We start from the raw sequence: 193,219 nt of genomic DNA, 5'->3' as shown, positions 1-193,219 counted from the left end.
GTCGCTACCCAGAAACTCGGGGAGCAGAAAGCCGGAGCTGCCAGCTACAACATCAACGATAACAGCACCGTCCAGAGCATCCGTGCGCAGATTGTCGCGAAGGAAGTCGAACTCGTCGGTCTGCGGCAGAAATATACCGACAATCATCCGTCCGTTATCGCAGCGCAGCGTCAGCTGACTCAGCTGAGTCAGTCGTTATCCGATGAAGTCGGTGCCGTCGTGAACTCCAACGCCGCCAGCCTCAACAGCGCTCAGATGGAACTGTTAAAGAACCAGGCGGTAGCTCAGGCACAGGCTAGTGCTGCCAGCGCCAGCGAAGCGGCCATTAAGGCGAAAAAAGCCGAGAAAGAAACAGAAATCTCGCAGCTGCCAGAAGCCGTCATGGACTACATCAAACTCGAAAGCGACGCGAAAATCAAACAGCAAATCTACACCAGTCTCGTCCAGCAGTGCGAACAGGACAAAATCCAGGAAGCCATGGAAAGCATGGACATCCAAATCATCGATGCGGCAAATCTCCCCGATGAAGATAAGCCGGCGGCACCTAGAAAGAAACTAATCACAGCGATTGGCTTTGTCATTGGCTGCCTGATTAGCTTTGGTTATGGACTCATCTGCTATAAAAAAGAAGAAACTGTGTGACGGGGGATGACAAATTGAGACGACGCCACAATCGTAAAGTTATGATTATCGTTAATGCTGCCACGAATTTGGCAAATTTTCGTAATGAGATTATTGAAGGCTTGCTGGCAGAGAATTATGAAGTCATCATCGTATCACCCGCAGGGAAAAGATTGCTACCCTATAAGCAAAAAGCTGGTTGTCAAGTTATCGAAATCCCGGTTAATCGCCATGGCAAGAATCCTTTTCAGGAAATGGCGCTTTTTATGAAATATTTTCGTGTGATGAAGGCAAAACGTCCTATCTGTGTGCTTACCTATACCATTAAGCCCAATATTTATGGTGGGATGGCGGCAAGATTATTGCGTATACCATATTTGGTTAATATCACAGGCTTGGGTGTGGTTTTTGATAATAAAAATATGTTGCAGAAAACTATAGTAGTTCTGTATCGCCGAGTAATGAAGCATGCTACTTGTGTGTTCTTTCAAAACAAAACGAATCGAAGTACCTTTATTCGTTTAGGAATTGGCTTCCCTTGTTCGGAGATAATTCCAGGCTCGGGGGTGAATCTTGCAGCTAATACATTGGAACCATATCCGGCAGAGAATGAGCCTCCTAAATTCCTCTTTGTAGCCCGAATCATGAAGGATAAAGGCATCCATGAATATGTAGATGCGGCTCGGATTATTCGCAAACAATATCCGCAGGCGGAGTTTCATGTGATTGGCAATTGTGAATTTGGTTATGAAGAAAAGGTAGCGAAATGGGCCGAGCAGGGCGATATCATTTACCACGGTGCGCAGCCGGATGTACATAGCTTTATGAAAGAATCGCATGCGCTTATTCATCCGTCCTTTTACATGGAGGGAATGTCAAATGTCTGCCTGGAAGCAGCAGCCACGGGTAGACCGGTGCTGACTACCAACTGGTTAGGATGTAAGGAAACTGTAGACGATGGCAAAACCGGCTATATCTTCGAGCCTCGCAATGTTACTGCGCTGGTTAAAGTAATAAAGAAATTTATCGAATTACCATATTCGGACAAAGTAACGATGGGATTAAACGGGCGGAAGAAAATGGAAAGTCAATTTGATCGAAGCATAGTAGTTGATGCTTATATGAAAGAAATTAATAGGTTGGCTGAATACTAAGATGAATTATAAAAATATAATTAAAAGTAAAAATACGAGAATGAAAATTCTTCATTATTTGGAATGGATACCTGATAGTATCATGGTAAAATTGCAATATTTTTTACACACAGGAATAATTCTTAATCTTAATAATCCTAAAACATATACAGAAAAAATTCAGTGGTATAAATTGTATTATCGAAAAGATATTATGACAGACTGTGTAGATAAGTTTGCTGTAAAAAAATATATAATAAAAAAATTAAAGACTGACAAATATATAATTCCAACGATAGGACATTGGAATAGTGCCAGAGAAATTGACTTTGATAAACTGCCAGATAAATGCGTTTTGAAAACTACTAATGGAAGTGGTACAAATTTTTTCTTTGATAGAAAGGCTGGTGTGGATGTAGAGAAAATAAGGAAAAAATTAGAACACTGGTTGAAACACTTGAACAAAAGTGCGGGACGCGAATGGGCATATGATAATGTTAAAGGTAGTATAATTTGTGAGCCATTATTAGAATCTAGCGGACAAGCTGGTCGAGGATTAGATGATTATAAATTTTTTTGTTTTGATGGAAAAGTAGTAATGAAATGGGTTGATTATGACAGATTTTTTGAGCATAAAAGAGTCCTTTATGATAGAGATGGAAATAGACTCGATGTTGCTTGTACATATCCGAATCCTGATGATTTTAAATATCCTAAAGAAGCGTTTGAAATATTGCAGCCTATTGCTGAAAAAATAGCTGAGGACTTTCCTCATGCTAGAGTAGATTTATATTATACAAATAAAAAAGCGTACTTTGGTGAGATAACTTTTTATTCTGGATCTGGATATGAGATGTTTAGTGATAATGATTACGATTTGATTTTAGGGAATATGTTTTTATTACCCCGAGTGTAGGAGGTAAACGAAATGTTTAGAGTCGGTATACAATATGAAAAAAACACAACATCTTATCCTAATAGTGTTGATTTTTTTTCCCCTAGTGTGTTGTATCCAGAGTATTTATGGACTAATGAGATCGCTCGGGATGAAAATAAAGCATATAAATTAGTGCGAGATTGTTTTATAACTTTAGGATTAGATAAAGAGAATATTGGAAGAGAATCATGGAATCCATTAGGTGAATATATACAAAAAGATAATACTGTATTACTAAAACCGAATTGGGTGGAAAATAAAAATAAAAATAAAAAAGTTCATGATGACTTGGCTTGTTTGGTTACAAATCCTTCGATTGCACGAGCAGTTATTGATTATGTGTTGATTGCGTTGAAAGGTAGCGGTAGAATCATTATTGCAGATGCACCTATGCAAGGGTGCGACTTAGACACATTATTTAAAATAACTGGATATGACAGATTGTTTGAATTTTATGAAAAGAAAAAAGTTAAATTAGAAATATATGATCTTAGAAAATACTCTGTAGAAAGAAAGTATAAAGGAGTTTTTTTGCCGCCAAAATTGACAAATAATGGTCTTGAATCTTTACTTATTAATTTAAAAGATATGAGCATGCACGCAGAAAAAAATAATATAAATCCGAGATATAAGGTTGAAGACTATGAACAACATGTAACCGAAAGTTATCACGGTAAAGGTAATCATATTTATGAAGTGAATCAGTTGCCATTAGAAGCAGATGTTATTATAAATCTTCCAAAACCTAAAACACATCGATTGGCAGGGTTAACAGGAGGATGTAAAAACTTTGTTGGGATAACATTTGAAAAAGCTTCACTACCTCATCGTATAGATGGAGACTTCGAAAAAGAACAAGGTGATGCATATAAAAAACACAGCATATGGAATAATATGATGCGTTATTTTAATGAGAAGCGTACCCATTATTCACGTAAAGGTGAAATTAAAATGTCTAAGATTAATGATGTTTTGATGAAAATTTCATATGTCATGCGAGTTATTTTGTCAGGAGATAAATATCGTGTAGGAAGTTGGTATGGAAATGATACAATATGGCGCACTGTGGTAGATCTTAATAATATTATCCTACACGCAGATAAAAATGGTGTGATGCATGATGATATTCAACGAAAAATAATAACAATTGGAGATATGATAATAGGTGGAGAAAAGGAAGGACCAGTTGGGCCTTCACCGAAAGAATTAGGCATTATTTTGTTTTCTGATAATAATTTGCTTTTTGATCGAGTGGTTTGCGATATTATGGGATTCGATTCTAATAAATTTAAAATGTTTAACGATAAAAAAACGGCAGCTGTTTTCTCCTTAAAAAAAAGAATTTTAGAAGAAACAATAGTTAAATCAAATTTTTTAAAAATAAATGATAAAAAAATATGCGATATGATTATTCCTAATGAATGGCATTTTAAACCTCATTCGTGTTGGAAAGGTTATATAGAGAAATAAGATATATATGGTAAGTATATGGAAAAAGTTTGTGTCGTAATGTCGACTTATAATGGCTCTGAATATATAGGCGCTCAGATAGAAAGTATTATAAAACAAAAAAATATAGAAATAATGTTATATATTCGAGATGATGGATCAATTGATAAAACAGTTGACGTTATAAAAAAGTATATAAAAAAATATCCAAAACAAATAATTCTAGATGTAGGGGAAAATTTTGGCTATCAACGAAGCTTTATGAAAGCATTGATTGATTGCCCAATGGCAGATTATTATGCTTTTGCAGATCAAGACGATATTTGGGAAATGGATAAAATTGCAAATGCGGTCAATGTGATAAGGAAATTAGGAAAGGTAGCTTTGTATGCTTCGAGTTTAAAGTTAATTGATGAGACAGGTCGCAGAATAGGAGAAAATAATATAAAAAACATGAAAAATAATATTGAATGCTATTTTGCGAGGCCTAGATTGGCAGGATGTACATTCCTATTTACCCGCAAATTGAGAAATATAGGGATACAGATATCACAGATGCAATATGTCACTTATCCAGATCATGATTTTATTATAGCTTCTTGTGCATTTGCTTTTGGTAATGTTTATTTAGATGTCAAATCGGGAATATTACATAGAAGAATGGCGAAAAGTGTTACTGGTGGAAGTAACGGTTTTATAAAGAGAATTAGTGTAGAAAAACATGTGATTTTTGATAAATATAAGGTTTGCAAAGATATGGCTAATAACTTGATTAAGATGGATGGTCTAAAAGAGGAATCAAAAGATTTTCTATTGTGTATGAAAGAATATGATAGCTCGTTTTATAGTAAGATTAAACTTTTAAAACGTAAGAAATTTAGATGTGGTATCAAGATATGTGATGTCGAAATGTTTTTTAAAGTTATTTTTGGGAAAATGTAAATATTAAACGAGGGCATTATGGATGAAAATAAACTAATTGAGGAAATTGAGCGGTTAAATGCTGATTATATTGAAATTATGAATAGTCCAGAATATACCTGCGGATATAAATTAATTGAGTTAAAAAAACGCGGTGTATGGGAAGGTATTAAGTCGTTGCTAAGAAGAAATAAATTTTCAGCAATAAAGCAAAATTTTGTAAATAGAAATTTACCTGCAGACATAGAACTGAAATTAGCGAAATTCGGCAGTATAAAATCTAAAGTAGTAGTTTATACGTGTATTACAAATGGTTATGATAAATTAGTTAGTCCGTATATAAAACCGGATAATATAGATTATGTACAATATACGGATGTATATTGCGAAAATGATGTTTGGATGTGTAAATATATACCTCAAGAAGTAGTGAAGAAATATAATGGCGGAATGGTTAATCGTTATATTAAATTTCATCCATATGAGTTATTTGAAAATGATTACGATTATGCAATTTATGTAGATGGAAATATCACAATTATATCGGATTTGTCAGTTATGACGGAGTTAGTTAATAACAAAGTGGGACTAGCATTTCATAAACATTGTACAAGAAATTGTTTATTTGATGAGATTGAAGCTTGCAAGATATTAAATAAAGGGAATTATTCAAAATTAAAAAAACAAAGTGAAGAATATAAAAAAGAAGGATTTCCTTCATCCTATGGAATGATTGAAGGAAATTTGATTGTGTATGATTTGAAGAAAGACCTAGCAAAAAAATTGACTAATCAACTTTGGGAAGAGTTAGTAACTTCAGATAGCGGTAGAGATCAAATTGCCTGGCCATATGTTTTTTGGAAGAACTCGATTGCAGTTAATGATGTTGCTACACTGGGAGATAACATATATTTAAATCCAAAGCTAAGAGTTAAATCGCATGTTTAAAATATCGATTATATATCATCGGGAAAATATATGAGATGTAGACTCTTAACATCGAGTGTATATATATAATACTTTTTGTATACGATAATTACTTGATTACAATATATCTGAATAATATAAAATATTTAATTTTATATTATAAATAGTAAAAAACATAGCTTAGCTCGAATTGCTTTCCTTTAGATAGAGTTTATAGTAAAGCTTATGTGTAATGAATTTATATGAATAGTAATTGTCAAAAAATTAGTTTTGATGTCAAAAACACATGTTGTGTAATGTATATTTATATGAGGCGCTTATGAATGATGAAAAAATTATTGCTTGTGTAATTACATTTAACCCAGATTTAAAGATACTAAAAAAATGTTTATTTGCAGTGAAAGATCAGATTGATGAAATTATTATATGGGATAACAACTCGACTAATGCATGTGAGATTAAGAATTATATTAATGATAATGAACAAATTAATAAAAAATGTTTTTTTTGGGAACATGATAAAAATTACGGTGTGGCAAAAAGTTTGAATACAGTATTTAGTTATGCAGAAAAAAAGAATTATAGGTGGATTTTAACGTTAGATCAAGATTCGATTGTACCATATAATATGATTGTTGAATATAAAAAATATATCAATAAACCAAAGGTTGCGATAGTAGGTTGTCGTATCGTAGATAGAAATTTGGATGATGCTTTTATAGAAAAAGGCGATGTTGATCTGGTAGAAAGGCTAATCACATCTGGAAGTTTAAATAAAATTGCTGCTTGGAGAGAGATTCGAGGCTTTGATGAAAAGCTATTTATAGATTCGGTTGATACAGATTATAACATAAATTTAATTAATAGTGGATATGTTTTGTTGAAAGTGAATAATGTTTTATTGTCACATACTATTGGAAATATAAAAAAAATTACAGTGGCTGGATTAGATTTATTTATTTATAATCATTCTGCTAATAGAAAGTATTATCAAATTAGAAATATGTTTTATCTAGATAGAAAATATAAAAAGCTATATACTTTTTTTGCAATAAAACATTTTTTTATAGGAGTAATAAAAATAATTTTTTGGGAGGATAATAAAGTGGGTAAGTTAGTATCTATGATAAGAGGCGTTAGAGATGGAATTTTATTATAATATAGGCGAATAATTATGATAATGTTTATATTGTTTTTATGCGTCAGCCTTTGTGCTATCGCTGCCCAATTATCTAAAAGATCTCAAATATGGTTCATGTTAATCAGTATGATTATGTTAGCTGTCGTTATGGGGGGGAGTTATGATTGTGCAGATTATGCTAATTATATGAGGCAATACAATTATATTGAATTGAGTAATATTAATTTTTTTCCAGATGATGGAGGATATTCACTTATAAATTTAATTTTTAAAAATTGGGGATTTGAGTACGATGAATTCAGATTTGTATTAGACGTTTTATTGTTATCATTAATGTTTTATGTTATTTATAAAATCTTGGGCGAGGTTTATTCATTAACAACGTTATTTATTATTTTTCCTTTGGCATTTGATGCTGTTCAGGTTAGAAATTTTATACTTGAGGTTATTTTACTGGTAGGTATTTATTTATATGCAAAAGAAAAAAGTAAGTCGATGAAAAAACTTATGCTAAGTTTAATGATTGCTTTTTCCTTTCATAAAACTGCAGTGTTCTTCATGTTAATATATCCCCTTGTTAAATGTGCGAAATTTAAACTAGGACGAGTTCTTATATTTGTTTTGATAATGTTTGGCTTGTGTATGCCATTGTATGCTGATTATATATTAGCAAATAATATGGATGTTTACTATTATTTATCTAGTGTTGAAAATATTGATCATTATCAATATTATGCGTTAGACGAATTTGAAAAAAGACATATAACTTCTTGGGCTGTTACTATAATTTATATATTTGTTATTTATTGGATTCGTAGGAAACTAAAAAAGAATTCAGTAGATTCTTTTACAACTAGATATGCGGATATTACATATGAATTTGCAAAGCTTATGTGTTTATTATTACCTTTTTTCCCTATTTTGCAAGATTTAGATAGATTAGTAAGGGATTTGACAATTCCACTGTATATATTAGTTATTTTATATATTAAGCAAGTGAATATGTTGAGTAAATCTATCGTATATTATGCAAGCTTGTTTATGATTGCTTGCGCAGTTGGATATGTTAAATTGTATCATGGGCTGGGTGATATGGTGTGGCCATTGCTGGAAAATAACCACCTGTTTGATTTATTCAAATAATATTATTCTGTAAATTTTATGCTAAAGGAGATATATAATGAGAATACGAAAAATAGCCTATGAACAAGAGCGGGATAATGCCAGAGGAAGGTATATTTTTTATTTAGATGATGAGGGGGTTGCTGAACATTATTGTGCATCCTGTCTTATGAGTGTGAGAAATATTTGGCATCTATTGGAGTTGTATGTGAAAGATAGTTGTCTTGTTTTGGACGGCCCAATAATGGATAGCGCAGGCATGGTGGTTCCAGAGCAGGAAAATATGCTCAAAGCGGTGGCAGTGCGGTTGAAAAATACCATCGAAAACGATGTACCGGAATTTCGTAGGTATGTGCAAAGAATTATAAAATTCACAAAACATACGGCAGATTTGCCATTGGAAACGACAGATTTATTAGATTGTATGCTCATGTTGTCAACCAAGCAACGACTTATGCAGCCAAAAGATTTTCGTATATATGGTGATGTAATAAAAAAGGCTGTCGCAGATTTTCAAGAGCGACAGCTTGATATAGACAAAAGTATTAATAATATGCTTAATGATACTAATTTTATAACTGAGTTGATGAGAAAGTACGAGAAGTGATTTAGATTACGGATTGTGTGAACTTGAATTTATTCAAAATTTGAAGGGAAGTAGTGTGTGTTGAAAATCGCAATTGCAGGTACAGGCTATGTTGGTCTGTCCAATGGTATCTTACTGGCACAGCATAATGAAGTGATGGCGCTGGATATTGTGCCGGAGAAGGTGGATATGCTGAATCAGGGGCAGTCACCGATTGTGGATGGGGATATTTCAGAATTCCTTGCGCATAAGGAGTTGAACTTCCGAGCTACTTTGGATGCGCGGGAGGCGATTGAAGGGGCGGAGTTTGTGATTATTTCTACGCCGACCAACTATGACCCGGACAAGAATTTTTTTGATACTTCCTCGGTAGAAGCGGTGATTGAGGAAGTCTTGGAAATCAATCCACAGGCAGTGATGGTGATTAAGTCTACAGTTCCTGTGGGCTACACGGAGCAGATGAAGAAGCGGTATGAAACGGACAATATCATCTTTTCGCCGGAGTTCTTGCGGGAAGGAAAGGCGCTGCATGACAATCTCTATCCATCGCGGATTATCGTGGGAGAACGGTCGGAACGCGCAAAGGTATTTGCAGGATTGTTGGCAGAAGGTGCGGTGAAGGAGAAGATTCCCACGCTGTTCACGGGTTCTACCGAGGCAGAAGCGATTAAGCTTTTTGCGAATACTTGCTTGGCGTTACGAGTTGCGTACTTCAATGAACTCGATTCCTATGCAGAGGCCCGTGGTCTCGATACGGCAGAGATTATCCGTGGAGTCAGCCTTGATCCGCGTATTGGTGATTTTTACAATAATCCCTCATTTGGTTATGGAGGCTACTGCCTGCCGAAAGATACGAAACAGTTGTTGGCTAATTACCGTGATGTGCCACAGAATCTGATCGGTGCGGTAGTGGAGGCTAATCGAACTCGTAAGGATTTTATTGCTGATGCCATTATTGCGAAAAAGCCGAGGGTGGTAGGGATTTATCGTCTGACCATGAAAACGGCGTCGGATAATTTCCGAGCCAGTGCCATTCAGGGGATTATGAAGCGTATCAAAGCCAAGGGCATTCCCTGTATTGTCTACGAGCCTACCTTGAAGGATGATAACTTCTACCGGTCCGAGGTGATCAGCGACCTGACAGAGTTTAAGGAACGCAGTGATGTAATCGTGGCCAACCGCTGGAATGATGCGCTTACGGATGTGCAGGAGAAAGTTTTCACAAGAGATATATTTAGCAGAGACTGATTGTTTTGAGGAGACGATATGCGGCTGAATTTTATTACTAATATTAAAACATCCATGATGATAATGGTGGTATTTTACCACTGCTGTATGTTTTATACCGGTAATTGGGTCAAAGTTTTTGATGTGACAGGAGACGAACGGATTATTGCTTTTACTGCCTGGTTAAATTCGTTTCATGTGCCGGCATTTGTAATGGCCTCTGGCTATTTGCTGTATTATTTGGCTGTGGAAAAGAAACATTATTTTTCTACAAAAGATTTTTTAGGTCGAAAGGTACAGCGAATCTTAAAACCGTATGTATTAACATCACTTTTATGGGTGTGTCCTATTCATTATTTTTTATTTGGTGGTTCAGGTAGTGATTTTTTTTATAAGTATGTTCTAGGGATTTCACCATCACAATTGTGGTTTTTGCTGATGTTATGGTGGCTGTTGGTTGGTTTTTATTTGGCGTTGTCAAGGCGTATGCTTATGTTTGGCAAGCGAGATGTGATAATATGTGTACTTTTGTTTGCGGGAGGGGTACTCTTTGCTAGACTGGCACATAATATGTTGCAAATTGGCAGTGCCATGCAGATGAGTATTTACTTTTATTTTGGTTGCTACCTGCGTTACAAAAAGTTGCAGCCTGCACGGAACAAGGTATTTGTGGCTACGTTGTTGGCGCTGGTCAGTGGGTATACTGTCCTTTTTGCTGAGGTCAGGTATATCGCAGGAATGATAAAGCCTGTATTTACTTTAGCGGAGTTGTATCTAATTTACTGTTTAGGTCAGATTACAGTTGAGGCATATCTATTTAAAACGAATTTATGGAGGGAATTGAGCAGAACCTCGTATGAAATTTTTTTGATTCATCAGCAGATTATTTATTTTTGTATAAGAGTATTTCATCCTCGGTTATCCATGTGGGAAACCATTGCCTGTACTTTTATGACAACAATGGTTGTATCGTGGCTGATTTGCTGGGGGGTTGACGGAATAGCAAGGAAGGGACGTGGCGTTTTTGGCAAAGTATAGGAAATTTGATACCCATAAAAAAATATTGATAACTGGTAGCGCAGGTTTTATCGGCTTTCATCTGTCGAAGCGGTTGTTGGAGTTGGGGGCAGAGGTCGTTGGTTTTGACAATTGCAATGATTATTATGATGTGTCGCTGAAGGAGAGTCGGTTAGCGATTTTGCGGGAATATCCGCAGTATAAGTTTATCAAAGGGAATTTGGCGGATGAGGCAGTGGTCAATGCACTATTTGAGCAGACAAAGCCGGATATTGTGATAAATTTAGCTGCGCAGGCTGGTGTACGGTACAGTATCGACCATCCGCGCAGCTATATTGATTCCAACGTAATTGGTTTCTTCAATATATTAGAGGCTTGCCGTCATAATCCTGTAGAGCATCTGTTGTTTGCATCCAGTTCATCGGTGTACGGTAATCAGGAAAAAACACCTTTCAGAACAACGGATAATGTTGACCATCCTATCAGCCTCTATGCGGCAACGAAAAAATCCAATGAGCTGATGGCCTACACTTATAGTCATCTTTATAACATTCCGGCAACAGGGTTGCGGTTCTTTACGGTATACGGTCCGTATGGTCGCCCAGATATGGCGTATTTTAAATTTGCCAATCTGATTCGCGAAGGGAAGCCCATCAAGATTTACAATAACGGTGATATGCTGCGAGACTTTACATATGTAGATGATATTGTCTCAGGAATTGAACATATGCTTTGCAATCCGCCGATAGCTAATAAAGATGGCGATCAGTATAAAGTCTACAATATAGGCAACAACAGTCCAGTGAAGCTGATGGATTTTATTGAAACACTGGAAAAAACTTTGGGCAAAACGGCGGCAAAGGAGTATCTCCCTATGCAGCCTGGTGATGTGTATCAAACCTATGCGGATGTTAGCGAGTTGGAACGTAATTTTGATTTTCGGCCGAAGACGACGATTGCGGAAGGGTTGGAAAAGTTTGCCCAGTGGTATCGTAAATATTATGGCTTGTAAGGGGGAACAAAGCCTTTGAATATCAAGGAAGTCCTAAAAGAAAATTTACCATCGTTTATGTTGGAGCCTTTGAAGCGGATGTATAGTGATGTACATTATGTTGCTATGCATGTAGTATCAGAAGAGTGGTATTTAAAGCGTCGATTTAAGAAGTTAGTAGGATACCCATTGTGTTTGGATGATCCGCGTACGTTTAATGAGAAGCTACAATGGCTGAAAATACATGACCGTAATCCGTTGTATACGGAAATGGTGGATAAGTTTGAAATGAAAAAGTATGTGACAAATGTAATTGGCGATAAATATGTAGTCCCCGTAATAGGTGTTTGGGATGATTTTGAGGATATAGAATTTGAAAAATTGCCAAAGCAATTCGTATTAAAATGTAACAATGATAGTGGAAGTGTTGTCATATGTAGGGATAAATCTACATTTGATAAAAAGAACGCAAAAAAACTTTTAGAAAAATCTCTTCATTACAATTATTTTTATAATGGTAGCTTTGAATGGCCTTATAAGAACGTTAAAGCGAAAATATTTGCTGAAGAATTACTAAATGATGGAAGTGGTGATGCTTTGGTAGATTACAAATTTTTTTGTTTCAATGGTAAGGCAAAATTAATGTATATATCAAGGGATGAATCATCTAATCCAACAACTGATTTTTTTGATATGAATTTTAATCATTTGCCAATACGGATGAAAGATCCTAATTCAAAATGTTTACCCGCGAAACCAAAGTGCTTTTTTGAAATGAAAGAAATAGCAGAAAAGCTATCCCAAAACATACCTCATGTTCGAGTGGATTTCTTTTATGTTAATGATAAAATATATGTCGGTGAGTTGACATTTTATCATTCTGGGGGATTTTCGAGAGTTTATCCAGATGAATGGAATAATATAATGGGGGATTGGATTGATATAGATATAAAAGATAGGTAATTATATTCTAATGGAAATTAAAGAAAAAATTAAAACTGCAACAAAATGGACATTTATAACTGAATTTTCTGCTAAAATGATAACCCCAATTACCGGAATGATTTTAGCTAGATTATTGACTCCAGAAGCTTTCGGCATAATGGCTTCTATCATGGTTGTGACATCTTTTGCAGAAATGTTTGCAGATGCGGGCTTTCAAAAGTATTTTGTCCAGCATGAATTCCATAATGAAGATGAAAAACTTAAATGTTTTGGGACTGCTCTTACTACTTCTTGTTTGATTGCATTGATTATATGGCTACTAATAGTTTTGTTTGCTGATGATATTGCAGTTCTATTAGGAACATATGAAGTAGCAGATGGTATAAAAGTAGCAGGATTTGGGTTGGTAATTACTTCATTTAATGGCATGCAGACGGCACTTTTTAAACGTGAATTTCAATTTAAATTATTGTTCAAGCTACGTGTAATTACCTTAATCATTCCCTTATTTATTACAATTCCTTTAGCATATTATGGATTAGGATTTTGGGCATTGGTTTTTGGATGGCTATTTCAACAGATTGCAACTTGTTTAGTACAGGCACGTTATACTAATATGCCGTTGTTTCAGATGATAGATAAAACAAGTTTGTTCAGTATGTTATCTTTTTCACTGTGGACGCTTTTTGAATCTATCACGATATGGTTTAGTACGTATGGTGGTTTGTTTTTAGTAAGCGTATTACTAAGTAGTTATTATCTTGGTTTATATCGTGGGGTGTTGACTCTTTCTGGGGCTGCTTTTAGTTTAATAACAGGAGCTATTGTTCCTGTACTATTTACCGCGTTATCACGTTTGCAAAATAATATGGTGGAATTTAAAAATCTGTTTTATAGTGTTCAAAGTAAGTCAGCGTTATTGCTCATGCCACTGGGGGCTTTGCTTTTTGTATATGCGGATTTTGCGGTTAGTATATTGTTGGGAGATCAGTGGCATGAAGGTGATTTTTTCTTTGGAATTGAATGTTTGACTTCTACAATTTCGGTCTTGATTAATTCTTTAGGTAGTGAAGCGATTCGTGCGAAAGGGATGCCTCGTTTGTCTGCCTTTTCACAGATACTTCATTTTCCAGTGCTGTGGGGAGCATTGTGGTATGGAGCTAAATTTGGCTTTGACGCAGTAGCTTTAGGGATGTGTGCAAGTTCGTTGTGGCTGGATATGGTAAAGGCGTTTATGTTGCGGCAAATGTTGGGGATATCAGTACGGAAGATGGCTGGTAATATCCTCAATGCAGCGCTGCCGGCTGCTATGGCAGGGGGGGTGGCATGGGCGTTACGCCAAATGCTGACTTCTTACGAGGCAGTAGCGGTGATAATATCTGTGACAATTTTTAGTATATGTTATTTCTTGTTACTCTCGATAAGAAGAACCAATCGGCAAATGATACTGAGAGGAATAAGGTATTTGCAAGAACAGTTTTGTCAAATATGTGAGAAATACAAAACGTAATTTTCTTACGTGTGGATAGGGGGAGGGAGAAATACCTTGCTAAATTGACACATTTCTAGGACGGATTGTCAATTATCAAGAGGGAGGAGTATTTTTGCTTTTTAATTCTTACGCGTTTATTTTTGTTTACTTGCCTGTAACCTTTGCTGCTTTTTTCTTGACAGCGAAATATATATGCAATCGTGCGTCTACATTGGTATTGGTTTTAGCATCTTTTATTTTCTACGGTTATTGGGATGTTCATTATGTTCCATTGCTTTTTGCATCCATTACCTTCAATTACCTTGTTGGCAGACAGATTGGATTGACGAATAATCAAAGGTTATGGCTTATCTTTGGGGTGGTAGTAAATGTTGCATTGCTTGGTTACTTTAAGTATACTGATTTTTTCCTAATTACTGTAAATAATATAAGTGGTAGTGATTTTGATTTGCCACATATTATTTTGCCTTTGGGTATATCTTTTTTTACTTTTACGCAGTCGGCGTATTTAGTAGATGCATATCGTGGTGAAGCTGCCAAACATGATTTTTTGACCTATTGTGAATTTGTTACTATATTTCCGCATCTAATTGCTGGGCCGATTATTAATCATAAAAAAATGTTACCTCAATTCATAGCAGAGAAAACTTTTCATATAAATATCGAAAATATAGCAATAGGTTTAACACTATTTGCCATGGGATTAGTAAAAAAAGTGATGATTGCGGATAATTTAGCTCCCATTGCTAATAACGTTTTTTCTCGGGCAGACAGCCTAACTTTTCTAGAAAGTTGGGTGGGGGCACTAGCCTATACTTTCCAGCTTTATTTTGACTTTTCTGGCTACAGCGAAATGGCTATCGGATTAGGATTGATGTTTAATCTGAAATTGCCTGTTAATTTTAATTCTCCTTATCAATCGAAAAATATCATCGACTTTTGGCGTCGTTGGCACATGACTTTGGGAACATGGGTAAAAGATTATTTATACATCCCCATGGGAGGAAATCGACAAGGCGAACTTAAGAAAATGCGTAATCTCTTTGTCAGTATGTTGATCATTGGTTTGTGGCATGGTGCTGGATGGACATTTATCCTATGGGGGGAATTCATGGGCTGCTGTTAATGATTAACCATCAGTGGCGACGGCTAAAGATTACGTTGCCTGCATTTGTTAGTTGGCCATTGACTTTCTTGTGTGTCTTAATATGTTGGGTGTTTTTCCGGGCAGATAATTTCAGTAGTGCTATAGCTATCCTGGCAGCTATGACGGATATACATAATGTTGTTCTTCCCAGTGAATGGATTGCTATTGATCGTTTTGCGATTTTATCAGACTTAGGAATCTGTTTTGGGAAGCTTGCCTTGGCTGGTTCTTTGTCAAGTATTTGTGTGAAACTGTTAGTGATAGGATTTATTCTAGCAGTTTGCCCTAATCCGCCAATTATACTTAGTCGTTTACAAACGCATCCTCGTCGCCTGCAAGTATTGGCTGGAGTGTTGGGGCTAGTTTTTGCCTTTACCATACTATCTATCGGGCATGTAGAATCTGAATTTCTCTACTTTCAATTTTAAGGAGATAGATTGTGACGTTTTATCGTAAATATTTGCTCATTTTTACTGTGTCTGTTCTTGCAGGATTGTTATTTCATGGGCTGTTATTTTGGGTGAATTTTGGAGTTCCTATGGAACAAGAACGCTATATGCATGAGTGGCTGGCCAAAAAAGATGTATATGCAAGTTCTATACAAGGGAAAAAGATAGTATTTATTTCTGGTTCAAATACGTTGCTTGGTGTAGATACAGAGCGAATTGAACAAGAATTAGGAATTCCAACCGTGAATTATAGTGCTAATGCTACAATGCGTTTTTATACGTTGGAAAGAGCAAAAAAGCATTTAAAATCAAACGATATTGTTATTCTTCCACTTGAATTCCCTTACTATACTTGGCATCATGACGTTTTTGAACCGGAAGAGGCTTTTTATTATTTGGGGTATGATCCATCAATAATTCAAGCACTTTCGTTTTATGATAAATTAAAATTCATAAGCCAGCTTAATACCAAAGATTTATTGAAATTTACTTATCAGCGAATACGGCCACCCGCACGTGTTGAAGGGGCGTACTCTAGTCAGTATCTTAATAAAAATGGTGATATGACTAACAACTATAAGATGAATAGATTGTCTAATAGCGCACTGCGTAGCAAAATTAATAAAGTGGTTTTTGATGATACACCGTTATCAAATGATGCACAGCAGAAACTTAAACAATTTATAACATATTGTCACAATAACAACATAACGGTTTATGCTTCTTGGCCAAATTATTTATGGAATAAAAGCGAATTCTCAGAAACGGATTTGGCAGGTATACGTTCTATTGAAGAATTCTATTGTTCACAAGGCGTTGAAGTTCTTGGAAGCTATACTGACTGCCTCTATGATATTGATATGTTCTATGACACTAACTATCATCTTAATGATGAAGGGAAGAGAATTCACACGGATTATATTATTGATATGTTAAAAAGGAAACAGCTTTAGTAAGCGCGAAATGTTTTTGGTTATTGCGTTAAGGGGAGTATCTATTAATCGATTCTTTCAGATAAAAAACGAAAGAAAGCCTTGGCTTGGAGCTTCAGGTTTTCGTTTGCAGATGGTTTATCGTGGACGATGGCCTATTTTTAGTCGAATTGACTTGTCAAAAATGACATGTCAACTAGAGTTGATTCGTATCGTGAGGTGATTGGATGTTTGTGGTAAAGAAAAATTCTGAGATGATCAATAAGACGTTTCGTTTGCCAGTAGATTTGGTGGAGCGGCTCACGGAGGTTGCAAAATCTCAAGACGTGTCGGTTAATAATCTGGTGCAGCAGTGTTGTGAGTATGCGCTGGGCGATATGGAAAGCGGGACGCATTCGGATACGAAGCAGGGGAAATGAAGGTAGGACCGAGTTTCTTTTGCAGTTGGTGGATTTTAAACGGCAGGAATATTTAAAGACAGATAGCAAAAAGCCATCGTTCTCGAAAAATGAGAACGATGGCTTCTGTTTATCTAGTATCGAATCGTTATGATTGTCGAATCTGTTTCGCCAGTTCGGCAATTCGCTCGGGGCTAAGACGTGAGTATTTTATAATTTTATCGATGGGTTCCTGGTCACGTAGCATGCTTATCGCAAGCGAAGTTTGTTCTTCTAGCCGTCCTTCGGCACGTCCTTCGGCACGTCCCTCCGCACGTCCCTCCGCACGCCCTTCGGCACGACCTTCGTCCTGTAGTTTTTGCATTAATTCACACATGGCTTTTACCCCCTTGTTTTCATGTTTAAAAAAGTCGGCTCTTTGGGCCAGTTCTGGATAGTGCATCTGCTCAGGATCGGTGCAGAAGAAATCCTGCATAAGTAGTCCTAAGGCATCAGCCCCTCGATAGGAACCATTCACGTAGACCGTATGAGCAGCATCTTCAAATGGCTGGTTGAGTTCTTTGATAATAGGGTCAATGTGATACATGGGAATTCGGCCACCAAATAAATCCTTTTCCGTGATAAATATGACCCAGACTTCGGGAAAATCTTCGTATTTGGTTCCTTTGTTGATTTCCCGGGAATCGATAAGGCTGTGGTTGAAGCGGGCGCGTTTGGGATTGGCGCCTTCGCTGGCACGTTGGATTTCTACGTTGTATATTTTGCCATTGTTATCCACGGCAATGACATCGAAGCGTGCGCTGCGACCGTATAGGTTTTGTGCGGAGCGCTGGGTAACAACTTCTTTGATCATGATGTCATCGCGGTCAAAGAAAATGCGAAGTAGCAGTTGCATACATTCCCTGCTGCCATCGAAGCATACATCAAAGAATGTATCATCGATGAGACGAAACTGTTCAATGAGTTCCAAATACTTCTTGGGAGGCTCAAATTCCAATAGGCCCATAGCACATCGTCCTTTCTTTTATTATATCACGAGATTGCGATTAAAAAAATAATCCGAGCAAAAACATCTGTTCCTATTAATATTATACTATATAGCGAACGTAAATTCCATTGCTTTGTGATGTATACATAAGACACAGGATGTGTCGGTGAATAATCTGGTACAGCAGTGCTGTGAGTATGCGCTAGGCGATATGGAAAGCGGGTCGCATTCGGATACGAAGCAGGGGAAATGAAGGTAGGACGGAGTCTCTTTTGCGGTTGGTGGACTTTGAACGGCAGGACTATTCAAAAGAAGATAGCAGGAAGCCCTCGTTCTCGAAAAATGAGAACGAGGGCTTCCTGTTTACCTAGTATCGAATCGTTATGATTGTCGAATCTGTTTCGCCAGTTCGGCAATTCGCTCAGGGCTAAGACGTGAGTATTTTATAATTTTATCGATGGGTTCCTGGTCACGTAGCATGCTTATCGCAAGCGAAGTTTGTTCTTCTAGCCGTCCTTCGGCACGACCTTCGGCACGTCCCTCCGCACGTCCTTCTGCACGACCTTCATCCTGTAGTTTTTGCATTAATTCACACATGGCTTTTACCCCCTTGTTTTCATGTTTAAAAAAGTCGGCTCTTTGGGATAGTTCTTTATTTCCCATACATGCGATTGAGCGGATTTTCTTTGAAGATGTTGCCTTGTTCGATGTAACGATGGACCATTTTTTCAGATTTGTGACGGGTCTGGCGCATGATGGAGAGGGCGTCGACGTCGTGTTGGGCAGCACTGGTGGCAAATCCGCGGCGCAGGCTGTGCCCGGCGAATTGCTTCTCGTCGAGGCCGGCCAGTTTGGCGTATTTTTTGACGATTAGCGCGACGGATTTGTCGGAGAGCTGCGCATTCCTCAGGCTGTGGGCTTTCGTGAAGGGGCGGAAAATGGGGCCCGTATGAAGCTGTGCGGCATCGAGCCAGGCTTTTAATGCCCGGACGGCGCAGATTTCTTTATCCGGGGCATAGGGAATGGCGATGGTTGAGCCACGGCCAAACTGGTCACCTTTTGACTGTGGCACAAAAATCATGAGGCCCTGCGGGGTGAAGGTCAGTTCCTCGAACTGAATGCGCACGAGTTCTGAGCGGCGAAAGGCACCGGCAAAGCCGAGAAAAATCAAGGCTCTGTCCCGCAGCGAAACGAGATCGTTATCTTCGAAGCAATCTGCCAAGAGATAAAGCGTTTCCATGAGTATTGGGGATTTGCCTCGTTGGAAGGTACCTTTTTCACGGCGGATGGCGGCCATAGCCGCCCGGACGATGCCGTCTTTCGCCGGGTTGTTTTTGCCGCCGTAGCCGGCGGCGATGTGGTTTTCCGAGATGGCGGTGATGCGGCGTGATACGGTATTGGCTTTGGCATCATCAGCCAGGTCATTGATATAGTTGACGATGGTTTCTGGTGCGGTGGGCAAGTCCCGTTCCCCATGATGCCGGCACCAGTCGGAAAAGTCGCTCCAGTCGGAGGAGTAGGCTTTTAATGTATTGTCGGCCTTGGATTTTTCCAGGCGCCGTTTGGCTTTGGCAGAAAGGCGCCGATTGTTTTCAATCCGCTGGTTTTTTACCAGCATGAAGTTATCTTTTGGTTTCATCCCAATCATCTATCTTTCTTTATTATGGTTGTTTCTTCTCTGTAATTATATACGAAAATTTGTTTTGCGTCATCTGGGAATCTTTGTGGTAATTTTAATCTTATCGTATATAATAGAAGATAGTGTTCTTGGAAAAGAAAGTGAGGTATGCCTTGTCTATGTGCAGCCATTGGAAATATATCAAATATGGGGGAATGGTGGCGTTGGTGGTGATAGTCTGTGCCTGCCTGGGATTTTATATTAAGGCGCGGCAGGATTACTTTGCCTTGGCTCCGGCACCAGCAGGCCTTACGGAGACGACGCCTACGGAGCCGCTTTCCTATTCGCCGATTCTCGCATGGGATAAAGATAGTGAGTCGGTATATTACGAGATTGAGTTTTTTGCCGAAAAACCAATGTTTCTGTCGACGACGGCAGAATCCGATAAGGCGATTTTCCGCAGTTATGCAATCTTCCAGAATCACTACAATGCGCCGCTCCAGACGTTTGCCACGGATTTTCTGGGCAAGCAGCCGCTTTATTGGCGCGTTCGCGGCATGGATTTCGATGGAAAGCCGTATACGCCTTTTAGTGAACTGGCTACTCTTTGGACCAGCAGCGACAAAGAAGTGATGGGGGCACCGGAGCCGTTAACGGATTATAATAATGGCAATGGTTCGGTACTGCTCTATCCGGTCTATCATTGGATTCCGATGACGGGCATGGTCCGCTATGAACTGCAAATCTATAAAGGAAATCCTCTGTCGGATAAAGATGCCAAACTTGTCGATACGCTTCACACCGATGTGGCAGAACTCTATGATGCCAATCCCCGTTACAGCAATCGCGATTTTTATTGGCGGGTTAGGGCGACCGATGAAAAAGACGTACCGACCAGCCGCTGGTCACTTCCCAAACGATTCCGGACTGCTCCAGCTGATCATTGGGAAGTCGGGGTTCTCGGTGACAGCATTTCACATGGTGGCGGCCATTACTCCTATGGACCAGAGGACTTTGAGTTCAGTTGGCTGCGGTATCTGAATTTCCCCACGATCAATTTGTCGGAGAGTGGCGATACCATCCAGATGACGGTGAAACGTTTCAATCGGGATGTCCTGCCATTTCGCCCCAAGTATCTGTTGATTCTCACCGGTACCAACAGTTTGCGCGGTGGGGAAGACCCGCAGGTGGTTATCGAGGGGTTAAAAGAAATCCAGCAGCGCTGCCGGAAGAATCATATCCGCCCGATTCTTTTGACGCTTCCGGATGTGAATCCTGACAATATCGCCCATGTATTCCATGAGCCGACGGCCGACGATTGGACGGAGCGGTTCCATGAAGTGAATGCCTATATTCGTACCCAGGTTCATATCGACACGGCCGCTGCCTTTCCACGGCCGGATGGGGTGCTGCCGACACCGTTTGCTATGGATGGACTCCATCCTGATGTCGCAGGGAAAAAACTTATGGGAGCGAAGGTCAATAGCTCCTGGGAAGAAGTCAAAAAGCAGGCCGATGAGGAAATGGAAAAGTATATCGAGGAAAAAGAAGGTTTGAACTGACGCCCCTTTTTATGATAAGATAATATGGTGCTATATAATAGAGGGGGACTGTATTTTGCTGGTATTATCCAGGAAAGAACAACAGGAAATCATGATTGGCGAAAAAGTCGTCGTGACCGTCGTAAAAGTTGCAGCTGGCAAAATAAAGCTCGGAATAACAGCACCGAATAATGTAAAGGTGCGCCGGCTTGACGCGTTGCAGGCTGGAACTATGGAAAATGGAGAGGATTCTCATGAAATTTGATACGAAATCAGGCTATGTGTTCATGCATCTTTATTTGACCTTGCATCCGAAGAAATCTCCGGCTTACGATCCAACCGAGGAAGGATACATTTCCGATGAGGCGGAGTCTAGACTGCATCATTTCGCGGAATTTATCCGCTTCAACGAAAGATTAGCAGCGGAGGGAAAAGCCATCCGTTCCGAACTGTTTACCGAAAAGGCAGCGGAGGATGGAACGTTTGACGGCGAAGGCTGGCAGGATTTTACGAGCCATTTTACCGAGAATGTAAATGGTGAGATAGAGTTCGATGAAGCTGAGCTGCAAAAGACTTTTGCAAAGTTCATCAGCGATGTCCGTCGCATTTGCAGCCGCCCGCATTCTCAGCTGGAGATTGAGCTTGCCAAATCGTTGGGGAGATAAGTGAATCCCTGGCAATAAGAGACGCCCTTGCGTATCGTAGAAGATAGCAAGGGCGTCTCTTATTTTCGCAAACGTTCTTCATGGAGTTTCGCACATTTTTCGACGATAAGGCGTACTACCCAGGAAGCTGGGCGGGTGGATTTTGTATGAAACCATTGCTCGACGGTACGGCTTGGTGCCCCTAAGAGCTTTTCACAGTCACGTGGGGTAATGCCCCATAATTCCCGCATGAGCTTCATCGGTTCATCGGCACAGGCAATCCGGTCGAGTTCCACGGCTTTTTTCAGTTCTTCGACATCCACATCAAAGCCGGTTTTCCGTTGGAACCAGTTGGGGATATCATCGCGGGTAACCTTTGGCATGCTTGCACTTCCTTTCTGCCAATATCCTGTTCTTATAATTCGTTATGGATTCGCATAATCCTTTTTCGCTGATTTTCGAAGTTTTGCTTAGATGGAGCAGACAAACGCGGGCTTTTATGATACTATAGTAAGGACAAATTTCTGCAAGGAGATGCTCCATTACTATGAAAACTACCATTATTGGTATTGCTGGTGGTACGGGTTCGGGTAAATCGACCTTTACGAATCGGCTCAAAAAATATTTTGGCGATGATGTTACCGTAATTTATCATGACAATTACTATCGTCCCCATGATGACCTGTCGTTCCAGGAACGTCAGCACATTAATTACGATCATCCCAAATCCCTCGAGACCGATCTCTTGATTGAACAGCTTCAACAGCTCAAAGAAGGCAAGAGTGTAGAGTGCCCGGTCTATGATTTTGCCCATCACACGCGTTCTTCGGCCACTACTATCATTAAGCCGAGCCGCGTTATTATTGTAGAGGGTATTTTGATCCTTCAGGACGAGCGCCTGCGCGATTTATTCGATATCAAGATTTTCGTCGAAGCCGATGCGGATGAGCGTATTTTGCGCCGTGTGCTGCGCGACATCAACGAACGCGGCCGTGATCTGGAAAATATCATCGAGCAGTATCTTGAGACCGTTAAGCCGATGCATTATCTCTATGTCGCACCGACGAAGAACGTAGCGGATATCGTCATCAACAGTGGACTCAACAACATTGCCTTTGATGTCATTAAGGTGAAGATTCAGGAACTCCTGAAAGAAAATAATCAGGAAGATACTGAGGCTTAATTTCACAAATGTAGTATGAATACAGAATACTTCTCTTAAAACTATAAACATAATTAGTGTAATGTTGTATACTACTCATAGGTTAAGAGAAAGGACTGATTCGTATGAAAAAAATTTTGGGAATCACTCTGAGTCTTGCAGTTTGGGGTGCCTTGCTCATGATGCAGGGAACACCAGCAATTGATGCAACGATTGCAGAAGAGGCAGTTATTGCTGCGCATCCAGATGCAATCGTCTGTGAGGCAGAACAGGTAGGACATAAGTTTACCGTAGCTTATGTTGACAGCCATTTGAATCGCGGCGAAGTGACTATCGCGGACGATGGTCATATTGTTGCCGAGAACTGACGAAGAATCCTTGAGACCGCCGAAAGGCGGTCTTTTTTATGGAAAAAAGGAAAATCCAAAGTGTTGTCAAATAAATTAAAAAAAGAATTATCGGAGGTGATTGAATGGAATCGTTATCTTTTTGGCGGCGTAACGATTTATCCGCACTATTGCTGGCTTCGATATTTATGAACGGATTTGAAACGGGGGGATATCAGGCGGCACTGCTGTATGTGGGACAGGAGTATGATTTATCGATTGGGCAGCAGGGGATTTTGGCATCAGTCCAATTATTTGCAACGATGATTGCGCCGCTTCTTTTAGGGGCGTTGGCCGACCGCATTGGCAAGAAGATTATGTTGGTAGTATTTACCGCGATTCGCGTGCTGTCAGCTGCCATTATCCTTTTGGCTACGGATTCGCTGACATTTGCCGTGGGAATTTTTGTATTAGGATTTTCGTGTAGTATCGTGCAATATGTTGCGATCGCGGGAATGCAGGATGCCTATCCGCTAACTCGGAATCGCCGTATGGGATTTATTACCGCTATGTTTGCCTTAGGGGCAGTAATCGCACCACTTTTGGTTGGTTTTTCGTTGACCACCCGCTGGGGCTGGCAGGGATTCTTCCTGGTCAGTGGGATTGTGTTCTTAATCCTTACGGTACTGTTATGGCGGACTAGTTTTGAACCGAGAGAGGTGGCACAGCAGAAGGAAACGGATAGCGGAGGAACCGGTATTTATTTCAAAGGGGCTGCCTTATTGTGTTTTATCATGTTCATCTATGTCGGCGTCGAAAATGGCGTTTGTTTTTTCCTTAATAGTTTCTTGTTGGATACGATGAATTCTACGCATGGCTATTTGGCTCTGTCACTATTCTGGCTAGCCATGATTCCCTCACGATTCCTTTGTGGCTTCCTAGCGAAATATCGAAGCCGTCTTATCGTTCTGGCCCCCCTGGGGGCAACAATTATGCTGGCGATTTTAGCGCTTATTCGCAGCGAAGCCTTGGCATTTGTTATTGTTTTTGTCTTGGGATTCTTCTGTGGTGGGGTTTACCCCAACGTCTTGACCTATGTAGCGGATTTCGCCAGTGGAAGGACTGCGACGGTTACTGCCGCGATAACCGTTGCTACGGGCGTGGGGGCCACGATTATTTCTGCCTCGTTTGGTTTTTTGCATGACAGCTTGGGCTTTTCGGGGGCTTTCCTGGCTCTGGCCGCGTTATTAGGCGTGGATATTTTTGTGGCACTTCTGGTACCGCGAATGCATCGATAATCAGACAGAGGGAAAGATTTGTGGTAGAATAGGAGGGTAACTATCAAAAATTTGGAGATGACGACTTGAAGGTAATTAATTTCTATGGCGGTGCCGGTATTGGGAAGAGCACGATTGCTGCGGATGTTTTTTCAAAATTGAAGCGCAAGGGCTACAAAACGGAGCTGGTCGGCGAATATGCAAAATGGCTGTGGTATCAAAATGCCACCGATATCGTGGAGGATCAATTGTATCTATTTGCCGAGCAGGCGCATCGCACGCGAACCCTGGAGAAATATGGCGTGGAATTTGCCGTCTGTGATTCGCCATTGCCGCTCAATATCATTTATAATCGTGAGCCAAGTGATGCTTTTGACGCCTTGGTCATGCAGGAATTCAATCGCTATGAGAATTATAATTATCTGTTGCGCCGCAACGATGAGTTTATTACCATCGATGATCGTAAGGAAACCAATCTGGAGCAGGCTAAGGAAAAAGATGCTCAGGTCGTGGCAATGCTCGAGAAATGGAACATCCCTTACACGGTTATCTCGCCATGGGAAACCGATAAAGTTGGTCTGGATTTAAAAGTACGTTGAATTTTGATCCCCTAGGTATTTTTATGAATACCTAGGGGATTTTTTCATAATGCTATTGACAATGATAATCACTGCTGATATTATAAACATCGTGTAATTGATAATGATTATCGATTATGAATATTATTCAAATATGAAAAGCATTCATATTTATGGAGGATGATTCGTGAATGGAAGCAAAAGGGAATTTAGCCGGTTTGGTTGCGTTGGGGATTTTAGCCAGCAGCAATGTTTGGACCGTTGCTTGGGGGCCGCAGGTTGAGGCAGCCAAGGAAGTCACAGCGGAGAGCATTCGTTTGAAGGATAGCTACGTGCGGCCTGATTACATTGAGGTAGAAAAACTTCGCGATACCAAACAAATTCTGGTTATTACCAAGAAAGACATGGAGGAAAAGGGATATAAAAGCATCTCCGATGTCTTGAAAGATCAGACCAGCATCAGTGTCGGTGCTACTGGCTGGGGACAGGTGGATATCCGCGGACAGGGAAGCGAGCAGGCGACACGCAACATACAAGTCTTGGTTGATGGTGCACCGATTACCACGATGGTGAATCATCCGCTGCCCAACAATTACGATTATGTACCTGTGGAGCAGATAGAAAAAATCGAGATCATTCCTGGTGGTGGTTCGGTTATTTACGGCAGCGGTGCTGCCGGTGGCATTATCAACATTACTACGAACCTGCGGTCTTTGCAGAAGCCACAGAGCAGTCTTACGACGGAATGGAATTCTGATGGATATCGGTCCAGTGTCAATTATGGAACGAAAGCCACGGATAAGCTGGCCGTACAAACCGGCTATTCCCGGCTTGACCGAGATCTGTTCTTTGTCAACACCTATCGCAAAAGCAACTATGCTTATGGTGGGTTCCGCTATGATGCGGACAAAGCGCATAGCGTTACCTTCCGCTATAGCCATTTGGATGAAGATAGCAAATTTTTGCAGAATGTGAGCCGGAAGAAAATCGATGCTTATGGACATAACTATCGTCCCAGCAAAGATAGTGATTATTTAAATGGCGATCGTTTGTTGAATACCTATAATCTATCCTACAGTCAGGATATGGGGAAAAATTTAAAATACAGCGGGGATTTCTTCTTCACCGATGGGTTCTATACCAATACGAAATTCTTTGATGGGAAGATGAAAACGAAATCCTATGGTTCACGCATGCGGATGGATTGGTCGTATACCCCGAAGGATTCTTTGTTGATTGGGATGGATTTATTCGAACAGGAATCGCATCTTCGGTATAAGACATCGGCGAAAAGTAAGCTAATGGATTTTAATTATGACAAGACGACCGAGGCTTTGTATCTGCTCAATAAGATGAAACGTGGACGGTTTACTTATACGCAGGGCCTTCGTCGGGAAAAGCTCATCTGGGAATTCGATAAGGATGGCGGCAGTGTTGCACGTCCCATCGGTGGCAAAGATTCGTCGAATCGCTGGAATACTGCTGGCGAACTGTCCGTTGGCTACAATTACAGCAAGCTGGGTAAATTATTCTTGCGCTATGAACGAGGATATACGAGCCCTGATGGATTGCAGATATGTGATGAAGTTTATTCCGATGCAACGAAAAAGGTCTATGCCGCTACCAGCGCGCAAGAGGAAACCTACAATTTGTGGGAGCTAGGGATGCGTGATAAATGGGGAATTTCTACGGCGAGCTTGACGTTGTTCGCTTCGGAAACCAATAATGAGTTGGAGCGGCCATATTTCAAAGGAACTTATGGTTGGGAATATAAAACGTATAATATGTATAATACCAAACGGCAGGGAATTGAAACCAGCTTTTCCCAGCGACTCGGAAAACTGCAGCTAAAAGAAGGTTATACGTATCTTCATGGAAAACGCGACTATACAGCGGCAGGGCGTGCTCTGATGGCCTCCCATGGGGAAGACGAAATCGATTTTACCAACAGTGGATTAAAGGCTGTACCACAGCACAAGCTTTTGCTGGCGGCTGATTATAAATTCGATAAGCAATGGAGCTTTCATGCAAAATATACGTTATTTGGCAAATATAACAATTTCATTCGCGAAAGTGACCGCCATGAAGACAAAAATATTGTGCATTCGTATGGACTGCTCGACATTGGATTTAAGTTCAAGCAAAACAAGGATTTGGAATGGTATGGCGGCATAACCAATTTGTTGGGAAGAGATTACTATGAATATGATTCTGCTGGCGGAGCTACGGCAACTTTGATTCCGGGAGCAGAGCGAACTTATTTTGTCGGTGCTCATTATAAATTCTAAGGTTGTACTGGATTGCAAGGAGATTTAATATGGAAATTTTTACATTGTTTCACAAGGGCGGTTTGGTCATGTATCCCATTCTTTTGGCCTCAGTTATTGCGCTTACCATTGGGTTGGAACGTTTTGCCTTTTACCGCAAGGAACGATTGAAACTGGAGGACTTTTCCATAAAGTTCAATGGGTATCTTCAGACGGGGAAGCAAGAACAGGCAGAAAGTTTGTGCCGTAAGGCCGGTGCCCCTGGTGAGGTATTGTTAACGGCGTTAGCCGAAGAACAATATGGCAGCCGGGAAGAAGTAGTGATGGCTGCAGCAAAGCGCAAGGCGATCGAGCTGCGGCAGTATTTGGAATATTTGAGTGTCATTGTGACGATGGCACCGCTTTTGGGGCTTTTGGGAACAGTTACCGGTATGATTCAGTCCTTTTCGGTACTAAATGTTGCCGATGGCGAGCCTTTTGCCATCACGGGTGGTGTCGGTGAAGCATTAATTGCCACGGCCACGGGGCTTTTGGTGGCAATCCTGGCATTGTGCTTGTATTCGTATCTTTCGCATCGCGCCAATGCTATCATTGCCGATGTCGAATATGTATCTATTATGTATGTAGCAGCAGGGGGCAAAGAGGATGCGCATTGATTTAACTCCCCAGGAAGAAAGACCTCGGTTGATGATTATCCCGATGATCGATATCATTTTTTTCCTGTTGGTATTCTTTATGATGAGCATGCTTACTATGGTCGTGCAGAAAAGTATGCCGCTGACGCTTCCTCAAGCTGCTTCCTCCCAAATCAGTATGGTGGAAAATATTCCTGTAACCGTTACGGCCGATGGCAGTGTTTACTACGAGAAAGAAAAACTTTCGCTATCGGCTTTGGAAAATCGACTCTGGGAGAAAAAACAGCAGGGCGAAGTATCGGTAATCCTGCGTGGCGATGCATCCGTTGATTATGGCAAGGTAGTTCAAGTGATGGATATGATAAAAAATATGGGCATCCAAAAAGTTTATATTGCTACGGATACCAAAGGATAATGGGATGATAGGATGAGAAAACGAAGCTGGAATTATTATTTTGGACTGGCGGTTGGCTTTCATGTTTTGCTGTTATCGATTGTTATGCTCCTAGGTCTTAATTGGTTGCGGAAAGAGCCTGAACAACAGCCATCAATCGAGGTTGGCTTTGTGGCAGAATCAACAGCAGCCGGACTGGCGGGCGGAAGTGCCGCAAATGGTGGAGCGCAGTCCTCCTTAGGCCCTAGGATAAAAACGGTATCGGTGGCGGCTGTAGAAGAACTACAAAGTTTACGCGGACATGCTCCCGTAGATAGGAATGCATCGAAGGCTGTGCAACCAGCAACCGATGCGGCAGAAGCTATGGCGCAAGCTGTGGCTGCACTGGATGCTCCCGCGCAACCTGCAGGCAGTGATTCCGCTGCAGGAGCAGCGGATGGCAGCGGTGCGGGTACGAGCAATGGCACGAATGATGCGGGAGGAAGCGGAACCGGTGGGGAGGGTACAGGAACTTCCCAAGGCCTTGGCGCAGGTTTTTCTCCCAATGGCGATGGAACATATACGGCAGCTAGTTCCGCTGGAATCAGCTATCAGCTCTTGCACGATGCTGAGGCAATTTATCCCGATGAAGCAAGAAGTATTGGCTACAGTAATGTGGTAGAAGTCGTAGCGCAGATTATGGTGGGGTTGGATGGCAGCGTCGAAAGTGTAGCCATCTTGAATAATCCGCCCAATCTTGGATTCCGTGAAGCCGCTCAGGAAGCTTTGTGGGGGATGCGATTTGCGCCCATTTACTACCAAGGGGTAAATGTCCGGGTTCCCTTTGAAAAGCATTTGATTTTTCAGCCTTAATCGAAAGATAACAGTTATTTTCAAGAAAAGAGACTATCGCATTGATTTGCTAACGAATTATGCGATAGTCTTTTTTATGCGCATTGACGAGTTTTTTCGGTAGGAATTTGCCTGCGTAAAGTGCAAAAAATATAGGAAAAGCAGGATTTTTAGGAAAAGTTCACGAATAGATTTTATGAAACGATTTATGAAGGATTGGCCTGTATGAGGCGGGCAAAAGGAGACTATATGATATTACAAGTTCCCGTGGCGCGTTATATTCCAACCAACGCCTATTTTTATATTGATGAAGATACGAAGCACGGTTTCCTTATCGATCCTGGTGCAGAACCAGATAAGCTGCTGGAAATCGTCAAAGAACGAGGCTTTCAATTGGAGAAAATCCTGTTGACGCATGGTCATTTTGACCATATCGGTGCAGTAAATGACTTGCAGCGTATTTTGAAGATTCCGGTGCTCATGCAAAAGAACGGACGGGATTATGCCGAAAATCCGGTATGGAATCTATCCGCTCAAACCGGTGAACCGATAACGCTTGATGATGTTACGTATCTTGAGGATAATACCGATATTGTTTTGCAAGCGAATCCAGACTTTCGCCTTCATATGATCCCAGTCCCTGGACACACGACGGATGGCTGTATGTATTACAACCTGCGGGATCATGTAGCTTTTGTGGGAGATTCTATCTTTGCTGGAAGCTATGGCCGGACGGATATGCCCGGTGGGGACAGCGAAACCCTGATGAAAAGCATTGTAAGAGAAATACTTTCGCTGCCGGATTCGACAGCTCTTCTCAGCGGTCATTCCGGTGCAACAACCGTTGCCACGGAAAAAGTGCAGAGCTGGTACCAGGGGATATCGGCAGAGTAATCTGCAAAATGAATGACGGGATAAGGGGAAAAGGAGTAACGACATGGATACGATACGTGTTCTGGTGATTGAACCATCATCCTTTTATCGGGACACGCTATTTGGTGGATTGAGATCACGTATTGATGGGGTGCAGCTAGAAAGTGCTACGGAAGCCGAAGAGGCCGTACTGAAAATCCGTATATTTAATCCCAATGTTGTCGTATTAAATTTCTTTATGGGAATTCAGGAAATCGAAAGTCAGCATTTCCTGGAGGTACTTTCTCGGACTACTAAGGCACCGATCATCGCTTATGGAATGTTAGAACGCACCCGCAGCCGGGCACAGGCTATGGGTGTTTTTGAGTATCTCGTAAAACCAAAGCCAGGACTCGATAAAAAGATTTTCTATGCGGATTTGGCCAAAGCCGTCATAGATGGATTTCACGAGAGTAAGCAGACCAATACAACCGTTGGCCAAAGTACGATGATAACGCGGGATATTTGGCAGGAAACGCAAAAGGCAAAACCAGAACCGATAAAGGTGCCGTTCGATGAGCGGGCTGCTTCCAGGCCGTTTCGCGTGCAGGCGCCAGTCATTAAACCCGTGCCTGCACGCGAGGGTACCAATATCCAAATCATTGCCATTGGGTCTTCTACCGGAGGTACCAAAGCTTTATCGGATATTTTGCCGCTGTTAAAGCCGCCGCTTCCCGCGATTATGATTGCGCAGCATATCCCGCCGGTCTTTTCTACCAGGTTAGCCGAACGACTGGATCGGGAATGTTCGCTGACGGTCAAGGAGGCCGAAGATGGCGACATCGTTGCGCCCAATACCGTTTATATTGCGCCTGGGCACAAACACATGACGATACATCGGACCGAGGGAAGGTTCAAAATCGAATGCCGTGCGGGACGCCCCGTTCACGGGGTTTGTCCCTCCGCGGATGTGTTGTTTCATTCGGTTGCTCAAGCAGCGGGGGATATTGCGCTGGGGATTATCTTAACGGGCATGGGATGCGATGGAGCCGAGGGCCTACTAGATATGCTTCGCTGTGGGGCTCGAACGATCGGGCAGGATCAACAGTCCTCTGTGGTATACGGAATGCCACGGGCTGCCTATGAATTAGGAGCCGTCGAAGAACAGGTGCCGTTAGAGAAGATTGCCGCAACGATTGAAGCAATCTGCCGCAATGCCGGCTGATATTGTGCGGATGTCATAAGGAGCTAAAAAATGAACGATATCAATAAGGGGAATCAAATTGCCTCAGCAATGAAACGTGAATACCTGGATGCCCTGCTGGCATTAGCGGAAGAGTATGCAGCCACATATCGTATCAAATTGGCCAACGGAAGCATGGAATGTTTATCCGCTGCCAATGTTCTCGGCGACTGCATGGCTGATCAGGCACAAGGGGATGCGAATTATGAAGCGGCCATGAAGGAATATGTAGAGGCGAAAGTGCATCCCTTAGAACGGTTGCGTGTCCGGGCTATGGCCTCACTGAGCGTGGTTCGAAAAAAGCTGAAGACGGAGCATTCGTATAGTTTTCGTTTTTCTTTGCTGCTGGATGGACAAGTACGCTTTGGTGAGATGAAATTCGTAGGGGTGGACCCAGTCGAAGGAGAAGCTGGTGCCGTGGTTCTTGGGATACGACTGCGCGACCAGGATATTGCCACGACGATTGTCAATAAGCAATTGATTAAGGAATACGATGCGGTATATTTTTGCGATTTGAATGCGGGCAATATCCGTATCTTCCGAGCACCAGAAGGAGCCGAAGATAAAAATGGCACAACGGTTTCCTACCAGACGGTTATAAACAAGATCGTAACGCGTGTTAAACCCAAATATCAGGAAGTTTGGAAGAACCTGGCGAACCCGTTGTTTGTCAAAGACTTTATCGGTGGCAGTCAGCGTCGTGAGTATATTTACGAACTAACCGGCAAGGATAATACCTGGCGCCGGGCTTTATTCCAGGTCCATGACCGCGGCGAGGATGGAAAGGCTACCCGTATTATTCTGTCCTTTATCGGTATTGACTACAATCAGGCCAAAGAACTTGAGATGACCAAACTCATCAACGAGCAGAACCATGAACTTGCCCTGCAGCATGAACAATTGGAGCTGGCTTTGCAGCAGGCAAATGCTGCCAATCAGGCCAAAACGGATTTTTTGACCAATATGTCCCACGATATCCGGACGCCGATGAATGCGATTATGGGCTATACGGCTCTGGCGGCCGCTCATATCGAAGAGGTTAGCCGCGTGCGGGAATATCTGGATAAGATCGCTACGGCAAGCAATCATCTGCTATCGCTGATAAACGACGTACTCGATATGAGCCGTATCGAAAGCGGGCGCATGAATCTCGGCGAATCCGAGACTGATTTGGGCGATGTAGTAAAAGAGATCCACAATATCTTGCAGTTAGATGTGCAGGCCCATCAGCTGGAGTTTACCGTGGATATGGACGAGATAAAGAACACTCGCATTATGTGCGATTACTTGCGTCTTAAGCAGGTGCTGTTAAACTGTCTGTCAAACTCGGTGAAATTCACCAAACCCGGCGGCAAGGTTGCCTTGGAGATTTCGCAGCATGCTCAAGCACCGGCGGGGTATGCCAGCTTTACCTTTTCGATTCGCGATACGGGAATCGGCATGGATCCGAAGTTCCTTTCCCATCTTTTTGAGCCGTTTACCCGCGAGCGTACGAGTACCGTCAGCAAGACCGAAGGAACAGGGCTTGGCATGGCTATCGTCAAAAATATCGTCGATATGATGGGCGGCGATATTTCTGTTTGGAGTGAGCTGGGGACTGGTACGGAAATTACGATGAATTTTCTCTTCCGACTGGTGGATGAATCGCAACAATCGGCCAATACCACGGAAGAGAATGACGAGATCATTGTACCGGTAGGCAGTAAAATCAATGAAGCCTATATCGAAATGCCAACCATGGGAGGCAATAAGCTCGATAACAGTAGCGAGGTCTTGAATCGTGAAAAGATTCAAGGGCGTGTGCTGCTGGTGGAAGACAATGAAATCAATGCCGAGATTGTCTTTGCTCTGCTGGAAGGAACTGGTATCGAGCTGGAATTGGCCACCAATGGGGCAGAGGCAATTGATATGGTAACAAAAGCTGGGGATTATGGGTATGGACTGATATTGATGGATTTACAAATGCCAGTCATGAACGGTCTGGAGGCTACGAAAATGATTCGTTCTATGAAATCCGAATGGACGAAGACCGTACCAATCGTTGCGATGACTGCCAATGCCTTTGATGAAGACCGCAAGGCGGCCAAGGAGAGTGGCATGAACGATTATATCCTAAAGCCCATCGACCTTCCCAGCCTTTTCCAAAAGCTGCATGAATATCTGGATTAAAAAAAGAACTCACTTCCCAAAATGAGAAGTGAGTTCTTTTTATGTTAGGCCTGAGCCAATTCGTCGTTTTCATCGTAAATCGGCGGATGAGCGACAGCCAGCTTCGAGAAGTCAATCTTCGGAAGCTGCGTTTCAGACAGGTTGCGAACTTTGTTTTCTACTGCAGCGTCAAAGGCAAACGGACGGCAAAGCTCCAGGCTGTGTTCCATGCCCTGCAGCTCCGGAACATAAAAGCCGAGCTGATCAGCAACGCTTTTGAATGCATAAAATTTATTCGCGAGTTCGCACCATTCAAGATTCTTCATAATATCCTCCTTGGGGATTTTCCACAAATCCCAATTCAAAAATCCTTAACATCTTTTTATCCCAATATGTTTTGAAAATCGAAACTCCCTTATTTCGATTTTCAAAACATGCTACCAAGTATACGCAAGTTTTTGCACAGTGTCAATGATATTTGTGAACAAATTTCAATCAATTGCATTCAATAAGCAAAAAGTACTGGATTCTTTTTCGAATCCAGTACTTTTTTATCGAAGCAGCTTATCCTGATTCATATTGATGATTTCTCCCATTAGCATTTTGCCATAGACGTCAGGATGAAGACCATCCACGGAGAATTTATTGTCCATGATTTTGTGGGTCGGATCGTAGAAGTACGGTTCCAAATCGATATAGTAATCTTGCTGGCGAATCCAGCCGTTGATGATTTGGAGTTTCGTTTCCCATTTTGGGTCCGTCGGAGCTTGGAATGCGAAGAGGATATTTTTCGGATTGACCGGCATCAGCGTCATAAAGATCGGACGGATGTCGTTGGCTAGGCATTTATCCCGAATGACTTTCAAATCATTTACAACGCTTTCGGGAGTAGTGTTGGGGGCGCGTAAGCTGTTGGTTCCCGTGAGAATCAACAGATTTATCGGATGAACGGGCAATACATCTTGGTCAAAACGTTCCATCGAAGTCTTTGACGTATCGCCGCTTCGTCCAAGATTCAAGCAAGGGAAATCAAAATAGGTGGTATAGCTGTATTCTAGCGCTGCCGGTGAATTAGAAACTGCACCGCCACCATGGGTGATGCTGTCACCAAGAACGGCAACCGGCACTCGCTCAGGAAGCTCTGGCATTGTGAAATGGGCCGTATCGGACCAACTGCCAATGGTTTGCCCCCGCGGATCTACGGCGCGCACACGCCAATAATAATCGCCAGCATAAGGACGGGGATATTCATCGTAGCAGGCGGAAGCCACCTCGACGGTTTTGCGCCAGACGGCACTTTCTTCGGCGGTAGTGCCATTTTCTTCCGCTGGAGGATGTATCATAAGTTCCACCTCATAGCGGGTGGCATTATTTAGCGGTATCCACTGATAGACCGGATAGACTGGCATCTGGAAATTTGGCATCTGGTCAAAAGTGTTGAGCAGCGGATGATTGGGCTGAGGAAGGTCTGGATTGATGTGAAGTTCCTCGGCCTTGGAAAATTCGCCGATTGGATTGTGATGCAGGTCAAGCGCACGAACACGCCAATAGATGAATTTGCGTTGGGCATATTTTTGCAGATTGGCCTGCCAGCCATTGGTAAAAATCATGCGAGTGCTTTCCAAATGGTTGGCTTTATCGAGCGTAGTGCCGCCTTCCTGTGCCGGTTTACCTGCCAAAAGTTCCACCTCGTAGCAGACAGCGTTGGGCACAGCATGCCAAACCAGAAATGGCATTAAGCTGGCGGGATTGTCTTCCGTATAATGATAAATGGTCGATGGCGACGGCACGTTTTTGTTGTAAATGGGATTTTCAATTGGCTCAGATGGCGGAGTCAATGGGCCAAAAAGGCCGTAAGCCGTAACGCGATAACAAGTGGGAATGCCGCTGCGCGGCACTTCATAGGAAGCGTTATGGGTAAAGCCACTGGTAAAGAAATGATATTCCGGCTCGCCTTCGATAAGCCCCGTTGTATGGGAATAGGTATCGACTTTGTAGAAGCACGGATAAGGAAGCGGATCCCAGGACAGGATCATATGTCCATCGTGTTCATCAAAGGAGGTCTGAAGCGTCATGCCCTGAAGACCAAGAAGATCGGTTTTTTCTGCGACGTAGGCGAAAAATATCGTAAAACATGCGATTACAAAGGTAAAAAGTAAAAATTTCTTCATATATAACACCAAATTGCAGGAATTTTATTTAAAATATTGTATAACACTAAGTATAACATATTTTAGAGGTGATAGGTATTGGAAAAGTTTGGTTTGGTTATCGTTCATACGGGAAATGGTAAAGGCAAAACTACGGCTGCGTTAGGGTTGGCTATAAGAGCTTGGGGGGATGGTCTTCGCGTCTGTATCCTGCAATTTATCAAAGGCGGCTGGAAATATGGCGAACTCAAGACAATCGAGACATTAGCGGCTGTGGATGGCCGTATCACCATCAAGCAATGCGGGTTAGGCTTTACCAATACAGATGAGCATGAGGAAGATGAACACAAAGAAGCTGCTGACAAGGCCTTGGCAATGGCTCGAGAGGCTATTACGAGTGGCGACTGGGATTTGGTCATTCTCGATGAAATCAATTATGCGGTTAAGTTTGGGCTCATTACCGTAAGTGATGTACTCTCACTTTTGGATTGTCGTCCCAAAGATTTGCACCTGGTCTTGACTGGACGTGAGGCAAGGCCGGAACTCATCGAAAGAGCGGATTTGGTTACCGAAATGAAGCAAGTCAAACATCCCTATGAACAGGGCATCAAGGCACAAAAAGGGATAGAATTCTAATAAGTTCTTACAATAGTGTAAATAATTTTTCTTAATCACTTGTTTTTCGGCTGTGAATGAAGTAGAATTGTAACTATGTAATGAGATTTTATCATCAATTGTCTAAATGAGATAGACATTTTTCGCGATGAAGTTTATGTCTCAGGATTAGGAGAGTTGAAAAATGAGAAGTGACATCGTTAAGAAGGGCGCTACCCGCTGTGCACATCGTTCGTTATTCCATGCCAATGGCTATGGTCCAGAAGATTTGAAAAAGCCATTGATTGGCATTTGCAATTCCTTCAATGAAATCATTCCTGGGCATATCCATCTTCGTGAAATTGCTGATGCAGCCAAGCTGGGCGTGGCCGCTGCTGGCGGAACACCAGTCGAATTTCCAGCTATCGGTGTTTGTGACGGTATTGCCATGGGGCATCAGGGAATGAAATATTCGTTGGCCAGCCGCGAACTCATCGCCGATTCGGTGGAGTCGGTGGCGATGGCATCGGGCTTTGACGGTCTCGTGCTGATTCCAAACTGCGATAAGGTCGTACCAGGTATGCTTATGGCGGCTGCTCGTCTCAATATCCCTTGTGTAGTCGTATCGGGGGGACCGATGCTGCCAGGACGTTTCCATGGCCGTGACGTCAGCGTTAGCCAGGCTTTTGAAGCAGCCGGGAAATATGCTGCTGGTGAAATGTCCGAGGAGGAAATGCGTGACCTCGAAGAAAAATGCTGCCCAGGCTGCGGCTCCTGTGCCGGTCTTTTCACGGCCAACACCATGAACTCTTTATCGGAAGTCCTCGGCATGGCTTTGCCGGGCAATGGCACGATTCCTGCCGCCTACACAGGAGCACGCCGCTTGCTAGCGAAACGTGCGGGTGCCGTCATCATGGATTTGGTTCAAAACGATATCAAGCCGCGTGACATTCTGACGCGCAAGGCCTTTGAAAACGCTATCACCGTGGATATGGGAATCGGTGGTTCATCGAATACAGTTCTGCATCTGACCGCTATCGCTCATGAAGCAGGCATTGAGATCCCGGCACCGCTGTTTGACGAGATTTCTCGCCGCACCCCTTATATCACGAAACTGAGTCCGGGCGGAACGCATCACATGGTTGATCTTGAGGAAGCTGGCGGCATTTCTGCGGTTATGAATGAACTTTCCAAGAAAGGACTCATTCATCTCGATGCTTTGACGGTAACCGGCCCCATGGGTGAGCGCATCAAGAATGCAAAAGTTTTAGACCGTAATGTCATTCACAGTGTCGAGGAACCGTATCGTAAAGAAGGCGGCATCGCCATCCTCAAGGGCAATCTTGCCCCAGACTATGCGGTAGTTAAGGCTTCGGCCGTAAAAGACGATATGCTGACCTATGAAGGTACGGCCAAATGCTATGATTCGGAGACGGCAGCCTGCGATGCAATCATGGCTGGAGATATCGTCGATGGCGATGTCGTTGTCATCCGCTACGAGGGGCCGAAAGGGGGCCCCGGCATGCAGGAGATGCTGAACCCAACGGCAGTTATCACGGGACGCGGCCTCAAGGTCGGTCTCATAACCGATGGTCGTTTTAGTGGAGCTAGCCAGGGAGCATGCGTGGGGCATGTATCACCAGAAGCAATGGAGGGTGGTCCTATCGCCTTGATTGAAGATGGGGATACCATCCTGATTGATATTCCGAACCGTAAGCTGGAACTCAAGGTCAGTGAGGAAGAACTGGCAAAGCGTAAGGCCAACTGGAAACAGCCAGAACCGAAAATCAAGCATGGATATCTTTCCCGTTATGCAAAACTCACTACGTCTGCCAGCACTGGTGCAGTTCTCAAATAAGATTGACAAGTCAATCTGACAAGTCATGTTGACTTGTCAACGCGATACAAGCCTTCCCCCAGGGGAAGGCTTGTATTTATTGGGGGAATTCGTTATAATAAGGAACGTTGAAATACGATTTGAGGTGTGGATTTTGCATATAGTTTTGATAGAGCCGGAAATTCCCGGCAATACGGGCAACATTGCCCGACTTTGTGCGGCAACTGGTATCGAGCTGCACTTGGTCAAGCCCCTTGGTTTTTCTACCGATGACAAATACTTAAAACGGGCAGGGCTTGATTATTGGCATTTAGTCAAGGTACATTATCATGAAAACTTCGATGAAGTTCTTGCAATGTATCATGGACATAATTTCTATTATTTGTCCACAAAGGCACCGCGTGCTCATACGGAAGTGGCTTATACGAATGATGATATGCTGGTATTTGGCAAAGAGTCTGCCGGCATTCCTGAGGAAATCCTCAATGCCAATTGGGAGAGCACTGTACGAATTCCAATGATTGCTGAAGCTCGTTCGTTGAACCTTTCGAATTCTGTCGCCATTGTCGCTTATGAAGCAATGCGTCAAATGAATTATGCAAATCTTGCCGAAGCCGGTCCGGGACTTCGCATGTGGTCGAAATAACAGATAGGATGATATAGCATGAAAATCAATGAAAATTTTATCAAGGCTTGTCAGGAGTTTTTGAAGCCAGAGCAATTGTTGCTGGATGAGCCCATGAGTAAACATACCACCTTTGAAATTGGCGGCCCGGCAGACTGTCTGATTTTTCCTGCGTCCCTTGAAGAAGTGCAGAAGGTCTTAACACTTGTAAAAGATTACGAGCTGCCTTTGACGATGCTGGGAAATGGTTCGAACATGCTGGTTCGCGATAAAGGTATCCGTGGCGTCGTGGTAAAATTTGCATCACCGATGGCTAAGATTCGCTGCGAGGGAACGCGGATTATTGCGGGGGCTGGCGCCCTTTTGAAAGATGTATCCGAGTGTGCAGCTGCGAATGGACTCACAGGGCTTGAGTATGCTTGTGGCATTCCGGGCAGCATAGGTGGCGCTATTTTCATGAACGCTGGTGCCTACGATGGTGAGACGAAAAATGTTGCCGATGTCGTTCGTGCTGTAGATCAGCAGGGGAATTTGCATACGTTCTCCCATGAAGAAATGGAGCTTGGCTATCGTCACAGCGTATTCCAGAGCAATGGGGAGGCAATCTGCGAAGTAGAGCTTCAGCTACAGCGTGGAGAGGAAACGGAAATCCGTGCTAAGATTGCTGATTATACGCAGCGCCGTGAGAGCAAACAACCACTGGAAATGCCAAGTGCTGGCAGTACGTTCAAACGTCCGGAAGGATACTTTGCGGGAACATTGATTGACCAGACGGGACTAAAGGGTTTTTCGGTTGGCGGTGCTCAGGTATCCACCAAACATGCCGGTTTTGTCGTTAATGCCGGCGGTGCTACGGCAGCCGATGTTGTGAATCTGATTCACGAAGTTCAGCGTCGGGTCAAAGAAAAGCACGGAGTAGAGTTACAACCAGAAGTTCGAATGATTGGCGAAGAATAAATTAGGACGATTGGGCGGCTGCGAATAGCGCAGTCGCTTTTTCTATACCAAAAAATAAAAATTACTTGAAGAATAAATGCAAATAAATGAATTTCATCATAGATTCCCCAGAAAAGGTATGATATAATTGTCCCCTAGGAGTGATTGTGAATTGTATTATGATATTGAAACAAAAGTCTATCAAGACGATAAAGGGATTTTTATAAAACGGGCAGCACAGGATAATACCCCCAAATACGATTATGATGGCGAAATTCCTGTCTGTGTGTTTTCCATTGCCAAAGGTTGGGAGATTGTCATTCGTTGCGACTTCCAGAACAATTCATTTTTTGTACAGCTGTGCGAAAACAGCCGGGTAGATCAGGAACTTCATCCGGCAACTCTCGATGAACTAAATAATTATGCGATACCATGGTGCTTTCAGCATTATTATAATCAGCTGTCGTTACAGGCACGGAAAAAATATACGGGCAGTTTTGGCGTTGCTAATGCTGCTGGCGACGGAATGTTTTTGCTCATATCCAGTCTGATTCTCATTGCGGTTGCTGATTACTTTGGTGGTTTCCTCGGTGCGATAATCGGAATCTTAGTTTCACTGGCAATCGCCAACATCGTTGGTGACAGTGTGCGGAGTGAGGCAGAGACAGCTGGCTATTACCAAGGGCTGGCTGCCAGCATTACGCGCCGCTTCCTGCTCAACGAAACAAAAAAAACGGCCAATCCGACGGAAAAACAAGAATGGGAGGATTCTTCGGAACTTCAGCCGGAATAATCCTATCCTCTGGTGAATATAGAATTTAGTGTTTTTTTATAAAAATTTAAAGGATTTCCTAATTTTTACGTCGTATACTTACGTAGGAATTTATTAAATTTATAGTAAAAGAGGAGATTCTTATGGAAAAAAGAAGTATTGGACTCGCTATCGTATTCACTTTAATCACTTGCGGCATTTATGGCATTTACTGGATGTATAAGATGACCGAAGAAGCCCATTGCCTGTTAGGCCGGCAGACTACGGCCTCGGGCGGAATGGTGATTTTATATACCCTTTTGACTTGCGGCATTTATAGTTTTTACTGGCTCTATAAAATGGGCGAGACGATGACGGAAGCAAAAACGATGCGCGGGATGCATGCGGACAACAACAGTGGCCTGCTCTACATTGTTTTGGCAGTTTTTGCCCTGGGAATCGTTTCCTATGCGTTGATTCAGAGCAGCATCAATGATGTTATTGACTTTGATGCACAAAATGGCAGCCAGCTGCCGCAGCAGATGAATTTTGATGCGTAAAAAACGGCCGGGCTTATCTAAATGGTGCCTTCTTATCGTAGGCCTGATTTATTTGCTCAGTGCCCGTTATTCGTTTATTACCCTGCATTGTCCCATTCGGACATTTACCGGTTTTCTTTGCCCGGGATGTGGCATCACGACTATGTTTGTGCGATTGTCTTATGGTGATTTTGCTGGTGCCTATGCGGCAAATCCGGTCGTATTGCTTTTGTCACCGCTGATATTGCTGCTGATATTGCACCAGTATAATCCACCCAAATGGTCATGGGTACCGGCAAAGATATTGACTTGGTTCTGTGTGGTGATCCTTCTCTTGTGGGGGATTGTGCGCAATCTATGAAACAAATATGGGGAACGAAAACTACTGTCTTGGCAAAGGTCGCCAGGATAGTAGTTTTTTCTTGCCTGCAGCAGGAAATCTCCTGTTATTTTTCGAATATTATCAACAAAGAAATAGCAAAGGAGTGGATTCTCATGCGGTTGGAATTCTTAGGAGCAGCACATACGGTTACAGGCTCGTGCTATTTGCTGGAAACGCTTGAACGTTACTACTTAATCGATTGTGGAATGTTTCAAGGAGCGCGCCGGATTCGGGAACATAATTATGAAGATTTTCCCTTTAATCCAGCTAATATCGATGGTGTTCTCCTTACGCATGCCCATGTGGATCATTGCGGGCTTATACCCAAACTGGTCCGGGAAGGCTTTCAAGGCACGGTTTACGCGACCAAGGCGACTTGCGATTTGGCGCAGATCATGCTTCCAGATTCCGCCCATATCCAGGAATCGGATGCGGAACTATCCAATCGCAAGGGACGGCGCCGCGGAGAGGAGCCCATTCAACCCATTTATACGTTGCAGGATGCAACCGATGCGTTGGAACATTTTGTTCCCATGCCTTACGAAACACAATTCCTTTTAGGGGATAATGTCACGGTTACGTTTCATGATGCCGGTCATATCCTAGGTTCGGCAATCGTGGAGATTTTGGTTACGGAAGATACCAAAACCACCAAACTCGTATTTTCCGGAGACTTGGGGCAGCCCAACCAGCCAATTATCAAGGATCCGGCGGTGGTAACGGGCGCTGATTTCCTCATCGTCGAATCTACCTATGGCGATCGGCTTCATCAGATTTACGATAAAGAAACTGCACTGCTCGAAATCATCAACGATACGATGGATCGGGGCGGCAACGTAATCATTCCGTCCTTTGCGGTTGGCCGTACCCAAACCCTTTTGTATTATCTTTATAATCTTTGGAAGGCGGGAAGGCTCGATGGAGATATTCCCATCGTCATTGACAGCCCATTGGCTATTAATGCGACGCGCATTTTTATGCGTAATTTTCAAGATTTTGATGAAGAGACTATCCAGATGTTTGGGCAAAATGGAAAAATGATTGAATTCCCGCAGGTCCGTATTTGCGAAACACCAGAGGAATCCCGGGCGCTCAACAGCTCGGAAAGTTCGCAGATCATCTTGTCAGCATCCGGGATGGCAGATGCCGGCCGTATCCTGCATCACTTAAAACACAATCTGTGGCGTCCAGAATCCACGATTCTTTTTGTTGGGTATCAAGCCGAAGGCAGCTTGGGCCGCCGCTTGATTGATGGCATCAAACGCGTTCGCGTGTTGGGAGAAGAAGTTGCTGTGAAGGCACAGATTCAAATGCTGGATGGCTTCTCCGCCCATGCTGATGCCAATCAGTTGATGAGCTGGATTCGTAATTTCCAGGATCCCAAGCCGGCTAAAGTGTTTATCGTCCATGGCGAAGCGCAAGGACAGGAAGCACTAAAATCCCGCATTCAGAAAGAGTGTGGGGAAGAGGTCTACATTCCTTTTCGTGGCGATGCTGTAAAGATCAGCGGTCGCGCGTCGGAAATTCAGCTTTCGAATATTCCTGAGGTATCCGTGGAAATGGAAATGGAAGAACAACTGCGTGAATTTGATGCCGAATACCGCAATTTGCGTCATAAAGTCATGCAACTGGTCATTCGTCAACCTAAGACGATGGAACCACTTATTAAGGCAATCAACAAAGGGTTTAATTACATGAAGAAACTCTTTGCGCCCTTTAATATTTGAAGTGAGATTAAATTTCATTTGTTGGGACTTTAGGCCTTGACGCTCACCGCCCATCCTGCTATTATGATGTATGTTGAAATTGTAGTCTATGATGTAAGTGATGGGGAGAAGCAATGGAATGGAACAAATCGAGCGGATTAAGAAGATAACGAACGCTTGGGAACCGGAGTTATGTCGCTATCCGGTGAACCGAGAGGCCAAAGTCCATATGGACATTTACCATGAGGGAGCCCTTGAACCAGAGCGGCATAAAATAAGCATGGCCAGGGCTATCGATTATATTAGCAGTATGGCAGCTGTCATGGATATTAAGGCGATGCTGAGGGATCTTGATCATATCACGATTCGCAGTGCCGAGGATGAACGCCTGATATACCGTGTTACAGCAAGGTATGGGTACGCCGAGGAGGAATTTGTTCCGTCGGCAGTTTAAAATTTTAGGGTGCGCTCCATAAACGGAAGCGTTCCTTTTTTTATTCACGGATCGGAAAAGATGTCACATGTCCTTGAAAAAATAAAAATACACCCTTGCATTTTGTCCGCGGTGAAGGTATAATAAGTGCAAAGCAGACGAGAGCTGCTCAAGGACATATAAATACATTACCTTTTAAAATGCGTACCGCGATGCGCATAAGGGAAGCAATCTACAACGCTATAAGTTTATCGTAAAGCTTGGGCTTTCTTATGCATACGCATGGGAAAGCCCTTTTTTGATGAATAAATAGCAAAAGGCAATGGATTTCTCCTTGAAACTTTATACATAAGTAATGTATAATTATGACTGTCAACATGTTAAGGAGTGATTGACTTGGGAAAAACTAATGTATCGTTACGAGGCAAGAACGTACTGGGCCTGGAGGATTTCAGCCCGGAGGAGATTCGTCTCGTACTTGAGACCGCGAAGGAAATGAAGAATATCATCCACCGCGATATCAAGAAGGTACCGACACTGCGCGGAAAATCCATTGTCACGCTGTTTTACGAGCCGAGCACGCGCACGCGCACATCGTTTGAGCTCGCCGGTAAATACCTCGGCGCCGATGTGGTAAATATCACGGCGGGCACCAGCTCCATCGTCAAGGGCGAGAGCCTGCGCGATACCCTCTATACGGTGGAGGCCATGGGCGTCGATGCCATCGTCATGCGCCATAAGGCCGAGGGGGCCGCTGAATATGCCGCCCGCGTCGTAAGCCCGGTAATCCTGAACGCCGGCGATGGTGCGCATGCACATCCGTCCCAGGGCCTTTTAAACCTCTTCACGATCCAGGAGCACAAGGGACATCTCGAGGGGCTCAAGGTCGCCATCATCGGCGATGTGCTGCATAGCCGCGTTGCGCGCTCGGATATCTACGGCATGCGCAAGATGGGCATGGAAGTCCATATCGCAGGGCCGAAGACGCTGATTCCGCGCTTCCTCTATCAGGAGCCGGGCGTCGTTGTCCACGAGCGCATCGAGGATGCTATCGCTAATGCCGATGTCATCGAGGTGCTGCGCATCCAGCTCGAGCGCATGAAGGGCGGCTTGTTCCCGACGACGCGTGAGTATGCGCGTATCTTCGGCCTCAACGACATGCGCCTGAAGCTTGCCAAGGACGATGTCCTTATCCTGCATCCGGGCCCGATGAACAAGGGCTGGGAAATCTCTCCGTTCACTGCCTATGGCGATAATTCGGCCATTCAGGAACAGGTCCAGAATGGTGTCGCAGTCCGCATGGCACTCTTTACCTTGGTATTGACGGGAGGAAAACAGGAATGAAACTTTTGCTTAAAGGCGGCCGCATCATCAATCCGGCCGAGAAATTCGATAAAATCGCCGATGTACTCGTCGAGGATGGCAAGATAAAGGCAATCGGCGAAAACCTGGAAGCTGCTGGGGCAGAGGTCTACGATGCCACGGGCAAAGTCGTGACGCCGGGCCTCATCGACCTGCATGTACATTTCCGTGAGCCGGGCCAGGAGGCCAAAGAGGACTTTGAATCGGGCGCCAATGCTGCGGCAGCTGGCGGTTTTACGACGGTCTGCACGATGCCTAATACGAAACCGGCAGTCGACGATGCCGCCATGGTGCGCAGTCTCGAGAAACGCGCCGAGGATGTCGCCAAAGTCCATGTGAAAATCATCGGTGCCGTGACGAAGGGGCAGGAAGGCAAAGAGCTCGCTGAGCTTGGCGATATGATCGAAGCTGGGGCCGTAGCCTTTTCCGATGACGGCCACTATGACCAGAAGGCCAAAGTGCTGCTGAATGCCTTTGATTATCTGCATACGTTCGACAAAGTCATCGTCAACCACGACGAAGAGACGTCGCTCGTCGAAGACGGCGTGATGAACGAAGGCCACCGTAGTGCGATGCTCGGCCTCAAAGGGCGCCCGACGGTCGCTGAGGACATCGCCGTAGCCCGTGACATCATGCTGGCCGAGTACGCTGGTTCCCGCGTCCATGTGGCCCATATCAGTTCGGCCCGCGCGGTGGACATCGTGCGTCAGGCCAAAAAACGCGGCGTGCGCGTCACCTGCGAGGTCACGCCCCAGCACCTGACCATGACCGACGAATGCGTCAACCTGTTTGACACGTCAACGAAAATCAATCCGCCGCTGCGCGCTCAGAAGGACTGCGAGGCACTGCTCGAAGGCCTCAAAGACGGCACGATTGACGCGATTGTCACTGACCATTCCCCGCATGCGCAGGAGGACAAGGACCGCGAGTACATCTATGCACCGAGTGGCTTCCCAGGCCTTGAGACGTCGCTGGGCATCATGCTGACCGACCTTTATCATCAGCATAAGCTCGATCTTACGACCATCGTTTCCAAGATGACCTGTGAGCCGGCTAAGGTATTCGGCATGGATGCTGGTACGCTGGCAGTCGGCAAGAGCGCCGACATCACGGTTATCGATCCCGAGCTTACCTGGACGGTTGACGAAAAGAAATTCTACACGAAGGGCAGCCATAGTCCGTTCATCGGCCGCGAGCTCAAAGGCAAAGCGGTACTGACGGTCGTTGCTGGCAAGATTGTCATGCAGGATGGCGAAGTTCTTTAAATATATGAGGTGATTTCATGAAAGGTAAATTGATCCTGGAGGACGGTACCGTTTTCCACGGCAAACTTTTGAATAATATCAAGGCAACCGGCGAGGTTGTTTTCAATACAGGCATGACGGGCTATCAGGAAAGCCTGACCGACCCATCCTACTGCCGTCAGATCCTGACGCTCACGTACCCGATGGTCGGCAACTACGGTATCGCGGACCTTTTCATGCAGTCGCGCAAATCCTTTGTCAATGGCTTCATCATCGGCGAGCTCTGCGAAGTGGGCAGCAACTGGCATTATGAGACAAGCCTGGCGGACTTCCTGACGAAACAGGGGGTACCCTGCCTTTACGACGTCGATACACGCGCCGTCACGCGCAAGATTCGTTCGGCAGGCACCATGAAGGGTATCATCGTGCCCGAGGACGCCGCGCAGACGGAAATCGATGAGCTCTTTGCCGTGCCCATCAAGAAGGATGTGGTCATGGAAGTCACGACGCCGGAAACGTATACGATGGAAGCTGAGTCTAGTGATGCGCCTCATGTGGTAGCCATGGACTTTGGCGTCAAGCAGAATATCTTGAAATCGCTGCATGACCTCGGCTGCAAGCTCACGGTCGTGCCGGCTCATACGACGGCGGATGAAGTCCTGGCTCTCAATCCGGACGGCATCTTCCTCTCGAACGGCCCTGGCGACCCGGCAGACGTTCCGGAAATCGTCGAAGAAATCAAAAAGCTCATCGGCAAGAAACCGATCTTTGGCATCTGCCTTGGACATCAGCTGCTCGCGCGTTCCTTGGGCGCAAAAACCTATAAGCTCAAGTTCGGCCACCGCGGCTGCAACCAGCCCGTAAAGAACCTCTTGACGGGCCGCGTGCAGATTTCCTCGCAGAACCACGGCTATGCCGTCGACGAGGAATCGCTCAAGGATCTGCCGCTCGAAGTTACGCATATCAATGTCAACGACGGCACGGTCGAGGGCATGCGCCACAAAGACCTGCCGATTTTCTCGGTACAGTACCACCCGGAGGCATCGCCGGGACCGGATGACAATATGTATCTTTTCGATCAGTTCTGGACGATGCTCAAGGGGGAATAAACTGTGCCAAAGAAAGAAAATCTCAAAAAAGTCATGGTCGTCGGCTCGGGCCCAATCATCATCGGGCAGGCCGCAGAGTTTGACTACGCCGGTTCCCAGGCCTGCCGTTCGCTGAAAGAAGAGGGGCTGGAAGTCGTCCTTGTCAACTCGAACCCGGCCACCATCATGACCGACTCGCATATCGCCGACCGCGTCTACATTGAGCCGCTGACGCCGGAATTCCTCGAGGAAATCATCTCGAAGGAGCGTCCGGATGGCTTACTCGCAACGCTGGGCGGTCAGGCTGGCTTGAACCTTGCGGTGCAGCTGGCAGAGCGCGGCGTGCTGGAAAAATACGGCGTCGAGCTTTTGGGTACGCCGCTGGAGGCTATCGAAAAGGCCGAAGACCGCGAAATGTTCAAAGAGACGATGCAGAAACTCGGCGAGCCAATTCCGGAGTCGACGATTGTCGAGGATGTGCCGTCGGCGGTTGAGTTTGCCAACGAAATCGGCTATCCGGTCATCGTGCGCCCGGCCTATACGATGGGCGGCACGGGCGGCGGTATCGCGGAGAACGAAGAAGAGCTCATCGATATCGTCATCAAGGGTCTCAACTATTCGATGATTGGCCAGGTCCTCATCGAGCGCAGCGTGGCCGGCTGGAAGGAAATCGAGTACGAAGTCATGCGCGACGGCAATGACAACTGCATCACCGTCTGCAACATGGAAAACTTCGACCCGGTCGGCGTCCATACGGGCGACTCCATTGTCGTGGCACCGTCCCAGACGTTGACGGACCACGAATATCAGATGCTTCGCAGCGCGTCCTTGCGCATTATCCGCGAGCTCGGCATCGAAGGCGGCTGCAACGCGCAGTATGCCCTCGACCCGAACAGCAACAAATACTACGTCATCGAGGTAAACCCCCGCGTCAGCCGTTCGTCAGCACTGGCTTCGAAGGCGACGGGCTATCCGATTGCCAAGGTTTCGGCCAAGATTGCCATCGGCTATACGCTCGACGAAATCACTAACGCGGTCACCCAGAAGACGAAAGCCTGCTTCGAGCCGGCCCTTGACTACTGCGTCGTCAAATTCCCGCGCTGGCCGTTTGATAAGTTCGTCTATGCAGACCGCACGCTGGGCACGCAAATGAAGGCAACGGGCGAGGTCATGAGCATCGACCGCCACTTCGAAGGAGCCATCCTCAAGGCTGTGCGTTCGCTGGAAATTGGCGTACACCGCCTGCATATGGATAAGATGGATGCCTGGGATGACGAGCGCGTCAAGAAGAACCTCGCGCGCATCAACGACGAGCGCATCTTCGTCATTGCCGAGGCACTGCGCCGCGGCATCGCCACCGTCGATGAAATCCATGCCATCACGAAAGTTGACAAATGGTTCATCCATAAAATCAAGAACATCACCGATGTCGAGACGACCCTTAAGAGCGAGCCTCTGACGCCAAAACACATGCTGGCGGCTAAGAACGTAGGTCTTGCCGATGTCTCGATTGCCGAAATCACGGGCAAATCTGTCGATGAAATCCGCACGACGCGCAAGAGCATGGGCATCCTGCCGGCTTACAAGATGGTCGATACCTGCGCTGCTGAGTTCGAAGCGGCTACGCCGTACTACTACTCGACGTTCCGCGCCGAGCAGGACGAGGTACAGACCTCGAACGCCCGCAAGGTCATCGTCCTTGGTTCGGGGCCGATCCGCATCGGCCAGGGTGTCGAGTTTGACTACTGCTCGGTTCACTCGGTCTGGGCACTGCGGGAGATGGGCATCGAGGCCATCATCATCAACAACAACCCCGAGACGGTATCGACGGACTTCGATATCTCCGACCGCCTGTACTTCGAACCGCTGACGACCGAGGATGTACTTAACATCATCGACAAGGAAAAACCGGAAGGCGTTATCGTCCAGTTTGGCGGCCAGACGGCAATCAACCTCGCTGCCTCGCTGCAGAAGGCAGGCATCAAAGTGTTCGGCACGTCGGTTGACGATATCGACCGCGCCGAGGACCGCGAGCGCTTCGACGAAGTCCTCACGCAGACGCAGATTCCGCGTCCGCAGGGCATCAGCGTCACGAATCTTGAGGATGCCATCACGGGAGCTGCCAAGATCGGCTATCCGGTCATGGTCCGCCCGTCCTATGTCTTGGGCGGACGTGCGATGGAAATCGTCTACAACGAAGACGAGCTGCGCGACTACATGAGTCGTGCCGTAAAAGTCACACCGGATCATCCGGTACTCGTCGACCGCTATATGCAGGGTACCGAGGTCGAGGTAGATGGTATCTCCGATGGCGTCGATGTGGTCATCCCGGGCATCATGGAGCACGTCGAGCGCGCCGGTGTCCACTCGGGCGACTCGATTGCGGTCTATCCGCCGCAGACGCTGCCGTCGAAGGTCATCTACACGATTATCGACTACACGAAACGCCTGGCAGTTGCCCTGCATGTCAAGGGACTCCTGAACATCCAGTTCGTCGTCGCCGATGGCGAGGTCTACATCATCGAAGTCAACCCGCGCTCCTCGCGTACGGTACCGTTCCTCTCGAAGGTCACGGATGTCAAGATGGTCAATCTGGCCACGCGCATCGCAATGGGGAGCACGCTCAAAGACCTTGGCTACAAGTCCGGTCTTGTACCGCCGAAACCGTATGTCGCTGTTAAGGCACCGGTCTTCTCCTTTGCCAAGATGACCGATGTGGATATCGCCCTCGGACCAGAGATGAAATCGACGGGCGAGGTCATGGGTATCGATTACCATTATGCCCGCGCCCTCTACAAGGCTATCATCGGCTCGGGCACGCATGTGCCGACGAAGGGCTGCGTGCTCTTCACCGTAGCTGATAAAGATAAAGAAGAGATGAAACAGCTGGCCAAGGCGTTCTCGGAGCTTGACTTCCAGATTGCCGCTACCGAAGGCACGGCCAAGACCATCCAGTCGATGGGCATCGATGTCGAAGTCGTCGGCAAAGTCCACGAGCGCAGCACCGATATCATCGAACGCATCAAGAGCGGCAAGATCAATATGGTCATTAATACGCTGACCCAGGGCAAGCACTCCGTAAAGGATGGCTTCAAGATTCGCCGCGCAACAGTCGAGCATGACATTGCCTGCCTGACCTCGCTGGATACAGCTTGGGAAGTCTTGCGCGTGCTCTCCTTCATGCGGGAGCGCCGCCTCGTTTACAGCCTGGCCATTCAGGATTATGTCGGTGGTGGTGATGGACTTGCCTAAGGAAAAAGTAACGGTTGACGCCAATATCGTAAGCCAGCAGGAGCTTTACGACCAGGTATTCCAACTGGTGGTAAAGGCCCCTGAGGTGGCTGCGCTTGCCGAGGCTGGCCAGTTTGTACAGCTGCGCATCTTGAACAGCAACTGTCTGCTGCGCCGCCCGGTCGGCATTGCCGCTGCCGATAAGGAAAAGGGCACCGTGGCCTTTATCTACCGCGTTGTGGGCAAAGGCACAAAAGCTATATCGGAGCTAAAAGCCGGCGATACCATAAACGTCTTAGGGCCTCTTGGTCATGGCTTTGATACCACGGCGAAAAAGCCACTGATTGTCGGCGGCGGCATGGGGCTTTCGCCCGTGCTCTTTTATGCCGCGGTCATGCAGGGCAAAGCCGATGTGCTCATGGGAGGCAAGACCGCTGGGGAGCTTTTCTGGCAGGATTTATTCACGGGCAAGGTACAGGAAATCTTTTGTACCACCGATGACGGCAGTCTTGGCACGAAGGGCTTTACCACGACGCTTCTGCCCGAGCTTTTGGAAAAGAAAGACTATGACCTTGTAGTCGCTTGCGGCCCCGAAATCATGATGAAGGGCATTGCGAAAATTGCCAAGGAGCATGGACTGCGCTGTCAGGTATCGCTGGAAAAACGCATGGGCTGCGGCTTGGGGGCCTGCTTGTCTTGTTCCATCGATACGACTGACGGTAAACGCAAGAAGGTCTGCAAGGACGGCCCGGTATTTGAGGCAGGGGAGGTGTTCGCATGAGTCAGGTCATGCAGGAAAAAGATGCAAAACTGCATACGAATCTGGCGGGCATTGCCATGAACACGCCTGTACTCACAGCCTCGGGTACCTTCGGTTTTGGCGAAGAGTTCGCGGACTTTGTCGACCTTTCGCGTCTTGGCGGCGTCATGGTCAAAGGCACAACGCTAAAGCCGCGCCGCGGCAATGATGGCGTGCGCATCACCGAATCGCCGATGGGTATGATGAATTGCATCGGCCTGGAAAATCCCGGTGTTGAGGTATTCTTAAAAGATACGCTGCCGCGTATCGGCCAGTATGGCATGAACGTCATCGTCAACATCTCGGGCAGCACCGTCGAGGAATACGGCGTACTGGCTGAGATGCTCGATGTCGAAGGCGTCGCCGCCATTGAGCTCAACGTCTCGTGCCCCAATGTCAAGGAAGGCGGCATCGTCTTCGGCACGGACCCGAAAGCGGCGGCCGCCGTGGTCCGCGAGGCCAAAAAACATACAAAAAAACCGGTCATCCTGAAGCTTTCGCCTAATGTCACCGATATCGTGACGATGGCCAAAGCCTGCGAAGATGCCGGTGCCGATATCCTGTCGCTCATCAATACGCTTATGGGCATGGAAATCAACATCCATACCCAGCGGCCGACGCTGGGCAATATCACGGGCGGCCTTTCCGGCCCTTGCATAAAGCCCGTGGCCCTGCGCATGGTCTGGCAGGTTGCTCGCGCCGTCAAGGTGCCAATCATTGGCATGGGCGGCATTTCCTGCTGGGAGGATGCCGTGGAGTTCTTCCTGGCTGGTGCCAGCGCCGTGGCGGTCGGTACGGCAAACTTTGCCGACCCGGCCGTGACCATGAAGATTTGCGATGGACTCAACGATTATTTGGCCAAACGCAATCTTGGGAGCATCCAGGATATCGTTGGCAAGGTCCAGATTGGATAAATTAGCGAAAAACGAAAGGAGCACGTTATGGCAGATAAACGTTTGATTGCAGCGCTTGATTTCCATACGCTGGAGGATGTCAAGGCGCTCGTCAATACGCTCGGAGATAGCGTATCCTATTATAAAGTCGGCATGGAGCTTTTCTACAGCGTCGGCGGCGACGTCGTAAAATGGCTCAGGGCCCAGGGAAAAGATGTATTTTTGGACCTCAAACTGCATGATATTCCCAATACGGTAGGGGGGGGGCTGTGCTCCTTGATGGATTTGGGTGCAACGATGCTCAATGTGCATGCAGGCGGCGGCTACACCATGATGAAGGTCGCCGCTGAACGCCTGCATGCGGAAGCCGATAAACGCGGCATCCCCTGTCCGAAGCTGATTGCCGTGACGGTACTTACCAGCATCAATCAGGAAGACTGGGAAGGGCTCGGCCAGGAACTGCAGATAAAAAGCGCCGTTGTGCGCTATGCAAAACTGGCGAAAAAAGCGGGGCTTGACGGTGTCGTGGCCTCGCCGCAGGAAGCTACGCTTATCCGCGAAGCTTGCGGTCCGGATTTCCTGATCGTAACACCGGGCGTACGGCCCGAGGGCGCAAGCGTCGATGACCAGAGCCGCATCGCAACGCCGGCTAAGGCTTTGCAAAATGGTGCCAGCCATCTCGTCATCGGCCGCCCAATCCGCGCCGCCAAAGATCCCCAGGCTGCAGCCGAGGCCATCCTTAAAGAAATGGAGAGTGTAAGATAAATGACAGAAGCAGAAGTTAAAGAATTGCTCGTAGAGAGCCATGCCATCATGGACGGACATTTCGTCCTGACCTCGGGCCTGCACAGCCCGCACTATGTAGAGAAATTCAACGTACTCCAGAAACCGGAGTACACGGAAAAACTCTGCAAGGCCATGGCCGAAAAATTCAAGGATGCCAACATTGAAACCGTCGTCGGCCCGATGACGGGCGGCATCCTGCTCGCTCACGAGACAGGCAAGGCTTTGGGCACGCGGGCAATCTTTACCGAGCGCGTCGATGGCAAGATGACCTTCCGCCGCGGCTTTTCCCTGCATGAAGGCGAACGTTGCCTGATTGTCGAAGACATCGTAACGACTGGCGGCTCCATCAAGGAAGTCATCGAAGTGGTCAAAGCCCATGGCGGCATCCCTGTAGCTGTCAGCATGCTCGTTGACCGCAGCGGTGGCAAAGCCAACTTCGGCGACGTTCCCTGCGAAGCCCTTCTCCACATGAACGTCGAAACCTACAAACCAGAAGAATGCCCACTTTGCAAACAGGGCATCCCGATGACTAAACGCGGAAGTACTGGTAAGGCAAATGTATAGTTTTCAGTATAAGAATATGCGGATATCCTTATAGGATTTTCCACGTTCTTTCGGGGGGCGGCCCAGCTCAATGCGCTGGATAAGGCTTTGCCAAAGTTCTCTTTTCTGCTCGCGTGGCAGAGTGAGATAGGTATTCACGAAATCATCGTCATCCATGATTTTATCGACTAGTGGTGATATGGTCTTTTGATTGGCTGCTGCATAGGCAGCCTGGGCGAGCTCTTTTTGCAGTCGCTCATAATCAACTTTATAACTATCTTTATCAATCAATCCATCAAGGTAGAGGTCTTTCAATCGGGAAAGCTTTATCTTGATGGATTTTATTTTATCCTTTTCTGGAACATGCTTGTTTTGCTAGTCAAAATGAATGAGGTATGATTCTAATAGCGGACGGATGTTATTCAGCAGGAATTTTTCGATTACGTTCTCACTGATACCGCCACCGAACAAGCATCCCCCTGCGGTATGCGGCTTACCTGTGATATAGCGATTGCCACAGATGTAGGTTTGTTGATAGCTATTTTTTTCTTGTTGACGTAACCTCGATGTGCGACCATGATAGTACCACAGGATGGACAGACCACTTTGCCGGAGAACAGATAAATTCTTCCTGATTGTCTTGGCTACTGATTGCGGGAGAGAATTGTCTGTACGCGATCAAACTGCTCTGGAGGGATAATGGCCGGGCAGTAGTTGGGGATGCCGTAGCGAACTCCCTTATACGTTGGATTACGCAAAATACGCCAAACACGGCGGGCGTCAATGGATATGCCAAACTTATCGAGTATCTTGCGGAAAATGGAGTGGGTGGCGTATCCAGCCAGTATCTGCTCAAAGATGAACTCGACAATAGGGCGTTCCTTTTCGACCACTACGAGATGCTTATCTTTGAGTTCATAGCCGAAAGGATGCTTGCTCGTGGTTTCCTCCTTGCGGCGATGCTTTCCTTCGTTGACATACTTGATGCGGTCGCTGGTCTGGTCGGATTCATTCTGGGCGATGGAGAGTTTGAGGTTCAGCATAAGGCGACCGTTGGTGGTTGTGGTGTTGTAATCTTCCTGCGTGCATTCCCAGTTTACGCCGTACTGGTCGAGAACGTCCTGCACCTTGTAATAATCCCGCACATTGCGGAACCAGCGGTCCAAGCACTTCAGCAGGATAATATCCACCTTGTCTGCCCGCACATCGTCAAGGAGTCGCTGGAGCCCCTTACGGCGGGAGAGTGCTTTGCGGGCGGTGTTGCCCTCATCGGCGTACACGCCAACGACAGTATAATGGTGTGCACGGGCGTACTGCTCCAGATCATGCTGCTGTTCAGCTAGGGAGAAGCCATGCTTGGCCTGCTCCTCGGTGGATACACGGATATAAAGCGCTGCTTTTTTCATAATAAAACACCTCTCTAGTTTATTTGCGTTTGGCAAACAAGCCTGAGAGGTGGTATAATCTACTTTGGGTAGTGTGATTAGTCTCTCTCAGACTGATTGCATCCGGGCCGTTCCTGTTGGCGCAGGGGCGGCTCATTTTCATTTTTGATGCCGTATTTGAGCTGTCAAATGCCAGTCATCGGGAAATCCCAATAACCTTAGAATGTGATTCGTATCAATGGATTGAAGACCGTTGCTAAGAGTTCGCATTCTTTTTCGAATAGTGTTATGGAGCCAAGAAAATTCAGTTTCACTCAAGAAGCATTGCAAGGAAACATAGACAGAATATACATCCCGGCGTTCACTGCGTTGTGCTAAATTATAACGGTCATGTAATTCAGGCCAGTACCTGCTGTCACGACGGCACTTAAAGCCAATCATGCGGTTGTTGTGTGCGCAAACGTTACGTAGTTCGTTTATGTTGGCCAGCAGGTCAATCATATTTTCAGGAGGGAATAAACAGATATTGGGGATATTCTGTTTCGTGAAATCCATAATATCACGGGCAACCTTATTTTGGATGGCCTTTTTAGAATTTATAATCATGTACCGAAGATCACCAAAATCTATATGGTTGACCAGTACCCATATAGGTACATTGCCATAAGCATGTACATAATGATAGATGCTGGAGTCAGGGAATTTATTTTGCCGATTGATTATACCTGATAATTTATGGATGGTTTGAACTGCATCGAGGACGCGATTAGGGTCATAACAAGCGATATCAAGATATGAATATCGTATGTTATGATATGCTTCTGCAAAATGGTAAGCAAAAATTGCTTTTAAGTGTGACTCAACAGCCAGCACGGCTTTGAAAAAGGCGTGCTTAAGTTCCGTGTCAAAAGTATATAAACGGATTACCTCGTCAAAGGAAGTGCCGTTTGTATAGTGGTCCTGCACTGTTGGAAAAAACTTACTGTAGCCGTTGATGATGTTGTAGTAGTTGTTGCTGAGAAGAAGTTTTTTGGCTTGTTCTTCATCAGTAATGACTAAATCACGGCCCTTCAACAGTTCAATCTGTTCCGATAGGGTTCGGAATGGTTTTGCGGGTGTTGTCATAACAAAAATAGCCCCCTCCAATAATGGAGAGGACTATTTCCGCGCCGAGCTCCCGTAGGAGACATCAGCACTCTCTTCTTGCTCTCCATTATAACAAAAATAAACTTGATGTCAAGAAAAATTGACAAAGACTAGATATTCTGCTAAAATAACCTTCTTATACTATATATAGTGATGATTACGGATTGCACCGCTTGCACGGTACATACCCTGCGGCAATGGCATCGTCACGGGTGCTGAACTCGACGAACCTTTCCGGATGTTTTATTGTAGAGCAGCTGGAGTAGTGGAACTTCATCGACTTCGGATTGCCAAGGTAGTCAGATGCCAGGGCAGGGGTAGCTATTGATACACAGACAGCGGCCAGCGTGGCCAAAGCTATTTTCTTGAACATGGGAATCCTTCCTTTCTTTACAGCCGCCCTCCAGGGCGGTCTTTTTTATGCCTACTTCAATTCTATATGGAACTGCTCCATCAAGCGGTAGTCGATGTCGTGGAGGTAATACCGCTCAATGCGGGGGCGGCTCTTTATTGCTTATAGGACTGGCTGGCGTGGTCATAATAGGGGAGCGTCATTAGGTATTTAAATCTCTCTCTCGCAGCGCCATATGCCGTTTTGGCGATGAGATAGTTCTGCGAATGCTCCTTTACACTTCTGTATGGCGGATCTTTGAATTTCAGAACCTTTATGATGTCATCGTTCTGATTGCGGAATTCAACAGCGATGGTTCTCATCTTGTATTTCAGGTCAATCTCATAAATATAGACGCTGTAAGCATAGTTTTGCTCGTAAAGCTGGAAAGCGATACTGCTGCCGTTCCCCATATTGTTTGCCAGGAATTTCATTCTATCAACTCCGGACGGCTTCCAAAACGTGCGGAAAACAAATCCACGATGGCTTTCATCATTCTTTTCCGCCAGCCGGATAGAATCGACGTCAACGTAAACATGGCTGTCATAGTCACCGAAGTCGCAAACGTATTTCAGATTCGTAGCAGAGCATGGCGCCGTCAGTGAAAGTAACAAGGTGGCCAACATAATGAGTTTTCGTATCATTTCAATCACCTGCCATCGAGTGTCAGATTATTTGTCCATCTTTCCTGAGATGCTGACGTCCTGTCCATCTATAGCATTCCATTCAGCTCCATCCATATAATGGATAGATACATAACGATCACTCCCTATCAATTATCATCAGGGCCTCAAATATTACTCATCCCGAATCAATAGTCACTACTCCCATCCACGGGGCGGCTTTTTTTATTGCGAGGTTCCCTGGGCAGAGTGCGGGGTTCATTTATGCATAAAAGCGTAGAGCACTTTTTGCAATAAAGTGGTATAATATAGCTAGATATATTGCAGAAAGTGAGGCGGGGAGAATGCAGTTATCCAAAAAGAAAGTACGGCTTATTAAGGCCATAAATCTAATGTTGCTAGTGACTATGTTCTTTTTATCAGATACCGTTACGGGAAAATTAGACTTGCTTCTAGTTATTGTTCTTCTTTACAGTATTTTAGATATGCCAGTAGACTCGAAAAAATAATTATCAAGCTGACACACCCTGCTTTTATTGCGGGGTCTGCAGCTACTTCCTTCACACCTTCCAGCCCGATGATGATTTCGGTACAGAATAACATATAAGCTTTAATATTATCCGCAGAGTCGTCAGGGGTAGCTTGAATTGAGAGAGCATCCTCTACCTGTTGACATAACTCTGGTTGATTTACTTCGAGATATTCAAAGGCAGGTAAAGTGCTGGCAACATTTGGCATACTTACTTGTACTGTTGGAAATAAACGGCTCATTTGATGGAGCTTTTCCTGCATTTTTATCAACTCAGGGATTCTGGTGATGTGCTCCAGCGTTCTTTGATATTCAGTCATTGCCGCAGCCATAGACATATATGGTTGTTGGTACATTGCAACAGCCTCAATAGCGGGGTGGAATGCCGCTGCCGTTATAGCCTGCGCCTGCGTAAGCTGAGCTGTAATCGCAGCAGTTTGCATAGCCAGTGAAGCGCGGGGTATCTGAATGGCGTTCTGAAATGCCTTTAGTGCCGGCGGATTGTAGATGCGCTGGATAGTTTCCGCCATTTCGAAAATTGGGGACGTATTTGTTGATAACCGTATATGATCCTGAATGGTAGCCAATAATATCCGCTTCTTTCGTACAGCCGTCCTTCGGGACGGCTTTTTTTATTTTTGTTCCGTTTCTCGCTCATCAAAGAATTCTCTCGCAACTTCCTTAATTTTCATAGCCAGCAGTGAATCTTCTGGAGCTGCATTTTTGAAATTTACTAAGCGACGGATAGCGGGCGCATTAACGTTAGGGATGCCCTCGTCGGTAAGCAGGTACGTTTCATGGGTAGGAATGTATTCAACCTCGCATACATCCTGTAAAAGATTGTCTACACCGTGCATCGCTACTGAAAAATCAGAATCATGAAAAATAGAGGTGTCTGAAATGAACATGTTTGCTACAAATCCTTTCGTTCCGCCTGAAAGGCGGTTTTTTTTTATTTATTGCTACATAATACTGCTACGAATTGTATTGTATTATGATTTAGCCATAGTACGGCCGTTCATTCTAGGGTGGCAATTTTTATTTGTTTAGTTTAAATTTTTGCTCCAATAGAAGTTTTAAATTCTTTATAGCATTTTTATTGTTAATGTAGCTAACTATACATATATAGTCCTGCTCATAAATTTCTTTTGCAATCACAGGTGCTAAATCATCTATATCGATGTCATATAAATAAGTTTTACGGATTTTTTGCATGGCTCCGTAAACATTACTTATAAATTCAGCGTTGGAAATAATGTTTATAGCGTTTCGTAATTTTTTATAGGATATATCCTGTTCTATGGAGCCTAGATATTTTTTTAACGCCATCAAGACAGTATATACAAGACCATCGGCCGCTATGTCCGTTTTTAAGGCTCGGTCCAAAATTCTGGTGGCCACAACATCCGGTTCTTGCTGCTCGGGAGGTACCACGGGTTCTTGCTGCAGTTCGTCTTTTTCATCGAGATTAAAGAACAAATCCACCACATTAGTATGGAAGTATGTAGCGATACGCTCAGCCTCTGCTGGTGTGGTCAGGACGGTTTCACCCTGCATGAACTTGCCAACAGTAGCAAAGGGCAGACCAGTACCTTTCATAAAGCCGTTTATGTCACCAGATGCTTGCAGCAACTTGCTGACATTATGGGAGAATGTGGCGTCCAATCCCTCAAAGCGCCGGATGATTTCGTCCTGTACTAAGGAAGGACGGCGCAGGTAAGCCTGCGTCAACGCATGCAGGGGAGATTTGTCATCGAACGACAGGTTAGTAGTAACCTTGACGGCTCCGCCACTCCAGCCCATGAGCTCTGCGGGGGTGGTAGATAATGCCCTTGCTAATGGTTCTAATATACCAATAGGCATATTATCTGCGTCAGTACTTTCGTATCGATATATAGTAGCTCGACTTTTTTGCAGACGATCTGCCAGTTGATCAGCAGTAAGGCCTAGCTCGATTCGACGATTCTTTATGTTTTGTCCAATATTTGACACGTTGGTCACCTCTTTTGTTGCTTTTCTTATATTCTATCATATTTTTAATATATGAGAATAGATTTATGCATTTAATAAAAATCTTAAAATATAAGAAAATACTGCTTGCGAGTGTCTTATATTTGTGATGCTATAAATGTGTCGCAAGATATAAGACATACAAGGAGGTCTTGAACAAGTGGTTAATACCAATATGTTGAAGGGCAAAATTGTAGAGAATGGCTTATCAGTTGCGGACGTAGCAAATGCTATAGGTATAAGTACTGCTAGTATGTACCGCAAAATTACTAATTGCGGAGAGGCAATGCTAGTAAGAGAAGCCTATGCAATAGGGCGCTTGCTACAGTTGACAGCTGAGGAAATGAACTCTATTTTTTTTGCTAGTACAGTCTCAAAAATGAGATAGAAAGAAGGAGATAACATTGAGTAACGGTCTTCAGATTTTCAACAACCCAGAGTTTGGTCAGGTTCGCACCTTGACCATCGACAATGAGCCGTTTTTTGTTGGAAAAGATGTTGCTGAGATTTTAGGATATGCAAAACCTTTGAATGCTTTGGCTTCACATGTTGATGAGGATGACTCCCTAAAACGGGGACTCATCGATTCGCTGGGGAGGAAGCAGGATACCATCATCATCAACGAGTCTGGTCTTTATAGTCTAATTCTTTCCAGCAAGCTTCCCGAGGCCAGGCGCTTCAAACGCTGGGTAACGAGCGAGGTACTGCCCGCCATTCGCAAGACGGGGAGCTACGGCAAACAAATGAGCCAGGTAGAGATACTTGCACAGGCCGCCCAGCAACTGGTAGAGCAAGAGCGCGAGCTTGCCCGCCTGCGACTCGATAACGAGGAAATCCGCAAGGAGCAGAAAATCCAATCTTCCCGAATTGACACGCTCAATGGCGTATGTACCGAGGGCACGAAACGGCAGAAGCTTGTGGCGATGGTTCAGGCCTATGCAGTCAAAAGCGGGCTGACGTTCCGCGAAGGATGGCACAGATTCCGTGCGGCATACAACACAGCCTTCCACACCAGTATCGGCAATTCGATAGCCTACTACATGAAAGAGAACGGGCTCAAGAAGAAACCAGGCACGCCGGAGTATTTGGAGAAGAAAGGCCTGCTGGATGATGCCCTGCGGATTGCGGATAAACTGCTCAATGGTAGCGTGGCATAAGGAGACAAAAATTATGATAACTAAAATAAAATGCCCACACTGTGGGCAAACAGTGCGGGCAGGGAATTTCTGCCACAATTGCGGCAGGAAAATCGTAGTCGAATGCGACTGTTGGGGATTAAAGAGGCGCCATAATTGCGGGCAGGATAAATGCCCAGGCGCGGGGATTACGATGGCCAAATGATTTTTTTGGCCGTTTCAGAGGCAATGTCTACAAGTATATCCCTAAGACATGAGCTGACGTAGGCGGGAAGTTTTTCGAGATAATTTCTTACCCTATTAGCCGATACTGTGGTCATAGGCGTGTCAGCAACGATATTGGGAAAGCATCTATCGAGTTTATCCCGGTCTTCCGTTGTGAGGTCAAAATCGGAAAACAGCTCTTGAGCAGCCGCTATTCTGCGCTGTGTCCAAGGATATGGCTCACCGCAATTATGGCAATATGCAGGCGCGCTGTAACTAACGGACATGAACGTAATGCCATCTGCGCAATACTCACCACGGATTGGGCTGCCACATTTAGTGCAAGCGGTTATTGTTTTTTCACCGCAATAAGAGCAAAACGGCGAACAAAATTCTGCTTGTGATACATCGTCTGTGGTAGCGTGACCATTCAAACATACTTGAGCATTTTTGTATGAACCCATAATAACACCTCCTTTCATAGGAGATTATAGCACAAAAGGAGTGAACCACCATGACCAAAGCAGAAGTTTTCGAGGAGCTTATCTACAAGGTTCTCGGTGTTAAATGCAAGCTGGCGGAGGCGCCGGATGCTGATGATGCGGAAATGCAGTCCATAAAGGATCGGGCGCAGGCCTATCTTGATGAGAAGCATCGCCAAGAAGGCGATGGCAAATGAACGGCTCGGATGCAAACACTACCCAACACTATCAAAGAAACATCATGCGAAAGGAGAGATTCGTATGGAAAAGCCCCAAACCGGGCTCATCGGCTTCAAGCCCGAAGCCTTTATCGAAATGCTGCTGAAACTTGATGGCCGCGCCAAAGGCCATGAGGTGGAAGTGGAAGTCAGAAAATGCGAGAACAAAGAGAGTCGGGAGGCAGGATGACACAAGCAGAGATTCAGGAGCTCCAGCGGATCGCAGAGAGAGCCGAGGCGCATTACCGTTATGCGGTTACGGCAGCTGTTGACAAAGAACGCTGTTATGCCGTGAATGCGCGCGCGCGGAGCGACGCGTTTATGCTGGGGCACATACTCGGCAAGGCTGATGCAGAAATCATCGATGATATCGAATCATAGAGGGGGAAGAAACATGTCCGAGCATGAGAGGAAGATACGCAAGGCCATCGAAATGGAGCGGCACCGTCAGCTGGGAGCAGCCCTGCATCGGGGGGGGGGAGTCAGCCTTGAAGAAGTTTCTTGCGGGTGCCGCCATTATCGGGACTGCAGTGATATGCGCCGGCTTCTATGATGGCGATCAAGTAAGAGTGGAAACCGTATATACAGTGCAGCCAGGGGATACGCTTTGGCATATCGGGGAGGAGCATATCAAACTCAATACTGGCGGGCGGCGTTATCTGCCGGAGTTTGTGGAAGGCATCAAAGAGCTCAATCCGTGGGTCAAGGAAAATGACTATGTGATTCACGCCGGGGATAAAATCCGTATTTCCTACTGGATTAAGAAAGCGAGTGATTAAGACGCAAGCAGTTACATGCAACCCCGGATATGGGGGCCTGACCTGCCGGTTACCCGCCAGCTACTGTAAAGGAGCTTCACCGGGGGTAACACCGGAAGAGCGTCAAATGCTTATTGTTGCTGGCGCCAGCAATAGAGGCAGAGGCGCAATAAAAAGGTCGCTCCTGCGCCAACAGGAACGACCTGGATAAAACCCACAGTTAAAAGGATTTTATAGTCTGATTTTACCACAGGAGGATATGAAAAATCTATGGATATCAATGTAAACGTGAAGTTTGATGAAAAGTTTGTAAACGCTCTGTCTGGTATTGCTGGTTGTCTGGCGGCAGTCAGCATGGCTCGGGCAGGAAATACCAACGCGCGATTGCCTGAAAAGACGGTCGGGTTAACAAAAGAAGAACGGCTGAAACAGATGGAAGCAGTTATGTTTGAGGATGAGGAGCGCCCCGCTGAGCTCGCCAAAAAGGCAGAGCCTAAGAAGGCTACCAAGGCAGAAGAAAAGCCCCTCAAGAGCGAACCTGTGACGCGAGAGAAGGCAAAGGAAATCAATGACCTGGTGAAGGAACCGGAGCCGAAGAAAGCAGAGGCAGCAGATAAACCGACCACAGAGGAAATCGAAGCCATTCGGGGTAAGGCCGGGGAATTCATGAAGGCCGATAAAGCCACCAATCAGCCGAAGATTGCGGCATGGCTTAAAGAGAACAATCTGAAGCGGGTGGGCGAGATTGAAACCCGTGCCCAGATTGATTCGCTGAAAGCACTTATTGGAGGTGACAAAGTTGCCTGAAGTACATGCAATGCGTAGTGCTTCCGGCTCCCACAGATGGCTGCATTGTCCGCCATCGGCGAAGCTGGAAGCGGCTGTCTCCGATAAGACCTCCAGTTATGCGGAGGAAGGAACGGCGGCTCATGCGGTGGCAGAACTGCGGCTCCGGCATTTTCTCCGGACAGGGAAGGTCGCCAAGAAGCGGTTGAAGTCCATCTCTATCCCCAGACAGATGGGCGAACACTATGAGTACCCGGTAGACGATGAGATGTGGGAAGCCACCGGCCGTTATCTGGATGTCTGTATCGAGAAAATCAACGCCGCGCGAAAAGCATCGGGGGACGCCAAGATTATGGTGGAACAACGGCTGGATTTCAGCGCGTGGGTGCACGGGCAAGAAATAATGAACTGCCAAAACAAGATAAGCCTTAAATAGTATGCAAAGCCCCATATCTATCGCCCCTCAAATAAGATGAGCCTGACCATTGATAACGTGGTCAGGCTCGTTTCAGCTATTGATAACATCGGATGATTTAGCGCTTACATTTCTTAGATGTGCTATCTGCATAGTAGCAAATAAAAAATCCCCAGCGCACGCGAATACGTGTGCGCTGGGGAAGAAGAAAAGCCTCAGGGAGCGACCCTAAGGCTTTTCTTACTGGACGTGACACTCTATTGGCAGTATCACAAACCTCTTAGCTGAATCAATTATATCATGGTATTGCATTTCCTTCAAGCAATATCGTATAATATAACATGCTGCGCACCTTATACCTGCAGAAGGAAGGAGGTGCGCAGCAACAGCACAAATGCTTAGGATCGCAACCTGAGCGCAGGCCCGGCCGTATGGTCGGGCTTATTTTTTACGGATTGATGGATAATCGCTATCTCTGCAAAGCTGACGTTCCTTCTTTCGGTACTAAGGATAGCACACCGTGATATGGATTTCAACGCGAAAAGTTTTGCTTACGCATGCGTAGCTTATAACGGCTATGGTATAATAGGAAAAGAGGACATTTGAAATAGACGAGTTTGTTTTTATTCATGGAGGAATAAATCATGCGGATTTTGAATGATTCTACTGCCAGCCTGACTGGCAGTATCGCGAAGGCGTCCTATACGGCTGCGGCGAAGAAACCATCGTTAGCGAAAGATAAAATAGCGCTGGATACGGCAGAGATTTCGGATGAGGCGCGGGTCATGCAGGAAAAGTGGCAATTGGCAGAGCCGGCTGACTTACAAGATTGGAGCGATGTAATCGATCGCGGCAATGGCAAGTTCACGGCACGTTTTCACAGCGTTGCCGAGATTGCAGGCGTCGTAAAGCGCGGCTATCTTATGGTAAAGGGACAGCGCGTGACGCTCGACAAACAGCAGCAAAAAGAGCTGCTCGCCGTTGGCAAGCAGATGGAAAAAGACCGGCAAAGTGTCATGAATCAGTTCATGCTGGAGCAGCAGCTGGCAAGTGCCCGCCAGTCCGCCGATGGCTGGAAGAAGGCGGCACAGCAGCAGTCGCGCGTGATGCAGACGGCGATGCGCATCATGCATGGCCGTCATGTTTCAGAGGCCGATGAAAAGGAACTGGCTGAGGCATCGCCGGAGCTTTACAACATGGCAAAATCGGCAGGGACACTCGAAAAGCTCAAGGAAGACCGTGAGCAGCGCGAACGCGACCGCAAGGTATCAGAAGCCAACGAACGCCAGCGCGCGGAGGAAAACGAGCCCAAGGACTATTCTACCAAACCGCTTAGCGCCTACCCAACCTATGAGACAGAGCTGGCGATTGACCTTAGCGGCGATGAGCCACTGGCCGGGGCAGTGGGGGAAGTGACGATACCGCCAGCTACCTAAAATGGCAGCGAGAAAGGACCACAGATGACGGAAGAAAACGAATGGGATAATATTTTGCATATCCGCACGACCGGCAGGGACGACAGTATCGCCGATTTGACGCGCTATCCCTATGAGCCCACCGATTACTGCGTGCTGGAGCGGCTGGCTGGCAGTGGCTATTTTTCTAAGCGCAATACGCTGCTTGATTATGGCTGTGGCAAGGGACGCGTAGATTTTTTCCTGGCCTATCAAACGAAATGCCGCGCCATCGGCATCGAGTACAACGAGCGGCTCTATGCCCGGGCTGTGCAGAATAAGGACAATGCTCTGGCGGGCGGCAGGGTGAGTCTAACTCTTATCGATGCCACGGAATACGCTGTGCCAGCATCGGTTGACCGCGTGTTTTTCTTCAATCCGTTCTCGGTGGATATCCTGCGCATCGTCATGGATCATCTGCAGGCGTCTTATCAACAGACGCCGCGGGAATTGCTACTGTTTTTTTATTATCCTTCCGTTTTTTACCGCCAGTATCTAGCAGCCGAGAGCAGGCTGTCCCTGCTGATGGAGATTCCCTGCGGGGATTTATTCAAGGAATCGGATGGGCGCGAGGAAGTGCTTGTCTATCAGATTTCCTAGCCGAAAGGTAGTTTTGACGAAAGCAAATGGAGGAGAGCCAATGAATGAGAACATCGTAAAACGCAATGAACTGCTGGCACAGACGGTAATCAAAGGGTTGCAGTCGCGCAACATGGAAGGTTTTTATGCCGCGAGCAAGGAAGAGGCACTGAAACTTGCGCTGGAGCTTATTCCTGAGGGCAGTACCGTCACGATGGGCGGCGGCATGAGCGTGCATGAAATCGGCCTGCCTGCGGCGCTGGAGGCCGGCAACTACAACTTTATCGACCGCGATAAGTTCGAGGACCGGCGGCAGGCGATGCTTTTGGCCTATGATGCCGATGTATTCCTGACCAGCACGAACGCAATGACCAATGACGGCGTACTCGTCAACATCGACGGCAATGCCAACCGCGTATCGGCCATCGCCCAGGGACCGAAAAAAGTTCTCTTTATCGTCGGCCTCAACAAGGTCTGCGGCGACCTCGACGGCGCTATGAAGCGCGCCCGCAACGTGGCGGCTCCCATCAATGCCCAGCGTTTCGGTCTGAGCACGCCGTGTGCCAAGACCGGCGCCTGCTTTGACTGCAAGAGCCCGGACACTATCTGCTGCCAGTTCCTCATTACGCGCTATTCGCTGCACAAGGGCCGCATTCAGGTAATCCTTGTCAATGATGATTTAGGGTTCTGATAACAGCACAAAGCAAATGCAACTTAGAGCACTCGCTGACAGGGAAAAGCGAGTGCTTTTCCTATGATTTCATGGTATAATAAATTTTTGTAAACTCCTGTAAAGGTTGGTGAAAACTATGAAGGATGAAACGATTGAAAGGGTCAATGCGGAAATTGCCGACTGGCAATACCTAAAAGAACTGCCGGAGAAGTGGCATGACTTTCGGCTCGACCGCAACACCAAGATTTCCAAGGACAGTTATGACCTCTATCGTTATGTGAATGAAGAGCTTCATAAGAGTGCAACCATTTATTTTCATGAAGAAACCCATGAGTATAAAGTGCGCTTAAAAATCGGCCTTATCGAGTTTTGCCGGATCGAATTTATCACAGCCAACATCGAAGTATTTGAAAAGCTACTAAAAAACCAATTCGAGCAAGTGCTCATGGATATGGTGGAATTTAATCCGAAGAGTCTTAGCTCGATTGTCTTGGATAAAAAAATCACGACATGGGAGACCGGCAACAAGCTGCCAGAAACCGTCAAGGGATTTCACCTGTTTATTTCGCCTGCTCAGCCGGTGAAGATAAACAATGGTTCCTATATTGTCATCGACTATGTCGATTTTTCGTTGGAGAGCAGTTTTACGGTTTATTACAACATTTATCGCGACGAATTTTTCGCAGAAGCTCGTATTTGGAATATTCCGGACGTTAATTACGATTTTGATTCCAATGAGTTATCAGAACTTGAGGCGAAGATGCATCAACACTTTATCCCGCGGCTTATCGATATTCGTACCCGGGCAGAAAAGGAAGCGGCTGCTAGAGCCGCTACAGAGGCAAAACAAGCGGAGGATGAACAGCCAGTATGATTATTATAGATAAAGCGATTCTGCATATTTTGGATTTTAATTCCGGCATGACGGTGTATTCCGATGAGGAACTTACGGTGCAGGACAGCATTGAAACATTTCTTTATAAGCACATCGAAAAATCTTGGGGGAGTCAGGACGCAAAACCTGGCACATTTTACGAGGACAGCGCTTTTCAAGAAAAACTCAACGCCTATTTGTCCGGGGAGATGAGTTTTGTTCCATTTTCCAAGGAAATCACGCATACCCTCGAAGAGGCATTTACCCACGCCGAGGAAATGGCTTCTGCCGATGTGATTGTCGCCGATGTCCGCATTGACGACCGGCGTCAAATCGTTGTGTTCAAGTCCAATAGTCATATCGGCTATACCCATCAGGTCAATCAGACGGAAAACGGCATCAAGAATGAAATTATCAATCACTATTCGATTATGCCAAATCTCACACAGAAAATGGAAGAATTTGCTTTTGTCGATACGGAAAGTAAGGGAATTTCTGTCTGCGCGAAAAAATACACGATTGATGGCAACAGCATCCAGGTCTTTCCAGAAATTCTGCTTGAATGCAGCTTAACGCCTTCCCCGAAGGAGGCCATCAAAAATCTCAGCAAGACGGCTGCCAAAGTAGCCGAAGCCTATGGACAGGATAAAGTGGCTACCGAAGCTGCCGTAAAAAGCTATGTAGCAGAAAACATGCAGGAAACCGACGAGCTGGATCTTGTAGAGGCGGGGAAAGAAATCTTTAAGGATAATCCTTCGATGCAATCGGATTTTGATACAGCCATCAAAGATGCCGGTTTCACCGAACCCGTCAAGATGAATCAGGAGGCCACCCTGAAGAAGATGTGTAAACACAAACTAAAAACCGATACAGGAATCGAGCTTACGATACCAACGGATTATTTTGACAATACCGAGTATGTGGAGTTCAACAACAACGACGATGGGACGCTTTCCATAACCCTCAAGCACATCTCAAATATCGTCAATCGTGGATAAGGAGTATCTATGCAGGTAAATGGGGATTTAGCGAATATCAAGACCTACGTACTGGAAAAACTCAAGGCAATCTATGAGCTTTCAGTACCGATTGGTCAGCTATCGACGAAAGAATTAAATGCCGCTATGCTTGAAATCACGGAAATCCTCGACCGTGAGGTAGCGGTTTATATCAATCGCCAAGGGAAAATCCTGCAGGTATCGCTCGGAGATACCGCGACGGTTGATTTGCCAGAATTCCAGCGTCAGGTTCGTGGCGACAAAAGATTATCCGGTATTCGCTGCGTACATACTCATCCCAGTGGGGACGTACGATTGAGCGACCCGGACTTGTCTTCTTTGCGCCGTCTTCGCTTTGACTGCATGGCAGCTATTGGCCGTCATCATAAAGAAGGTATCATCGGTACCATGGGATTTTTTACTGGCGAGCAAAACGAAGAGGGGATCGAGGACCTTCAAACCTATGGTCCGGTCAAAGAAAAGATCCTCAATCAAATCAATCTCAGCATGCTGGTGACAGCAATCAACAAAAAGCTTGGTGCGCAAAACCTCAAGAATACCGATGAGGAAACGGAACGGGCCATTTTGGCTGGTGTTGAACGCCCCGGAAAACAGCTTTGGACAATCGAAGAATCCATGGCTGAGCTTGCACGCCTGGCTGATACAGCTGGCGCTAAAATCGTTGGACAGGTTACGCAGCGCAAGGAAAAGCCCGATGCAGCGTTCTTTCTTGGCAAAGGTAAGGTTTCTGAAATTGCCATGGAGATTCAAAACACCGAGGCCAATCTCCTGATTTTCGATGATGAACTCACCCCTTCCCAGCAGCATAACTTGGAACAGACCTTGGGCATAAAAGTCATCGACCGGACCGCTTTGATCCTCGATATTTTTGCGCAACGTGCCCGCTCAAAAGAAGGCAAACTTCAAGTTGAGCTCGCTCAATTGAAATATAATTTGCCCCGGTTGGGCGGACAGGGCCTCGTACTTTCCCGTCTCGGCGGCGGTATCGGCACGCGCGGCCCCGGTGAGACAAAACTCGAAGTCGACCGCCGTCGCATCTATACCAAAATTCATGACATCGAAAAGCAGATAGAGGGCCTCAAAAAGAGCCGCAATCTGCATCGGGTGCGACGCAAGGAATCCAGGATTCCTCTCGTCGCCCTGGTCGGTTATACCAATGCAGGCAAATCCACTTTGCTAAATAAGCTCACAGGTTCAGAAGTTTTTGCCGAGGATAAACTCTTTGCTACCCTCGACCCAACGACTCGTCATCTAGTATTGCCAGAAAAGCAGGAAATCCTGCTGACCGATACTGTTGGCTTTATCCAAAAGCTTCCCCACACATTGGTCACCGCCTTCCGGGCGACTTTGGAGGAGGTCCAGGAAGCGGATATGTTGCTGCATGTGGTGGACTGCAGCAACGAAAACTTCGAACAACAGATAGCGGCTGTAATCGAGGTATTGAAAGAACTAAAGGCGGAAACAAAGCCGACCCTTTACGTATTCAACAAAGCCGATCGCATCGATAACGACAATCTGCGACTGCAGATGTTGCACGACCGCGAGGGAATTTGTATCTCAGCCCGAACCGGTGAAAATCTCGCTGCCTTACAGGAAAAAATCGAAAGCTTTTTCCAAGAGAGTCAAATAAAACTCACGTTATTGATTCCCTATGATAAAGGCAACATTATTACGGATCTTCACGCTTTAAATGCCGTCCGTTCTACTGAATATGTGGAGCAGGGGACGCTCTTAGAAGTTAGTTTGCCTGTTTCTGAAAAAGATAAATATTTACCATATAGTAAGGAGTAATTGTCGTGTCCTTTTCCAAAAAAATACTTGATCTCAAACAAGAAGTTCTCAAAGAAACCCAGCCACTGTTCCAGCATGTTGATGAAATCGCTGAGGCAAACACGTTGAAAATTCTCGATGCGATGCGGGAATGCAAAGTATCCGATGCACATTTCAATACCACTTCCGGTTATGCCTATGATGATATTGGCCGTGGAAAATTGGAAGAACTTTATGCGAAAATCTTTGGTGCTGAGCGCGCGCTCGTGCGCACGCAGTTCGTTTCGGGTACGCATGCGCTCGCGACGGTGCTGTTTGGCATCCTGCGTCCTGGCGATGAGCTTGTCTCGCTGACGGGCAAACCATACGATACGATGCAAACGGTTATCGGCTACGACAATCCGAGCCCGGGCTCGCTCAAGGAATTTGGCGTGCTCTACAATGAACTGCCGATGATTGACGGCAAAGTCGACATGGAAGGCATCAAGAACATCATCACCGATAAGACCAAGATGGTTGAAATCCAGCGTTCGCGCGGCTACAGCATGCGCAATCCGCTCTCGATCGAAGACATCCGCGCCATCACGGCCGAGGTCCATCGCATCAAACCTGACTGCATCTGCTTTGTCGATAACTGCTATGGCGAGTTCGTTGACACGCTCGAACCGACGCAGGTTGGCGTTGACATCATGGCCGGCTCGCTCATCAAAAACCCGGGCGGCGGCATCGCTCCGACGGGCGGCTACATTGTCGGTAAGGACAAACTTGTTGAGCTCGCATCGTACCGCTTGACGGCACCGGGCATGGGGGATGAACTTGGCGCAAGTCTTGCCAACAATCGTTTATTGTTCCAAGGACTCTTCCTGGCTCCACATGTTGTCGCTCAGGCCATTAAGGGAGCGCTCTTTGCCGCTGGCATGTTTGCCAAACTCGGCTACAAGACGTTGCCACGACCGACCGATGTCCGCGGCGATATCATCCAGGCCATCGAGCTTGGCTCCGCTGAAAAACTTATCGCTTTCTGTGGCGGCATCCAGAAGTATTCGCCTGTTGATTCCTATGCGGCTCCTGAACCGTGGGATATGCCAGGCTACGCCGACCAGATCATCATGGCCGCTGGCACCTTCGTCCAAGGCGCATCGATTGAATTCAGCGCCGACGGCCCGATGCGGGCACCATACAACGTCTACCTGCAGGGCGGTTTGACTTTCGAACACGCGGTAATCGGCGTCATGGGCGCAGCACAGGCAGTGCTCGATGCTGACCACTAAAACGATTGCATGAAAATAACCGGTCACTACTGTAGTGACCGGTTATTTTATATCGAATGTTTCATGGAGTATTGTCGTTACATCTGACGATAGACGCCGATGACTTTGCCGAGAACGTTGACATTTTTCTCATAAAACGGTTCCATTGTATCATTTTCTGGCTGCAGACGGAAACAATCCTTTTCGTGATAAATGCGTTTTACCGTAGCACCTTCCTGGTCTACCAACGCAACGACGATTTCACCATCATTTGCAGAATCCTGCTGACGAACCATAACGTAGTCACCGTCATAGATGCCGGCATTAATCATGCTCTCACCCGAAACTTTCAGCATAAAGGTCTTATCGGCGGTTCCCAAAAGCCCTTGTGGGAAAGAATAGACGTCCTGAATGTTCTGTTCGGCAAGAATAGGAGCACCAGCTGTAACCGTGCCAACGAGTGGTACGGCAACGTTTTTCCCCCATGGTTTCTCATCGAGAATATCAATGGCACGTGGCTTCGTCGGATCACGTTTAATCATGCCATTTTCTTCAAGGCGCGAAAGATAACCATGAACGGTGGAGCTGGATTTTAGGCCTACCGCCTTGCCAATTTCGCGGACGGAAGGGGGATAGCCCTTCTCCAACAGGAAAGATTTGATATATTTGAAAATTTCTTTCTGCCGTTCGCTCGAAGTCTGCGTTTTGCGCATGATTCTCTGCCTCCTCATAACGATTACTATAACTCTTATGTTCTATTGTAGCACATATATGTTCGATATGGAACTGATTTTCGTAAATTTACGGATATTTTTTTCAAAAACACTAAGATTACGATACAAGTACCTGCAAGATTTTTTTTACCAATGTGTGCTATAATGAAAAATATAAAACATAACTATGGACAGGAGAATGGAATGATTATAAAATTTTTCCCACTGGTTAAGAAAACATTGGCCTTGACTGCTGCTGGCAGTTTTTTCCTTTTGGGAACCACAATGAATGATGGTTATGCAGAAGCTTCGCCCATCCACCTTCGCGGAATTGTCGAAGGTTTTTATGGAACGCCTTGGCAGCAGGCTGACCGCCTCGATATCTTAAACTTCTGCAGCAAGCACGACCTCAATGCTTACATTTATGCTCCCAAAGATGATCCCTATCATCGGGCAAAATGGCGTGAACCTTATCCAGCGGATAAGCTTAAAGAACTTTCCTCTTTGATTGCAGCGTCCAAGCAACAGAAAGTACGCTTTGTTTTTGCTGTTTCCCCAGGTCTTGATATTAAATTTACGGGTTTTAAGGGATTCCAAGACAGGATGTTCATGTATAAAAAACTGCAAGCGATGTATGATTTGGGCGTTCGGGATTTTGCGATATTCTTTGACGACATACAGGACAAAGATGGGGAGGGACAAGCCCTTTTCCTAAACTGGCTGTCTGAGAAATTCATAGCCACCCATTACGGAGTCAATCCACTGATTACCGTACCTACAGAATATTTCCGAGCGGACATGCATACGGATGGAGTGAAGAAACCTTACACCGAGGCTTTTACCAAGAATCTCAATCCAGAAATTCTGGTTCTCTATACTGGCGATGGCGTCGTTCCTGATGGACTATCGGACGAACAACTCGCCGCTGCCAATGCGATTTACAACCGTTCTCTCGGCATTTGGTGGAATTATCCGGTTACCGATTATATGGAAAACAAACTGGCGCTAGGGCCTGTAGAAAAACTTCCTGAGAATTCAACAATCCCCGCGATTTTCTTTAATCCCATGAAATACGAACAGTTATCGAAAATCACTTTAGCTACTGGTGCCGATTACGCCAAAGACCCGCATCACTATCGGGCACAAAAATCCTGGGAAAAAGCCATTGCTGAACAGTATGGGCCACTAGCCAAAGACATGCAACGGATAGCCGGACAATCGCAGCACTTAGAGAATAACTGGGCAAAGATAGGGCGCCCTGATGGGCCGGAACTTCGCGCAGCGATCAACCATTATTGGGAATCCAATCGTTCACGTGCTGCGGAAACAGCCGTCCAGGAACAATTACGGGATCTTCACCAATCGGCAGTCAATCTCATGGCACATCTGCCCAAGGAAATATTGGCCGAATGCGCTCCACAATTGCAGCAGCTAGTTCGCATTACCAATGCGGATATGACAGGACTCGAGGCAATAAAAAATCTCAAAGATACCACGCTAAAGGAAAAATTCATCCGTCAGCGTAAACTCGTAGAGGAGCATGATAAAGAGGCAATTATCGCCGAAACATCTGCCAGAGCTTTCATAAATGAGATTAGCGAATATCTAAATAGTCAGGAACAAATATCCAGCGAAGCGAATGAAGCCACAAAACCAATACAGCAGTCCCACTAAAAGAGGCTGAACGTTAAAAAAGCTCCGGCATGTCCGGAGCTTTTTAACTATCTATCTTTGGGTGGGTAGTTTTCTTTTACAAATACTCTGCGTCAGCGTTCCCATCGGACAAAACGCACACCAAGTCCGTGGACGGTAATAAAACATTGCTGCCAATGCGATGAATTCCGAGGTCAACATCAAACTATACAGGCCAAAGGCAAATTGAGCAACTGCTGGTGATACCAAAGTGGTTGCAGCCCAAGACCACGGAAATTCAATACACCAAAACAAGGTAATGACTTCCTTCAAAGAAGTAGTTTCAAGGTAGACCATCCAAGAAGTATAGAGAATGCCGCCAAACATGGCAAAGAAAAAAATCATGAACCCCAAACGAAACCCATTACTATGCATCCATTGGGGAATATCATGACGGCGGGAAAATCCTAACTGACTACCGAAAAAACGTAATAATTGCCCGCGATCGCAATAACGGTTGCAAAACAACTTGTTGCCACCGAAAATCGCAAATAACAACGGCAAACAGAAACTGATGAGCCCCAATAAAGCAAAAAGGATATTTACAAAACCAAGCGAAAAATAAATTACTGACCAAAGCCAAAGGTTATGATACCAATGCTGCTGCGTTTTCATTTTGACACCTCAAACTGAATAATATCTGCTGGACATTCGCGGGCGCAGAGGCCGCAACCAATACAACGCGTAAAATCTACCTGGGCATAACTACCATGAAAAATAGAAAGGGCACCTTGTGGACATGTATCTAAACAAGTACCGCAAGCCACACACTGATCTGGATCAATTTTTGCTTGTCGTTTTCTTACTGGAATTGCCATATCAAACCTCTTACTTGATTAATATACTAAGTTGTTCATCCTACAATATATTAGGATATGGATAAATACAAGTCAAGAGACTGAGTCACAGAAGAGTGTAACGAATAACGACAAAAACGTTAAGAAAATACAGGAGATGCTAAAGGATCTAAAAATTTTTGTCTCAAACGGGCAATCGGCATTTATCACATCCAGAAAATAACAGCAAACCATAACTTCCGATAATTTATACTTATCGGAAGTTATGGTGGGAAATTTATGCCGACTGACGATATATAAATATTTACCACCATTAATAAGAATTTTAAGATTGAAATTCCTCCTTTTGCAATCATCCCTTCATACACCCTTTCTGAGGCGTTTTTACTTTTAAGGTATATTATTATATACAAAACGTTTTACAACGGCCTTAGGAGCAATTCTACGAGGTCGTTTTTTCGTTACTCGATTTTTATTTGTCATTTGACAGGTATGTAAGAAAAAATATACAATATGATAATGATTGATTTAAGAAACTTTATTAGGAGCATCGTTTCATGTATTTTATTCATTACTTGCGTCATAATCCTGATTTGACTGTGGCAATGCTGTTTGCTATTATTGTCAGTTCCCTGGTACCGTTTTCTTCGGCGGCAATTCTAGCCAGTATCAATGTGCCTCTTTTGGGATTATTGTTTTGTCTGATGACTATTGTGGCTGGTCTTCGCCAAAGCGGATTGTTTACCTATGCATATCGATTGATTTTCAACGAGCATACATCCAGCCGGATGTTGGGACGTTTTTTCATATTTAGTTGTTTTTTCAGTTCCATGCTGATTACCAACGATGTTTCGCTAATTATCTTTGTACCACTAGCAATCATGATCCTTACTGATGTACGTGCTATTCGTTTATTGATTCCGGTTGTAACCTGGCAAACGATTGCTGCCAACATGGGCAGTATGTTAACGCCTATCGGCAATCCGCAAAATCTCTTCATTTATTCTTACTATAATCTTTCACTTAGAGACTTCCTCTCGATTACCTTTCCCATTGTACTTATCAGCGGTATCGTCATTTACCTTGCTACGTTTCTGCTGCCCGACAAGGAAGTTATTTTACCGCCCAACGAACAAGACAAATTAAAATGGGGAGCTGTTGCTCCCCTGCTTGTCTTGTTTATTCTCTGCCTGATGAACGTACTGCGAATTTTGCCGTTTTCCTGGCTCATGCTCGTTGTCATCCCTGTTGTCACCCTGTTAAATCCCCGCCTGTTTCGGGAAGTAGACTATAAACTGTTACTGCTTTTTACCTTTCTTTTCATCGGTGTTGGCAGTTTGGCCCGCATTCCCCTTTTTCAAAGCTGGCCAGCGCAATTGTTAGCCGGTAATGAATTTATGGTTTCATTAGTGCTCAGTCAAATCCTAAGCAACGTTCCAACTACGGTCATGTTAGCCCAATACACCACGGCATCAGCACCTCTGCTTTTAGGGGTCAACATCGGCGGCCTGGGAACAATTATTGCTTCGATGGCTAGTGTCATTTCGTTCAAGGCCTATATCGGAACCCGTTTCCCTTTTACTCGCGGATATTTGTTTAATTTCACCATCGCAAACCTTACCTTGTTGCTCATTCTGCTCTTGTATTACTATCTTGTTTCGTAACATCACTATGGGATCAACGCAACGGTATGTTGCTTTTGCTGACCAATCTGGCTGCATGTTTGATTCCAATTTCTTCAAGCATTTTAACGTATGCCGCGCGAATCACTTCCGCATATTGACTGGGTCCGATAATAATCTCTTCGAGTGCTTCCTGCAGAGGAAGCCCCGGATAATCGTCACCAGGACCACAAATCGGCAATTTGTAAATGATTTGCGGAATGCCATCCACCACCTCAATATCATAAGCCAATCGCCCTTGGGACGACTCGTTGTAGATAAAACGCCATTCCCTTTCTTCGATAAATCCTGGATTCTTGATGGAAAACAGCGAGGTCATTAACATATCAATAAAGTAGTTCAGCAGCATGGTTGGTTGATGCTGCTGAAGCAAAGATAAATTCCGTTCAATATTTTCCAGCATCCAGTCAAAACCGACGGTAAATTCCTCCTGCGTCAGATATTCTACCGGAGATAGCAGCAGTGGCAGCGGGGCCAGCGGGTGAAAGATAGCATTTGGATTGAGTACGAATGCCACGCCTGTTTTCCGCCCATAAGCACGCCACATGGATAGCCGTCCCCTGCCCTTTTCATCCGGTGTATGTTCTGAGACACAAGCCAAATAGGTATGAGTAATGTATTGCTGCTCATTCCGATTTAAATCACTGAGCATGGATTCCAGCATGTTGCTGCCCCAATGAAGCTGCTGGCTTATTTCCTGAATCCGCCGCCTGCGCTGCTCCGAATCATAGATGGTATGGTTTAATAGTTGAATCCCATAATCGATTTCGCGATAATCGTTCATACAGGCCGCCGCCCTCATCCAGAGGTGGCGGCCTTTTAGTATATTGATACCGGTACTGGCACTGGTATAATAGGCAAAATGCATATTTTCCAGCCTGGTTTCTTCCAGCCGACGCGCATAAATAGGCTGAAAGATCTTTAGATATTCCCCCAGCTTCCGATACTGATTGGTAACCATAAACAACCATCCCCAACTATTTTTTCCAAAATCATGTATTCTATTGTATAAAATACGGAAAAAAAACGAAATTTCCTGCTGTATCGAATTAAGGATTCCCTAGCAAAAATTATCCATGGAGGGCGTTCTAGGAATCGTGGTAAGTTTGCAACGGAAGATTCGGTTTTGCTGGTACTGACTGATATAAACGATTTCAATCAGGCCTAGCGCATCTTGGGTACAAAACGACTGCGTAACTTCTTTGCCCGCTTTTATCGCTTGCATGCTGCCAAGCCGAATAGCAGATAGGCAATCCCGTGCCGCCGAACTCCCCTGTTGCGCCAAATCCTTTCGCGACGCAATGCCGAGCATTCGAAGGGATGTATCGAAGGTTGCTGCCACTTTCAGATAACGAATCTTGCCATTGTTCAGTGCATAAAGCACCATGGGCGATTTATTATCGAACTCATAAATGCCCGCTGCATTGAGGCAGTCCTCTGCCTCAATAGGTTCGAGCAGAATACCCTTTTGCGAACAATGATTGAGAACGTTATCCATTGGCATGGGCCGGCCATAATAAAAGCCCTGTATCTGTTCACAGCCGATAGCCGTTAGGAAATCTACTTGTTCTTGAGTTTCAACGCCTTCGGCCAAAGGGTGAATCCCCATTTTCTTCGCCATACAAACCACAGACTCAATAATGGTTTTTGCCCGCGGCGAAAAGGGGGCTAAAAAACGCAAATCGATCTTGAGCGCTTCGAATTGATTGTTTTTTAGTACATTCAACGAGGAATTCCCCTGCCCAAAATCATCCAGCAATACGGAATAGCCAGCTTCCTGAAACCGTCGCAAGGAAGCTGCAATGCGCGTATCGGCTGCCAAAAGATTTTCTGTTACTTCAATTCGCAACAGGTTTCGTGCTACTTGATAGCGATTCACCGCAGTTTCCACAATATCAAAAAAATCACCGGCCAGAAAATCAATCCGCGATAGATTAAGCGAAACCGGGAACATGGGTAAGCCTTGCGATTGGCGATCTGACAGCATGCGGCAGACTTCTTCTACCACAGCTGCATCCAATTTATAAGTCTGCCGGGTAGTCTCCAGCACAGCGAGAAAAACACTGGGGGTGATCATGCCATATATTGGATCTTCCCAACGGGCTAAAGCCTCAAAAGCACAAATCTTGCCCGTGATTGTTCGGATGATCGGTTGATAGTGAACCGTGATGTCATGGTGGGCTACCGCAGTATCCACCCGATCCGCAAGGTAGCGTTCCAATTCTGTCCGTCCTGCCAGCTTGTTATCGGTCATATTCATAAACAGCTTCTTTCCGAAATCCTAATTCGTCGAATCATTCGGGATAAAAGACAATCCCCTCTTTGCTCAGATTTTCACGTAGGCCACGCATAAACCACGTACCAGGATCTGCCTTTATTGAATAATATCCTGAGACATTTTCGCGATACAAACCACTAGCACGGGCTTCTACTTGCTGATAATGGCCAAATACATAGCCGATGGTAGGATATTTTCGATGCAAATAACGAATCAGTTGGATATTGGCAGTCAACTGTTCCTCCGTCAGATTTTCGGTATCCCCATTACCGCCCACGTTTTCAATGCCAATCGCACACCAGTTGTAACCGATTATATGACGGCAAAGAGAGGTTTCCGGTGCCAACCGATAAATAGTTCCATCGCGGCCAATCAAAAATTGCGAGGCGACATTAAGCGTCCCATCCGAATAGTTCGGTTTATAAAACCAGTTATACGTACTTTCGACAGTTGATGCTCCCGTCCAATGAACCACTACCGCTTGCGGCACAATTTCCGTCATAGCTTCGCCGTAATGACGAAGCGAGTATTCCCGTTGAAGTTGCGTGCGATATTCATTCTGTAAAATCGGTTTGTCGACAATAGCGGGAGTTTCGCTAACGGAATGATTTTCCGGACTGGCCACTACATCGCTGGCTGTAGCAGCATTGCCCGCCTGCCCATTACAGCCCGTAAATAACAACGATAGCGATAAGATATAAATTGCCCAGTGGTTCTTCTCCATAATGTTTCGCTTCCTTTCATCCTTCCACGCTTGTATTTCTTGTTTCCATTATAGCATAAGGCATATTTCTATGGTAAACTGAAACTATACGAAAAATAGAGGTGTTTGCTATGTACTATGTCGTTTCAGCCCTGTTAATCCTTTTGTGTCTTATCTTTTTGCTGGAAATGTACCATTCGATGAAGCGTTCTTCGAAAGCCTGGCATCTCATTGAGACCTATCGCGATGACTTACAAAACCAAAGACTTATCGACGAAATATATGACTATTGTCAAAACGATTGGAAGCTTCGGCGCATTATCGAAGCCAATAACGTCACGGCAGCAGATATTAACAAAATATATCAAAAACTCTTAGAATGGGGCAACTTCCACAAAGGGCATCGCTTCATACCAATTACTGCCTTTTTCTATGTCAACACATTCGATTACCTCGTCAAGCACAAAAACGATGAAGCCAAAGCCTTGACGTTGCACTGTATGAATGCCCTGCATATTTAGTCCCCCTATTATTCCTTGCGCATAGAAATCCCCCAGAGAATCATTAGGAATCGATTCTCTGGGGGATTTTCTATACCATCGATTTGTTTTGTTTTATAATTTGCCGACCGTGGCACCATAGATGGCAAATTCCTTTTGTCCGTCGAGTTCCAAGACTTCGTTGAGCTTATCATCATCGTAAGCGCCAAGGGCGCAGACGCCAATCTTGACGGTCTGTGCCGCCAGATACAGATTTTGGCAGACATGGCCAGCATCGAGGAACAGATAGCGGTAAGCGCGGCTGCCGAAGAGATAGGTCATGCGCTCTGGCACGGCGCTCCAGACAAAGGTAACCGCGTTGTTCTTGGCCATATTCTGGGCCCGGAAACAGGAGTAGAAAGCCTCACTGATTTCCTCAGCTGGTTTGAGCGGCAGCATGGCGTGCTCAAAGGCCAGATAGCGATAAAGCCCTGGCTTTATGCCCTTGACGTTCTGGATGAAAAGATACGTTTCGAAGGCATGGCGGGCACCGGCTGACGGCACATTGCGCTTGCTGGCGCCCTTGGGCAGTCCCATCTTGACGCCTTGGGTGCACCAGAGCAGATAGGAAAGCTCCTTTATCGTCAGCGGCACTTGGCTGTACTGGCGCACAGACGCCCGCAGCTCAATGACTTCGAGGAAATTGACGGGGATATCTGGCAAGAGTTCTGGCTCAGGCAAGGGAATAATCTTTGTACCAGGTGCCACAGTTTTTTCCGGTGCTGGCGGTTCGGCACCTTCCATTTTGGGGACGCTGGGATTTTGGGCCATGGTGGTAGCGGCCAAAAACTCCTGCGCTATCGTATATTCCTTCATGTTACTCCCTCACTTACATATCCGGACGGACACCAGTCTTGCCCGTGAACTGATGGTAGTTTCCACCCTTGCGGCGGCTCATGAGCTCATCTAAGAGCTGGTCTGGGGTGAGCTTGTGATAGGCCAGCAGTACCAGGCAGTGATACCAGAGGTCGCCCATCTCGTAGAGGACTTCCTCCGGCGCCTGATTCTTCGAGGCAATGACCGTTTCGACGGCTTCCTCGCCGACTTTCTTGAGAATCTTATCCTGTCCTTTATCGAAAAGATAATTCGTATAGGAGCCTTCCACGGGATTGAGCTTGCGGTCCTGGATGACGTTATAGAGGTCATTCAAGACCGTAGCCAGCGAAACCTGCGGCTCCGGTGGCACGACCGTTACGCCCTTTTCCTCCTCACCGACGAGCTTGCGTCCGCTAAAGCAGGTATAGGTGCCCGTATGGCAGGCAACGCCTGTCTGATGAACGCGTACGAGCAGGGTGTCGCCATCACAGTCGTAGGAGATTTCCCGCACTTTCTGCTTGTTGCCCGACTCTTCGCCCTTGTTCCAGAGCTTTTGCCGGCTGCGGCTATAGAACCACGTATAGCCCGTTTCGATCGTCTTCTTGAGGGATTCTTCGTTCATATAGGCCATCATGAGTACCTGGCCATTCTCTTCCTGGATGATAGCCGGTACCAGACCTTTTTCGTCAAATTTTACCATGGAAATGTCAATGTTTTTGTCCATCAGAATCTTACCTCCACGCCACGAGATTTTAGATATTCCTTGACCTGCCGTACCGTGAACTTCCCATAATGGAATACCGAAGCCGCCAACACGGCATCCGCCTTGCCAAGCGTCAGCACATCGTAGAAATGCTCGAGTTTGCCAGCGCCGCCCGAGGCGATGACCGGCACATTCACGGCCTCAGACACCGCCCGCGTCAGGGCGATATCATAGCCGTCCTTCGTACCATCGGCATCCATGCTCGTGAGCAGGATTTCGCCAGCCCCAAGTTCTACAGCCTTCTTGACCCATTCGATGCAATCAAGCCCCGTCGGTGTACGGCCACCATTGATGAATACTTCCCATTTGTCCTCACCAGTGCGGCGCGCATCGACAGCGAGCACAACGCACTGGCTGCCAAACTTTTTCGCGCCCTCGCGAATGAGTTCAGGGTTCTTGATGGCCGCCGTATTGAGCGACGTTTTATCGGCACCAGCTTTCAGCATGCGGCGCATATCAGCTGCCGAGCGAATACCGCCGCCCACGGTAAAGGGAATGAAGACTTGGGAAGCGCAATCCTGTGCGACCTGCACCATGGTGTTGCGTTCTTCGTTCGAGGCCGTGATGTCGAGGAATACGAGTTCATCGGCACGTTCTTCATCATAACGTGCGGCAAGCTCCACGGGGTCACCAGCATCGCGCAGGCCGACAAAATTGGTTCCCTTGACTACGCGTCCATCTTTGACGTCAAGACAAGGAATTATCCGTTTCGTATACATTTTAATCCTCCTTGGCGGCAATTTCAATAGCCTGCTGTAAATCAAGCGTCCCCATATAAATCGATTTGCCGACGATTACGCCTTCGATTCCGTCTTTTTCATAGGGCTTGAGGGCCTCGATATCTGCCGTTGATTTGACGCCGCCCGATGCGACGATGTTGACGCCGCTCTCGCGGGCTAGTTTCGCCGTAGCCTCGACATTGACGCCTGCAAGCGTGCCGTCACGGGAAATATCCGTATAGATGATGGTCTTGACCCCGGCTTTTTTCATTTCTTTGGCCAATGCCGTAACCTCCACATCCCCCGAAACACCCCAGCCGTCGACGGCCACAATGCCGTCTTTTGCATCGATGCCGACGACGATGCGATCGCCATACTTGGCACAGGCCTCCTTGACAAGAGTAGGATTCCTGACTGCCACCGAGCCGAGGATTACGCGGCGCACGCCCAGCGCGAGGACTTCATCGATATTTTCCAGCGTACGGATACCACCGCCAAGCTCTACGGGAATATTCACCGCGGCGAGGATGTCTTTGACGGTGTCCAGGTTGCAGGACTTGCCGGCAAGAGCGCCATCAAGATCGACCAGGTGCAAAAACTCGGCCCCCTGACTTTCCCATTTCTGGGCCATCTCGGCAGGTTTATCGGAAAAGACGGTCTCCTGCGCGAAGTCGCCTTTGAACAAGCGCACACATTTACCGTCACGGATATCGATTGCAGGGAAAATCAGCATAGTTACAACTCCTTTAGCCTTCGACGAAATTCTTTAAGATCTGCAGGCCAACATCGCCTGACTTTTCGGGATGAAACTGGGTCGCCTGAATATCGCCACTGGCAATAGCGGCCGTGAGTCTACTCCCATACTCCGTATACGCAGTAATGATGGAAGGATTATCCGGAACCGCGTGATAACTGTGAACGAAATACACATAGCTTTTCTCTGCTATCCCTTCGAAAAGATCCAACGAACGGCGCGGTTTCACTATCTCGAGACTATTCCAACCCATATGGGGAACTTTTAGATCCGTTGCCGGTATTTTTTGGACCGTTCCCCTTAAAAAGCCTAACCCTTTGACGCCAGGCGATTCTTCACTGCCCTCAAAGAGAATTTGCAAACCGACACAAATTCCTAATAATGGAATACTTTTGTCTACCGCTTCGCGAATCGCTGGAATAAGACCTGACGCTTCTAGATTCTTCATGCAGTCACCAAAAGCGCCCACCCCTGGCAAAACGATTTTATCTGCCTTTAGGATTTCTTCCGCATTACTGCTTACGCAGACATCCGCGCCAAGAGCCGCTAGAGCCTTTTCCACACTAAACAAGTTGCCAACACCATAATCGATAATCGCAATCATTGGATCCCCTCCTCGCTAGCTAGCCATCTGTCCCCCAATTTTATAACGAACCTTTGGTAGAAGGAATCCCTTCGACCCGCGGATCGTTTTCGATTGCCAAGCGCAGGGCATGGCCTAATCCCTTGAAGACAGCCTCGACTTTATGATGAGAATTACTGCCGTAGAGCACTTTCACATGTAGCGTAATACCAGCGTTGAAGGCAAAGGCCCGCAAAAATTCTTCGGTGAGTTCCGTATCATAGCCACCAATCGTAGGAGCCATCTCACCACCATCGTAAACGAGAAACGGCCGACCACTGATATCAAGGGATACCAAGGCCAAAGTTTCATCCATCGGCAAATAGAAGGAACCATAACGGCGGATTCCCTTTTTATCGCCCATGGCTTGTTTGAAGGCTTGGCCAAGCGCGATGCCGATGTCTTCCACCGAATGGTGACCATCCACTTCCAAATCACCATCACATACCAGCGTCAAATCGAACAGGCCATGGGCCGTAAACAGGTTGAGCATGTGATCGAAAAATCCAATTCCCGAATCAATGACACCTTTTCCCTTGCCATCAAGATTCAAGACAAGTTTTACGGAAGTTTCCGCCGTCTTTCTTTCCAGCGTAGCAGTACGGATACTCATGCTCTTCCCTCCACAAATTGTTTGATGGCATCGTACCAGCGGTCATTTTCTTCCCGCAAGCCCATGGAAATACGCAGGCAATTGTTTAGGCCAGGAGCATCGCCAAAGCAGCGGACACCGATTCCCTTCGTTTCGAGATATTTATTGAGCTCTTTCGCCTTAGCATATTTTATCAGGACGAAATTCGTTTCGGACGGATAGACCGTAACACCAGGCAATTTATCCAATTCGCTGCTCATGCGCTTGCGCTCCGCAATCATCATCTGAATGCGTGGCACATACTCGTGGCGCATCTGGTAAACGATGTCAGCAGTTGCCAGCGACAGGACGTTCAGGTGATACGGCATATAGGATTTCTCAATCATCGTGACAATATCCTTACCAGCCAGCATATACCCAACGCGAGCAGCGGCTAGACCATACGCCTTCGAAAAGGTCCGAGCAATGATGAGATTGGGATATTTTTTCAATAGGCCAACGGAAGTACGTCCATAAAACTCCATATAGGCTTCATCAATAAGCAACGCACAATTGCCTGGAATGTTTTGCGCGATAAATTCAATATCGCTGACCGAATAGCCCGTTCCCGTCGGATTGTTCGGATTGCAGATCACTGCCAGCGAAGCCTTATTTTCGTTTACCGCAGTGACAAATTTATCGACATCCAGGGAATAATCCGCCTCCAACGGTACCGGCACGCCTTGGGCCTGTGCCGCTTTGGCATAAATCCGATACATCGAAAAAGAAGGCTCTGGATAAACGATTTTTTTCGCTTTGGTTCCGCCGAAGCAGTAAAAGAGTTTTTCGATAATTTCACTGGAGCCGCTGCCAAGCAGAACGTTTTCCTTCTGCAATTTATGATTGTCGGCAATCTGCTCACGCAATGCATCATATTCCTCATTTGGATAACGGTTATAGGCGACACGGGAGAGACGGCCCATCAAACGGTCTTCAACCATCGGCGGCAGATTCATATTGCATTCGTTCGCGTTGACCTTAATTTCCCAGTCACGCTCCACCACATCATAAGATGGCATATCTTTAAGTCCAGTACGGTATTTCAACATAAGGTTTTATTTCCTCCTCAAACGGATTGCATTCGCATGTGCCTGCAAGCCCTCAGTCTCAGCCAAACGAATGATATCTTCGCTAACTGCCTGAAGCGCAGGCTGTGTGTACGAGATAATACTCGTACGCTTCATAAAAGTTTCTACGTTAAGCACGCTGTAATAGCGTGCCGTACCACCGGTTGGCAGTACATGGTTTGGACCAGCGAAATAATCACCAAGCGGTTCGGGCGAATAAGCCCCCAGGAACACCGCCCCCGCATGGCGGACATACGGAAGCAGTTGGAATGGATCTGCCGTCAAAAGTTCCAAATGCTCTGGTGCCGATACATTCGCAAACCGCATTGCCTGCATCATATCTTCTGCAATAACGATAAGGCCGTTGCGGTCGATCGACGCTTGAGCAATCTCACGGCGCGGCAGCTTAGCAAGCTGTTTTTCCGCTTCAGCTTCCACCTGATATGCCAATTCTTCATCATCCGTAATGACGATGCTCGAAGCTAGCGGATCATGTTCGGCCTGGCTAAGCATATCTGCTGCCGTATAAACCGGGTCAGCCGTCTTATCGGCAACGATGAGAATCTCACTAGGACCTGCGAGCATATCGATATCCACATGACCATAGACCTCTTTTTTCGCTAGTGTCACAAAGATATTTCCTGGACCGGTAATCTTGTCCACCCGCGGAATCGTCTCCGTGCCAAAAGCCATGGCGGCAATGGCCTGAGCTCCACCGATTTTATAGATTTTCTTAACCCCAGCAGCACGAGCGGCAATGAGCACATACGGATTAATTTTACCATTTTTCGGCGGCACCATCATGATGATTTCGCCAACGCCAGCAACAACAGCTGGTACCGCGTTCATGATTACCGAAGACGGATAAGCCGCCGTGCCCCCTGGTACATAAATCCCTACTCGATCCAACGGAACGATGGACTGACCAAGAATCGAACCGTGTTCGCGATAGGTCATCCAGGAATTTGGCTTTTGTTCCTGATGATAACGACGGACGTTTTCTGCCGCCTTTCTAAGAGATTCTACAACCTGGGGATCGGCTTCGTTTTCGGCTGCGGCAAATTCTTCTTCCGAAACCAAAAACTGTTCGGGAGTGAATTCCACCCGGTCGATTAACTTCGTATAATGAATAACAGCTTTATCGCCATCGTTACGAACATCGCGGACAATCTGACGAACCAATTCCGAGGCACTCATATCGCGCCCAAAGGTCTTGCGGTTGGCTTCCCGGATCTTGGGATTGAGCTCCACTTCATCAAAGGCCGCTTTCGTGAGCAAACCTTCGACTTCGTATTCTCCCACTTCGTTTGCTTTTACAATCTTCATTTTGCCGCAGCCTCGCTTTCTAAAATCTTACGCAAATCCGAAATCATCGTATGGATGCGGTCAAACTTCATCTTGAAGCTGACACGGTTGGCAATCAGACGGGCCGTGGCGTCCTGAATGGCGACAATTTCTTCGAGCCCGTTTTCCCGCAGCGTCGTTCCGGTTTCCACGATATCGACAATGCTTTCCGAAAGGCCAACAATAGGTCCTAACTCAATGGATCCATTGAGTTTAATGTATTCCATCTGCATGCCATGGCGATTAAAGAATTGCTCCGCAATATGCGGGAATTTCGTTGCCACCCGGGTGTGATTGTAATCCAGCAACTTAGCGCGTTTCTCTTCCTTGGGAACCGCCATCATCAAATGACAGCGACCAAAGCCAAGATCTAACAGCTCATAAACATCTTTGCCGGATTCTAGCAAAACATCTTTGCCTATGACCCCCAGATCAGCTGCACCATATTCTACATAGGTCGGTACATCGGCAGTCTTCGAAACGATGAATTTAATTTTCTTTTCCTCGTTGGTAATGATGAGTTTGCGTGATTTATCCGAAAGCCCTTCGGCGGTATAACCAATCTTTGCCAATAAATCTGCTGACAGGCCAAACAACTTGCCTTTAGGCAGAGCAATTGTCAGGTAATCCATAGAAGTTGACTGCATATATGACCTCCTGATTTCTACTCTTTATCTTGTTAAAGCACTAATATGTTTACAATACTAACATGTAAACCTGTAAACGTCAAGCAAATGTGTTAATTTTTTTCATCCGCCTGCCGCAGTATTGTCAAAAGAACGGGATCATCCTGTGCAGGCGGCTGATGATGCCGCGAAATAATGTCTGCCTCTTCATAAAGTCCAATATTCTGCAGCATAGCAGCCCCAATTTCCGGATGATGGAAATAGACATAAATCGCATGTCCAGGCTTATCCCAAATAGAAGTGGCCGTTGCGCAAGCAAAGTCCCTAGCGAATCCAGGCGCATAATGTGTGACAAGTACCGCAAAAACTTTCCCCCAGATGTCCAGATCTCCCTTTTTCCGACCAACGTCATGTAGCAACGCACAGCGCAGAAGCATTGACCGGTCAATGGTCAAATTTGACTTGTCAACAAATTGCAGCGCTGTTTTGGCCACATTAAGAGCATGCGCCTGATCGGCTGGGTGCATTTGATAGAATAAGCCTCTGGCAGCTTCTGGAAGGGACAGTTCAATAAATTGACGGTCATCTTCACGGATATGAGCTGTCAAAGCACAATAAAATTGCCGTATTCGCTGTATCATGAGAGATAAACCAATTCCGAATAACCCTTTGCCTGCTGCATTTTTGTCGCTTCGGCTTTATCCTGTGGATTCAAAGCAAGTTCTACTGTTTTTCCTTTCTGCCGAAGGATACCAGCCTGTTCAACCGCCTGGCTCTCTTTGCCTGCTGCATAGGAAAGATAGATATCGCGTGCCCGTTTTGGTTTTTCAAGACCTTGACGCTCCAGTGCTAACAAAATGCGCTCGATTCCCATTCCAAAGCCCGTAGCCGGGCAGGCATTACCAAAATCCGAAAGTAAATGGTCATAGCGGCCACCACCGCAAAGTGGGAATCCAAGCCCTGGTGTATAAGCTTCAAATACCATCCCCGTATAGTAGCTGAAGTCACGGATGATTCCTAGGTCGAAGCGTACATACTGCTCGATTCCATAAGACTTCAACAAACGATAGATTTCTGAAAGATTGTCAAGCGCCCGGCGGCTTTGTTCGTTAAGCGCTAGGTCATAGGCACTCTTAAGCATTGCATCGCCACCGTTAAGCAGCGGCAGTTTTTTCAAAACGACTTTCGCATTGTCGGAAAGTCCCAATTGATCGACCAATGTTTCCAGTTCGACCAAATTACGCTGTTCCATAGCCTCCTTGAGCTTTTCCTTTACCTCTGCGGGAAGCTGATACTGCTCCATGATGCCGTTGAGAAATTCCACCTGTCCCAGGCAAATCTGAAAATCCTTTAACCCCGAACGCAACAGACCTTGAATGGCCAGTGCAAGAATCTCTGCATCTGCAAAGGCACTAGTGCTTCCCATAAGCTCAACGCCAGCTTGATGAAACTCACACTGACGTCCCATCTGCGTCTGTTCCTGACGGAAGACACTACTGATATAGGAAAGCTTCACCGGCAGCGGATAATCCGTCAACCGACTGCTTACGAGACGAGCAATCGGCGTAGTCATTTCATGGCGTAATGCCAAGGTTCGATTGTTTTTATCAAAGAGTTTGAACAGATGATCCTGGAGATTGGAATTGCTGCCAAGCGTAAGATTATCCAGGTATTCAATGGTTGGGGTGACGACTTCCTCATAGCCCCATTCCGCAAATAGTTCAGCGAGCTTTGTTTCGATAGCACGCTTATCGGCTGCCTCGTTAGGCAAAAAATCACGCGTACCATAAGGGATTTCCAAAACATTTTTATCCTTTTCCATCTGTTCTTCGCTCCTTATCACTTATATTCCTATGCGGTTACTCGGATTTAGGCAGCCGCTCCAGAACTGTCTTATACCCGTCAGCACCATAATTGAGGCATCGCTTGACGCGGCTGATTGTCGCCGTGCTAGCGCCGGTCTGCTCGACTATCTCATCATAGGTATGACCTGCCTTTAACATCCGCGCGACTTCTAATCGCTGAGACATTGATTTCAATTCGCTGATCGTGCAAATATCTTCAAAAAACTGATAGCACTCATCGATATTATTCAGCGAAAGAACTGCCTGACAAAGCTGGTCATTCAGCTTGTCCTTCAGTTTTGGATTTACCATGATAATATCCTCCTGTTATTCTTTCCGTCTTTATTCCTTTAGTTTGTGAAATTACCTGTCATTATAACACAGACCCCTCAAAAAAGAAAGCCCTTTGTCATTCGAAATTTATGACAAAGGGCTAATAAATCATTAAAGTTATGAATGTTGTATCGATATATCTATCTGTACAGGACAATCAATTGCCGATTGCAAACTTTAAGGTAGTCGTCATGCCTGGTTTAACGGTAAAATCCAACCCGGATGGCAACGATATTTTTAGGGTAACCCGGCTGTCGCCATCATCCTGCTCCGTATTTTCATCGGTTGACGGTTCAACAATATCCCGCACCGAACCTTGCAGCTTGTGATTGTCGAGTTCGTAGGCTGCAAACTGACCGAGCCGAATGTTTTTCGCCTGTTCCGGCGTTACCTTGGCTTCAAGCCATGCGTTCTCTGGATCCATTAGATTGACAACAACCTGATCTGCTTTTACTTCAGATCCTTCGGCCAAATCATCAATAAGCATAACCGTTCCCGCTGTTGGCGCCAAGATATCTGTCGCTTGCTGCGCCTCCTTGGCGTTTGCCAAAGCAGCTTCTGCAACCTGTACCTGAAGTTCGGCCTGCTTGATGATATCCGGATTTGGCGGAGCACTTGGCGTAACCGAAGCTGGTGCTGGAACCGATGGGGCCGCTGGCACCACTGCGGCAGCCTGCGCGGCATTTAATTCTGACTGGACATTTTGCATTTCCCGCCGCGAATATGCATCAGGATTTGCCCGCATATTGGCAAGCTTTGCCCGCAGTCTGGCCACTTCGCGCTGGGCACTAGCACTATAGGTAGGTGCACTAGGCGTCTGTGCTTGCGGCGCTGCAGGCAGTGTCATCGTAGCACCTTTTTTGAGCTGCTCGAGACTTTGTTGTGCCAATTTGACATTCTGCTCCAGCTGCTGAATCTGTTCATCAGTGATGCTGGATTCCATACGGGCGATTACATCACCAGCTTCTACATGGTCACCATCACTTACCACAATCTCAGTAATTTTACCAGGAGACTTTGCCTTAGCCTGCACGATATCGCCAGTAATTTGCGCATCATAGATGGTCAAAGTCTTATTATGGTGTTGATAATAGTAAACACCCGTGCTGACGATAACTGCCAGTAACACCAATCCGATAAGGCCGAAACGAATAACTTTATTTGCCTTATTTGTAATATCGACTTCCATTGCCGGAACCTCCTTCGCAAAGTAAGAACGACTCCCTCAAAAAAGAGGGAGTCTGTTCACTTATTTCTTGGATTAGCCCAGCTGGCTTTCAATTACTTCTACCGCTTTATCAAAGGCCTTCGGCAATGCCTCAGCATTTTTACCGCCTGCCTGTGCCATATCCGGACGGCCGCCACCGCCGCCACCGACAGTCTGAGCCGCTTCTTTGATGATTTTACCGGCATGGATTCCCTTGGCGACGGCAGCCTTATCTGCTTTAACCACGAGATTAACCTTGCCATCATTCGCACAAGCCAGGACAACGACGCTCGGAGATTCAATCTTGGAGCTGGTCATATCCGCTACATCGCGAAGTTCATCCATGCTGGCTGCATTGGATTTGCCACAGACAACATTGACGTCTTTGATGGTTTTGAGACCGGCCAGCAGGTTCTGAGCATCAGCTTTTTCGCGCATCTCGGCAACTTCTGCGAGCTGCTTGCTCATTTCTTTGCTCTCTGCCTGTACCTTCTCAATCTGAGCGGGCACCTCTTCCTCTTTCGTCTTGAGCAGGGAAGCAGCTTCCGAAAGAACTGCCAGCTTGCCATTGACATAATCGAGGGCAGCTTTACCCGTAATAGCCTCAATACGGCGAACACCCGAAGCGACACCGGACTCGCTGACAATTTTGAACATGCCAACCTGACCGACGTTCTTGACATGAGAACCAGCGCAAAGTTCCATGGAGAACCCTGGGACCTTAACGACACGGACAACGTCGCCGTATTTTTCGGAGAACAGTGCCATAGCCCCTGCCTCTTTGGCCTCCTCAATGCTCATATGAGAAATCTCAACATCCTGGCCTTTGAGGATCTCGTTGTTGACGAGTTCTTCTACATCCGCCAGCTGCTGAGCCGTAACCGGTTCAAAGTTCGTAAAGTCAAAGCGCAGGCGCTCCGGCGTAACGGAAGAACCCGCCTGGTTGACCTGATCCCCGACAACCTGTTTGAGGGCGGCCTGCAAGAGATGCGTAGCCGTATGGTTACGAGCTGATGCCAGTTTCTTCACCTGATCGACTTCAATCTTGACCGTCTCGCCAACTTTCAGCTGACCTTCTTCGACATAAGCTTCATGATAGACCGTGCCATCCGGCAGTTTCTTGGCATTAACCGCCTTGATGCGGCCAAATTCGCTGATGAACATGCCCTCATCACCGACCTGTCCGCCGCCTTCTGCGTAGAACGGCGTCTTGTCGAGAATGATACCAGCTTCCTGCCCATCCGTAATTTCATCGACGAGCACGCCGTCTTTCCAGATGGCAACGACTTTTCCTTCCGTAGCCGTCTCATCCACCAGCAGCTTGCTGACATCAATGCTTGAAAGATCCGGTACAGCAACACGAGTGTTTTCGGCACGAGCGTTACGGGCACGCGTGCGCTGCTCGTCCATGGCTTTCTCGAAGCCCTCTTTGTCGAGGTCCAGGCCATTTTCGTGCAGAATTTCTTCCGTGAGTTCCCACGGGAATCCAAATGTATCGTAGAGTTTGAAGACAACTTCGCCATCCAGCTCTTTTTTGCCAGCTGCTTTAACGGTTTCAATTTCACCGTTCAAGAGTTCCATACCCTGGTTCAGCGTAGCAGCAAAGCGATCTTCCTCAATGCTGATAACTTTTTTGATGTAATCGGCCTTATTGACAAGTTCCTCAAAGTCTTTGGCACCACGATAAATATTTACGGCTGCATCGACAGCACCTTCCAGGAACTTGTCCTTGATTCCCAGCATGCGGCCATGACGGATGGCACGACGCAGGATACGGCGCAGGACATAGCCGCGGCCCTCATTGGACGGCAGAATGCCATCCATGATCATGATAGCCATCGAGCGGGCATGATCGGCGATAACCTTAAGGGAAACATCCTTTTCGTCATCTTCGCCGTAAGCGATACCAGAAACCTTCGACGTGTATTCGATAATCGGATAGAGAAGATCCGTCTCGAAGTTGGTCTTCTTGTTCTGAACAACTGAAGCCAAGCGCTCAAGGCCGCAGCCCGTATCGATGTTCTTGTGTGCCAGGTTCGCATAGGAACCATCTTCCTGTTTATCGTACTGGGTAAATACGAGATTCCAGATTTCCAGATAACGATCGCAGTCGCAGCCGACAGCACAGTCCGGCGAGCCGCAACCGCGATCTTCGCCAAGATCGATGTAAATCTCAGAGTCCGGGCCACAAGGACCAGGGCCGATTTCCCAGAAGTTGTCATCGAGTTTTACGATATGATCCTGCGGGAAACCTGGCTGGGATTTCCAAATTTCGATTGCTTCATCATCATCCGGATAAACCGTTACCCAAAGTTTGTCCTTCGGCAGCTCGACAACTTCCGTCAGGAATTCCCAAGCCCAAGGGATAGCCTCACCTTTGAAGTAATCGCCAAACGAAAAGTTACCCAGCATCTCGAAGAAAGTCTGGTGACGCGCCGTACGTCCAACGTTTTCGATATCTCCTGTACGCACGCAGCGCTGACTCGTCGTGACGCGAGTGCGAGGCGGCTTCATTTTGCCCGTGAAGAACGGTTTCAACGGAGCCATACCAGCACCAATCAAGAGGAGCGTCGGGTCATCCTTTGGAATCAGCGAAAAGCTCGGCAGGCGCAGATGGCCTTTTTTCTCGGAAAAGAACTGCAAATAAGCTTCACGCAGTTCATTACCACTCATGTACTTCAAAAAAATCTACCCCCATATAGGTATTTTCAGCAGTGATTTTTCACTGTTGTATTTTAACAATATCTAGCTAAATATTTTAGCACAAATTCGAGCACTTGTGAAACGTTTTATTTCCATCCTAAGATAGTGGCTACCTTATCTTTTAAGAATTCGGCAATCTTTTGATGACCTTTGTCTATCGGATGCGTATCATCGCCAGCAAAATCATCTGAGGAAAGCAGCGGCCCCTCATCATTTACCGGAATGAAATAGAGATCTTTTTCCCCCGCTTCTTTTAAGGTTTGGACTGCATTGGCTTCCCAGTTGGCACATTTCGTGCCAATGATAGACGGAATCGGCGCCACACAGATGATGGGCTTACCGGGATTCATGGTACGAATCTCCTGTAAAAGACTGCGATATCCACTCTCAAAATAATAGCGCCCCGGTGGTTCATGATTTAAGGAAAAATCATTGGTACCAATCGAAACGATCACGGCATCCACCGGAAATTTTCGACTGTCCCAAAAGGGATTATACTCTTCGGGATTTTGGGTTTCGCAGAACGTCCGGACATAGCGGCCCGCTGTATGAAGCTCTGTTTTCGGGTCCTTTTCCCGATAATTCATGACCACCCCTTCGCCCGAACGAGCCAAGATGCTATAATCTGCCCCGAGCATGCGCGACAAAATAGGACCATAAGCCTGATTATTATCCTCTTTATCGTGGTATTTTCCCGGTTGCATACGGTCGTTAAAGGCTCCTGCCGTAATGGAATCTCCGACGAACTCCAGTCGCCGGGATTTCAACTTGTCAGGTGGCAAAAGTTTTGCCCTTTTGTCCAGTCGAAAGCCCCCAAAGGTACTAAGCCCCACTTCTCCTTCCGTCGAACGCACGAGTAAAACCTTATGGGCGCCCTTGGCTAAATGCTCTGCTAATACCGTCTGTTTTCCCGAAGCTTTAAAGCGGCGAAATGGCCCGTTGTCGATGCTAACCCGCCACCAAACCTCTTGACTGCCGCCAAGATCCGCCTTTAAGCTGGTCCCTGTAAAGTTTGCCTTGATGTATACAGCCCCCTGCCCAGTGACTTGGCACTGAGGTTGTTTGTCCCAGCGGCCAAAGTATTGGATATAGGACGAGTCGGCCGGAATACTGGCCGCGCTAGCCAACGAGGCCGATAAAATTTCTACCGCCATGCTGGACATTACGATGTCCCGAATCACTTGCCGGCAAAATTTGCCATTAAAAACCATGTGTCACCATTCATCCCTTACCTTTTTGTATCCGTTTACTGCAGGCTGGCAGCTGCCTCAATTGCCTGCTCCGTAGTCATGAGAATTTCTCGTGGTTTACTGCCCATATTGGGCCCGACGATATGGAGTTCCTCCATCGTATCGATAAGGCGAGCCGCTCGGGTATAGCCAATATGGAACCGTCGCTGAATACTAGACGACGAAGCCTGTCCCGTCGACATAACGAGATTTACGGCATCCATCAATAATTCATCGACTTTCGGCGCCTTATTGGCACCGCCTTCTTCCTCTGCAGCTTGCTCGGCCATCGCCTGTTCCGTAAAGGCGACGATTTCTTCATTGGTCTCCATTTCCTGCCCCTGTGAGCGGATAAATTCCAAGAGGCCCTCGACTTCATCATCACTGATAAAAGCGCCCTGTACACGGCGTGGCTTTGAAGCTCCCACCGGATAAAAGAGCATATCACCCTTGCCGAGCAGCTTTTCAGCGCCACTGCGGTCAAGAATCGTGCGCGAATCAATCTGGCTCGAGACAGCGAAGGATATCCGCGATGGGATATTGGCCTTGATAATACCCGTGATGACATCTACCGACGGACGCTGAGTCGCTAAGACCATGTGAATACCAGCTGCGCGGGCCTTTTGAGCCAAACGGCAGATTGCATCCTCGACGTCATGAGGCGCAACCATCATGAGATCCGCCAACTCATCGATAATGATGACGATTGCCGGCATTTTATCCTCGGGAAATTTCTTATTATAGGTTTCCATATTGCGGACGTTGTTCTCCGCAAAACGGGAATAGCGTTTCTCCATTTCCTGAACCGACCAGTTCAAAACCGAAGCGGCTTTTTTCGGATCGGTGACAACTGGCACCATCAAATGGGGAATGCCATTATAGCCCGAAAGTTCCACCATCTTCGGGTCAACGAGGATGAATTTCACTTCGTCTGGTTTCGCCTTAAACAAAATACTCGTAATCAGCGTATTGATGCAGACCGATTTACCCGAACCAGTAGCACCCGCCACCAAGAGATGTGGCATTTTGCCAAGATCGGCAAAAATAGCTTGACCACCGATATCCATACCCAGTCCAACCGTTAGACGGGATTTTGCCGAATCAAACTTAGGACTTTCAAGCACCTCACGCAGCTGGACGCCCTCCAGCTCCTTATTGGGCACTTCGATGCCAATCGCGGATTTCCCCGGGATCTGTTCAATGCGTACCGATGACGCTGCTAGCCGCAGGGCAATATCATCCGCCAGATTCGTAATCTTGCTAACTTTAACCCCCGGAGCCGGTTCCAATTCATAACGGGTAACTGCCGGTCCATGACAAGCATTGATGATATTTGCCTTGACCTTAAAGTCAGCCAAGGTCTGCTGAAGCGTTATCGCGTTGTCCGCAATTTCCCGTTCCAACGCGGCATTTTTCTTCTTCGCGTGCTTCGACAGAAGTTCCGTGATTTTCGGCAATTCATAGGGCTTTTGCACGATTTTGGGCGCATTTTCCGCAGCTTTGGCGGCCGCTTCTGAACCGTCGAGAATTGCGGCTGCTGGCATAATCGGCGCAATTTCGCCGTACTCCGGCATCGGTGTCGGATTCTTTTTCATGGGCTTTGGCGACGGCGCAACAATAGGCTCTGTTTTGGGAACCACCACATGATTCGCTGGCACTTCTGGCTCATCCTCGTTTCCACGACCGTATTCTATCGTGAAATGTGGCTTATGATTCTCGTCTTGCATCGACGTCTCTTCTGCGACCGCCTTTGCTCTTCCAGGCACTTCTGCCTCCAGTCCATAGCGGCCTTCCTCAGTAGACGCTGTCGGCATTGCTGCTTCCTTTAATTCCGCAAAACGCTTATCGTTTTCCTGATTATAAAAGGAATTTTTCATCTTCTCTTTTACCGCATCGACAACGCGTTCCTCCATGCGTCCACTGACATCGGCCACCTTTTCATAAGCAACCGAAACCGCCTCACCAGCCGCATTAGCCCCTTTGGCCGCAGTTTCCTGCGTTTTCAATAAGCCAGCTGCAAGCGACCAGGTCGTGGACAGCAAAATAGATCCAATAGTGCCAGCTCCCAACAGAATGATTGAGCCATCGACACCAAAGAATTTGCGCAGGACAAATAAAAAGCCCCCACCTGCCAGGCCACCGCCACGAGGCAGATTATCCGGCATGATTTCCTGACCTGCAGGAATGACACAATGATGCCAAATGGCCAGCACAGACAAAAACAAAAGGCCCATGCCAAAAAAGCGCGGCGAATAAACCAAGCCGTGATGCTTGGCCATATACTGATAGCCAATCAACAGGATCAGCAACGATATAATAATAGCGCCTACACCAAACAAATAATGCAGGACTTTCGCAAAATAAACCCCGACAAAGCCGACATTTAGCCCGAACAAGCCACAGATTGAAATGAGCCCAATAGCCACAAATGCAAGGCCTGCCAGTTCGTACTTACGGCCCGGATTCGAACTCGCCGCCACAGGCTTCTTGCCCGCATTTTTACGCCGACGTGTCGTTTTCCGTTCCGTTGTCTTCTTTTTCAAGGGATCACCTCTTTCTTTCCAGTTAATACAAAAGGAATGCCTTCCCAAAAGAGAAGGCAGCTCCTGACAGTTTTATTATTTTGTGATGCGTTCAGCACAACGCTGTGCCTCAAAGATAATGCGTTCCTCATCGAGGGTTTTGAGTTCATTCTTTTCCATGATAACTTTACCATCGACAATGACCGTATCCACCGCACTGGCATTTGCAGAATAAACCAGTAACGATACCGGATTATTCCGTGGGCACCAAGCAGGTCCCTGCATATTCAAGAGGGTGATATCCGCTTTATAGCCCTTCTCCAGGCGTCCGATATCCGAAATACCAACGGCCTTGCCACCGAACTCCGTTCCCATCTGCAATGCCGTAAAGGCCGGAATAGCCAATGGATCGTGTTCGTTGACCTTATGAAGCATTGCCGCAAGATTTACTTCCTCCAGCATGTCGAGATTGTTGTTGGAGGAGGCACCGTCAGTACCTAATGCCGTTACAATCCCCTCTTTCAGCAAGCGCGTTACCGGAGCCACACCACTGGCCAGCTTCATATTGCTGCCAGGATTGTGGGCTACGCGGATATTATGTCTCTTGATGACGGCAAAGTCACTATCTTCAAGATGGACACAATGCGCTGCCAAAACACCTTTGCCATCAAAGAGGCCCGTCTTCTCTACCCAAGTGAACGGACGCTCTCCATATTCCTTCAAGGAACCGTTGACTTCATCCAAGGTCTCATGCATATGAATGTGGATTTCCGCCCCAAGTTCCTGGGCTGCTGCTGCCACCTTCTCCAAGAATTTTGGCGGACAAGTATAGGGAGCATGAGGACCGAACATGACCTTCAAACGGCCATCCGCTGCACCATTATACTGGCGGAATAATTCCGCGTTTTCATGGATTTTCTGCTCACCATCCGGAGCAACGCCGATAATGCCACGGGAAAGAACGCCGCGAAGGCCGGCATCAATCGTAGCCTCTGCTACCCGATCCATCCGGGGGCCATACATGTCAGCATAAGTCGTGGTACCCGTACGAACCATTTCGAGCATGGCCAGCATAGCACCCCAGTAAATGTCCTCGTCCGTCATCTTAGCCTCTGCCGGCCAGATCTCCTTATTGAGCCAATCCATCAGAGCCATATCATCCGCATAGCTTCGCAGCAGTGTCATGGACGCATGGGTATGTGCATTAACGAACCCTGGGATTGCCAAATGATTGGTTCCATCAATCACCCTAGCCGATCGGAAATCTTCAGGGACTTCTCCAATACCAGCAATCTGATTTTTATCGATTAGGATATTGGTCACGGGCGTGCTGCCATCGGGCAATACCGTCGTGACGTTTTTGATTAACATCTTCATGTCTCTTACTCCATTTCTATTACTATCCCTTCTACAGGGAATCATTCCAGATTCAAATATGCCCGCTGCTCCGGCGTCAGTACATCGATTGACACGCCCAGTGCCTTGAGCTTGCGTTCGGCAATCTTTGTATTGATTTCTTCCGGCATCAAATAGACATCTGGTTTCATATCCTTGCCATGCTCCAGCAAGTGTATAGCCGAGAAGAACTGAACCGCAAAGGACAAATCCATGATTTCAGCCGGATGGCCGTCCCCCGCCGCCAGATTGACCAAACGGCCTTCGGCCAGCAAGTAGAGCTTGCGTCCATCAGCCATCTTGAACTCTTCGATGTTATTGCGGACCGTACGGCGCGAAACCGACGCACGGTCAAGTTCTGGAATATTGATCTCGCAGTCAAAATGACCAGAATTGGCCATCATCGCCCCATTTTTCATGACAGCGAAATGACGGTCACGAATGACATCCTTATCGCCCGTAAGCGTCAGGAAAATATCGCCAACCTTTGCCGCTTCATCCATCGGCATGACGCGGAAGCCATCGAATACAGCCTCAATCGCCTTAATTGGATCGACCTCCGTAATAATGACATTTGCCCCCAGGCCCCGAGCACGCATAGCACCACCTTTGCCACACCAGCCATAACCGGAGATAACGACATTTTTCCCCGCAATGACGAGATTCGTCGTGCGCATGATGCCGTCCCAAGTACTCTGCCCTGTTCCATAGCGGTTGTCGAATAAGAATTTCATATAGGCATCGTTAGCGGCAATCATCGGAAACTCGAGTTTTCCTTCTTTGGCTAAGCCGCGCAGGCGATGAACTCCCGTCGTCGTCTCTTCAGAACCGCCGATAATGTTTTCCAAAAGTTCTCGGCGCTTCGTGTGCAACAAATGAACCAAATCTCCACCATCGTCAATGATGATATCCGGTTTAATATCGAGTGCTTTATCGATAAAAGTGAAGTATTCCTCCTCCGTGCATCCATGCCAAGCAAAGACGTTTAAGCCATCTTCCACAAGAGCCGCAGCAATATCGTCCTGCGTGGAAAGCGGATTGCTGCCCGTAATAGCAACTTCAGCACCCGCATGCTGGAAAATTTCGGCCATATAGGCAGTCTTGGCTTCGAGGTGCAGGGTAATGACCATCTTCTTGCCTGCAAAGGGTTTTGTTTTCGAAAACTCTTCATCGATAGCTGCCATAACCGGCATGAAATTCTTTACCCATTCAATCTTATCATGGCCCGACGGAGCCAGTTTGATATCACGAATCATGGATTCCATAGAAATACCTCCCTCAATAGCACGATAATCTAATTTATTTTATCACGAAAACCTGTTTGCCGCCACTCATTTTTCTAGCCATTCATCGAGTTCGACATAATCGGTGAGGTCCGTAATCAATGGAGTGATAGAGATATAGCCGGACTCAATGGCAAAGAGGTCCGTTGCATTCCCTTTATCGGTATCATATATTTCCCCCGAAATCGTATAGAAAACATGACCGCTCTTTTCCTCGCGGTTAAACGCGTTGATATAATCGCGTTTTCCCTGACGTCCAAATACATACTGTGCCTTACCATCTTTCAGCTTCTTGGGGAAATTGACATTATAAAAGAATGGCTTCTTTTTTTGACTTGTCAACTTTGACAAGTCAGCGGCAAAAATTTCGGCCACTTCCTCATATGACAGACTGCTGTCGATATCCACGGACAAAGCAAAGGCAGAAATATCATGAAGGAATCCCTCCATCGCAGCGCCCACCGTCCCCGAATACAGGATGTCCGTTGCCAGATTCGCGCCATGGTTAATGCCTGAAATCACTAAATCCGGCTTGTTACCGCCGGCTATCGCTTCCAGGTAAATCTTGACGCTGTCCGTCGGCGTACCATCTACAGCGATAGCAGTGATGCCATAAGTCTCTTCGAGACGACTATTGTGTTTCACTTCCATCGGAGTGCCTACTGTCAAGGCATGCGCCATGCCGCTTTGCTGATACATCGGTGCCGAAACGATTACTTCATGGTTCGTATGAAGGGCACGTACTAAAGCTTCAATTCCCTGTGCTTCAATGCCATCATCGTTGGATAAAAGGATACGCAAAAGTCTTTCCTCCTTACAAATGAAAAAAGCTGCCCGAAGCGGACAGCTATAAATCTCAATGGTGACCCACCACGGAATCGAACCGTGAACCTACTGATTAAGAGTCAGTTGCTCTGCCAGTTGAGCTAGTGAGTCATTCCTTCTAACGGACCAATCGGCCCCGTCCATCAAGGACAAATAATACTATACGCCCATTTTTTTGACTTGTCAACATTTTTCTAACAATTTGTCGAAACGTCATCTTTCAAGAGTTTCTTAGGCCAATGCTTCAAAATCGCCTGAATGACATAATCCGATGCCGGCGTCAAAAGCATCCAGCTAAGGACAATAAAATTGACCGAAGCCGCCCCAACGGCAATGTCGGTAACCCAATGCGCGCCAGACATAATGCGCGGCAGAGAAAAGACCAATACGACAGCAACACTCTTTAAAAAAGCGCGCCAGCCAAAATACCGGAACATGAAAAAAGAAAAGATAAGTAAAAACATGCCATGATCACCAGGGAAACTTGACGACGACCAATCTTTAGCGGGCCAGCCGGAAAGCTCCGATACGCGCAGCACGTTTTCCCCCATCAACGTAAAGAACTTCGAGGCACTAGGACGCTCCATGCTTAGGAACAAATCAAACTGCTTGGCAATGACCGCCGAAACCAGCATCGTCGCCCCCATGGCCAGCATCCAACGCTTTCCCTTGATGTCCTGTTTGCGGTAGTAGCTGTAAAAAATTCCGAGCATGAACAGGAAGGCCACCACATCAAACGGGCGTAAATTGGTAAATGCCACCAAATAGAGGAATGCCGTATTCTCTCCCAGCAGGTGATTGAAAAAGAAGAACACGCCTTTATCCAGTTCAAACCAAAAACCGCTGTTTCCCGGCAAGTACCAACTCAGAAACAAAGCGATGCCGATGGCATTCAAGACAAGAATTTTCTTTAGATGATTCATACGATTCCCTCCTATAAGTATAAGATGATACCATAGCTTTTCCGCTATTTCAAGTACACAGGTTCCACGCCCGTTTGAATAGAACTTGTATTCTGTTTGTTTTTCTGCTAAGATGAAAAAAACGAAAGGAGGCGCCGTATGACAATCCCCTCGTATTTTGTCGCCATCGATCTCAAATCCTTCTATGCGTCGGTGGAATGTCATGATCGAGATTTAAATCCTCTGGATACCAACCTCGTCGTTGCCGATGCATCACGAACCAATAAAACCATCTGTCTGGCCGTATCCCCCTCGCTAAAAGCCTACGGGATCCCTGGACGAGCCAGGCTCTTTGAAGTCGTTCATGCGGTTGCAACAGCCAATCAAAAACGGCTGGCTTTTGCGCCCCAACATCGATTTCGTGGGAAATCCGCCAGGGCCAGCGAACTATCCGTCCATCCAGAACTAGCTATCGATTATCATACTGCCGTCCCACGCATGGCCCGCTATCTGGAAGTCAGCACCCAAATTTATCAAATTTACCTGCGCTACATCGCTCCCGAAGACATCCACGTCTATTCCATTGACGAAGTATTTATCGATGTGACGCATTATCTAAAGACCTACCAGCTAACCGCCCGTCAATTGACGCAGAAATTAATCGACGAAATCTATGCAGAAACTGGCATCACCGCCACCGCTGGCATCGCCCCCAACCTTTATCTTTGCAAAGTCGCCATGGATGTCGTTGCCAAACACTTGCCAGCCGATGCCAACGGAGTCCGCATTGCCGAAATCGATGAAAAGCGCTACCGCCAACTGCTTTGGAACCACCGCCCGCTGACTGATTTCTGGCGCGTCGGCCGCGGCTATGCCAAAAAACTCGAGCAGCACGGGCTCTATACCATGGGCGATATCGCCCGCTGTTCCCTGGGCAAGGCCACGGATTTCCATAACGAAGAGCTGCTCTACCGCCTCTTTGGCGTCAATGCCGAGCTGCTTATCGACCATGCCTGGGGCTATGAACCTTGCACGATGGCCGCCATCAAAGCCTATAAGCCAGCGGCCACAAGCATCGGCTCCGGCCAGGTGCTCCAAAGCCCCTATCCCTACAACAAAGCCGCTCTCGTGGCCTGGGAAATGACAGACCTGTTAGCCTTGGAGCTTGTCGACAAGAAATTATTGACCGGCCAGCTCATCCTTGACATCGGCTATGATAGCGAAAACACGCACCAAGGCTACCGCGGTCCCCTGCACCGTGACCACTATGGCCGCATGGTGCCCAAGCCCGCCCATGGCAGCAGGTATTTTGCCACGCCAACGGCATCTTCCTCCCTGCTGCGGCAAACCGTCCGCGAACTTTTTGCCGAGATTGCCGATAAAAATCTGCTCGTGCGCCGCCTTACCATCACCTTTGGCGATACCATTGCGCAGGCATCTTATCAAGCCGCTCCGCCGCCAGCTGAACTTGACCTGTTCGCTGAACCGGCAGCCAAGGACGAAGTTGACTTGTCAAAAGTCAAAGAAACCGCCATCCAGCAGACCATCGTTGCCCTCAAGAAGCGCTTTGGCAAGAATGCCATCTTAAAGGGCGCCAATCTGCAGGAAGGTGCCACGGCCATCAGCCGCAACAATCAGATTGGAGGGCATCGCGCATGAAGGAAACTCAGCCAACTAACTACGACGATATTATCCACCTGCCACGTCCTGTCTCGAAGCGCCATCCACCGATGCCGCTAGCGAAGCGGGCCGCACAGTTTTCGCCGTTTGCGGCGCTGACCGGCTACGAAGAGGCCGTGCGGGAAAGCGCCCGCGTCACGCTGCCACCCCCGAATCTTGCCGAAGACGAACAGGAATTGCTAGACCGCCAGCTTCAGCAGGTTCTCACGAATCCTGCGCGCCAGACGACCATTACTTATTTTGTGGCCGACGCATACAAAGACGGCGGCCGCTATGAAACGCGAACCGCCGTCATCAAACGTCTCGACTGCACATGCCAGCAGCTTCTGCTGGAAGATGGCACGCGCATCGACCTTAGCCATATTGTCCGCATCCAGCCGATTTGAGCTGGATGCTTTTTTTAACGGTACTCGAGGTCGCGATTGCCGCTGCGGACCGCCTCAGACACCGGCAGGCTTGCCTCATACCGGCGGATGATAACCGTCGTCGTCATGACACCAGCCAGCAGGATGATTGCGGCGAGCAGCAGGACGCGCATCGTCGAGTTATCGGAATCGCCATCGCCATCGAAGAGGCCGCCAAGGCCTTCCTGTACCGTATCGAGCGCCGGGCCAAAGCTCTGGATGGCATTGTACGTATTATAAGCCTGGGCAAACGTATTCCAGCCAGCAACCCCAAGATTCATCAGCGATTTTTCCCGGGCGAAGTTTATCCACGACTGAATCGTGATGATGATGCCCGAGCCGATTGCCGGTACGATAATCATCAGGTAGATGAGGCTCGACAGCAGTCCCAGCATGCTGGCCGGCAGATACCCCGTCGATACCGCGATGTACGAAACGACGATCGCATAGACAAAGGTAAAGCCCACCGCTGACTGGATGGCACCGCACCATGCCAGCAAGCGAATCCAGCCGCCAACAGCCTTGGATTCTGCCCAGATGCGTCCGACATTGCGGGCATTCAAAAAGCTGATGACCAGATTCAAGATCATGACACCAATCAACATTGCCATAAAATTCCTCCTTTATTTCACGCGAATGACAATTGCTCTTCATTATTGCACACCAATATTATAGCGTGATTATAAAATCTTTTCCAGCTTGGCCTTGAACGAGATTTCCCGTGGCGTATCGATATCGGCAAACTTTATCACATAGGCTCCCTTCTCGCTGTTGATGTCCAAAATCTCGCCATCCCCCATAATGCGATGCATGACTTTATCGCCCTTGGCAAAGGCTGCTTTTTTCGGAGCACTGGCCTGCGCCATACGCCGGTCCATATCCCGGATATACGCCTTGGCATCCTGCCGCATGCTTTCCGCGACAGGCCGCGCGTATTCGAGTAGTGCATCATCAAGTTCCAGCAAGAACCGCGAAGGATACCTAAGCGAGGCATCAAAATTCAGTCCCGAGGCCGCCGATAGGTACAGGCGTTTCTGAGCACGGGTCACGGCGACAAAGGCTAGCCGCCGTTCTTCCTCCATGGCCTGCTGCGTCCGCGTCTTGCGCGATGGGAAGACTCCTTCATTGAGTCCGCAGAGGAACACATAGGGAAACTCCAACCCCTTAGCCGCATGCACGGTCATGAGCTTTACCTTATCCCCTTGCTCGGCCATATCGCTATTGGTGAGCAAGGCCACCCGCGAAAGATAATCCTCAAGCAGCGCCTCTTCGCCACAGGAAGTCTCGTATTCGTAGACCGCCTGCTTGAGCTCTGCCAGGTTATCAAGCCGCTCCTGACTGCCCTCGGTGCGCAGCATTGCCTCATAGCCGCTCGCATCAAGCAGTGCCGCCAGCACCTCCGATACCGGCCGGCCACGATAGGACGAGGCAAACTCCTCGATAAGATTCACGAAGGCGCTGGCCTTGGTCCGTTTAAATAAATCCTTGTCGAGATTTTCCTTCAAGGCCTTATAGAGACTGCAGCCATTCTGCCCGGCATACTCCTGTAAAAACGCCATACGCCGCTCGCCCAAATTGCGTTTCGGCACATTGGCAATCCGCAGGAAGGACAAATCATCCCGGTACGCAATCATGCGCAGATACGAGAGCGCATCCTTGATTTCCCTGCGGTCAAAGAAGTGAATGCCGCTGTAGAGCGTATAGGGAAGTTCCGCCTGCAAAAAGACTTCTTCCAGCGAGCGCGTCAGATAATGCGCACGGTAGAGCACCGCGATCTGACGATATGGCACGCCCTGTTCGTGAAGCTTCGCGATTTCCTGGGCAATCCAGTTGGCTTCTTCCTCGGGCGAATCGTTGCTGGCGCACAGCACGCTTTGCCCCGATGGAAGCGTCGGACGGAGATTCTTTTCGATGCGGTTGCGGTTATGGGCGATGAGGTCATTGGCCACCGCCAGGATTTCCGGCGTCGAGCGATAGTTTTCCATTATATAGATGGTCTTAGCAGGTGAAAACTCCTGATCGAAATCCAGCAGATAGCGGATATTGGCCCCGCGCCAGGTATAGATGGTCTGGTCGGGATCGCCGACAACGAAGAGATTCTTATGATAACCGCAAAGTATCTTCATGAGCCGGTACTGGAGTTCATCGATATCCTGAAACTCATCGATCATGATGTATTCGAGCCGCTGCTGCCACTTGAGCCGCAGTTCTTCCTTTTGCTCGAAGATATAGAGCGTAAACTTTATGAGGTCGTTGTAATCAAGCCCAAAGCACTTCTTTTCCTGATACAGATAACCATAGAAGATAATATCGGCTGGCTCCACGGCCCGCTCGTACTTTTCCTTGATACCGTCAAGCGAAAAGGCAATCATATCCTCGTAATACGCTGGCTCCGTGAAAATTTTCCGCACCTCGATCATATCCCTGGCCTTGGCAAAGGTCATATCCCGCAAGGACAAGTGACGCTCCTCATAGATAATCTTCAGCATCGCATCGATATCGCTGTTGTCGAGCACCAGAAAGCTTTTGGGATACTGCACCGCATAGCTGTCCTCCTGCAGCACCGACACGCAAAAGCCATGGAATGTATTGATATAGCCCGTATCGTTATCCCCCGTCAGCAAGTGAATCCGCTTGCGCATCTCCGTAGCCGACTTATTCGTAAAAGTCACGCAGAGGATATTGCCCGGCATGATGCCAATCTCATTGACCAGATAGGCAAACCGCTGGCTAAGCGCCCGGGTCTTGCCCGAACCAGCCCCTGCCAGCACCCGCACATAGCCTTCCGTCGTGGTAACAGCCTCCCGCTGCGCGGTATTGAGTTTGTCCCATCGATCGGATTCTATTTTCTCCATCGCAAGCACCTCCCATCTTCTGTTTAAAAGGCCCTAGCATAAGCTGCTAGGGTCTTATCGTTAATCTTCCGTCTGATGACTGGCTTCAAGCTCCGCCAGCTCTTTGTCTCTTTCGTCTTTTGGCTGCTGCACGCGCAAGAACATCGCATCACCAAAGCTGAAGAAGCGGTATTTCATCTCCACAGCCTTCTTATAAGCATCGAGCACGAAATTGCGGCCACCGAAAGCACTGATTAGCATAATCAGCGTCGATTTCGGCAGATGGAAGTTCGTTACGATGCCATCGATAATCTTGAAATCATAGCCCGGATAGATAAAAATCTGCGTCCAGCCGCTCTTGCCGCTGATTTCATTCTTGCCATCGGCGGCAGATTCAAGCGTGCGGATGCTCGTCGTACCCACCGCGATGACGCGATGGCCGGCTTTTTTCGTATCCATGATGAGCTTGGCCGTCTCATCAGAAATGCGGTAGAACTCCTTGTGCATGTCATGCTTCTGGATATCCTCGCAGTTTACCGGACGGAACGTCCCCAAACCAACATGCAGTGTGACAAAGCCGAGATTCACGCCCATATCCTTGAGTTCCTGCATCTGCTCTTTGGTAAAATGCAGGCCTGCCGTCGGTGCAGCGGCCGAACCTTCCTCACGGTTATAAACCGTCTGATAGCGCTCCTTATCCTCGAGTTTCTCGTGGATATACGGCGGCAGCGGCGTCTCGCCGAGACGGTCGAGGATTTCCTCGAATACGCCGTCGAATTTGAACTCGACGATGCGGCCGCCAAAATCCGTATGATCCGTAACGGTGCACGAAAGCTCATCACTGAAATTGATGACATTGCCCGGTTTGGCCTTTTTGCCTGGCTTTACGAGCGTCTCCCAATGCGTGGCGTCGAGACGGCGCAGCAGGAACACCTCGACCTTGCCGCCCGTCTGGTCGCGATGACCGATAAGGCGGGCTGGCATGACACGCGTGTCATTGAAAATCAGCGTATCCCCCGGCTCCAGATACTCCTTGAGGTCATAAAAGTGTCTATGCTCGATGGTCTTCTCCACCGGATCGAGTACCATCAGCCGCGAAGCATTACGCGGTTCAATAGGAACCTGTGCGATGCGCTCTTCTGGTAAATCATAATCAAAATCTGAGAGTAATAACATAACTTTTTCCTTCAATCTATCTTAATATAATTTCTTTCGAATCGTTCCCTGATAATAATAATCAAGAATCGCCGGATATTTATACCCCTTCTCATCGGCCAGTGCCCTAGCTCCCCATTGCGAAAGACCTAGTCCATGTCCCCAGCCATAGCCATGAATCATCACGACACTGCCTTTAAGCGTCATTTCAAACAAGGTGCTCTTGAGGCCGAACCAGCTTCGAAGGTCATTGCCACTGACTACCACAGTCCCCTTCGTGCCGTTAAATCTCACTTGAGCAGTGCGCCCTGCAGAAGTCCTGCCCGCCACTGTTTTGCCGAAGGTAATGGGCGGCAACGTCAAAGTTTTGAGCATACCGATATCCTTGCCGTGCTTTGCGAGAATTGACGTAAACTGTTCCACGGAAATATTTTTATCCCAGGGATACGATTTTGCATGCAGTTCCTTTACTGCCCGCAGATAGGGAATCCTGCTCCCCCATACCGCTTCACTATTCTCGGTCATGCCACCAGAATCCGTATGAAATAGCGCCTCAATCGGTTTTCCCTGAAAGGTCAACACTTCCCCATGCGTTTCCGTGATGGCCTCTGAACTACGAGCCCGCTCGGCCCGAATTCCTTGGTACTGCTGACAATGGGTCGTCGCGCAAAGATCATAGCCATCTTTACTATGACGTTTCCGATGGCTAAGGGCAAAGCTTCGGGCGGCAACAGCCTGTGCCTTGACAGCCTCCTTGTTCCACTCCGGAGGCATCTCCTCTGGCACCACTCCCTTTAAATACTCTTCCGTCGTCACACGGTTGATAACGGTAAAACCATTCCCCGCTGGCAATAGACGCACTGCGCCACGGTAAGCCTTACCATCAATACGGCTGACTTGTGATGCCAGCTGACGCTCATCCTCAACGACAAAATCAATTCCTGCCGTACCTGCCGCTATTTTCTTGCCTGCTACGAGAAACGTTCCCGGGCTGAAAGTCACCGGCAAAGTCACCCCTGCGGACTTCTTGGCAAGGACTTTTCTCGTGGCAACATCGCGAATAACGATAGCCGAATCTGCAGAAACCTGCACCGAAACCGCACCCTTTTGCAGGCCCACCAACAATTCAGGCTGCCAAGAAGCCTCTGCCACCGGTATAAAACCACCAAGCAAAAAAGCCGCCAATACAATAAGCAGAAGTTGACGAACAATATAGCGAAGAAACGCCTCACTATTTCTCATTTTCCTGCTCCTTTTCCTTGCGTGCCTGCGCCTCTAGCCGAGCCCGCTTCTTCGCCTTATTCTCCTTGCGGCGCTGTTTGCGGATAGCCTTGCTGTAACGCTCCTCCTCGCTGAAGATGCAGCCGCAGTAAGGCTGGCGGTAAAGCTCCAGCTCATGGCTGATGTCGATGCCCTCCTGCCAGCCAGGACGGAAATCCTCGTAATAGAACGTCACGCCATACTGCGCCGCAAACTTCTCGGCCGTGCGCTTCATCAAATCGTGCTGCTGGTAGATGCTGTAAAAAAGCGTCGACGTAAAAGCATCAAAGCCATGTTCCGCCGCAAAGCGTGCCGCCTCCTCCAGCCGCCAGGTATAGCACATCGTACAGCGGCCATTGGGCATTGCCTCCGCTGGCAGCGCCTTTTTCAAGAAGTCCCGCAGCCGATAGTTCTCATCGGCATGGAATTCCATCTTGACCTTCTCGGCAAATTCCTTCGCTGTCTTGAGCCGGTTATCCCACTCGGTATACGGATGGATGTTCGGATTGAAAAAATACCCCACCGGCTCGATGCCCTCTTCGCGCAATTTCTTGACCGGATAGCACGCACACGGCCCACAGCACATATGTAAAAGCAGTTTCATCGTTTCTCTCCCTTATTCCGGATAGGCTATGCCCATATGCTCATAGCCAGCCCGAGTGACCACGCGGCCCCGCGGCGTGCGGTTGACAAAGCCCAGCTGGATAAGGAAGGGCTCATAGACATCCTCGATCGTATCCGTGCTCTCGCTGATAGCCGCCGCCAGCGTATCAAGCCCCACCGGGCCGCCGCCAAACTTCTTGATCATCGTCGACAGCATGCGCCGGTCCGTATGGTCAAGGCCAGCCTTATCGACCTCGAGCAAGGACAGCGCCTTATCCGCCAGCTCATCGGTGATGACATCCTGCCCCTCGTACTGCGCCACATCGCGCACGCGTTTCAGCAGGCGGTTGGCGATACGCGGCGTCCCGCGCGAACGACGCGCAATCTCCAAAGCACCGCGCTCCTCGATGGGGATTTCCAGGATCTCGGCCGCGCGCTTGATGATGTTCACCAAAGCCTCAGGCGTGTAATACTCCAGCCGCGAAATAATGCCAAAGCGGTCACGCAACGGTGCCGCCAGTGACCCCGCCTTCGTCGTCGCACCGATCAGCGTGAACGGCGCAATGTCGAGACGAATCGAGCGGGCACTTGGCCCCTTGCCGATGATGATATCGAGCGCAAAGTCCTCCATCGCCGAGTAAAGAACCTCCTCGACACTGCGCGACAAGCGGTGGATCTCATCGATAAAGAGCACATCGTGCTCCTGCAGATTCGTGAGCAGCGCCGCCAAATCTCCCTGCCGCTCGATAGCCGGCCCCGAAGTCTGGCGGAAATTCACGCCCATCTCATTGGCGATGATGCCCGCAAGCGTCGTCTTGCCAAGGCCCGGCGGGCCGTATAACAGCACATGATCGAGTGCATCACCGCGGTTCATCGCCGCCTTGATGAAGATATCGAGGTTCTTCTTGGCCTTATCCTGGCCGATATACTCACTTAACTTGCGCGGGCGGAGGCTGTACTGCCAATCATCGGCACGCTGTTCATCCATCGCCACGATGCGGCCATCGTCAATATCCATATCGTAAAAATCTTCTTCTGCCAAGCCTCAGCCCCCCTTTAAAATTTATTCAGCTGCTTGAGTGCCAGTTTGATGATTTCCTCCGTCGTCTTGCACTTCGAGGCCTGCTTAAGCACTGGTGCGATCTCCGCCTGGCTATAGCCCAGCGCAACCAGCGCCGCCTGCGCCTCACTGATGATATCATCGCCCACAGCGCCTTCCATATCCAGCGTCAAGACTTCCTCCACATCGCTGGTAGCAAAGCCTACTTTGTCCTTGAGCTCCAAAATCAAGCGCTCCGCCGACTTCTTACCAATCCCCGGCAGTTTCGTCAGCACCGTAGCCTGCTTATTCTGAATCGCCTTGCAAAGGCCCTCCACCGTAATCGACGACAGAATCCCCAGCGCCACCTTCGGGCCAATCCCCGACACGCCAATCAGTAGCTGGAAAATATCGTACTCATCCTCACTGGCAAACCCATAAAGCGTAATGCCATCCTGATAGACATTCATATAGGTAAAGAGCTGCGTCTCTTCGTTTAACCGCAGCTTATTCCGCGTAGACCCGGCCACAAAGACCCGATACCCCACGCCATTCACATCGAGCAAACAATAGTCAGCCTTAAGCGCCGCCACCTGCCCTCGCAAAAATCCAATCATCGAAAGGTTCACTCCAATAAAAGAAAACTTGTAACCTTTTTAGTATAGCATAATTGAGTATTCTCCTACAACTCGGTGCTAGATGATACACATTTTACCACAAAAAGTTCCCCACCTACTGACACGATTGACATAATCAAAAAACCCGACCAACCGGCCGGGCCTTCGCTCTGGTAGCTATTCAGAGCATTCGTGCTGTTGCTGCGTCACTGCCGATCCAGCCACTTGCAGATGTAGTAGCTGATTACACCTGCTATAACCGACAGAAAAAGGTAATAAATATCATCGAACAACGAGCTCACCTCCCTTCACTACGGTAAGGGATATGATCCGCAGCATGCTTTATTTTATATTATCGTTGCTAAATTATCAAGATATGATATAATAGTTGTAGCTAAAGGTAATAAATATCGAGCAATGAGCGAAGCCCCTTGGAGTAGCTACCAAGGGGCTTTTCTTATACCTATGAACGGTCAACGCATGTCATCGTGTGCGCTGGCCGCTTTTTCTTTGCTGGAATATATAGCAATGGAGTGATTAGCTGTCATCATATAAAACAGCTCAGCCCCATCCTTGACAAGTCAAATTGACTTGTCAGATTTTGCAAAATTTTTCCCGCAACCACAAAACCACTCCCATTATGGTATAATATGAGTTTTCCTTTCCGTTCGGCCTCTTCGATTACATCCAACCAACCGGATACTCCCCGCAATGCCTGCGAAAGCACATATTCTCATCTCCCTATATAATGCTCTTTGTCTCTTTTAGAGCATAGGTATTTGTCCGGTTCATCCCCACATGCGTGGGACATACGTTGGGACGAGAAAAGCTGTCGAATCATCTGGGGGGGCATCCCCACATGCGTGGAGCATACACTAGCAAAAATGGCTTAACTACGCCATTTTTGCTTTCAAAATCCTTGCTATGTGTCTTCCTCAATCATATTCACAATTCACAAAAAGTCAATTATAAATTGTGGTATGCGATATATCCTTCATCCTCTCGCTCATACACTCCCCTTTACCACTAATTTTGATACAAAATAACGATGCACCCCCTATACTCTATTAACGATGAACCCCCTTGCACCCCCTCGGTGGGGATTTTGCACCCCCTTTGCTAATATATTTATTGTTAATAAGGTAAAAATTTTGCAAACGGTGTATGCTACAGACTCATTTGCACTGGAATATGTCATACTATAGCTGACAACACATCGCTACTATCACCATCTATACAGATTGAACGTATGCGTATCTTTTCCGGGCATATTGCCTCATCAAAGTTCAGACAGGCATAAACAGCCTGAGGATTTTCCGCAGTCATTGCCCAGAAAGGATACTTGATAATCATGGGCGTATTGGCACCTACACCAATTTCCCAAAAGAGAATTTTCCGGCCTTCATGGGCGCTGAGATAAGCCGCATAGCGTTCTGCCGCCGCCTGCCAGCCAGCATCCTCTACAAAAGTATCATCTGCCCGCAGATTCATGGCAACAGGGCCGCCATCATCCGGGCAAACCGGTATAAGTTCCTGCGGAATACGCAAGGAAAGCCGTCCATCCTGCGGCACTCGAAACCTGCCCTGCCCATCTTTAATAATTTCATCACTCATCATAGCTAAGATCAAACAACATAACTCTCATTTTCACTAATTGCCCTGGATGAGAATTCGAGATATACACACACTCAAATTCATTCTTATCCAGTTCCCTTAAGGATCGCATATTCTCAAAATTATTAAGTGCGTCTTTTGCTTTTTCAAGCACTTTAATAAAGTCTTTTTGTCTTACAAATACAATCAAAGCAGTCTTACAATCTCTCCATGTAAGATAGCCATCCAGCTGGTCAACCGCATCTGTTAATGCCTTAGCTCCCTTCCATATTTTACATTCAGCAACAAAAGCTGCTCTATTTTCTTGCTCTATGCAAATATCAGTTTTTCCTTTTCGTCTAAACGTTTCTCCTGTCGCTGTACCTTTGTATGTAGCGTTTAATGTTGCAAGAAGAGTATTTCTCAAATCTTCTTCCTGCATAGATTTGTATGATTCTGGTGTTCTCTCATATGTAGATAAAGTATGCTTTAATGTACCAAGAACATCTTTGTAATCCGAATCAGAAACATTGTAATAAGATTCACTATCATATTTATGCGCTATTGGAACAATTTTTCTCTCTAAAGGGACATGTTTTCGAGCATATTCCTTCTTTTCTATCGGAACTTCAAACATCTGCGCTATATTGTAAAATGATTGTACTTTACTTTTTCTTGTTGTAATTGCTTCGCTAATGTATCTTCTAAGGCTATTATTAAAGGTGTTTACATCAGAATTAGCAAATCCCAATCCCTTTTTTACATCATCTAGCTCATCTTTGACTGCAGCTAGCAACCTATCTTTAGCTCCATCTCCATTCATTTCATTTAGAGCTCTTTCTGCCTTAATGATTAAATATCCATTATGTAGCGTTATCTCCGGATATCCACCTAATGAAAATGTTGAAGCCTGGCACTTAAACAAAACATCATCGCCAGAATACGGATAAAAAAAGCTTGCTATAATTCCATCAACAACTACGTATTCCTTATCATACTCAATCCTAAAGAATGGATCTATGTATTTCCTTATTTTGCACTGAACTATACTTCTCTTTTCAAAATCTTCCTCTTCAACTGTAACTGGTTCAATATAAAATTCTTGATACAAATTATCCGTCAGAACATCTAGGTCATTTGCCATAACCTCTTCATTTGAAAGCTTATCTATTTTCTCATTTATAGCTTTATATTGATTTCCCAATACATTTCTTAATTCATAATCCTTAAACGGTTTCATTATACTTAAGTACCTTCTCACTCTTTCTAAACATTTGAATACTCCCCTTCAAAAGACTCTCACGCAAGAATTATATCTATTAAATACTCTTCTTTGCGGCGCCTAATCTGTCATGAAGTGCATCATAAAATCTTGGCATGGTATCGCACTGGAATTTAATCATTTTGTCCCAATCAGCTCTATCTTTAACATTGACTCCTTCCAGACGAGCAGATATACGGCAAGACTTCTTCTCATCCAGCCTTTCCAAAAACAAATCAGCGCCAAAATCTTTTTCTATATCCGCTTTCTTCGCAAATAATGCATCACAAAGACATCCATATTCCATAGACTCTTATCTATTTCGATTTGTTCTCCTTTATAGATCATAAAATTTTTGGAATCTTTTTGAAAAAAAGCGGTAACCATATGATTATTTTTAGCTTTTTCCAAAACCTCTTCTTTTATATCTTTTGAAAGAATCAATACATTTTTCTTAGTATTCTGATATAATACCGTATTAAAGTGTGTATCATTAAAGCCATATCCATAAATCAACAAAGAATATGGCTCATTCATTTCGGATATCAGCTCATTAAAATCTTCACGCATAATTCTAAATGTATTATTTGTCATTCCAGCTTCATATTTTGGACCTCCAGGAGCTATTATTTCAATGTCATCTCTGTGCTTCCACAAATAAGCTAAATCATTAATAAGTAGTTCTCCATTACTATTACTAATCCAATTTATTGATCCATGCGGTTTAAATAATCTTATGCAACAATTATGCCCTCCGTAATAATCACTTGGCTTTTTCAGCCTTAGAGGTTCAAATCTTTGAAATATCTCTCCTGAAAATCCTGTGATGACCTGTATCCCGCACTTATCGCATAATGTTTCTATCACTCTGTCGTAATTGGGAGTCATAATATCAATTAACCCGTGATTAACACTTACCGTATCCTTTAAATATGTAAGCAGTTTCTCAAATCCACTAGATTTTTGATATATATCCAATAACTTTGGCCATTCTTCGCCTAGAATATAATCCGCTGTAGCTTTTCGTATTTCATCAATAAGTTTCTGTTCATCTGGTGACAGCGTCTTAAGTCATTCTTCTAAACCATTATCATTGATATCCTTCTCTCTTCTAATCCAGGCTTTTTTTATCTCATCGTCCTTATGAACCCCAAGTTTTGACTTAAGTTCTTTAGACAATTTCCACATTCCAGGAATACCATATGATGCCGACAAGCCTGTACCAACAATAAGTTTTGGCATATTATTTTTTGATAAAACATTATTTTTTATAGTAATAACAGCATCATTAAATTCATCACTATCACACGTAATTTTTCGATAATCCACAAACAATTTCCTCCCCTCCATTTCATTTATGATAAAAAATCACATAATAATTTGCAACAATAACAATCGCCTTACTTGCCTAAATCCGGATCTGCAAGTGCCTTCATAAACGCTTCTATATCTATTGGCGGCAAATGTTCCATTACCTTGTCTCAACCAAGAAATAGCAGCAAATATAAAGATACTATTCGTATTATATTTTCCCCATTTCAAGTAATATCATACCACTTTTTTAACGATCTCCACCACTCGCGAAAAGCCAACGACCAACTCCTCCATAATAAGATAGTTGGGCTTTGTTTTTTCAACTAATCACGATTATTCATTTGCCGTAAGCCATATAGCCTTTTCTAATAGCTTTGCCGCCGTCACTATATCACGCATCTCTGCATATTCGTCTGGATGATGGCTGATTCCGCCTTTGCAGGGGATAAAGAGCATCCCAGTAGCGGTATAGTCCGTCCAATGCATAGCATCATGGCCAGCACCACTTGGCATTGTGATATAGGGCACATGCTGTTGCTCACAGATTTCCATCAAGAAGTCTACGACTTTTTTTTGCATCACGGCCGGTTTATCCTGGCTGATCGTTTCGATTTTTGCCTGCACTTTGCGTTTCTGGCAAATTTTCATAATCTGGTCTTCTACAGCTGTTGTTACTTGTGCCTTCGCCTTTTCCGAAATGCTACGGATATCTATCCCCAGCTGCACATTTCCGGGGACTACATTCATGACATTCGGGGTGTTATTCACGACCCCCACAGTCCCCACTACCGGCGTTTCTGTGTAATCAGTTGCCAGTCTTTCCACTGCCAAGATTATCTCGGATGCGGCACACATTGCATCCTGCCGCATCCCCATTGGCGTTGCCCCACTATGATCCGCATGACCGGCTAACTTAACTTTCAGTCGCGTTGGAGCGGCAATTCCCGTTACGACGCCAATTGTTTTTTGCTTGCTTTCCAACACCTTTCCCTGTTCGATATGAACTTCATAATATGCCTTCAGTGGTCTGTCATATTTAGCATTCTGAATCTCATTGGGATTAAGGTCATTTTCCTGCAGCACATCATACAACGTCTTCCCTGTCTTATCCTGCAAACGCTTTAAATCATCAACCTCCAGCATCCCCCGCATTGCTTTGCTGCCCAACGTCGCAGCACCGAAGCGGCTGGATTCTTCACATTGAAACGCCACGATTTCCAAGGGATGCTTGGGAACCTTTTCTTGCTCATGCAGACTCCGGACCGCCTCAATAGCAGTCAAGATTCCCACAATGCCATCGTAATTTCCACCTTGCGGGACACTGTCACAATGCGATCCAGACATGACCGCTGGCAACCCCTCTTCCCGTCCCGAATAATGACCAATCAAATTGCCAAACGCATCTTGTCTTACGGTAAGTCCAGCATCGACCATAAGCCGCTTGACATAGATACGCCCTTCTCTATCCTCAGCGGTAAACGCCAAACGATTGATGCCCTTTCCAGGCGCGGTAATCTTCGCTAATTGGGCAAACTGCTCTTCCAATCGTTTCCTGCTTATCATAATTTCTCCCCCTGCAATAGTAATGATGCTGCTGAGTACGCCAACATATTGGCAGCATAACCTAGTGCCGTTTCATCAAAATCAAACGAGGAATCATGATGGCCAGCGGCCAGGTCTGCCCCAATCATCATATACGCAGCTTTTCCGCCATGACTCTGCACGCGCTCCATAAAATACGAAAAATCTTCGCTGGCGCCAAAGTCACAGTGTCCAGCTACTTGCTTGAAGATATTGAGCTCTTTGGCCCTTGCTTCCAAAAAAGCCGCTAGTTCCGGGCTATTGCTCCCGCCAGCCGCACCACCTGTTTTTTCGACCTGCACCTCAACATCATACATCGCCGCCGCAGCTTTTATAACACGCAATGCCTCCTGCTCCATGAACGCATTAATCTCACTGCTGGCGCCTCTCGTCTCTATCACCATGAACGCTTTATCCGCTATGACATTGCGGCCACTACCAGCGATGAGTTTTCCGACATTGATACGGGAGGCCCCCTGCGAATGTCTCGGAATGGCATGCAAGTTCAGTGATGCACAGGCAGCTGCCAGCAAGGCATTTTTCCCCTGCTCGGGTGCCGCGCCTGCATGAGCAGGCTTCCCGACGAAATGGATATCATATTTGCTCGTAGCTAAAAAACCCGTCACGTTGCAGGCAATCGTACCCGTATGTTTCATCTGGAAGCCAAAATGTGCGCCAAGCATATAATTCACATCGTCCACATCGCCATTTTCCACCATTGCTTTGGCCCCGCGAACGCCCTCTTCCGCGGGTTGAAACACGAGCTTTATGGTACCTTTCAGTTTATCCTGCAGCGCGGCAAGAATCTTTGCCACAGCGAGACCAACGGTCGTATGACCATCATGGCCACAGGCATGCATAGCTTGGTCGTGCAAAGAACGAAACCCTTCCTGCGTTGGGAAATGGTCAGGGGATTCCGATTCTCTTACGTCATTGGAATCCATATCAAACCGCAAGGCAACCACCGGGCCACCCTCTGAGAATTTCTTCGTTGCCACAATACCAGTAAGACCGCCAGTCATCTGGGCAAGCCATTCCTTTTTTGCTCCTTCTTTTGCGGCGCGTTCCATCTCTTCGGCTAGTTTTTCCTGTGACGGAACGCCCATCATCGTCTGCCGGTCAATTGCCTCTTCCCCAATCTTTAGCTCATACCCAAGCGCCGACAGCCGCTCAGCCACCAATGACGCCGTACGAAACTCCGTCCAGCCTGGTTCCGGGTGCTTATGGATATCGCGCCGGCAGGATACCATTTCTCCCTGCATTTCTTTCGCCGCAGCCTTTATCGCTTCCATCATCGTCTGCATGGTGTTCCCTCCTATAACGCCAAAGAAACGGCCAATCCATTATCGACCGTTTCTCGTTCCTTATGCTCTTAAAACAACAATACAATCATGCCAGTAAGCAGCGCAGCAAGTATCGGCAGACCATTGCGTTTCGTAATCTCAATCGGATTTACGCCAGCAATGCCAGCACAGATAATCGTAGCACCAGCAATCGGTGAAATCGTGCGTCCCAGCGTACCGCCCAAAGTTGCCATTGAGCCCATCTGCAATGACGTCAGGCCGAAATCGGCAGCATGTGGCGTGATAGCCTCATTGAAGGCAAAGGTAGCCGCATCGCCGGAACCTGTAACCAAGCCAAGCAGGAATGGGCCAACCGCAGCACAGAGTTTTACAATGGCAGGATTATCCACCATGGCCGAGATAAACGCCTTGACAAGACCGATTGAGGTAAGACCAGCGACAAAAACGCCAGCCGAGATGATTATGCCAATGATTGAACCATAAGCCTTGCCCATGCCTTCAAAGAACGCTTTTCCTAAATCCGACGGATTTGCTCTAGTTACGGCAATCGTGATAATTGCACCAATGATCATCGCATGTGGAACGCCCATTTTCAGAGCCGGTACCAGTCCAGTAGAGCCTACCAACAGAATCAAGATAGGCAGAACTGGCATAAGTGCATACAGCGGCTTGACATGGAAATCCTCCTCAATTTCCAGGCCTTCGGCCACGTACCCCTTATCTTCTTTGAGGAAACGAGCCACTAAGACGATGCCTATCGTTGCCACGAGCAGTGAGGCTAAATTGGCAAACATCTGGAATGAGATTACATCCATGACGTCAACGCCTGCAATCTTCGCTACAAACGGATTATGCGCCAAGCCAGGATTCAACATGCTGCCGTATGTCCCGCATTTGACTGCCGCCGCAGCCAAAGCAGGATGGACGCCAATGGACATAAGCAGCGGGATAAATATCGCACCGGCGGCTGCTGCCGTTCCTGCGGCACTTGGCAAAGCGATATTGACGAGATACGTACCGATTACCCCACACCCGGAATCACGACCATACGGCCTTTCGCCAGCACTTTTGCCATCGCATTAATCAGATGCTTATCACACCCCGTAAATTTGACCGCCATGGCAAAACCCATAACCGAGCAGACAGCCTGTATAAGCCCACTGTTAGTCATGCTTTTGGCAAAGGCATTTAACGCTGCCATAGGAACGCCGCCTATGCAGCACATAGCAATACCAGAACCAATCAGTACGATCCGGGCATCATACTTTTTGATCAAAAGATACACGGCAAAGCATGTTATCAGTACGCCAGATGCCCACATGAGTTCAACCATTTGCTACACCTCCAAATTCAAATTTTACAAGATAATTAAAAAATTTACTAATTAATCATAGTATACTGCTATTTGTGTGTCAACATGTAAACATCATGTATACAATATATCAATAACTGTGTTATTTTCATCACATCTTCTGCCACATGTATCCCCTCAGCCCCTCAATTAGAGCCAAAAACAGTTTTCATATCCCCCATCTCCGTGTATAATGATATAGTACTTCACAAAAGGAGCTGAACGATTTGTATATCGAATATATCACCTTAGGCGCGGTGCTGCTGCTTAGTTATATCGGCCATAACATGACGGTATTTTATGCTGCGGCGATTGTATTGGGGCTGAAGATCTTAGGGCTTACGACGGCGCTCAATGCCTTGGGTTCCCAGGGGCTTAACTGGGGTATCATCATTTTGACAGCGGCGATTCTGGTGCCGATTGCCAATGGTACGATTACGATTCAGACCATGCTTGATGCCTTCCGCACGCATGCGGGAATCATCGCTATCGTAGCAGGGCTTTTAGCGGCTGTCGCTGGCGGCGGCGGCGTTGAGCTTTTGCAGAACAGTCCCGATGTCATCCCCGCGCTGATTATCGGCACGATGGCAGGCGTCCTATTATTCCACGGCGTAGCGGTCGGTCCGTTGATTGCAGGCGGTCTTACTTATTTCATCCTCTGGATTCTAAAAGCCGTCCGCTAAAATCGCTCTTATAACGAAAACGGAGTCTCTTACTTTTCTAGTAGGAGACTCCGTTTTCGTTATAATTGATTCCGCCAGACGGCGTCGTTCATACAATAGGTCGTGCAGATGGCAACGGCCAGAGCATCGGCCGTGTCGTCTGGTTTTGGTGGCTCGGGCAGATGCAGGAGCTTGGTTACCATGTAGATAACCTGCTGTTTCGTTGCCTTGCCATAGCCCGTGACGTCCTGCTTGATTTGCATCGGCGTCCGCTCGACGAGCCGCAGGTTGTTCTGCGCCGCGGCTAGAAGCACTACGCCCCGCGCCTGGCCGACAGGAATCGCCGTCGTGACGTTGCGGTTGAAGAAAAGCTTCTCAACGCCCATGACATCGGGCTGATATTTTTTTATCAGCGCATCAAGTTCCGTATGGATCTTGAGCAGGCGGTCTTCCATTTTCATATTCGGCGTCGTAAAGATCGACCCATAGGCACGCGGAATCAAGCGGCTGCCCTTTGACTCGACAAAGCCATAGCCGCAGATTGCTGTTCCCGGGTCAATGCCTAAAGCTAACATAAGTTCTCCTCCCGATAGCAGAAAAGGGGCTCATGCTCTGAGCCCCTTTGTATTTCCGAAGCGATGATTATTCTTCGATTTCGTAGTTGCTGTAGACGTTCTGGACGTCGTCGTTCTCCTCGAGAGCATCCTCGAGCTTCTGCATCTTCTCAGCGTCTTCGCCGGAGAGCTTAACCGTGTTGTCCGGAACCATCGTGATTTCCGACGATGCCGTCTCGATGCCCTTGGCCTCCAGAGCTGCCTCGATGTCATCGTAAGCATCCGGCTCAGCCGTAATCTCGAAGACCTCACCCTCGTCCTTCATGTCATCAGCACCGGCCTCGAGAACGATTTCCATCAAGGCATCTTCATCTGCAAAGGTCTCTTTTTCCACGACGAAGATAGCCTTCTTCTGGAACATCCAGCCAACGCAGCCATCCTGACCGAGGTTGCCGCCGTGTTTCGAGAACAGGTGACGGACATCGGCAGCCGTACGGTTGCGGTTATCCGTGAGGATGTCGAGCATGACAGCCGTACCAGCCGGGCCATAGCCCTCATAGGTCAGCTCTTCGTAGTTTGCACCTTCCGTCGTGCCCTCGCCCTTCTGGATAGCACGCTTGATGTTGTCTTTCGGGATGTTGTTGGCTTTTGCCTTCGAAAGAGCAAGTTTCAGACGCATGTTGCCCGTCGGGTCGCTGCCGCCCATGCGAACTGCAATCGTGATTTCACGGCCGATCTTCGTCGTGAGTGCACCGCGGATTGCGTCGTTTGCGCCCTTCTTACGTTTGATATTTGCCCATTTAGAATGTCCTGACATGAGGAACACCGCTCCTTTTTCTTATGTTTTTCCTCCTGCATGCAGGAGAAATTGACTCTGTACTAACTGGTTTAGTATACTACGTTTCAAAGTCTTCGTCAAATAATACAGCCCCACCATTCACTCGGCGGGGCTGTATTTACGCGAAGCAGTACGAATCAAGAAAGATACACATAAACCGCATCCAAATCCTCGAGTTCTAATCCCATTTCACTAAAGGCAACATGCAAAGCTTTTTCCATAACATCCACATTATGGCTTGCCTCACCTTGTTGCAATGCCCGCTCCGCGCTGCTATCAGCCGGATGGATTCCCAGAATGGCACCGTTATAACGAATCGTGAATTTCGTCTCATCCTTTGTTAGCGGAATAGCTTTAGTATATTCGCGCTGCTGCGTTACTCCACTAGTCTTAGGAATTGCCAGTTGACGTTCTGCCGGACTCATCGTAACGCGATCTGGTTGTACATCCAAGGCATAAGTGCCATCCAAAAATACTTGTCCATTCTTTACTTTGCCTACCGGAAGTTGCGCCGTAGTCAAACCAAGGACTTGTTCCACAGGATTTACTTTATTTCCTGGCACGACCTGATAACTTCCTGCCCCCGCCTGTAAAGCGCTTTGTGCGTATTCTAATTGCGGCCGTTCTACTTTGTTATCTGCCGGCTCTTTTACCTTGTCATCCAAATCTGGCAGAATCGGCGGATTTACTTCTTCATCCTCAAGCCCGCTCGAATCTATCGGTTGATTGTCATCAGGATCGAAAACTACGGTATCTCCCTCTGCGTCTGGCAGCCAGTTGACTACTGTTGGCGGCGTTATTTTGTATACACCCTCGTAAGTGAAGCGATAATTTCCTGCTACATCTCCCGAATTGAGCACCGTATCATCCGCGGATAGATAGATGGAATACGTATCCTCACTTGCGGCGGTTCCCAGCAAATAAGCTAACGTTGGCACAGTAGCAGCCGTATCGCCATTTACCCATTGCCCACTATAGCCTTGCCCTTGTACCTCAACCTTTGATGCGTCAAAGGTTTCTCCTTGACCAGTCAAAGTCAGCACGATTTCATGGGGAGCAACCGTCGTCTTTCCCAATTGTGGTTCAAATTCATAGTTGGCCGCATCGTTGGCATTATCATACGCCACACCAGTAAAATGAACGACATCGGCATAGGTTCCCACTCCTGGGGTGGTTCCTCCTATCGGGATCTGGTTCGTATACTCCTCATCAAAGCTAAAACTTGGATTACGAAGCGTAGTCCCGTTTACTAAACCGTGTCCCTGGCCATCATCCGCAGCCGCATCGATCAAAGCGGTATAATCCGCTGAACCATAGGTCGTGGAAAGATTGATCCGAATCGGTACACTGCGCTTATGGATAGTGAGCGTCGCATCATTTCCGCCAGCAGCCTTGTACCCATTTCGATAGGCATCAGTTGCGACAAAAGAGGTGTTATTCACATCCATACCGATGGCATAAATGGCGTTATATCCATCCGTATCCGCCGCTACACCACTCATACGGTCTGCATCCGCCGCAAAGCCTGCGCTCGCAGCCACACCTGCCACTTTGGCCGTATTTACTACAGTATCTTCCGTAAAGGCTGCATATTGCGTTGTCTCAGATTCTACCTGCCACTCCGAAGCGCCACTTAATGTCTCGCCATATACTTTTTCCATATTCGCCGCCGTTAAAGTCACGGTGGGCTGATACTTGAAGATATAGCGGCCCATCTCTGCTTCATCTTCCACCTGCGTATACCCATAGGCGTCAGAACCGCGATTCCAGAGTGCATAGGTATCACTATTGAGGTTATTGCCAAAATCATTTACCATCGGCGACCCAGAATAAATCTTCCATTTGCCGCCAGCTCCCGTGACAATGCCTGAAGTTTCTGTAGAAGCATTGATAAAGCTGCCACTTCCCGCATCGAGAATCACTGCATCATTTTCCGTTGCTGCCGACTGGATATTACGGCTGATTCGAATGCTGCTCGTATCCCCATCCGTAACGACCTTTACTTTTCCGCCAGACGTTATGCCTGCCAAATTAACTGTTCCCAGAGAATCCACCTGCACATCACCACTTGACGTCGTAATGCGGTCTCCTATGGTTACTCCAGCGTCACCCTTAATTGCTACGGTATTATCCGCATACACCAATCCCGTATAACGATTCGAGCCAATTAGTGACGGGTCAACATTGCCATTAGCACTTGCTGACAGATTTACACCACCGCCAACGGTGACTGAGCCAGTGGTATTCACGAGCAAATCGCTTAGATGCAGCGATTTACCAATGTTGCCACCGATGCTTACCGCACCACTACCGGCCTGAAGTGTCATAGCGGAATGCTCGGTATTCGTTTCTTGAATGAACCCAATGACGTTACTACTCTGATTATTGACATCCGCCCAGCCAGCATCCGATTTCCAGTTCATACCAACAAAAGGCTGATCAATGATACTATCGTTGTTCGGTTCATCAAAGGGTTTATAGCCATGCGTCAAATCATGGGACCAGCCTTGATACATGTTTTCAGCTACGATTCCTTTAGCCTTGCCCGTCGTAGTAAAGAACAACGTGCCCTTTCCATCATTGGCTTCCCCTTCTGGGCCTGTCACCCAGTAAAATTCACGTCCTGCTTGGACATTTGGGCCAACCACATCGGTTTTGCCGCCGATCAGCGCTTCGTTCGTCTTGCCCACCATCAACGAACCAACAATCCAGTTTTCAAGCTCGGTGGTAATCGTTGCCAGATATTTATCCCCCACTGCCGAACCACCGGCAGTATCTTCACGGGCGGCTATTTCCGCCAGTTCCCATCGAGTCAAGATAGATTCATGATTGGCGGTTTTGTTAAAGGGCCAGTTCGTAAGGATGTGTTTGGCAAGCTGCCCATATTCTTTATCTGTTAAATCGGCAAAATCTTTAGCAGCATAGGTTACATTATTAACTGCACCATTTGCCCCCAACTTCACATGATCTTTGTAATAAGTCTTCACCACGTCAATAGCAGCTTGTCCTGTAGGCAAAGACTCACCTTGGATTATCTCATAATCCTTGAAACATCTTTCCTGAATTTCAGCACGTTCTTCCGGCGTCAAATCCTCAAAGGATTTCCAAACCGTATTCTTTAAGTATTTTTCATAGTAAATACCAGCAATCCGCTTGAGTTCTGGATCATTCTTTACCGAATCCTGCAGCGTTTTGTTTAGGATTGGATTCGCAAACAAGCGGTAGGTATTCGCAGAATCCACATTGCCACTGATATGGATATTGCCACCACTGCCATCTGTCCCCGTCGTGTCAATTACCAATTTGCCCTTGTTGAGCCCTAGTGCTACGTCACCATAAAGCGACACTTTGCCGCCATTAGTCAAGATTCTGCGGTCCCCATCCACAGGGTAATTTCCGTCAGCATCTTTTTCATCATTCGCATGACCAAAATAGGTCCCCACATGACCTGAATCAATCGTCTCACCGCAGCCAGCCGTGAAATTACCGCCATTGGTTGTAATATCGCTGTTCACCACCACCATGCCTTTGGCATCACCGTCTGTGTCAGCATGCAAATTAACATTCAGCATCCCTGCTGTTGCCGTAATCGGTGCATTGATTATGACGTTGCGCTGGGCCTGCAAAGTCAACGTTGCTTCTCCGGTTTCCGAGCCATAGGCTGTACCGACCCCATTCATCTTCGAAACAGATTTCTCAATGGGCGAATTTACGGTGATATTGGAAACTCCCAAAGAATATAGTTTTTTATCCGGTTCAAGAGGATTCGTATCCAATGCTTGGATTCTAACACTGGTTCCATTGCTTAACCGCCAGCTAATGTAATCTGCATTCAGATAGCTGTGTTTCTCCTCCGTCGTCACACTCTGGCTTTCATAATATTGGTCCGTAGAAACTGACTCGAAACTTGTTGGCGTAACATCCGTGTAGCCCTCAGGCTGTTCATTGCTAATGATAATGTCCACCGGATCGATGAACCACTCGCCAGCCTTTCCCGTGATGCCCGCCGCATCAATAACCGCATTCGTATCAACGTGCAAAATATCTCCAGACGTCTCAATCAAACCGCCATCAGTCTGGCCAATGGCTTTCAATACCGCCGTATCAGCGATATTAGTGCCTTCACCAAGCACGCGGATCGTACCACCAGCAGTCCCATCATTCAACCCCGACACGTCAAGCGTTCCGGAAACATTCACCTGTCCATGGCTGCCGCCATCCAAGATGATTTCTCCTTGGTCATTGACACTAAGATTCTTTGCCTCGATAATCCCAGAGTGATTGACCACTTCACTGAGCATATCGCCAGCGCTCTTGGCCGTCATTATCACCTGTCCGCCTGCAGCATTAATCGTTCCGCTATTGAGGACATGGGCCTGTGCCTGTTCCCCGCTGGCCGTGAAGTTTAATTTTCCCGCAGTATCAATGGCCAAATCCAGATTTTTCACCGCACTTAACGCCACCTGTCCGCCAGCGTTTTCAATATGTCCCGTATTTTGCACCACCGATGCCTGCAAAGCTACCAAACCGCCTTGGGCCTTGATATCCGCAGCATTTATGATGTGTCCTGTTGAAGTTTCATCCAGCTTCAATGCGATTGTCTCCACACCCTCGCCAAAGCTCGTCATGAAACGATCATCTACGTTAGCCGTTGATGCGACCAAACTCCCCGTGTCAATTTGTGCCCCTTTGCCAAACAGTATTCCATTTGGATTGAGTAAAAAGACACTGCCCGCTGCTTTTAAGTTACCATAAATTTCCGAAGCCTTGTTGCCTACCACGCGATTTACCGCAATATCGTGAGCCTGCTGCCGGAATTCCACCGTTTCCCCTTGAGCAATGTCAAATTTCTGCCAATCCAAGGCCACATGCCGCGTCTGCTGATCTACGACTAATGCATGTTCATCTCTACTGATTTCAGCCTTACCGGACCGAACTTTACCGCCCTCTGGAGCCCCTTCTACTGTAGCAAATGAAAACGTAGAAATCGTGAGCCCCAAGGCTAATGCCAAATGCCATCTCTTCCTCCGTGAATATTTCATAAGGCACTCCCTCCTTTACCTTAAGTCGATAAAGTATTTCCCATATATTATATCGGTCAAAGCCGTCAAAAACTTAAATGTATTTTCTGAAATTGAAAGATTTAAGTTTCTTTTAACTTCTTTATAAGGAATTTTTAAAAATAAATTCCGCCGCGAAGCCAGAAATGACCACTAGCATTATTGCGATCATTGCGCGGACGTTCTGCCCCCAGTGGCCAAGCATAATCGGCGCGCAAAAAACCTTCATCGGAGCGCGTCAGCAGGATACCAACCCCTGCTCCCTGGAGATAACGATGATTTTCTCCCGCCGCCTGCTTATGACACTCCAGCTTTACGCCGCCATGGTCCAAGAACCCCGCCAGCTGAATTTGATTTTTATCTTGCTGCCACAACGGATACCGCAGCTCTGCCCGCAACAAATAGCCAATATCCCCTGATGCTTCACTGGCTGGATAAGCCCGTACCCCAGCGGCACCTCCCAAAGAAAAATGTTCCGAAGAGTCGAGATTATGACTAGCCAATTGGCCTCTAGCGGATAGCAACAAATTCAACCGGTAGGGCAAATGCTGATAGTGCTGCCAGTTCACCCGCATTTTATGAAACGTCCCTGCTGTATGTGCCCATCTATCCTGTTGCCAGCCTTCTTCATCCCGAAATCCCAGGGTTCCCCATTTATAATCCACTCGCCAACTGGAAACACCTCTTCGAACCGATTGCTCACCATAAAGCGAAGCCACCATACCATGACTATATTTACGAACGCTGGAATCCACCAGCCGGAGTTCATCGGTAAGCGCAGTGTGTTCATAGCGAAGTGCCGCATAAAGGTTTCGATACTGGCTCCGTGTAACCGCATAATCCAAACCAGCAGAAACCGTCCGCGATGTTCCATACGCTGACAACGGGCGGTAAATATCCCCTAAATGATACGACAACATGTTATAGCCTAGCGATGCCTTCCAGCCAGCACTCAGGACGGGCAATGTGTAATTGACATTATAGCTGTATAATTCTTCCCCAGTCATATTCGCGGCAACAGCCAGCTGCCCGCCTTCATGTTCCGGATTCAAAAAGTCATACGAAATGCCAAAGGTATTGTAATTGGTATACCGATTGCCATAGTTATCTCCTGTTATTGCGCCGCATTTCCCTTTATGCGGCGCCAAAGCAATCTGCACATCGACCGTACCAGATGTTTCTCCTGGCGATAACTTAGCACGCGCATCTGCTCCTGCTAAATCGGATAACAACCAAACGGCGCGTTCCAATTTTTTCCGCGTCAAATACTCCCCCGGTTTCATAAAACCAATTTCCCGCTTCACGATGTAATCATGGATTTTGGTTTTATTCTCCACGTTGACCTTTCCTAGGCGGCCTACCAGAATGGTGTACTCTACGATGCCACCGTTAATTTTTTGTGCTGGCAAGTAGGCCCGCGCCATCAAGTACCCATGCTGACGAAAATACGCCGTGATTTTCTCTGCGCCCTGCAGCAGTTCTTTAAACGTTACCATGCGTCCCTGATAATCTTTTAGTAGGTCCTGCAAGACTTTTTCCTGGTAAATATCCTGTCCCGTAATGCGAAATCCATTCACCTTTACTTTTACTTCGGCTGCCATAGCCAGCTCAGGCTTTTCTTCTTCAGGGACCGCAATCGCTGCATTGCCACTGCCAAAGTCGGGGAGTTCCACGCTGCTATTTCGTTCATCACTCGTCAACGTACCAGCATCCAGCGGCGGTACGACCCCTGGTGCACACGCGCCGCTTTCGCTCCAGGCAGTAAAAGCAAGCAGCACGCCTAAAGCTACGCTGCCTTTTATTTTCACATTTCTCGTCATCACACATCCCACTCTTTCTGCCAAAAACAAAAAGGGAATGCTTCAGCCGTTGGCCAAAACATTCCCCAAGGAGTATTCCTACTGTCAGCAACCTCATCCCATTAATCGCATGCCATTTCCTGTGCTACGTAGTAACGGCCATCGGCCCCTTTGGCACAAGAAACACCCATTTTCGTGTAATGGCGATTGAGTAAGTTGGCACGATGCGTCGGCGAATTCATCCAAGCACGAACAATCGCTTCTGCATCATCCGTTTTGCTAACTGCCAGGTTCTCACCGAACCAGGAATAAGATGCTTTATTCTCTAAAACCGATTTAACATCGCGGCCATCTGGACGCTGATGAGCAAAACGAGTCTTCGATTCTTCTGCACGAATCGAAGAAGCAGACGTAAGCTCACGGTCCAATACCATCGGAGCAACACCTGCATTAACGCGAACTACGTTCACATGGTGCAGGATTTCATGATCAAGATTCGCTGCCGATGCTGGCGAAACAACGAGAACGATAAGCGCGAGTACCAGCAGGGAAACCATCCGCCGCCAGCTTTTCATTTTTTTCGCCTCTTTCGTTTGTCGCTTCATTTTCCTCTTATGAGTACCAAGTCTCCACGCTTCGCACCCTCCTGCCATCGGCAGGGAAGATTCCAAATTCACGACAAAACCAGCGAATCCCTAACCCGAGATTGGATTAAGGTGTTCCCTTGCTGGCACAGCCATCGCATGACTGTAGCGCTTTTGTTCCGCTATTCAATTTTAGAGTATTCTTGTCACTTATATTATAAACGATAATAAGCAAACAAGCAATAATATTCTTGACAACTAACAGTATTTTCTTAACCGTTTGGCCAACCGTTGTCAAAACATCTTTCCTATTGTATTCTCTGCCAAGAGAAAAAATCCTGCCAGCTTGACGAGAAAACGCCAAGCTGACAGGATAAGGATTACTTCACCAGTTTAAAATATTTTTTCTTGCCTTTTTTAACAATGGCAGCACCATCCGTGAAGTCTGCCTCCGTCAGAATATAGTCAACATCACTGACTTTAACATCGTTCAATGCAATTCCGTTTTGCTGGATAAGGCGTCGGCCCTCACTCTTCGATGCGACAATCTTGCCTGCTGCCAATACATCTAAAAGTTTGCTGCCAACTTCGGCCTTAACTTCCGGAATATCAGCACCTGCCCCCGAGCCACCGAACATGGCTTCCGCAGATTTCTGAGCTTTTTCTGCTTCTTCCTCACCATGAACGATTTTCGTGACTTCATAAGCCAGGACTTTCTTAGCTTCATTGATTGCCGAATCCTGAAGAGCACCCAGACGGCGAACCTCATCCATGGGCAGGAACGTCAAAAGTGCCAGACACTTTTCTACGTCCGCATCATCAACATTGCGCCAATACTGATAGAACTCATACGGACTGGTCTTTTCTGCATCGAGCCAGAGAGCACCGCCAGCCGTCTTGCCCATCTTCTTGCCGTCACTTTTGGTGAGCAGCTTATTCGTCAGTCCATAGACAGCCGTATTATTTTTGCGTCGGTTGAGTTCGACACCTGCGATGATATTCGACCACTGATCGTCACCACCCATTTCGAGCTTGCAGCCATAACGACGGTTAAGCTCGAGGAAGTCATAGCCCTGCATGACCATGTAGTTGAATTCCAGGAACGTCAGGCCTTTTTCCCAGCGCTGCTTGTAGCATTCTGCGGCGAGCATACGGTTAACCGTGAAGCAGGCACCGACATCGCGAAGCAAATCGATGTAGTTGAGCTTGCGAAGCCAATCGCCGTTATTGACCATAATGGCTTTGCCATCCGTGAAATCAATGAAGCGGGCAATCTGTTTTTTAAAACATTCGCAGTTATGCTCGATGTCTTCATCCGTCAGCATTTTACGCATATCCGTACGACCAGTCGGATCACCAACTGTGCCGGTGCCGCCACCGACCAGACAGATGGGACGATGACCAGCACGCTGCATGTGAGCCATCGCCATAAGAGCGATAAAATGTCCCGCATGCAAACTGTCTGCTGTCGGGTCAAAACCAATATAGAATGTGACCTTTTCTTTATCCAATAAGTCACGCAGCTCTGCTTCATTTGTGCACTGCGCAATAAATCCACGTTCTTTTAAAGTATCAAATACATTTGCCAACAAACTCTCTCCTTTGAGGTCACCTTTAAACGAAATGTCCATTAATTACGGGATTTCGAGATGCCGCCGCCCGGTTCCGGTGCCACGGATTCCGGCATCGATGGCGAATCATTGCCACCATTGGCACCGCCTGGTCCAGGAACTGTTTTGCTCGTATCCTGTTTTCCATTCTTACCGTCTTTGGCGTCTTTCTTGTTCTCGCCTTTTTTCTTGACTTCCGTCTTTTTATCATTTTCCAGCTCGCCAATGCTATCATGTTTGGTAGCAGCCGAACCATCAAAATTTTTGGCTGGCGTCTGAGCCAATGCCTTTTCCATGAAATTCTTCCAAATCTGTGCAGGCAGCTGCCCACCCATGACACCGTTCATCGCTGTGTTGTCATCGTTACCGACCCATACGCCACAGACTAAATCCGGTGTATAGCCAACAAACCAGGCGTCATGATAATTGCTGGTGGTACCGGTCTTGCCGGCTGCCGGGCGGCCGATATTCGCACGAGCACCGGTACCGCCCTTCTTGATAACTCCCTCGAGCATATCGGTAAGCTCTGCTGCGCTGCTTTCACTGATTACACTGCGCTGTTTCACTTCAGCCTGCTCTAAGACCTTGCCGTTACGATCCAGGACTTTGACAATGACTACCGGTTCAACATGTACGCCCTTATTGGCAAAAGTGCCATAAGCACTGGTCAGCTCCAGCGGCGTCACACCCTTGGTCAAACCACCCAAAGCCGTCGAAAGAGTTCTGTCATTCTGCGGACCATCAAGAACAAACGTCGTAATCCCCATCTCCTGGGCATAGTAAATCGGCTTATCGATTCCCAGCTTCTGCGCAATCTTTACCGTCGGTACATTCATCGAGAAACGAGCGACATCGCGCATGGTAACCTTGCCACTAAAATGACCGCTGTCATTCTGGGGACGCCAGCCATCGATGTTGATGGGGCTGTCATCGATAACAGTACTCGGCGTAAATTTATCTTCGAGGGCCGCCGCAAAGACAAACGGCTTAAAGGCAGAACCCGGCTGACGAACCGCCATCGTTGCACGATTGAACTGGTCCGTACCACGGCCACCCACCATAGCCTTCACATAGCCATTATGTGGGTCAATTGCCACCAACGCCCCCTGAGGCTGCTGAATCTTATTCGCATCGACTTTGATATCCGGCAGATTCTTCATAGCTGCCTCAGCAGCCCGCTGCATATCCATGTCAATTGTCGTATAGATTTTCAGGCCTTCTTTATAAACGGCATCAGCACCGTATTTGTCGATGAGAACCTGCGTCACATACTCAATGAAATAGGACGCCTCGGAAGTCTCTTTTTTCTTCACGGGCTTGACAATATTGAGCTTTTCCTTTTTAGCCTTCGAAGCGGCACTGCTATTGATATACCCGTATTTTTCCAACTGGTCGATAACAACAGCTTTACGCTCCATCGCTGCATCCATATTATTCATCGGCGAATAATAATTGGGACTTTTCGGGATACCAGCCAGCATTGCGCATTCGCTGAGGGTCAATTCCTCGACGTTCTTGCCAAAGTAAGTCTGCGCAGCTGCCTGCACACCATAAGCACCCTGACCAAAGTAAATCTGGTTCATATACATTTCCAGGATTTCCTGTTTCGTATACTGGCGCTCCAACTGCATCGCCAGGAATACTTCCTGGATTTTACGCGTCAGTGTGCGTTCCTGCGTGAGGTACGCGTTTTTCGCCAACTGCTGCGTAATCGTAGAACCACCTTCCGATACGCCGCGACCGCGAATATTGGCATAAAGCGCACGCAAAATACCGCGCGGGTCTACACCACTGTGCTCGTAAAAGCGATTATCCTCAACGGCCACAAAGGCATTCTGAAGTTCCTTCGGAACCTGCTGAATCTTGACCGGCCGCCGATTCTCTGCCGCGTGAACGTTAGCAATCTCGTTGCCATTAATATCGTAAATCTGCGATGAGGCCGGTGGCAAAATATCATTTGCCAAATCCGGCTTCGTATTCATACTGGCCGTCAAAAAACCACAGCCAATTCCGGTAACCATGACCAGTAAAACCAATCCTAATCCCAGGAACACGCGTTTTGCGGTGCTGCTGCCTTTTTTTGCGGGACGTTTTTGACGGCTCGTATTTGAATGTTTATCCATGAGCTGCCTCCTTAAATTTATACTGTTTCATTTTAACACAAAACGAATGCATCGTCTATGAAATCAACAGCTCGAAAAAATATCCTTATTTCAACGCTACCACAGTAGCACCAGTTCCGCCTTCGTTAATGTCGGCAAACTGAAAGCTCTGAACGTTACGATGACGTTTCAGATAGGCATGAACACCTTTGCGAAGGGCCCCCGTTCCCTTGCCATGAATGATGAGAACCTGCGTCAGTCCAGCAATCACCGCATCGTCAAGGAATTTTCCCAGCGTCATTTCGGCTTCATCTACCATCATGCCACGGATATCGATGTCCCGGCCGATATTCTGAGTCTTCTGCAGGAACGAACCAGACTGACTGTTGCGTTTCTTACCACTAACTACAGCCTGAGGCTTATCCTTTTCCGCATGGGACAAGAACGTACAGCCAGACGCTTTGACTTTCGTGCGCAAACTACCCAGCTGAACCGTCAGCTCTTTCCCCTGCACTTCGATAACGGTTCCCTTCTGGTCCAGCTTCTTGACATAGATAATATCTCCCGGCAGAAGTTTTTTAACGTCAATCTTCTGACCGACTCCCTTCTGAGCCATGATCCCAGGCCGTGCTTTCTCCGATGCTTCATTGATTTTTGCACGGGCTTCGGCAATGGCCTGCTGGCGGGCACGGATGCCCTGGTCATCGAATTGTTCTTTCAAGTCCTTGATTACAGCTTCTGACTCACGGCGCGTCTGGCGAATCATCGCCGCACTCTTTTCTTTTGCTTTGCGGATGATTTCGCCTTTTTGTTTCGACAGTTCACTCTTCGCCGTCTGCAGTTTCAATTCCAGTTGGGTAACCCGCTGCTGGCGCTCGCGAATCTCCGCATTCATCTGCTCATACATCATCTTTTCGCTTTCCAGCTGATTGATGACATGTTCAAACTGTGCATGATCCGCTTTAACGAGCTGCTTGGCCCGCAAGATCAAAGACTCCGATAACCCCAACCGCTGACTGATCGCAAAGGCATTGCTGGCGCCTGGAATTCCAATGAGCAGCCGATACGTTGGACGAAGCGTCTCCACATCAAATTCTACGCAGGCATTTTCAATACCATCCCGTGTATAGGCAAAAGTCTTGAGCTCCGAATAATGCGTTGTTGCCACCGTTGTCGCTTTAACATCCAGCAGTCGTTCAAGGATAGACATAGCCAGAGCAGCACCTTCTTCCGGGTCTGTGCCAGCGCCCAGCTCATCGAGCAGCAGCAAATCATCGCTTTCGACTTTATCGAGAATCCGGACGATATGAGTCATATGCGCCGAAAACGTCGAAAGACTTTGCTCGATGCTTTGTTCATCGCCAATGTCGGCATAGAGGTTCTGATATACAGCAATCTCCGAATCGACATCCACCGGCAGGTAACATCCTGACTGTGCCATAAGCACCATGAGTCCCAACGTTTTCATACTGACGGTCTTACCACCAGTATTCGGACCCGTTATGAGCAGCATCCGATAATCTTCGCCCAGGGTAATGCTAGTGGGCACCACCTTATCCCGCGGAATCAACGGATGACGTGCGTTCTTTAGTACCGTACGCCCTTCCTCATTGATAAGCGGCTTCACTGCCTCCATATCCCGGGCAAGCTTTGCCTTGGCAAACGCAAAATCAATGTCGCGAAGGATTTCGCAGTTTGCGGTGAGCGGTTCGCTTTCACGGCTGATTTCCTGAGACAGTTGGCGCAGAATACGCTGAACTTCCTGCTGCTCAGCCAGCGTCAATTGTTTTACATCATTGTTGAGTTCCACCACTGCCATCGGTTCAATGAAAAGCGTCGATCCACTGGCGGATTGATCATGGATAAGACCGGGGAAATGCGTGCGATACTCTGCTTTGACTGGAATAACATAACGCTCATCGCGAACCGTGACAATAGCATCCTGGAACATCTTCTGATACTGCACATCGTGCAGGATGCTGTTTATCTTATCCTTGATGCGCACCTGGGAGCTCTTGAGTTCCCGGCGAATACGGCGAAGTTCCACACTGGCATCTTCCCGCATATTGCCGTGTTCATCAATCGTCAAGGAAAGATTTCGCTCAAGCTGACCAAGAATCTCGAGGGAATGAGCCCATTCCTTGAGCACGGGCACTTCCATCTCCAAATCCCGGAAGAAGCGTTTTACCGTGCGCATGGCATAAAGGGTGCTCATGACCTCCTGCAACTCTGCTAAATCCAACACAGCCCCTTTTCCCGCTTTTGCCAGCAGCGGACGAATGTCACGAATCCCGCCGAGCGGTGGTGCCGCCATCGCATAGACCGTAACGGCCTCTTCGGTTTCCTGCAGCCATTCGCTGATTTCACTAAAATCCGAACTGGGATAAAGTTCCCGAGCCTTTTCCTTTCCTAACGAAGAACCAGCCCGTTCAGCGAGCATCTCTGTAATCTTTTCGTATTCTAAAATCTTAAACGACTCGTTTTCCATCTATCACAAAACTCCTCGATAAAAATGACCTCGCGTAATCTCGCTGCCCTCCTGCTCTTTTGCCCAAGCTTCCTGGGCTTCGTCAAGTTCCGCTGGAAGTTTCATGGCCTTGCGATACGCTTTGACGATTTGACGGATTTCGCTTTCCGCCATGGCTTTGGCTTCAATCCGCATCGTCGCAATCCCCATTGGCGCAAACTTCATCGCATGTGGCAGCATGGAAAGGCATTTGCTATTAAGGACATGCATGTGGCAATACTGATCCATGACCAGCGGGAACTTCGCCTCCTTGCGGTCCTTTAAGGCATAGTGCCCTTTCGTACAAGGCTGGCTGCAGGCACCGCGATCAATCCCTCCCAAGAAACTGCCCGTCACGCAGTATTCCGAAATCATGAGTTCCAACCGGCCATGCACCATACAGCTTAACGGCAACTCGCTCTTCTTGGCAATCGCCTGGATCTGTTTGAGATTAAGTTCCGGCGATAGCGTTGCTTCTGCCACCCCGTATTCCTTGAGGAAAGACAAAGTGTTTGTATTATAAGAGATCAGCGAATAATCCGCATGAATCGGAAGATCCGTCAGGCGTTTTACCAATGCTAGTGCACCAATATTGTGCACATGGACTGCATCCGGCGGACAAGACTTTTGCCATGCCATCAACAGCTTTTCTATGGATTTCTGATGATTCTCTTTTATGATGCGTGGAAGATTGAAGTCGATGCGAACCTTAGCAGCTTTTGCCAGCTCCCAGGCCTGCTGATAATCTTCGCATACAATCCCTTTGTGGGAGTAGGATTCTCCCCCAAAGAGAATACCATCCGCCCCACCATCGATGGCTGCCTTGAGCTTGTCGATGGAATCGACCGATACCATAAGACGGGCCGTTTTGGCCGGCAGTGGACGAGCCTCCTGCAAAGGAGCCAACGTCCGCTGCGGGAATCGGAACTCGGCGAGACGAAGTTCATCAAGCTGCTCCACCGCTTTACGGCGGGCTTCGTTGATTTCGCTCATAGGAATCATGACTTCGCCATCGATTTCAATGGTAAGGGAATCCAATTCATAAACCGAAGTACCCAGGCGATTGATTTGCTTTTGCACGACTTCTTCCGTAAGGGGACGCTTTCGCGCCAATTCGCCAATAAACTCCGTCGAGGCACTGGTCTTGTGCCCCTTGCCATCATCGAGCAAAACCGTAAGCGGCTTGCCAATGGCGGCACGAACGGTAGCCGAAATCGGAATGCGGCGTACCGGTGCCCCGGACGCATACATTTCCTTACCCGCCTCCATGAGTTTTGCATCATAGACCTTGAACACCCGGTCATGGTCACGGACGGCCGAAGGAATGGCAAAGGATACCGTATCACCCGCCTCACCGCTATCGATATTTTTTCCTTTGACATCCCAAAGCTCCTGAATCGTTGCCGTCACGCGTCCGCCAACTTTCACCCAAAAGTCCACTTGGTCACCTAGGCCAAGATGACCACTGAGTTTCACGGTTACAATGCGCCGATCCCAGTCGTAAGCACTGACGCGTCCGATAAGAAGTCCGCGGTTATTCGGGCGCCTATCGCTCATCATATTTTTGCCTGGACGATCGAGCAAAAATGCCGTCGTAAAGTCACGATTGAAAATCTGTGCCAGATTATCGCGTGCCTGTGCCGAAACGTTATAGCCGTCACCAGCATAAAAAGTATCAATTGCACGGCGATAAGTTCCGACTACCGTCGCCACATACTCCGGACGCTTCATGCGCCCCTCAATTTTAAGGGATGCCACGCCCGCTTTGATGAGCTCGGGGATAATATCAATCGTGTTGAGATCACGCGGAGACAACAAATAGTTACCCGCATTGTCTCCAAGAACATCATCCCCATTTTCATCGACCAGCGTATAGGGCAGTCGGCAGGGCTGCGCACAGCGGCCACGATTGCCACTGCGTCCCCCAATCAGGCTGCTCATCAGGCACTGTCCCGAATAACAGACGCAAAGCGCGCCATGCATGAAAATCTCAATCTCCACGTTGCAATTCGAACAAATATGCCGAATCTCTTTAAGCGATAGTTCTCGCGAAAGCACGACTCGGGTAAAGCCTAGATTTTGCAGTGCCAGAACACCCTCTAAACTGTGAACAGTCATTTGCGTACTCGAATGAAGCGGCATATTGGGCACTGTTTCCCGCGCCAGTTTTGCCACCCCCAAGTCCTGTACCAGAATGGCATCAGCGCCCGCCTCGTAGAGAAAGCGCAAATACTCCTGGACCGCAGGGATTTCTTCGTCACTGACAATCGTGTTTACCGTAACATTAATAAGCACACCCCGCAGGTGTGCAAAACGGATGGCCCAGCGCAGGCCATCCTCATCAAAATTATTTGCATAAGCGCGGGCTCCAAACATATTGCCCGCCAAATATACTGCATTCGCACCACTTTCAACAGCAGCAATAAGTGCTTCGCGGCTGCCTGCCGGTGCCAATAATTCTACCAATTCCATTTCCTCCTGAAAAGAGCTTAGGGCTCTTCCTGATTCTCTGCTGAATCACTGTCTTCATGATCTTCCGTTGCCCGCAGCTGACGAACCTCATTAAACAATTCCATCTGCTCGGCATCAAGACCTGCTACCGCTTCCTCCGTAGTGGGCAAATCCGGCAAATCCTCCAACGAGTTGATACCAAAACACCTCAGAAAGGTATCGGTCGTCCCGTACAGGATGGGTCGACCGATTACAGCCTTGCGTCCCACCTCAGCGATTAACTCCAGTTCCATGAGCTTTTGCAGGGCACGTTCTACTCGAACCCCGCGAATCTGCTCCACTTCCGCCTTGGTTATCGGCTGTTTAAACGCGATGATGGAAAGCGTCTCCATCGTCGGGGCTGACAACTTGCGATCTACCACTTCTGTCAGCCGCTCCACCACGGCAAAGGTTTCCGGCCGTGTTGCCATCTGATAACCACCGGCAACCTGCCGTATGGTAAGTCCGCTCCGTCTGGCATCTAATGCCTGCGACAGTTCCTGCAACAGATTTTGCGTTCCCAAGACATCTAGCTGCAAAATGCGGGCAAGTTCTGCTGCCGACATCGGATTGCCGGCGGCAAAAAGGACAGCCTCCAGCATGCCAAGGTCGGTAATATCCAGCCGCTGTGCTGGTTCAGTCATCTTCGTTTTCCTCCCGGGTACATATATAGATTTCCGCAAACGCGCGCTGCTGTTTGACCGTAACCGCCTTTAACTTCATAAGTTCCAGCAGCGCCAAAAACGTCACAATGAGCTCATTACGCGTTCCCGTCTCAAAAGCTTCCGAAAACAGCAAGCGGCCATGACTTCGGGCAAGCAACGACATAATATCAGCCATCTTATCCTTGATGCTGAAGACTTCCGGTGTTACCAACGCTTTCGGAATCGACAATTCCTGTTTGACGGATAAAACCGTATGGAAAGCCTCCACCAAAAGCTTTAGCGACAGATTGCCGGGCGGCAAATGATGCACCGGCAACTCCATAGGCTCGCGACTAACAAAGCGCTCCTGCACCCCTGCCATATCGCCTAAAACTCCGCTGACCTGTTTGAATTTGCGGTATTCCAAAATGCGCGCAACAAGCTCAAGCCGCGGGTCCTCCACTTCGCCTTCCTCGTTTACCTCTGGTTTGGGAAGCATCATGCGGGACTTAATCTGCAAAAGCGTTGCGGCCATGACCAAAAACGAACTAGCAATCTCAATGTTAAATTCGCGAAAACGATCCAAATATTCGACATACTGCCGGGTCAGCTCTGCAATGGGAATATCATAAATATCAATTTTATTCTTTTCAATCAGATGCATAAGAAGGTCCATCGGACCTTCAAACGCATCGATCTTTATCTTGTAATCTTCCATAGCCAGCCGCTGCCCTTAGAAAAGGATGCCCAACAACGTACGGAAAACTTCGAGAACCGCCTCGCGCATCGGAATCAGGATCATGCTGAGGACCGACGTCATCAGGAGCAAAATCAAAATCAGGAAGCTGTAGCGCTCAAGACTGGCGAACTGATAAGCAAGATCGCGCGGCAGAAGCTGCTTGAGCACATGCGAGCCGTCAAGCGGCGGCAGCGGCAGCAAATTGAAAATCGCAAAGCCGATATTGTACTCGACAATCAGCATGAATACCCAGTAGATGCCCTCGGTTATATGGACGCCGACACGGCTCAGGAGCACCAAGGCCACCAGCGCCAGAAAAGCCATCAAGAGATTTACTCCCGGGCCAGCCAGCGAGACCAGGATATCGTCACGGCGCGGCTGCTTGAAATTGTGCGGATTGATCATGACCGGCTTCGCCCAGCCGAAATGCACCAGGAAAAGTGCCAGCATACCGATCGGATCGACATGAGCTCGCGGGTCAAGCGTCAAACGTCCCATCATACGCGGCGTAAAATCGCCCAACCAAACGGCTACCTGCGCATGAGCATACTCATGAACGACCATGGCAATAATCAGACCTGGCAGTCCAGCCACAATATGCATCAGATTAAAATCAAACATCTCATTCCTCCATAATTATGGGTTTTATTTTTCCTGTTTCTCTCGCAGGCGGCGTTCCACCAATAGAATTGATGCGGCCGACTTGGCATCGCAAATACGGCCATCCAGAACCATGGTTACTGCTTCTTCCAGTGGCATCTTCACGACATTAATGAACTCATCCTCATCGGGATGCTGTTTCCCTGGCGTAAGACCTTCCGCCATATACATATGGATATATTCATTGGAAAAACCTACGGTCGTAGCAATCGTCGAAAGTTTGGTAATCCGTTTGGCTTCATAACCGGTTTCTTCCGAAAGCTCACGTTTCGCGCAATACAGTGGATCTTCATCCGGCGCATCCAATTTGCCAGCGGGAACCTCTAGGGTTACCTTGCCAATCGGATAGCGATACTGCCGAACCAAAATCACTTCTCCCTCCGCGGTAAGCGGAAGAATCGACGATGCCCCCGGATGGGCAATCCATTCACGGGTCGCTTTATTTCCATTGGGAAGCGTGACCGTATCGCGCTTGACATGAAGCAAAGCACCATCAAAAATATCTTCACTGCTGATTTTTTTCTCGATTAATTCTTCGTCCATCGTTGCTCCCCCTATTCGTTCATATCTTATTTATTTTACTATGGGACTTCTAGGATTTCAAGCTTTCCCGATGTTTAACGGAAAACCGTCCACAAAACCAACACGACCGCGAGCAGGCATTTGCCACCGACAACGAATATCGATAAATTCGTCCAGACTGATCCAGCATCCATATACTCCGTCATCCGGTCCGCAATCTCATCCGGTTCATCTGCCGCAAGGATTTTTCGCATGCGATAAAAATCGACCAGCGAATCGAGAATCAATGCCCCTGCTACAAAATAAAAGGCCCATTGCTGCCAAGGGCGAAGCTCTGCGTATTGATAGGTAAAGAAAAATCCCAGTCCGTCGATCACCAACAATACCATCGACATCGTCAAAAACATTTTGCCGATGCCCTTGCCGGACATGAATTTTCCCATGGATTCAATCTCATCCTGCCACTGCTTTCTTTCCTCTTCCTCGAGATCTGGCCCCGTATGTACCAGCAATGTCTGCAACGCATAACCGCTAACGAGCAGCCAGAAAATCGCATAACATTGTATTCCTAACATGATATAAACCTCCTGCTAATCTTGTTCTATCCATAAGTATACAAAGCAAAGCGCCCCATTGCAACTGCAATGAGGCACTCTGTCTTCCATTTAACGGCGGCGCTTAACTTCCGGCCATGGACGAATATGTTTGGGATTCGTAGCAACACCATCGAGTCCTCCCCATCGTGAGGAAAAGGATTCCTGGTACGCTTTCTTTTTTTCTTTGTTGCCATTTCCATTCGTTGTGCCAACGGCAATAAGATTCTGTGCATTCACCACTTGTTTTTCTGCCTGTTCAGAAACTCTGGCGCAGCCACAACCACAATCCTGTATGTAATTGCTTTCGAGTTCCTCCTGCGAAAAAATCGTGAAGTTACCACATGCACAACGGCACCAATAATATTCGCTGCCGAATTTGTCCTTGCGCCCCGTCGACTCTAGAACAGTAATCTTTCCAAACTGCTTGTCCAAATTCTTTTTCTCCTCCCTATCGAGGATATCTTTATCACAATCCACCCTACTATATTTCGACTAAAAGCTAAAAACTCCTGCCAGTAAAAAATCTTTTTTGCAAAAGAAGAGCCTTTTGCAAAAAACAAAAGGCTCTTCTTCTCATTCAAACCCATAATCAAGCTCGGATTATCGCCACATTCTCTCTATCCACATCCGGATGTTCTTCCACAACCATCTCGGACATCGACTTAGATTCCTCGCCGACTTCTACTGCTACCACTTCATAGCTGATACTCCAGCCACCACGAAATACGCGGTGACCGGTGGGTACAAATTCCTTCATTCGATTTTCCTTCTTTCCAAATCTCTTACAATACTTCCTAAGGTTATCATGTTTTGAAAGAAAATCAATATGGAATTTTACAAATTTATCAGCTGAAATTGTTTTTTACTACCATCGCATGACTTACCATTTCTTTGGCATTATCAAGGGAAGCTGCCGTGACATCGACTCCGGAAGCCATGCGCGCCACTTCACTGATGCGCTCCCGTTCGGTGAGCTGACGCACCTGGGTAATCGTCGCCCCCGCCGCTGTCGATTTGGAAATATAGAGATGAACATCGGCCATGCAGGCAATCTGTGGAAGATGCGTGATACAAAGGACCTGTTTGAATCGTGCCACCAAAGCAATGCGCTCGGCCACCATCTGTGCTGTGCGGCCACCAATACCGGTATCAATTTCATCAAAGACCATACTGGGGACAGCAGCATCACGAGATGCTGCTACCGTCTTGATGGCAAGAGCAATACGGGACAACTCACCGCCGGAAGCAACTTTTTGCAAAGGTTTTTCTGCTTCCCCAGGATTGGCCGAAAAATACATTGCCACGGCATCAGCACCATTGGACTGAAATTTTCCCGCGGGCGTAACAGCAATACGAAATACTGCCTTCGGCATCCCCAAAGCGGTAAGCTGCCTGCCAATCGAAACGCCTAATTCCTCGGCCGCCTGCGTGCGCAGCTTAGTCACCCGCTCTGCTTTCGTTGTAAGATCCTGTTTCAGCAACTCAATCTGTTTTTCCAACGCCTGCATATCTTCATCGTAATTTTCGATGTCCTGCAGCTCCTGCTGGACTTTCTTCTGATGTGCCAATATTTCTTCAATGGTGGTACCATATTTTTTGCGCAGCTTATAGATGACATCCATACGCTGCTGAAGCTTGTCCAGCTTCTTAGGACTGAAATCCATTTCCTCGCCATAATCGCGAAGTTCATAGGCCGCCTCCTGCAGCGAGATGAACGCCTCTTCTACCATTTTCTGCGCATTGGCCATCGATTCATCGAAACGGCTCATATCGAGCAGATTTTTCTTGATCTTCGATAAGGAAGCCAAGACACTGCTCCCCTCTTTGGAGCCATTTTCCAGCAAATTATACGATTCTTCGACATACCCGGCAATTTTTTCCGCATGAGAAAGTTTTCGGATCTGCGCCTCGAGTTCCTCGTCTTCCCGCTCTTTAAGTTGAGCACCTTCGATTTCCTTGTCCTGCCAACGGAGCATATCCAAACGCTGCGCATATTCCCGGGAGGCTTGTTCTTTTTCCGCATACTGCTTACAGCAGCTGCGCCAACTGTCGTAGGATTCACGATAAGCCGACAAAGCGGCCGATAGTTCTGCATCATAGCCATCCAGTAAAGCAAATTGGCTTTCTTCCTTTAACAGTGCCAAGTTCTCATTCTGACCATGAACATCGACCAAAAAGGAACCAATCTTCTTGAGGACCGTCAGCGTAACATGACAGCCATTCACCAGGACCATATTGCGACCACCATGAGTCACCTGTCGCGTGATGATAAGCATGCCTTCAGAATCATCGATAGCCTGCGAGGCAAGATATTCGTGAAGCGCCGCAGGTTCTGACTCCAAAGAAAAAACTGCCTCTACCCGAAGCCATTCACAACCAGTGCGAATGGAATCGGATGAGATACGATTGCCGAGGATTGCCCCCAACGAGTCTATCAATATGGATTTACCTGCGCCAGTCTCACCGGTAAGTATGTTGAGACCAGGTCCAAACTCTACCTGCACATGTTCCAGCAAGGCAAAATTCCAAACGGTCAAAGTTTTCAGCATCGAAGAAGATCTCCTTTAGTGTGCATCATTTCAAATAAGACTGCAGGCGATGCAGAATTTTTTCAGTAGCTTCCTTAGGCTTAATCACCATGATGATATTATCATCGCCAGCAACCGTACCGATGACTTCTGTCCAATTGGCATGATCCAAAGCCGAAGCCACCGTATTGGCGCCGCCTGGCAGCGTCTTGACAACAATGATATTCTCACTGTAATCACAAGCCGTGACCGTGTCAGCAAAAAGCCGATGCATGCGTTCTTCTGTGAACAAGATTGCATTCTGCATCGGAGATGCATACCGATAGCGTCCGTCGCCAGTCGGTACTTTTATGAGCATCAGCTCCTTGATATCGCGAGAAACCGTTGCCTGAGTTACCTGAATGCGGCGTTCCCGCAGAGCCTCCGCCAAATCTTCCTGCGTCTCTATGACTTGATTATCAATAATATTCTTGATTACGGCATGACGTACACTTTTCATCGGTCCACCTCTCCTTGTCTAACGATATTGCATCAGGCATCTTTCCAAAGCTTCGTCCGAAGAATTTGGTAGTAATCTTTATCTTCAAACTTCACGATGCCTGCCTGAACATTTGATTTCATAACGGTTACTTCATCTCCCGGCAGCAAGCGGAAACTCTCCTGGCCATCAAACGTTACGATGATGTCCTGATGAATTGCCGCAATCTGGATATGAACCACATCATCCTCGCCAACCACCAACGGCCGCATATTAAATGTATGGGCACAAATCGGCGTAATCAGCAAAGCGCGGATATTAGGATTCATAATCGGACCGCCAGCCGAAAGGGAATAAGCTGTAGATCCCGTTGGCGATGATACGATAACTCCATCGGCCTTGTAATCCATCAAATGGGATTCATTGATGCTGAGTCCTAGGTGAAGCATGCGAGCCACCCCGCCTTTGGTCACTACCACATCGTTGATGGCATGTCCTAGGAACCGCTCCTGCCCGCTTGATTTGACAAAACCAGCCAACAACAACCGATGTTCAATCTGGTAATCCCCCTCCAGGATTTTCTGAAGTTTGGTTTCCAGCTCGCCTAATTCGATATCTGCCATAAATCCGAGTGTGCCAATATTAATGCCACAGACTGGCACTGACCGGGCTCCATACCGGCGGCATACCCCCAAGAGCGTTCCGTCACCGCCAAGACTCAAGGCAATGTCCGCCTCGATTTGTTCAATATTGGGCACCCCGTATTCTTCACAGCCAAAGAAGCGTGATTCATCAATCGGCATAATGATCTTAACCTCTTTATCCCGATAGAACTTCATAATACGGCGCAACACTTCAGGTGCTTGCGGTTTATCCACATTCGGAAAAATGGCGATAGTCAGCATCACAATTACTCCTTATTTGTCCAGCGCTCCATGCGCCTCAGCCACTACCGTTACCAGCCGTTCTTCAGTCACGGTATCCTGCTGATTTTTATCCTTGGTCAACCGGATAAGATATTCAATATTACCTTCTGGCCCCTTCACCGGCGAGAAGGTAAGTGCCATCGCAACAAATCCGAGTTCACGAGCAAAAGCCGTAACCGTCCGGATTACATTTTCATGAACGGCAGGGTCACGTACTACCCCCTTCTTGCCAACAAACTCACGACCAGCTTCAAACTGCGGCTTGATAAGTGCTACCAGTTCTCCTTCCGGTTTGAGCAGCGAAAAGGCCACTGGCAAAACTTTGGTCAGCGAAATAAAGGCAACATCAATCGAAGCAAAATCGAGCAGTGTCCCAATATCTTCGGGGGTTACATTGCGGATATTGGTACGCTCCATGTTGACAACGCGCTCATCCGTACGCAATTTCCAAGCCAGCTGCCCATACCCCACATCAATGGCAAACACCTGAACCGCACCATTTTGCAGCATACAGTCCGTAAAGCCACCCGTAGAAGCACCAATATCCGCACAACGACGCCCTTTCAGTGCAACACCAAATTCCTTCATAGCCTTTTCAAGCTTCAAACCGCCACGGCTGACATAAGGGATGTCATTGCCCAGCAGGCGAATTTCCGCCTCAGGTTTTACCGTAGCGCCTGCCTTATCGACTTTTTGATTGTCCACCAGGACCTCGCCAGCCATAATCATGCGTTTCGCCCGCTCACGGCTGCCCGCTAGGCCCTTTTCTACTAATAAAATATCTAATCGTTGTTTTGCCATTATTTCAATCGTTCCTTTACTGCTGCTGCCAACTGCTGCGACGTAAGGCCACAGAGTTCCAGCAGTTCCTGTGGCGTTCCCTGCTCAATGAATTTATCGGGCAGTCCCAGACGAAGAAGCTTCACTTTATCCGCAAGCCCCGTGTCCATCAAATATTCGGCTACCCCTGAGCCAAAACCACCAACGAGCGAATTTTCTTCCACGGTAACCAGCAACTGGCGCGAGGCCATCTCTCGGATGATTTCGGTATCCAATGGTTTGGCAAAGCGCATATTGATGACTGACGCCGAAATGCCATCAGCTTCCAAAAGCGCTGCCGCCTCCTCGGCCCGATGAACCATCGGCCCTACAGCCAGGAATGCCACCATGTCGTCATCGGAAGCCTTGAGAACTTCCGCTTTTCCTATTGGTACCTCTGCAAACTCTTCCCTTAGCGGTACCCCAAAACCTGCTCCCCGTGGATAACGTACTGCCGTTGGTGAATCCATTGCCACCGCAGTCGCCAACATATCCCGAAGCTCCGCCTCATCTTTCGGTACAAAAACTGTCATATTCGGCATATGACGAAGATATGACAGATCAAAGGCACCATGATGGGTTGGCCCATCGGCCCCCACAAGACCGGCTCGATCCAGGCAAAGCGTCACCGGAAGATTCTGCAGGCAGACATCATGCATCAATTGATCGTAAGCACGCTGTGCAAACGTCGAATAAAGTGCCACGACAGGATGGCGTCCATCAGCAGCCATACCAGCCGCCAGCGTAACGGCGTGCTCCTCAGCAATTCCCACATCAAAGAAGCGCGCGGGGTAAACTTCTCCAAAGGCTTTAAGACCAGTTCCCGAGGGCATTGCTGCTGTGATTGCCGTAAGATTCGAATTCTTATCGGCCAGCTCGATCAACGCCTGGCTGAATACTGAAGTATAGCTTGGTGCTCCTCCCTGCTTCTTTGGACACTCCCCAGTCTGACGGTCAAATACGCCAATGCCATGGAATTTATTGGGATTGTTCTCCGCGGGCAGAAAGCCCTTGCCTTTTTTTGTATGGATATGGATAAGCACAGGACCTTCGAGTTCTTTTGCCCGACAGAACATTTCCTGCAACAAGGAAATGTCATGACCGTCAATGGGTCCAATATAATGAAAACCGATTTCCTCGAAAATACTGCCCGGTACCAATGCCGAACGAACACTGTCCTTTACGATCCGCGCAGTTCGATAAGCCTTGTCCCCAATATGCGGAATGCTCATGAGCAGATTCCCCACGTCTTTCTTGGCCTTATTATACTGCGGTGCCATGCGGATACGGGAAAGATATTCGCTCATGCCACCCACATTCTTGTCGATAGACATCTCATTGTCGTTTAAAATAACGATGAGCTTTTTGCCAAGATCGCCTGCCTGATTTAATGCCTCAAACGATTCACCACCGGTCAAAGCACCATCGCCAATGACCGCAATGACCTCATTGCGGCGGCCACAGAGATCCCGGGAAATAGCCATCCCTAACGCTGCAGAAATGGAAGTGCTCGCATGCCCAACCCCAAAGGCATCATACTTCGATTCAAAACGATTGGGAAATCCCGTGATTCCCCCTAACTGGCGCAACGTATGAAAACGCTCCCGGCGTCCCGTCAGGATTTTGTGGGAATATGCCTGATGCCCTACATCCCAAACCAACTTATCCTGCGGAAATTGGAACACACTGTAAAGTGCCAATGTGAGCTCCACCGTTCCAAGACTCGGTGCCAAATGACCGCCATTTTCCGATACGGTATCGATGATAAAACTGCGCAGTTCCCGAGCCAGTTCCTCAAGCTCGGTGAGACTGTATTTCTTTATATCTTCTGGTTTGTTGATTTTATCCAGCAATGGATATGCATTCATGCCCAGCACTCCCCATCATTTATTACGGTCGACCAGATAAGAAACGAGCTCACGCAGGAAGTCCGCCTCTGGGCCAAAATCCTTCAAAGCTGCTACAGCCTCTTCCACCGTTTCCTGAGCCAATTTCTTGGCTTCATCCAGTGAAGTCAACGTAACATACGTGGATTTATGATTTTTTTCATCACTGCCAACCGGTTTGCCGATCACAGCTTCATCGCCGATAACATCCAAAATATCATCGGTAATCTGGAAGGCCAAACCAAATTTATCCGCATACTCCGTCAAAGCTGCCAGCTGAACTTCCGTTGCTCCAGCCAAAATTGCTCCACTGCGGATAGCCGCACGGAATAACGCACCAGTTTTTCCCATATGAACCAAGCGCATGGTATCCATATCAATCCGTTTGTTTTCCGACTCCATGTCTAGTGCCTGTCCGCCCACCATTCCATCAGGGCCAGCAGCAGCGCTCATTTCGCGGACAACTTTTACCAAAGTTTCCGCATCGACACCTTCCTGCCGGAGCATCACCTCAAAAGCCAACGTCAGCAAGGCATCACCAGCCAAGGTTGCCATGCCGGCACCATAAACTTTATGATTGGTCAGCTTGCCACGGCGATAGTCATCGTCATCCATGGCCGGCAAATCATCATGAATCAGAGAATACGTATGAATCATCTCAATGGCAATACCCGTTTTGAGGAATTTCGTACCATCGGTTCCCAATGCATCGGCAGCGGCCATCAAAAGTACCGGACGCAGGCGTTTTCCGCCAGCCATTAGACTATACTCCATGGATTCCGTCAGCGTCTTGTCGATTGGAGATTTTTTATTGAGTTCCCCTGCCAAAGCAGACTCAACCAGTTGCTGTCTTTCTTTCCAGAGTTCCTTGAGCTTCATCATTTATTCTCCCTCTATCTGCAATTCTTGTTTGATTAGTTTCTTGTTGTCTTCACGAACCAAAAGATCCATAGTCTTTTCCGCATCCGCCAGCGCCTTGAGGCAATTATTTCCCAGCTGGACTCCTTCGGAATAATTTGCCATAAGGTCTTTTAGATTGCTATCGCCCGCTTCCATGGATGCAACAATCCGCTCCAGCTTCTCCAGCGATTCTTCAAACGATAACTCCTTTTTTCTCGGCATCTTATCTTCCTTCCTTTCCAGCCTTGTCGTTCGCTGTGATATCCAATACTTCGACAGCAGCTCTACCATCCGCAAGGAGCAGTGTCAACTTATCCTGGGGCGAAACCTCCCGTATGCTGGTCACCAACTTACCACGCTTTTCCGCCATGGTGTAACCGCGCCGAAGGACGCCTGCAGGATTCATGCTATCCAACCGTTCCAACAATAAATTCAGGCAGTGCTTTTTCGTAGTAAGCCCCTTTTCTGTCAGTCGCTGCAAATCACTGAGCACATAGTCGAGCCGCTGCCGCCGCGCTGCCAGCATCGTCTGGGGGCTGGCAAGAACCGGACTGCGCAGGCAGGCATTAAGCCGCAGTCTGCGGCTTTCAATCCCCTTTTTCGCCTGACTTGTCAAACGCGCCTGTAGATTCTGGATATGACGTGCTACCTCCCGGCAATCTGGTACCGCAAGTTCGGCCGCATTCGACGGTGTTGCTGCCCGGACATCTGCGACAAAATCAGACAAAGTAAAATCCGTCTCATGCCCAACGGCAGAAATAACCGGAATCTTCGATCCATAAATCGCTCGAACCACACATTCCTCATTGAAGGACCATAGATCTTCCATCGAACCGCCGCCACGGCCTACAATCAAAACGTCCACCGGACACAATTTATTAAAAAACTCAATTGCTGCAGCAATTTGTTCTGCGGAGCCTTCGCCCTGCACCTGTACTGGATGAAGGAGCAACTGAATCTGCGGCCACCGATGCTTCGACACATGATAGATATCCCGCAAAACAGCCCCTGCCAGTGAGGTCACCACACCGATTCGCTTGGGGAATACTGGCAAAGGCTTTTTACAGGATTGCTCAAACAAACCTTCCTCCGTGAGTTTTGCCTTCAACTGTTCAAAGGCCAATTGCAAATCGCCAGTTCCCTCAGGCGCGAGAGAATCCACATAAAGCTGATAGACACCATCCCGCTCATAAACAGAAATCGTTCCCGATGCTACGACTTTTAACCCATTGACCGGTTGAAACCGCAGGTGCTGCGCGCGGCTTTTAAACATTACTGCTTTTAGCGCCCCACCTGCATCTTTCAACGTAAAATAGCAGTGTCCGGACGGATAGCATTTAAAATTCGAGATTTCGCCACGAATCATAATACCACGCAACACGTTTTCCCGGTCAAACATACTCTTTATGAACTTGTTTACCTGACTGACAGAATGTATTGCCACCCAATTCCCTCCAGACATACGAAAAAGCCAGACCATTCTTTGGGTCTGGCAGTTCGTTTCATTAGCGCGAAAGCTTCATCATTGCGCCCAGGATTCCATTGACATAGCGGCTGGAATCATCCGTACCGTACTTTTTCGCCAGTTCCACAGCCTCATTGATTGCGATATTTGGCGTAAGTTTTTCCTCCGAGAAATGAATCTCGTAGATGGCAATGCGAACCAAGTTGCGGTCTACTGCTGCCATACGCTCAATTTTCCAATCTTTAGAGCTCTCCATAATCAATGCATCGATTGCTTTGATATTCTCACGAGTGCCACGAACCAGCGCCTGCACGTACGAACGATCGCGGGCGGACATTTTTTCTCCCTCGCTTAATGCAGTATCGATAGCCAGGGTCTCATACATTCCCTGCTGCTCTTCCGTATCTGCCTGATTTAAATCCAACTGGAAAAGCGCCTGCAGGGCTGCTTCCCTTGCTTGTCTACGACTCATTACTTACCTTCCTCTTACTTTAATCTTAATTCCGAAAACGCTCCGACATATGCAGCACTCTATCGCTGATGACACCTAAGACATTCTCCCCCTGATCCATCTGGGCACCGACATAAAGACCAACCAGCCCACAGCATAGAACGAAGAATGTACGCCAAAAGCCAAAACAGAGGATTGCTGTTCCCAGGATGATTCCGGCTACAGCTCCCACTGTTTTTCCACGATGCTCCTGCCACATTGCCTGACATATTGACTTGAAATCCTCTTTCATCAACCAGTCACCGCCTTATACCACACGATGCTTTTTGGACGGTTGTGCATCAGAGACATCTTTTATCACAATGGTTACCGGCACTTCCGCTAGTGCCATCGTCTGCTCAAGCTGCTGTTGAATGGTCGTAGTGAGTTTCTCAGACAACGTCGTCACCTCGGCCTCACGACCAACCACCAGATCAAGTTGCAAAGCAAGCGTTGCGCCTTCCTTGCGATTCTTGGCCTTTACTGCTACGCGGACATCGCGAACGCCATGTGCCTCACGTGCCAGTCTATCCGTAAAGTTGCGCACAGCATCCAGTGCCACGCGGACTTCTCCGCGCGGACCACTTTCAATGACATACTCCCCTTTACTGGACATCTTTTCCCTAGAACGGGAAAAGACTTGCGCCAACAATTTCAAACCAATCAGGAATGCCATCACAGCAGCAGCAATCGTCTCCTGACGACCTAACGCATAGCGAATTGCCTCCAGCCATACAGCCTCGGAGAGCCATCCAAACACTGCACCTAAGACCGCTATGGACAGAGCCAGCGTAATCAGAGACAGCAATAAGAGAAAAAATCGATTGATTAACCCCATATCATCAGCCTCTTTTAACGGACACGAACCTCATCCTCATGATTCTCATCTTCCGGGAAACCTACCCCCTGAACATGAACGTTGACCTCGACTACCGAAAGCCCTGTCATTGTCTCAATGGCCTGCTTAACATTTTCCTGTGCGGCCAGAGCGATATCCGGAATACGCACCCCATATTTCACAATGATATAAAGATCGACCGCAGCTTCTTTTTCGCCGACCTCGACTTTCACGCCTTTGGCAAAATTCTTGCGGCCCAGCATCTCCGCAATACCACCAGCAATGCCACCGCTCATACCAGCGATACCTTCTACCTCCGTCGCAGCCAGTCCGGCAATAATGCTGACAACTTCATCTGCAATACGGATAGAACCTAACGTACCGGTTTTCTTGATTTCTTTTTCTTTTTCCATTACGAATCCCTCCCAATTTATGACAGATGCTCTCACTCGAATAATTATACATATTACAATTTCGCGAAACAGCTATGGGATTCCTGCCAACCCGGAAATAATTACGAAAAATTCATCAAAAAACTGCCGCACCATTTTTCCATGATGCGGCAGTCCAAAGCATCAAATCCCAACAGAATCAAGCACGCTCGATGTAGTTGCCCGTACGGGTATCGATGCGAAGAACTTCGCCTTCGTTGATGAACAGCGGAACGCGAACTTCATAGCCCGTCTCAACTTTAGCCATCTTCGTAGCACCCGTTGCCGTGTTGCCTTTAACGCTCGGCTCGCACTCAATAACTTTGAGGTTAACCGAGTTCGGGAGCTGAATGCCAATGATACGGCCCTTGAACATCTGGATGGATACTTCCATATTCTCCATCAGGTAGTTCAGTGCATCGCCAAGCTGCTCTTTGTTGAGTTCAACCTGCTCATACGTTTCCGTGTTCATGAACGTGTACATGCCATCTGCTTCATAGAGGAACTGCATGTTCTGCGTCTCCAGATGCGCTGCCGGCATTTTCTCATTCGGGTTGAACGTGCGCTCAACAACAGCACCCGTCTCAACGTTTTTGATTTTCGTGCGAACGAAAGCAGCGCCTTTACCCGGTTTTACATGCTGGAAATCAACAATCTGCCATACGCCACCATCAATCTCAATCGTGAGACCCGTGCGGAAATCAGTACTATTAATCATTAACTTACGCCCTCCAATATATTGCCTTCACGGCATTGATTTCAATGTAACGAATCTATAATAGCATATTTTAAACTTTTTGAAAAGGGTTCCTTGCTATCTTCTTGTCGATTCAACCTACTTCGATAAGATCTTTGCTGGATTTTGTCAGGGGCTCGCAACCATTTTTCGTAACGAGCACAGTGTCCTCTATGCGAAGACCCCCCCACTCAGGAATATAAACGCCAGGCTCATCCGTAATCAACATGTTTTCCTGAAGAATATAATCCTTTTTCGGAGACATGCGCGGTTCCTCATGAATTTCCAGCCCCAGGCTATGGCCAAGGCCATGACCAAAATACTGTTTCAGCCCATACTTTTCAAGATTATCTTGTACGGCAACATGAACCGCTTTACCGGAAACGCCTGGCTTAATCAAATCCAATGCCAACTTTTGGGATTCGAGTACGGCGTGATAAATACGGCGCTGTTTTTCGTCGGCATGACCGACACATATCGTACGAGTAATATCCGAGTCGTACCCCGCGTAAATAGCACCGTAGTCCATCGTTAAAAACTCCCCTTCTTCGATGACTTTCTCCGTTGCAATACCATGGGGCAGGACGCCACGAATCCCTGACGCCATAATCGTTGTAAACGACGGCCCCTCCGAGCCATTTTCACGCATGCAATTTTCTAGATGAGCGGCTACCTGTACCTCGGTCATCCCCGGCCGCACATAAGTCAAAATATCCTGAAATCCTATGTCGGCAATTTCACAGGCCTTACGGATATGATTGATTTCCTCTGCATCTTTTACTTGACGAAGGGCATCGAGCTCAACCGCCGTAGTGAACTCCACACCATCGAGGAGCTTCGTCAATGTCACAAAGTCGGCATAAACCATCGCATTGCCCTCAAAACCAGCTTTCTTTGCACCAACTTTTTTCACACATTCCGCTGTTTTTTTCCACAGACCGTCTTTCTGTTCCACAATCTCAAACAGCGGCGCTTGCTGGCTTGCCTGCTCCGTATACCGATTATCCGTAATAAGCATCGCCATATCCCGGCTGATAACCAACGTGGTATCATCGCCACGAAAACCGCTAAAGTAATGCAAATTCACATACTTTGTTACTATGATCGCGTCTAATCCATTCTCTTCCATAAGGGCACGGATTGCCTGCAAACGACTCTCTTTCATAAATGGTCAACTCCTAACAATAAAAGTAGCCCTCCTCCTTAGAGAAAGGCTAAGGTATTACTTTTTCAGTTTGTAAATAATGGCCTCGAGCGCTGCCATATAACTCTCAATCCCCAACCCGCATATCTGTCCCATGGCAACTGGTGCCAGCACGGACTTATGGCGAAATTCTTCGCGTTGATGGATATTGGATATATGAACCTCGATAAGCGGAACATCAATCGCGGCAATTGCATCACGAAGCGCAATGCTGTAATGCGTAAAAGCAGCCGCATTAAAAATAATATAATCGTAATGATGATTGGCTTCCTGCACCTTATCGACAAGACAGCCTTCATGGTTTGACTGATAAAAGTCAATCGCCAGGCCAGCTTCCTGCGCACGCGCTGTCATCATCCGTTCGATATCCTTGAGCGTTGTGCTACCATAGATTTCCGGCTCACGGGTTCCCAACAGGTTGAGGTTAGGTCCATTGAGCACAAGGACTTTTGCCATCTGATTTCCTCCCGTCCGTTTTAGTAGCGGACATCAAAACGCTTCTCACCGTCGACAACCGGCCGTTCTTCGAGGCTGAAGCTTTCCACTTTGATGAAGTAATTGCCCTCTCGAATGAAACCTTCCAATTTGTCGATTGCCTCAGGTTCCCCTTGAAGCTCCATCTGAACAGTTCCATCCTCCATGTTTCTTATCCAACCGGTAACATGAAGATCCATAGCATGCTGTTGAACAAACATACGAAAGCCGACGCCCTGAACGCGGCCGGCAGCGGTACCAAAATAACGAATAGCCAAAATCAACACCACTTTCCAATTTTTTCATAGTATAAACAACATCTACTTCATCATATCATAAATTTATTCAACTTTACAACAAAAATTCCAAAATACGAATCATTGCCCTACATTTGTTACATCTCGCCGCAAAATCGTATAGGGTTCTACGGGCTGCTCCATCTTCATGCGAAGGATCATTTGTGGATGCGGTGCTACGTCAATATCTTCGCCGGCTTCATTCTTCATCGCAGAGATTTTCTGACGATAAAGCGGTCCCGTGGGCTGGAATACCTCGATTTCCTGTCCTAACTTCATGTTATTGCGTTGCTCTACCACAGCCCACCCCGTCGCTTCATCATACGAACGAACCAATCCAACAAAATCCGACGTCTGATCATAAGAGGTCTTGCTATAAATCTGATCTTCTGCTGTCGGCTGATGATAATAAAATCCCGTCGTATATTTCCGATGCGAAACCTTCTCCAGTTCATCCAGCCACTCCTGTTTGACCGAAAAATGTTCCGGGTCCTCAAAGTAGGCATCAATTGCCAACCGGTACGCTTTGACTACGCTTGCCGCATAATGGACACTTTTCATCCGGCCCTCTATTTTCAGGCTGTCGACTCCGCTTTCGATTACATCGCGAATATGGGGCATCAAACACATATCTTTCGAGTTCATGATATACGTGCCACGGTCATCTTCCTCAATCGGAAAATACTGTCCGGGGCGAGTTTCCTCCACCAGCGCGTATTTCCAGCGGCAGGATTGTGCACAACTGCCACGATTGGAATCGCGCCCCGTAAAATAATTCGACAACAGACAGCGCCCGGAATACGAAATACACATAGCACCATGCATAAACATTTCCAAATCCACTTCGCACTTTTCCCGAATTTCGCGCACTTCTGCCAGCGACATTTCACGGGCCAGCACCACGCGCTTTGCTCCCAACTTCTTCCAGGCATTAACCGTCGCCCAATTGGTATTGTTGGCCTGCGTGCTGATATGAAGCTCCATCTCCGGAATGAGTTCCCGGCACATCATGAAAACTCCGAGATCAGCCACCAGCAGCGCATCGACTTTAATTTGCGCAAGATATTTTAGATAATCCGGCAAACCGACCAGATCTCCATTATGCGGAAAAATGTTTACCGTAACATAGACCTTGCGATTCCGTTCGTGCGCGAATGCTACTGCTTCTTTCAATTCTTCGCGGCTAAAGTTGCCGCCTAAGGCGCGAAGGCCAAAGGCCTTACCGCCTAAATAGACAGCATCCGCACCAAAAAGGATTGCCATCTTCATTTTTTCAAGATTTCCCGCCGGCGCTAGTAGCTCAGGCTTCTTTATCATAATAGGATTCCTCCCAAAACTAAAAACTCATTTTTCCCGTCGCGTAACCGCCAGTCCATCGCCATTTTCCAAAATCTCCGTAGAATATCCCGGCGTTTTCGTCACCAGCTCAAGATATTCACGCAAACGCTTCACAATGGTTTTGAAACGTCGTGGCGGTTTCTCCTCCGACAACACATAGCCTCGGAACAAGACGTTATCGGCTAAGATAACTGCCGAATCCGAAAGCAGCGGTTCAACTTTACGAAAATAATCCACATACTGTCCCTTTGCCGCATCAATAAAAACGAAATCGAACGGCGCATCCTTTGCGGCTTCGCTCGTCAACAGTTCCCCAGCATCGCCGCTAAGGATGCGGATACGATCCGCATAGTTGGAACGGGCAATATAAGAGCGGGCTGTTTTCACCCGCTCTTCACTGAGTTCCATCGTTGTGATTTTTACATCGTCGGCACTATTGGCTGCAATCTGCAGCGTAGAATAACCAATCGCCATACCGATCTCCAGTACCCGATGTGGCTTCTTTTCCTGTACCACTTGCAAAAAAGCTTTACGCCCTCGTTCGTTGATAATCGGCACATGATTTTCTGCGGCATATTGTTCCATTTCCTGGAACAGCAATTCCATATCTTCCAAAACTTACTCCTGCCTTTGCATCGCTCAACGCACTTGATTGACGATAACCTGATGATCGGCATAATTCGTCGAATAGTGATTATGCCCCTTGCGATCTGCTACAAAATACAAATAGTCGGTATCCGCCGGATAGAGCACGGCTTTGATAGCCGCCATCCCCGGACTGGCAATCGGCCCTGGCGGCAGGCCGCGATGCTGATAGGTATTATACGGCGATTCGATTTTCGTGTCGTTAATCGATACATCCTCTTTAGGCGCATCGAGCAAATACTGCAAAGTCGTATCCGACTGCAGCGGCATGCCTATCTTTAACCGTTTGAAAAACACCTGCGCAATAATCGGCCGATCCTCTGCATACAGCGCCTCTTTTTCCACCAACGATGCCAACGTGATGAGGTCAAAAATCGAAAGATTCATCTCCCGCGCGCGGGCACGAAGCTCTGGCGTCAACCGCGTATCAAAATCCTCAGCCATCATCTTCATGATGGATTCCGGCGTAGCTTCCTCGTGAAGCTCATACGTATCGGGAAATAAAAAACCTTCGCAGGCATAGCGAATATCCTCTTTGCGCTCAATATAGTCATACGGCGCATATTTTTTTGCCTTCGCTAAAAATTCCTGTTCATCCACGAGTCCCTCATCGGCCAAACGCTTGGCGATTTCTTTGACGCCAAATCCTTCCGGAATCGTAAATTTCACGACGGTAGTATCCCCCGAGACCAGCTTGCGAAGCACCTCATCGGCAGACATATTCGCCTTCATGGCATATACGCCAGACTTAAACTGGCTGGCTGCGTCACTGGTCTTTACCTTCCACCAAAACGAAAACTTATTTTCAAGAACCCCATGTTTTACCAGTTCATCCCCAATATCACTGGCACTCATTCCCGGTTTTACGGAAACATAAATCGGCTGATCCGTCGAAATCGACGCTCGCTGCGTAGAATTGCCACGAAAGACGGCCGTACAAACTCCCACGAAAACCAACAGCACGAGAATCGCCACTGCTGTCCAACGCTTCCAAGTCATCGCATCACTTACTGCCGCCAACTTATCCGTCAGCCATTCCCAGTTGTCTTCATGGTCCGACAACCACTTTTGCACGCTCTCCTGCCGGCCCTTGAACTTATCCCACACAGTAATCTCCCCATTCCTCATAAAATACGAAAAAGCTGCCATACCCGACCGGATGGCAGCCCCTTAACAGGATTAGTCCTGCTCAGCTTCGTCACACAAAGCGTCATAGGCCTTTTGAACCGCTTCGAACTCTTCGTCCGTCGGCTCAATATATTCTTCCTCGCCGTCTTCACCGACAACGATTTTGGCAATCAGAACATCTTCATCGTCACAGCCGCAACCACAGCCACAGCTATGCTCATGCTCGTCGTCTTCATTGTGCAAGCCGATGAGCAGTGCGTACTTTTCGTCGCCTACCGGAATAATCATCTCTTCCTCGTAGTAATATTCATTGCCCTGATCGTCCGTCATGACAACAACCATGTTTTCTTCGTTCATCTCTTTATCTGCCATAGGAATTACCTCCCTAAATAAAATTATCTCTTAGCATTTTAGCCTATTACAAGAAATCTTGTCAAGCACTAGTCCCTCTTAGCGGATGCTGTCAAGATATCCCTGCAGGATAAAAACTGCCGCCATCTTATCAATGACCTTCTTGCGCTTTTTGCGGGAAACATCGGCCTCAATCAAGGAACGGGAAGCCGCCACCGTAGAAAGGCGCTCATCCCAAAAGGTAACCTCCACCTCAGGATAGACCTCCTGTACCTTTGCCATAAATTCCTTCACAATGCTGCAGCGATCGCCTTCCGAGCCATCCATATTCTTGGGCAGTCCCGAAACGAGAGCCTTCGTCTCATACTCTTCCATCAGTTCGCCTAACCGCTTCAAGTCATCTTCCTCTTTGCGGCGGCGGATTGTCTCGACACCTTGCGCCGTAAGGCCCAGCAAATCGCTGACAGCAATACCAATTGTCCGGTCACCAATATCTAGCGACATATATCGTTTCATTTATCTTTCTTCTCCAAATAAGCACGTACTAACTCTTCCAACAACTCATCGCGTTCCAGCTTGCGAATCTGGCTGCGGGCATCATTATGGCTCGTTACATAAGCCGGATCACCGGAAAGCAGATAGCCAACGAGCTGGTTGATGGGGTTATAGCCCTTCTCCTCCATTGCCTTGCACACATTGCGGATAATCGTCTCGGCTTTGTTCTCTTCATTGCCGAATTTAAACATCATAGTTTCTTCGCTTACCATATCTGAATACCTCCCGAATATGTTTTCGCATTTACTATTGTATCATACTCTTGCCATATTTTCCTAAAATTTTTCTGAAACAGGACCATAAACTCCAGTAAAATGATTTTATTTATATCATATTCTAAAAATTCATGATATAATAGAGTAAATAAGATTTTCTATCCGCAAGGATGCCAGGGAAGGACGGTGTCTCTATCATGAATAAAACCAGAAAACCACATTTGCATAACTGCCCACTATGCGGCCGCTTGTTTATGGATACCGGCCTAGGGTCATGTTCGAAGTGCTACGAAGAAACACGTGAGACGGAAAAGCGTGTCATTGAATACGTCCGTAAATATCCTCACTCCACCGTCAAAGAGATTTGCGATGAAACCGGAACGGACGTAAAGCTCGTAACCCAAATGGTACAGCGCGGACAGTTTTATACCGACGGCATCAAGTACCTCTACCCCTGCAGCCGCTGCGGCAAGCCAATCAACCGGGGCGTTTATTGTTCCAAATGTATCGGCCGACTAAACAAGGCTATCAAAGAATGCAACGACCGCGCCAACGATAAAAAAATGCAGGAAGACGACGCAAAGAAAAAAAACCGGCGTCCCCGCATTCATTGGATAGCATCGACCAAGAAATAGGGTCACAACAATATGTCGTTTTGCTGTAACCCCATAGCCCGCTGAAGGTCTTCCATCAAAAGACCTTCTAACTCATACATATCGAGCTGTGGATGTAGGGCCTGCAGGATCTGCCAAGCTGTCTGCTGCAGAACATCATACATAGGAGAATCCATCAGCTCATGAAATTCTGCTAATTTTTCCAGCAAGCGCTGGTATTCATCTTCAGAAAAAACTACTGCCCCATCAATAATGCGATCGACTTCTAAACGCAACCGCGTTTCCGGCTTATTTGACAAGTCAATTTTTGACTTGTCATTTTTTTGCGCTAATTTCTTGATATACGCCTCGGTTTCCGCCTCTGGGATATCAAGAATACTGCCAATCCGTTCCGCATAATAACGATGGATTGCCGCCACTTCCTGCTGTTCCTCATCAAACGAATAATCCACCGCCTGATTGAGGGCTTCCTCATAAAGCCCTTTGATGTACTGCTCTTCTTTCAAATCTATCAACCTCTTTCCTTTGCCATATCACAGTATATCATATTCAAAAAAATACCGTTTGTCCTATCGTCGACAAACGGTATTTGCTCTGCAATTATGGAAAGCTTATTTTTTAATCATATCATGTGCAATCATGTATTCAGCAATCTGCAGCGCATTGAGGGCTGCCCCCTTACGAATCTGATCGCCACAGCACCAAAGATTCAAGGCATTCTCACAGGAATAGTCCTTGCGGATACGTCCTACCTCGACGTCATCCTTCCCTGACGTGAAAAGCGGCATTGGATATTCCTGCTCATCCGGATTATCATTCACCACAGCTCCTGGGAAAGCATTGATTGCCTTGCGGGCAGCTTCGACGCTGACTTCCTCCTCGAACTCAATGTTGACCGACTCCGCATGGCTGCGATATACCGGTACACGAATCGTCGTTGCCGTAACGCGAATGTCCGGGTCATCGAGAATTTTCTTGGTCTCGTTGACCATCTTCATTTCCTCTTTCGTGTAGAGGTTATCCTGGAATACATCGATCTGCGGGATGAGGTTAAACGCAATCTGATAATGCTTTTTAAGCGCTGCTCCCGGCAGGATATTCGCCGTTACCTCGCGGCCGTTCACGATATCATCCACCTGCTGCTCCAACTCTGCCATAGCTTCTTTACCACCGCCAGACACAGCCTGATAGGTAGAAACAACAACGCGTTTGATTTTCGAAACATCATAAAGCGGTTTGAGTGCCATCAGCATGATGATTGTCGAGCAGTTCGGGTTGGCAATAATCCCCTTATGTTTGGCAATTGCCTCCGGATTGACTTCCGGAACGACCAAGGGAACTTCCGGATCCATGCGAAAGGCACTGGAATTATCGATAACTACTGCACCTGCATCTACTGCCGGTTTCGCAAAAACCTTGCTGGCACCGCCACCAGCAAACAAAGCGATATCAACACCTTCGAAAGAATTTTCCGTTGTCTCCTCAACCGTATACTCTTTCCCCATGAACTGGATTTTCTTACCAGCACTGCGCTTCGACGCCAGCATTTTAAGATCTGCAAACGGGAAGTTACGCTCTTCGATGAGATTGAGGAATTCCTGGCCAACGGCACCCGTAGCACCCAGAATGGCAACATTATATTTTTTCATATAAATTCTTCCTTTCGATGTTTATTCCTACAAATTAGAATTCAAGCAGCTGATCCAAGCCAATCGTAAGACCGCTTAACCCACGAACTTTCTTCGCAGCCAGGCAAACGCCCGGCATGAAGGATTCACGATTCAACGAATCATGCCGAATGGTAAGCGTCTGCCCCAGTCCACCAAAAATAACTTCCTGATGAGCCACATACCCCGGCAGACGAACGCTATGGATATGCATGCCTTCATAGTCAGCGCCACGCGCCCCGCTGAGTTTTTCCTTCTCTTCAGGATGCCCCTGCTTGTGCTCTGCCCGGACTTCGGCAATCATTGCCGCCGTCTGGATGGCAGTTCCCGATGGAGCATCGAGCTTGTTGTCATGATGGAGTTCAATAATCTCTACATCCGGCATGTATTTTGCCGCCTGTTTGGAAAGAACCATCAGCAAAACAGCGCCAATTGCAAAATTCGGTGCAATAAATGCCGGAGTGTTATTTTCTTCCGCCGCCTTGCGGATTTCGCCTTTCTGCTCCTCCGAAAGCCCCGTGGTACCGACTACCGGCGATACCTTATGACGAAGTGCCGTCATGACATTATCATAAACGACATCCGGACGGGTAAAATCAATCATGACCTCCGGCTGAAGACGTTCCAAAGCAGCAGCAAGGTCGGTTTCCACCAACACACCACTAGCCGGCAAACCAACGAGGGTTCCCGTATCGGCACCACCATGAATGTCACATGCCCCCACCAGCGTCAAGTCTTTATCTTCCTGAACTGCTTTGAGAACCGCCTGTCCCATACGTCCACAGGCACCATTAACGAATACTGTAGTCAAGCTATGCGCCTCCTAGAAATTTTTACGCACAAAAGATGTGTATATTGTATATCATGTCCGCCAATTATGTCAAGATGTTCGCGACAAAAAGACGGATTTCCTAACAAAAATGTATTATGTATCGGTAATATTAAGGAATTGCTGTTGGTACTGCAACGCCAAAATCGGCAAAACAAAGCGGACATCTTCCTGATTTTCCATCGTCTCCATGGCCGCTCTGCGAGCCGCCAGTAAAATATCCATATCCTTTAAGACATCGGCAATCTTTAAATCTGGCAGCCCATGCTGCATCGAGCCAAAAAACTGTCCCGGGCCACGAAGCTTCAAATCTTCCTCTGCCAGTTTAAAGCCATCGGTGGTTTCCGCCATGATTCCTAAACGCTCCTTGGCATTTTCGGTTTTCATCTCCGAGACCAAGATGCAGAAGGACTGATATTTTCCACGGCCAATGCGCCCGCGCAGCTGATGCAGCTGCGCTAACCCAAATCGCTCTGCATTCTCGACGACCATAATACTGGCATTCGGTACATTGACCCCAACTTCAATAACCGTTGTCGACACCAACAGTTTTATCTTGTCCTCATAAAAATCCTGCATGACCTGCTCTTTTTCCGCCGGTTTCATCCGGCCATGGACCAGACCAACTGGCACGTTGCGAAAAATACCATACCGCAATTCATCATAGATTTCCTCAGCTGACGGCAGCGGGCTTTCCTCGTTCATCTCGATAAGCGGACAAACCACATACGCCTGCCGTCCCGCTTGAAGCTGCGACAATACATATTGATATATGAGTTCCCGGCGGTCCGGGCGGCGCACAAAAGTGCGGATGGGCTGCCGTCCTGGTGGCAATTGTTTGATAAGGGATACATCCAAATCGCCATAAACCGTAAGCGTCATGGTCCGAGGGATTGGTGTCGCCGTCATAACCAACACATCGGGCATAAGACTGCCTTTTTTCTCTAGTTCTGCCCGCTGAGCAATACCAAACCGATGCTGCTCATCCGTCACCACCAAACCGAGTTTCGCAAAATGAACGCCTTCCTGAATAAGAGCATGGGTTCCGATGACAATATCGAGCTCATGATTTTCAATCTTCGCATACATCTCTTCCCGCTTTTTCTTAGTGAGCCTTCCCGAAAGGAACCCGATGCGTACACCCAGTGGTTCTAACTGGCGGCAAAAGCCTTCATAATGCTGGCTAGCCAAAATTTCCGTTGGTGCCATCAATGCCCCTTGATATCCATTTTCCACGGTCTTGACCAAAGACAGCATGGCCACTACGGTTTTACCAGAACCGACATCCCCCTGTACCAAGCGCCGCATGGGAACAGGACTTTCCATATCGCGGCATATTTCCTGCCACACCTTTGTTTGGTCCTCCGTAAGGGTAAAGGGCAGACTTTCCCTAAGTTTTCGAACCAATTCGCTGTTTAGCAAATGGCGGATTCCCTTTTTCTTTTCCCGGGATTGCTTCTTGAGAACCATAAGTCCACACTGAATCAAATAGAGCTCTTCAAAGGCCAACCGATTGCGCGCCGCCTGCAATTCCGAAAAATCCTTAGGAAAATGAATCTTATAAAATGCCTCCCGACGCGCCAGTAAATGAAAACGCTCCTGGATTCCCTCTGGAATCACTTCCGGCAGTTCAAACGCCTCCTGCCAAAGCCCCGCTATGATCTTACGGAAAAACTTTTGTGGTAATTTTTCTGTCGCAGGATATACCGGTAAAATCCCACACATCGTCTCGGGACTTTCCTCGTCATCTAAAATCTGAAATCCCGATAACTGGCTCATAGCGAACTGCCCACGCCCCCCATAGGCATATTCTGCCTTACCGGTCACAAAGACACGCTTGCCAGTTACCAGTTTTTTCTTGAGGAACTTCTGATTAAACCAGGTCACCTGCAAAAAACCTGTACCGTCGCCAATAAGTGCCGTAAGAATCGTCATGCCACGGCGGCCTCCCTGCCGCTCCGTCACATTCATAATGACACCAGACACCGTCTCACGTTCTCCTGGCTTTAACGCTCCAATTTTCGTGAGGACACTTTGATCCTCATAAGTCCGCGGAAACCAAGTCAGTAAATCATAAACCGTGCGAATCCCCAGACGATTGAGTTCGGCCTTCTTCTTCGGCCCAACGCCTTTCACATATTGAATGGAATCTGTCAGTTTCAATGTTATCACCTAAAACATTCGTTTGTACTCTTTCATTCTACCAAAAACGCTCCTTTCCCACAATGGCAAAACCTGTACAATACCTTGCTATCCATGCTCCCTATCTTTATAATAAAAACGACAGGAGGATTCAAATGATACGATTAATTGCTACCGATATGGATGGGACTTTGCTTGACGGCAACCATCAAATATCACCCGAAAACATCGCCGCTATCCGCGCAGCCCAACAACAGGGAATAAAATTTGTCATAGCCACCGGCCGCATCATGGCAGATGTCCAAGCCTTCATTGAAAGTTACGGTCTTTCCCCCTACTATTTAACGATGAACGGGGCCGAACTCCACACCCCTGACCACACGCTGCTTCACGCCGCCTATATCGACCACCAACGCAGTCAAAGGATATACGAAATCATCGCTATGTTCCAGCGTTTCAACCTGGAAATCTACACCGACCGCGGTCATTTCAGTGCCAACTCCCGCCTAAAAACCTATCGCGGTCTTTTAGACCGCATGCGTGAAGTTCGGCCAGGCACCAATTTCTTAAAAAACTTCCTCTGGTCGCTAAAAAATCCGCACTTTAAAAAACTGCAATACATAAAAGATTTTGACGAATTCTGGCAAAGCGATGTAAACATTGCCAAGTTTATCACCTTCAGCCGCGCTCCGGGCAAGTTGGCCGCACTTGCCGAACGATTGGAGGCCGAGATTCCTCATCTTGCTATCTCCGCCAGCTTCCGTACCAATATCGAAATCAACGACGCTGCTGCCACCAAGGGCAACACCTTAAAAGTCCTAACCAAAAAGCTCGGCATTGCCGAAGACGAAGTGCTCGTACTTGGCGATGGCACCAACGACCTTTCCATGTTTGAGGCTTTCCCCTCTCATGCTACAGCCATGGAAAACAGTGTTGCCGAACTCAAGCAAGCGGCTGCCCATATCACGAAAGATAATCTACATAATGGCGTAGCTGCTGCCATTCGAAAGGCACTCTCATAAAAAGAAAAAAGGATGTATCAAAACGCTCTTGCCTTTTGATACATCTTTTTTGCCGTTATCCATTCAGTATTTAAAATCCGCTTCAAACATACGATGCCAAGGAAGTGTTACCTCCATAGTATCAAGTCCTTCATAAGGAGGCAAATATTTGATGGCAAAATCCCGCATCAAAACATTGATCCGGCTGACAATTCCCGGTTCCATATCCCCCATATTGCTGTAAACATCCCAACGACGGAAGCCGGCAATACTCTTAGCCATCTGCGTGCGGACTACCGACTGATATCCCCAGTCCTCGACATAGCGCCGCGTCAACAAACTATCAGCGGCTTCATCGGTCATACGTCCCGAAAGCAAACCCGTGGCAATAACAAACCCCGTCGTGTTGGTCGGCGTATTCCAGCCGCCATAGGCACGAATCTTATAGAGTAAATTTCCTCTATAAAGAGCCTGCATCAACGCATTATCTGCACCGTTCGCAAAGGCAATATCGGCTACACCAACAGCCGTACCGTAACGGAGATTTTTCTGAATCAGCTGAACAAACCGTTTCGTCGTTCCGCGATCCCGGCCATCGTTAGCAATACCATTGCCAACAGCAGTAATCTGATTTGCCTCACCAGTCCGTCCATCCGCATTGGTATTTACGAGCAGAATAAAATCCGCACGCTTGGGACTATTCACCACCATTCCGCCGGCTGTACGAACCGAATCGCGAATCGTTTCATCGATAGGCGTATCGGAATATCCAGGAATCGTCGCTCCGCCTTTTCCTTCATTATATTGAACATAAATAAAGGGAATCTCTTTTTCCAAGTCGTTAATGGCCCGGCTTAAAAGCAATGCTCCAAATTCATCGATACCTGCCAACACCTGGAATCTTGTCCGTGGAATGTCCTTCCCGTATTGTTCCAACTTTCGCCCTTCGCAATGAGTCTGCGAAAAATGCGCATTGTCGTCTTTGCCAACGACCAGATAACTGATAATCCCCTTGCGCGTGAGGTCAATCAGTTGTTCATTCACCTTTACGTTCTTTTCGCGTCTTGTGCGCCAATCCTTCCATACTTTTGCCGGCACCGCCTGCTCATGAAGCATCATGGCCTTCTTCTCGATTGGCTCTAACCCCTGCATCTCTTCCTTATCCGCATAAGCCGTTGCTTGAAAAATATCCGCACCATAATGCTGATAATAGGCAGGTTCTGCATTGCCCGAGTAAAGGCCGCTGCGCGGCGTACGCATAACCGAACTAAAAACGTACAAATTCAGCTTAGGATTCTCCTGGCGTATCTTTTCAAACCGCTTCACCCGATTGGCTAAATCCTGTTCAGACAATTCATGATTTCTCGATGGTACCAGACCGCCGTATATCATGGAATCCGAAGAAAACATCGCGCCATCGGCATTTTTTACATTCTGCTCGGCCCATTCCCATAGTTTTTCCGGATTTCCTGGTTTATCCACGCCATCGCTCAAAAGATTTCTCGGCGGAACAATGACCTCGTAGCCAGCTGCACGCGCCACATCAGCAGTCTCATCGCAAGATATGGGCCGCGTATCATGAGGAATAAAGACCAATTTCCCCTTAGCAGCCTCCACACTGCCAAGCAAAAAAACATTGGCCGCCAGTATCAGGATTCCTCCCAGCACTATCCTCGCTAACTTCAAACAATCATCTCCTTCGAACTTATATAACTATTACTATAACATACTATTGTTGCAATTCGATGAGAAAAATAAAAAAAGGAGTCAAAACATGACTCCTTTTTTCGTAGGTGAAGATGTGTGTAAGAGAGTGAATCAAAGCTGCGGGCCAGCAGCGACGAGGGCCTTGCCAGCTTCATTCGTCTCATATTTCTTGAAGTTCTTGATGAAGCGCTCAGCGAGATCTTTAGCTTTTGCTTCCCACTCAGCAGCATCTTTATAGGTATCTTTCGGGTCGAGGATATTCGTATCTACGCCCTCGAGTTCCGTCGGAACTTCCAAATTGAACATCGGGATTTTCTTGGTCGGTGCTTTCTTGATAGCGCCGCTATGGATAGCATCGATGATACCACGCGTATCTTTGATGGAGATACGTTTGCCAGAACCATTCCAACCCGTGTTAACGAGATAAGCTTTCGTGCCGTTAGCTTCCATCTTCTTGACGAGCTCTTCTGCATATTTCGTCGGATGGAGTTCGAGGAATGCCTGACCGAAGCAAGCGGAGAACGTCGGCGTCGGCTCCGTGATACCACGCTCCGTACCAGCCAATTTCGCCGTGAAGCCGGACAGGAAGTAGTACTTCGTCTGCTCCGGAGTCAGGATGGAAACCGGCGGCAGTACGCCGAATGCATCAGCAGAAAGGAAGATAACGCTCTTAGCAGCCGGAGCAGCACTGCGGTCATTGACAAAGCCTTTAACCGTGCTCTTGATGTGATCGATTGGGTAAGATACACGCGTATTCTCCGTGATCGTCTTATCGGCAAAATCAATGTTGCCTTTCTCGTCAAGCGTTACGTTCTCAAGCAGAGCGTTGCGTTTGATAGCACCATAGATGTCCGGCTCAGACTCCATATCAAGGTTGATGACTTTTGCATAGCAGCCACCCTCGAAGTTGAAGATACCTTCATCATCCCAGCCGTGCTCATCATCACCAATGAGGAGACGTTTCGGGTCCGTGGACAGCGTCGTTTTACCCGTGCCGGAAAGGCCGAAGAAGATTGCCGTGTTCTGACCCTGCTTATCCGTGTTAGCGGAGCAGTGCATAGCAGCAATACCTTTGAGCGGGAGGAAGTAGTTCATCATGGAGAACATACCTTTCTTCATCTCACCGCCGTACCAAGTGTTGATGATAACCTGCTCACGTTTCGTGAGGTTGAACGCAACAGCCGTTTCCGAATGGAGCCCCAGTTCCTTGTAGTTTTCAACTTTTGCTTTGGAAGCGTTGTAAACGACAAAATCCGGTTTGAAGTTCTCAAGTTCCTCAGCCGTCGGTTTTACGAACATGTTCGTAACGAAATGTGCCTGCCATGCAACTTCCACGATGAAACGTACTGCCATGCGCGTATCTTTGTTAGCACCGCAGAAAGCATCAACAACATAGAGTTTCTTGTTGGAGAGCTCTTTCTTCGCGATGTCTTTGAGAACGTCCCAATTCTCTTCGGACAGACGATGGTTGTCGTTGTGGTATTCTTCCGAATCCCACCATACCGTGTCATGTGCCGTAGCATCATCAACGATATATTTATCTTTAGGCGAACGGCCCGTGAAGATACCCGTCTTAACATTTACTGCACCGAGTTCGGAGACCTGACCAACCTCAAAGCCTTCGAGACCAGCCTTCGTTTCTTCTGCGAACAAGGTTTTGTAAGACGGATTGTGGATGATTTCCGTTGCGCCCGTGATTCCATACTGACTAAGATCGATGTTTGCCATTTTACATTCAACCTCTTTCATAAATTGTTTAAATAATTGAGTGACTTTGTCATAATTTTTCATATGCCCTGTCACGAGTATTATATTAGCTTATTTTTCCATAAATGTCAACTATTTATTTACCAAAAGCTTTAAATTTTTATTTATCACAATTATTTGTCAAAACTAAAGAATAAAATAAAACACAACAAAAACATTTATTGTTTCCGTTGTGTTTTATAAAAAATCGATTTTCCGTAAATTTTTGGCGTTTTACTACCGATTTCGGCTATTTTTGATTATCTTGCAGCAAAATCAAGGACAGCCTGTTTCATCGCCATTACCGCACAGACATCCTTGTGCAGCAAAGGCTTCTTGCGCAACGATGCCAGTCCCTGCGGTGTTGGGTCGTCATTGAGTTCTTGCAATTTATCGAGCATTGCAAACTCATCAAGCCCTGTCGTCTCAACCTGAAGAGCTTCCAAAACGCTGCCATTGAATTTATACGGGCTTGCCGTCGATGCAATGACCATGTAATGACGGTCTTTTGTTACCTGTTGGTAGTTTTCGGCCACTTTCCAAGCAACTGCCGTATGCGTATCCGGCACATAGTGTTTATCGGCATAGACACGGCCAATTAATTCTTTCGTATCGTCATCTCCCGTCCAATCCGCCCAGAAGGTCTGTTGGATTTTCTGCAACAGCTCTCCACCGACCTCATAACGGCCGGACACGGCTAGATCCTTCATCCAGCCAGCAACCTTTCCGGTGTCTTCCGTCAGATGGAACAGGAGGCGCTCGAGATTGCTGGAAATCAAAATATCCATCGATGGGGTAATGGTCTTATAGAAATCGCGATTGCGGTCGTAGACTCCCGTACGCAAGAAATCTGTCAACACGTTATTCGCGTTAGAGGCACAAATCAACTTATGAACAGGAAGCCCCATGCATTTTGCATAGAATCCTGCCAGGATATCGCCAAAATTGCCAGTCGGCACCGTGAAGTTTATCGCCTCACCGGCTTCGATCTTGCCAGCTTTCACCAAATCTGCATACGCACTGAAATAATAGACAATCTGTGGTACCAAACGCCCCCAGTTGATGGAATTTGCCGAAGAAAGCTTAACCCCCTTAGTCTCCAACTCCTTGGCAAAGGACTTGTCGCTAAAGATTTCCTTGACACCACTCTGCGCATCATCAAAATTGCCGCGGACTGCCGTTACATTGACATTGCGGCCCTCCTGCGTGAGCATCTGCAACTGTTGGATACGGCTGACGCCGCCTTCTGGGTAGAAGACCATAATCTTAATCTGATCGACATCCCGAAACCCTTCAAGCGCAGCCTTCCCCGTATCGCCAGACGTAGCCACGAGAATCAAGACCTCATCCGTTTCCCCCGTCTTTTTAAGGGCCGTACTCATGAGCTGTGGGAGCAACTGCAAGGCCATGTCCTTGAAGGCACTAGTAGGACCGTGCCAGAGTTCGAGCACACCCATATCGTCAAATATTTTCACCGGGGCTCGCATAGCGGCATCAAATTTGCCATTGCCATAAGCACGCGTCACGCACCCCTTAACTTCTTCCTCCGTATAATCGGTCAAAAACAAACCGAGAACTTTTGCCGCCCGCTCTTCGTAAGAAAGATCTTGCAGAGCGGCAACAAAGGACGCGTCAACCTTTGGCAAGCTATCCGGTACAAACAAACCACCATCAGTAGCGAGGCCCTGGATAATCGCCTGCGCAGAATCAAGTTTTACCCCATTGCCTCTCGTACTGCTATACTTCAAATCAACCGCCTCTTTCTTTTCCACTTGCTTCTATTTCGATAGCAAACCATTTTACCTCGGACTTTTGTTATCTTTTGCGTCATAAATATAGTTCTAGACTGTATTCGAAGTTTATTATATCATATATTAAAGGCGAATCCTATAGAAAATATAAGATTGTCATTCAAGAAAACACGTTTTTCTTTAAAAATTACATTTTATTATACATTACGCGAATATATACATGTTTGTGTAATAATTTTAAGGAGTGTTTATCCCTTGTTAAAAATTGCTATGGGTCAGATGGAAGTTATCCCTGGCCATCCGGACCAAAACACGGCCAAAATCTTGTCGATGATAGCCGCAGCGAAAGAACAAAACGTCGACCTCATCATCTTTCCCGAGATGGCCGTTCCCGGTTATCTGCTAGGAGATACCTGGGAGCAGTCCTCCTTCCTGAAAGATTGCGAAAGTTTCGGGCAGGACATTATCAATGCCTCAACAGGGATAACGGTAATGTTTGGCAACATCGCCGTTGACTGGTCAAAAAAGAACAACGACGGACGCGTACGCAAATACAACGCGCTCTTCACCGCCCGCGATGGCAAATTGGTACAGCCGGATAACATGCCATATCCTTATGTCATCAAGACCTTGATGCCAAACTATCGGGAATTTGACGACACGCGCCACTTCTTCAGCCTTCAGAAACTGGCCCGCGAGCTCGGCACCACCCCAGACCAATTGCTCTCACCGGTAACGCTGAAAATCAACGGCCAGCGCTATCGCGTCGGCTGTCTGCTTTGTGAAGACGGCTGGAGCGATAACTATGAGATGGAGCCCATCGAGATGCTTCGCCGCCGCCATAAGCCAGACTTTTTCGTCAACATATCGGCCTCCCCCTATACGCTGGGCAAAAATGACAAACGCAACCGCGTCTTTGGTGCCCAGGCAAAAGACGCCGGCGTACCGCTTTTCTATGTCAATGCCATCGGTCTTCAGAACAACGGCAAGACCATCTACACCTTTGACGGGTCAAGTACCGCTTATAATGCTCATGGCCAAATCTTTGCGGTTGCTCCAGAATACACCGAAGAGCTCACCATTGTCGACTTGGACAAACTTGACCAGTCATCCCCCATTGACAAGTCAGACGAAAAGGACATTGCCCATATTTACCGCGCTCTTCACTATGGCATCAAACGATTCCTCGAAAACATTCACATGAAAAAAGTCGTTATCGGCATCTCCGGCGGTATTGACTCAGCGGTCGCCGCCGCTCTTTATGCCAAGGTAATTGGACCGGAGAACTTGCTCCTGGTCAACATGCCAAGCGTCTTCAACTCAGAAACCACCAAGGGACTTTCACAGCAGCTGGCCCAAAACCTTGGCTGCCAATATATGATTGTGCCGATCCAGCAATCCGTAGATCATACGATTGACCAACTCGAGCACACGCCAATGACCTATCTGACAGATGGCAGCACTACCAATCTTTTGGTTTCGTCCTTCGTCACCGAAAACATCCAGGCCCGCGACCGCAGCGCCAGAGTCCTTGCCGGTGCTGCCGCAGCCTTTGGCGGTGGCTTTACCTGCAATGCGAACAAAGCCGAAACAACGGTCGGCTATTCGACACTTTACGGCGACCAATCGGGCTTCCTCGCTGCCCTTGCCGACCTGTGGAAGCATCAAGTCTATGAACTGGCTTACTATATGAACGAAGAAATCTATGGCCGCGAGGTTGTCCCCCAGGGCATCATCGACATCGTACCAAGTGCTGAACTTTCCAATGCCCAGAATGTCGACGAAGGCAAAGGCGATCCGCTCAAATACCCCTACCATGACTACCTGTTCCGTTCCTTTATCGAACGCTGGGAAAAAGCTGCCCCACAGGATATCCTCGAATGGTATGCCGCTGGCACGGTCGAAGAAAATCTTGGCTGTAAGCCAGGCCTTGTTGCCCAGTATTTTCCCACAGCGAAAGACTTCATCGATGACCTCGAGCGCTGGTGGAATCTTTTCTGCGGGATGGCTATTGCCAAACGCATCCAGGCGCCGCCAATCCTTGCGGTCAGCCGCCGCGCCTATGGCTTTGATCACCGGGAAGCCCAAAATGGCCCCTACTACACGCGCCGCTACCAGGAATTAAAAGCAGCCCTGCTGAAATCGTAAGACCTTTTATGCTATACTATCCGTATCACTATCACAAGAATGGAGACAAACTATGAGCAACGAAAACAAAAAAGTAAAAGTTCACTACACAGGTACCCTTAACGATGGCACGAAATTCGATTCCTCTTACGATCGCGGCGAACCACTCGAATTTGTCTGCGGTGCCGGCATGATGATAAAGGGTTTTGACGATGCCGTCAAAGACATGGCCGTTGGCGAAAGCAAAGACATCCATCTGATGCCCGAAGAGGCCTATGGCATGCCATCCGATGAAAACATCATCACGATGGAAATCGCGCAATTGCCAGGGGCCGAAGGACTCGAAGTCGGACAGAAGGTTGCCCTGCAAAATGCCTATGGCCAGCCAGTTCCCGTAACCGTAACCGAAAAGACCGAAACCACCATTACCTTCGATGCCAATCACGAAATGGCTGGCAAAGAATTAAACTTTAAAATCGAACTGGTTGAAGTGGAAAACTAACGACTAAAGAAAATCAGATGAGAAAAACTCCTGAGGCTAAAAACGCTTCAGGAGTTTTTCTCATCTATTGCAAAGGTCGAGGCATCCTGGTAAATAATTCTTCTGTCATAAAATAGCATTTCTCCTCAAAAAAAACATCCATAATCCGAAAACTGCCGGATTATGGATGTCCTTACCGTAGCGATTTCTCGCCCTACTATCGTTGCCGTATAAAAATCTTCTCCTAGCATATCTGAGCGCAAAAGTCACGCCTGCCAACGCGAAAAAACGAACTCACTCTTCCAGGATATTACGGCGCGGTTCCAGTTTCATTTCCTGCTGACTGGTCAAAAGCGAACCATCCGCCGCCCTGGGGATAGGCTTCGTCCTATCGGCCACCGCACGAAGTTTCGGCTTTTGAATGTAGCAGGCTTCCAAGTGGCCCTGCTTATATTCCGATATGCGGATACTGCCATCAGGGAGAATATGCTTAACAGTTTCCGTAAACTCTCGCTGGGCCCGAAGTTCCTTCAGTTCTTTATCGACGGCCTCCATCGTTTCGAGTGTCTCGGGAATCTTACCCAGCCTTTCCGCCACCAAATCCGAAAACAACTCCTTAAAGGCACTTGTCCCGGCAGCCTTTTCCCGGCTAATATTCGTCTCCCCGGCAAGCCCAATCCTCCCCACTCTCATTTCCTGTTCCATTCCCACACCTCATTCCTATCAAAAAAACACGTCTGCACGCTACCTTGAGACCAACTTTTTTCTTGCTTGTAAAATTCGCGGCCAGGAAGGAAAATCCTGCCACAGCAGTCCTCTATCCTCACCTATTACCCCAAAGCAACATCCAAAGCCATCATCAGGGTAAATCCTACGGAAAAACAAAGAACCCCCACATCCGAATGATTGCCCGCAGACATTTCCGGTATCAATTCTTCCACAACTACATAAAGCATAGCTCCTGCCGCAAAAGCCAACAAATAAGGCATCACGGGAATCACATAGCTTGTCGCCAGAATCGTCAACAAGCCACCCACAGGTTCCACCACACCAGAAAGCACACCTGCGGCAAAGGCTTTATGACGGCTCATCCCTGCACTCCGAAGCGGCATGGAGATAATTGCCCCTTCCGGGAAATTCTGGATAGCAATGCCTAACGACAACACAAAAGCGCCCGCTATAGTAATATCCACATTCCCGGCCATCCAGCCAGCAAAGACCACACCTACTGCCATTCCTTCCGGGATATTGTGAAGCGTCACTGCCAGCACCAGCATCGTCGTCTTGGACAAAGAACTAGCAGGTCCCTCCGCCGCATCTGCATTCATATGCAAATGAGGAATCGCATGGTCGAGGAGCAAGAGGAACAACGTTCCCACCCAAAATCCGATTACCGCCGGCAAAAACGATAAAGCTCCCATCCCTGCCGACGCTTCCATAGCCGGAATCAAAAGACTCCAAATCGAAGCCGCCACCATAACGCCTGCCGCAAAACCAGTAAGACCCTTTTGAACCTTCGCGTGAAGCTCTTTTCGCATGAGATAAACACAGGCTGCCCCTAAGCTCGTTCCCGCAAAAGGAATCAACAGCCCCTGTACCACTTCCACTGAAATCATAAAATCTCCTTAAACCAGCTTCATCAAACAGCGAACATTCTCGACGCTGTACTCAATCTGCTCTGACCAGCGCCGAACCGACTCATCCAGCTGACCGGTCAATTGATAAAGCAAAGAAATAAAATCAGCATTCAACTGTGCATAAGAAAGAATCGCTGCCAAGCCAAATGTCTCGAGATACTCCAACGCCCGATAAACAATATACTGATAGACGCGTGTAAAGAGCACCAATTCGTTTTCCGTAAGCGGCACCAGTTGATCCGTCATCGCAGCCAATTCGCCTAATTGTCTGGTCCACGCGTCATCAATCGGCACAGTTTTTCCGAGGCAGTCCAAAACAAATTCGGCATCGTCTTTTGTCATCCCGGACAGATAGACAAGCTCTTCCGCCGGGAGCTCAATCCCCATGTTCCCTAGTAATGTTGACAAGTCAATGGCCCGGTCCGAATTTTCCTCGTGAAACGTCAAGGTTGACAAGTCAGCCAGCAAAAGTTCACAACTCTTTTCACAACTAAGCCCCACGCCTGCCAGTTCGAAATCCGCTGCCGTCACAAAAAAGCGCGGATGATTCGCACAAATATCACAGAGAATGGAATCCCCAGCATTTCGTATCAGCTGACAAAGGCCATCGGTTCGAAGAAACGGGCAGCGCGCTTTCTCATCCAAACGAAACTGCCAAATACCGTCGTGACAGAAAATATTGCGCCGTATTTCTGCCCCCAAGGCATCCGACATCGTCTGATAGCGTTTCGCCGTCCGCGCATCAATGTCAATTTCCCACCCCATGCAACAACTATGCTGACACGAATCAGCCTTACAGGAAAACTTCTCATAAAAATCTGGATAAATCGTAATCACATCATACCTCAATTTCACCAGCGAGGACTTTTTGATAATCCTCATAATTTTTCTTTAAAAGCGCTGGCGTATTCAACTCATAAGGACATTTGGTGGTGCACTGACGGCAATTGAGACAATTCTCGATTTTCTTCATCTCCGTCTGCATCTCCGGCGTAAGCCAGGCTTTGGACGGTGCACGGCGCAACATCAGCGACATGCGCGCACATTGGTTAATCATGATGCCGGCCGGACAAGGCATGCAATAACCGTAGCCACGGCAAAACTCGCCCGAAAGAGCCTGCTGCTCCTGCGCAATATAGGCCTCAACTTCCTCCGTCATGACTGGCGTTTCCTCCATATAAGAAAGCCACTCATCAAGTTCCTGTTTCCGCTGAATGCCCCAGATAGGCACGACATTATCGTACTGCGCGATATAAGCCATCGCCGCCTCCGAACGATTGATAAGTCCACCCGCCAGCCCTTTCATCGCAATAAAGCCAACTTTTTTCTCCCGACAAAGTTTGACTAAGTTCACTTCTTGCTCGGAAGCCAAATAACTGAACGGGAACTGCATCGTCTCATAGAGCCCTGACTCCACACACTCAAAGGCCACTTTGATTTTATGAGCCGTCACGCCGATATGGCGGATCTTTCCCTGCGCTTTCGCCTCGAGCATGGCCTCATACATGCCCGAACCATCACCGGGCCGCCAGCACTGGTCCGCACAATGAAACTGATACACGTCGATGCAGTTGGTCTGCAGCAGCCGCAGTGACGTCTCCAAATCCTGCCAAAAACCTTCCGGTGTCTTAGCATGGGTCTTTGTCGCCAAAAACACCTTATCCCACATCCCCTTGAATGCTTCGCCTAGTTTCTCTTCACTATCACTATAGGCACGCGCCGTATCGAAATAACGCATGCCGCCCGCATAGGCTGCCCGCAAAAGATTAACCGCTTCCGCCTTCGTCACGCGCTGAATCGGCAATGCCCCAAAGCCATTTTGTGGCACGGTAATGCCAGTTGTCCCCAAAGTTACCTGTCTCATGATTACGCCCTCCTAAAACAAAACCTTGCTCTTACTTTTAATTATACCAAGATTCCCACGATTCTCCCAAAATATTTTCGTACAGCCTCATTCGATTATTGTCAGAACTTTCATCCAATGATATAATAATGTTAGTAGTCTTTCCTGTATTGCACCAGGCAAAGGAGGGATTATCATGAGCGGCATTGGTGCAATCAATGGGTCACCTAGCTTCTGGAGCCTAGCTGCGTCGGGAATTTCGGCCATCCGGGCCTCAGCGGCAATTACGGATTCATCACAAGAAGCTCCCAACAAAAAAGACGTACCGCAGGAACGTAAAACTGTGGAGAGTGCTACGATTACCAAGCGGATGTCTGATGGAGCTATGGTTGTTTTGACGCTGCACGGCGACAATGTGGTAACTTCGCATACCTATTCACGCACTGGTAAAAACTTGACACTTACCACGAACTACGCACCAGGTCAGCAGCGCGAAATCCACCACTATCAAGACAACATGGACAGTATTTTAGCCGGTTCTTTTATCAATATTACCGCTTAACAAAAACATCACGGATTCGATGAGGGGCATACAGGAAGACACTTCAAGCCGCTGGCATAAAACCAGCGGCTTTTTCTTTTTCCTTCCCTGCACAATTTTCCCCATCACGTAGTCAAAAAAACATTGACATCTATAGTCAAATATACTACACTAACTATAGTCAATTTGACTATAGTATAAAAAGTCATCTAGACTATAAATGAATCACCAAGCATTCGCATAACAAGAAATGAGGTGTTGGATATGGATCAGGAACAAGTAGCGGCCGAGAAAGCCTTCCTCGATCAATACGACGTGTCAAAATACGAACGGCCTTCGGTCACTGCCGACGTGATCATCTTCACGATGGATGATGACAATGAGCTCAATATCCTGTTGATCAAGCGCGCCCATCATCCCTACAAAGATTATTGGGCCATCCCTGGCGGCTTCCTAGAAACCGGCAGGGAATCGATCGATGAGGCTGCGGCTCGAGAACTTTATGAGGAGACCGGCGTGAAAGCAGCCGATGGCATTGACCTGCGGCAGCTCATCACCGTCGGGACCCCCGACCGCGACCCGCGCACCCATGTGGTCAGCGTGGTCTACACCGCACTGGTTCCCAAGGGACTGCTCCAGCCCAAGGCTGGCGATGACGCCAAAGAAGCCAAGCTCTTCAAGATCCGCAAGGGCTACGACGAGAACGGCGACCTTTCCATCTACTTCGTCGGCGATAAATGCTCCCTCACCATGAAGAACATCGCCTTCGATCATGAAGACTTGATCGTGACGGCCTTGAAACGCCTCCGCGGACGGCTGAACTATACCGACGATGCCTTTGCCCTGCTGCAGGACAAGGCCCGCTTCGACATCTTAGAGCTGCTGCGCGTACACGAGGCCATCCTGTTCCAGCAGCTCGACAAGCCGAACTTCCGCCGCATGTTCATGCGCGACTATGTCGGCAAGCACCGCGTCAAGGAACTGGGCCAGTACGCACAGGAAGGCAAGCGCAAGACGACGCTGTACAAATATCTCCCCAGCGGTTATGACATCTGAAAGGACGGGAAACAAATGAGTACGAAAAAGATTCTGATCATCGTAGATATGCAGGCCGATTTCATCGATGGTGCCCTTGGCTCCCAGGAAGCTGCTGCCATCGTCCCGCCGGTATGCCAAAAGATCGAAGCCGCCAGACAGAACGGCGACATCCTGATTTTTACCCGCGACACCCACCACGCGGACTATCTGGAGACGGAAGAGGGCAGACATCTGCCAGTCCCCCACTGCCTCAAAGACACTGCAGGCTGGCAGATTGACCATCGTCTGCCCATCGACGCCGGCGACACCATCATCGATAAGCCCACCTTCGGTTCGCTGGCCCTCGGCCCCCTGCTGCAGCAGAAATACACCCCTGTCATTGCATCCATCGAGCTTATCGGTCTCTGCACCGATATCTGCGTGCTCTCCAATGCCGTCATCGCCAAAGCGGCACTGCCTGACGTCCCCATCGTTGTCGATGCGGCCTGCTGCGCAGGTGTCACGCCAGAGTCCCACGATACAGCCCTTGCCGCCATGAAAACCATCCAGGTGAACGTCCTCCACCAGGGACAGGAGCCTTGGCGGAAATAACTACTTGTGCGATTGAGGAGGAAGTAACCATGAAGTTCAACCAGATCATTCACTCACTGCTCGAAACCGATCTCTACAAGTTCAGCATGGGGCAGGCCATCTTCCATCAGGCCAGCGAATACGAAACCACCTGGACGTTCAAATGCCGCAATGAGGACGTGCAGTTCACCCCTGCCATGGTCGAAGAGATCAAAGCCCAAATCAAAGCCTACTGCGCGCTGCGCTTCACCGAAGAGGAGCTTGCCTACCTCGCCGGCATCAAATGGCTCAAGAAGTCCTACATCAATCACCTGCGCCTCTGGCGGCCAGACTTTGCCGACTTCTCCATCCAGGCCGCCGGAGATTGCGGCCTGTCCATCGAAACCCAGGGAACGCTGCTCGACACCTCCATGTATGAGATCCCCACGCTGGCCATCGTGAATGAAGTCTACTACCGCTTCCGCCCCGACTACGAGGCACTGGTTGCCGATGCCAAGAAACGCACGCGCCAAAAGGCCGATATGCTGCGGGCCGGGAACTACTGGCTGCCCATCTTCTCCGAATTTGGCCTGCGCCGCCGGCTTTGCGCTGAGGCCCAAGAATATGCCATCGAGCAGTTCGCTGACCTCGACAGCAACGATGTGCTGCGCTCCTACTTTGTCGGCACCTCCAACGTCTATCTGGCGAAGAAGTTCGGCGTCAAGCCGGTCGGCACGATGGCCCATGAATGGATTATGTGCATGGGCCAGGGCAACCACCTCTACAATCCTGCCTACTCCACCCAGGTCGCCCTCGAGGCCTGGGTAAAGGAATACGGCGTCGACAACGGCATCGCCTTGACAGACACCATCACCACCGACTGCTTCCTGCGCGACTTCAACAAGACCCTGGCCACCCTGTTCAGCGGCGTCCGCCACGACTCCGGCGACCCGTTCCTCTGGGGTGACAAGCTCATCGACCACTACACGCGGCTCGGCATCGATCCCGCCAGCAAGACGCTGCTGTTCTCCGATTCGCTGGACTTTGCCAAGGCCGACAAGATTGCCCGCTACTTCCAGGGCAAGGCCAAGGTTGCCTTTGGCATCGGCACCTATATTTCCAACGACACCTACGCCGAGCCGCTGAACATCGTCATGAAGGTGACCAGATGCAATGGCCAGGACGTAGCCAAGATATCCGATACGCCGGTCAAGGGCATGTGCAAGAACCAGGAATACGTAGACTACCTGCAACGGGCCATCGACTGGCGGCTCAAGCACAACGACTGATAGGAGGTATCCACCATGAAACAGGCATATCCAAGATTCCAGGCAGACGAAGACAAACAGCGGATTGTTTCCTTCCTCCAGGACTGGTTCAGCAAGAACGGCCCCGAGGCCCAGGCAGTAGTCGGCATCTCGGGCGGCAAGGACTCCTCGGTGGCAGCCGCCCTATGCGTGGAGGCACTGGGCAAAGACCGCGTCATCGGTGTCCTGATGCCCAACGGCATCCAGGCAGACCTTGATGATGCCCTGAGCCTCGTCAAACACCTCGCCATCCGTTACCGCATCGTAAATATCGGCACGCCCTATAAAGAAATGCTAAAAGCCCTGCAATACACCGAAGCCGTAACCCACAACAACTTCTACTTCTCCGTCACCGATGCCCTGCAGCAGAATCTCCCGCCACGGCTCCGCATGGCGACGCTTTACGCCATCGCCCAGGGCATCCCAGGCGGCGGGCGCGTCATCAACACCTGCAACCGCTCCGAAGACTATGTCGGCTACAGCACCAAATACGGCGACAGTGCCGGCGACGTCGCGCCACTGGCCGCCTACACGGTCGATGAAGTGCTGGCCATCGGGCAGGAACTCGCTCTCCCCGCCCACCTTCTCCACAAAGCCCCTGCCGATGGTCTCTGCGGCAAGACCGACGAAGACAACCTCGGCTTCACCTACGCGGTCTTGGATCACTACATCAAGACCGGAAGCTGCGAAGACCAGGAGACCAAGGCCAGGATCGACCACCTCCACGCCATCAACCAGCATAAGCAAGAACTCATGCCCGTGGTGGCAAGATAAAAGCAGAGCGCTGACCATATCATTCTGGCCAGCGCTCTGCTTTTATCTTATTCTACTGTTCGATATCCATGCAGCATCCATCACTTTATTCTCCTTATCCTGCATACGAACCAAACCGGCGTGACTCAATCAATCGATTCCATTGCAGGCAAAGCTGCCTCCCTCACCTTTAATCGGGTATGACATGGTATGTCGCGCTCCTTGCCTTGAACCAGCACAACCCGGAATTGATAGCTTCCACCTTCACCTGCTCAGCATCCACCAGATAGATAAATCCATCCTCCATCAGTATGGTCGAATCAAACCAACAGGGATCATCCATCTCACCACTGCGGCTGCTTATATCATAGGCCGCATCACCTGTAAACCACATCTCAAGCTGTCCGCCCCAGATTCCGCCGAACAAGACATAAACGCCATCCTCCTGCTCTTCCAGCCGTTCAACATAAGCATCGTGAAAACCGCCCGACACAAGCATCAGATTCCGGCAATCCTTCTGCCCGCGGATTGCCGGATAGGCTTCAAACCGATAGCCTTCATCCAGCGCCAGCAATTCACAGGAGACACACTCCTGCTCCACCATACGAAGCAACGACTCCTTATCAGAAAGCGCCACCTCCCCTAGCTTGGTCTTTGGGTCCACCCGCCAGTTTTCCTGCTCCCCATCCGTGATAAGAACCCTCCTATGTAAATACGGCGCCGCTGCCGTATCATAGACATACTGCTTGGCCAGAGCCGTCTTCTCTTCGTTGAGGACGATAAAATATGCTCCCCAGCAGCTTGCTTCGCCCTCCTCATTCAGCTCTTGATATTGTGCATACACCGTCGAAGTATAGTATTTACCATTCCCCTTATTTATTATTGCATACATGCTCTCATCCCTTCCCGGCAAGCGCCATGATTTATGGATTCTTTTATTGTATTGCCCTTTCTTTAAACGATATTTTGTGCCGGCTTAATGCCACATTAGAGGATGTTATGCAAAAAAGAATGAGCCATGCAGGACACCGTCCTGCATGGCTCATTTATCAATAGTCCTCGTCATTGTCGTAAGAATCATTCCAGAACGACGACTCCTCACTGTCATCTACTGCATCTTCATAAATGGAGGTATCTTCTGCCGCATAGTCTCCATCAGCCGCTTCATCGATTTCTGTCTCTCTCTCCTCCCATAGCCAATCGTCATTATAGTTTGTATAGTTATTGGTTATTTCCTGATTCCCATTTTTCTTATCTCCGCTGAGCATATGTCCAAGGATTGCCCCAGCAGCCACGCCCCCCGCTACATTGCGCAAAGTATGATCTTTCTCTCGGCGTAATGCCACTTGCGATTGCCGTGCAGGTTCCTTTCCTATACGTACCTTCCGCTGTCCACACTCGGCTTTATCAGCCGCAACCAGCCGATTTCCATGTTTTCCCGTGTCCTTTTGGGACCGGAACACCACCCAGCCAATAAATATTCCCAAAACAATCAACAAAAAAGTTTCCATGAACCGCCCTCCCTGTAAATCGCTTATCTATATTATAATCTCATCCCTGTTCTTTGCCTATAAGCAAATTGCCCTGTCAATTCCTCTGCCCAAGCAGGATATTTCCCGTATGAAAAAGAAATACATACGAAAACAACCAGCAAAACAAGGAGGATCACATTATGTCAGTTCTACAAGATATCCTGGCGGTCAACGCCTCATTCTGTACCGCCCCGCCTATGGACTATACGCAGGAAGACCATCAGCAAAGCAAACTGCCCCAGAAACAGGTAGCCATCATCACCTGCATGGATACCCGGCTGGTCAATTTCCTTGAGCCCGCCTTAGGCCTGGCCCGCGGCGATGCCAAGGTAATCAAGACAGCCGGCAACTCCGTGACGGGCGTTTTTGATGGCACCATCCGCAGCCTCATGGTCTGCATCTATGAGCTCGGCGTTAAGGAAATCCTCGTTATCGGCCACCACGAATGCGGCATGTCCAAGACCACCTCCCAAAGCCTCACAAAAGCCATGCTGTCACGCGGCGTCCCCAAAGAAGCCATTCACATGATTGCCAAAGAACTTGCAGAATGGGCCGACGAATTCCAGCATCCCGAACAAAACGTCATCGACACCGTCGAAGCCATACGCTTAAATCCCTTGATTCCTGCCGACGTACCTGTACATGGGCTGATTTTCCATCCGCGAACCGGAAAACTGGATGTTGTAATCGAAGGCTATGAATATACAAAATAGGATTGCTATACAATGATTTTAAAATCCATATCTCCCCCCTCCCGCATGATATTACCTGCAGTATACCACAAGAAGATTGTAAGCAGGCGAAATGTGCAGGAATATAGCCTTTTGAGTCGAAAACTTCAGTAGATTCATTTGATTCTTATGTTAGGAGGTTGTTCCTTGTGAAAAAAATACTAACCGTATGTTTTCTGTTGCTGGCATGTATATTTGCCATTTCATCCACCTCTTCAGCCCAAGAAACCGGCTTTCTGACGCCTGGTGAATCCACATTTCTCTATATGGACACCCGCGTACTCAATGAAACCTATGATAATGAGGCCATTAAATTCGTCCTCCAGCGGGATGGCATACTGCGGCTCATGAGCCGTAACGGAGCCCATGACTATCTCTCATTCACCGGATACGATGACACCAATGCTGGTATCGGCTATAAAATCCGAAAGATTTACACGATGTTCCCCAGCATGCAGTTTTTTGAGATAATTGCTGACAGGGGCGCTCATGCAAAAAACTGTGGCTATTGGATTATCGGCAAGAAAGACGGGCAATGGGTTACTTACGTCTCCCTTGATAGCCTAGCAGCCATGGGGTATACGCCCGGCGAATGGCATCAAATCAGCACAGCACAAAATAGCGATGCAACTGGCCGCTTCATTCTCACCAGCAGGCACGAATATATGCCCCCAGGTGCCCAATATGGTTACCAGCGGCAATTCGCTGTTGACCTTCAGCTCCAACTTTTCTGGGATCAAAATGCACAATGGTTTGGTATCCGCAGACTCCGATAAGGATATGATTATATGAATCGAACACTGCGGTACAATCTCTGTCAATTCGAGGTTAGGTCCCCCTATTTCTATATACCACTTCAACCTGACCATATCATCTTGATAAAAAACCGAGAAGAAGGGCTTAGCTCCCCCTTCTTCTCGGTTTTCTATTTTCATTGCTATCTCGATGATTGATATACTTCTCCACTTAGTAAATCAGCGCAGGATACGCGGCCATTTTCCATAAAACTCCCTGTGTCCATCAGAACCAGCCTGCCATCCTGTAACCATTGCGGTCTTGCCTGATAACCTAATGCTTGTACAGGAGTATGTCCCAAAACAATAATCTGCTTTCCTTGATGAAGTTGCGGATGCATGGCCAGGCTTCTGTCCCACAATAATGTTTTTGTTTTTTGCTCAGTCAGCGGAACGTCCGGCTCACAGTCAGCATGCATGAACCAATAGATTTGGCCATTTACCTCAATTTCTGTATACAAGTGAAACTGTTCTATCAGCTTCAACCAGCTATCGACAAGACTTTCCTTCCTGCCTGTCTTTTCTATTTCTGAACTGGTTATACTGCCGCCACTATTAAGCCACAGGGCTTTCGGTGAACCAAATAGAAACGACAACAGATTTGACGTTTCTTCCTTTTCCCTCATGGCATTATAAAACATCTGCTCATGATTACCACGCAGGAATATCATGTGTCTTTGACCGAAGTGTTCCAACACCCACTCCATTACAGGAACTGGCTGCTCTCCTCTGTCAAGGTAATCCCCTAAGAATACCATCATATCCTTATCCGGATCAAAGCCAACTTTTCGATAAGCCTCAACAAATCTATTCCATTTGCCATGAATATCTCCGAAAACCAAGAGTCTATCTAGTTTATCCATAGTCTTATTCTCCCAGTCTTACCGCCATACTTTTATCCGTATTCAACGGATGTTCCTGACATATCAAATACAAGCGATGAATTTACAATCTAAGTGCAACAGTACATAACTCAAAATAAAATAACGCATAGGCCTCTGGTATAATAATGGTGTTTGCGACAACCCATTTCCAGGAGGAACTATGCGTCATTACAAACCTCTTACACTATATGAGAGAGAAAATCTACTATTTCTTAAAGCCAAGGGATATTCCATAACTGCTATAGCCAAAAGTATGGGGCGCAACAAGGGAACTATATCCCGTAAGCTTCGTCGAAACTCTGTTGCCAATCAGTATATGCCAGTAGTGGCACAACACCAGTATCAGGCACGCCGTGCATATTGCAAGCCACATAACAGACTGGAACACGCTCGGCTTTTGGAACATGTGAAGCATAGGCTGCTTGAATGTCAGCGGTCTCCAGAAGAAATCGCCGAACGGCTGCGAGCCGAATATGGCAGGTGCGTAATTAGCACCACAACCATCTATCGTGCGATATACAGTGGATGGTTGAACGCCCCCAAAGCCTCCACGGCAAGCGTCATAAAAAAGTTGAGGTACCGTGGCAAGCAAGGAAAAGCCTGCCTTGTAACCCTTGTCGACCGAAAAAGTCGCTACCTTATATGCGGCAAGGCTGATAAGAAAAATGCTCAGGCAGTCAGCAGGGCAATAGTTGACCTGCTTCTTGGTGTCAAAGCCCTGTCGGTAACGCCTGACAGGGGCAAAGAATTTGCCCACCATGCAGATGTGACAGAATACTTAGGTGGCCTGCCGTTCTATTTTCCGCAACCTCACCAGCCATGGCAAAGGGGCTCCAACGAGAATACTAACGGCCTGCTTAGAGAATATTTCCCCAAGGGCAAGGACATAACAGAAATCTCTGATGACTACATACAGAGAAAAGTTGCCCTGATGAACTTGCGCCCAAGGAAATGTCTTAACTACCGAACACCATATGAGGTCCATTTTGAGGAAGTGTTACACTTAGCTTGACAATTCGTCCAATAAATAAGATAGTATTTCAAAATATTTTTATGATTAGCAGGTAAATATTAAATTTGTAACGAAACAACAAACAGGACGATTATGGTGAGATTGTCATGTCTTATATATGTCTTTGACTCTTTGTTGGGAGGGAATATTATGTTTTGTACTAATTGTGGACAAAAAATGCCGGATGAGTCTAGATTTTGTACTAATTGTGGCGCACAACTTGGTTCAGTAGCAGCGCCAGCAAATAATAGACAATTAAACAGCGAACCTATGTATAATGGTAATTTTTCAATAAAACAAGAAGAAGGTAATAACAGAAATTGTGTGTCTGAATTAGGTGCAGTAAAAGTATATGAATATAAAAGAGATTTATCAACAAATCCTCTTTCGGCTATGTTTGCATATTATGCATCTGAAATGAACATCCGTAAACGTCAAGTATGGATTGAATTAAAAAATGATTCATATAGACTGCAAGCTGGTTCTATGCAAATGATGATAGGTAATATTTCTGTAAAATCAGATATAAAGGATGCAGGAGACTTTCTTGGAAAAATGGTAAAAAGTGTTGTAAATAACGAATCTACTGTAAAACCACTGTATTCAGGTAGCGGTACATTGATTCTTGAACCAACATACAAGCACATTATTTTAGTGAATCCTAATGATTGGGATGGTGGAATCGTTGTTGAAGATGGTATGTATCTTGCAAGTTCTGGTGATATAGCTATTGATATGCAATCAAGAGCAAACTTCTCTTCTGCAATTTTAGGAGGAGAAGGATTATTTAATACTAAATTAGTTGGTGATGGAGTAGCTGTATTGGAGTCTTCCATCCCATATGATGAATTGATGGAGATCACTCTTGAGGATAGTATTGCAAGAATTGACGGCCCCTATGCTGTTGCTTGGTCAGGTAGTTTGCAATTTACTGTAGAAAAAGTTAATAAGTCGATTATTAGTAGTGTGGCAACTGGAGAAGGTGTTGTTAACGTATATCGAGGTACAGGTAAAATTCTTGTAGCACCTATTGATGATTTAGGCGAACAGAAAGCAATAGAGAATACATCATCTTCAAATGCAAACTCGGATTCACAAGCAGCTTCAAAAGCAGGAAGTGCTTTGAAATTGATTAATAATTTCTTGGATGACTGAATTTTACTGATAAATGATTCCGTATATCTATGTTGCTACACCGGCTGAAGGCGACTTGTATATAGCAGACAAACATGGAGGTAAGCAAAGTGAGGAAGAAAATTGTTGGATTGTTGGCAATCCTTCTAGTCGTATGTGGTATGAACTTTTCAGAAAACATTGAAGCAAAATCTATCACCATATGCACTCAAGGGAAGGGGAATGCCTGGTCAATAGAAGACCTTTCTATCCGAAAAGGTGTCAATGGTGTCACTACGTTTTCTATGTATGTTAGTTCTGGAGGAGAAAGTGAACAAGTCGATATAGCCATGTGGTATGAACCATCTCAAAGAGCATATATGTGGCAACGTGTAATAGATCCTGACCATATATATTTTAAAACCACCTATGATGATTGGAGTGGATTCTTTAGAGATTGGTTGCGTAACAATGATTACCTTGATTAAAACACATAAGTTATATAAAGTTTTCGAGTTTGTCAAGATAAGTGTGTAAGTTTTTTTACCATAAGAAAAGCGGTCCAAAAGGGCCGCCTTTTCTATGTGAAAATCTTAATATTGCTCGTATTTTAGCATCCTGGCCTGGATTTTATCATCTACGGCAAGCTGGTTCTGGACTTCGCTCCCATACTCCCACGGCTCCAGGGTAATGTTTCCAAGCTTCCTTGAATCGGTCAAATTCGGCAATAGCTGTTTTGAGGTTGACGGCACCATATATTTTCTTAAGCTGAGCGGTATATGCTTTGTAATCCTTGGACGAGATTTACTTGATGGAATTGCGGATAAGGTGCACGATGCAGCGTTGGACCACAACCTGCGGGAAAATAGCCTTTGCCCCTTCTTCCAAGCCAGAAACACCGTCCATGCTGATGAAAGCCACGTCTTCGACACCGCGAACTTTGATTTCGTCAAAAATCTGCATCCAGTTATGCTTTCCTTCGGTGTCGCTAATCCATAAACCTAAAACATCCTTGATGCCATCCAAATCATAGCCAAGAATTACATAGACGGCACAGTTTTTCTTTTCATATTCCTACCAAATAGGGACGTAATTAGAGGTATAGCCCAGATGATTATCCATCTCACCTTGCAGCATAGGGGCCAAAAACGTCCTTAATGGCATCTTGCATCTCATCCTTATTCTTAGGCTGATATTGCTCCATGATAAGTTTTGCGATAGCCTGTCCTTTTTCATTGCCTCTGTTTTTTCGTCTTACCATAAGTGCTGTACTCCGTTTCTGTCATTCTAATAGATACTGTACCGCACTCTCAGATAAAAAGAAAGTGCGTAAGTTATGTTACCGGTAACTTAAACACTTAATTTTACGCTCTCCTTTTAAAGGCCTCTCTTGTTGTTTATGAATTAGGATTCGACTTTAGTACCACACTTACTACAGAATTTCTGTGTTGCTTTCATTTTGCTTCCACATTTACTGCAGACAATCTCACCACTTATAGATGTTCCACACGATGGGCAAAATACTGTTCCTTTATCAACCAATTCACCACACTTGGGACATTTGTCTTTTACTGCAAGATCCATAGAAGTACCACATTCTGAACAGAATTTACGTCCTTCTTCAACTTCTTCTCCACAATTTGGACATTTGATTGTTTTTACCTTCTTCATGGAAGAACCGCAATGTGGACAGAATTTTTTTCCTAAATCTACATCTTTCCCACAAGAGGGACATATTTCCGATAGTTTATTTCCGCATCCAGAGCAAAATTTTGTACCTTTTGGATTATTAGCACCACATGATGGACATCTAGTCTTTGTATCGTCAGTTCTCTCAAATGTAACATTACGACGCACAGAACGTCCACCTGCCATTATAAATTTTTCAATGCAATCAAAAACCTCACCAGGTAATTTATTTTGCATATATGCACCTACACCAGCGGTAATTGCTAAAGGTGCAAATAAAAATAAACCAACGGCTGCAGCTCCTGCTTTATCAGCCCACTTCCCAATACCAATATTTACCATAACATCATTTTCACCGCTTGGTATTATTTGTACCTGTAAGGCTTTCCCTAAACCTGTAAATGTTTTCCAACTAGATGTTTCTTTTGCTTGTACTAAGTAACCATCCTGTGCAGCAAAACCTTCAACAGTTAATTCTTTTTCATTCCTTAAAAAAGCTTCTACTTCACGACCTATGCTTTCGGGGGTTATATTACTATTGATATGGAAAATTTTACTATCAGCCATGTTAATCTTCCTTTCGAATTAACTTACTTTCTTCCTAAAGGATCTGGCCCATATTGATTATCCCCTCTAGTACCTTCCGCAAACAATAAGTATAGAGTAGCTACTAAATAAATTAAACCAATTATAGCGCCCTTTCCCAATTCAAAAGATGTACTACTAATTACTACTATTGCGCCTACACCAGCAAGCCAATAAGCCATTTGTGGTGGTTTATCCAAATCTTCCAATCTTCTACAGTCCAAACAAAATTCAGGATACAAAGTTACTAAACCACATAATATTGTAAAGCCTTCATATGCAGAATTAGTTAATTCCCATTGGTCTAAGAAAATAGCTTCTCCAATCATGACTAATACTACATTAACGATACCAATAACAAGACTTCTCTTAAAATACCTTAACCTATTAAGTCTTCCTGTTCTTTTAAGGAACATTTCTTGAAAAGTAGACTCTTCTTGATATCCTAATTGTGTATTTATTCCTCCTGTTTGATAATTCATTTGTTGAATTGGTTGTTGCGCGCTTTTCTCCTCTGAAGAAACAATGTTTTCAACTTTTGCTCCACATGAACCACAGAATAATGTTCCCTGTGCTAACTTAGCACCACAATTTGAGCAAAATTGACTCATATCCCATTCCTCCCCTAATATAAAATTCCCCTACATAATAAATGTAATTTACGATGACTATACCACGTAACTGTTCCACTATTTACTTTATTCATTCGACAATAATAATTTTTTCCCTGCTTTAAATTCAAATGTTTTATCACAATATAATGAGTAAAAATTTATTTGACAATAGTTTTACAAAAATAGTGAAAATAATATCCACCAAATTTTTATAGAAAGAGAAATATAATACATATTTTGTGATAATAACAGATGTTCTTTTTACGGTGTGGCTATGTCAGACTTCTTGGCTCTTAAGGCTCTTATTAAGGTACTTTTACTTATGCCTACTGCTTCAGCTGCTTCCTTATATGTTTTTCCACCATTTAGAACCATATCAACCGCAGCATCCTTTCTGACTTTGTCTATTGAGGGGTGCCCCTCTCTAACCCCCGCCCTAGTTCTGGCAATAGCTTTCCCTGCTTGTGTGCGTTCCACAATCATATCCCTTTCAAATTCAGCAAAAGCCAATAATGTGTGAAGCATAAGCCGACCTTGTGGGCGTTCATCAACCTCTCCCATGTTAAGGATATTTACCCGGATCCCCTTGTCTGTCAGTTTCCTGATAAGAATTGCACCTTCCATAGTAGATCTGGCCAATCTGTCCAGTTTGTTAACCATCAGCGTATCCCCAGCCTTTAACCGTGTCAGTAAAGCCTCTAATTGTGGTCGTTCCGTGGTTGCCCCGGTATATTGCTCCTCTATTACCTCATCACAGCCTATGTCCATAAGCTGCTGGCGTTGTTCTGCAAGACTGTTCCCTTTTACCTGCCCCCGAGTAGAAACCCGGGCATATCCGTAACGCATATTCATTACCTCCCACACAATGTAGTTGAAAACACATCAATATTGATGTAAAGTAATCTTAATAACAAATACCTGAATGTTAAAATTGAAAATTTGCAAGTGGAATTATGTTAGTAAAAAGCAATCCTAGCGAGGAACAGAAACTCATAGCAGAACTTACTGCCAGTGATGAAGCACTTATGAGACAGCACCAATTATTTTTTGCTGAAATGCAATTCAAGCAGGAACTTATCAATCAAACGCAAGGCCAACGCGCTTACGCAGAAAAATATTAGCGAACGTTCCGGCTTATCACAGCAAGTTATCAGCCGTTTAGAAAAGGGTAACGGGGGCACCATAGAAACAATCATCAGATATTTAAGTGCTAGGGGCTACTCTTTGACCTTAAAAGAATCTTGAATTTATATGGGGCGTTTTTGCCCCATTTTTGACTATAAGTTTTGACACCTTGCACAAGCCCAATAATATGCTTACCCACGCCTATAGTCAAAACTTGTAGGTATGCCAGTAGTTTCGTTGCTGCATGGCTCTACGACTTGTACCGTGATAGCGGCAAACGTTGATCCTGTCTGAAGTCTGGCCCCACCAACCAGATGGATGACGCAAAAACGCGCCATTGCTCTTACAGCATGGCGCGTTTTTGTATCGAATAAAAATAAAAGAGCCTTACGGGTTACCAGCCTGTAGACTCTTTTACCGATGCAACCTAATGACCTGCATCATTCATTCCATTTGTAGTTCGATTATACCATTTCCACCTGACACTGACAAGTCAAATCATCAAGCAGCCAATTGATTCGCTGTAAACCTTCATATTGTTTGCTTGCAACTTGCCGGCGAAAAAACCAATACCCGATTACAGAACGAGCATTTATCATGCATAGCCTCAAAAAGTTCGCCATCCGAATAAAAAGCCGCAGTTCCCGTAAGCAGACAACCTGTCCCCATCCCCATCTTGCCTTGGACTTCATGACTTCCCAAGGTAACTTCCACATAAGGATTCTGTTTCACATTTGCTTCCGTTTTTCGAAAACCAAAAGCAGGAATCAAAATCTTTTCGTCCGTCGTAACGATGAGATATTTATTCCAGGTATTCGCGATATGCGGCTTCCCTTCCGCACTTACAGAAGCAACGGAAACAATCCCGTCATGCTTAATACAATCAAAAAACACATCCGACAACATATAAAAGCCTTCTTTCTGTTAAATCACTCTCGTTGCATGAATATTCTAACAAGATGAAGAAGGCTTTTCTGTAAGAAATGTTACGCTCCACGAATGTTCCTGGCATTTACTTTCGTCACGCCTCATTCAATTCGTACCACGGCATCCGCATTCACGATGCCGCAGTCCAGTACAATCTGCCGCCAGGCATAGTCGATTTTCTTCAGCCGCCCATGAATGAAGTAGTACACTTATCGTTGACAGATACAAAACAACCATTCAGTATATATGCTGCTGAATAGAAAAGGATGGTAAGAACATATGTCAACTGGAAAAAGATACGATAATAACTACAAAATACAGGCCGTAAAATCGGCAATGGAAATCGGGCAAACAAAAGCTACCCATGAGCTTGGTATCTCTAAAAGTGCCATAACTACTTGGGTTAGAAATGTACGCATCGGAAAACTGGATATGGGGGAAAACTTCATAGAGTTTGGCGAGAGAACAAGGCACTTAAGAAGGAAAATCGCGAGCTGCGGGAAATGAATGAATTTCTTGAAGAAGCTTCTGCTTTTTTCGCCGCCAGCCGTCAGAAATATGCAAAGAAGAACGGATGAAATTTCTGGCTCAAAAATTATCTGATGGCAAAGAAACTCGAAACATAGTCCGCTTCTGCCGCTGACTCAGCGTTAGCCGCCAGGGGTTCTACAAATTTCTGAACAAGCCGGAACGCCCCTGGAAACATGCTGTAATAGCTAAGGAAATACAGGATATAATCGCAGAAGATGAATGGAATGATAGTTATGGTAAACAGCGAATCTTGGAAGCACTTCAGCTAAAGCACCCTGATGGCGGGCTCTCAAGTATTACGACAATATACCGGATAATGAAGCAGATGGGCATTCTCCATAAGCCCAAGAAAAAGCCTAACGGCATTACAAAAGCAGATAAAAACGCCAGGAAATCAGATGATTTGCTGCAACGGAATTTTCTGACAGATGCTCCATTTACCAAGTGTGTTACAGATATGACGGAAATTCCTGTAAAAGGCGGCAAGCTGTATGTTTCTGCCATTTTCGACTGCTACCATCTGGAAGTATTAGGATTGGCCATGGACACCAATATGCGTGCCGAATTGTGCATAAAGACCTTAGTAGATGCCCATAATAAGCATCCTGAGCTACATGGTGCGACCATTCACTCAGACCGCGGCAGCCAATAATATACCAGCCGTAATTACCGTGCTGCCATGAAGCGGCACGGCTTTATTCAAAGCCTGAACAGCGATGGCGGCCGTTGCCATGATAATGCCCGTTGCGAAAGCATGTGGGCCAGAATGAAGGAAGAGCTTCTCTACGGCCGCTATGACACCACAAGATGCCTGTAGGAGAAATAAAGAGCCTCATCTGGCGATATTACGAATCCTACTGGAACAATCGCCGTATATGCTCTGCTATAGGTGGTATGCATCCAAAGGTAAAACTGGAGAATTACTATGAGTCTCTTCAGGTAGTAGCATAGAATAAATTTCTTGTAAAAAAAGTGTCAACTATTATTGACAACTTCAATAATTATTTTTTTGCCACCAAATGCAATCTGAATTTCTTTGCAGCCTCCAGCTCTTCAATATAGAATCCCGCATTAGCACAGAATTCCTGTAGCTGGCTCAAGGAATATACGCATACATCCCCATGGCCAATAAGATTGGCCAATGGTATCTCCATATGGTTCATCAACCACAAGATTATCTTGGAAGCCGTATAATCCTGTAAAATCAATCTGCCTCCAAGCCGCAAAACTCTCCAGGCACTAGCAAAAAAATGTTGTGGATTCGGATAATGATGAAAACTGTTGGTACAAATAACGACATCAAAGGCCTCGTCATCAAAAGGGATATTTTCACAATCCCCTACCACCCACTCGGT

The 193,219-nt window shown here is 47.1% G+C and carries 203 protein-coding genes, 1 tRNA gene and 1 pseudogene (1 of these 205 running past the window's edge); 88 read left to right on the top strand and 117 right to left on the bottom strand.

Going from position 1 to position 193,219, the window contains the following annotated elements; genetic code table 11:
• The 18 genes from T504_RS0102790 to T504_RS0102710 form a co-directional block, all read left to right on the top strand.
• Positions 1-642, top strand: a 642-nt coding sequence (locus T504_RS0102790) for a GNVR domain-containing protein (protein WP_033169505.1), incomplete at its 5' end; no start/stop codon positions are given.
• Positions 639-1,775, top strand: coding sequence for a glycosyltransferase family 4 protein (locus tag T504_RS0102785; protein WP_231473849.1), 1,137 nt, complete (start codon positions 639-641; stop codon positions 1,773-1,775). The genes T504_RS0102790 and T504_RS0102785, both read left to right, overlap by 4 nt.
• 1 nt (position 1,776) lies before the next feature.
• A complete protein-coding gene (locus T504_RS0102780) occupies positions 1,777-2,670 on the top strand; it encodes an ATP-grasp fold amidoligase family protein (protein ID WP_033169503.1) in 894 nt (297 codons plus the stop codon).
• Between the two features lie 12 nt (positions 2,671-2,682).
• Positions 2,683-4,161, top strand: a complete 1,479-nt coding sequence (locus tag T504_RS0102775) for a DUF362 domain-containing protein (protein ID WP_033169502.1) — start codon at positions 2,683-2,685, stop codon at positions 4,159-4,161.
• Positions 4,162-4,179: 18 nt separating this feature from the next.
• Positions 4,180-5,082 (top strand): glycosyltransferase, encoded by a 903-nt coding sequence (locus T504_RS13800; RefSeq protein ID WP_081823349.1) that lies wholly within the window; start codon positions 4,180-4,182, stop codon positions 5,080-5,082.
• An 18-nt stretch (positions 5,083-5,100) separates the two neighbouring features.
• Entirely contained in the window at positions 5,101-6,009 is a 909-nt protein-coding gene (locus T504_RS0102765; RefSeq protein WP_033169501.1) for a glycosyltransferase domain-containing protein, read from the top strand.
• 298 nt (positions 6,010-6,307) lie between these two features.
• Positions 6,308-7,147: a glycosyltransferase gene (locus tag T504_RS0102760; protein ID WP_033169500.1), complete on the top strand. Its 840-nt coding sequence runs from the start codon at positions 6,308-6,310 to the stop codon at positions 7,145-7,147.
• 15 nt (positions 7,148-7,162) lie between these two features.
• Entirely contained in the window at positions 7,163-8,272 is a 1,110-nt protein-coding gene (locus T504_RS0102755; RefSeq protein ID WP_033169499.1) for an EpsG family protein, read from the top strand.
• Positions 8,273-8,309: 37 nt separating this feature from the next.
• On the top strand, positions 8,310-8,858 hold the full coding sequence (locus tag T504_RS0102750; RefSeq protein WP_033169498.1) for a hypothetical protein: 549 nt from the start codon (positions 8,310-8,312) through the stop codon (positions 8,856-8,858).
• Between the two features lie 60 nt (positions 8,859-8,918).
• Positions 8,919-10,085, top strand: a complete 1,167-nt coding sequence (locus T504_RS0102745; RefSeq protein WP_033169497.1) for a nucleotide sugar dehydrogenase — start codon at positions 8,919-8,921, stop codon at positions 10,083-10,085.
• An 18-nt stretch (positions 10,086-10,103) separates the two neighbouring features.
• Positions 10,104-11,102 (top strand): acyltransferase family protein, encoded by a 999-nt coding sequence (locus T504_RS0102740; protein WP_033169496.1) that lies wholly within the window; start codon positions 10,104-10,106, stop codon positions 11,100-11,102.
• Positions 11,089-12,093 (top strand): NAD-dependent epimerase, encoded by a 1,005-nt coding sequence (locus T504_RS0102735; protein ID WP_033169495.1) that lies wholly within the window; start codon positions 11,089-11,091, stop codon positions 12,091-12,093. Before T504_RS0102740 ends, T504_RS0102735 begins: the two co-directional genes overlap by 14 nt.
• Positions 12,094-12,108: 15 nt before the next feature.
• Entirely contained in the window at positions 12,109-13,035 is a 927-nt protein-coding gene (locus T504_RS0102730) for an ATP-grasp fold amidoligase family protein (protein ID WP_156033457.1), read from the top strand.
• A 10-nt stretch (positions 13,036-13,045) separates the two neighbouring features.
• Entirely contained in the window at positions 13,046-14,527 is a 1,482-nt protein-coding gene (locus T504_RS0102725; RefSeq protein ID WP_033169494.1) for an oligosaccharide flippase family protein, read from the top strand.
• A gap of 94 nt (positions 14,528-14,621) precedes the next feature.
• Positions 14,622-15,635: an MBOAT family O-acyltransferase gene (locus tag T504_RS13620; protein ID WP_231473848.1), complete on the top strand. Its 1,014-nt coding sequence runs from the start codon at positions 14,622-14,624 to the stop codon at positions 15,633-15,635.
• The gene (locus T504_RS14885; RefSeq protein WP_231473847.1) at positions 15,635-16,084 is read left to right on the top strand and encodes an MBOAT family O-acyltransferase; all 450 of its coding nucleotides are present in this window, start codon (positions 15,635-15,637) and stop codon (positions 16,082-16,084) included. The genes T504_RS13620 and T504_RS14885 overlap by 1 nt, the downstream gene beginning before the upstream one ends.
• Before the next feature lie 11 nt (positions 16,085-16,095).
• The gene (locus T504_RS0102715) at positions 16,096-17,058 is read left to right on the top strand and encodes a hypothetical protein (RefSeq protein WP_033169493.1); all 963 of its coding nucleotides are present in this window, start codon (positions 16,096-16,098) and stop codon (positions 17,056-17,058) included.
• A gap of 206 nt (positions 17,059-17,264) precedes the next feature.
• Positions 17,265-17,456 carry a type II toxin-antitoxin system HicB family antitoxin gene (locus T504_RS0102710; protein ID WP_033169492.1) on the top strand — a complete coding sequence of 64 codons (192 nt, stop codon included), beginning with the start codon at positions 17,265-17,267 and terminating at the stop codon, positions 17,454-17,456.
• A 127-nt stretch (positions 17,457-17,583) separates the two neighbouring features.
• On the opposite strand, the gene T504_RS0102705 is transcribed toward T504_RS0102710, so the two are convergent.
• From T504_RS0102705 to T504_RS0102695, 3 genes are all read right to left on the bottom strand, one after another.
• Positions 17,584-18,441 (bottom strand): PD-(D/E)XK nuclease family transposase, encoded by an 858-nt coding sequence (locus tag T504_RS0102705; protein ID WP_033169491.1) that lies wholly within the window; start codon positions 18,439-18,441, stop codon positions 17,584-17,586.
• Positions 18,442-18,804: 363 nt separating this feature from the next.
• Positions 18,805-19,020 (bottom strand): RpnC/YadD family protein, encoded by a 216-nt coding sequence (locus T504_RS0102700; RefSeq protein ID WP_033169490.1) that lies wholly within the window; start codon positions 19,018-19,020, stop codon positions 18,805-18,807.
• Positions 19,021-19,075: 55 nt separating this feature from the next.
• The gene (locus T504_RS0102695) at positions 19,076-20,062 is read right to left on the bottom strand and encodes a site-specific integrase (RefSeq protein WP_033169546.1); all 987 of its coding nucleotides are present in this window, start codon (positions 20,060-20,062) and stop codon (positions 19,076-19,078) included.
• Between the two features lie 128 nt (positions 20,063-20,190).
• On the opposite strand from T504_RS0102695, the gene T504_RS0102690 reads away from it, so the two are divergent.
• From T504_RS0102690 to T504_RS0102680, 3 genes are read left to right on the top strand one after another with little or no spacing between them, the layout of a single operon-like run.
• Entirely contained in the window at positions 20,191-21,603 is a 1,413-nt protein-coding gene (locus tag T504_RS0102690) for an SGNH/GDSL hydrolase family protein (protein ID WP_231473846.1), read from the top strand.
• A 55-nt stretch (positions 21,604-21,658) separates the two neighbouring features.
• Entirely contained in the window at positions 21,659-21,847 is a 189-nt protein-coding gene (locus T504_RS0102685) for a carbon storage regulator (RefSeq protein ID WP_033169489.1), read from the top strand.
• Positions 21,837-22,247 (top strand): hypothetical protein, encoded by a 411-nt coding sequence (locus T504_RS0102680; RefSeq protein WP_033169488.1) that lies wholly within the window; start codon positions 21,837-21,839, stop codon positions 22,245-22,247. The genes T504_RS0102685 and T504_RS0102680 overlap by 11 nt, the downstream gene beginning before the upstream one ends.
• Positions 22,248-22,306: 59 nt before the next feature.
• Here T504_RS0102680 and T504_RS0102675 read toward each other — a convergent pair whose 3' ends face one another.
• Entirely contained in the window at positions 22,307-22,609 is a 303-nt protein-coding gene (locus T504_RS0102675; protein WP_033169487.1) for a hypothetical protein, read from the bottom strand.
• Between the two features lie 164 nt (positions 22,610-22,773).
• Here T504_RS0102675 and udk point away from each other — a divergent pair, with 164 nt between their 5' ends.
• From udk to T504_RS13785, 11 genes are all read left to right on the top strand, one after another.
• The gene (gene udk / locus T504_RS0102670; RefSeq protein ID WP_033169486.1) at positions 22,774-23,409 is read left to right on the top strand and encodes a uridine kinase; all 636 of its coding nucleotides are present in this window, start codon (positions 22,774-22,776) and stop codon (positions 23,407-23,409) included.
• Positions 23,410-23,513: 104 nt separating this feature from the next.
• Positions 23,514-23,756 carry a hypothetical protein gene (locus T504_RS0102665; RefSeq protein ID WP_033169485.1) on the top strand — a complete coding sequence of 81 codons (243 nt, stop codon included), beginning with the start codon at positions 23,514-23,516 and terminating at the stop codon, positions 23,754-23,756.
• Between the two features lie 104 nt (positions 23,757-23,860).
• The gene (locus tag T504_RS0102660; RefSeq protein WP_033169484.1) at positions 23,861-25,012 is read left to right on the top strand and encodes an MFS transporter; all 1,152 of its coding nucleotides are present in this window, start codon (positions 23,861-23,863) and stop codon (positions 25,010-25,012) included.
• A gap of 65 nt (positions 25,013-25,077) precedes the next feature.
• Positions 25,078-25,590: an AAA family ATPase gene (locus T504_RS0102655; RefSeq protein ID WP_033169483.1), complete on the top strand. Its 513-nt coding sequence runs from the start codon at positions 25,078-25,080 to the stop codon at positions 25,588-25,590.
• A gap of 170 nt (positions 25,591-25,760) precedes the next feature.
• On the top strand, positions 25,761-27,857 hold the full coding sequence (locus T504_RS0102650) for a TonB-dependent receptor (protein ID WP_033169482.1): 2,097 nt from the start codon (positions 25,761-25,763) through the stop codon (positions 27,855-27,857).
• Positions 27,858-27,886: 29 nt separating this feature from the next.
• The gene (locus tag T504_RS0102645; protein WP_033169481.1) at positions 27,887-28,492 is read left to right on the top strand and encodes a MotA/TolQ/ExbB proton channel family protein; all 606 of its coding nucleotides are present in this window, start codon (positions 27,887-27,889) and stop codon (positions 28,490-28,492) included.
• Positions 28,482-28,886 (top strand): ExbD/TolR family protein, encoded by a 405-nt coding sequence (locus T504_RS0102640; protein ID WP_033169480.1) that lies wholly within the window; start codon positions 28,482-28,484, stop codon positions 28,884-28,886. The genes T504_RS0102645 and T504_RS0102640 overlap by 11 nt, the downstream gene beginning before the upstream one ends.
• A 12-nt stretch (positions 28,887-28,898) precedes the next feature.
• Complete coding sequence (locus tag T504_RS13795; RefSeq protein WP_051635171.1) at positions 28,899-29,717, top strand: energy transducer TonB; 819 nt, start codon at positions 28,899-28,901, stop codon at positions 29,715-29,717.
• A gap of 228 nt (positions 29,718-29,945) precedes the next feature.
• Positions 29,946-30,590 (top strand): MBL fold metallo-hydrolase, encoded by a 645-nt coding sequence (locus T504_RS0102630; RefSeq protein WP_033169479.1) that lies wholly within the window; start codon positions 29,946-29,948, stop codon positions 30,588-30,590.
• A gap of 43 nt (positions 30,591-30,633) precedes the next feature.
• Positions 30,634-31,773 carry a chemotaxis protein CheB gene (locus T504_RS14880; protein WP_051635170.1) on the top strand — a complete coding sequence of 380 codons (1,140 nt, stop codon included), beginning with the start codon at positions 30,634-30,636 and terminating at the stop codon, positions 31,771-31,773.
• A 30-nt stretch (positions 31,774-31,803) separates the two neighbouring features.
• Positions 31,804-33,960 (top strand): hybrid sensor histidine kinase/response regulator, encoded by a 2,157-nt coding sequence (locus T504_RS13785; protein ID WP_051635169.1) that lies wholly within the window; start codon positions 31,804-31,806, stop codon positions 33,958-33,960.
• A gap of 44 nt (positions 33,961-34,004) precedes the next feature.
• On the opposite strand, the gene T504_RS0102615 is transcribed toward T504_RS13785, so the two are convergent.
• Complete coding sequence (locus T504_RS0102615) at positions 34,005-34,265, bottom strand: hypothetical protein (protein ID WP_033169478.1); 261 nt, start codon at positions 34,263-34,265, stop codon at positions 34,005-34,007.
• Positions 34,266-34,490: 225 nt separating this feature from the next.
• Positions 34,491-36,110, bottom strand: a complete 1,620-nt coding sequence (locus tag T504_RS0102610; RefSeq protein ID WP_033169477.1) for an SGNH/GDSL hydrolase family protein — start codon at positions 36,108-36,110, stop codon at positions 34,491-34,493.
• A gap of 78 nt (positions 36,111-36,188) precedes the next feature.
• On the opposite strand from T504_RS0102610, the gene cobO reads away from it, so the two are divergent.
• The 17 genes from cobO (at position 36,189) to pyrE (ending at position 53,859) form a co-directional block, all read left to right on the top strand.
• Positions 36,189-36,725, top strand: a complete 537-nt coding sequence (gene cobO, locus T504_RS0102605; RefSeq protein ID WP_033169476.1) for a cob(I)yrinic acid a,c-diamide adenosyltransferase — start codon at positions 36,189-36,191, stop codon at positions 36,723-36,725.
• Positions 36,726-36,888: 163 nt separating this feature from the next.
• Positions 36,889-38,541, top strand: a complete 1,653-nt coding sequence (ilvD, locus tag T504_RS0102600) for a dihydroxy-acid dehydratase (protein WP_033169475.1) — start codon at positions 36,889-36,891, stop codon at positions 38,539-38,541.
• 133 nt (positions 38,542-38,674) lie between these two features.
• Positions 38,675-39,166: a tRNA (uridine(34)/cytosine(34)/5-carboxymethylaminomethyluridine(34)-2'-O)-methyltransferase TrmL gene (gene trmL / locus T504_RS0102595; RefSeq protein WP_033169474.1), complete on the top strand. Its 492-nt coding sequence runs from the start codon at positions 38,675-38,677 to the stop codon at positions 39,164-39,166.
• A gap of 18 nt (positions 39,167-39,184) precedes the next feature.
• The gene (murB, locus tag T504_RS0102590) at positions 39,185-40,102 is read left to right on the top strand and encodes a UDP-N-acetylmuramate dehydrogenase (RefSeq protein WP_033169473.1); all 918 of its coding nucleotides are present in this window, start codon (positions 39,185-39,187) and stop codon (positions 40,100-40,102) included.
• A 151-nt stretch (positions 40,103-40,253) separates the two neighbouring features.
• Positions 40,254-40,874 carry a hypothetical protein gene (locus T504_RS0102585; protein ID WP_033169472.1) on the top strand — a complete coding sequence of 207 codons (621 nt, stop codon included), beginning with the start codon at positions 40,254-40,256 and terminating at the stop codon, positions 40,872-40,874.
• A gap of 122 nt (positions 40,875-40,996) precedes the next feature.
• Entirely contained in the window at positions 40,997-41,392 is a 396-nt protein-coding gene (locus tag T504_RS0102580; RefSeq protein ID WP_033169471.1) for a DUF4234 domain-containing protein, read from the top strand.
• Positions 41,385-41,732, top strand: a complete 348-nt coding sequence (locus T504_RS13780) for a DUF2752 domain-containing protein (RefSeq protein WP_051635168.1) — start codon at positions 41,385-41,387, stop codon at positions 41,730-41,732. Before T504_RS0102580 ends, T504_RS13780 begins: the two co-directional genes overlap by 8 nt.
• Positions 41,733-41,866: 134 nt before the next feature.
• On the top strand, positions 41,867-43,480 hold the full coding sequence (locus T504_RS0102570; protein WP_033169540.1) for an MBL fold metallo-hydrolase RNA specificity domain-containing protein: 1,614 nt from the start codon (positions 41,867-41,869) through the stop codon (positions 43,478-43,480).
• 118 nt (positions 43,481-43,598) lie between these two features.
• The gene (locus T504_RS0102565) at positions 43,599-43,913 is read left to right on the top strand and encodes a hypothetical protein (protein ID WP_033169470.1); all 315 of its coding nucleotides are present in this window, start codon (positions 43,599-43,601) and stop codon (positions 43,911-43,913) included.
• A 375-nt stretch (positions 43,914-44,288) separates the two neighbouring features.
• Positions 44,289-45,236: an aspartate carbamoyltransferase catalytic subunit gene (locus T504_RS0102560; RefSeq protein ID WP_033169469.1), complete on the top strand. Its 948-nt coding sequence runs from the start codon at positions 44,289-44,291 to the stop codon at positions 45,234-45,236.
• Positions 45,233-46,519: a dihydroorotase gene (locus T504_RS0102555; protein ID WP_033169468.1), complete on the top strand. Its 1,287-nt coding sequence runs from the start codon at positions 45,233-45,235 to the stop codon at positions 46,517-46,519. Before T504_RS0102560 ends, T504_RS0102555 begins: the two co-directional genes overlap by 4 nt.
• Before the next feature lie 17 nt (positions 46,520-46,536).
• The gene (gene carA / locus T504_RS0102550; protein ID WP_033169467.1) at positions 46,537-47,607 is read left to right on the top strand and encodes a glutamine-hydrolyzing carbamoyl-phosphate synthase small subunit; all 1,071 of its coding nucleotides are present in this window, start codon (positions 46,537-46,539) and stop codon (positions 47,605-47,607) included.
• Between the two features lie 3 nt (positions 47,608-47,610).
• Positions 47,611-50,838 (top strand): carbamoyl-phosphate synthase large subunit, encoded by a 3,228-nt coding sequence (gene carB, locus T504_RS0102545; protein WP_033169466.1) that lies wholly within the window; start codon positions 47,611-47,613, stop codon positions 50,836-50,838.
• On the top strand, positions 50,825-51,598 hold the full coding sequence (locus T504_RS0102540) for a dihydroorotate dehydrogenase electron transfer subunit (protein ID WP_197018668.1): 774 nt from the start codon (positions 50,825-50,827) through the stop codon (positions 51,596-51,598). The genes carB and T504_RS0102540 overlap by 14 nt, the downstream gene beginning before the upstream one ends.
• Positions 51,595-52,530: a dihydroorotate dehydrogenase gene (locus tag T504_RS0102535; protein ID WP_033169464.1), complete on the top strand. Its 936-nt coding sequence runs from the start codon at positions 51,595-51,597 to the stop codon at positions 52,528-52,530. The genes T504_RS0102540 and T504_RS0102535 overlap by 4 nt, the downstream gene beginning before the upstream one ends.
• Before the next feature lie 27 nt (positions 52,531-52,557).
• Complete coding sequence (gene pyrF / locus T504_RS0102530; RefSeq protein ID WP_033169463.1) at positions 52,558-53,274, top strand: orotidine-5'-phosphate decarboxylase; 717 nt, start codon at positions 52,558-52,560, stop codon at positions 53,272-53,274.
• A complete protein-coding gene (gene pyrE / locus T504_RS0102525) occupies positions 53,275-53,859 on the top strand; it encodes an orotate phosphoribosyltransferase (RefSeq protein ID WP_033169462.1) in 585 nt (194 codons plus the stop codon).
• A 3-nt stretch (positions 53,860-53,862) separates the two neighbouring features.
• Here pyrE and T504_RS14385 read toward each other — a convergent pair whose 3' ends face one another.
• The 8 genes from T504_RS14385 to T504_RS13765 all read right to left on the bottom strand — a co-directional run bounded on the left by T504_RS14385 (position 53,863) and on the right by T504_RS13765 (position 59,904).
• The gene (locus tag T504_RS14385) at positions 53,863-54,153 is read right to left on the bottom strand and encodes a hypothetical protein (protein ID WP_051635167.1); all 291 of its coding nucleotides are present in this window, start codon (positions 54,151-54,153) and stop codon (positions 53,863-53,865) included.
• 329 nt (positions 54,154-54,482) lie between these two features.
• Complete coding sequence (locus T504_RS14380; protein ID WP_051635166.1) at positions 54,483-55,244, bottom strand: recombinase family protein; 762 nt, start codon at positions 55,242-55,244, stop codon at positions 54,483-54,485.
• Positions 55,245-55,382: 138 nt separating this feature from the next.
• On the bottom strand, positions 55,383-56,348 hold the full coding sequence (locus tag T504_RS0102515; RefSeq protein ID WP_033169461.1) for an Abi family protein: 966 nt from the start codon (positions 56,346-56,348) through the stop codon (positions 55,383-55,385).
• Positions 56,349-56,526: 178 nt separating this feature from the next.
• Entirely contained in the window at positions 56,527-56,742 is a 216-nt protein-coding gene (locus T504_RS0102510; RefSeq protein WP_014424819.1) for an Ada metal-binding domain-containing protein, read from the bottom strand.
• A 134-nt stretch (positions 56,743-56,876) separates the two neighbouring features.
• Positions 56,877-57,404 (bottom strand): hypothetical protein, encoded by a 528-nt coding sequence (locus T504_RS0102505; RefSeq protein WP_033169460.1) that lies wholly within the window; start codon positions 57,402-57,404, stop codon positions 56,877-56,879.
• Positions 57,405-57,839: 435 nt separating this feature from the next.
• Positions 57,840-58,499: a hypothetical protein gene (locus tag T504_RS0102500; protein ID WP_033169459.1), complete on the bottom strand. Its 660-nt coding sequence runs from the start codon at positions 58,497-58,499 to the stop codon at positions 57,840-57,842.
• 45 nt (positions 58,500-58,544) lie between these two features.
• On the bottom strand, positions 58,545-58,820 hold the full coding sequence (locus T504_RS0102495; protein WP_033169458.1) for a hypothetical protein: 276 nt from the start codon (positions 58,818-58,820) through the stop codon (positions 58,545-58,547).
• A gap of 130 nt (positions 58,821-58,950) precedes the next feature.
• Positions 58,951-59,904, bottom strand: a complete 954-nt coding sequence (locus tag T504_RS13765) for a helix-turn-helix domain-containing protein (protein ID WP_051635165.1) — start codon at positions 59,902-59,904, stop codon at positions 58,951-58,953.
• 178 nt (positions 59,905-60,082) lie between these two features.
• Here T504_RS13765 and T504_RS0102485 point away from each other — a divergent pair, with 178 nt between their 5' ends.
• Positions 60,083-60,310 (top strand): hypothetical protein, encoded by a 228-nt coding sequence (locus tag T504_RS0102485; protein WP_033169457.1) that lies wholly within the window; start codon positions 60,083-60,085, stop codon positions 60,308-60,310.
• A 16-nt stretch (positions 60,311-60,326) separates the two neighbouring features.
• Positions 60,327-61,079, top strand: coding sequence for a BRO-N domain-containing protein (locus tag T504_RS13760; protein WP_051635163.1), 753 nt, complete (start codon positions 60,327-60,329; stop codon positions 61,077-61,079).
• Positions 61,080-61,246: 167 nt separating this feature from the next.
• Here T504_RS13760 and T504_RS0102475 read toward each other — a convergent pair whose 3' ends face one another.
• A complete protein-coding gene (locus T504_RS0102475) occupies positions 61,247-61,726 on the bottom strand; it encodes a DUF2321 domain-containing protein (RefSeq protein ID WP_033169456.1) in 480 nt (159 codons plus the stop codon).
• Between the two features lie 50 nt (positions 61,727-61,776).
• On the opposite strand from T504_RS0102475, the gene T504_RS14535 reads away from it, so the two are divergent.
• The 13 genes from T504_RS14535 to T504_RS0102420 all read left to right on the top strand — a co-directional run bounded on the left by T504_RS14535 (position 61,777) and on the right by T504_RS0102420 (position 71,561).
• A complete protein-coding gene (locus tag T504_RS14535) occupies positions 61,777-61,941 on the top strand; it encodes a hypothetical protein (RefSeq protein ID WP_156033456.1) in 165 nt (54 codons plus the stop codon).
• A gap of 64 nt (positions 61,942-62,005) precedes the next feature.
• On the top strand, positions 62,006-62,152 hold the full coding sequence (locus tag T504_RS14530) for a hypothetical protein (RefSeq protein WP_156033455.1): 147 nt from the start codon (positions 62,006-62,008) through the stop codon (positions 62,150-62,152).
• The gene (locus T504_RS0102470) at positions 62,149-62,343 is read left to right on the top strand and encodes a hypothetical protein (protein ID WP_033169455.1); all 195 of its coding nucleotides are present in this window, start codon (positions 62,149-62,151) and stop codon (positions 62,341-62,343) included. Before T504_RS14530 ends, T504_RS0102470 begins: the two co-directional genes overlap by 4 nt.
• A gap of 107 nt (positions 62,344-62,450) precedes the next feature.
• Positions 62,451-62,741 carry a LysM peptidoglycan-binding domain-containing protein gene (locus tag T504_RS0102465; RefSeq protein WP_033169454.1) on the top strand — a complete coding sequence of 97 codons (291 nt, stop codon included), beginning with the start codon at positions 62,451-62,453 and terminating at the stop codon, positions 62,739-62,741.
• A gap of 249 nt (positions 62,742-62,990) precedes the next feature.
• Positions 62,991-63,527 carry a hypothetical protein gene (locus tag T504_RS0102460; RefSeq protein WP_033169453.1) on the top strand — a complete coding sequence of 179 codons (537 nt, stop codon included), beginning with the start codon at positions 62,991-62,993 and terminating at the stop codon, positions 63,525-63,527.
• The gene (locus T504_RS0102455; protein WP_033169452.1) at positions 63,520-63,942 is read left to right on the top strand and encodes a DUF2800 domain-containing protein; all 423 of its coding nucleotides are present in this window, start codon (positions 63,520-63,522) and stop codon (positions 63,940-63,942) included. Before T504_RS0102460 ends, T504_RS0102455 begins: the two co-directional genes overlap by 8 nt.
• Before the next feature lie 623 nt (positions 63,943-64,565).
• On the top strand, positions 64,566-65,357 hold the full coding sequence (locus tag T504_RS0102450; protein WP_033169451.1) for a hypothetical protein: 792 nt from the start codon (positions 64,566-64,568) through the stop codon (positions 65,355-65,357).
• A 24-nt stretch (positions 65,358-65,381) separates the two neighbouring features.
• The gene (locus T504_RS0102445; protein WP_033169450.1) at positions 65,382-65,975 is read left to right on the top strand and encodes a class I SAM-dependent methyltransferase; all 594 of its coding nucleotides are present in this window, start codon (positions 65,382-65,384) and stop codon (positions 65,973-65,975) included.
• Between the two features lie 40 nt (positions 65,976-66,015).
• A complete protein-coding gene (locus T504_RS0102440; RefSeq protein ID WP_033169449.1) occupies positions 66,016-66,645 on the top strand; it encodes a lactate utilization protein in 630 nt (209 codons plus the stop codon).
• A 118-nt stretch (positions 66,646-66,763) separates the two neighbouring features.
• Positions 66,764-67,501 (top strand): hypothetical protein, encoded by a 738-nt coding sequence (locus T504_RS0102435; RefSeq protein WP_033169448.1) that lies wholly within the window; start codon positions 66,764-66,766, stop codon positions 67,499-67,501.
• Positions 67,498-68,499: a nucleoid-associated protein gene (locus T504_RS0102430; RefSeq protein WP_033169447.1), complete on the top strand. Its 1,002-nt coding sequence runs from the start codon at positions 67,498-67,500 to the stop codon at positions 68,497-68,499. Before T504_RS0102435 ends, T504_RS0102430 begins: the two co-directional genes overlap by 4 nt.
• Positions 68,500-68,508: 9 nt before the next feature.
• On the top strand, positions 68,509-70,311 hold the full coding sequence (gene hflX, locus T504_RS0102425; RefSeq protein WP_033169446.1) for a GTPase HflX: 1,803 nt from the start codon (positions 68,509-68,511) through the stop codon (positions 70,309-70,311).
• Positions 70,312-70,316: 5 nt separating this feature from the next.
• Entirely contained in the window at positions 70,317-71,561 is a 1,245-nt protein-coding gene (locus tag T504_RS0102420; RefSeq protein WP_033169445.1) for a methionine gamma-lyase family protein, read from the top strand.
• Positions 71,562-71,638: 77 nt separating this feature from the next.
• Here the strand turns inward: T504_RS0102420 and lexA are convergent, their stop codons facing one another.
• Positions 71,639-72,253 carry a transcriptional repressor LexA gene (gene lexA / locus T504_RS0102415; protein ID WP_033169444.1) on the bottom strand — a complete coding sequence of 205 codons (615 nt, stop codon included), beginning with the start codon at positions 72,251-72,253 and terminating at the stop codon, positions 71,639-71,641.
• Positions 72,254-72,457: 204 nt separating this feature from the next.
• On the opposite strand from lexA, the gene T504_RS0102410 reads away from it, so the two are divergent.
• Positions 72,458-73,927 carry a protein O-GlcNAcase gene (locus T504_RS0102410; protein ID WP_051635162.1) on the top strand — a complete coding sequence of 490 codons (1,470 nt, stop codon included), beginning with the start codon at positions 72,458-72,460 and terminating at the stop codon, positions 73,925-73,927.
• Positions 73,928-73,978: 51 nt separating this feature from the next.
• Here T504_RS0102410 and T504_RS0102405 read toward each other — a convergent pair whose 3' ends face one another.
• Complete coding sequence (locus tag T504_RS0102405) at positions 73,979-74,560, bottom strand: 4Fe-4S binding protein (protein WP_033169443.1); 582 nt, start codon at positions 74,558-74,560, stop codon at positions 73,979-73,981.
• Positions 74,557-74,763: a 4Fe-4S dicluster domain-containing protein gene (locus T504_RS14140; protein WP_072022690.1), complete on the bottom strand. Its 207-nt coding sequence runs from the start codon at positions 74,761-74,763 to the stop codon at positions 74,557-74,559. Before T504_RS14140 ends, T504_RS0102405 begins: the two co-directional genes overlap by 4 nt.
• Positions 74,764-75,299: 536 nt before the next feature.
• On the opposite strand from T504_RS14140, the gene T504_RS0102400 reads away from it, so the two are divergent.
• Positions 75,300-76,406 (top strand): SLC13 family permease, encoded by a 1,107-nt coding sequence (locus tag T504_RS0102400; RefSeq protein WP_051635161.1) that lies wholly within the window; start codon positions 75,300-75,302, stop codon positions 76,404-76,406.
• A 13-nt stretch (positions 76,407-76,419) separates the two neighbouring features.
• Here the strand turns inward: T504_RS0102400 and T504_RS0102395 are convergent, their stop codons facing one another.
• The 3 genes from T504_RS0102395 to T504_RS0102385 all read right to left on the bottom strand — a co-directional run bounded on the left by T504_RS0102395 (position 76,420) and on the right by T504_RS0102385 (position 79,426).
• The gene (locus T504_RS0102395; RefSeq protein WP_033169442.1) at positions 76,420-77,385 is read right to left on the bottom strand and encodes a DUF2971 domain-containing protein; all 966 of its coding nucleotides are present in this window, start codon (positions 77,383-77,385) and stop codon (positions 76,420-76,422) included.
• A gap of 99 nt (positions 77,386-77,484) precedes the next feature.
• Positions 77,485-78,684, bottom strand: a complete 1,200-nt coding sequence (locus tag T504_RS13755) for an EAL domain-containing protein (protein WP_051635160.1) — start codon at positions 78,682-78,684, stop codon at positions 77,485-77,487.
• A gap of 34 nt (positions 78,685-78,718) precedes the next feature.
• A complete protein-coding gene (locus tag T504_RS0102385) occupies positions 78,719-79,426 on the bottom strand; it encodes a peptidoglycan recognition protein family protein (protein WP_081823343.1) in 708 nt (235 codons plus the stop codon).
• Positions 79,427-79,536: 110 nt separating this feature from the next.
• Between T504_RS0102385 and T504_RS0102380 the strand changes: the two genes are divergently transcribed.
• Positions 79,537-79,926 carry a hypothetical protein gene (locus T504_RS0102380; protein WP_033169441.1) on the top strand — a complete coding sequence of 130 codons (390 nt, stop codon included), beginning with the start codon at positions 79,537-79,539 and terminating at the stop codon, positions 79,924-79,926.
• Positions 79,927-80,019: 93 nt separating this feature from the next.
• On the opposite strand, the gene T504_RS0102375 is transcribed toward T504_RS0102380, so the two are convergent.
• The 21 genes from T504_RS0102375 to T504_RS0102275 all read right to left on the bottom strand — a co-directional run bounded on the left by T504_RS0102375 (position 80,020) and on the right by T504_RS0102275 (position 101,550).
• Entirely contained in the window at positions 80,020-80,760 is a 741-nt protein-coding gene (locus T504_RS0102375) for a SagB/ThcOx family dehydrogenase (protein ID WP_033169440.1), read from the bottom strand.
• A 13-nt stretch (positions 80,761-80,773) separates the two neighbouring features.
• Positions 80,774-81,484, bottom strand: coding sequence for a bifunctional phosphoribosyl-AMP cyclohydrolase/phosphoribosyl-ATP diphosphatase HisIE (gene hisIE / locus T504_RS0102370; RefSeq protein ID WP_033169439.1), 711 nt, complete (start codon positions 81,482-81,484; stop codon positions 80,774-80,776).
• On the bottom strand, positions 81,484-82,242 hold the full coding sequence (gene hisF, locus T504_RS0102365; RefSeq protein WP_033169438.1) for an imidazole glycerol phosphate synthase subunit HisF: 759 nt from the start codon (positions 82,240-82,242) through the stop codon (positions 81,484-81,486). The genes hisIE and hisF overlap by 1 nt, the downstream gene beginning before the upstream one ends.
• A 1-nt stretch (position 82,243) precedes the next feature.
• The gene (gene hisA / locus T504_RS0102360) at positions 82,244-82,975 is read right to left on the bottom strand and encodes a 1-(5-phosphoribosyl)-5-[(5-phosphoribosylamino)methylideneamino]imidazole-4-carboxamide isomerase (RefSeq protein ID WP_033169437.1); all 732 of its coding nucleotides are present in this window, start codon (positions 82,973-82,975) and stop codon (positions 82,244-82,246) included.
• Between the two features lie 13 nt (positions 82,976-82,988).
• Positions 82,989-83,600 carry an imidazole glycerol phosphate synthase subunit HisH gene (gene hisH / locus T504_RS0102355; protein ID WP_033169436.1) on the bottom strand — a complete coding sequence of 204 codons (612 nt, stop codon included), beginning with the start codon at positions 83,598-83,600 and terminating at the stop codon, positions 82,989-82,991.
• Positions 83,601-83,640: 40 nt separating this feature from the next.
• A complete protein-coding gene (hisB, locus tag T504_RS0102350) occupies positions 83,641-84,231 on the bottom strand; it encodes an imidazoleglycerol-phosphate dehydratase HisB (RefSeq protein WP_033169435.1) in 591 nt (196 codons plus the stop codon).
• Positions 84,228-85,298 carry a histidinol-phosphate transaminase gene (gene hisC / locus T504_RS0102345; protein ID WP_033169434.1) on the bottom strand — a complete coding sequence of 357 codons (1,071 nt, stop codon included), beginning with the start codon at positions 85,296-85,298 and terminating at the stop codon, positions 84,228-84,230. The genes hisB and hisC overlap by 4 nt, the downstream gene beginning before the upstream one ends.
• Before the next feature lie 6 nt (positions 85,299-85,304).
• Positions 85,305-86,642: a histidinol dehydrogenase gene (gene hisD / locus T504_RS0102340; RefSeq protein WP_033169433.1), complete on the bottom strand. Its 1,338-nt coding sequence runs from the start codon at positions 86,640-86,642 to the stop codon at positions 85,305-85,307.
• Positions 86,639-87,307, bottom strand: a complete 669-nt coding sequence (gene hisG / locus T504_RS0102335) for an ATP phosphoribosyltransferase (protein ID WP_033169432.1) — start codon at positions 87,305-87,307, stop codon at positions 86,639-86,641. Before hisG ends, hisD begins: the two co-directional genes overlap by 4 nt.
• Positions 87,308-87,399: 92 nt before the next feature.
• Positions 87,400-87,894, bottom strand: coding sequence for an HDIG domain-containing metalloprotein (locus T504_RS0102330; protein WP_197018665.1), 495 nt, complete (start codon positions 87,892-87,894; stop codon positions 87,400-87,402).
• A 29-nt stretch (positions 87,895-87,923) separates the two neighbouring features.
• Complete coding sequence (gene hisZ, locus T504_RS0102325) at positions 87,924-89,108, bottom strand: ATP phosphoribosyltransferase regulatory subunit (protein ID WP_033169430.1); 1,185 nt, start codon at positions 89,106-89,108, stop codon at positions 87,924-87,926.
• 37 nt (positions 89,109-89,145) lie between these two features.
• Complete coding sequence (locus T504_RS0102320; RefSeq protein WP_033169429.1) at positions 89,146-89,442, bottom strand: YerC/YecD family TrpR-related protein; 297 nt, start codon at positions 89,440-89,442, stop codon at positions 89,146-89,148.
• Between the two features lie 178 nt (positions 89,443-89,620).
• The gene (locus T504_RS0102315; RefSeq protein WP_033169428.1) at positions 89,621-90,652 is read right to left on the bottom strand and encodes an HlyD family secretion protein; all 1,032 of its coding nucleotides are present in this window, start codon (positions 90,650-90,652) and stop codon (positions 89,621-89,623) included.
• Between the two features lie 72 nt (positions 90,653-90,724).
• Positions 90,725-93,343 (bottom strand): alanine--tRNA ligase, encoded by a 2,619-nt coding sequence (alaS, locus tag T504_RS0102310; RefSeq protein WP_197018667.1) that lies wholly within the window; start codon positions 93,341-93,343, stop codon positions 90,725-90,727.
• 116 nt (positions 93,344-93,459) lie between these two features.
• On the bottom strand, positions 93,460-94,584 hold the full coding sequence (locus tag T504_RS0102305; RefSeq protein WP_033169426.1) for an SGNH/GDSL hydrolase family protein: 1,125 nt from the start codon (positions 94,582-94,584) through the stop codon (positions 93,460-93,462).
• A 35-nt stretch (positions 94,585-94,619) separates the two neighbouring features.
• Positions 94,620-97,145, bottom strand: a complete 2,526-nt coding sequence (locus T504_RS0102300) for an FtsK/SpoIIIE family DNA translocase (protein WP_033169425.1) — start codon at positions 97,143-97,145, stop codon at positions 94,620-94,622.
• 75 nt (positions 97,146-97,220) lie between these two features.
• Positions 97,221-98,501 carry an amidohydrolase gene (locus tag T504_RS0102295; protein WP_033169424.1) on the bottom strand — a complete coding sequence of 427 codons (1,281 nt, stop codon included), beginning with the start codon at positions 98,499-98,501 and terminating at the stop codon, positions 97,221-97,223.
• A gap of 41 nt (positions 98,502-98,542) precedes the next feature.
• Entirely contained in the window at positions 98,543-99,784 is a 1,242-nt protein-coding gene (locus T504_RS0102290; RefSeq protein WP_033169423.1) for an adenosylhomocysteinase, read from the bottom strand.
• Between the two features lie 66 nt (positions 99,785-99,850).
• Positions 99,851-100,603: a 5'/3'-nucleotidase SurE gene (gene surE, locus T504_RS0102285; RefSeq protein ID WP_033169422.1), complete on the bottom strand. Its 753-nt coding sequence runs from the start codon at positions 100,601-100,603 to the stop codon at positions 99,851-99,853.
• A gap of 59 nt (positions 100,604-100,662) precedes the next feature.
• Positions 100,663-100,738: transfer RNA gene (locus T504_RS0102280), tRNA-Lys, on the bottom strand.
• Positions 100,739-100,821: 83 nt separating this feature from the next.
• Positions 100,822-101,550, bottom strand: coding sequence for a phosphatase PAP2 family protein (locus T504_RS0102275; protein ID WP_033169421.1), 729 nt, complete (start codon positions 101,548-101,550; stop codon positions 100,822-100,824).
• Positions 101,551-101,688: 138 nt separating this feature from the next.
• On the opposite strand from T504_RS0102275, the gene T504_RS0102270 reads away from it, so the two are divergent.
• Together T504_RS0102270 and T504_RS0102265 are read left to right on the top strand one after the other, a co-directional pair.
• Entirely contained in the window at positions 101,689-103,188 is a 1,500-nt protein-coding gene (locus tag T504_RS0102270) for a Y-family DNA polymerase (RefSeq protein ID WP_033169420.1), read from the top strand.
• A gap of 71 nt (positions 103,189-103,259) precedes the next feature.
• Positions 103,260-103,595: a hypothetical protein gene (locus tag T504_RS0102265; RefSeq protein WP_197018670.1), complete on the top strand. Its 336-nt coding sequence runs from the start codon at positions 103,260-103,262 to the stop codon at positions 103,593-103,595.
• Between the two features lie 14 nt (positions 103,596-103,609).
• Here the strand turns inward: T504_RS0102265 and T504_RS0102260 are convergent, their stop codons facing one another.
• The 16 genes from T504_RS0102260 to T504_RS14875 form a co-directional block, all read right to left on the bottom strand.
• The gene (locus T504_RS0102260) at positions 103,610-104,224 is read right to left on the bottom strand and encodes a hypothetical protein (protein WP_051635159.1); all 615 of its coding nucleotides are present in this window, start codon (positions 104,222-104,224) and stop codon (positions 103,610-103,612) included.
• A 69-nt stretch (positions 104,225-104,293) separates the two neighbouring features.
• Positions 104,294-106,468: an ATP-dependent helicase gene (locus T504_RS0102255; RefSeq protein ID WP_033169418.1), complete on the bottom strand. Its 2,175-nt coding sequence runs from the start codon at positions 106,466-106,468 to the stop codon at positions 104,294-104,296.
• A 60-nt stretch (positions 106,469-106,528) separates the two neighbouring features.
• On the bottom strand, positions 106,529-107,623 hold the full coding sequence (queA, locus tag T504_RS0102250) for a tRNA preQ1(34) S-adenosylmethionine ribosyltransferase-isomerase QueA (RefSeq protein ID WP_033169417.1): 1,095 nt from the start codon (positions 107,621-107,623) through the stop codon (positions 106,529-106,531).
• Positions 107,624-107,644: 21 nt separating this feature from the next.
• Positions 107,645-108,844: a SpoIID/LytB domain-containing protein gene (locus T504_RS0102245; RefSeq protein ID WP_051635158.1), complete on the bottom strand. Its 1,200-nt coding sequence runs from the start codon at positions 108,842-108,844 to the stop codon at positions 107,645-107,647.
• Complete coding sequence (locus T504_RS0102240) at positions 108,834-109,466, bottom strand: epoxyqueuosine reductase QueH (protein WP_033169416.1); 633 nt, start codon at positions 109,464-109,466, stop codon at positions 108,834-108,836. Before T504_RS0102240 ends, T504_RS0102245 begins: the two co-directional genes overlap by 11 nt.
• A gap of 12 nt (positions 109,467-109,478) precedes the next feature.
• Complete coding sequence (gene ruvB / locus T504_RS0102235) at positions 109,479-110,483, bottom strand: Holliday junction branch migration DNA helicase RuvB (protein ID WP_033169531.1); 1,005 nt, start codon at positions 110,481-110,483, stop codon at positions 109,479-109,481.
• A gap of 38 nt (positions 110,484-110,521) precedes the next feature.
• Positions 110,522-111,121, bottom strand: a complete 600-nt coding sequence (gene ruvA, locus T504_RS0102230) for a Holliday junction branch migration protein RuvA (RefSeq protein ID WP_033169415.1) — start codon at positions 111,119-111,121, stop codon at positions 110,522-110,524.
• Positions 111,122-112,315: 1,194 nt separating this feature from the next.
• The gene (locus tag T504_RS0102225; RefSeq protein WP_156033454.1) at positions 112,316-112,750 is read right to left on the bottom strand and encodes an SIR2 family NAD-dependent protein deacylase; all 435 of its coding nucleotides are present in this window, start codon (positions 112,748-112,750) and stop codon (positions 112,316-112,318) included.
• The gene (locus T504_RS13750) at positions 112,728-113,954 is read right to left on the bottom strand and encodes a hypothetical protein (protein ID WP_051635156.1); all 1,227 of its coding nucleotides are present in this window, start codon (positions 113,952-113,954) and stop codon (positions 112,728-112,730) included. Before T504_RS13750 ends, T504_RS0102225 begins: the two co-directional genes overlap by 23 nt.
• A 79-nt stretch (positions 113,955-114,033) precedes the next feature.
• The gene (locus tag T504_RS0102215) at positions 114,034-114,282 is read right to left on the bottom strand and encodes a DUF4268 domain-containing protein (RefSeq protein ID WP_033169414.1); all 249 of its coding nucleotides are present in this window, start codon (positions 114,280-114,282) and stop codon (positions 114,034-114,036) included.
• Entirely contained in the window at positions 114,231-114,953 is a 723-nt protein-coding gene (locus T504_RS13605) for an SIR2 family protein (RefSeq protein WP_051635155.1), read from the bottom strand. Before T504_RS13605 ends, T504_RS0102215 begins: the two co-directional genes overlap by 52 nt.
• 93 nt (positions 114,954-115,046) lie before the next feature.
• A complete protein-coding gene (locus tag T504_RS13745) occupies positions 115,047-115,304 on the bottom strand; it encodes a hypothetical protein (RefSeq protein ID WP_156033453.1) in 258 nt (85 codons plus the stop codon).
• Between the two features lie 318 nt (positions 115,305-115,622).
• Positions 115,623-116,852, bottom strand: a complete 1,230-nt coding sequence (locus T504_RS0102205) for a Zn-dependent hydrolase (protein ID WP_033169413.1) — start codon at positions 116,850-116,852, stop codon at positions 115,623-115,625.
• Entirely contained in the window at positions 116,849-118,165 is a 1,317-nt protein-coding gene (locus T504_RS0102200) for an amidohydrolase (protein WP_033169528.1), read from the bottom strand. The genes T504_RS0102205 and T504_RS0102200 overlap by 4 nt, the downstream gene beginning before the upstream one ends.
• Before the next feature lie 77 nt (positions 118,166-118,242).
• A complete protein-coding gene (dcuC, locus tag T504_RS13600; RefSeq protein WP_231473845.1) occupies positions 118,243-119,169 on the bottom strand; it encodes a C4-dicarboxylate transporter DcuC in 927 nt (308 codons plus the stop codon).
• Positions 119,170-119,195: 26 nt separating this feature from the next.
• Positions 119,196-119,507 (bottom strand): hypothetical protein, encoded by a 312-nt coding sequence (locus T504_RS14875; RefSeq protein WP_231473844.1) that lies wholly within the window; start codon positions 119,505-119,507, stop codon positions 119,196-119,198.
• Between the two features lie 245 nt (positions 119,508-119,752).
• On the opposite strand from T504_RS14875, the gene T504_RS0102190 reads away from it, so the two are divergent.
• The gene (locus tag T504_RS0102190) at positions 119,753-120,208 is read left to right on the top strand and encodes a DUF441 domain-containing protein (RefSeq protein ID WP_033169412.1); all 456 of its coding nucleotides are present in this window, start codon (positions 119,753-119,755) and stop codon (positions 120,206-120,208) included.
• Positions 120,209-120,267: 59 nt separating this feature from the next.
• Here T504_RS0102190 and ruvC read toward each other — a convergent pair whose 3' ends face one another.
• From ruvC to T504_RS0102005, 38 genes are all read right to left on the bottom strand, one after another.
• Positions 120,268-120,762 carry a crossover junction endodeoxyribonuclease RuvC gene (ruvC, locus tag T504_RS0102185; protein ID WP_033169411.1) on the bottom strand — a complete coding sequence of 165 codons (495 nt, stop codon included), beginning with the start codon at positions 120,760-120,762 and terminating at the stop codon, positions 120,268-120,270.
• Between the two features lie 67 nt (positions 120,763-120,829).
• On the bottom strand, positions 120,830-121,558 hold the full coding sequence (locus tag T504_RS0102180; RefSeq protein WP_033169410.1) for a YebC/PmpR family DNA-binding transcriptional regulator: 729 nt from the start codon (positions 121,556-121,558) through the stop codon (positions 120,830-120,832).
• Positions 121,559-121,716: 158 nt separating this feature from the next.
• Positions 121,717-126,621, bottom strand: coding sequence for a two-partner secretion domain-containing protein (locus T504_RS0102175; protein ID WP_081823342.1), 4,905 nt, complete (start codon positions 126,619-126,621; stop codon positions 121,717-121,719).
• Positions 126,622-126,755: 134 nt separating this feature from the next.
• Positions 126,756-128,459, bottom strand: a complete 1,704-nt coding sequence (locus T504_RS0102170; RefSeq protein WP_051635153.1) for a ShlB/FhaC/HecB family hemolysin secretion/activation protein — start codon at positions 128,457-128,459, stop codon at positions 126,756-126,758.
• Between the two features lie 101 nt (positions 128,460-128,560).
• The gene (locus T504_RS0102165) at positions 128,561-129,013 is read right to left on the bottom strand and encodes a CAP domain-containing protein (protein ID WP_051635152.1); all 453 of its coding nucleotides are present in this window, start codon (positions 129,011-129,013) and stop codon (positions 128,561-128,563) included.
• Between the two features lie 389 nt (positions 129,014-129,402).
• The gene (gene tyrS, locus T504_RS0102160; RefSeq protein ID WP_033169408.1) at positions 129,403-130,611 is read right to left on the bottom strand and encodes a tyrosine--tRNA ligase; all 1,209 of its coding nucleotides are present in this window, start codon (positions 130,609-130,611) and stop codon (positions 129,403-129,405) included.
• 41 nt (positions 130,612-130,652) lie between these two features.
• A complete protein-coding gene (locus T504_RS0102155) occupies positions 130,653-132,755 on the bottom strand; it encodes a transglycosylase domain-containing protein (RefSeq protein WP_051635151.1) in 2,103 nt (700 codons plus the stop codon).
• A gap of 85 nt (positions 132,756-132,840) precedes the next feature.
• Positions 132,841-135,222: an endonuclease MutS2 gene (locus tag T504_RS0102150; RefSeq protein ID WP_033169406.1), complete on the bottom strand. Its 2,382-nt coding sequence runs from the start codon at positions 135,220-135,222 to the stop codon at positions 132,841-132,843.
• A 3-nt stretch (positions 135,223-135,225) separates the two neighbouring features.
• Positions 135,226-137,712: a U32 family peptidase gene (locus T504_RS0102145; protein WP_033169405.1), complete on the bottom strand. Its 2,487-nt coding sequence runs from the start codon at positions 137,710-137,712 to the stop codon at positions 135,226-135,228.
• Positions 137,713-137,729: 17 nt separating this feature from the next.
• A complete protein-coding gene (scpB, locus tag T504_RS0102140; RefSeq protein WP_051635150.1) occupies positions 137,730-138,374 on the bottom strand; it encodes an SMC-Scp complex subunit ScpB in 645 nt (214 codons plus the stop codon).
• Positions 138,367-139,092, bottom strand: a complete 726-nt coding sequence (locus tag T504_RS0102135) for a segregation and condensation protein A (protein WP_033169404.1) — start codon at positions 139,090-139,092, stop codon at positions 138,367-138,369. The genes scpB and T504_RS0102135 overlap by 8 nt, the downstream gene beginning before the upstream one ends.
• Before the next feature lie 15 nt (positions 139,093-139,107).
• Positions 139,108-139,734 carry a site-2 protease family protein gene (locus T504_RS0102130; RefSeq protein WP_033169403.1) on the bottom strand — a complete coding sequence of 209 codons (627 nt, stop codon included), beginning with the start codon at positions 139,732-139,734 and terminating at the stop codon, positions 139,108-139,110.
• A gap of 24 nt (positions 139,735-139,758) precedes the next feature.
• Positions 139,759-140,316, bottom strand: coding sequence for an NUDIX domain-containing protein (locus T504_RS0102125; RefSeq protein WP_033169402.1), 558 nt, complete (start codon positions 140,314-140,316; stop codon positions 139,759-139,761).
• 74 nt (positions 140,317-140,390) lie between these two features.
• A complete protein-coding gene (locus tag T504_RS0102120) occupies positions 140,391-140,870 on the bottom strand; it encodes a hypothetical protein (RefSeq protein WP_033169401.1) in 480 nt (159 codons plus the stop codon).
• 90 nt (positions 140,871-140,960) lie between these two features.
• Positions 140,961-141,323 (bottom strand): hypothetical protein, encoded by a 363-nt coding sequence (locus tag T504_RS0102115; RefSeq protein WP_156033450.1) that lies wholly within the window; start codon positions 141,321-141,323, stop codon positions 140,961-140,963.
• A gap of 157 nt (positions 141,324-141,480) precedes the next feature.
• On the bottom strand, positions 141,481-141,648 hold the full coding sequence (locus T504_RS14525; protein WP_156033449.1) for a hypothetical protein: 168 nt from the start codon (positions 141,646-141,648) through the stop codon (positions 141,481-141,483).
• Positions 141,649-141,736: 88 nt separating this feature from the next.
• A complete protein-coding gene (gene recN, locus T504_RS0102110) occupies positions 141,737-143,440 on the bottom strand; it encodes a DNA repair protein RecN (protein ID WP_033169399.1) in 1,704 nt (567 codons plus the stop codon).
• A 25-nt stretch (positions 143,441-143,465) separates the two neighbouring features.
• Entirely contained in the window at positions 143,466-143,918 is a 453-nt protein-coding gene (gene argR / locus T504_RS0102105) for an arginine repressor (protein WP_033169398.1), read from the bottom strand.
• A 32-nt stretch (positions 143,919-143,950) separates the two neighbouring features.
• Complete coding sequence (locus T504_RS0102100) at positions 143,951-144,802, bottom strand: NAD(+)/NADH kinase (RefSeq protein ID WP_033169397.1); 852 nt, start codon at positions 144,800-144,802, stop codon at positions 143,951-143,953.
• A 12-nt stretch (positions 144,803-144,814) separates the two neighbouring features.
• Entirely contained in the window at positions 144,815-145,624 is an 810-nt protein-coding gene (locus T504_RS0102095) for a TlyA family RNA methyltransferase (RefSeq protein WP_033169396.1), read from the bottom strand.
• Positions 145,624-147,510 (bottom strand): 1-deoxy-D-xylulose-5-phosphate synthase, encoded by a 1,887-nt coding sequence (gene dxs, locus T504_RS0102090; protein ID WP_033169395.1) that lies wholly within the window; start codon positions 147,508-147,510, stop codon positions 145,624-145,626. Before dxs ends, T504_RS0102095 begins: the two co-directional genes overlap by 1 nt.
• Positions 147,511-147,525: 15 nt before the next feature.
• On the bottom strand, positions 147,526-148,407 hold the full coding sequence (locus T504_RS0102085; protein WP_156033459.1) for a polyprenyl synthetase family protein: 882 nt from the start codon (positions 148,405-148,407) through the stop codon (positions 147,526-147,528).
• Positions 148,408-148,410: 3 nt separating this feature from the next.
• Positions 148,411-148,650, bottom strand: coding sequence for an exodeoxyribonuclease VII small subunit (gene xseB / locus T504_RS0102080; protein WP_033169393.1), 240 nt, complete (start codon positions 148,648-148,650; stop codon positions 148,411-148,413).
• 1 nt (position 148,651) lies between these two features.
• Positions 148,652-149,872 carry an exodeoxyribonuclease VII large subunit gene (gene xseA / locus T504_RS0102075; RefSeq protein WP_033169392.1) on the bottom strand — a complete coding sequence of 407 codons (1,221 nt, stop codon included), beginning with the start codon at positions 149,870-149,872 and terminating at the stop codon, positions 148,652-148,654.
• A 61-nt stretch (positions 149,873-149,933) separates the two neighbouring features.
• On the bottom strand, positions 149,934-150,365 hold the full coding sequence (gene nusB, locus T504_RS0102070; RefSeq protein ID WP_033169391.1) for a transcription antitermination factor NusB: 432 nt from the start codon (positions 150,363-150,365) through the stop codon (positions 149,934-149,936).
• 25 nt (positions 150,366-150,390) lie between these two features.
• Positions 150,391-150,636: a DUF2273 domain-containing protein gene (locus tag T504_RS0102065; RefSeq protein WP_033169390.1), complete on the bottom strand. Its 246-nt coding sequence runs from the start codon at positions 150,634-150,636 to the stop codon at positions 150,391-150,393.
• Positions 150,637-150,651: 15 nt separating this feature from the next.
• Positions 150,652-151,221 (bottom strand): alkaline shock response membrane anchor protein AmaP, encoded by a 570-nt coding sequence (gene amaP, locus T504_RS0102060; RefSeq protein ID WP_033169389.1) that lies wholly within the window; start codon positions 151,219-151,221, stop codon positions 150,652-150,654.
• A gap of 14 nt (positions 151,222-151,235) precedes the next feature.
• A complete protein-coding gene (locus T504_RS0102055; protein WP_033169388.1) occupies positions 151,236-151,634 on the bottom strand; it encodes an Asp23/Gls24 family envelope stress response protein in 399 nt (132 codons plus the stop codon).
• A 178-nt stretch (positions 151,635-151,812) separates the two neighbouring features.
• A complete protein-coding gene (gene efp / locus T504_RS0102050; protein WP_033169387.1) occupies positions 151,813-152,370 on the bottom strand; it encodes an elongation factor P in 558 nt (185 codons plus the stop codon).
• A gap of 112 nt (positions 152,371-152,482) precedes the next feature.
• Complete coding sequence (locus T504_RS0102045; protein WP_033169386.1) at positions 152,483-153,553, bottom strand: M24 family metallopeptidase; 1,071 nt, start codon at positions 153,551-153,553, stop codon at positions 152,483-152,485.
• A gap of 57 nt (positions 153,554-153,610) precedes the next feature.
• Entirely contained in the window at positions 153,611-154,048 is a 438-nt protein-coding gene (gene aroQ / locus T504_RS0102040) for a type II 3-dehydroquinate dehydratase (RefSeq protein ID WP_033169385.1), read from the bottom strand.
• Positions 154,049-154,068: 20 nt separating this feature from the next.
• Positions 154,069-154,350 (bottom strand): acylphosphatase, encoded by a 282-nt coding sequence (locus T504_RS0102035; RefSeq protein ID WP_033169384.1) that lies wholly within the window; start codon positions 154,348-154,350, stop codon positions 154,069-154,071.
• Positions 154,351-154,443: 93 nt separating this feature from the next.
• Positions 154,444-155,679 (bottom strand): peptidase U32 family protein, encoded by a 1,236-nt coding sequence (locus T504_RS0102030; protein WP_033169383.1) that lies wholly within the window; start codon positions 155,677-155,679, stop codon positions 154,444-154,446.
• Positions 155,680-155,706: 27 nt separating this feature from the next.
• Positions 155,707-156,306, bottom strand: coding sequence for an O-methyltransferase (locus tag T504_RS0102025; protein ID WP_033169524.1), 600 nt, complete (start codon positions 156,304-156,306; stop codon positions 155,707-155,709).
• A gap of 33 nt (positions 156,307-156,339) precedes the next feature.
• Positions 156,340-157,452 carry an endolytic transglycosylase MltG gene (gene mltG, locus T504_RS0102020; protein ID WP_231473843.1) on the bottom strand — a complete coding sequence of 371 codons (1,113 nt, stop codon included), beginning with the start codon at positions 157,450-157,452 and terminating at the stop codon, positions 156,340-156,342.
• A 72-nt stretch (positions 157,453-157,524) separates the two neighbouring features.
• A complete protein-coding gene (locus tag T504_RS0102015; RefSeq protein WP_033169382.1) occupies positions 157,525-157,845 on the bottom strand; it encodes a DUF1292 domain-containing protein in 321 nt (106 codons plus the stop codon).
• 78 nt (positions 157,846-157,923) lie between these two features.
• Entirely contained in the window at positions 157,924-158,340 is a 417-nt protein-coding gene (ruvX, locus tag T504_RS0102010; protein ID WP_197018664.1) for a Holliday junction resolvase RuvX, read from the bottom strand.
• Positions 158,337-158,591 carry an IreB family regulatory phosphoprotein gene (locus tag T504_RS0102005; RefSeq protein ID WP_033169381.1) on the bottom strand — a complete coding sequence of 85 codons (255 nt, stop codon included), beginning with the start codon at positions 158,589-158,591 and terminating at the stop codon, positions 158,337-158,339. Before T504_RS0102005 ends, ruvX begins: the two co-directional genes overlap by 4 nt.
• 200 nt (positions 158,592-158,791) lie before the next feature.
• Between T504_RS0102005 and T504_RS13740 the strand changes: the two genes are divergently transcribed.
• Positions 158,792-159,229, top strand: coding sequence for a hypothetical protein (locus T504_RS13740; protein ID WP_051635148.1), 438 nt, complete (start codon positions 158,792-158,794; stop codon positions 159,227-159,229).
• A gap of 2 nt (positions 159,230-159,231) precedes the next feature.
• Here the strand turns inward: T504_RS13740 and T504_RS0101995 are convergent, their stop codons facing one another.
• The 4 genes from T504_RS0101995 to recG form a co-directional block, all read right to left on the bottom strand.
• Positions 159,232-159,714 carry a hypothetical protein gene (locus tag T504_RS0101995; protein ID WP_033169380.1) on the bottom strand — a complete coding sequence of 161 codons (483 nt, stop codon included), beginning with the start codon at positions 159,712-159,714 and terminating at the stop codon, positions 159,232-159,234.
• A 105-nt stretch (positions 159,715-159,819) separates the two neighbouring features.
• Entirely contained in the window at positions 159,820-160,857 is a 1,038-nt protein-coding gene (locus tag T504_RS0101990; RefSeq protein ID WP_033169379.1) for an aspartate-semialdehyde dehydrogenase, read from the bottom strand.
• Between the two features lie 34 nt (positions 160,858-160,891).
• Positions 160,892-161,686 carry a 4-hydroxy-tetrahydrodipicolinate reductase gene (gene dapB / locus T504_RS0101985; RefSeq protein ID WP_033169378.1) on the bottom strand — a complete coding sequence of 265 codons (795 nt, stop codon included), beginning with the start codon at positions 161,684-161,686 and terminating at the stop codon, positions 160,892-160,894.
• A gap of 114 nt (positions 161,687-161,800) precedes the next feature.
• Positions 161,801-163,867, bottom strand: a complete 2,067-nt coding sequence (gene recG / locus T504_RS0101980; protein WP_033169377.1) for an ATP-dependent DNA helicase RecG — start codon at positions 163,865-163,867, stop codon at positions 161,801-161,803.
• 134 nt (positions 163,868-164,001) lie between these two features.
• On the opposite strand from recG, the gene T504_RS0101975 reads away from it, so the two are divergent.
• Complete coding sequence (locus T504_RS0101975; RefSeq protein WP_033169376.1) at positions 164,002-164,868, top strand: Cof-type HAD-IIB family hydrolase; 867 nt, start codon at positions 164,002-164,004, stop codon at positions 164,866-164,868.
• Positions 164,869-164,931: 63 nt separating this feature from the next.
• Here the strand turns inward: T504_RS0101975 and T504_RS0101970 are convergent, their stop codons facing one another.
• From T504_RS0101970 to thrC, 3 genes are all read right to left on the bottom strand, one after another.
• Positions 164,932-166,533, bottom strand: coding sequence for a DUF4127 family protein (locus tag T504_RS0101970; RefSeq protein WP_156033447.1), 1,602 nt, complete (start codon positions 166,531-166,533; stop codon positions 164,932-164,934).
• Positions 166,534-166,665: 132 nt separating this feature from the next.
• Positions 166,666-168,282 (bottom strand): phosphoenolpyruvate carboxykinase (ATP), encoded by a 1,617-nt coding sequence (gene pckA / locus T504_RS0101965; RefSeq protein ID WP_033169375.1) that lies wholly within the window; start codon positions 168,280-168,282, stop codon positions 166,666-166,668.
• Between the two features lie 278 nt (positions 168,283-168,560).
• Positions 168,561-170,048, bottom strand: a complete 1,488-nt coding sequence (thrC, locus tag T504_RS0101960) for a threonine synthase (protein ID WP_033169374.1) — start codon at positions 170,046-170,048, stop codon at positions 168,561-168,563.
• Positions 170,049-170,306: 258 nt separating this feature from the next.
• On the opposite strand from thrC, the gene nadE (T504_RS0101955) reads away from it, so the two are divergent.
• Both nadE (T504_RS0101955) and T504_RS0101950 read left to right on the top strand, forming a co-directional pair.
• On the top strand, positions 170,307-172,199 hold the full coding sequence (nadE, locus tag T504_RS0101955) for an NAD(+) synthase (protein WP_033169373.1): 1,893 nt from the start codon (positions 170,307-170,309) through the stop codon (positions 172,197-172,199).
• 52 nt (positions 172,200-172,251) lie between these two features.
• Entirely contained in the window at positions 172,252-172,680 is a 429-nt protein-coding gene (locus tag T504_RS0101950) for an FKBP-type peptidyl-prolyl cis-trans isomerase (RefSeq protein WP_033169372.1), read from the top strand.
• Positions 172,681-172,953: 273 nt separating this feature from the next.
• On the opposite strand, the gene T504_RS0101945 is transcribed toward T504_RS0101950, so the two are convergent.
• The 4 genes from T504_RS0101945 to T504_RS0101930 form a co-directional block, all read right to left on the bottom strand.
• Complete coding sequence (locus tag T504_RS0101945; protein ID WP_033169371.1) at positions 172,954-173,364, bottom strand: hypothetical protein; 411 nt, start codon at positions 173,362-173,364, stop codon at positions 172,954-172,956.
• Positions 173,365-173,489: 125 nt separating this feature from the next.
• On the bottom strand, positions 173,490-174,275 hold the full coding sequence (locus T504_RS0101940) for a ZIP family metal transporter (protein WP_033169370.1): 786 nt from the start codon (positions 174,273-174,275) through the stop codon (positions 173,490-173,492).
• Between the two features lie 9 nt (positions 174,276-174,284).
• Complete coding sequence (fliB, locus tag T504_RS0101935; protein WP_033169369.1) at positions 174,285-175,133, bottom strand: flagellin lysine-N-methylase; 849 nt, start codon at positions 175,131-175,133, stop codon at positions 174,285-174,287.
• Between the two features lies 1 nt (position 175,134).
• On the bottom strand, positions 175,135-176,160 hold the full coding sequence (locus T504_RS0101930) for an aldo/keto reductase (protein ID WP_033169368.1): 1,026 nt from the start codon (positions 176,158-176,160) through the stop codon (positions 175,135-175,137).
• A gap of 175 nt (positions 176,161-176,335) precedes the next feature.
• Between T504_RS0101930 and T504_RS0101925 the strand changes: the two genes are divergently transcribed.
• From T504_RS0101925 to nadE (T504_RS0101905), 5 genes are all read left to right on the top strand, one after another.
• On the top strand, positions 176,336-176,701 hold the full coding sequence (locus tag T504_RS0101925; protein ID WP_033169367.1) for a hypothetical protein: 366 nt from the start codon (positions 176,336-176,338) through the stop codon (positions 176,699-176,701).
• A 243-nt stretch (positions 176,702-176,944) separates the two neighbouring features.
• Entirely contained in the window at positions 176,945-177,736 is a 792-nt protein-coding gene (locus T504_RS0101920; protein ID WP_051635146.1) for an NUDIX domain-containing protein, read from the top strand.
• Between the two features lie 15 nt (positions 177,737-177,751).
• On the top strand, positions 177,752-178,309 hold the full coding sequence (locus T504_RS0101915) for a cysteine hydrolase family protein (protein WP_033169366.1): 558 nt from the start codon (positions 177,752-177,754) through the stop codon (positions 178,307-178,309).
• Between the two features lie 29 nt (positions 178,310-178,338).
• Positions 178,339-179,556, top strand: a complete 1,218-nt coding sequence (gene pncB / locus T504_RS0101910; protein ID WP_033169365.1) for a nicotinate phosphoribosyltransferase — start codon at positions 178,339-178,341, stop codon at positions 179,554-179,556.
• Positions 179,557-179,571: 15 nt separating this feature from the next.
• On the top strand, positions 179,572-180,348 hold the full coding sequence (nadE, locus tag T504_RS0101905) for an NAD(+) synthase (protein ID WP_051635145.1): 777 nt from the start codon (positions 179,572-179,574) through the stop codon (positions 180,346-180,348).
• Positions 180,349-180,517: 169 nt separating this feature from the next.
• On the opposite strand, the gene T504_RS14375 is transcribed toward nadE (T504_RS0101905), so the two are convergent.
• Positions 180,518-181,219, bottom strand: coding sequence for a hypothetical protein (locus T504_RS14375; RefSeq protein ID WP_051635144.1), 702 nt, complete (start codon positions 181,217-181,219; stop codon positions 180,518-180,520).
• Between the two features lie 157 nt (positions 181,220-181,376).
• Complete coding sequence (locus T504_RS0101895; RefSeq protein WP_033169364.1) at positions 181,377-181,838, bottom strand: hypothetical protein; 462 nt, start codon at positions 181,836-181,838, stop codon at positions 181,377-181,379.
• A 161-nt stretch (positions 181,839-181,999) separates the two neighbouring features.
• Between T504_RS0101895 and T504_RS0101890 the strand changes: the two genes are divergently transcribed.
• The gene (locus tag T504_RS0101890; protein ID WP_033169363.1) at positions 182,000-182,572 is read left to right on the top strand and encodes a beta-class carbonic anhydrase; all 573 of its coding nucleotides are present in this window, start codon (positions 182,000-182,002) and stop codon (positions 182,570-182,572) included.
• Between the two features lie 167 nt (positions 182,573-182,739).
• On the top strand, positions 182,740-183,366 hold the full coding sequence (locus T504_RS0101885; protein WP_033169362.1) for a hypothetical protein: 627 nt from the start codon (positions 182,740-182,742) through the stop codon (positions 183,364-183,366).
• A 161-nt stretch (positions 183,367-183,527) separates the two neighbouring features.
• Here T504_RS0101885 and T504_RS0101880 read toward each other — a convergent pair whose 3' ends face one another.
• The gene (locus tag T504_RS0101880) at positions 183,528-184,247 is read right to left on the bottom strand and encodes a metallophosphoesterase (RefSeq protein WP_033169361.1); all 720 of its coding nucleotides are present in this window, start codon (positions 184,245-184,247) and stop codon (positions 183,528-183,530) included.
• A 181-nt stretch (positions 184,248-184,428) separates the two neighbouring features.
• Here T504_RS0101880 and T504_RS0101875 point away from each other — a divergent pair, with 181 nt between their 5' ends.
• The 3 genes from T504_RS0101875 (at position 184,429) to T504_RS0101865 (ending at position 186,881) form a co-directional block, all read left to right on the top strand.
• A complete protein-coding gene (locus T504_RS0101875; protein WP_033169360.1) occupies positions 184,429-185,280 on the top strand; it encodes an IS30 family transposase in 852 nt (283 codons plus the stop codon).
• Positions 185,281-185,430: 150 nt separating this feature from the next.
• Complete coding sequence (locus tag T504_RS0101870) at positions 185,431-186,435, top strand: AIM24 family protein (protein ID WP_072022689.1); 1,005 nt, start codon at positions 185,431-185,433, stop codon at positions 186,433-186,435.
• 89 nt (positions 186,436-186,524) lie between these two features.
• A complete protein-coding gene (locus T504_RS0101865) occupies positions 186,525-186,881 on the top strand; it encodes a hypothetical protein (RefSeq protein ID WP_033169359.1) in 357 nt (118 codons plus the stop codon).
• Positions 186,882-187,050: 169 nt separating this feature from the next.
• Here the strand turns inward: T504_RS0101865 and T504_RS14870 are convergent.
• The 5 genes and pseudogenes from T504_RS14870 to T504_RS0101840 all read right to left on the bottom strand — a co-directional run.
• Positions 187,051-187,467 (bottom strand): annotated as a pseudogene (locus T504_RS14870) (transposase); the annotation flags it as partial.
• Positions 187,468-187,516: 49 nt separating this feature from the next.
• Positions 187,517-187,654 carry a hypothetical protein gene (locus T504_RS15070; protein ID WP_156033445.1) on the bottom strand — a complete coding sequence of 46 codons (138 nt, stop codon included), beginning with the start codon at positions 187,652-187,654 and terminating at the stop codon, positions 187,517-187,519.
• 143 nt (positions 187,655-187,797) lie between these two features.
• Positions 187,798-188,649, bottom strand: coding sequence for a zinc ribbon domain-containing protein (locus tag T504_RS0101850; protein ID WP_033169358.1), 852 nt, complete (start codon positions 188,647-188,649; stop codon positions 187,798-187,800).
• A 23-nt stretch (positions 188,650-188,672) separates the two neighbouring features.
• Positions 188,673-189,278, bottom strand: a complete 606-nt coding sequence (locus tag T504_RS0101845) for a DUF805 domain-containing protein (protein ID WP_033169357.1) — start codon at positions 189,276-189,278, stop codon at positions 188,673-188,675.
• Between the two features lie 264 nt (positions 189,279-189,542).
• Positions 189,543-190,127, bottom strand: a complete 585-nt coding sequence (locus T504_RS0101840) for a recombinase family protein (RefSeq protein WP_051635143.1) — start codon at positions 190,125-190,127, stop codon at positions 189,543-189,545.
• Positions 190,128-190,234: 107 nt separating this feature from the next.
• On the opposite strand from T504_RS0101840, the gene T504_RS14730 reads away from it, so the two are divergent.
• The gene (locus T504_RS14730) at positions 190,235-190,402 is read left to right on the top strand and encodes a hypothetical protein (RefSeq protein ID WP_197018669.1); all 168 of its coding nucleotides are present in this window, start codon (positions 190,235-190,237) and stop codon (positions 190,400-190,402) included.
• On the top strand, positions 190,329-190,526 hold the full coding sequence (locus tag T504_RS15065) for a helix-turn-helix domain-containing protein (protein ID WP_197018663.1): 198 nt from the start codon (positions 190,329-190,331) through the stop codon (positions 190,524-190,526). Before T504_RS14730 ends, T504_RS15065 begins: the two co-directional genes overlap by 74 nt.
• A gap of 411 nt (positions 190,527-190,937) precedes the next feature.
• On the opposite strand, the gene T504_RS0101830 is transcribed toward T504_RS15065, so the two are convergent.
• Complete coding sequence (locus tag T504_RS0101830; protein WP_033169355.1) at positions 190,938-191,312, bottom strand: pyridoxamine 5'-phosphate oxidase family protein; 375 nt, start codon at positions 191,310-191,312, stop codon at positions 190,938-190,940.
• Between the two features lie 300 nt (positions 191,313-191,612).
• On the opposite strand from T504_RS0101830, the gene T504_RS13580 reads away from it, so the two are divergent.
• On the top strand, positions 191,613-191,840 hold the full coding sequence (locus tag T504_RS13580) for a hypothetical protein (RefSeq protein WP_051635142.1): 228 nt from the start codon (positions 191,613-191,615) through the stop codon (positions 191,838-191,840).
• Between the two features lie 274 nt (positions 191,841-192,114).
• Positions 192,115-192,516: a DDE-type integrase/transposase/recombinase gene (locus T504_RS14865; protein WP_231473842.1), complete on the top strand. Its 402-nt coding sequence runs from the start codon at positions 192,115-192,117 to the stop codon at positions 192,514-192,516.
• A 349-nt stretch (positions 192,517-192,865) separates the two neighbouring features.
• On the opposite strand, the gene T504_RS13570 is transcribed toward T504_RS14865, so the two are convergent.
• Positions 192,866-193,219, bottom strand: partial view of a class I SAM-dependent methyltransferase gene (locus tag T504_RS13570; RefSeq protein ID WP_197018662.1) — the 3' portion only. It continues 192 nt past the right edge of the window; 354 of the gene's 546 nt are visible here — the last part of the coding sequence; its start codon lies off the right edge, out of view; the stop codon is at positions 192,866-192,868.

This window comes from Selenomonas sp. ND2010, assembly GCF_000702005.1.
In the GTDB taxonomy this organism is placed as follows: Bacteria; Bacillota; Negativicutes; order Selenomonadales; family Selenomonadaceae; genus Selenomonas_A.
Note: the sequence above shows the minus strand (reverse complement) of the source record. Positions and strands in the feature narration are given on the sequence as shown.

Coding starts and splice junctions, on each gene's coding strand:
- T504_RS0102780 (WP_033169503.1), top strand. CDS start 1,777: ATGAATTATAAAAATATAATTAAAAGTAAAAATACGAGAATGAAAATT.
- T504_RS0102775 (WP_033169502.1), top strand. CDS start 2,683: ATGTTTAGAGTCGGTATACAATATGAAAAAAACACAACATCTTATCCT.
- T504_RS13800 (WP_081823349.1), top strand. CDS start 4,180: ATGGAAAAAGTTTGTGTCGTAATGTCGACTTATAATGGCTCTGAATAT.
- T504_RS0102765 (WP_033169501.1), top strand. CDS start 5,101: ATGGATGAAAATAAACTAATTGAGGAAATTGAGCGGTTAAATGCTGAT.
- T504_RS0102760 (WP_033169500.1), top strand. CDS start 6,308: ATGAATGATGAAAAAATTATTGCTTGTGTAATTACATTTAACCCAGAT.
- T504_RS0102755 (WP_033169499.1), top strand. CDS start 7,163: ATGATAATGTTTATATTGTTTTTATGCGTCAGCCTTTGTGCTATCGCT.
- T504_RS0102750 (WP_033169498.1), top strand. CDS start 8,310: ATGAGAATACGAAAAATAGCCTATGAACAAGAGCGGGATAATGCCAGA.
- T504_RS0102740 (WP_033169496.1), top strand. CDS start 10,104: ATGCGGCTGAATTTTATTACTAATATTAAAACATCCATGATGATAATG.
- T504_RS0102725 (WP_033169494.1), top strand. CDS start 13,046: ATGGAAATTAAAGAAAAAATTAAAACTGCAACAAAATGGACATTTATA.
- T504_RS14885 (WP_231473847.1), top strand. CDS start 15,635: ATGATTAACCATCAGTGGCGACGGCTAAAGATTACGTTGCCTGCATTT.
- T504_RS0102710 (WP_033169492.1), top strand. CDS start 17,265: ATGTTTGTGGTAAAGAAAAATTCTGAGATGATCAATAAGACGTTTCGT.
- T504_RS0102705 (WP_033169491.1), bottom strand. CDS start 18,441: ATGGGCCTATTGGAATTTGAGCCTCCCAAGAAGTATTTGGAACTCATT.
- T504_RS0102700 (WP_033169490.1), bottom strand. CDS start 19,020: ATGTGTGAATTAATGCAAAAACTACAGGATGAAGGTCGTGCAGAAGGA.
- T504_RS0102695 (WP_033169546.1), bottom strand. CDS start 20,062: ATGAAACCAAAAGATAACTTCATGCTGGTAAAAAACCAGCGGATTGAA.
- T504_RS0102680 (WP_033169488.1), top strand. CDS start 21,837: ATGAAATTTGATACGAAATCAGGCTATGTGTTCATGCATCTTTATTTG.
- T504_RS0102675 (WP_033169487.1), bottom strand. CDS start 22,609: ATGCCAAAGGTTACCCGCGATGATATCCCCAACTGGTTCCAACGGAAA.
- udk (WP_033169486.1), top strand. CDS start 22,774: ATGAAAACTACCATTATTGGTATTGCTGGTGGTACGGGTTCGGGTAAA.
- T504_RS0102665 (WP_033169485.1), top strand. CDS start 23,514: ATGAAAAAAATTTTGGGAATCACTCTGAGTCTTGCAGTTTGGGGTGCC.
- T504_RS0102660 (WP_033169484.1), top strand. CDS start 23,861: ATGGAATCGTTATCTTTTTGGCGGCGTAACGATTTATCCGCACTATTG.
- T504_RS0102650 (WP_033169482.1), top strand. CDS start 25,761: ATGGAAGCAAAAGGGAATTTAGCCGGTTTGGTTGCGTTGGGGATTTTA.
- T504_RS0102645 (WP_033169481.1), top strand. CDS start 27,887: ATGGAAATTTTTACATTGTTTCACAAGGGCGGTTTGGTCATGTATCCC.
- T504_RS0102640 (WP_033169480.1), top strand. CDS start 28,482: ATGCGCATTGATTTAACTCCCCAGGAAGAAAGACCTCGGTTGATGATT.
- T504_RS13795 (WP_051635171.1), top strand. CDS start 28,899: ATGAGAAAACGAAGCTGGAATTATTATTTTGGACTGGCGGTTGGCTTT.
- T504_RS0102630 (WP_033169479.1), top strand. CDS start 29,946: ATGATATTACAAGTTCCCGTGGCGCGTTATATTCCAACCAACGCCTAT.
- T504_RS14880 (WP_051635170.1), top strand. CDS start 30,634: ATGGATACGATACGTGTTCTGGTGATTGAACCATCATCCTTTTATCGG.
- T504_RS13785 (WP_051635169.1), top strand. CDS start 31,804: ATGAACGATATCAATAAGGGGAATCAAATTGCCTCAGCAATGAAACGT.
- T504_RS0102615 (WP_033169478.1), bottom strand. CDS start 34,265: ATGAAGAATCTTGAATGGTGCGAACTCGCGAATAAATTTTATGCATTC.
- T504_RS0102610 (WP_033169477.1), bottom strand. CDS start 36,110: ATGAAGAAATTTTTACTTTTTACCTTTGTAATCGCATGTTTTACGATA.
- ilvD (WP_033169475.1), top strand. CDS start 36,889: ATGAGAAGTGACATCGTTAAGAAGGGCGCTACCCGCTGTGCACATCGT.
- murB (WP_033169473.1), top strand. CDS start 39,185: ATGAAAATCAATGAAAATTTTATCAAGGCTTGTCAGGAGTTTTTGAAG.
- T504_RS0102580 (WP_033169471.1), top strand. CDS start 40,997: ATGGAAAAAAGAAGTATTGGACTCGCTATCGTATTCACTTTAATCACT.
- T504_RS13780 (WP_051635168.1), top strand. CDS start 41,385: ATGCGTAAAAAACGGCCGGGCTTATCTAAATGGTGCCTTCTTATCGTA.
- T504_RS0102570 (WP_033169540.1), top strand. CDS start 41,867: ATGCGGTTGGAATTCTTAGGAGCAGCACATACGGTTACAGGCTCGTGC.
- T504_RS0102565 (WP_033169470.1), top strand. CDS start 43,599: ATGGAACAAATCGAGCGGATTAAGAAGATAACGAACGCTTGGGAACCG.
- T504_RS0102555 (WP_033169468.1), top strand. CDS start 45,233: ATGAAACTTTTGCTTAAAGGCGGCCGCATCATCAATCCGGCCGAGAAA.
- carA (WP_033169467.1), top strand. CDS start 46,537: ATGAAAGGTAAATTGATCCTGGAGGACGGTACCGTTTTCCACGGCAAA.
- T504_RS0102540 (WP_197018668.1), top strand. CDS start 50,825: ATGGACTTGCCTAAGGAAAAAGTAACGGTTGACGCCAATATCGTAAGC.
- T504_RS0102535 (WP_033169464.1), top strand. CDS start 51,595: ATGAGTCAGGTCATGCAGGAAAAAGATGCAAAACTGCATACGAATCTG.
- pyrF (WP_033169463.1), top strand. CDS start 52,558: ATGGCAGATAAACGTTTGATTGCAGCGCTTGATTTCCATACGCTGGAG.
- pyrE (WP_033169462.1), top strand. CDS start 53,275: ATGACAGAAGCAGAAGTTAAAGAATTGCTCGTAGAGAGCCATGCCATC.
- T504_RS14380 (WP_051635166.1), bottom strand. CDS start 55,244: ATGAAAAAAGCAGCGCTTTATATCCGTGTATCCACCGAGGAGCAGGCC.
- T504_RS0102515 (WP_033169461.1), bottom strand. CDS start 56,348: ATGACAACACCCGCAAAACCATTCCGAACCCTATCGGAACAGATTGAA.
- T504_RS0102510 (WP_014424819.1), bottom strand. CDS start 56,742: ATGTTCAAGAAAATAGCTTTGGCCACGCTGGCCGCTGTCTGTGTATCA.
- T504_RS0102505 (WP_033169460.1), bottom strand. CDS start 57,404: ATGATACGAAAACTCATTATGTTGGCCACCTTGTTACTTTCACTGACG.
- T504_RS0102495 (WP_033169458.1), bottom strand. CDS start 58,820: ATGTTCATTTCAGACACCTCTATTTTTCATGATTCTGATTTTTCAGTA.
- T504_RS0102475 (WP_033169456.1), bottom strand. CDS start 61,726: ATGGGTTCATACAAAAATGCTCAAGTATGTTTGAATGGTCACGCTACC.
- T504_RS14535 (WP_156033456.1), top strand. CDS start 61,777: ATGACCAAAGCAGAAGTTTTCGAGGAGCTTATCTACAAGGTTCTCGGT.
- T504_RS14530 (WP_156033455.1), top strand. CDS start 62,006: ATGGAAAAGCCCCAAACCGGGCTCATCGGCTTCAAGCCCGAAGCCTTT.
- T504_RS0102470 (WP_033169455.1), top strand. CDS start 62,149: ATGACACAAGCAGAGATTCAGGAGCTCCAGCGGATCGCAGAGAGAGCC.
- T504_RS0102460 (WP_033169453.1), top strand. CDS start 62,991: ATGGATATCAATGTAAACGTGAAGTTTGATGAAAAGTTTGTAAACGCT.
- T504_RS0102450 (WP_033169451.1), top strand. CDS start 64,566: ATGCGGATTTTGAATGATTCTACTGCCAGCCTGACTGGCAGTATCGCG.
- T504_RS0102445 (WP_033169450.1), top strand. CDS start 65,382: ATGACGGAAGAAAACGAATGGGATAATATTTTGCATATCCGCACGACC.
- T504_RS0102440 (WP_033169449.1), top strand. CDS start 66,016: ATGAATGAGAACATCGTAAAACGCAATGAACTGCTGGCACAGACGGTA.
- T504_RS0102435 (WP_033169448.1), top strand. CDS start 66,764: ATGAAGGATGAAACGATTGAAAGGGTCAATGCGGAAATTGCCGACTGG.
- T504_RS0102430 (WP_033169447.1), top strand. CDS start 67,498: ATGATTATTATAGATAAAGCGATTCTGCATATTTTGGATTTTAATTCC.
- hflX (WP_033169446.1), top strand. CDS start 68,509: ATGCAGGTAAATGGGGATTTAGCGAATATCAAGACCTACGTACTGGAA.
- lexA (WP_033169444.1), bottom strand. CDS start 72,253: ATGCGCAAAACGCAGACTTCGAGCGAACGGCAGAAAGAAATTTTCAAA.
- T504_RS0102410 (WP_051635162.1), top strand. CDS start 72,458: ATGATTATAAAATTTTTCCCACTGGTTAAGAAAACATTGGCCTTGACT.
- T504_RS0102405 (WP_033169443.1), bottom strand. CDS start 74,560: ATGAAAACGCAGCAGCATTGGTATCATAACCTTTGGCTTTGGTCAGTA.
- T504_RS14140 (WP_072022690.1), bottom strand. CDS start 74,763: ATGGCAATTCCAGTAAGAAAACGACAAGCAAAAATTGATCCAGATCAG.
- T504_RS0102400 (WP_051635161.1), top strand. CDS start 75,300: ATGTATTTTATTCATTACTTGCGTCATAATCCTGATTTGACTGTGGCA.
- T504_RS0102395 (WP_033169442.1), bottom strand. CDS start 77,385: ATGGTTACCAATCAGTATCGGAAGCTGGGGGAATATCTAAAGATCTTT.
- T504_RS13755 (WP_051635160.1), bottom strand. CDS start 78,684: ATGAATATGACCGATAACAAGCTGGCAGGACGGACAGAATTGGAACGC.
- T504_RS0102385 (WP_081823343.1), bottom strand. CDS start 79,426: ATGGAGAAGAACCACTGGGCAATTTATATCTTATCGCTATCGTTGTTA.
- T504_RS0102380 (WP_033169441.1), top strand. CDS start 79,537: ATGTACTATGTCGTTTCAGCCCTGTTAATCCTTTTGTGTCTTATCTTT.
- T504_RS0102375 (WP_033169440.1), bottom strand. CDS start 80,760: ATGAAGGAATATACGATAGCGCAGGAGTTTTTGGCCGCTACCACCATG.
- hisIE (WP_033169439.1), bottom strand. CDS start 81,484: ATGGACAAAAACATTGACATTTCCATGGTAAAATTTGACGAAAAAGGT.
- hisF (WP_033169438.1), bottom strand. CDS start 82,242: ATGTATACGAAACGGATAATTCCTTGTCTTGACGTCAAAGATGGACGC.
- hisA (WP_033169437.1), bottom strand. CDS start 82,975: ATGCTGATTTTCCCTGCAATCGATATCCGTGACGGTAAATGTGTGCGC.
- hisH (WP_033169436.1), bottom strand. CDS start 83,600: ATGATTGCGATTATCGATTATGGTGTTGGCAACTTGTTTAGTGTGGAA.
- hisB (WP_033169435.1), bottom strand. CDS start 84,231: ATGAGTATCCGTACTGCTACGCTGGAAAGAAAGACGGCGGAAACTTCC.
- hisC (WP_033169434.1), bottom strand. CDS start 85,298: ATGTTGAAATACCGTACTGGACTTAAAGATATGCCATCTTATGATGTG.
- hisD (WP_033169433.1), bottom strand. CDS start 86,642: ATGAAGATTGTAAAAGCAAACGAAGTGGGAGAATACGAAGTCGAAGGT.
- hisG (WP_033169432.1), bottom strand. CDS start 87,307: ATGCAGTCAACTTCTATGGATTACCTGACAATTGCTCTGCCTAAAGGC.
- hisZ (WP_033169430.1), bottom strand. CDS start 89,108: ATGGAAAAGGATAAAAATGTTTTGGAAATCCCTTATGGTACGCGTGAT.
- T504_RS0102320 (WP_033169429.1), bottom strand. CDS start 89,442: ATGGTAAATCCAAAACTGAAGGACAAGCTGAATGACCAGCTTTGTCAG.
- T504_RS0102315 (WP_033169428.1), bottom strand. CDS start 90,652: ATGGAAGTCGATATTACAAATAAGGCAAATAAAGTTATTCGTTTCGGC.
- alaS (WP_197018667.1), bottom strand. CDS start 93,343: ATGAGTGGTAATGAACTGCGTGAAGCTTATTTGCAGTTCTTTTCCGAG.
- T504_RS0102305 (WP_033169426.1), bottom strand. CDS start 94,584: ATGGTTTTTAATGGCAAATTTTGCCGGCAAGTGATTCGGGACATCGTA.
- T504_RS0102295 (WP_033169424.1), bottom strand. CDS start 98,501: ATGAAGATGTTAATCAAAAACGTCACGACGGTATTGCCCGATGGCAGC.
- T504_RS0102290 (WP_033169423.1), bottom strand. CDS start 99,784: ATGGAATCCATGATTCGTGATATCAAACTGGCTCCGTCGGGCCATGAT.
- T504_RS0102275 (WP_033169421.1), bottom strand. CDS start 101,550: ATGAATCATCTAAAGAAAATTCTTGTCTTGAATGCCATCGGCATCGCT.
- T504_RS0102270 (WP_033169420.1), top strand. CDS start 101,689: ATGACAATCCCCTCGTATTTTGTCGCCATCGATCTCAAATCCTTCTAT.
- T504_RS0102265 (WP_197018670.1), top strand. CDS start 103,260: ATGCCGCTAGCGAAGCGGGCCGCACAGTTTTCGCCGTTTGCGGCGCTG.
- T504_RS0102260 (WP_051635159.1), bottom strand. CDS start 104,224: ATGGCAATGTTGATTGGTGTCATGATCTTGAATCTGGTCATCAGCTTT.
- T504_RS0102255 (WP_033169418.1), bottom strand. CDS start 106,468: ATGGAGAAAATAGAATCCGATCGATGGGACAAACTCAATACCGCGCAG.
- queA (WP_033169417.1), bottom strand. CDS start 107,623: ATGTTATTACTCTCAGATTTTGATTATGATTTACCAGAAGAGCGCATC.
- T504_RS0102245 (WP_051635158.1), bottom strand. CDS start 108,844: ATGAGAAATAGTGAGGCGTTTCTTCGCTATATTGTTCGTCAACTTCTG.
- T504_RS0102240 (WP_033169416.1), bottom strand. CDS start 109,466: ATGAAACTGCTTTTACATATGTGCTGTGGGCCGTGTGCGTGCTATCCG.
- ruvB (WP_033169531.1), bottom strand. CDS start 110,483: ATGGATATTGACGATGGCCGCATCGTGGCGATGGATGAACAGCGTGCC.
- ruvA (WP_033169415.1), bottom strand. CDS start 111,121: ATGATTGGATTTTTGCGAGGGCAGGTGGCGGCGCTTAAGGCTGACTAT.
- T504_RS13750 (WP_051635156.1), bottom strand. CDS start 113,954: ATGAAACCGTTTAAGGATTATGAATTAAGAAATGTATTGGGAAATCAA.
- T504_RS0102215 (WP_033169414.1), bottom strand. CDS start 114,282: ATGGAATATGGATGTCTTTGTGATGCATTATTTGCGAAGAAAGCGGAT.
- T504_RS0102205 (WP_033169413.1), bottom strand. CDS start 116,852: ATGATAAGCAGGAAACGATTGGAAGAGCAGTTTGCCCAATTAGCGAAG.
- T504_RS0102200 (WP_033169528.1), bottom strand. CDS start 118,165: ATGATGGAAGCGATAAAGGCTGCGGCGAAAGAAATGCAGGGAGAAATG.
- T504_RS14875 (WP_231473844.1), bottom strand. CDS start 119,507: ATGGTTGAACTCATGTGGGCATCTGGCGTACTGATAACATGCTTTGCC.
- ruvC (WP_033169411.1), bottom strand. CDS start 120,762: ATGTTAGCTTTAGGCATTGACCCGGGAACAGCAATCTGCGGCTATGGC.
- T504_RS0102180 (WP_033169410.1), bottom strand. CDS start 121,558: ATGTCAGGACATTCTAAATGGGCAAATATCAAACGTAAGAAGGGCGCA.
- T504_RS0102175 (WP_081823342.1), bottom strand. CDS start 126,621: ATGAAATATTCACGGAGGAAGAGATGGCATTTGGCATTAGCCTTGGGG.
- T504_RS0102170 (WP_051635153.1), bottom strand. CDS start 128,459: ATGACGAGAAATGTGAAAATAAAAGGCAGCGTAGCTTTAGGCGTGCTG.
- T504_RS0102165 (WP_051635152.1), bottom strand. CDS start 129,013: ATGAAAAGCTGGCGGCGGATGGTTTCCCTGCTGGTACTCGCGCTTATC.
- T504_RS0102155 (WP_051635151.1), bottom strand. CDS start 132,755: ATGGATAAACATTCAAATACGAGCCGTCAAAAACGTCCCGCAAAAAAA.
- T504_RS0102150 (WP_033169406.1), bottom strand. CDS start 135,222: ATGGAAAACGAGTCGTTTAAGATTTTAGAATACGAAAAGATTACAGAG.
- T504_RS0102145 (WP_033169405.1), bottom strand. CDS start 137,712: ATGGAATTGGTAGAATTATTGGCACCGGCAGGCAGCCGCGAAGCACTT.
- scpB (WP_051635150.1), bottom strand. CDS start 138,374: ATGACTGAACCAGCACAGCGGCTGGATATTACCGACCTTGGCATGCTG.
- T504_RS0102135 (WP_033169404.1), bottom strand. CDS start 139,092: ATGGAAGATTACAAGATAAAGATCGATGCGTTTGAAGGTCCGATGGAC.
- T504_RS0102130 (WP_033169403.1), bottom strand. CDS start 139,734: ATGTTTGATTTTAATCTGATGCATATTGTGGCTGGACTGCCAGGTCTG.
- T504_RS0102125 (WP_033169402.1), bottom strand. CDS start 140,316: ATGGACGAAGAATTAATCGAGAAAAAAATCAGCAGTGAAGATATTTTT.
- T504_RS0102120 (WP_033169401.1), bottom strand. CDS start 140,870: ATGTTAGGAATACAATGTTATGCGATTTTCTGGCTGCTCGTTAGCGGT.
- T504_RS14525 (WP_156033449.1), bottom strand. CDS start 141,648: ATGAAGGAATTTGTACCCACCGGTCACCGCGTATTTCGTGGTGGCTGG.
- recN (WP_033169399.1), bottom strand. CDS start 143,440: ATGCTGAAAACTTTGACCGTTTGGAATTTTGCCTTGCTGGAACATGTG.
- argR (WP_033169398.1), bottom strand. CDS start 143,918: ATGAAAAGTGTACGTCATGCCGTAATCAAGAATATTATTGATAATCAA.
- T504_RS0102100 (WP_033169397.1), bottom strand. CDS start 144,802: ATGCTGACTATCGCCATTTTTCCGAATGTGGATAAACCGCAAGCACCT.
- T504_RS0102095 (WP_033169396.1), bottom strand. CDS start 145,624: ATGGCAAAACAACGATTAGATATTTTATTAGTAGAAAAGGGCCTAGCG.
- dxs (WP_033169395.1), bottom strand. CDS start 147,510: ATGAATGCATATCCATTGCTGGATAAAATCAACAAACCAGAAGATATA.
- T504_RS0102085 (WP_156033459.1), bottom strand. CDS start 148,407: ATGAAGCTCAAGGAACTCTGGAAAGAAAGACAGCAACTGGTTGAGTCT.
- xseB (WP_033169393.1), bottom strand. CDS start 148,650: ATGCCGAGAAAAAAGGAGTTATCGTTTGAAGAATCGCTGGAGAAGCTG.
- nusB (WP_033169391.1), bottom strand. CDS start 150,365: ATGAGTCGTAGACAAGCAAGGGAAGCAGCCCTGCAGGCGCTTTTCCAG.
- T504_RS0102065 (WP_033169390.1), bottom strand. CDS start 150,636: ATGAAAGAGGATTTCAAGTCAATATGTCAGGCAATGTGGCAGGAGCAT.
- amaP (WP_033169389.1), bottom strand. CDS start 151,221: ATGGGGTTAATCAATCGATTTTTTCTCTTATTGCTGTCTCTGATTACG.
- T504_RS0102055 (WP_033169388.1), bottom strand. CDS start 151,634: ATGGAAAAAGAAAAAGAAATCAAGAAAACCGGTACGTTAGGTTCTATC.
- efp (WP_033169387.1), bottom strand. CDS start 152,370: ATGATTAATAGTACTGATTTCCGCACGGGTCTCACGATTGAGATTGAT.
- T504_RS0102045 (WP_033169386.1), bottom strand. CDS start 153,553: ATGAAAGAGAGTCGTTTGCAGGCAATCCGTGCCCTTATGGAAGAGAAT.
- aroQ (WP_033169385.1), bottom strand. CDS start 154,048: ATGGCAAAAGTCCTTGTGCTCAATGGACCTAACCTCAACCTGTTGGGA.
- T504_RS0102030 (WP_033169383.1), bottom strand. CDS start 155,679: ATGATAAAGAAGCCTGAGCTACTAGCGCCGGCGGGAAATCTTGAAAAA.
- T504_RS0102025 (WP_033169524.1), bottom strand. CDS start 156,306: ATGGAATTGCTGTTCCAGGAAATGGAACAATATGCCGCAGAAAATCAT.
- T504_RS0102015 (WP_033169382.1), bottom strand. CDS start 157,845: ATGGCAGATAAAGAGATGAACGAAGAAAACATGGTTGTTGTCATGACG.
- ruvX (WP_197018664.1), bottom strand. CDS start 158,340: ATGAAACGATATATGTCGCTAGATATTGGTGACCGGACAATTGGTATT.
- T504_RS0102005 (WP_033169381.1), bottom strand. CDS start 158,591: ATGGTAAGCGAAGAAACTATGATGTTTAAATTCGGCAATGAAGAGAAC.
- T504_RS13740 (WP_051635148.1), top strand. CDS start 158,792: ATGAATAAAACCAGAAAACCACATTTGCATAACTGCCCACTATGCGGC.
- T504_RS0101990 (WP_033169379.1), bottom strand. CDS start 160,857: ATGAAAAAATATAATGTTGCCATTCTGGGTGCTACGGGTGCCGTTGGC.
- T504_RS0101975 (WP_033169376.1), top strand. CDS start 164,002: ATGATACGATTAATTGCTACCGATATGGATGGGACTTTGCTTGACGGC.
- pckA (WP_033169375.1), bottom strand. CDS start 168,282: ATGGCAAACATCGATCTTAGTCAGTATGGAATCACGGGCGCAACGGAA.
- T504_RS0101950 (WP_033169372.1), top strand. CDS start 172,252: ATGAGCAACGAAAACAAAAAAGTAAAAGTTCACTACACAGGTACCCTT.
- T504_RS0101945 (WP_033169371.1), bottom strand. CDS start 173,364: ATGGAACAGGAAATGAGAGTGGGGAGGATTGGGCTTGCCGGGGAGACG.
- T504_RS0101940 (WP_033169370.1), bottom strand. CDS start 174,275: ATGATTTCAGTGGAAGTGGTACAGGGGCTGTTGATTCCTTTTGCGGGA.
- T504_RS0101930 (WP_033169368.1), bottom strand. CDS start 176,160: ATGAGACAGGTAACTTTGGGGACAACTGGCATTACCGTGCCACAAAAT.
- T504_RS0101925 (WP_033169367.1), top strand. CDS start 176,336: ATGAGCGGCATTGGTGCAATCAATGGGTCACCTAGCTTCTGGAGCCTA.
- T504_RS0101920 (WP_051635146.1), top strand. CDS start 176,945: ATGGATCAGGAACAAGTAGCGGCCGAGAAAGCCTTCCTCGATCAATAC.
- T504_RS0101915 (WP_033169366.1), top strand. CDS start 177,752: ATGAGTACGAAAAAGATTCTGATCATCGTAGATATGCAGGCCGATTTC.
- pncB (WP_033169365.1), top strand. CDS start 178,339: ATGAAGTTCAACCAGATCATTCACTCACTGCTCGAAACCGATCTCTAC.
- nadE (WP_051635145.1), top strand. CDS start 179,572: ATGAAACAGGCATATCCAAGATTCCAGGCAGACGAAGACAAACAGCGG.
- T504_RS14375 (WP_051635144.1), bottom strand. CDS start 181,219: ATGTATGCAATAATAAATAAGGGGAATGGTAAATACTATACTTCGACG.
- T504_RS0101895 (WP_033169364.1), bottom strand. CDS start 181,838: ATGGAAACTTTTTTGTTGATTGTTTTGGGAATATTTATTGGCTGGGTG.
- T504_RS0101890 (WP_033169363.1), top strand. CDS start 182,000: ATGTCAGTTCTACAAGATATCCTGGCGGTCAACGCCTCATTCTGTACC.
- T504_RS0101880 (WP_033169361.1), bottom strand. CDS start 184,247: ATGGATAAACTAGATAGACTCTTGGTTTTCGGAGATATTCATGGCAAA.
- T504_RS0101875 (WP_033169360.1), top strand. CDS start 184,429: ATGCGTCATTACAAACCTCTTACACTATATGAGAGAGAAAATCTACTA.
- T504_RS0101870 (WP_072022689.1), top strand. CDS start 185,431: ATGTTTTGTACTAATTGTGGACAAAAAATGCCGGATGAGTCTAGATTT.
- T504_RS15070 (WP_156033445.1), bottom strand. CDS start 187,654: ATGGTAAGACGAAAAAACAGAGGCAATGAAAAAGGACAGGCTATCGCA.
- T504_RS0101850 (WP_033169358.1), bottom strand. CDS start 188,649: ATGGCTGATAGTAAAATTTTCCATATCAATAGTAATATAACCCCCGAA.
- T504_RS0101845 (WP_033169357.1), bottom strand. CDS start 189,278: ATGAGTCAATTTTGCTCAAATTGTGGTGCTAAGTTAGCACAGGGAACA.
- T504_RS0101840 (WP_051635143.1), bottom strand. CDS start 190,127: ATGCGTTACGGATATGCCCGGGTTTCTACTCGGGGGCAGGTAAAAGGG.
- T504_RS14730 (WP_197018669.1), top strand. CDS start 190,235: ATGTTAGTAAAAAGCAATCCTAGCGAGGAACAGAAACTCATAGCAGAA.
- T504_RS0101830 (WP_033169355.1), bottom strand. CDS start 191,312: ATGTTGTCGGATGTGTTTTTTGATTGTATTAAGCATGACGGGATTGTT.
- T504_RS13580 (WP_051635142.1), top strand. CDS start 191,613: ATGTCAACTGGAAAAAGATACGATAATAACTACAAAATACAGGCCGTA.